General features: G+C 59.9%; 229 protein-coding genes, 10 pseudogenes and 1 riboswitch (2 of these 240 cut by a window edge). Of the genes and pseudogenes, 106 read left to right on the top strand and 133 right to left on the bottom strand.

Annotated features, from left to right (window positions below; all coding sequences use genetic code 11):
• Window positions 1-1,086, top strand: partial view of an NAD(P)/FAD-dependent oxidoreductase gene (locus tag FB472_RS08955; RefSeq protein ID WP_141990617.1) — the 3' portion only. The gene continues 336 nt to the left of window position 1, outside the view; the window shows 1,086 of its 1,422 coding nt (coding positions 337-1,422); its start codon lies off the left edge, out of view; the stop codon is at window positions 1,084-1,086.
• A gap of 35 nt (window positions 1,087-1,121) precedes the next feature.
• Here the strand turns inward: FB472_RS08955 and FB472_RS08950 are convergent, their stop codons facing one another.
• Genes FB472_RS08950 through FB472_RS08935 form a run of 4 tightly spaced genes read right to left on the bottom strand, consistent with a single transcriptional unit; the run spans window position 1,122 to window position 5,386 of the window.
• Window positions 1,122-2,318 carry a pyridoxal phosphate-dependent aminotransferase gene (locus FB472_RS08950; protein WP_141990616.1) on the bottom strand — a complete coding sequence of 399 codons (1,197 nt, stop codon included), beginning with the start codon at window positions 2,316-2,318 and terminating at the stop codon, window positions 1,122-1,124.
• Between the two features lie 23 nt (window positions 2,319-2,341).
• Complete coding sequence (locus FB472_RS08945) at window positions 2,342-2,881, bottom strand: Lrp/AsnC family transcriptional regulator (protein WP_141990615.1); 540 nt, start codon at window positions 2,879-2,881, stop codon at window positions 2,342-2,344.
• Window positions 2,874-4,223 (bottom strand): M20/M25/M40 family metallo-hydrolase, encoded by a 1,350-nt coding sequence (locus FB472_RS08940; RefSeq protein ID WP_141990614.1) that lies wholly within the window; start codon window positions 4,221-4,223, stop codon window positions 2,874-2,876. Before FB472_RS08940 ends, FB472_RS08945 begins: the two co-directional genes overlap by 8 nt.
• 2 nt (window positions 4,224-4,225) lie before the next feature.
• On the bottom strand, window positions 4,226-5,386 hold the full coding sequence (locus FB472_RS08935) for a M24 family metallopeptidase (protein WP_141990613.1): 1,161 nt from the start codon (window positions 5,384-5,386) through the stop codon (window positions 4,226-4,228).
• A gap of 252 nt (window positions 5,387-5,638) precedes the next feature.
• On the opposite strand from FB472_RS08935, the gene FB472_RS08930 reads away from it, so the two are divergent.
• The gene (locus FB472_RS08930) at window positions 5,639-7,249 is read left to right on the top strand and encodes a peptide ABC transporter substrate-binding protein (RefSeq protein WP_141990612.1); all 1,611 of its coding nucleotides are present in this window, start codon (window positions 5,639-5,641) and stop codon (window positions 7,247-7,249) included.
• A gap of 130 nt (window positions 7,250-7,379) precedes the next feature.
• Here the strand turns inward: FB472_RS08930 and FB472_RS14025 are convergent, their stop codons facing one another.
• The 4 genes from FB472_RS14025 to FB472_RS08915 are packed head-to-tail and all read right to left on the bottom strand — an operon-like array spanning window position 7,380 to window position 8,506.
• Complete coding sequence (locus FB472_RS14025; RefSeq protein WP_170192071.1) at window positions 7,380-7,547, bottom strand: hypothetical protein; 168 nt, start codon at window positions 7,545-7,547, stop codon at window positions 7,380-7,382.
• A gap of 26 nt (window positions 7,548-7,573) precedes the next feature.
• Window positions 7,574-7,843 carry a hypothetical protein gene (locus FB472_RS08925; protein ID WP_141990611.1) on the bottom strand — a complete coding sequence of 90 codons (270 nt, stop codon included), beginning with the start codon at window positions 7,841-7,843 and terminating at the stop codon, window positions 7,574-7,576.
• Window positions 7,844-7,871: 28 nt separating this feature from the next.
• The gene (locus tag FB472_RS08920) at window positions 7,872-8,189 is read right to left on the bottom strand and encodes a hypothetical protein (RefSeq protein WP_141990610.1); all 318 of its coding nucleotides are present in this window, start codon (window positions 8,187-8,189) and stop codon (window positions 7,872-7,874) included.
• A gap of 14 nt (window positions 8,190-8,203) precedes the next feature.
• Window positions 8,204-8,506: a hypothetical protein gene (locus FB472_RS08915; RefSeq protein WP_141990609.1), complete on the bottom strand. Its 303-nt coding sequence runs from the start codon at window positions 8,504-8,506 to the stop codon at window positions 8,204-8,206.
• Window positions 8,507-8,679: 173 nt separating this feature from the next.
• Between FB472_RS08915 and FB472_RS08910 the strand changes: the two genes are divergently transcribed.
• From FB472_RS08910 to FB472_RS08880, 8 genes are all read left to right on the top strand, one after another.
• A complete protein-coding gene (locus tag FB472_RS08910) occupies window positions 8,680-8,973 on the top strand; it encodes a helix-turn-helix domain-containing protein (protein ID WP_141990608.1) in 294 nt (97 codons plus the stop codon).
• On the top strand, window positions 8,973-10,244 hold the full coding sequence (locus FB472_RS08905) for a type II toxin-antitoxin system HipA family toxin (protein WP_170192070.1): 1,272 nt from the start codon (window positions 8,973-8,975) through the stop codon (window positions 10,242-10,244). Before FB472_RS08910 ends, FB472_RS08905 begins: the two co-directional genes overlap by 1 nt.
• Before the next feature lie 64 nt (window positions 10,245-10,308).
• Entirely contained in the window at window positions 10,309-10,494 is a 186-nt protein-coding gene (locus FB472_RS08900; RefSeq protein WP_141990606.1) for a hypothetical protein, read from the top strand.
• A gap of 559 nt (window positions 10,495-11,053) precedes the next feature.
• Window positions 11,054-11,674, top strand: coding sequence for a hypothetical protein (locus FB472_RS08895; RefSeq protein ID WP_141990605.1), 621 nt, complete (start codon window positions 11,054-11,056; stop codon window positions 11,672-11,674).
• A gap of 58 nt (window positions 11,675-11,732) precedes the next feature.
• Window positions 11,733-11,915 (top strand): hypothetical protein, encoded by a 183-nt coding sequence (locus tag FB472_RS08890; protein WP_141990604.1) that lies wholly within the window; start codon window positions 11,733-11,735, stop codon window positions 11,913-11,915.
• Window positions 11,916-11,942: 27 nt separating this feature from the next.
• The gene (locus tag FB472_RS08885) at window positions 11,943-12,236 is read left to right on the top strand and encodes a hypothetical protein (protein WP_141990603.1); all 294 of its coding nucleotides are present in this window, start codon (window positions 11,943-11,945) and stop codon (window positions 12,234-12,236) included.
• Between the two features lie 747 nt (window positions 12,237-12,983).
• Window positions 12,984-13,133, top strand: a complete 150-nt coding sequence (locus FB472_RS14020; protein ID WP_170192069.1) for a hypothetical protein — start codon at window positions 12,984-12,986, stop codon at window positions 13,131-13,133.
• A gap of 843 nt (window positions 13,134-13,976) precedes the next feature.
• Window positions 13,977-14,387, top strand: a complete 411-nt coding sequence (locus FB472_RS08880; protein ID WP_141990602.1) for a RidA family protein — start codon at window positions 13,977-13,979, stop codon at window positions 14,385-14,387.
• 24 nt (window positions 14,388-14,411) lie between these two features.
• Here the strand turns inward: FB472_RS08880 and FB472_RS08875 are convergent, their stop codons facing one another.
• A complete protein-coding gene (locus FB472_RS08875) occupies window positions 14,412-15,287 on the bottom strand; it encodes a phosphoribosylaminoimidazolesuccinocarboxamide synthase (protein WP_141990601.1) in 876 nt (291 codons plus the stop codon).
• Between the two features lie 80 nt (window positions 15,288-15,367).
• A complete protein-coding gene (gene purD, locus FB472_RS08870; protein WP_141990600.1) occupies window positions 15,368-16,618 on the bottom strand; it encodes a phosphoribosylamine--glycine ligase in 1,251 nt (416 codons plus the stop codon).
• Window positions 16,619-16,665: 47 nt separating this feature from the next.
• Here purD and FB472_RS08865 point away from each other — a divergent pair, with 47 nt between their 5' ends.
• Entirely contained in the window at window positions 16,666-17,037 is a 372-nt protein-coding gene (locus FB472_RS08865) for a sterol carrier family protein (protein ID WP_021808272.1), read from the top strand.
• Window positions 17,034-17,462 (top strand): hypothetical protein, encoded by a 429-nt coding sequence (locus FB472_RS08860; RefSeq protein WP_141990599.1) that lies wholly within the window; start codon window positions 17,034-17,036, stop codon window positions 17,460-17,462. Before FB472_RS08865 ends, FB472_RS08860 begins: the two co-directional genes overlap by 4 nt.
• Before the next feature lie 8 nt (window positions 17,463-17,470).
• Here the strand turns inward: FB472_RS08860 and purF are convergent, their stop codons facing one another.
• A complete protein-coding gene (gene purF / locus FB472_RS08855; protein ID WP_141990598.1) occupies window positions 17,471-18,928 on the bottom strand; it encodes an amidophosphoribosyltransferase in 1,458 nt (485 codons plus the stop codon).
• A gap of 161 nt (window positions 18,929-19,089) precedes the next feature.
• Between purF and purM the strand changes: the two genes are divergently transcribed.
• Window positions 19,090-20,196, top strand: coding sequence for a phosphoribosylformylglycinamidine cyclo-ligase (gene purM, locus FB472_RS08850; protein WP_141990597.1), 1,107 nt, complete (start codon window positions 19,090-19,092; stop codon window positions 20,194-20,196).
• A gap of 78 nt (window positions 20,197-20,274) precedes the next feature.
• Here the strand turns inward: purM and FB472_RS08845 are convergent, their stop codons facing one another.
• A complete protein-coding gene (locus tag FB472_RS08845; RefSeq protein WP_021808268.1) occupies window positions 20,275-20,496 on the bottom strand; it encodes a DUF3073 domain-containing protein in 222 nt (73 codons plus the stop codon).
• 155 nt (window positions 20,497-20,651) lie between these two features.
• Here FB472_RS08845 and FB472_RS08840 point away from each other — a divergent pair, with 155 nt between their 5' ends.
• Window positions 20,652-21,767 (top strand): NAD(P)-binding domain-containing protein, encoded by a 1,116-nt coding sequence (locus tag FB472_RS08840; protein ID WP_141990596.1) that lies wholly within the window; start codon window positions 20,652-20,654, stop codon window positions 21,765-21,767.
• Window positions 21,768-21,807: 40 nt separating this feature from the next.
• Here FB472_RS08840 and FB472_RS08835 read toward each other — a convergent pair whose 3' ends face one another.
• A complete protein-coding gene (locus tag FB472_RS08835; RefSeq protein ID WP_051377033.1) occupies window positions 21,808-22,185 on the bottom strand; it encodes a fluoride efflux transporter FluC in 378 nt (125 codons plus the stop codon).
• Window positions 22,182-22,577: a fluoride efflux transporter FluC gene (locus FB472_RS08830; RefSeq protein ID WP_141990595.1), complete on the bottom strand. Its 396-nt coding sequence runs from the start codon at window positions 22,575-22,577 to the stop codon at window positions 22,182-22,184. The genes FB472_RS08835 and FB472_RS08830 overlap by 4 nt, the downstream gene beginning before the upstream one ends.
• 97 nt (window positions 22,578-22,674) lie before the next feature.
• Here FB472_RS08830 and FB472_RS08825 point away from each other — a divergent pair, with 97 nt between their 5' ends.
• Genes FB472_RS08825 through FB472_RS08810 form a run of 4 tightly spaced genes read left to right on the top strand, consistent with a single transcriptional unit; the run spans window position 22,675 to window position 25,750 of the window.
• On the top strand, window positions 22,675-23,316 hold the full coding sequence (locus FB472_RS08825) for a hypothetical protein (RefSeq protein WP_141990594.1): 642 nt from the start codon (window positions 22,675-22,677) through the stop codon (window positions 23,314-23,316).
• A gap of 11 nt (window positions 23,317-23,327) precedes the next feature.
• Window positions 23,328-24,239, top strand: coding sequence for a pseudouridine-5'-phosphate glycosidase (locus tag FB472_RS08820; RefSeq protein ID WP_141990593.1), 912 nt, complete (start codon window positions 23,328-23,330; stop codon window positions 24,237-24,239).
• Between the two features lie 27 nt (window positions 24,240-24,266).
• Complete coding sequence (locus FB472_RS08815; RefSeq protein WP_215730421.1) at window positions 24,267-25,136, top strand: carbohydrate kinase family protein; 870 nt, start codon at window positions 24,267-24,269, stop codon at window positions 25,134-25,136.
• Complete coding sequence (locus tag FB472_RS08810) at window positions 25,133-25,750, top strand: phosphoribosylanthranilate isomerase (protein WP_141990591.1); 618 nt, start codon at window positions 25,133-25,135, stop codon at window positions 25,748-25,750. The genes FB472_RS08815 and FB472_RS08810 overlap by 4 nt, the downstream gene beginning before the upstream one ends.
• Here FB472_RS08810 and yczE read toward each other — a convergent pair.
• The gene (gene yczE / locus FB472_RS08805) at window positions 25,707-26,399 is read right to left on the bottom strand and encodes a membrane protein YczE (protein WP_246078158.1); all 693 of its coding nucleotides are present in this window, start codon (window positions 26,397-26,399) and stop codon (window positions 25,707-25,709) included. The two genes, FB472_RS08810 and yczE, sit on opposite strands and share 44 nt — an antisense overlap.
• 61 nt (window positions 26,400-26,460) lie before the next feature.
• On the opposite strand from yczE, the gene yczR reads away from it, so the two are divergent.
• From yczR to FB472_RS08700, 20 genes are all read left to right on the top strand, one after another.
• Complete coding sequence (gene yczR / locus FB472_RS08800; RefSeq protein ID WP_141990590.1) at window positions 26,461-27,882, top strand: MocR-like transcription factor YczR; 1,422 nt, start codon at window positions 26,461-26,463, stop codon at window positions 27,880-27,882.
• A gap of 114 nt (window positions 27,883-27,996) precedes the next feature.
• Window positions 27,997-31,152, top strand: a complete 3,156-nt coding sequence (locus FB472_RS08795; protein ID WP_141990589.1) for an efflux RND transporter permease subunit — start codon at window positions 27,997-27,999, stop codon at window positions 31,150-31,152.
• A 308-nt stretch (window positions 31,153-31,460) separates the two neighbouring features.
• Complete coding sequence (locus FB472_RS08790) at window positions 31,461-33,350, top strand: DEAD/DEAH box helicase (protein WP_141990588.1); 1,890 nt, start codon at window positions 31,461-31,463, stop codon at window positions 33,348-33,350.
• 105 nt (window positions 33,351-33,455) lie between these two features.
• Entirely contained in the window at window positions 33,456-33,839 is a 384-nt protein-coding gene (locus FB472_RS08785) for a PGPGW domain-containing protein (protein ID WP_141990587.1), read from the top strand.
• A 339-nt stretch (window positions 33,840-34,178) separates the two neighbouring features.
• The gene (locus FB472_RS08775) at window positions 34,179-34,502 is read left to right on the top strand and encodes a type II toxin-antitoxin system HicB family antitoxin (protein ID WP_035896580.1); all 324 of its coding nucleotides are present in this window, start codon (window positions 34,179-34,181) and stop codon (window positions 34,500-34,502) included.
• Window positions 34,503-34,585: 83 nt separating this feature from the next.
• Window positions 34,586-35,443: a tryptophan 2,3-dioxygenase gene (gene kynA / locus FB472_RS08770; protein WP_141990585.1), complete on the top strand. Its 858-nt coding sequence runs from the start codon at window positions 34,586-34,588 to the stop codon at window positions 35,441-35,443.
• 2 nt (window positions 35,444-35,445) lie between these two features.
• Window positions 35,446-36,495 (top strand): amidohydrolase family protein, encoded by a 1,050-nt coding sequence (locus tag FB472_RS08765; protein WP_246078157.1) that lies wholly within the window; start codon window positions 35,446-35,448, stop codon window positions 36,493-36,495.
• The gene (locus tag FB472_RS08760) at window positions 36,492-37,718 is read left to right on the top strand and encodes a kynureninase (protein WP_141990583.1); all 1,227 of its coding nucleotides are present in this window, start codon (window positions 36,492-36,494) and stop codon (window positions 37,716-37,718) included. The genes FB472_RS08765 and FB472_RS08760 overlap by 4 nt, the downstream gene beginning before the upstream one ends.
• Window positions 37,719-37,724: 6 nt before the next feature.
• Window positions 37,725-38,603 (top strand): PaaX family transcriptional regulator, encoded by an 879-nt coding sequence (locus FB472_RS08755; RefSeq protein WP_141990582.1) that lies wholly within the window; start codon window positions 37,725-37,727, stop codon window positions 38,601-38,603.
• A 196-nt stretch (window positions 38,604-38,799) separates the two neighbouring features.
• Entirely contained in the window at window positions 38,800-43,080 is a 4,281-nt protein-coding gene (locus FB472_RS08750; protein ID WP_141990581.1) for an ExeM/NucH family extracellular endonuclease, read from the top strand.
• Window positions 43,081-43,243: 163 nt separating this feature from the next.
• Window positions 43,244-44,182 carry a cysteine synthase A gene (gene cysK, locus FB472_RS08745; protein WP_141990580.1) on the top strand — a complete coding sequence of 313 codons (939 nt, stop codon included), beginning with the start codon at window positions 43,244-43,246 and terminating at the stop codon, window positions 44,180-44,182.
• A gap of 50 nt (window positions 44,183-44,232) precedes the next feature.
• Window positions 44,233-44,802, top strand: coding sequence for a serine O-acetyltransferase (gene cysE, locus FB472_RS08740; protein WP_021808243.1), 570 nt, complete (start codon window positions 44,233-44,235; stop codon window positions 44,800-44,802).
• A 60-nt stretch (window positions 44,803-44,862) separates the two neighbouring features.
• Entirely contained in the window at window positions 44,863-45,849 is a 987-nt protein-coding gene (locus FB472_RS08735) for an ABC transporter ATP-binding protein (protein WP_141990579.1), read from the top strand.
• Window positions 45,846-46,907, top strand: a complete 1,062-nt coding sequence (locus FB472_RS08730; protein WP_246078155.1) for an ABC transporter permease — start codon at window positions 45,846-45,848, stop codon at window positions 46,905-46,907. Before FB472_RS08735 ends, FB472_RS08730 begins: the two co-directional genes overlap by 4 nt.
• Window positions 46,908-47,128: 221 nt before the next feature.
• Window positions 47,129-48,469, top strand: coding sequence for an ABC transporter substrate-binding protein (locus FB472_RS08725; protein WP_141990578.1), 1,341 nt, complete (start codon window positions 47,129-47,131; stop codon window positions 48,467-48,469).
• Window positions 48,470-48,623: 154 nt separating this feature from the next.
• Window positions 48,624-49,757: a carbohydrate ABC transporter permease gene (locus tag FB472_RS08720; RefSeq protein WP_141990577.1), complete on the top strand. Its 1,134-nt coding sequence runs from the start codon at window positions 48,624-48,626 to the stop codon at window positions 49,755-49,757.
• Window positions 49,754-50,722, top strand: a complete 969-nt coding sequence (locus FB472_RS08715; RefSeq protein ID WP_141990576.1) for a carbohydrate ABC transporter permease — start codon at window positions 49,754-49,756, stop codon at window positions 50,720-50,722. Before FB472_RS08720 ends, FB472_RS08715 begins: the two co-directional genes overlap by 4 nt.
• Before the next feature lie 63 nt (window positions 50,723-50,785).
• Window positions 50,786-52,858, top strand: coding sequence for a DNA helicase RecQ (gene recQ / locus FB472_RS08710; RefSeq protein ID WP_141990575.1), 2,073 nt, complete (start codon window positions 50,786-50,788; stop codon window positions 52,856-52,858).
• Window positions 52,859-52,990: 132 nt separating this feature from the next.
• Complete coding sequence (locus tag FB472_RS08705) at window positions 52,991-53,497, top strand: helix-turn-helix domain-containing protein (protein WP_141990574.1); 507 nt, start codon at window positions 52,991-52,993, stop codon at window positions 53,495-53,497.
• On the top strand, window positions 53,494-53,709 hold the full coding sequence (locus FB472_RS08700) for a ferredoxin reductase domain-containing protein (RefSeq protein ID WP_141990573.1): 216 nt from the start codon (window positions 53,494-53,496) through the stop codon (window positions 53,707-53,709). Before FB472_RS08705 ends, FB472_RS08700 begins: the two co-directional genes overlap by 4 nt.
• 44 nt (window positions 53,710-53,753) lie before the next feature.
• Here the strand turns inward: FB472_RS08700 and trxA (FB472_RS08695) are convergent, their stop codons facing one another.
• A complete protein-coding gene (gene trxA / locus FB472_RS08695; RefSeq protein ID WP_141990572.1) occupies window positions 53,754-54,158 on the bottom strand; it encodes a thioredoxin in 405 nt (134 codons plus the stop codon).
• 229 nt (window positions 54,159-54,387) lie between these two features.
• On the opposite strand from trxA (FB472_RS08695), the gene FB472_RS08690 reads away from it, so the two are divergent.
• Window positions 54,388-56,532, top strand: a complete 2,145-nt coding sequence (locus FB472_RS08690; RefSeq protein WP_141990571.1) for an acyl-CoA dehydrogenase family protein — start codon at window positions 54,388-54,390, stop codon at window positions 56,530-56,532.
• On the opposite strand, the gene FB472_RS08685 is transcribed toward FB472_RS08690, so the two are convergent.
• The 3 genes from FB472_RS08685 to FB472_RS14495 all read right to left on the bottom strand — a co-directional run bounded on the left by FB472_RS08685 (window position 56,529) and on the right by FB472_RS14495 (window position 59,243).
• A complete protein-coding gene (locus FB472_RS08685) occupies window positions 56,529-58,154 on the bottom strand; it encodes an MFS transporter (RefSeq protein WP_141990570.1) in 1,626 nt (541 codons plus the stop codon). The two genes, FB472_RS08690 and FB472_RS08685, sit on opposite strands and share 4 nt — an antisense overlap.
• The gene (locus tag FB472_RS08680) at window positions 58,154-58,948 is read right to left on the bottom strand and encodes a tryptophan-rich sensory protein (protein ID WP_141990569.1); all 795 of its coding nucleotides are present in this window, start codon (window positions 58,946-58,948) and stop codon (window positions 58,154-58,156) included. The genes FB472_RS08685 and FB472_RS08680 overlap by 1 nt, the downstream gene beginning before the upstream one ends.
• A gap of 163 nt (window positions 58,949-59,111) precedes the next feature.
• Window positions 59,112-59,243, bottom strand: coding sequence for a hypothetical protein (locus FB472_RS14495; RefSeq protein ID WP_281283276.1), 132 nt, complete (start codon window positions 59,241-59,243; stop codon window positions 59,112-59,114).
• A gap of 73 nt (window positions 59,244-59,316) precedes the next feature.
• On the opposite strand from FB472_RS14495, the gene FB472_RS08675 reads away from it, so the two are divergent.
• Entirely contained in the window at window positions 59,317-60,357 is a 1,041-nt protein-coding gene (locus tag FB472_RS08675) for a LacI family DNA-binding transcriptional regulator (RefSeq protein ID WP_141990568.1), read from the top strand.
• A gap of 14 nt (window positions 60,358-60,371) precedes the next feature.
• Here the strand turns inward: FB472_RS08675 and FB472_RS08670 are convergent, their stop codons facing one another.
• Window positions 60,372-61,283, bottom strand: coding sequence for a sulfatase family protein (locus tag FB472_RS08670; protein ID WP_141990567.1), 912 nt, complete (start codon window positions 61,281-61,283; stop codon window positions 60,372-60,374).
• Between FB472_RS08670 and FB472_RS08665 the strand changes: the two genes are divergently transcribed.
• A protein-coding gene (locus FB472_RS08665) for an IS5 family transposase (protein WP_141990566.1) occupies window positions 61,185-62,082 on the top strand; the annotation gives its coding sequence in 2 pieces (ribosomal slippage) (window positions 61,185-61,547 and window positions 61,549-62,082; 897 coding nt in all). The genes FB472_RS08670 and FB472_RS08665 overlap by 99 nt on opposite strands.
• On the opposite strand, the gene FB472_RS08660 is transcribed toward FB472_RS08665, so the two are convergent.
• From FB472_RS08660 to dprA, 4 genes are all read right to left on the bottom strand, one after another.
• A complete protein-coding gene (locus tag FB472_RS08660) occupies window positions 62,079-62,357 on the bottom strand; it encodes a hypothetical protein (protein ID WP_141990565.1) in 279 nt (92 codons plus the stop codon). The two genes, FB472_RS08665 and FB472_RS08660, sit on opposite strands and share 4 nt — an antisense overlap.
• A complete protein-coding gene (locus tag FB472_RS08655; RefSeq protein ID WP_141990564.1) occupies window positions 62,341-62,703 on the bottom strand; it encodes a hypothetical protein in 363 nt (120 codons plus the stop codon). Before FB472_RS08655 ends, FB472_RS08660 begins: the two co-directional genes overlap by 17 nt.
• A 454-nt stretch (window positions 62,704-63,157) precedes the next feature.
• Window positions 63,158-63,304 (bottom strand): hypothetical protein, encoded by a 147-nt coding sequence (locus tag FB472_RS14015; protein WP_170192067.1) that lies wholly within the window; start codon window positions 63,302-63,304, stop codon window positions 63,158-63,160.
• A gap of 210 nt (window positions 63,305-63,514) precedes the next feature.
• Window positions 63,515-64,288, bottom strand: coding sequence for a DNA-processing protein DprA (dprA, locus tag FB472_RS08650; protein WP_141990563.1), 774 nt, complete (start codon window positions 64,286-64,288; stop codon window positions 63,515-63,517).
• Between the two features lie 703 nt (window positions 64,289-64,991).
• On the opposite strand from dprA, the gene FB472_RS08645 reads away from it, so the two are divergent.
• The 6 genes and pseudogenes from FB472_RS08645 (at window position 64,992) to FB472_RS08615 (ending at window position 69,386) form a co-directional block, all read left to right on the top strand.
• Complete coding sequence (locus FB472_RS08645; protein ID WP_141990562.1) at window positions 64,992-65,345, top strand: GntR family transcriptional regulator; 354 nt, start codon at window positions 64,992-64,994, stop codon at window positions 65,343-65,345.
• Entirely contained in the window at window positions 65,342-66,304 is a 963-nt protein-coding gene (locus FB472_RS08640) for a hypothetical protein (RefSeq protein ID WP_141990561.1), read from the top strand. The genes FB472_RS08645 and FB472_RS08640 overlap by 4 nt, the downstream gene beginning before the upstream one ends.
• Window positions 66,305-66,546: 242 nt before the next feature.
• Window positions 66,547-66,689, top strand: a riboswitch (FMN riboswitch).
• 12 nt (window positions 66,690-66,701) lie between these two features.
• A complete protein-coding gene (locus FB472_RS08635; protein WP_141990560.1) occupies window positions 66,702-67,136 on the top strand; it encodes a 6,7-dimethyl-8-ribityllumazine synthase in 435 nt (144 codons plus the stop codon).
• Between the two features lie 102 nt (window positions 67,137-67,238).
• Window positions 67,239-67,457, top strand: coding sequence for a type II toxin-antitoxin system RelB family antitoxin (relB, locus tag FB472_RS08630; protein ID WP_141990559.1), 219 nt, complete (start codon window positions 67,239-67,241; stop codon window positions 67,455-67,457).
• Window positions 67,454-67,720, top strand: coding sequence for a type II toxin-antitoxin system RelE family toxin (locus FB472_RS08625; RefSeq protein WP_141990558.1), 267 nt, complete (start codon window positions 67,454-67,456; stop codon window positions 67,718-67,720). The genes relB and FB472_RS08625 overlap by 4 nt, the downstream gene beginning before the upstream one ends.
• A 515-nt stretch (window positions 67,721-68,235) precedes the next feature.
• A pseudogene (locus FB472_RS08615) lies at window positions 68,236-69,386 on the top strand (integrase core domain-containing protein).
• 347 nt (window positions 69,387-69,733) lie between these two features.
• On the opposite strand, the gene FB472_RS08610 reads toward FB472_RS08615, so the two are convergent.
• Window positions 69,734-70,744 (bottom strand): aldo/keto reductase family protein, encoded by a 1,011-nt coding sequence (locus FB472_RS08610; protein ID WP_141990557.1) that lies wholly within the window; start codon window positions 70,742-70,744, stop codon window positions 69,734-69,736.
• A gap of 182 nt (window positions 70,745-70,926) precedes the next feature.
• On the opposite strand from FB472_RS08610, the gene FB472_RS14010 reads away from it, so the two are divergent.
• The gene (locus tag FB472_RS14010) at window positions 70,927-71,076 is read left to right on the top strand and encodes a hypothetical protein (protein WP_170192066.1); all 150 of its coding nucleotides are present in this window, start codon (window positions 70,927-70,929) and stop codon (window positions 71,074-71,076) included.
• Between the two features lie 485 nt (window positions 71,077-71,561).
• The gene (purL, locus tag FB472_RS08605) at window positions 71,562-73,871 is read left to right on the top strand and encodes a phosphoribosylformylglycinamidine synthase subunit PurL (RefSeq protein ID WP_141990556.1); all 2,310 of its coding nucleotides are present in this window, start codon (window positions 71,562-71,564) and stop codon (window positions 73,869-73,871) included.
• Window positions 73,872-73,918: 47 nt separating this feature from the next.
• Here purL and FB472_RS08600 read toward each other — a convergent pair whose 3' ends face one another.
• The 6 genes from FB472_RS08600 to FB472_RS08575 all read right to left on the bottom strand — a co-directional run bounded on the left by FB472_RS08600 (window position 73,919) and on the right by FB472_RS08575 (window position 78,844).
• Window positions 73,919-74,281 (bottom strand): chorismate mutase, encoded by a 363-nt coding sequence (locus tag FB472_RS08600; protein WP_141990555.1) that lies wholly within the window; start codon window positions 74,279-74,281, stop codon window positions 73,919-73,921.
• A gap of 53 nt (window positions 74,282-74,334) precedes the next feature.
• Window positions 74,335-75,240: an amidase domain-containing protein gene (locus FB472_RS08595; RefSeq protein WP_141990554.1), complete on the bottom strand. Its 906-nt coding sequence runs from the start codon at window positions 75,238-75,240 to the stop codon at window positions 74,335-74,337.
• Between the two features lie 62 nt (window positions 75,241-75,302).
• Window positions 75,303-76,256, bottom strand: coding sequence for a DMT family transporter (locus FB472_RS08590; RefSeq protein ID WP_141990553.1), 954 nt, complete (start codon window positions 76,254-76,256; stop codon window positions 75,303-75,305).
• The gene (locus tag FB472_RS08585) at window positions 76,253-76,873 is read right to left on the bottom strand and encodes a GNAT family N-acetyltransferase (protein WP_141990552.1); all 621 of its coding nucleotides are present in this window, start codon (window positions 76,871-76,873) and stop codon (window positions 76,253-76,255) included. Before FB472_RS08585 ends, FB472_RS08590 begins: the two co-directional genes overlap by 4 nt.
• Window positions 76,874-77,051: 178 nt before the next feature.
• Window positions 77,052-78,338 carry an adenylosuccinate synthase gene (locus FB472_RS08580; RefSeq protein ID WP_141990551.1) on the bottom strand — a complete coding sequence of 429 codons (1,287 nt, stop codon included), beginning with the start codon at window positions 78,336-78,338 and terminating at the stop codon, window positions 77,052-77,054.
• A gap of 53 nt (window positions 78,339-78,391) precedes the next feature.
• Window positions 78,392-78,844, bottom strand: coding sequence for a MarR family winged helix-turn-helix transcriptional regulator (locus FB472_RS08575; RefSeq protein ID WP_141990550.1), 453 nt, complete (start codon window positions 78,842-78,844; stop codon window positions 78,392-78,394).
• Window positions 78,845-78,959: 115 nt separating this feature from the next.
• Here FB472_RS08575 and FB472_RS08570 point away from each other — a divergent pair, with 115 nt between their 5' ends.
• Window positions 78,960-79,781, top strand: coding sequence for a bacteriorhodopsin (locus FB472_RS08570; RefSeq protein WP_141990549.1), 822 nt, complete (start codon window positions 78,960-78,962; stop codon window positions 79,779-79,781).
• 99 nt (window positions 79,782-79,880) lie between these two features.
• On the opposite strand, the gene FB472_RS08565 is transcribed toward FB472_RS08570, so the two are convergent.
• Together FB472_RS08565 and FB472_RS08560 are read right to left on the bottom strand one after the other, a co-directional pair.
• Window positions 79,881-81,128: an NAD(P)/FAD-dependent oxidoreductase gene (locus FB472_RS08565; RefSeq protein ID WP_215730420.1), complete on the bottom strand. Its 1,248-nt coding sequence runs from the start codon at window positions 81,126-81,128 to the stop codon at window positions 79,881-79,883.
• Window positions 81,129-81,196: 68 nt separating this feature from the next.
• Window positions 81,197-81,835, bottom strand: coding sequence for a TrmH family RNA methyltransferase (locus tag FB472_RS08560; RefSeq protein WP_141990547.1), 639 nt, complete (start codon window positions 81,833-81,835; stop codon window positions 81,197-81,199).
• Between the two features lie 134 nt (window positions 81,836-81,969).
• Between FB472_RS08560 and FB472_RS08555 the strand changes: the two genes are divergently transcribed.
• Genes FB472_RS08555 through FB472_RS08545 form a run of 3 tightly spaced genes read left to right on the top strand, consistent with a single transcriptional unit; the run spans window position 81,970 to window position 84,621 of the window.
• Window positions 81,970-82,935, top strand: coding sequence for an IS481 family transposase (locus FB472_RS08555; protein ID WP_141990546.1), 966 nt, complete (start codon window positions 81,970-81,972; stop codon window positions 82,933-82,935).
• A gap of 52 nt (window positions 82,936-82,987) precedes the next feature.
• Window positions 82,988-83,848 (top strand): DNA-methyltransferase, encoded by an 861-nt coding sequence (locus FB472_RS08550; RefSeq protein WP_141990545.1) that lies wholly within the window; start codon window positions 82,988-82,990, stop codon window positions 83,846-83,848.
• Window positions 83,845-84,621, top strand: coding sequence for an HAD-IIA family hydrolase (locus tag FB472_RS08545; protein ID WP_141990544.1), 777 nt, complete (start codon window positions 83,845-83,847; stop codon window positions 84,619-84,621). Before FB472_RS08550 ends, FB472_RS08545 begins: the two co-directional genes overlap by 4 nt.
• A 6-nt stretch (window positions 84,622-84,627) precedes the next feature.
• On the opposite strand, the gene FB472_RS08540 is transcribed toward FB472_RS08545, so the two are convergent.
• Both FB472_RS08540 and pyrE read right to left on the bottom strand, forming a co-directional pair.
• On the bottom strand, window positions 84,628-85,686 hold the full coding sequence (locus FB472_RS08540) for a septum formation family protein (RefSeq protein ID WP_141990543.1): 1,059 nt from the start codon (window positions 85,684-85,686) through the stop codon (window positions 84,628-84,630).
• Entirely contained in the window at window positions 85,683-86,234 is a 552-nt protein-coding gene (gene pyrE / locus FB472_RS08535) for an orotate phosphoribosyltransferase (RefSeq protein ID WP_141990542.1), read from the bottom strand. Before pyrE ends, FB472_RS08540 begins: the two co-directional genes overlap by 4 nt.
• A 57-nt stretch (window positions 86,235-86,291) precedes the next feature.
• Between pyrE and FB472_RS08530 the strand changes: the two genes are divergently transcribed.
• Window positions 86,292-87,128 (top strand): exodeoxyribonuclease III, encoded by an 837-nt coding sequence (locus FB472_RS08530; RefSeq protein WP_141990541.1) that lies wholly within the window; start codon window positions 86,292-86,294, stop codon window positions 87,126-87,128.
• Here FB472_RS08530 and FB472_RS08525 read toward each other — a convergent pair.
• The 3 genes from FB472_RS08525 to FB472_RS08515 form a co-directional block, all read right to left on the bottom strand.
• Window positions 87,125-89,284 (bottom strand): ATP-dependent Clp protease ATP-binding subunit, encoded by a 2,160-nt coding sequence (locus FB472_RS08525; protein ID WP_141990540.1) that lies wholly within the window; start codon window positions 89,282-89,284, stop codon window positions 87,125-87,127. The genes FB472_RS08530 and FB472_RS08525 overlap by 4 nt on opposite strands.
• Window positions 89,285-89,383: 99 nt before the next feature.
• Window positions 89,384-90,748, bottom strand: a complete 1,365-nt coding sequence (locus tag FB472_RS08520; RefSeq protein WP_141990539.1) for an NAD-dependent succinate-semialdehyde dehydrogenase — start codon at window positions 90,746-90,748, stop codon at window positions 89,384-89,386.
• A gap of 117 nt (window positions 90,749-90,865) precedes the next feature.
• Window positions 90,866-92,383, bottom strand: a complete 1,518-nt coding sequence (locus tag FB472_RS08515) for a PucR family transcriptional regulator (RefSeq protein ID WP_141990538.1) — start codon at window positions 92,381-92,383, stop codon at window positions 90,866-90,868.
• Between the two features lie 128 nt (window positions 92,384-92,511).
• On the opposite strand from FB472_RS08515, the gene gabT reads away from it, so the two are divergent.
• The 8 genes from gabT to FB472_RS08475 all read left to right on the top strand — a co-directional run bounded on the left by gabT (window position 92,512) and on the right by FB472_RS08475 (window position 99,907).
• Window positions 92,512-93,873, top strand: coding sequence for a 4-aminobutyrate--2-oxoglutarate transaminase (gene gabT, locus FB472_RS08510; protein WP_141990537.1), 1,362 nt, complete (start codon window positions 92,512-92,514; stop codon window positions 93,871-93,873).
• A gap of 80 nt (window positions 93,874-93,953) precedes the next feature.
• On the top strand, window positions 93,954-95,420 hold the full coding sequence (locus FB472_RS08505; protein ID WP_141990536.1) for an NAD-dependent succinate-semialdehyde dehydrogenase: 1,467 nt from the start codon (window positions 93,954-93,956) through the stop codon (window positions 95,418-95,420).
• Window positions 95,421-95,484: 64 nt separating this feature from the next.
• Entirely contained in the window at window positions 95,485-96,621 is a 1,137-nt protein-coding gene (locus FB472_RS08500; protein ID WP_141990535.1) for a class I SAM-dependent methyltransferase, read from the top strand.
• 298 nt (window positions 96,622-96,919) lie between these two features.
• Window positions 96,920-97,138 carry an RNA polymerase sigma factor sigma-70 region 4 domain-containing protein gene (locus FB472_RS08495; RefSeq protein ID WP_141990534.1) on the top strand — a complete coding sequence of 73 codons (219 nt, stop codon included), beginning with the start codon at window positions 96,920-96,922 and terminating at the stop codon, window positions 97,136-97,138.
• Window positions 97,131-97,598, top strand: a complete 468-nt coding sequence (locus FB472_RS08490) for a Clp protease N-terminal domain-containing protein (protein WP_141990533.1) — start codon at window positions 97,131-97,133, stop codon at window positions 97,596-97,598. Before FB472_RS08495 ends, FB472_RS08490 begins: the two co-directional genes overlap by 8 nt.
• A gap of 102 nt (window positions 97,599-97,700) precedes the next feature.
• Window positions 97,701-98,579 (top strand): alpha/beta fold hydrolase, encoded by an 879-nt coding sequence (locus tag FB472_RS08485; RefSeq protein WP_170192065.1) that lies wholly within the window; start codon window positions 97,701-97,703, stop codon window positions 98,577-98,579.
• Window positions 98,580-98,605: 26 nt separating this feature from the next.
• Entirely contained in the window at window positions 98,606-98,791 is a 186-nt protein-coding gene (locus tag FB472_RS08480) for a hypothetical protein (RefSeq protein ID WP_021808336.1), read from the top strand.
• A 504-nt stretch (window positions 98,792-99,295) separates the two neighbouring features.
• Window positions 99,296-99,907 (top strand): GNAT family N-acetyltransferase, encoded by a 612-nt coding sequence (locus tag FB472_RS08475; protein ID WP_246078152.1) that lies wholly within the window; start codon window positions 99,296-99,298, stop codon window positions 99,905-99,907.
• 7 nt (window positions 99,908-99,914) lie between these two features.
• On the opposite strand, the pseudogene FB472_RS14680 reads toward FB472_RS08475, so the two are convergent.
• A pseudogene (locus tag FB472_RS14680) lies at window positions 99,915-100,046 on the bottom strand (IS30 family transposase); the annotation flags it as partial.
• A gap of 453 nt (window positions 100,047-100,499) precedes the next feature.
• Here FB472_RS14680 and FB472_RS08465 point away from each other — a divergent pair.
• A complete protein-coding gene (locus tag FB472_RS08465; RefSeq protein WP_141990530.1) occupies window positions 100,500-101,252 on the top strand; it encodes an SDR family NAD(P)-dependent oxidoreductase in 753 nt (250 codons plus the stop codon).
• 327 nt (window positions 101,253-101,579) lie between these two features.
• Here the strand turns inward: FB472_RS08465 and FB472_RS08460 are convergent, their stop codons facing one another.
• The 3 genes from FB472_RS08460 to FB472_RS08450 all read right to left on the bottom strand — a co-directional run bounded on the left by FB472_RS08460 (window position 101,580) and on the right by FB472_RS08450 (window position 103,087).
• Window positions 101,580-101,843 (bottom strand): type II toxin-antitoxin system RelE family toxin, encoded by a 264-nt coding sequence (locus FB472_RS08460; RefSeq protein ID WP_141990529.1) that lies wholly within the window; start codon window positions 101,841-101,843, stop codon window positions 101,580-101,582.
• Complete coding sequence (locus FB472_RS08455; RefSeq protein ID WP_141990528.1) at window positions 101,840-102,115, bottom strand: type II toxin-antitoxin system Phd/YefM family antitoxin; 276 nt, start codon at window positions 102,113-102,115, stop codon at window positions 101,840-101,842. The genes FB472_RS08460 and FB472_RS08455 overlap by 4 nt, the downstream gene beginning before the upstream one ends.
• A gap of 765 nt (window positions 102,116-102,880) precedes the next feature.
• On the bottom strand, window positions 102,881-103,087 hold the full coding sequence (locus tag FB472_RS08450; RefSeq protein WP_141990527.1) for a hypothetical protein: 207 nt from the start codon (window positions 103,085-103,087) through the stop codon (window positions 102,881-102,883).
• On the opposite strand from FB472_RS08450, the gene FB472_RS08445 reads away from it, so the two are divergent.
• The 6 genes from FB472_RS08445 (at window position 103,086) to FB472_RS08425 (ending at window position 107,193) form a co-directional block, all read left to right on the top strand.
• The gene (locus tag FB472_RS08445) at window positions 103,086-103,349 is read left to right on the top strand and encodes a hypothetical protein (RefSeq protein WP_141990526.1); all 264 of its coding nucleotides are present in this window, start codon (window positions 103,086-103,088) and stop codon (window positions 103,347-103,349) included. The genes FB472_RS08450 and FB472_RS08445 overlap by 2 nt on opposite strands.
• Window positions 103,350-103,506: 157 nt before the next feature.
• Window positions 103,507-104,046, top strand: coding sequence for a DUF7010 family protein (locus FB472_RS08440; protein WP_141990525.1), 540 nt, complete (start codon window positions 103,507-103,509; stop codon window positions 104,044-104,046).
• A gap of 158 nt (window positions 104,047-104,204) precedes the next feature.
• A complete protein-coding gene (locus FB472_RS08435; protein ID WP_246078150.1) occupies window positions 104,205-104,987 on the top strand; it encodes a Fic family protein in 783 nt (260 codons plus the stop codon).
• Window positions 104,965-105,357, top strand: coding sequence for a Fic family protein (locus tag FB472_RS14415; RefSeq protein ID WP_246078148.1), 393 nt, complete (start codon window positions 104,965-104,967; stop codon window positions 105,355-105,357). The genes FB472_RS08435 and FB472_RS14415 overlap by 23 nt, the downstream gene beginning before the upstream one ends.
• A gap of 169 nt (window positions 105,358-105,526) precedes the next feature.
• Window positions 105,527-105,811 (top strand): helix-turn-helix domain-containing protein, encoded by a 285-nt coding sequence (locus tag FB472_RS08430; protein WP_141990524.1) that lies wholly within the window; start codon window positions 105,527-105,529, stop codon window positions 105,809-105,811.
• Window positions 105,808-107,193, top strand: a complete 1,386-nt coding sequence (locus FB472_RS08425) for a type II toxin-antitoxin system HipA family toxin (RefSeq protein ID WP_141990523.1) — start codon at window positions 105,808-105,810, stop codon at window positions 107,191-107,193. Before FB472_RS08430 ends, FB472_RS08425 begins: the two co-directional genes overlap by 4 nt.
• A 79-nt stretch (window positions 107,194-107,272) precedes the next feature.
• Here FB472_RS08425 and FB472_RS08420 read toward each other — a convergent pair whose 3' ends face one another.
• A complete protein-coding gene (locus FB472_RS08420; RefSeq protein WP_141990522.1) occupies window positions 107,273-107,875 on the bottom strand; it encodes an HAAS signaling domain-containing protein in 603 nt (200 codons plus the stop codon).
• Window positions 107,872-108,204 (bottom strand): PadR family transcriptional regulator, encoded by a 333-nt coding sequence (locus tag FB472_RS08415; protein ID WP_141990521.1) that lies wholly within the window; start codon window positions 108,202-108,204, stop codon window positions 107,872-107,874. The genes FB472_RS08420 and FB472_RS08415 overlap by 4 nt, the downstream gene beginning before the upstream one ends.
• 100 nt (window positions 108,205-108,304) lie before the next feature.
• On the opposite strand from FB472_RS08415, the gene FB472_RS08410 reads away from it, so the two are divergent.
• From FB472_RS08410 to FB472_RS08400, 3 genes and pseudogenes are all read left to right on the top strand, one after another.
• Window positions 108,305-108,853: an RNA polymerase sigma factor gene (locus FB472_RS08410; RefSeq protein WP_141990520.1), complete on the top strand. Its 549-nt coding sequence runs from the start codon at window positions 108,305-108,307 to the stop codon at window positions 108,851-108,853.
• Window positions 108,850-109,401: a hypothetical protein gene (locus FB472_RS08405; RefSeq protein ID WP_141990519.1), complete on the top strand. Its 552-nt coding sequence runs from the start codon at window positions 108,850-108,852 to the stop codon at window positions 109,399-109,401. Before FB472_RS08410 ends, FB472_RS08405 begins: the two co-directional genes overlap by 4 nt.
• A 50-nt stretch (window positions 109,402-109,451) precedes the next feature.
• Window positions 109,452-109,745: pseudogene (locus FB472_RS08400) on the top strand (ABC transporter permease); the annotation flags it as partial.
• An 18-nt stretch (window positions 109,746-109,763) separates the two neighbouring features.
• Here the strand turns inward: FB472_RS08400 and FB472_RS08395 are convergent.
• The 3 genes from FB472_RS08395 to FB472_RS08385 all read right to left on the bottom strand — a co-directional run bounded on the left by FB472_RS08395 (window position 109,764) and on the right by FB472_RS08385 (window position 112,702).
• Entirely contained in the window at window positions 109,764-110,519 is a 756-nt protein-coding gene (locus tag FB472_RS08395; protein WP_141990518.1) for an ABC transporter ATP-binding protein, read from the bottom strand.
• Window positions 110,516-111,529 (bottom strand): ABC transporter substrate-binding protein, encoded by a 1,014-nt coding sequence (locus tag FB472_RS08390; RefSeq protein WP_141990517.1) that lies wholly within the window; start codon window positions 111,527-111,529, stop codon window positions 110,516-110,518. Before FB472_RS08390 ends, FB472_RS08395 begins: the two co-directional genes overlap by 4 nt.
• Window positions 111,530-111,592: 63 nt before the next feature.
• On the bottom strand, window positions 111,593-112,702 hold the full coding sequence (locus FB472_RS08385) for a FecCD family ABC transporter permease (RefSeq protein WP_246078146.1): 1,110 nt from the start codon (window positions 112,700-112,702) through the stop codon (window positions 111,593-111,595).
• Window positions 112,703-112,780: 78 nt separating this feature from the next.
• On the opposite strand from FB472_RS08385, the gene FB472_RS08380 reads away from it, so the two are divergent.
• From FB472_RS08380 to FB472_RS08365, 4 genes are all read left to right on the top strand, one after another.
• On the top strand, window positions 112,781-114,586 hold the full coding sequence (locus tag FB472_RS08380) for an ABC transporter ATP-binding protein/permease (RefSeq protein WP_141990516.1): 1,806 nt from the start codon (window positions 112,781-112,783) through the stop codon (window positions 114,584-114,586).
• Window positions 114,583-116,457 (top strand): ABC transporter ATP-binding protein, encoded by a 1,875-nt coding sequence (locus FB472_RS08375; protein ID WP_141990515.1) that lies wholly within the window; start codon window positions 114,583-114,585, stop codon window positions 116,455-116,457. The genes FB472_RS08380 and FB472_RS08375 overlap by 4 nt, the downstream gene beginning before the upstream one ends.
• Window positions 116,458-116,631: 174 nt before the next feature.
• The gene (locus tag FB472_RS08370; protein WP_141990514.1) at window positions 116,632-118,932 is read left to right on the top strand and encodes a YcaO-like family protein; all 2,301 of its coding nucleotides are present in this window, start codon (window positions 116,632-116,634) and stop codon (window positions 118,930-118,932) included.
• Window positions 118,932-120,782 carry a YcaO-like family protein gene (locus FB472_RS08365; RefSeq protein WP_141990513.1) on the top strand — a complete coding sequence of 617 codons (1,851 nt, stop codon included), beginning with the start codon at window positions 118,932-118,934 and terminating at the stop codon, window positions 120,780-120,782. Before FB472_RS08370 ends, FB472_RS08365 begins: the two co-directional genes overlap by 1 nt.
• 50 nt (window positions 120,783-120,832) lie before the next feature.
• Here the strand turns inward: FB472_RS08365 and FB472_RS08360 are convergent, their stop codons facing one another.
• From FB472_RS08360 to dnaK, 12 genes are all read right to left on the bottom strand, one after another.
• Entirely contained in the window at window positions 120,833-121,987 is a 1,155-nt protein-coding gene (locus FB472_RS08360; RefSeq protein ID WP_141990512.1) for an ABC transporter substrate-binding protein, read from the bottom strand.
• Between the two features lie 54 nt (window positions 121,988-122,041).
• Window positions 122,042-122,893 (bottom strand): ABC transporter permease, encoded by an 852-nt coding sequence (locus tag FB472_RS08355; RefSeq protein ID WP_141990511.1) that lies wholly within the window; start codon window positions 122,891-122,893, stop codon window positions 122,042-122,044.
• Between the two features lie 26 nt (window positions 122,894-122,919).
• Window positions 122,920-123,816 (bottom strand): ABC transporter ATP-binding protein, encoded by an 897-nt coding sequence (locus FB472_RS08350; RefSeq protein WP_141990510.1) that lies wholly within the window; start codon window positions 123,814-123,816, stop codon window positions 122,920-122,922.
• Complete coding sequence (locus FB472_RS08345) at window positions 123,813-124,766, bottom strand: ABC transporter permease (protein ID WP_141990509.1); 954 nt, start codon at window positions 124,764-124,766, stop codon at window positions 123,813-123,815. The genes FB472_RS08350 and FB472_RS08345 overlap by 4 nt, the downstream gene beginning before the upstream one ends.
• Before the next feature lie 4 nt (window positions 124,767-124,770).
• Entirely contained in the window at window positions 124,771-125,787 is a 1,017-nt protein-coding gene (locus tag FB472_RS08340; protein WP_141990508.1) for a TIGR03842 family LLM class F420-dependent oxidoreductase, read from the bottom strand.
• Window positions 125,788-125,835: 48 nt separating this feature from the next.
• Window positions 125,836-127,299, bottom strand: coding sequence for a dihydropyrimidinase (gene hydA, locus FB472_RS08335; RefSeq protein ID WP_141990507.1), 1,464 nt, complete (start codon window positions 127,297-127,299; stop codon window positions 125,836-125,838).
• 11 nt (window positions 127,300-127,310) lie between these two features.
• Window positions 127,311-128,159, bottom strand: coding sequence for a nitrilase-related carbon-nitrogen hydrolase (locus FB472_RS08330; protein ID WP_141990506.1), 849 nt, complete (start codon window positions 128,157-128,159; stop codon window positions 127,311-127,313).
• A gap of 83 nt (window positions 128,160-128,242) precedes the next feature.
• Complete coding sequence (locus tag FB472_RS08325; RefSeq protein ID WP_141990505.1) at window positions 128,243-129,016, bottom strand: YqjF family protein; 774 nt, start codon at window positions 129,014-129,016, stop codon at window positions 128,243-128,245.
• A complete protein-coding gene (locus tag FB472_RS08320) occupies window positions 129,013-129,447 on the bottom strand; it encodes a heat shock protein transcriptional repressor HspR (RefSeq protein WP_141990504.1) in 435 nt (144 codons plus the stop codon). Before FB472_RS08320 ends, FB472_RS08325 begins: the two co-directional genes overlap by 4 nt.
• 5 nt (window positions 129,448-129,452) lie before the next feature.
• Window positions 129,453-130,442 carry a DnaJ C-terminal domain-containing protein gene (locus FB472_RS08315; RefSeq protein ID WP_141990503.1) on the bottom strand — a complete coding sequence of 330 codons (990 nt, stop codon included), beginning with the start codon at window positions 130,440-130,442 and terminating at the stop codon, window positions 129,453-129,455.
• A 17-nt stretch (window positions 130,443-130,459) separates the two neighbouring features.
• On the bottom strand, window positions 130,460-131,227 hold the full coding sequence (locus tag FB472_RS14410; RefSeq protein WP_246078145.1) for a nucleotide exchange factor GrpE: 768 nt from the start codon (window positions 131,225-131,227) through the stop codon (window positions 130,460-130,462).
• A complete protein-coding gene (gene dnaK / locus FB472_RS08305; protein ID WP_141990502.1) occupies window positions 131,228-133,099 on the bottom strand; it encodes a molecular chaperone DnaK in 1,872 nt (623 codons plus the stop codon). It abuts the gene before it with no gap.
• A gap of 176 nt (window positions 133,100-133,275) precedes the next feature.
• On the opposite strand from dnaK, the gene FB472_RS08300 reads away from it, so the two are divergent.
• The 3 genes from FB472_RS08300 to FB472_RS08290 all read left to right on the top strand — a co-directional run bounded on the left by FB472_RS08300 (window position 133,276) and on the right by FB472_RS08290 (window position 136,094).
• Entirely contained in the window at window positions 133,276-134,733 is a 1,458-nt protein-coding gene (locus FB472_RS08300; protein ID WP_246078144.1) for an MFS transporter, read from the top strand.
• Window positions 134,734-134,800: 67 nt separating this feature from the next.
• Window positions 134,801-135,601, top strand: coding sequence for an isocitrate lyase/PEP mutase family protein (locus tag FB472_RS08295; protein WP_141990501.1), 801 nt, complete (start codon window positions 134,801-134,803; stop codon window positions 135,599-135,601).
• Between the two features lie 19 nt (window positions 135,602-135,620).
• Entirely contained in the window at window positions 135,621-136,094 is a 474-nt protein-coding gene (locus FB472_RS08290; protein WP_141990500.1) for a hypothetical protein, read from the top strand.
• 27 nt (window positions 136,095-136,121) lie between these two features.
• Here FB472_RS08290 and FB472_RS08285 read toward each other — a convergent pair whose 3' ends face one another.
• From FB472_RS08285 to FB472_RS08265, 5 genes are read right to left on the bottom strand one after another with little or no spacing between them, the layout of a single operon-like run.
• Window positions 136,122-136,979 carry a prenyltransferase gene (locus FB472_RS08285; protein WP_141990499.1) on the bottom strand — a complete coding sequence of 286 codons (858 nt, stop codon included), beginning with the start codon at window positions 136,977-136,979 and terminating at the stop codon, window positions 136,122-136,124.
• Window positions 136,972-137,289 carry a lycopene cyclase domain-containing protein gene (locus FB472_RS08280; RefSeq protein WP_141990498.1) on the bottom strand — a complete coding sequence of 106 codons (318 nt, stop codon included), beginning with the start codon at window positions 137,287-137,289 and terminating at the stop codon, window positions 136,972-136,974. The genes FB472_RS08285 and FB472_RS08280 overlap by 8 nt, the downstream gene beginning before the upstream one ends.
• Entirely contained in the window at window positions 137,286-137,603 is a 318-nt protein-coding gene (locus FB472_RS08275; protein ID WP_141990497.1) for a lycopene cyclase domain-containing protein, read from the bottom strand. Before FB472_RS08275 ends, FB472_RS08280 begins: the two co-directional genes overlap by 4 nt.
• A 2-nt stretch (window positions 137,604-137,605) precedes the next feature.
• Window positions 137,606-139,168, bottom strand: coding sequence for a phytoene desaturase family protein (crtI, locus tag FB472_RS08270; protein WP_141990496.1), 1,563 nt, complete (start codon window positions 139,166-139,168; stop codon window positions 137,606-137,608).
• Window positions 139,165-140,031: a phytoene/squalene synthase family protein gene (locus tag FB472_RS08265; protein ID WP_141990495.1), complete on the bottom strand. Its 867-nt coding sequence runs from the start codon at window positions 140,029-140,031 to the stop codon at window positions 139,165-139,167. Before FB472_RS08265 ends, crtI begins: the two co-directional genes overlap by 4 nt.
• A 106-nt stretch (window positions 140,032-140,137) precedes the next feature.
• On the opposite strand from FB472_RS08265, the gene idi reads away from it, so the two are divergent.
• Entirely contained in the window at window positions 140,138-140,662 is a 525-nt protein-coding gene (idi, locus tag FB472_RS08260) for an isopentenyl-diphosphate Delta-isomerase (RefSeq protein ID WP_141990494.1), read from the top strand.
• Window positions 140,663-140,686: 24 nt separating this feature from the next.
• Here idi and FB472_RS08255 read toward each other — a convergent pair whose 3' ends face one another.
• On the bottom strand, window positions 140,687-141,319 hold the full coding sequence (locus tag FB472_RS08255; protein ID WP_141990493.1) for a class I SAM-dependent methyltransferase: 633 nt from the start codon (window positions 141,317-141,319) through the stop codon (window positions 140,687-140,689).
• Between the two features lie 12 nt (window positions 141,320-141,331).
• Window positions 141,332-141,562, bottom strand: a pseudogene (locus FB472_RS14405) (flavodoxin family protein); the annotation flags it as partial.
• A gap of 377 nt (window positions 141,563-141,939) precedes the next feature.
• On the opposite strand from FB472_RS14405, the pseudogene FB472_RS08245 reads away from it, so the two are divergent.
• Window positions 141,940-142,271 (top strand): annotated as a pseudogene (locus FB472_RS08245) (aldo/keto reductase); the annotation flags it as partial.
• Between the two features lie 20 nt (window positions 142,272-142,291).
• Here FB472_RS08245 and dcd read toward each other — a convergent pair.
• Window positions 142,292-142,897: a dCTP deaminase gene (gene dcd / locus FB472_RS08240; RefSeq protein ID WP_141990492.1), complete on the bottom strand. Its 606-nt coding sequence runs from the start codon at window positions 142,895-142,897 to the stop codon at window positions 142,292-142,294.
• A 40-nt stretch (window positions 142,898-142,937) separates the two neighbouring features.
• Here dcd and FB472_RS14400 point away from each other — a divergent pair, with 40 nt between their 5' ends.
• A complete protein-coding gene (locus tag FB472_RS14400) occupies window positions 142,938-143,198 on the top strand; it encodes a PadR family transcriptional regulator (RefSeq protein ID WP_246078142.1) in 261 nt (86 codons plus the stop codon).
• Window positions 143,199-143,323: 125 nt separating this feature from the next.
• Here the strand turns inward: FB472_RS14400 and FB472_RS08230 are convergent, their stop codons facing one another.
• The 3 genes from FB472_RS08230 to FB472_RS08220 all read right to left on the bottom strand — a co-directional run bounded on the left by FB472_RS08230 (window position 143,324) and on the right by FB472_RS08220 (window position 145,568).
• Window positions 143,324-143,989, bottom strand: coding sequence for a hypothetical protein (locus tag FB472_RS08230; RefSeq protein ID WP_141990491.1), 666 nt, complete (start codon window positions 143,987-143,989; stop codon window positions 143,324-143,326).
• Between the two features lie 210 nt (window positions 143,990-144,199).
• On the bottom strand, window positions 144,200-144,895 hold the full coding sequence (locus FB472_RS08225) for a Crp/Fnr family transcriptional regulator (RefSeq protein ID WP_141990490.1): 696 nt from the start codon (window positions 144,893-144,895) through the stop codon (window positions 144,200-144,202).
• A gap of 157 nt (window positions 144,896-145,052) precedes the next feature.
• A complete protein-coding gene (locus FB472_RS08220) occupies window positions 145,053-145,568 on the bottom strand; it encodes a flavodoxin family protein (RefSeq protein ID WP_141990489.1) in 516 nt (171 codons plus the stop codon).
• An 89-nt stretch (window positions 145,569-145,657) separates the two neighbouring features.
• On the opposite strand from FB472_RS08220, the gene FB472_RS14395 reads away from it, so the two are divergent.
• Window positions 145,658-145,957, top strand: a complete 300-nt coding sequence (locus FB472_RS14395; protein ID WP_342775550.1) for an FAD-dependent oxidoreductase — start codon at window positions 145,658-145,660, stop codon at window positions 145,955-145,957.
• A 13-nt stretch (window positions 145,958-145,970) separates the two neighbouring features.
• Window positions 145,971-146,999 carry a DUF3179 domain-containing protein gene (locus FB472_RS08210; protein WP_141990488.1) on the top strand — a complete coding sequence of 343 codons (1,029 nt, stop codon included), beginning with the start codon at window positions 145,971-145,973 and terminating at the stop codon, window positions 146,997-146,999.
• Between the two features lie 308 nt (window positions 147,000-147,307).
• On the opposite strand, the gene FB472_RS08205 is transcribed toward FB472_RS08210, so the two are convergent.
• From FB472_RS08205 to FB472_RS08195, 3 genes are all read right to left on the bottom strand, one after another.
• Entirely contained in the window at window positions 147,308-148,231 is a 924-nt protein-coding gene (locus FB472_RS08205) for a Brp/Blh family beta-carotene 15,15'-dioxygenase (RefSeq protein WP_170192064.1), read from the bottom strand.
• A gap of 14 nt (window positions 148,232-148,245) precedes the next feature.
• The gene (locus FB472_RS08200) at window positions 148,246-149,397 is read right to left on the bottom strand and encodes a lycopene cyclase family protein (protein WP_141990486.1); all 1,152 of its coding nucleotides are present in this window, start codon (window positions 149,395-149,397) and stop codon (window positions 148,246-148,248) included.
• A gap of 100 nt (window positions 149,398-149,497) precedes the next feature.
• On the bottom strand, window positions 149,498-150,262 hold the full coding sequence (locus FB472_RS08195) for an SGNH/GDSL hydrolase family protein (protein ID WP_141990485.1): 765 nt from the start codon (window positions 150,260-150,262) through the stop codon (window positions 149,498-149,500).
• A gap of 77 nt (window positions 150,263-150,339) precedes the next feature.
• On the opposite strand from FB472_RS08195, the gene FB472_RS08190 reads away from it, so the two are divergent.
• Genes FB472_RS08190 through FB472_RS08180 form a run of 3 tightly spaced genes read left to right on the top strand, consistent with a single transcriptional unit; the run spans window position 150,340 to window position 152,224 of the window.
• Complete coding sequence (locus FB472_RS08190) at window positions 150,340-151,479, top strand: calcium/sodium antiporter (protein ID WP_141991518.1); 1,140 nt, start codon at window positions 150,340-150,342, stop codon at window positions 151,477-151,479.
• 4 nt (window positions 151,480-151,483) lie between these two features.
• Entirely contained in the window at window positions 151,484-151,786 is a 303-nt protein-coding gene (locus FB472_RS08185) for a DUF2470 domain-containing protein (protein ID WP_141990484.1), read from the top strand.
• A gap of 39 nt (window positions 151,787-151,825) precedes the next feature.
• On the top strand, window positions 151,826-152,224 hold the full coding sequence (locus tag FB472_RS08180) for a DUF4383 domain-containing protein (RefSeq protein ID WP_141990483.1): 399 nt from the start codon (window positions 151,826-151,828) through the stop codon (window positions 152,222-152,224).
• Here the strand turns inward: FB472_RS08180 and FB472_RS08175 are convergent.
• Window positions 152,221-153,735: an MFS transporter gene (locus FB472_RS08175; protein WP_246078140.1), complete on the bottom strand. Its 1,515-nt coding sequence runs from the start codon at window positions 153,733-153,735 to the stop codon at window positions 152,221-152,223. The genes FB472_RS08180 and FB472_RS08175 overlap by 4 nt on opposite strands.
• Window positions 153,736-153,834: 99 nt before the next feature.
• On the opposite strand from FB472_RS08175, the gene FB472_RS08170 reads away from it, so the two are divergent.
• Window positions 153,835-154,482 carry a biliverdin-producing heme oxygenase gene (locus FB472_RS08170; protein WP_141990482.1) on the top strand — a complete coding sequence of 216 codons (648 nt, stop codon included), beginning with the start codon at window positions 153,835-153,837 and terminating at the stop codon, window positions 154,480-154,482.
• A gap of 20 nt (window positions 154,483-154,502) precedes the next feature.
• Here FB472_RS08170 and FB472_RS08165 read toward each other — a convergent pair whose 3' ends face one another.
• Window positions 154,503-155,801 (bottom strand): ATP-dependent DNA helicase, encoded by a 1,299-nt coding sequence (locus tag FB472_RS08165; RefSeq protein WP_141990481.1) that lies wholly within the window; start codon window positions 155,799-155,801, stop codon window positions 154,503-154,505.
• Window positions 155,802-155,895: 94 nt separating this feature from the next.
• Between FB472_RS08165 and FB472_RS08160 the strand changes: the two genes are divergently transcribed.
• A complete protein-coding gene (locus FB472_RS08160) occupies window positions 155,896-156,933 on the top strand; it encodes a hypothetical protein (protein ID WP_141990480.1) in 1,038 nt (345 codons plus the stop codon).
• Between the two features lie 62 nt (window positions 156,934-156,995).
• Here FB472_RS08160 and FB472_RS08155 read toward each other — a convergent pair whose 3' ends face one another.
• The 11 genes from FB472_RS08155 to ykgO form a co-directional block, all read right to left on the bottom strand.
• Window positions 156,996-158,960 (bottom strand): bifunctional copper resistance protein CopD/cytochrome c oxidase assembly protein, encoded by a 1,965-nt coding sequence (locus FB472_RS08155; RefSeq protein WP_215730418.1) that lies wholly within the window; start codon window positions 158,958-158,960, stop codon window positions 156,996-156,998.
• A 186-nt stretch (window positions 158,961-159,146) separates the two neighbouring features.
• Window positions 159,147-159,437 (bottom strand): HU family DNA-binding protein, encoded by a 291-nt coding sequence (locus FB472_RS08150; protein ID WP_021810749.1) that lies wholly within the window; start codon window positions 159,435-159,437, stop codon window positions 159,147-159,149.
• Between the two features lie 72 nt (window positions 159,438-159,509).
• Window positions 159,510-159,815 (bottom strand): 30S ribosomal protein S14, encoded by a 306-nt coding sequence (gene rpsN / locus FB472_RS08145; RefSeq protein ID WP_021810748.1) that lies wholly within the window; start codon window positions 159,813-159,815, stop codon window positions 159,510-159,512.
• A 2-nt stretch (window positions 159,816-159,817) separates the two neighbouring features.
• Entirely contained in the window at window positions 159,818-159,985 is a 168-nt protein-coding gene (gene rpmG / locus FB472_RS08140; RefSeq protein WP_009773536.1) for a 50S ribosomal protein L33, read from the bottom strand.
• Complete coding sequence (gene rpmB / locus FB472_RS08135; RefSeq protein WP_021810747.1) at window positions 159,985-160,221, bottom strand: 50S ribosomal protein L28; 237 nt, start codon at window positions 160,219-160,221, stop codon at window positions 159,985-159,987. The genes rpmG and rpmB overlap by 1 nt, the downstream gene beginning before the upstream one ends.
• A 171-nt stretch (window positions 160,222-160,392) precedes the next feature.
• Complete coding sequence (locus FB472_RS08130; protein ID WP_141990479.1) at window positions 160,393-160,776, bottom strand: Fur family transcriptional regulator; 384 nt, start codon at window positions 160,774-160,776, stop codon at window positions 160,393-160,395.
• A 27-nt stretch (window positions 160,777-160,803) separates the two neighbouring features.
• On the bottom strand, window positions 160,804-161,205 hold the full coding sequence (locus FB472_RS08125) for a Fur family transcriptional regulator (RefSeq protein ID WP_021810745.1): 402 nt from the start codon (window positions 161,203-161,205) through the stop codon (window positions 160,804-160,806).
• Window positions 161,202-162,074 (bottom strand): metal ABC transporter permease, encoded by an 873-nt coding sequence (locus FB472_RS08120; protein ID WP_141990478.1) that lies wholly within the window; start codon window positions 162,072-162,074, stop codon window positions 161,202-161,204. Before FB472_RS08120 ends, FB472_RS08125 begins: the two co-directional genes overlap by 4 nt.
• Window positions 162,074-162,895, bottom strand: a complete 822-nt coding sequence (locus tag FB472_RS08115) for a metal ABC transporter ATP-binding protein (RefSeq protein WP_021810743.1) — start codon at window positions 162,893-162,895, stop codon at window positions 162,074-162,076. The genes FB472_RS08120 and FB472_RS08115 overlap by 1 nt, the downstream gene beginning before the upstream one ends.
• 95 nt (window positions 162,896-162,990) lie before the next feature.
• Window positions 162,991-164,013: a metal ABC transporter substrate-binding protein gene (locus tag FB472_RS08110; RefSeq protein WP_141990477.1), complete on the bottom strand. Its 1,023-nt coding sequence runs from the start codon at window positions 164,011-164,013 to the stop codon at window positions 162,991-162,993.
• Window positions 164,014-164,116: 103 nt separating this feature from the next.
• Window positions 164,117-164,239 (bottom strand): type B 50S ribosomal protein L36, encoded by a 123-nt coding sequence (gene ykgO / locus FB472_RS08105; protein ID WP_021810741.1) that lies wholly within the window; start codon window positions 164,237-164,239, stop codon window positions 164,117-164,119.
• 77 nt (window positions 164,240-164,316) lie between these two features.
• On the opposite strand from ykgO, the gene FB472_RS08100 reads away from it, so the two are divergent.
• The 3 genes from FB472_RS08100 to FB472_RS08090 all read left to right on the top strand — a co-directional run bounded on the left by FB472_RS08100 (window position 164,317) and on the right by FB472_RS08090 (window position 165,993).
• Entirely contained in the window at window positions 164,317-165,387 is a 1,071-nt protein-coding gene (locus FB472_RS08100; RefSeq protein ID WP_170192063.1) for a GTP-binding protein, read from the top strand.
• Between the two features lie 115 nt (window positions 165,388-165,502).
• Window positions 165,503-165,814 (top strand): ArsR/SmtB family transcription factor, encoded by a 312-nt coding sequence (locus tag FB472_RS08095; protein WP_021810739.1) that lies wholly within the window; start codon window positions 165,503-165,505, stop codon window positions 165,812-165,814.
• 26 nt (window positions 165,815-165,840) lie between these two features.
• Window positions 165,841-165,993: a zinc transporter permease gene (locus FB472_RS08090; protein WP_084528290.1), complete on the top strand. Its 153-nt coding sequence runs from the start codon at window positions 165,841-165,843 to the stop codon at window positions 165,991-165,993.
• Window positions 165,994-166,168: 175 nt separating this feature from the next.
• Here the strand turns inward: FB472_RS08090 and FB472_RS08085 are convergent, their stop codons facing one another.
• The 3 genes and pseudogenes from FB472_RS08085 to FB472_RS08075 form a co-directional block, all read right to left on the bottom strand.
• Window positions 166,169-167,320, bottom strand: a complete 1,152-nt coding sequence (locus FB472_RS08085) for an AI-2E family transporter (protein ID WP_141990475.1) — start codon at window positions 167,318-167,320, stop codon at window positions 166,169-166,171.
• An 86-nt stretch (window positions 167,321-167,406) separates the two neighbouring features.
• A pseudogene (locus FB472_RS08080) lies at window positions 167,407-167,532 on the bottom strand (2-oxo acid dehydrogenase subunit E2); the annotation flags it as partial.
• A 335-nt stretch (window positions 167,533-167,867) separates the two neighbouring features.
• A pseudogene (locus FB472_RS08075) lies at window positions 167,868-168,859 on the bottom strand (AI-2E family transporter).
• 356 nt (window positions 168,860-169,215) lie between these two features.
• Between FB472_RS08075 and FB472_RS08070 the strand changes: the two are divergent.
• From FB472_RS08070 to FB472_RS08060, 3 genes are all read left to right on the top strand, one after another.
• Entirely contained in the window at window positions 169,216-170,082 is an 867-nt protein-coding gene (locus FB472_RS08070; RefSeq protein WP_170192062.1) for a helix-turn-helix transcriptional regulator, read from the top strand.
• An 81-nt stretch (window positions 170,083-170,163) separates the two neighbouring features.
• Window positions 170,164-171,276, top strand: coding sequence for a carbon-nitrogen hydrolase family protein (locus FB472_RS08065; RefSeq protein ID WP_141990473.1), 1,113 nt, complete (start codon window positions 170,164-170,166; stop codon window positions 171,274-171,276).
• Window positions 171,277-171,361: 85 nt separating this feature from the next.
• On the top strand, window positions 171,362-172,150 hold the full coding sequence (locus FB472_RS08060; RefSeq protein WP_141990472.1) for an SDR family oxidoreductase: 789 nt from the start codon (window positions 171,362-171,364) through the stop codon (window positions 172,148-172,150).
• 376 nt (window positions 172,151-172,526) lie between these two features.
• Here FB472_RS08060 and FB472_RS08055 read toward each other — a convergent pair whose 3' ends face one another.
• From FB472_RS08055 to FB472_RS08030, 6 genes are all read right to left on the bottom strand, one after another.
• Window positions 172,527-173,153 (bottom strand): DUF1989 domain-containing protein, encoded by a 627-nt coding sequence (locus FB472_RS08055; protein WP_141990471.1) that lies wholly within the window; start codon window positions 173,151-173,153, stop codon window positions 172,527-172,529.
• Entirely contained in the window at window positions 173,150-174,010 is an 861-nt protein-coding gene (locus tag FB472_RS08050) for an ABC transporter permease (protein WP_281283329.1), read from the bottom strand. Before FB472_RS08050 ends, FB472_RS08055 begins: the two co-directional genes overlap by 4 nt.
• Window positions 174,011-174,195: 185 nt before the next feature.
• Window positions 174,196-175,269, bottom strand: coding sequence for a sugar ABC transporter substrate-binding protein (locus FB472_RS08045; protein WP_170192061.1), 1,074 nt, complete (start codon window positions 175,267-175,269; stop codon window positions 174,196-174,198).
• A gap of 22 nt (window positions 175,270-175,291) precedes the next feature.
• Window positions 175,292-175,993 carry an ATP-binding cassette domain-containing protein gene (locus FB472_RS08040; RefSeq protein ID WP_141990468.1) on the bottom strand — a complete coding sequence of 234 codons (702 nt, stop codon included), beginning with the start codon at window positions 175,991-175,993 and terminating at the stop codon, window positions 175,292-175,294.
• Window positions 175,994-176,089: 96 nt separating this feature from the next.
• Window positions 176,090-176,785, bottom strand: coding sequence for an ATP-binding cassette domain-containing protein (locus FB472_RS08035; protein ID WP_141990467.1), 696 nt, complete (start codon window positions 176,783-176,785; stop codon window positions 176,090-176,092).
• 408 nt (window positions 176,786-177,193) lie between these two features.
• Window positions 177,194-178,159, bottom strand: coding sequence for an amidase (locus tag FB472_RS08030; RefSeq protein WP_141990466.1), 966 nt, complete (start codon window positions 178,157-178,159; stop codon window positions 177,194-177,196).
• 328 nt (window positions 178,160-178,487) lie between these two features.
• Between FB472_RS08030 and FB472_RS08025 the strand changes: the two genes are divergently transcribed.
• Window positions 178,488-179,564 (top strand): LuxR C-terminal-related transcriptional regulator, encoded by a 1,077-nt coding sequence (locus tag FB472_RS08025; RefSeq protein WP_141990465.1) that lies wholly within the window; start codon window positions 178,488-178,490, stop codon window positions 179,562-179,564.
• A gap of 71 nt (window positions 179,565-179,635) precedes the next feature.
• Here the strand turns inward: FB472_RS08025 and FB472_RS08020 are convergent, their stop codons facing one another.
• The 9 genes from FB472_RS08020 to FB472_RS07980 all read right to left on the bottom strand — a co-directional run bounded on the left by FB472_RS08020 (window position 179,636) and on the right by FB472_RS07980 (window position 190,358).
• Window positions 179,636-180,925 (bottom strand): TRAP transporter large permease, encoded by a 1,290-nt coding sequence (locus FB472_RS08020; protein ID WP_141990464.1) that lies wholly within the window; start codon window positions 180,923-180,925, stop codon window positions 179,636-179,638.
• Window positions 180,922-181,434 carry a TRAP transporter small permease gene (locus tag FB472_RS08015; RefSeq protein WP_141990463.1) on the bottom strand — a complete coding sequence of 171 codons (513 nt, stop codon included), beginning with the start codon at window positions 181,432-181,434 and terminating at the stop codon, window positions 180,922-180,924. Before FB472_RS08015 ends, FB472_RS08020 begins: the two co-directional genes overlap by 4 nt.
• Window positions 181,431-182,474 carry a TRAP transporter substrate-binding protein gene (locus FB472_RS08010; protein WP_170192059.1) on the bottom strand — a complete coding sequence of 348 codons (1,044 nt, stop codon included), beginning with the start codon at window positions 182,472-182,474 and terminating at the stop codon, window positions 181,431-181,433. The genes FB472_RS08015 and FB472_RS08010 overlap by 4 nt, the downstream gene beginning before the upstream one ends.
• Before the next feature lie 798 nt (window positions 182,475-183,272).
• Complete coding sequence (locus FB472_RS08005) at window positions 183,273-184,796, bottom strand: acyl-CoA synthetase (protein WP_141990461.1); 1,524 nt, start codon at window positions 184,794-184,796, stop codon at window positions 183,273-183,275.
• A 64-nt stretch (window positions 184,797-184,860) separates the two neighbouring features.
• Window positions 184,861-185,790, bottom strand: coding sequence for a 3-hydroxyacyl-CoA dehydrogenase NAD-binding domain-containing protein (locus FB472_RS08000; RefSeq protein WP_215730415.1), 930 nt, complete (start codon window positions 185,788-185,790; stop codon window positions 184,861-184,863).
• 1 nt (window position 185,791) lies between these two features.
• Window positions 185,792-186,568 carry a crotonase/enoyl-CoA hydratase family protein gene (locus tag FB472_RS07995; RefSeq protein ID WP_141990459.1) on the bottom strand — a complete coding sequence of 259 codons (777 nt, stop codon included), beginning with the start codon at window positions 186,566-186,568 and terminating at the stop codon, window positions 185,792-185,794.
• 21 nt (window positions 186,569-186,589) lie between these two features.
• Entirely contained in the window at window positions 186,590-187,714 is a 1,125-nt protein-coding gene (locus FB472_RS07990; RefSeq protein WP_141990458.1) for an acyl-CoA dehydrogenase family protein, read from the bottom strand.
• A gap of 295 nt (window positions 187,715-188,009) precedes the next feature.
• Complete coding sequence (gene dctP / locus FB472_RS07985; RefSeq protein ID WP_170192058.1) at window positions 188,010-188,996, bottom strand: TRAP transporter substrate-binding protein DctP; 987 nt, start codon at window positions 188,994-188,996, stop codon at window positions 188,010-188,012.
• Between the two features lie 315 nt (window positions 188,997-189,311).
• A complete protein-coding gene (locus FB472_RS07980) occupies window positions 189,312-190,358 on the bottom strand; it encodes an amidohydrolase family protein (protein ID WP_215730414.1) in 1,047 nt (348 codons plus the stop codon).
• Between the two features lie 182 nt (window positions 190,359-190,540).
• Here FB472_RS07980 and FB472_RS07970 point away from each other — a divergent pair.
• A pseudogene (locus FB472_RS07970) lies at window positions 190,541-191,608 on the top strand (IS30 family transposase).
• A 71-nt stretch (window positions 191,609-191,679) separates the two neighbouring features.
• Here the strand turns inward: FB472_RS07970 and FB472_RS07965 are convergent.
• The 13 genes from FB472_RS07965 to FB472_RS07905 form a co-directional block, all read right to left on the bottom strand.
• A complete protein-coding gene (locus tag FB472_RS07965; RefSeq protein ID WP_141990454.1) occupies window positions 191,680-193,134 on the bottom strand; it encodes an aldehyde dehydrogenase family protein in 1,455 nt (484 codons plus the stop codon).
• A 190-nt stretch (window positions 193,135-193,324) separates the two neighbouring features.
• Entirely contained in the window at window positions 193,325-194,461 is a 1,137-nt protein-coding gene (locus FB472_RS07960) for an alpha/beta hydrolase family protein (protein ID WP_141990453.1), read from the bottom strand.
• Window positions 194,462-194,501: 40 nt separating this feature from the next.
• Window positions 194,502-195,695: an NAD(P)/FAD-dependent oxidoreductase gene (locus tag FB472_RS07955; RefSeq protein ID WP_141990452.1), complete on the bottom strand. Its 1,194-nt coding sequence runs from the start codon at window positions 195,693-195,695 to the stop codon at window positions 194,502-194,504.
• Window positions 195,695-195,901: a ferredoxin gene (locus tag FB472_RS07950; RefSeq protein WP_141990451.1), complete on the bottom strand. Its 207-nt coding sequence runs from the start codon at window positions 195,899-195,901 to the stop codon at window positions 195,695-195,697. Before FB472_RS07950 ends, FB472_RS07955 begins: the two co-directional genes overlap by 1 nt.
• A gap of 33 nt (window positions 195,902-195,934) precedes the next feature.
• On the bottom strand, window positions 195,935-197,137 hold the full coding sequence (locus FB472_RS07945) for an amidohydrolase family protein (RefSeq protein WP_141990450.1): 1,203 nt from the start codon (window positions 197,135-197,137) through the stop codon (window positions 195,935-195,937).
• Entirely contained in the window at window positions 197,134-197,718 is a 585-nt protein-coding gene (locus FB472_RS07940; RefSeq protein WP_141990449.1) for an amino acid synthesis family protein, read from the bottom strand. Before FB472_RS07940 ends, FB472_RS07945 begins: the two co-directional genes overlap by 4 nt.
• Before the next feature lie 91 nt (window positions 197,719-197,809).
• Entirely contained in the window at window positions 197,810-198,592 is a 783-nt protein-coding gene (locus FB472_RS07935) for an SDR family NAD(P)-dependent oxidoreductase (RefSeq protein ID WP_141990448.1), read from the bottom strand.
• The gene (locus FB472_RS07930; protein WP_215730413.1) at window positions 198,589-198,867 is read right to left on the bottom strand and encodes a hypothetical protein; all 279 of its coding nucleotides are present in this window, start codon (window positions 198,865-198,867) and stop codon (window positions 198,589-198,591) included. The genes FB472_RS07935 and FB472_RS07930 overlap by 4 nt, the downstream gene beginning before the upstream one ends.
• A gap of 12 nt (window positions 198,868-198,879) precedes the next feature.
• The gene (locus FB472_RS07925) at window positions 198,880-199,398 is read right to left on the bottom strand and encodes an aromatic-ring-hydroxylating dioxygenase subunit beta (protein WP_170192056.1); all 519 of its coding nucleotides are present in this window, start codon (window positions 199,396-199,398) and stop codon (window positions 198,880-198,882) included.
• 2 nt (window positions 199,399-199,400) lie between these two features.
• Window positions 199,401-200,690: an aromatic ring-hydroxylating oxygenase subunit alpha gene (locus tag FB472_RS07920; RefSeq protein WP_170192055.1), complete on the bottom strand. Its 1,290-nt coding sequence runs from the start codon at window positions 200,688-200,690 to the stop codon at window positions 199,401-199,403.
• A gap of 59 nt (window positions 200,691-200,749) precedes the next feature.
• The gene (locus tag FB472_RS07915; protein ID WP_141990445.1) at window positions 200,750-201,775 is read right to left on the bottom strand and encodes a dihydrodipicolinate synthase family protein; all 1,026 of its coding nucleotides are present in this window, start codon (window positions 201,773-201,775) and stop codon (window positions 200,750-200,752) included.
• A gap of 67 nt (window positions 201,776-201,842) precedes the next feature.
• The gene (locus FB472_RS07910) at window positions 201,843-202,688 is read right to left on the bottom strand and encodes a DODA-type extradiol aromatic ring-opening family dioxygenase (protein WP_141990444.1); all 846 of its coding nucleotides are present in this window, start codon (window positions 202,686-202,688) and stop codon (window positions 201,843-201,845) included.
• Complete coding sequence (locus FB472_RS07905) at window positions 202,688-202,939, bottom strand: hypothetical protein (protein WP_141990443.1); 252 nt, start codon at window positions 202,937-202,939, stop codon at window positions 202,688-202,690. The genes FB472_RS07910 and FB472_RS07905 overlap by 1 nt, the downstream gene beginning before the upstream one ends.
• 373 nt (window positions 202,940-203,312) lie before the next feature.
• Here FB472_RS07905 and FB472_RS07900 point away from each other — a divergent pair, with 373 nt between their 5' ends.
• On the top strand, window positions 203,313-204,146 hold the full coding sequence (locus FB472_RS07900) for a GntR family transcriptional regulator (RefSeq protein ID WP_141990442.1): 834 nt from the start codon (window positions 203,313-203,315) through the stop codon (window positions 204,144-204,146).
• Between the two features lie 84 nt (window positions 204,147-204,230).
• Window positions 204,231-206,103, top strand: a pseudogene (locus tag FB472_RS07895) (FAD-dependent monooxygenase).
• A gap of 73 nt (window positions 206,104-206,176) precedes the next feature.
• Here FB472_RS07895 and FB472_RS07890 read toward each other — a convergent pair.
• From FB472_RS07890 to FB472_RS07870, 5 genes are all read right to left on the bottom strand, one after another.
• Window positions 206,177-207,823, bottom strand: coding sequence for a thiamine pyrophosphate-binding protein (locus FB472_RS07890; protein ID WP_170192054.1), 1,647 nt, complete (start codon window positions 207,821-207,823; stop codon window positions 206,177-206,179).
• 279 nt (window positions 207,824-208,102) lie between these two features.
• Window positions 208,103-209,443 carry a dihydrolipoamide acetyltransferase family protein gene (locus FB472_RS07885; protein ID WP_141990440.1) on the bottom strand — a complete coding sequence of 447 codons (1,341 nt, stop codon included), beginning with the start codon at window positions 209,441-209,443 and terminating at the stop codon, window positions 208,103-208,105.
• Between the two features lie 14 nt (window positions 209,444-209,457).
• The gene (locus FB472_RS07880) at window positions 209,458-210,435 is read right to left on the bottom strand and encodes an alpha-ketoacid dehydrogenase subunit beta (protein ID WP_141991513.1); all 978 of its coding nucleotides are present in this window, start codon (window positions 210,433-210,435) and stop codon (window positions 209,458-209,460) included.
• Between the two features lie 11 nt (window positions 210,436-210,446).
• On the bottom strand, window positions 210,447-211,562 hold the full coding sequence (locus tag FB472_RS07875; RefSeq protein WP_141990439.1) for a thiamine pyrophosphate-dependent dehydrogenase E1 component subunit alpha: 1,116 nt from the start codon (window positions 211,560-211,562) through the stop codon (window positions 210,447-210,449).
• Between the two features lie 4 nt (window positions 211,563-211,566).
• Complete coding sequence (locus tag FB472_RS07870) at window positions 211,567-212,658, bottom strand: histidinol-phosphate transaminase (protein ID WP_141990438.1); 1,092 nt, start codon at window positions 212,656-212,658, stop codon at window positions 211,567-211,569.
• Between the two features lie 80 nt (window positions 212,659-212,738).
• On the opposite strand from FB472_RS07870, the gene FB472_RS07865 reads away from it, so the two are divergent.
• Complete coding sequence (locus tag FB472_RS07865) at window positions 212,739-213,134, top strand: phage holin family protein (RefSeq protein WP_141990437.1); 396 nt, start codon at window positions 212,739-212,741, stop codon at window positions 213,132-213,134.
• Window positions 213,135-213,162: 28 nt separating this feature from the next.
• On the opposite strand, the gene FB472_RS07860 is transcribed toward FB472_RS07865, so the two are convergent.
• Both FB472_RS07860 and FB472_RS07855 read right to left on the bottom strand, forming a co-directional pair.
• Window positions 213,163-214,590, bottom strand: a complete 1,428-nt coding sequence (locus FB472_RS07860) for a hypothetical protein (RefSeq protein WP_141990436.1) — start codon at window positions 214,588-214,590, stop codon at window positions 213,163-213,165.
• The gene (locus FB472_RS07855; protein ID WP_141990435.1) at window positions 214,580-214,840 is read right to left on the bottom strand and encodes a hypothetical protein; all 261 of its coding nucleotides are present in this window, start codon (window positions 214,838-214,840) and stop codon (window positions 214,580-214,582) included. The genes FB472_RS07860 and FB472_RS07855 overlap by 11 nt, the downstream gene beginning before the upstream one ends.
• Before the next feature lie 125 nt (window positions 214,841-214,965).
• Here FB472_RS07855 and FB472_RS07850 point away from each other — a divergent pair, with 125 nt between their 5' ends.
• A complete protein-coding gene (locus tag FB472_RS07850; protein ID WP_141990434.1) occupies window positions 214,966-215,478 on the top strand; it encodes a low molecular weight protein-tyrosine-phosphatase in 513 nt (170 codons plus the stop codon).
• Between the two features lie 8 nt (window positions 215,479-215,486).
• Window positions 215,487-216,878 (top strand): adenylosuccinate lyase, encoded by a 1,392-nt coding sequence (purB, locus tag FB472_RS07845; RefSeq protein WP_141990433.1) that lies wholly within the window; start codon window positions 215,487-215,489, stop codon window positions 216,876-216,878.
• A gap of 235 nt (window positions 216,879-217,113) precedes the next feature.
• Here purB and FB472_RS07840 read toward each other — a convergent pair whose 3' ends face one another.
• The 8 genes and pseudogenes from FB472_RS07840 to FB472_RS07805 form a co-directional block, all read right to left on the bottom strand.
• Window positions 217,114-217,359: a hypothetical protein gene (locus tag FB472_RS07840; protein ID WP_141990432.1), complete on the bottom strand. Its 246-nt coding sequence runs from the start codon at window positions 217,357-217,359 to the stop codon at window positions 217,114-217,116.
• Window positions 217,360-218,004, bottom strand: coding sequence for a DUF308 domain-containing protein (locus tag FB472_RS07835; RefSeq protein WP_141990431.1), 645 nt, complete (start codon window positions 218,002-218,004; stop codon window positions 217,360-217,362).
• A 143-nt stretch (window positions 218,005-218,147) separates the two neighbouring features.
• Window positions 218,148-219,536 (bottom strand): replicative DNA helicase, encoded by a 1,389-nt coding sequence (gene dnaB / locus FB472_RS07830; protein ID WP_141990430.1) that lies wholly within the window; start codon window positions 219,534-219,536, stop codon window positions 218,148-218,150.
• A gap of 397 nt (window positions 219,537-219,933) precedes the next feature.
• On the bottom strand, window positions 219,934-220,386 hold the full coding sequence (gene rplI, locus FB472_RS07825) for a 50S ribosomal protein L9 (protein ID WP_141990429.1): 453 nt from the start codon (window positions 220,384-220,386) through the stop codon (window positions 219,934-219,936).
• A 12-nt stretch (window positions 220,387-220,398) separates the two neighbouring features.
• Window positions 220,399-220,662: a 30S ribosomal protein S18 gene (gene rpsR / locus FB472_RS07820; RefSeq protein ID WP_021810722.1), complete on the bottom strand. Its 264-nt coding sequence runs from the start codon at window positions 220,660-220,662 to the stop codon at window positions 220,399-220,401.
• A 46-nt stretch (window positions 220,663-220,708) separates the two neighbouring features.
• The gene (locus FB472_RS07815; RefSeq protein WP_021810721.1) at window positions 220,709-221,215 is read right to left on the bottom strand and encodes a single-stranded DNA-binding protein; all 507 of its coding nucleotides are present in this window, start codon (window positions 221,213-221,215) and stop codon (window positions 220,709-220,711) included.
• Between the two features lie 203 nt (window positions 221,216-221,418).
• A pseudogene (rpsF, locus tag FB472_RS14565) lies at window positions 221,419-221,781 on the bottom strand (30S ribosomal protein S6); the annotation flags it as partial.
• A gap of 149 nt (window positions 221,782-221,930) precedes the next feature.
• Window positions 221,931-223,355 carry a CCA tRNA nucleotidyltransferase gene (locus tag FB472_RS07805; protein WP_141990427.1) on the bottom strand — a complete coding sequence of 475 codons (1,425 nt, stop codon included), beginning with the start codon at window positions 223,353-223,355 and terminating at the stop codon, window positions 221,931-221,933.
• 129 nt (window positions 223,356-223,484) lie between these two features.
• On the opposite strand from FB472_RS07805, the gene FB472_RS07800 reads away from it, so the two are divergent.
• The 4 genes from FB472_RS07800 (at window position 223,485) to trxA (FB472_RS07785) (ending at window position 228,408) form a co-directional block, all read left to right on the top strand.
• Entirely contained in the window at window positions 223,485-225,185 is a 1,701-nt protein-coding gene (locus tag FB472_RS07800; RefSeq protein ID WP_141990426.1) for a DUF6049 family protein, read from the top strand.
• Entirely contained in the window at window positions 225,178-226,869 is a 1,692-nt protein-coding gene (murJ, locus tag FB472_RS07795; RefSeq protein ID WP_141990425.1) for a murein biosynthesis integral membrane protein MurJ, read from the top strand. Before FB472_RS07800 ends, murJ begins: the two co-directional genes overlap by 8 nt.
• A 157-nt stretch (window positions 226,870-227,026) precedes the next feature.
• The gene (gene trxB, locus FB472_RS07790) at window positions 227,027-228,028 is read left to right on the top strand and encodes a thioredoxin-disulfide reductase (RefSeq protein WP_141990424.1); all 1,002 of its coding nucleotides are present in this window, start codon (window positions 227,027-227,029) and stop codon (window positions 228,026-228,028) included.
• Window positions 228,029-228,081: 53 nt separating this feature from the next.
• Entirely contained in the window at window positions 228,082-228,408 is a 327-nt protein-coding gene (trxA, locus tag FB472_RS07785; protein ID WP_021810715.1) for a thioredoxin, read from the top strand.
• Window positions 228,409-228,440: 32 nt separating this feature from the next.
• On the opposite strand, the gene FB472_RS07780 is transcribed toward trxA (FB472_RS07785), so the two are convergent.
• Window positions 228,441-228,974, bottom strand: partial view of an oxidoreductase gene (locus tag FB472_RS07780; protein WP_141990423.1) — the 3' portion only. It continues 411 nt past the right edge of the window; 534 of the gene's 945 nt are visible here — the last part of the coding sequence; the start codon falls outside the window, past its right edge; its stop codon occupies window positions 228,441-228,443.

The following is a 228,974-nucleotide window of genomic DNA, read 5'->3' as shown; positions in this document are numbered from 1 at the left end:
TTATTGGCGGCGATGCGCGGGGCGGTTGACGAAGTGATTGCGGTCGCTGATGCGGAAGGGATCGACGCCGACATTGCTAAGGACGGCCTCCTGCACGTCGCGCGCAATCGGGCCCAGGTTGAACGTCTGCAGGAAACGATTGAGTACGAAAAATTGTGGGGCGCGACGGATGAGGATGTGGTGCCCCTGACGCTAGCCGAGCTCAATAGCCGGGTCGTTGTCGACGGAGCCATGGCGGGGATTTTCAGCCCCGATTGCGCTCGGGTGCAGCCGGCGAAACTCGTGCAGGGTCTTGCCGCGGCGGTGGAACGGCTGGGGGTTGTGATTTACGAGCAGACCACGGTTGAGGCGATCGAGTCCGGGCTGGCGCGCACCGACCGTGGGGTGGTGAGAGCCCCGATTGTGTTGCGGTGCCTTGAGGGCTTCACGGCGGGAATCAAGGGTCAGCGCCGGGGCTGGCTGCCGATGAACTCTTCGATGATCGTCACCGATCCGCTGCCGGACTCGGTGATGGCAGAGATCGGATGGTCTGGTGCAGAAGTATTGGGTGATGGTGCGCACGCCTACATGTATGCGCAGCGAACAGTCGACAACCGCATCGCGCTCGGTGGTCGCGGTATCCCTTATCGTTTCGGATCCCGCACAGATGTGAATGGCGAAACACAGGACTGGACGATCAACGCCCTCACTACACTCCTGCACGACATGTTTCCGGCTGCCGCTAACGTTCCTATCGCGCAAGCCTGGTGCGGCGTTCTCGGAGTTCCGCGCGATTGGTGTGCGACGGTCGACCTCGATCACGAAACCGGGCTGGGAACCGCTGGCGGCTACGTCGGCAGCGGTCTGACAACCACCAATCTTGCTGGACGCACCCTCGCAGATCTCGTGCTGCGCCGTGACACCGAACTCACCCGTCTGCCCTGGGTTGGACGCCGTGTTCGCCCCTGGGAGCCCGAACCATTGCGGTGGCTTGGCGTGCACGCCATGTACACCCTCTATCGCGAGGCAGACCGGCGCGAAAACACACCCGATCTGGCGCACACGAGCAAAATTGCCCGTTTCGCCAACAGGGTTGCCGGCCGGTAGCGCGGCTAACCCTGGGAACTACAACCAGTGGCCGATTAAGCGACGAGACCCTTGCTCTTGGCAAGCTCAAGCAACCCAGAAGCAAGGCGCGAAACACCCTCCTGGAAGACTTCGTCGCGACCGTTTGAGCCGTACATCACCCGAACGTAGCCTTCGCCGGAGTCACCAAACCAGGTTCCGGGAGAAACCCCGAGCTGCTGGGTTGTGACGAGGTGCTTGACGACCTCCAACGACGTTCCGAGCTCGGAAATGTTGACCCAGTGGTAGAAACCGCCCTCTGGCATCAGAGCACCAACCCCGGGAATGTCCTTCAGGACGTCGAAGATAGCGTGACGGCGCTGGTCGTAAATTGTGAACCACTCGTCGGTGTAGGCCGGGTTTTCATAGGCAGCCGCAACACCGTACTGAGCGAAAGTGTTGGTGGGGCCCACATAGTTGAAGGTCGCGATCTTGAGCAGCGGCATTATCTCGGCTGGCGCCACAAGGTAGCCCACGCGGAAGCCCGTGAGCCCCAAGTCTTTTGACGTACCGAACACGGTGAGGGTTCGCTCACGCATACCGGGCAGGGTGGCAAAGTTCACGAACTCAGCCCCGTCGTACACCTGACGTTCGAAGTCCTGATCAACGATCACGCCGAGGTCGAATTCCTCAGCAAGCGCCGCGAGCTCCAATAGGTTCTCGCGCGTGTACACCGTGGTGGTCGGGTTATTGGGGTTCGTGATCACGATGGCACGAGTGCGTTCGGTGATGCGCGAGCGGAATTCATCCATCCGCAACTTAAAGCCGTCTTCTTCGTACGTGGGCACCTGCACGCACACCGCACCCATCTGGTGGATGTCGTTGATGTTTTCGGCAAAGCCGGGGCTCGTGACAAGCACCTCGTCGCCCTGACCGGGGCGGATGCAGATGCGAATTGAGAGAAAAAGTGTGAACGCCGAGCTGGGGCCAACCATCAACTCCGTTTCGGGATCAATCTCCATCCCATTGAAGTCGCGCAGTTTATTGACGAGTGCCGTCTTCAGACGCGGCTCCGCATAGCCGTTGTCGAGCGAGTAGTGAGTTTTGCCGTCATCGAGAGCCTGCTTCGTGGCAGCGATCACGTGATCCGGGAGGCACTTGTCGGGGGCGAACGGATCCGCGCCCATCATCATGATCCGACGTTCGGGGTCAAGGCCCGCGTAGAGAGAAAAGTCGGGTGCTACGAGGTCTCGCCACGAATCGTCGATGCGCACGGTACTACTTTCTGTTGGTGTGGTTAGTCGTCAATGCCCAGGATGTGGCTGAGCGGTGAAGTGTCATCGACGCGGCCGAGGCTGATCATTGCTTCCACACGCTGAAGGCCAGGAACGGCGCCCAACTTTTCGAGGAGCAGCGTCTGCAGCTCAGCGTGATCTTTCAGCCGGAACCGCGCCATCATGTCGTACGTGCCGCTAAGAATCAGAATTTCGGTGAGTGAGGAAATCGACTGCAGCGCCTCAATCACGGTGAGCATTTTGGCATCAGAAGTGATCTTGATGGGAATCACCACGAGCATCGGTCGACCCATGGCAGACCAGTCCATCTCAATGCTGCGGCGCCGAATCACCCCCGTGCGTTCGAGACGTGCAACGCGTTCGCCGACACTCGGGGCTGACATTCCAACCAGCGCCCCAAGGCTACGAAGCGAAATGCTTGAATCTTCGTGTAAGTGGCGGATCAGCTGCAGATCAATGTTGTCCAGCTCGACTGTTGGAGTGCTCGGCACGAGCAGATCGAGGATCGTCGTAGCGTCATCCGCCGCCGCCGAATCAGTCATTGTTCGCAAACTCGTGTGCTTCAAGGTTGTTGAGCAGATCGAACGTGAACTGGATGTGGGTGAGGTAGTCCTCGAGGTAACCGTGTTCGTTGTAGCCGTGCATGTTTCCCTCCGGTCGTAGAGTTCCGGTGGGTGAGATCAGGGGTGCCCCCAGGTGTTCAAGAAAGAACGCTCCGGGGCCGGAACCAGTCATCACATCGTAGATGACAGGCTTTGCCTCGAAGGTGTTCGCCGCAGCCTCAAGAACCGACACTGCGAAGGGTGTGTCAACGGGCGAGAATGCGGGTTGCATGGTGCGGATGAGTTCGACATCAATATCGGGCGCTGTGGTGCTGAGAAATGATTTGACGGAGTCGAAGCAGGCGTGCGGATCCATGCCCGGAACCAACCCGAATCGCACGCGCGCGGAACCGCTCGCGGGGATGCTCTGGCGCACACTCGGATCGAGATCGAAACCCGACAGGCTCATCGAGGGCGTGAAGATGAAACGCTCCTTCAACTCCTCTTCTGAAAAATTCTGTAGGGGACTAATCCCCGGGAGGCTAATCGCGTCACCCGGAAGTGACAACTCTTGCGTGCGCGCCTTCGCCGCCGCATCCGGCCGCAGTGCCGACTCGGTGAACCCCGGAACCAAAATCAGCCCATCCTCATCAACAAGGGACGTGATGGCACGCATCAACTCGAGCGGTGCGGAGCGCAGAATCTGCGAATACGAGGGGTGCTGATTGGAAGCCAGAATGTTCAGGCTGAGACTAATCTCCATGCCGCCACGGCATCCGAAACCCACGGCCGGCCGGCCATCGTCTTCACGCAGGTAACTTTCCCACAGCACGGCGTCCGAGCTGAGACGCTCCGAGTTTTCGCGCAGCACGGTTTCGAGGCCGGGGCTGCCGATCTCTTCACAGGGGTCGGCGAGATAAATGATGCTGTACGGCAGGCCCTCGGGATGGTCTTCGATAAACAGTTCGAGCGCGCGCAGGCGGCTCGTGACATCCGCCTTGTCGTCGCAGGCACCGCGGGCATACATGGCCCCATCGCGAATCTGGGAGTCGAAGGGGCCCGACTCCCAGCGATCCAGTTCTCCCGCCGGCTGCACGTCGTAGTGGTTGTAGAGCATCAGCGTTGTGGTGCTGATTCCGGGGAAGTAGGCGACGACGACCGGCCCGTATTCGGGAATCTCGATGCGCTCAATACGATCGCTGAGCGCGCGGAGTTTTTGCTCTAACCAGTCAGCAGCAGCATTGATTGCGTCAAGGTCGCCTGCTACTGAGGGAAAGCGACAGAATTCTTGCCACTCGTGGATGCTCCGCTCACGAGCTGCATCAATACGGGGGTCGCGCACGACTACACTCCTCGCGAGATTGTTACCGGGGTGAGCTCGTACGGGTAGTCGGTGATGCGTTCGGCGCCGGTTTCGGTGACAAGCACAATGTCTTCAAGGCGCACGCCGCCGAAGCCTTGGCGGTAGCAGCCGGGCTCGATCGCGATGACGTCACCGGCGACAAGAACGGCGTCATTCTGGCTCAGTCCGGGCGCTTCGTGAACTTCGAGTCCGATGCCGTGGCCGAGGCTGTGGAAGTAGCCCTCGGTGAGCACTTCGCCCGGCTTCTTAGTGAGCTGGGTGGGGTAGCCGGCATTGCTGATGGGCTCGCAAGAAATGCGGTGCAGCTCGGCCACGGGAAGTCCGGGGCGAATCGCGGCGAGCGTGTTGTCGAATGATTCTTTGACGATGCGCCAGTAGGTGGCGAGCTCTTCGTTGACCTCACCCTTCACGAAGGTGCGGGTCATGTCTGAGTTGCCGCCCGACTCGGTGTCGCGGGGGCAGATGTCGACGGTGACGGGCTCGCCCTCAAAGATTTGGCCCGAGCCCGCATGGTGGCCAATGCAGGTTTGCTCGCCATGCGCCACGATCAGACCAGCGTCTTCGCAGCCGTTGCGCAAGAAGGCTGCGCGGATGCCCGTCTTCAGGTCTTCGCACGTGAGAGGTTTACCGTCGACGAGAAGTCCGCCATCCTCGGCGATCTCGGCCCGTTCCAGGTTGGCCGCAACGTGCGCGACGCCAGCCTCGGCCGCGATTTGTGCACGACGGATGCCGGCGAGCTCGGCTGGTGACTTCACACGACGGCGCATTTCGAAGACATTGTTGTCGACGGTGAGTTCGATTCCATGGGCCCGAAGATGATCCGCAACACCGAGGGGGAAGTCGGAGGGCACGATGGCGCTGCTCACCCCGGTGCGGCGGCAGGCCTCGACAAGGGTGTTGAGTTCGGCGAGGGCGGGGCTCTGGCCGGCGGCACGCAAGTCATCGAACCCGAGCACTTCCAGGGGGAACACTGTCATGTTGTCGACGTCTGACATTCGTGCGGCCTCCAGCGACTTAATTGCCGTGTACCGTTTGCTGTCAATTTCGATGTAGAGGAACGGGTCGTGAACCTCGTGGGTGATCACGTGTCGCATGTCTGCAGACATGGTGCTCGAATACATGAGAATTGGCGCGCTCGTCATCGTCTCAACTTCTTTCTTGGCTTGGTCGGGCGTGGTGCCGTCAGGGGAAACCTTGCGGCGTTCACCTGAGTAAATGATAGGTCATGTGTCGGTTGTGTAAATTGTTTGTAAGGCAATGCGGAGTTGATGCCTAACAACAAGATAACATTTTCGAAGTTTGGTTTAGGGATCAGATTGTGAACCCTAGAGTAATTCCCACGCCCGCCGCAGCAAGATGCCTGCACCGATGGCGCTCATTGCACAGGAGGAATCATGAAGGCAGCACGTTTCGGGATTAGCGCCGTGGCGCTGGTGTCGGTTGTCGCGCTCACTCTCGCCGGCTGCTCAACCAGCAGCGGCGAAGACTCGGGCGACACCAACCAGATCATCACCACAAACGGAAGCGAGCCCCTGGGCCCGCTCATCTCTACCGGAACTACCGAGGTTGGTGGCGGGAAGATCCTGACATCGATCTACGCCGGTCTGGTGTCGTACGAAGCAGATGGCAGCATCCAAAATGATGTCGCCGAATCGATCGAATCTGAGGACGGCCAGAACTGGACCGTAATCCTCAACGATGGTTGGACTTTCACTAATGGTGAAGAAGTAACCGCCAGCTCCTTCGTCGATGCGTGGACCTACGGTGCGACTTTCAGCAATGCTCAGGCCTCGTCTTACTTCTTCGACAGCATCGAAGGTTTTAGCTATGACGCAGATGCAGAGCTCACCGGGCTCAGCGTCATTGACGACCTTACCTTCGAGGTCGCTCTGAACGCTCCTGAAGCTGACTGGCCGCTACGCCTCGGTTACACGGCGTACATGCCGCTGCCTTCGGCCGCCTACGACGACATGGAAGCGTTCGGAGAGAACCCCATCGGTAACGGTCCTTACATGATGGATGGCGAGGATGCGTGGGAGCACGATGTGCAGATCGCTCTCGTGACAAACCCCGACTATGCGGGCGTGCGCACGCCCGCTAACGGCGGAATCACTTTCAAGTTCTACACGTCACAGGATGCGGCTTACGCTGATGTTCTTGGCGGAAACCTTGATGTGCTTGACGCTGTGCCCGATAGCGCCTTCGGAATTTTCGAGGACGAATTTGGTGACCGTGCGATCAACCAGCCGGCAGCCATCTTCCAGGCGTTCAACATCCCCTACTACCTCGACCACTTCAGTGGTGAGGAAGGCAAGTTGCGCCGCGCAGCAATCTCCATGTCGATCGACCGTGCTGAGGTTACCGATGTGATCTTCCAGGGAACCCGTACACCGGCAACCGATTTCACGTCGCCCGTTGTTGACGGCTACTCAAGCTCGCTTGAGGGTGCTGGCGTGCTGGAGTTCAACCCCGAAGAGGCTCAGAAGCTGTGGGCTGAAGCAGATGCCATCGCACCGTTTGGGGATGCAACTTTCGACATCGCTTACAACTCAGATGGTGGGCACCAGGGTTGGGTTGACGCTGTTGCGAACAGCATCAAGAACACCTTGGGCATCAACGCGCTGGGCAAGCCGTACCCCGACTTCAAGTCGTCGCTCGAAGACCGCGTAGCGGGCACCCTCACCGGTGCAACTCGCGCCGGATGGCAGGCTGACTACCCGTCGCTGTACAACTTCCTCGCGCCGCTCTACCAGACCGGTGCCGGCTCGAACTATGAGGGCTACACCAGCCCAGAGTTTGATGGGCTCATCAAAGAGGGTGCCGCTGCTCAGACTGTTGAAGACGCAACCGCGCTCTACCAGGATGCACAGGAAGTTCTGCTCAAGGATCTCCCCAGCATTCCGCTGTGGTACTCCAACGCGACCGGCGTTTCGGCTGACACTGTCGAGAACGTTGAGTTCGGGTGGGATTCTGTTCCACTGTACTTTCAGATCACCACAAGCTAACTGCTTGGTCGTGAGCTAGCACGACGGATGCCCGGGCCGACGAGAGTCGGCCCGGGCATCCGTGTTTGTGCGCACTCTCCGTCACCGCGACAGGCTGGATTCTTTCAGCGCCTAAGTAACGTTCGCTGTGTCAGGCCGAACCGAAGGTGGCGAAGGGCTGAAGGATCAGAACATACGCAACCCGCAGCGCCACCACGATCTTCAGGCTTGTGATCAAGCGGCGAGGGGAGAGGGCGATCCTGCGGGGGGTGGCTATCGCAAGTACGACCTGCGATAGCGCGGGTAGATAGAACGGCATCCCACGAAGAAGCGCTCCCCACTCAGTTATCTCGCAAGCTTCGCGGAACGCTCGACCCTTCTCGTCCCACGCCCCGCGCTCGAAATCTGAAGCGGAATCGCGGCAATGACCAAGACGGTGACCATGGTGGTTGTTGCCAGCCCGAGCACTTCCGGGCGCTTCGCTGGAATCAGAAACCGTAGCCAGAACCAACTCGCGAGCGCTCCGGCGCCCAACGCGAGGGAGCCGACAGCGGCGAGATCGAGGTCTGACGGTAGACGACCACAGTCATTCCAACGATCAATGGTCGGGAGCATCGCGAGGCCCAGGGCTGATCCCAGTCGCCTACGGCTTGGGGTCAGCTTCCCGGGTGGGAAATTCTGGCTTTTCTGGATACTGCACCATGCAGACGTAGACGGCCATCGTGCTCCACTCGATGAACTCGGCTTCGGGTCGCGTGGCATCCGGAAACTCTCTCTCGACTCGGTTCCATAGTTCGTCAGCGTGCTCTTGCAACAGCTCTTGCTGCCAAGCGAATTCGTCGATTGGTGTGCTCGAGGGCCCGGCGTCGGTGGCGGATGTGGTGCACCCGGAAAGCATTAGAAGGGCGGCACCCGACAGTGCAATAACGACGGGAGTTGAGGAGAAGGGTAGGCGAGCCATATGTCGAATCTAGCTCAACTTGGTTTGACGGTAACTTTTATTCGCTGTTCTGTTGGGATGCCCAAAATTGCGCGAAGCACGCGTGTGGTTTCTTCGAGGTCGATTCCGGCACGGATACTCGTGTCGGTACACCACTCAAGTTGGCCGATGGTCATCCCGAGCAACTTCGCGAGTTCAGCAACGGTGTCGACCTGTGGAACCGGCTCGCCGAGGTCCCGAGCGTGCGACGGGGCTATCAGAAAGTGATGGATGCGAATGGGGCGCCTGCGGCGTTTGGGACCCATCTGAGCGTTGAGGACGGCAACAGGTTGCCGCACTTGAGGAATCGGCGCCTCCTTTATTTCTCGGTCATGACTGCTGCTTTTCGGCACGCAATAGGGGATGATTTGAGTGTTGCATCTCGCGTACATCAAGCGTAGTGTTGCATTTCGCGTACATCACAGTGTATGTCGCGTTTCGCGTACGTTCCCATTTTGGAAAAGAGCAGGCCATGGTATTCCTAGCGACCCCAGCTGACCTCGGCCGAGCGATCCGCGACAAACGTCTAAAGCTTGGCCTCACGCAACAGGAGCTGGCTGAACGAGTTGGTGTTGCCCGCCAGTGGATTATCAAGGTCGAGAAGGGTAAAACTCGGCTCGAGCTTGAGCCGCTGCTGCAGACTCTGTTCCAGCTTGGGCTTGAGTTGCGCCTCGACGATGCAGCACCCGCCGACGACCTCGATGAGTATGTGCAGTCGTTCGCTGGTGACCACGGCGCATCATCCGGAGCTAAGGCGGTCGAATGATGGAAAGAAAACTTGCCGTATTTATGGGATCGCAGCGTGCCGGCACTGTGGAATGCAGCGTGCGCGCCTCTAGTTTTACCTACGACCACGACTACTTGGCGACTCGTGGCGCAAGCCCACTATCGCTTTCGTTGCCGCTTCATCCCGGTATTCACCAGCCAACCGCGGTCGATCCGTTCCTCTGGGGATTGCTGCCGGACAACCCGGAAACACTTCAGAGGTGGGCTGTGTTGGCGCATCCGCAAGCGGATGAGCACAATCCGTTCTCGCTTCTCCAGCATTACGGGCGGGACTGTGCGGGCGCCGTGCAGTTCTTGCCCGAAGAAGAAAAACCGGACGACTCTCAAGAAGTTCAGCGAGTCGATGATGTGGCAATCGGTGCGCAACTGCGAGCGCTCAACGCTGACCCAAACGCGTGGACTTTCGTTGACACGGCCGGCCGGTTCAGCCTGGCCGGTGCGCAAGCAAAATTCGCGCTTGTGGAGGTTGATGGTGGCTGGGGTCGTGCGATCGGGAGCACTCCGACGACCCACATTGTCAAGCCCGGTATCCCAAAGTTCCGTGAACAGGCGCTCAACGAGCATCTCTGCCTCACGCTTGCCAGACGATTAGGTCTGCCAGCAGCACACACTCAAATTCGTTCCTTCGACGGCACCCACGCGATTGTCGTTGAGCGCTACGACCGGCGGCTGACACCGACCGGCATCGAACGGCTGCACCAAGAAGATCTCTGCCAAGCCCTCGGCGTTCCCCCGTCACAGAAATACCAAGACGATGGAGGACCAGGGATCATCGACGTCGTCCGTCTAGTTCGACGAGCACAGACCAAGGAGCGCGCCGATGCCACCGCACATCGCTACTTGCTGGCTGTGGCGTTCAACTGGCTGATCGGGGCGCCCGATGCACATGCGAAGAACTACTCGCTGCTCGTGCGAGGTTCGGCCGTCGCACTTGCGCCCCTCTATGATATCGCGACAATTATCCCGTACGAAAGTTTTAGACCACACACTGCTCGCATCGCCCAAGCAGTCGACGGCAACTATCTCCTCGTGGATATCGGTGCACAGGCTTGGCACGCGCAGGCTACCGCTGTTGGGCTCGACGGCGCGAGGTTCGTTGACGATGTTCGCACCCTCGCGAGCCGTGCGCCTGAAGCGGTCGCAAGCTTGTGTGCGGCGGCGGATGTGCGAGCTATAGATGCGCCCTTTGCGGCAGAACTGAGCGCTGCGCTTCAGGAACGGATTGCCGTCGCCCAGTCGCAGCTTCGGTGACCCTGACCAGTCAGAGGAACTTGCACACTACGACTGCAACGTCCCGAACGGCAATGATTTCGGGATGTTGGAGGAACGCGACGATGAGATTCGCGCGGTTGCCTGGCTGGTCTTCTTTTCCGCCGAGCCCCCGGTACGGGTTCGTCGGGGAGACAACCCCGAACTAAGCATCACGACGTTCGACGGTTTTCGTGGCCAAGGAATCGGGGCGAAGTTTCTTCGGAAACTCATCGTGGCGACAGCAGAGTGAGGCCTTTCCGGTATCTTCCTTAGCGTCGAGGATGGCAACCGGGCGCGCTCACTTTATTCGCGGTTGGGTTTTCAGGTTGTCGACCGCAATGGCGACTCCGACACATTGCTGCTGCGGCTCACTCGTCCACCACGGATCGCGCCGCCCATCACCATCATGCCTAGGACCATCAGAACAAAGCCTTCGATCTATGTTGGGGGCTTCGTGTGGCTCCGATCAGTTAGCTGGAGCCCTGCTCTACAGCAGAAGATTGCTTTCTAAAACGAGAACGGGGCCCTCCGCAGGCCAGAGGCGAAGGCCCGAACTAAAGAAAATCAGTCCGGGCCGTGAGGCGAGCGGGCTGATCGTGATGCATTCAACAAAGCGGCTACTGGCATGGGGTAGACAACCTTGTACAGCAGGATCTAACCTACACGGGAATGGTCTGCTGAAAACACTCTTAGCTGCCAAATCCAATGGAGGACAAAATTATGAATAATTCCCAGAACGTCGCCCTACGGGATATTAAGTTCGGCGGGTGGGCGGGCGGGCGCTCGCGATAGTAGCGTCCGTCGTGCTGATGGCAGGGAGCATCGCGTTTGCTGGCCCATCTGCAAGAGCTGGCGATGAGACCGGAGACGGGTGCGTCTCGTCGCAAGAGTTGGTCGATGCGCTGCAGAACGTCGAGGGTAGCCTGGCGGAAGACGCGTTCGCCCCGGCAGCTACCTTTACCTCTCCAGTTTCCGGTACGGACGGCTCTGAAGTTTCCAGTATGGACGGCGAAACTGATCCAGTGACTCTTGAGATTGAGATTGAGATCCCTGAGGTTGCCGCTGAAGGAGTCACAATGTCCGTCGGTGAATTCAACTTGGGAATCAGTCTCCCGAACGCTGACAAGGCAGCACGGGGTGAATCGGTCGCGGATGGCATTGTCACTTTCCCCGCTGAAGGCGCGAGTGCAAATGCTGTGATACCTACAGACCGCGGCGTCCAGTTGCTGACCATTATCGGGAGCGAAGACGCACCGGAGACGTACGACTACGATCTGTCGCTGCCTGCCGGGCACCGACTCGAAGCGACCGCAGATGGAGGTGCACGCATCGTCGATGAAGGGGACAGAACCAAGGTCGAATTCGAAACTGCGTGGGCTCAGGACGCTGCAAGCGTCAATGTTCCCACTCGCTACTCGCTACTCGGTTGAGGGGGACACGCTAACGCAAATTGTCGATCACAAGAATGCGGAGGGAATTTCATATCCCATGGTCGCCGACCCGCTGCCAATCATCGTCGTCGTCATCTCCGTTGCCATGATCGTCGTTGCAGTAGCCGTGCTCGGTGTTGCGACATGGCTCGTGGTGAACTGGTGGAACATTTGCCAAGCAAAAAACATGTACCCCGAGCTTTCCACCAAAAACGGGTTTACCGCCCGCTGCGTGCGCTGAGCTTGGTACACAGGATAGGAGTAAACAATGTCTGAACGATCTCCTCTGGGTCTCGATCGGGTAGTAGCCATGACCTTCTCTGTGGCAATTGCCATCGGAGTCGTGGCAATAGTGGCCATGCTGCTTGCCGCTCTTGCCTTCACAAACGGAACAATTATCAGCATCCCGTTCCTAGCGACATTCGATGGACTCCGCGAAACACGCATCTCACCCACGGTGACCGTCACAGGGTCCTGGATCGCAGCCGGAATTGCAACAGCGATTCTTGCGCTACCGCTCTGCATTGCTGCACTCCGAATAAACCGCAACGAAGAGAGCTAGTCCATTAGGCCCCCGTTGCGCTCTTTGCGCTCGGGGGCCTAGCGCGAGCCATCCCTCAGCTAGAGAGCTGACAGGTGTTCGCGCATGCGATCGAGGATGCCTTTTCCTTTGCCGCAGAGTGGCAAAGAGCTCTAGCCCAGGTCGGAAACGATCGGTTGTGACCACCTCTGGCGGGGTGTTCACAACCCGTCAGTTTCAGTGGTCAAAACTCATTATGGAGTCACGTTTCTGCGGGTGGATGCTCCTATTGTTGACAAGCGGCTTTGGGCGGGACGCGACCCAGGTGCGCTTCAATCACACCGGAACCATCCCGCTGTGCCAGATTGGCAACATAAATTATGGTGGCAGCATCAGGTTCAACGAAATTGTGCGATTTTATCGGAGCGGAACTGTGGAGATAGTCGGGTGGCGGAAGGCTGCACTCGCCCATGAAGGCTATGTTCGTTTCAACAGTGGCTCTTGCGCTGGGCTGCGTAGTCGGTGTGGCAGCAGATGGGAGCGGACAGCCGCTGGCTCCGCGAATGTTCGGGGCCATTGCCCGGGCAGGAATACTGGGCCTGCCGGTAGCCGCTCTTTTCGGAGTACCAACCTGGATCTGGCTGCGCGGCAGGATTACCAACCGTGGGCTGCTTAACCGCACACTTCTTATTACGTTGAGCCCCGTTGCCGGCATGATGCCTGGGCTACTTGTCTTCACTACAGGATTGGTCATCTCCCTGGCATACCCAATTTTTTTTGGGGTTGTTCATGATGGCCGCCGGTGGATGGCGTGCATTCCTCGGCACCATTCTCTATTCCGTTTTAGAACGAAGGCTTCGCGTGGCGATCGTGCTGGGTGGGATTGTGTTCGCTCTCATGCTGGCCGGTTGGGTAAGCATTGGGCTCGGCCTGGTGTAGCGGGACGTAACTCTTACGGTTAACACCACCCACCAGTCACCCACCCCAGGCGCAAGAGAGCCTCTCGTCGGAGATTGGCGGGCACTTTTTCCTGATGAAGAGGGGATGGAGCAATTGCAGATCTCAGACCCAAACCACAGGTGCGAAAATCACCTGTTGTGGCAGGCGCCACCGAGTCGAGATGAATATTCCATTCGGTAGCGGGCAGATCGCCGTTAGCGCTCTCCATCACAGCGATAAATGATCAGCTCAAACCAAACTCGATAGATTTGCAGCAGTACAGTTCGCCTATTTGAGGGGAGTGCCCAAATTGTTTGATCGCGAGCAAGTATGGAACGGGCTCCTTCCTGAGTTCGGCGCGTCTCGCAACGCTTGAAACCGCCCCTGCAGTGTGAGTAAAGAAGTGAGCGCTGGGCATTTTGGGTGTCGAACAGCCGCGAAGAGGCCCTCTTAATCTTTGGTAGGCCGCCGAACAACTTGCAACTGAACGTGATCCCGCGCTTAGAGCCGCGGTGGGAAGCGACGATTTCGACAATCTGCTTGGTGCTTATCTTGCCGACTCTACCCACCGATGGTGGGCGATGGTTGCCCTCGCAGGAATGCACGGAGTGCATGGTGACGATTGGGGAAAGAAGTTCGGTGGTGACGTGTTGCCAAGTCAGGCGACGAGGGTCGCGATTGATCCGGGGTGTAAAGCGTGAGTTGGAACACGTTAGAGCGAATCGAACGCCTCGAGGCCTGTCTTGGTCTTGTGGGCGACAATTTTGATCGTCAGGTGGGGTGACGCATTCGGACCGCTCGCGACTCCCGGCGGCCCGGTGGCTCGCAGAATACGATGAGGTCATGTCCCAGACGGTTTCCCTCATTCGTTCAGCTGAACTATCCGATATGGCTCAGTACGCCTACGCGGCAACTGCCCCAGCCGGCGCACGCTTAATCTTCTTAGCTGGAGCATGCCCGCTAAACTTGGACGGAAGCACGGCAGGAGCGGGCGATTATGCAGCGCAGGCAACCAAAGCGATGGAGAACCTGCTTATCGCGCTGCACGCAGCTGGGGCTGAGCTCGACGATGTCGTAAGCACCCGCGTTCTCGTGGCATCTTCCCGACAGAGCGATCTTATCGAGGCCTGGACGGTCATCCGCGGGGCCTTCGGGGATCACGACGCACCGAGCACGCTGATGGGCGTGACTGTGCTCGGCTATACGGACCAACTCGTCGAGATTGAAGCGGTCGCCGCTGTTATCGACAACTAGCGCTCATCAGCACACGTTGGCGACCTAGGCCGTGAGCCGCTCAATCAGCTCGCGATACCGCGCGGCAGTCTGCTCCACGATGTCGGCGGGAAGCTCGGGAGGGGTGCCCCGCTTATCCCAGTTCGCCGAAAGCCAGTTGCGCACGATCTGCTTATCGAAGCTAGCGAGACGGCCCGGCCCGCCAGCGGCATACAGCTCAGCATCCCAGTAGCGGCTCGAATCGCTCGTAAGTACTTCGTCAGCCAGAACGAGAGCACCCGACTCCGGGTCAGCACCGAACTCGAACTTGGTGTCCGCGAGAATCACGCCGCGAGTTTCTGTGATGGCTGCGGCCCGCGCAAAAATGTCGAGCGAAGCATCCCGAAGTGCCACAGCAACCTCAGCACCAACCAGCTCGACCGTGCGCTCAAAACTGATGTTCTCATCGTGCTCACCCATGGGCGCTTTCCACGCCGGCGTATAGATGGGTTCCGGCAGGCGATCGCCATCGCTTAGCCCCGCCGGCAACGCAATGCCGCACACACTCTGCGACCCCTGATACTCCAGCCAACCGCTACCCGAAAGGTAGCCGCGCACAACGCACTCCACCGGATACATCTCGAGGCGCTTCACGACCATCGACCGGTCGGCCAACTCTGCCGAAGCCTCAACTGCGGCACCCGAACCCGTACCGGCATCCGCCAGATGATTGGGCACGTCAGGAAGCTGCGCGAACCACCACGTGCTCAACTGCGTCAGCAAGGCACCCTTGCCCGGGATGCCCGGCTCCAGCACATGGTCAAACGCACTGACCCGATCACTGGCAACCATGAGCACAAGCTGTGGCTCGTCGGCGCGCACATAGAGATCACGGACTTTGCCGGAATACGTCTTTGTCCACTCGCTAGCGGAGCCGTTCACGGTGTCGTTCGTACTGTCGTTCGTATTGCCGTTCGTACTGTCGTTCGTATTGCCGTTCACACGGTCACTCACGGCATCGCTCACTCGTCGGCGCGCAGCGCGATGTCGCTGCGGAAGTGGCTGCCCTCAAGGTGAATATGCCCGAGTGCTTCGTAGGCGCGGGCGCGAGCGACGGCAAATGTTTCTCCGGTCGCGACAACGCTGAGCACGCGTCCACCGGTGGCGACAAACTCGTCACCGCGGTGCGCGGTGGCCGCATGGGCGATGGTAATTCCTTCAACGGCGAGCGCCGCATCCAAACCAGTAATGGTTCGCCCGATGAGGGGATTTTCGGGGTAGCCCTCACTCGCCAGCACCACGGTAACAGCGACGTCGTTAGTGAAGAGCGGGGTGGCGTGGTCGGGGAGTCCACCGGTGGCCGCCGCATACAGCAGTGAACTCAGCGGGGTCACCAGCCGTGGTAACACGACCTGCGTTTCGGGGTCACCGAAACGAGCATTGAACTCGATAACGCGGATACCGTCACCTGTCACAATGAGCCCGCAGTACAGCAACCCGATGAAGGGTGTTTGCTCACTCGCGAGCTGACGGATCGTCGGCAGCGCCACCGTATCAATTACTTCTTCAACGAAGTTCGCCGGTAGCCAGGTCAGCGGCGAGTATGCACCCATCCCGCCGGTATTCGGACCTTCATCGCCGTCGTAGGCACGCTTGTAATCTTGGGCAGGCGACAGCGGAACGACATTGTGCCCATCGCTCAGCAAAAACAGTGACACCTCTTCGCCATCAAGGTATTCCTCGACGAGCACACTGCCGTGGGCAAGCCAGTGCCGCGCATGCTCGACTGCGGCATCGCGATCATCCGTCACCAGAACACCTTTACCGGCAGCGAGACCATCCGCTTTCACCACATAGGGGGCGCCGAATTCGTCGAGCGCGGTGATCGCCTCATCGAGCGAGCCAATACGCGCAGCACGACCGGTGGGCACGTTGGCGATATCCATGATGCGTTTCGCAAAGGTTTTGCTGCCCTCAAGCTGAGCGGCAGCCTTGCCGGGGCCAAACACGGCAATACCGCGGCGGCGCAAATCATCGGCGACCCCCGCCACCAGTGGAGCTTCTGGGCCAATAACAACCAGCTCGATGTCATTGTCGAGCGCATATTGCGTAACAACGTCGCCGCGCGTGGGGTCGAGAGCCACCGTCTCGACAACCGCGGCAATGCCGGAATTGCCGGGCGCCGCCGTGATCTCGTGGGGCTCCTCCTCACTGAGAAGGGATGTCACAATCGCGTGCTCGCGGGCACCGGAACCAAGAACAAGAATTCGCACAACCCCAGCCTAACCAAGCGCTCAGTGTTCCTTGCTAGCGTTAGATCATGGCACAGCTGAAGATTGCCGCAATTGCCGGCGAAGCAAGCATCCGAATGGTCAAAGAGGGTAGAGCCGATCGCGATGCGACCGCCACCGCTGTGCGCTACCTGCTGCAGGTTCTGGGGCGAGACGCCGAAGGCAATTCGGTAGAAGTGCGGGTTCCACCCCACGGCGCCGTGCAAGCAATCGAAGGCCCCAATCACACCCGCGGCACTCCACCCAATGTTGTTGAGATGGATGCCGAAACCTGGATCGCGCTCGCCACCGGCACGCGCCAATGGGCCGACGCGCTCAACTCGGGTGACATCAGCGCGTCGGGTTCTCGCGCTGACCTCACGGCATACTTACCAGTGGCGTGGGAGAGAATAGAGTTGTGAGCACAACCCCAGAGAACCCACCCGCAGCATCCGAGCCGCAGCAACATGACCTGCCCGCTGAGTCGCAGCCTGCGCCGGCAGAGCACCCCGACGCGGCGGGGACTCGCGAACCTGTTCTCCGTCGTTCGCTGGAATCGGGCAACGTAAGAATTCGTCGGGCACCCAAGTTTGCGCCATTTTTGATTGTCGGTGGCGGTGTGGGTGCCATTGCGACATTCATTCTCACCATGTCATTCCCCGTCGACCCCTCGATCGGTTTCGGCGTACTCTTCGGCTATTTCAGCCTGTTTGGAATCCCCGCCGGAGTCGCCCTCGCGGCGCTGGTTGTTCTGATCATCGACCGGGCCTCGACGAAACGTTCGAAGGCGGCAACCGTTGAACACGAAACGGTCGAACCCGAATCGTACTCGGGCACACTCGAATAGCTTGCGGGCTAGCTCAGTTGAGTCTGCTCGAGCCAGTCGAGGTAGGCCGGGGTGATGTTTCCCGAAATGTAGTCACCGGTGAAGCAACTCATTTCCAGTGAGTTCACCTCTGATCCGGCGATGATCGCAGCCTGCATGTCTGCGACCTCCTGGTAGATGAGGGCATCGGCACCCATCTCCATAGCAATTTCGGGAATCTTGCGCCCGTGTGCCACGAGTTCAGCGCGGGTGGGCATGTTGATGCCATACACGTGAGGAAAGCGCACGGGCGGTGCCGCCGAAGTGAAGGTGACCTTGTTTGCTCCGGCTTCGCGCGCCATCTGCACAATCTCTTTCGAGGTGGTGCCGCGCACGATCGAGTCATCAACGATCAGAATGTTCTTGCCTTTGAACTCGCTGCTCATCGCGTTCAGTTTCTGTTTGACACTCTTTTTGCGTTCGGCTTGGCCGGGCATGATGAAGGTGCGGCCAACGTAGCGGTTCTTGTAGAAACCTTCGCGGTATTCAACGCCGAGTTTCTGTGCGACCTGCATCGCTGCCGGGCGGGAGGAGTCAGGGATCGGCATCACAACATCAATGTCGCCCATGGGGGTGTACTTGGCAATCGTGTCGGCCAGCTTGTCGCCCAAACGTAGACGAGCTTCATAAACGGAAATGCCGTTCATGATGGAGTCGGGTCGTGCCAGATAAACGTATTCGAACGAGCACGGAATCAGCACCGGTGCCCTAGCGCACTGCTTCGAAAACATCTCACCGTCGGGCGTAATGAAGATTGCTTCGCCGGGGGCGACATCCCGAACCAGTTCGTAACCGGCACTTTCGAGGACGAGAGATTCGGATGCCACGATCCACTCGTCACCGACGAGACCCGTCTGGCGGCGACCCAACACCAGCGGGCGGATGCCGAAGGGGTCGCGGAACGCCAACAAACCATGGCCAGCAATCAGCGCAATCGCGGCATACGATCCCTCAACCCGGTTGTGAACGCGTTCGATGGCGGTGAAAACCTGTTCGGGGTTGAGGTCGAGCCCTGAAACCTGGTCTTGAAGTTCGTTGGCCAACACGTTGACGAGAAGCTCAGTGTCGCTGGTGGTGTTGAGGTGGCGGCGGTCAATGCGGAACAGTTCATCGGTGAGCTGCGGGGTGTTAGTGAGGTTGCCGTTGTGCACGAGGATGATGCCGTAGGGCGCGTTCACATAAAATGGTTGGGCTTCCTGCTCATTGAAGGCATTGCCCTTGGTGGCGTAACGCACATGCCCGAGACCGGTGGTGCCGACGAGGTTGCGCATGTCCCGAGTGCGGTACGCCTCACGCACTTGGCCATTGGCTTTCTGCAAGTGCAGGGTGCTGCCATCGGCGGTGGCGATCCCGGTGGAGTCTTGGCCGCGGTGCTGCAGCAACAAGAGTGCGTCGTAGACCTGCTGGTTGACGGGTTGAGAAGAGACGATACCGACAATGCCGCACATGCTTTCGCGTGGCTCCCTGAGGTCGAAGAGACCGTACCCGGTGTGGGTACGATCTAGTTTCGCACACCTCAGCAGTTGCGCCGCATGCCGGACTGTGCTGACCGGTACGAGGGTCTGTGCCGACCGGTACGCGGGACTGTGCCGACCGGTACGCTTGAGCCGTGACCGAGAACTCTTCCTCCAGTTATGCCGCCGCGGGTGTCGATACTGCAGCTGGCGACCTTGCTGTCGAACTGATGAAAGCGGCGGTGAGTGCCACTCACGGGCCCAACGTCGTTGGCGGGTTTGGTGGTTTTGCGGGGCTCTTTGATGTCTCGTTCCTTACCTCGTATCGGCACCCACTCTTGGCGACGTCAACGGATGGCGTGGGCACTAAAGTGGCGATCGCTCAGGCCATCGACAAGCACGACACCATCGGCCAAGACCTTGTGGGCATGGTGGTCGACGACATCATCGTGGTGGGCGCTAAACCGCTTTTCATGACCGACTACATCGCGTGCGGCAAGGTTGTTCCCGCGCGCATCGCCGACATCGTTGCGGGTATTGCCCGCGGATGCTCGGCTACCGGCACCGCGCTCGTCGGTGGTGAGACGGCAGAACACCCCGGCCTTCTCGGCCCCGACGACTACGACGTGGCCGGGGCGGCCACCGGTGTGGTCGAAGCGGACGCGCAGCTGGGACCGCACCTCGTCGCCGATGGTGATGTCGTCATCGCTCTAGAGTCTTCGGGGCTCCACTCCAACGGCTTCTCTCTCGTACGCCACATTTTGGCAAACAACAAGATCGGCTACACCGATCGTCTTGACGATCTTGGTGGAATCGTCGGTGAAGTGCTGCTCGAGCCCACACGCCTCTATACGACACCGCTACTCAGCCTCCTTGAGGCGCAGCCCGGCGCAGTACACTCCCTCAGCCACGTCACCGGGGGCGGAATCGCCGCAAACCTTGCCCGCGTGCTGCCCGTAGGTTCCTGGGTCGAAGTAGAGCGTTCGACGTGGTCGCCACCCAGCGTCTTCCGCGTGTTATCTGAGCTGGCCGGTTCCCACCTCGAAAGCGCTGAAGGAACCTGGAACCTCGGAATCGGAATGATCGCGATCGTGGCCGCCGACGCTGCCGACGCAACAATTGCGGCCTTAGAGGCCGACGGCATCCCCTCATGGGAGGTCGGCCGTGTATCGATGGCCGCACGCGACTTCACTGGATTCGAGCAGGGCGCGAAGGGTGTGAATGGAGGGGCGGTGCGCCTGAGCGGGCGCTATAGCGATTAACGCGCTCGTCAGCGCCAACGGTTGAGCGCCTCACCCCGGTGAGCGACTGACCCCGGTGAGCGACTGGCCCCGACGGGCCTAGGCGCTGCGAGTTTCTTCGTCGTCCTCGGCTTCGTACTCATCGCTGGAGGAATCTCCGGCAGAGTATTCTGGCCACTTTTCGCTGTCTTCGGAGACAGGAGTGGTGCTGTCTGACCCGCTCAATTCGCGAGCAAGCGCACCGTAGTTGGTGTCTGGGCTGAAGTACTTCAAATCGCGTGCGACTTTGGTGTGCTTTGCCTTTTGACGGCCGCGTCCCATGCGAGACCCCCTCATACGTCTGTCCCGGTGCACCGACGGTGGTCAGCGAACGAGCGAACAGGGATGGATGAAAACTAACTCGCAGTTTAGCACGGGGGCGACCCATGTATTGGTGTGCTGTGCAGAGGTGGCCCGGCGACGGGTAACGTTAACTCGTGACATCCGCGACCGCCACCGACACCTCAGTCGTCGTTATTGGTGCGGGTCAAGCAGGTCTCTCTGTGGCCTACTATTTGCGCAGACTAGGGCTCGACCCCGGTAACGAGTTTGTGCTGCTCGATCGCGGCCCCGACACCGGTGGCGCGTGGCAGTTTCGGTGGGAGGCACTGCGCATCGGTTCCGCCCACCGCATTAATGATCTTCCCGGCCTTGACGAGGTGGGCCTGAGTTTTGACACCGCTGATCGGCACATGCCGGCAAAGAAAGTGGTCTCGGATTACTACCGTGAATACGAGAAACACTACGGCTTTCAGGTCGTTCGCAACGCTGACGTAATTTCTGTCAAAAACGAGGGCGAACACCTTGCTGTCACTTTCACTCTCGACGGTGAAGAAACCAAAACAGTGACCACCACCACCGTGGTCAATGCCACCGGAACGTGGGGCGCACCCTTCATCCCCTGGTACCCCGGGCTCAAGTCATTCGAGGGCCGACACTTGCACACGAGCGAATACAAGAGCGCCCGCGACTTCACCGACCAAAACGTTGTCGTGGTCGGTGGGGGAACCTCCGCAATCGGCTTCCTGCTCGAGCTCGAAAACCTGGCCAAAAGCCTCACCTGGGTGAGCCGGCGCCCCATCGATTTTCTGGAGGATGGCGGGCTCAACCTCGAGGCCCGTGTCGAAGCGGTACAGCTGCAAGACGAGGCGGCGCGGGCCGGGCGGGCATTGCCCAGCATCGTCAGCGGCACGGGAGTGCCACGCACCAGACGCATTCAGGCTGGCATCGAAAGAGGAGTGCTCACTCCGCGCCCCATGTTCTCCAGCATCGAGCCTGAAGGGGTGCGCTGGAAAGATGGTGCCTTCCGACAGGCGGATGCCATCCTCTGGTCAACCGGATTCCGACCAGAACTGCGCCACCTTGCGCCCCTCAAATTGCGCGAAAAAGAGGGTGGCGTGTCGGTCGGGCAAGGAGTCGCATGGAAAGACCCCCGGGTGTTTTTTGCTGGGTACGGACCCCAGGCATCCACTATTGGGGCAAACCGAGCGGGGCGGATGATCGCCCGACAGGTCATCGCCACCCTCAGCAAGATTGAAGCGATGAAGCGCTAGGTGCGCACCGTAATTCCAGCGGATGCTGCGGGTTGACCGTTTAGGTCGCGAGCCCGATTAGCCCAAAGTAGGTTGCGGCTGCAGCGCCGATACCGACCAGCAGGTTGGCGCCCACGCTGAGCACTGCGGTGCGCACACGCTTGAGGGTCGCGAGCTGAATTGTCTCGACACTCAGGGTGCTGAAGGTGGTGAGACTGCCGCATAAGCCCGTTAGGAGAATGATCTCTAGGTTCGGATCGATCGAGCCGATGTGGGCAAGACCGGCGAGGGTTCCGGCGAGGCCAGATCCGACCCCGTTGACGATGAGCACAGCCCACGGAAAACGCGGGGATGAAGCGAATACCTGTGATGTCAGATAGCGCAGGATTGCTCCGGCCGCTCCCGCAATGAGGATCGCTGCGACCACCACGGCACTCACTCGTTGACCAGATCTAGTCGAGCGCGGCGGGCGAGGCCGAGCCGGAGCCCGAGGGCGGCAGCAGCAAGCCCGAGCACCATTGTTGCGGCCAGGTAGATGAGCGCGAGCATCCACTGGTCGACATCGGCGAGCTGCACGACGGCAACGGCGAGGGCAGAGAATGTGGTGAACGAACCGAGCAGTCCAGCGCCGAGACCTGCGCGCACCCAGAGCGGGGAGCGGTCCCAAAGGTGGGCCACGACGAGAGCAAGTACGAAGCTCCCCAGAATGTTTGCAATGAGTGTCGAGAGGGGGAATAGGCCATCGTCGGTGGCAAACGCGAGATCGAGCGCGAAACGGAGTCCGGTGCCGAGTGCCCCACCGACGGCGACGGCAGCAAGATCCCGAATCATTGCCTGCCCCCTTGCCCTGTGTGTGGCGGGTTGCCCGCACTGTCACCCTATGGCACGCAGCACCCCGTCGGCGTGCGTTGCGTCCTAGACTTGCAGCATGTCTCGCCCCCCGTCACGCCGCCGTGTGTGGCCGTGGATTGTTGCAGCCGCACTTGCGCTGCTGCTCGTGCCGATCGCTGTCATTGTGGTGCCGATCCTCACGCATGAGAGCGCAGGGCAATCGAATCAGCAGCAGAGTGATGAGCAGTGGCCGCTGTCAGCAACAGCAGTTGGTGATGACGGTCGAACGCGCACGCTCAGCGTTGCCGCCGAGAACGGGGAGCCAATCAAAACTGAGGCTCTCGTGCGCGGCGAGCGAGTCGTCGTGAGCGGTACCGGCTATGACGGCTCGCAGGGCGTGTATGTTGCGGTCTGTGTGATCCCCGACACCGCCGCTGAGAAGCCCGGCCCCTGCATCGGCGGTGTGCCCAGCCAGCAGCAAGACGACGTAGCGGCCGGCACCGTGCAGTGGGCACCCAGCAATTGGATCAACGCCGACTGGGCGTGGCGACTGTTTGGCGCCCGAAGCTATGACGATACCTCGACCGGCGACTTCACGGCGTATCTTGAGCTCGGTGACCCACAGGGTGAAGATGCCGACTGCATCACCAACTCGTGCGGTATCTACACCCGCAACGACCACACCGCACTCGATGACCGCGTGCAGGATGTTTATCTGCCGGTCCAGTTCAGCGAATAGAAAGAGATCCCATGTCTGACTCCGTCATCCATATTGCCCAAGAAGTGCAGGATGCGGTTCGCGATAACCGCCCCGTCGTTGCCCTCGAGTCCACTATTTTCACCCACGGCCTCCCGCGCCCCCGCAACCTCAAGGTTGCCCTTGCTGCAGAAGACGGTCTGCGTGCGCAGGGAGTTACTCCCGCGACCATTGGCGTCTTCAATGGCGTGCCGACCGTCGGGCTCAGCACCGAACAGATCACGACGCTCTCCAACACGGATGACATCGCCAAGGTCAGCCTGCGCGACCTCCCCGTCGTCTCTGCGTTACGGAAGCACGGCGGCACCACGGTTGCCGCTACCGCCTTCCTCGCTCACCATGCCGGCGTGAAGGTGTTTTCTACGGGTGGACTCGGTGGCGTTCACCACGGTGCTTCCGAAACGTTCGACGAGTCGGCCGATATGACCACGCTGGCCCAGATTCCGATCCTCGTGATCAGCGCTGGTGTTAAATCGATTCTCGATATCCCGGCGACCCTCGAACGTTTCGAGACTCTGAATATCCCGGTCATTGGCTACGGCACCACACACTATCCGGGCTTTTACGTAACCGATTCCGGGTTCAGGATCGGTTACGCAGTCAACACTCCCGAGGAGGTCGCTGCGATCGTCACAGCCCGGGACGCGCTTGGCCTGCCGCAGTCGGTGTTGCTGGCAAACCCGGTCGCCGCCGATAAGCAGCTTCCACCGGAGCAACTCGATTACATCCTCAGGCGGGCCCGGGCCGAGGCCGAGAAGCAGGGCATCAGTGGCAACGCCTCGACCCCGTTTCTGTTGGACTTCATCCAGCGCGATACCAGGGGCGTCAGCTTAGACGTCAACGTCGAGGTCTACCGCGGCAACGTCGCTCTCGGCGGCCTCGTCGCTGCGGCGCTCACCCGCTAGCGGCGCGCCACTATCGTGCTGGGGGTAATGGGAGATCTCGTCGAGGACGTCATCGTCTGGTTGGCCGAACCTCTCAGGCATGGCACAGACACCGAGGTGGAGATCTTCCACACTCGGGGAGGCAGCGCCGCGAATGTCGCCAGTTTCGCGGGACACCTTGGCCCCACTCGCTTCATCGGCTGTGTCGGGAACGATCACCTGGGTGATTCGCTGGTGCGCGACCTCGAGGCAGACGGGGTTGACGTGCGGGTGCAGCGCAAGAATGCCACCGGAACCATCGTCATCCTCATCGACCAGTCGGGTGAACGCAGCATGCTGCCCAACCGGGGCGCCGCAAAAATGCTCGACGATGTGCCCGACGAGTGGCTTGATGGGCTTCAGCTTCTGCACATTCCGGCATACTCCTTCAGTGGAGAGCCGGTGGGAAACACCACGGTTGAGGTGATTCGCCGTGCAAAAGCCAAGGGCATCCTGATTTCCATCGACGCATCTTCCACCGGGATGCTCGCCCAGTTTGGGGTAGAGCGCTTTCTTGACCTCATGACCGAGCTCAGTCCGGATTTCCTTATTGGTAATGAGAGCGAAATGGCGTTTCTCGGGGTCGCCAATAATGGCCAGCGTGGCGTTCACGCGCACCGGCTACCGCAGACCACTTTGGTGACCAAAGCAGGCGCAGACCCGACGATCGTGCACTGCCCCGGCGAAGAGGCGCTGGTGGTTCGCGTGCCAGCGGTGACAGAGATCCGTGACCTCACCGGTGCCGGAGATGCGTTCGCCGCAGGATTTCTGAGCACCTTCCTCCAAACTCGAGATCTGAAAAACGCGTGCGAGGGCGGACACGCCTCTGCCGCCCGCGTGCTGTCCTCACCCGGCGCATCCGCAGGATCGAAGGCATGAGACATCCCTTCGTAAAGATCTGCGGGATCACCACAATGGATGCCGCGGCCGCAGTCGCCGAGAGTGGCGCCGGTGCGATCGGATTTGTTTTTGCACCGGGAAGCCCACGTGAGGTCTCTGTTGAAGTGGCGCAGTCACTCATCACCGAGCTGCCGCTGTCGCTCGAAACCGTTGGTGTTTTTCGCCGCCAGCCCATCGAAATGGTGCTCCGGATAGCCGGTCAGGTCGGTCTCACCACGGTGCAACTGCACGGTGGTGAGACCGATGCCGATTTCGATCGGCTTCACGCGGAGGGGTTAGACACCATTCGGGCAATATCGATTGATGACTACCTGCGGCTCACTGCCGCCGGGCAACTGCGCACCGAGGATCGACTGCTGATCGACGCCGTGACTCCCGGTGGTGGGGAGAGATTTGATCCGTCTCGACTCACGGGTGAACCACCACCGGGGTCGTGGATTCTCGCCGGTGGTCTGACGGGGCAGAATGTTGCCGAGCTCGTTCGAGCCGTGCATCCGCCCGGCGTTGATGTGTCGAGTGGTGTCGAAGCGCGCCGCGGAGTGAAAGACCCTAGCCTGATTCGTGCTTTCGTCGACGCGGTTCGCGCAGCGTAGACAATTCGATGCGCTCCGCCGTAAATTCGGTGGCTTCGGTGGCTTCGCGCGAGATCGCCGCCGGCACCATCAGCCACGGAATCGTGAAGTGCACGATGGGGCCGATGAGAAGTGCAAACGCGAGCGTGCCCCAGCCGAGGTTGCCGCCCAAGATCGCGCCCAGAACGAGCACGACAATTTCAATGCTGCTGCGGATCACCCACAGCTTGCCACCGAAGCGGTGGTGGATGCCCGTCATGAGGCCATCGCGGGGTCCCGGCCCAAACCGTGCCCCAATGTAGAGGCCAGTTGCGACGCCGAGGAGCACGAGGCCAACAACGAACAGCAGAATGCGAAGCACAATGCCGTCGATCTCGGGAATGAGCCACAGGCAGAGTTGCGCACTGGGCCCAATGAGCAGAACGTTGAGCACGGTGCCGATGCCAGGTTTTTGGCGAATGGGAATCCACAACAGCAGCACTATGAGGCCAATAATGTTGGTGGCAAAGCCAAAAGGAATCCCGGTCGTGATCGAGACGCCCTGACCGAGCACATCCCACGGGGCGACTCCCACTTCGGCCCGAATCATGAGGGCAATTGCGGCACCATAGAGGAAAAGCCCCATGAGGAGCTGGGCGCTGCGGCGAGCCATGATGAGGCGGGGAGTCATAAATGTATCCAATTACGAGATTGGACTCTGAGCAAGAGGCCAATTCGGGTATTCTGGCATCATGAATAGTCTTTCTGCCCGCGCCCTGGTTGTGATGATGGGCGAATGGCGACCCACAGCATCCACGTCGGCGTATGTGGCGGTTGCTGACCGCATCCGTCTGCTGGTCATGGATGGCCGCATCCTGACCTCCACCCGGCTGCCGGCCGAGCGTGAGTTGGCTCTCGCTCTCGGGGTGAGCCGCACCACGGTAACCGCGGCCTACGCCTCGCTGCGTGGGGGTGGCTATGTGGAGAGCACCCGCGGTTCGGGAAGTGTCGCCCAGCTGCCGCACCGCTCAACTTTGATTCCTGACAGCGCGGCGCCCCAGATGCTCGATTTCAGTAAGTCGACGATGGCGGCGGCGCCCGAGGTCATTGCGGCATCGCAGCGAGCCGCCGAACAGTTGCCCGCGTATCTGGGCGAGTCGGGGTTCGACCCTGTCGGGCTCCCGGTACTGCGCGAGGCGATTGCGCAGCGATATACCGATCGCGGGCTTCCCACCAGCGCCGACCAAATCATGGTCACGCTCGGCGCACAGCACGCCATCGCCCTGATCTCCCGAACCCTCATGTCTCGCGGTGATCGAGCACTCATGGAAAACCCGAGCTACCCGCACGCCCTCGATGCCCTGCGCGCAGCCGGGGCACGACTGGTGCCCGTCGGGGTCTCGACGGAGACGGGGTGGGATGCGCTCGCCGTCGAGCAGGCAATCCAGCGAACCAGCCCCTCGCTGGCGTACCTCATGCCCGATTTTCACAACCCCACCGGTCAGTCGATGCCCGATGAGCTTCGAGGAACGCTACTGTCGCTCGCCGCACGCCATGGAACGGCCGTCATTGCCGACGAGACGATGGCTGAGCTCGACCTCGACAGCAACGAAACCCGGTTACCGTTCGCCGCCCACGGCAATGCGATCTCGGTCGGTTCCGTCGGCAAGACTGTGTGGGGTGGGTTGCGCACCGGCTGGATTCGCGCCGACCATGCCACGATCCGCCAGCTTGTCCGTGCTCGGTCTGCCGGCGACCTGGGAACCCCGCTGCTCGAACAACTGGTGGTCACCAATGTGCTCAAAGACTTCCCCTCAATATTGGATGTTCGGCGCACGTCACTGCGCGCCGGACGCGAGCATCTCACCGCCCTCCTCAATGCGCAGCTACCGAGTTGGCATATGCCACACACCCCCGGCGGGATGACCGCGTGGGTTGGGCTCGGCCAACCGGTTAGCTCGCAGCTTGTGCTCGCCGCCAGAAACGAGGGTCTGATGATTGCGGCCGGCCCCCGCTTTGGCATGGATGGGGCATTTGAGCGATTCCTGCGCATCCCCTTCAGCGGAAGCGATGCCGAATTGGAGCAGGGTGTTTCTGCGCTGGCAGCCGCGTGGTCGACGGTGATGCGGCATCCATTCTCACCGGCAAGCAGCGAACTGGCTAACGTGGTTTAGTCTGCATCTAATCTTCGGAGAGTATGTGGAATAGTTTTCACCCTGCGAGAATTGGGTTAACCATTAAGTGGTTTTGCCGCCTCACCCGCGTTTAACAGCAACGAAAGTTCCCTCGTGCACCTGCTCTCCGTTTTCTCTCTGCGCAACCGAGCCCTGATCGCGCTCGTCACCATCGTCATCGGCATTTTTGGTGGAGTGGCGCTGACCTCGCTCAAGCAGGAGCTCATTCCGTCGCTCTCGCTGCCGCAAATCTTCATCATCTCGACCTACCCTGGGGCATCTCCCGCCGTCGTAGACACCGATGTTTCTGGCCCGATCGAGTCGGCGATTCAGGGTGTTCCTGGCCTAGAATCCACCACGGCGACCTCAAACTCAAACTTCTCGAACATTTCGGCGTCCTTCGAATACGGCACCAACATTGCGACCGCCGAACAGAAGATCCAGCTGGCCATTAACCGCATTTCGGGTCAGCTGCCGGACTCCGCCGAAACGCAAGTATTCACCTTCAACTTCACCGATCTCCCGGTCATGCAGATCGCCGTTTCCAGCGATCTTGACGCCAAAGAGTTATCTCAAAAGTTGGAAGCATCCACTCTGGTCGACATCAACAAGGTGGATGACGTCAGTGACGCGAGCCTGCTGGGAACCTCAACCCAGCGTGTGGTCATCACCCCCGACCCCGAGCAACTCTTTGCCAACGAGCTCAACAACGGCGACATCATTTCGGCACTTGACGATAACGGCGTTCTGCTGCCTGCCGGTGAGATCACAGAGGATGGTGAGACTCTCACGGTCCAGGCCGGCAACCGCATCACCTCGACCGATGCGATTGCGGCGCTGCCGCTCCTCGGCGGAACCAACACTGAAGTCGTCACCCTCGCCGATGTTGCGACCGTCGAAGTTATTGACGAGGCGGCGACGGGAATATCCCGCGTCAATGGTGACGAGGCTCTTACGATCGCCATCACGAAGAGCCCGGCCGGAAACACGGTTGCGGTATCTCAAGCGGTTATTGAGCTGATCCCTGAGCTTGAAAGTGCGCTCGGGAGCAACACCCAGTTCACGATTGTTTTTGATCAGGCGCCGTTCATCCAAGAGTCAATCAACAGCCTCACCACTGAGGGGCTGCTTGGGCTCGTCTTTGCAGTGATTGTCATTCTGGTGTTCCTGCTGTCGATCCGTTCGACCCTCGTGACCGCAATTTCGATCCCCGCATCCGTGCTCATCACTTTCATCGGGATGCAGGTTTCGGGCTACACCCTCAACATCATCACCCTCGGAGCCCTCACCATCTCGATCGGTCGAGTTGTCGACGACTCGATCGTGGTGATCGAGAACATCAAGCGACACATGTCGTTGGGTGAGCAGAAACTGGAGGCCATTCAGACGGCGGTGAAGGAGGTCGCGGGAGCAATTACGGCATCCACGGTGACCACCATTGCCGTGTTCTTGCCGCTGGCACTCGTCGGCGACATCACGGGAGAACTTTTCCGTCCCTTCGCGCTCACTACCGCGATCGCGCTCGCCGCTTCGCTTTTCGTGTCGCTCACGATCGTTCCGGTGCTTGCCTACTGGTTCTTGGGGAACAAGACTGCGCCGCGCCACACTGAGGAGGCTGTCGCACTCGCGCACGGCGTTGCCTCGGCGCAGGTAGAGAAGACAACCGTGCTGCAGCGCGGCTACCTTCCGGTGATCAAGTGGACGCTCAAGCGCCCCGTAGCTACGCTCATGACCGCGCTTCTGTTGCTGGGCGGTACTGTTGCGTTGATTCCTTTGATGAAAACGAATTTCATCGGTGACAGCGGGCAAAACACGCTCACCGTCGACCAGACCCTTCCGTTGGGTTCCAGTCTTGAGGCACGGGACGAAGCCGCGAAAAAGGTCGAAGAAGTTCTCATCGGTCTTGAGGGAGTCGAGACGGTTCAGCTTTCGATCGGCTCCAGCGGTGGATCCTTACGAGCAGCTTTCTCGGGTGGCGGGGCGAACTCATTTTCTCTGACCACTGACCCCGAGGTCGATCAGGTGGAACTGAAAAAGAGTGTGCGTGAGGCGGTCGCAGAAGTCGAGGATTCCGGAGAGATTAGCCTCGCTGCGGCATCCAGTGTATTCGCCTCCAGCGACATCGAAATCAACATCACGGCCACCAGCGATTCCGAATTGCGCGAAGCTTCGGATGCTCTGCTTGAGCAGGTCCGTGACCTAGATGTGGTTGCTGAGGCCACCAGCAACCTTTCGGAGCAGCAGCCATTCATCGAGATCGCGGTTGACCGTCAGAAGGCGGCAGAGGTCGGGCTGAGTGAGATTGCGGTCGGCGGCATTGTGGCGGGGGCGATGAACCCCAACGCGGTCGGTAGTGCGGTCATCAACGAAGCAACGCTCTCGATCTACATCCTCAATGAGTCGGCGCCGACCACTATCGAGGAACTGAGTAACTTTGATATTCCGAGTGCCGTCGGAGTTGTTCCACTGACCGATGTTGCGACCGTTACCGTCGAGGATGGTCCTGCAAGCATTACTGCGGTGAAGGGCGTGCGCAGTGCCACCCTCAGTGTCACTCCTGGCAGTGACGACATCGGTACGGCATCCGCTCTGGTCGCTGCCGCTGTTGAGGAAGCAGAGTTGCCCGCTGGCGCTTCGGCAGAGTTGGGTGGCGTTGCCACCGAGCAGACGGATGCGTTCCAGCAGCTTGGGCTCGCTCTGCTCGTTGCGATTCTGATTGTCTACGTTGTGATGGTCGCGACCTTCAAGAGCCTGCGCCAGCCGCTGCTGCTCCTGGTTTCGGTTCCGTTTGCTGCGACCGGCGCGATTGCGCTTCAGGTGATTTCGGGCATCCCGCTCGGTGTGGCATCGCTCATTGGTGTGCTTATGCTCATCGGCATCGTGGTCACCAACGCGATCGTGCTTGTTGACCTCATCAACCAATACCGGGTCAAGGGGATGCGCGCACGCGAAGCCATTGTTGAGGGTTCGTCGCGACGGCTACGACCAATCTTGATGACCGCGTCGGCGACCATCTTTGCGCTCATGCCGCTCGCGGTGGGGCTTACGGGTGAGGGCGGTTTCATTTCTCAGCCACTCGCGATCGTCGTCATCGGTGGGCTTGTCTCGTCGACGCTGCTGACCCTCGTGGTTCTGCCGGTGCTCTACTACGTGGTTGAAGGAGCCAAGGAGCGTCGTGAAGACCGCAAGGCCGCCGGAACCGACCGCAAGAGTCGTCGGGCAGCGAAAAAAGCCGGAGGCGGTTCGGTCGCTGCGGCACCTGCCCGCTAGAACTTGCGCCTCGCTATCGAGGGCACAATGGAGTAATGTTGTCTGGTCGGCTCAAGACAGCGCGTAATTTCGCGTAGGGGTTTGTAAGTCTTGCGGGCCGGTTTGCCAGCGCACACGTCTGAAAAGTTCAGGCAGCTGGCGACAATCACACGAATGTATGTGACGGCCTCGGTCAAAGACTGCCCGGGTTCAGAAGTGCAGTGCACGAATGCTCACGTTGATTTTTCAGTAGCGAAATTGATGAGCGTTGGCGTGTGCGCGCTCCACGCACTAGATGTGTTTCATCTACGAATAACCCGGAAAGAACTATGCCTAATTTTAATAAACCTGCCACCGGCCGTGGCAACAAAAACTTCAAGTCCGCACCCAAGGGTGGCGGCGGTGCTCGCAGTGACGGTCACCGCGGATTCCGTGCAGACCAAGGCGAAGCGCCCAAACGTCGGTGGAGTGCGGATGACCGTGCCGCGCGCACCGGCGACCGCAAGCCCGGTGCCGCTCGCGGTGGACGCGATGAGCGCCGCCCCGACTGGACCCCGCGCGAAAAACCTGCCCGTGGTGGCCGCCCCGAAACCGGCAACCGTGGCGAACGCCCCTCTTATGGTGACCGCCCGCAACGCAACGAGCGCGGCGCTTACGGTGACCGTCCTCAGCGTGATGCTCGTCCCGACCGTGGTGCACGTCCGTCCTACAGCGACCGCAATGAGCGCCCGCAGCGTACCGAACGCCCTTCGTACAACGATCGTGCCGGCCGTGGCGCATCCACTGGTCGTTCAGAGCGTCCCGCCTACAACGAGCGCCCCCAGCGTACCGAACGTCCTTCGTACAACGATCGCGCGCAGCGCACCGAGCGTCCCTCGTACGGTGATCGCAACGATCGTGGTGGCCGTCCCTCGTACAACGATCGCGCCCAGCGCTCCGAGCCTCGCGAAAGCTCGTACTACCCGAACCGTAACGCTAAGTCGTCGCACTCACAGCAGGAAGACGTTGTAATCGAGCGTCTCGTAGCCAAAGCAGTGACCGCCAGCGAGGTTGAAGGTAAGTCTTTCCTCGACCTCGGTATTGGTTCGAACATTTCGCGTCAGCTCGCATCCATGGGGGCCGAGTCGCCGTTCCCCATCCAGGCGGCAACCATCCCGGACGTTCTCGCAGGCAAGGACGTTCTTGGCCGTGGAAAGACCGGATCGGGCAAGACCATTGCTTTCGGGGCGCCCCTCGTTGAGCGCCTCATGGAAAACAATGGTGGCAAGGACCGTCAGATGGGTCGCAAACCTCGCGCCCTCATCCTCGCTCCGACCCGTGAGCTTGCTCAGCAGATCGACCGCACCATTCAGCCGATCGCGCGCAGCGTTGGCCTGTTCACGACGACCATCGTGGGTGGCGTTCCGCAGTACAAGCAGGTTGCCGCGCTCACCCGTGGTGTCGATGTCATCATCGCGACCCCGGGTCGCGTCGAAGACCTCATCGAGCAGGGTCGACTCGACCTCAGTCAGGTGAAGGTTACTGTTCTCGATGAAGCAGATCACATGTGCGACCTTGGGTTCTTGGAGCCCGTGCAGCGCATCCTGCGTGAGACCAGCGAGGGTGGCCAAAAGTTGCTGTTCTCGGCAACCCTCGACAAGGGTGTTGCCGCTCTTGTGAAGGAGTTCCTTGTTGACCCGGCCGTGCATGAGGTAGCTGGTGAAGATCAGGCTTCTTCCACGATTGACCACAAGGTTCTGCTCATTGAGCAGCGCGAAAAGCGTGCGATCATCAAGCAGCTTGCTGCCGGCGATGGCAAAACTCTTGTCTTCACCCGCACCCGCGCGTTTGCTGAAGAGATGGCTGAATTCTTGAGCATGTCGGGAACTCCGGCAACGAGCCTTCACGGTGACCTCAACCAGTCCCGTCGTACCCGCAACCTGCAGATGCTCACGAGCGGCAAAGTCAAAGTGCTTGTCGCGACAGACGTTGCGGCCCGCGGCATCCACGTGGATGACATCAGCCTTGTTATTCAGGCGGATGCTCCTGAGGAGTACAAAACGTACCTGCACCGTTCAGGTCGCACCGGTCGCGCAGGCAAGGTCGGCACCGTTGTCACACTGGTCAACCGCAACCGTCGTCGCAAGATGGACGAACTACTCGGCCGCGCCGAGATCGACGCAGAGTCGATCGACGTAGCTGCCGGAGATGCCGTCATCGACACGTTGGCTGCGCTCTAACCCCTCGTCGCGAATGCCCCGGATGCCCCACCCACGTGGTCGGCATCCGGGGCTTTCTGCGCCGTCGGCGGGTAAATCTGCAGCACGCTCTCGTACAATCGCATCATGGATGACAAACCAACGGTCGCGGCGCGTGCCGGCTCCGCACTGGGGCACGCGGCAAGCTCTGCGGCCCGCGGAACGCGCTCAGCGATCCGCAAGAATCCGACGACAGACCGCGTCTACCGCACGACCGTCGGCGTCGTGGGCGGTGCGACCGTTGCGCTGGGCGTAGTGCTGATCCCCTTGCCCGGTCCGGGTTCCCTCGTGGCTATCGGCGGTCTCGCCCTTCTCGGCACCGAGTTCGAGGCAGCGAAGAAGGCCAGCGGCAAAGCAAACGCTCTCGCACGCAAGGCTCTTGTTGCCGCAAACGAGAAGCGCAAACGGCGTGCGGCTCGGCGGGCTGACGCTGGCGCTCCCGGCTTTGAAGGTGATGTTTCAGTGAACTGACCACTCTCCGAAATCCGGCAGGCTGAGACTTACTCGTCGATCAGAGCTTTTTTAGTGGTATCAATAATGATACTATACACTTGTGACAAGCGTAGAGAAGTTGTTGACGCAGATGCGAAACGCGCCGAAAGGGGTGAGGTTCGCGGATCTTGTGAAGGTCTGCGATCAATATTTCGGAAAAACCCGGCAAGAAGGTACGTCGCACCGCGTATATCGGATGTCATGGAGGGGTGACCCGCGCGTAAACATTCAAAACGATCACGGCGAGGCCAAGCCGTATCAGGTGCGACAGGTGTTGGCTGCAATCCATAAGTCGGAGGGAGAAAGACGGTGAAGACTATGAATGCAGAGCACTACACCTACCGAGTGCGGTGGTCGCCGGAAGACGAGGCATTTATCGGCACCGTAGCCGAGATGCCATCGCTGTCGTGGGTGGGCGATAAGTCGAATGATGCCTTTCAGGGCATTCAAGCTCTGGTCAAAGATGTCCTTGACGACATGCTCGAAAGCGGTGAGACACCACCCCAGGCGATCGCGGACCGCACTTACTCTGGCAAATTCATGGTGCGCGTAACCCCTGAGTCGCATCGACAGCTCGCGATCGACGCGGCCGAACAAAACGTTTCGCTCAACCGCTTGGCTGCGAGTCGACTCGTTCACTAGTGACTGGTTGTTGCACAATCAACAACATGACTGCTCAAAACATAAATGTGGCGGCCGTCGTAAAAGTGCAATAGGGTGTCGGCATGTCGCATGCCCGAAACGAACGTGCCCTTGAAGACGAAATCGTCACCGACTTCAGCGAGCGGATGAGCTACGGTTCCTACCTAGAACTCGACCGGCTCCTCAGCGCGCAAACCACCCAAAGCGCGCCCGAACATCACGACGAGATGCTGTTCATCATCCAGCACCAGACCACCGAGCTGTGGCTCAAGCTCGTGATCCACGAGCTGACCTCGGCCCGCGATCTGATCGCCAACGACAACCTCTCTATAGCGCTCAAGCGCATCGCGCGCGTCAAGCACATTCAGCGCACCCTCACCGAACAGTGGTCAGTGCTCGCAACGCTCACGCCGAGCGAGTACTCACAGTTCCGTGACTACCTGGGCAGCTCATCCGGATTCCAGTCCTACCAATACCGCGCGGTCGAATTTTTGCTCGGCAACAAGAACGCCGGCATGCTCAAAGTTTTCGAATCGCAACCCGAAGCTCACGCACTGCTGAGCAAGCTGCTCGCCGAACCAAGCGTCTACGACGAGTTTTTGCGCTACCTCGACCGGCACGGCTACGACATCCCCGACGCCGTTCTCAACCGCGATGTCACCCGCGGCCACCAGCAAAACGATGACCTCATCGAAACCTTTCGCCACATTTACGACAACGAAAGTGACCACTGGCTCGCCTACGAAGCGTGCGAAGAGTTCGTCGACCTCGAAGACAACTTCCAACTCTGGCGCTTTCGTCACATGAAAACTGTGATGCGCATCATCGGCATGAAACGCGGCACCGGCGGCTCAAGCGGGGTCAGCTTCTTGCAGAAAGCCCTCGACCTCACCTTCTTTCCTGAACTCTTCGCTGTGCGCACCGAGATCGGACGCTCGTGACCGTGAGCGTGGACTATGCGATTGACGCCTACTGGGAGCGCGGCTGGCACGGCCCCGCCACGGTGCGCATCACCCCAGACCGAATCTCGGTGCTTCCGGATACCCAAACCACCGATGCCTCAACCGCGACCGCGCAGCACCTTCCTGGCGTGCTGCTTCCGGGCTTTCGTGACTCGCACGTGCACCTCGGATTGATTGACCCCCACACTCTCATCGCTGGCGGACTCGCTGCCGTTGACGATTTGGGTAGCGACCCGGCCCGGCTCGCTGAGTGGGCCGCAGACGAGACAATTCCTGAGCTGCGCTATGCCGGGGCGTTCATTACGGCTCCCGGTGGCTACCCCTCTACTCGCGCCTGGGCGGCGGCACTCGCCGTTCGCGAAGTCTCCACTGGCGAACAGGCCGTCACCGTCGTCGCCGAGCAAGTGTCCGCCGGGGCAACCCTCGTCAAGGTCACTCTCAACACCGATGATGGCCCCGTGATCGGTGACGACACCCTAGCGGCAGTCGTCGAATACGCGCACAGCAGAGGCTGCGAAGTCGTCGCGCACGCACAAGGAGCCGGTCAGGCACAACGCGCATTTGATGCCGGTGTTGATCGTCTTGCCCACACCCCCTGGACAGAACGCCTCGATGACGCGCTGATCGACGCAATGGCACAGAAAGATACGCGCCTCTCGGCCGGGCGCCACTCTTGGGTGAGCACCCTCGACATCCACGGCTACGGACAGCGCGGAACCGACTTTGAGGTCGCCAGTGACAACCTGCGACGCTTTCATCACGCCGGTGGCATCGTGCACTACGGCACCGACCTGGGTAGTGGCGATCTGCCGCTTGGCCTCAACCACCGCGAGCTCGAGGCCCTTCAGGATGCAGGAGTGCGCAACGACGCACTCCTGCGAGCCCTCTGCCTGCCCAGCCTCGGCAGCACCGTGAGCTACCTTCCGACAGTCCCCGACACCGACACGGACACCGACGCCGAAACCGATCTTGCCCAATGGCTGATGACCGCAACCGTAGTGACCGCCCGAGAACTAATGAGGACCCGATGACAACCACACCCGACGCGACAACACGCGACGCTACAGAACGCGATGCCGCCGACTCGCTGGCCGCATTCCCCAACAAATTTGTGCGCTCACCAGAAGTGCGCGCCTACCTCGACGGCAACTCACTCGGCCGCCCAACCACGGCGAGCGCCGAACAATTGGCGTCATTCGTCAGCGAGCAGTGGGGTGGGCGCCTCATCCGCGGCTGGGATGAATCCTGGTATGAACTGCCATTGACTCTCGGTGATCGACTCGGACGCACAGTGCTCGGGGCAGCCCCCGGGCAAACCTTTGTCGGCGACTCCACCACCGTTGTGCTCTACAAGCTCATTCGGGCGGCCCTCAACGCGCGACCCGACCGCAGCGAAATTATCATCGACACCGGCAACTTTCCCACCAACCGCTACGTCGTGGAAGGTATCGCCGCCGAACTCGGCAAGACACTGCGCTGGATCGACCCGCCCCTCGACGCAGGAATAACCGCCGACCACCTGCGCGCTGTCCTCACCGAGAACACTGCCCTCATCATGATCAGCCATGTCGCCTACCGTTCCGGCTACCTCGCCGACATGCCCGGCATCACCGCGCTCGCCCACGACGCCGGGGCACTCGTACTGTGGGACCTCTGCCACTCGGCCGGAGTAGTCGAAACCCAACTCGACGAGTGGGGGGTCGACCTCGCCGCAGGCTGCACCTACAAATACCTCAACGGCGGGCCCGGCTCCCCCGCCTACGGCTATGTGCGCCAAGAACACATCGAGAGCATGACACAACCAATACAGGGGTGGATGGGCAGCAGCACCCCCTTCGAAATGGGGCCCGGCTATCTGCCGCACCACGGCATCCGGCGCTTCATCAGTGGCACACCATCCATCATCGGGGCGCTCGCGATGCAAGACATGCTCGGGCTCATCGAACAGGCCGGCATACCGGCAATCCGCGCAAAGTCTGTCGCCCTCACCGAATACGCTCTCGAGCTCACCGACGAACTGCTCGTGCCGCTCGGAGTGGCCGTCAGCTCGCCACGCGATTCCCGCGAACGTGGCAGCCATGTCACGATCGACCACGAGAGCTTCGCGAGCGTGAATGCGGCGCTATGGAAGCAAGGAATCATTCCTGACTTTCGGCGGCCCCACGGCATCCGGTTAGGGCTATCGCCACTGAGCACCACCTTTGCCGAGGTGCAGTTGGGCATCGAGGCAATTCATGCCGAGCTGGCGAACTAACACTCCATGATTCTGGATGACTTCGACTCCCGACCGGGGAGCGCTACCTCACTGTTGCGCACCTTTGTTGGCTCGCAGCTGCGCCAACTGGGCGGATGGATCTCGTCAGCAGATCTCGTGCGAATCATGGAGGCGTTGGGAGTGCCCGCCAACGGCGCTCGCAGCGCAATTGCGCGCGTGAAGCTGAAGGGTTTGCTCGTTCCCGAGGTGGTGAATGGGAGGCAGGGGTACCGGCTCAATCCGGAGGCCGTTCCGATGTTCCAGCGTGGGGACCGTCGAATCTTTAGTTTTCGGCAACAGCGGGAAGATGATAACTGGTGTCTAATTTCGTTCTCCATCCCTGAGCCCCGCCGCGATGCGCGCCATCAGCTGCGTCGCCGCCTCGGCTGGATTGGCTGCGGAACGGTAGCTACTGGCCTCTGGATCTGTGCCGCATCGCTCAAGGATGAGGTGCTCGTGATTCTTGACGATCTACATTTGCGGGAATGCGCGACCCTGTTCATCGCGGGTCGCCCAGACGTAGGTGGCTCAGACGTAGGTGGCTCAGATGTAGGTCTCTCAGCCGCGGGTCGCCCAGACGCGGGTCGTTCGCTGGCGGATGCCGCAGCACAGTGGTGGGATCTGGAACGTTTGCGCACACTGCACGAGCGCTTTCTTGCTCAACATGCGGCTCAGGTGGGGCCTGCCGCCAGTGATGCTGAGGTATTCGCGCGGTATATTCATGCCCTCGATCAGTGGCGAGTAATCCCGTATCTTGACCCCGGTTTGCCGGATTCTGCGCTGCCGGCGGGGTGGCCCGGCCACGCCAGCCTTCAGCTTTTTGGGGGCATCTCCCGTTCGTTGGCGGCGCGAGCGCACGCGTTCGCACGCTCCTCTGCAAGCTAGCCACAGTAAGGAGTGCGGGGGCCGCTGGGGATTCCGGCGGGAGGGGGCTGTGCGGCACAAAGATGAACATACGTTGACGCGCACATGAGCAATTCGGTTTAACCCTTGGAATGAGCTGTGAGCGGGACTATCCTCTCAGATGCCCCCATTAGGGGGTAGACCATAGATTGCACAATTCTCGAGGGGACTGCCCGCTATGCATTATCGAAGCAGCAGGCCAACGCGACTCACGCTGGGGGCACTCGCCACCTCGTGCATGATCGCGTTGACCACGATCACCGCCCCGGCCGCACTTGCTGCCGACGCGACAGCGACGATCGCCGATGTTCAAGGCACAACAGCATCGAGCCCATTAGTGGGCTCAACCGTCACCGTTGACGGTGTTGTTACCGCTGACTACCGCGGGGCTTCCGGCTACCGCACAATCCTCATCCAGACTCCTGGTTCGGGCGGAGAGAACGACGCGACGCCCGGTGCCTCCGACGGAATCACCCTCTACCTCAACAACCTCAACCCCGCCGTCTCGCTGGGTGACAAGGTGTCGGCGACCGGCCCGGTTGATGAGCGCTTCGGGCAGACTCAAATTGGTACCGGCGCGACTCCCGCCACCGTTGAGCTGATCACAGCAGCCGCCGACCTCGCCCCCGAGGACGCCGTTCAGGCAACAGCGCTTGATACGAGTGTCGTTGGCAGCGACCGCGAATCCCTTGAGTCGATGCTCGTAACGCCGACGGGCGACTACCTGGTCAGCTCAAGCCACCAGCTCTACAACTTCGGCACGCTCTGGCTCAGCCCAGAAGAACTTGCCGTCAAGAGCACCGAAACCACGGATGCCGGCGATGCCGCAAACGCGATTGCCGCCGCCAACCGTTCACACCGTTTGCTGCTTGATGATGGCTACAACATCCAGATCTCCAACGGTGCTCACCCGGGTGACCAGCCATATTTCTCGGCCGAAACTGTTGTGCGCAACGGCGACACGGTTGAGTTTCCTGCGAACCCCTACGTTCTCACCTACGGTTTTGGCGACTGGCGTTTGCAGCCGACCGTTGCCATCAATGACGCGAGCGCGGCAGAGTATCGCCCGATTTTCGCGCCGACGAACCCGCGCGAAGAATCGGCTCCGCTAGTTGGCGGAGACTTCAAGGTCTCGGCATTCAACGTCTTCAACTACTTCACGACGCTCACGAGTGAAGACTCGGATGCGCGTGGTGCAGACACCGCCGAAGAGTTCGCGATTCAGCAGTCAAAGATTGTTGCCGCGATTAACTCGCTCGATGCGGATGTTGTTGGTCTCCAAGAGATCGAGAACTCCATCAAGTTGGGTGGCGGCCTCGATGAGGCGCTGATGGATCTCGTGGGTGCTCTCAACGCGGCAGCCGGCGCGGGTACCTGGGATTACGTTCGCACCCCGACCGCGCTCAACGATGCGGCCATCACTGACTTCATCACGAATGCGATTATTTTCAAACCGGCATCCGTCACCGCGGTAGGCGACAGCTTCACTGCCGTTGATGAGTCGGTGTGGGACATCGCGCGTGAGCCGATCGCTCAAACCTTTGAGTCGAATGGCGAACTCATCACGGTGATTGCTAACCACTTCAAGTCGAAGGGTGGCTCGGGCGCAGAGCCCGCTGACGGTCAGGGAAAGTTCAACATCGAGCGTGTGGAGCAGGCAACCGCGGTGAAGGCTCTCGTTGACAGCATTTCGGCAGATCCCGCCAAGAGTGATCAGGTTGTTCTTGTGGGGGACTTCAACTCCTACTCCGAAGAAGACCCGGTTCAGGTGTTCACTTCGGCCGGATACGTTGACACTCTTGCGGCCACAACCGACGACCGGTACACCTACAACTTTGATGGTGAACTGGGTTCGCTTGACCACATCATCGTTTCGCCGTCGCTCGCCGACCACGTGACCGATGCTGCTGTCTGGAACATTAACTCCCCAGAATGGTCTGACCGCGGCTACGCCTATGCGGCAGCCGAAGCGGGCACCGTGTTCCGTTCAAGTGATCACGACCCGATCAGCATCGGTCTCAGCACTGAGGCGGCGCCCGTCGAGATCGAGATTCTCACCACAAACGACTTCCACGGTCGTTTGGAGCCGGGTCGCGGAGTTCCGGGAGCGGCCCAGCTCGGCGGAATGGTGAACTTCTGGGAGGAACAGAACCCCAACACCACCTTTGTTGGTGCCGGGGACTTCGTCGGTGCCTCCACGTTCACCTCGTTCATTCAGAACGACCAGCCCACGATTGATGTGCTCAACGAAATCGGGCTCGCCACGAGTTCGTTCGGTAATCATGAGTTCGATCAGGGTCGTGCCGATGTTGACGACCGCATCTTGGACGCCGCCAATTGGCCGTATCTTGCAGCGAACCTCTACGACCGGGCTACTGACGCTCCGGCCTATGACGAGTACTTCCTGCAAGAGTTCGATGGTGTGCAGGTGGGATTCATTGGTGCCGTCACCGAGGATCTCAACGAGCTGGTGAGCCCCGATGGTATTGCCTCCCTTGAGATCCGCAGTGTCGTGGATGAGGTGGATCGCGTTGCGGACTACCTCTCTGACGGTAACGAGGCCAACGGCGAAGCAGACGTTCTCGTCCTGCTGGTTCACGAGGGTGCGGCATCCACCGATATTGCAGCGTCAACCGATGATTCGGCCTTTGGCCAGATTGTCACGGGACTGAGCCCGAAGGTTGATGCAATCGTGTCGGGTCACACCCATCTGGCCTACGACCACGAAATTACGGTGCCCGGCATGGATCGGCCACGACTCGTAGTTTCGGCGGGGCAGTACGGAGCCAACTATGGTCACCTCGATCTGACGGTTGACCCGGCAACGAACGAGATTATGAGCTTCAGTGCCGAAGTGCTGCCGATTGAGGGCTTCGAACCCGATGCGGCTGTGCAGGCGATCGTTGATGAAGCGACCGCTATTGCGGACGTGCTTGGCGCTGCCAAGGTCGGTGAAATCTCGCAGAGCATGTTCCGCGCGGTGCAGACTCCTACCGTCGACCCGCAGGGTGAGACGGTGTTCCCCGAGAACCGTGGTGGCGAGTCGACACTGGGCAACTTTGTTGCTGACGTTCAGCTCTGGGCCGCAGCCGATTCGGGTGCTGAGATCGCATTCATGAACCCCGGTGGTTTGCGAACCGACCTCATCTATGAGTCCTCGGGAGCCAATGATGCCGACGGTGATGTCACCTACCGGGAGGCAGCCAATGTGCAGCCCTTCGCGAACTCTCTTGTCACGCTGACACTCACGGGTGCCCAGCTCAAGCAGGTTCTTGAAGAGCAGTGGCAGCCGGCTGGCGCTCAGCGTCCGTTCCTCAAGCTCGGCGTTTCGGAAGGGTTGACGTACACGTACGACCCGACTGCAGCGCAGGGTGAACGAGTTTCGGCGCTATACCTCAACGATGTGGCCGTGGATGCCGCAGCCAACTACAAGGTGGTTGCTAACTCCTTCCTCGCAGCCGGTGGCGATAACTTCGCCACCCTCGGCGAGGGTGCAAACCCGACCGACACGGGACGTGTCGACCTGCAGGCCATGGTCGACTACTTCGAGGACACCCCGGTGGCTTCTCCGCCGTTCGAACAGCGGGCTATTGGTGCTGTTGTTTCGGCACCGGATGCTGACGGCTATAACCCCGGAGATGACGTCACGCTTGATCTGTCATCGCTCACCTTCAGCCGCGGTGGCTCAGATGCCGCCACGGTGGAGGTCTCGGTTGACGGCACCGTGCTCGGATCGGCAACGATCGACCGCACCATTGTTGACACGACAGACGAGCAGGGTCGAGCCGCGGTGACAATCACGATCCCCGACGGTTCCCCATCAGGGGTGCTCGCGTTGACCGTGACCGTGCCGGGAACGGAAACCTCGATTGTTGTTCCGATCGAGGTCGCCGCAACGGCGGAAGCCATCGAAAACACTCAAGCCCCGGGCATCCGCGGCACGGTGGAGGTTGGCAAGACTGTCAAGGCAATGCCGGGTCGCTGGAGCGAGCGCGGAGCAGAGTTCAGCTACCAGTGGCTGCACAACGGTGAACCGATCGCCGATGCGACCGACCGCCGGTACCGCATCACCACCGGCGACATCGGCTCTGAGCTGAGTGTTCAGGTCACCGCGAGCAAGGAAGGTTACACCGCTGGTGTTGCTGAGTCTGATGCGCAAACAGTGGAGAAGATCTCGTCGCGAGTGAGCTCGAGCGTCTCTGACTGGTTCGTGTGGGGCAACCGTTCACTCACGGTCGATGCGAAAGTTAAGGTCGGCAAGGATGGCACCACAGCCGGTGAGGTGACCGTGTACGACGGCCGCTCCGCAGTGGCGACAACCGAGGTGAATAACAAGGGCAAGGCATCGGTGACATTGCCGAAGCTCAGCCGCGGCATCCACCTAATCTGGGTCGAGTACTCCGGCAACGACCAAGTGGAGTCGAGCACGAGCTGGCCGCGACTGGTGTTCGTGTTCTAGCGAGCCGTCACCGCTAGCCGGACAATGTGAAGAGGGTCCCACGCTGTGGGGCCCTCTTTCGCGTGTTACCCAGTTTGATGAAATAAATTTGGCGCACTGATTGCTACTAACTAAGGTGAGCACGCTCCCATCGATCTCCTACCTGCGAAGGAACCCCTGAATCATGGCTAGTCGTATCTATAACAACGTCACCGAACTTGTCGGCAATACCCCCCTGGTTCGGCTCAACGCCGTAACAGAGGGTGTTGGCGCAACTGTGTTGGCCAAGCTCGAATTCCAGAATCCCTCCGCCAGCGTGAAGGACCGTATCGGCGTTGCCATCATCGACGCGGCAGAGAAGTCGGGTGCGTTGAAGCCCGGCGGAACCATTGTCGAAGGCACCAGCGGCAATACCGGAATTGCGCTGGCGATGGTCGGTGCCGCGCGCGGCTACCGCGTTATTCTCACCATGCCGGAGAGTATGAGCAAGGAACGCCGCATGTTGTTGCGTGCTTTTGGCGCAGAACTTGTTCTGACCGCCCCGGCTGATGGCATGCGCGGTGCAGTCGACAAGGCCGCGGAAATTGTTGCCAACACGGAAGGGGCCGTCGCCGCCCGGCAGTTTGCCAACGCAGCGAACCCAGCAATCCACCGGGCCACCACCGGACCCGAGGTGTGGAATGACACCGACGGCACCGTCGACATCTTCGTTTCTGGCATCGGAACCGGTGGAACCATCAGTGGTGCCGGCGCCTACCTCAAGGAGCAGAAGCCCGAAATGCAGGTAATTGCCGTCGAACCAGAAGAGTCGGCAATTCTCAACAGCGGTGCTCCCGGTCCGCACAAAATTCAGGGTCTGGGCGCTAACTTCGTTCCCGAGATTCTTGACCGTGAAGTCTACGACGAAGTTTTTGACGTCAACATCACTCAGTCCGTAACAATGGCGCGTCGTCTCGCAGCCGAAGAGGGCATCCTCGCCGGCATTTCGTCGGGTGCGACCGTGCACGCTGCTCTTGAGGTGGCCAAGCGCCCCGAGAACGCGGGCAAAACCATCGTGGTTGTCATCGCAAGCTTCGGCGAGCGTTACCTGTCGACACTGCTTTACGAAGACCTCGTCGACTAGGGGCGGCACACGCTTTCATCACTGCTCACCTCAACTGACGGATAACGCCATTGTTTGCTCGAACTCGTGAAGATATTGCCGCCGTGCGGACGCGCGATCCCGCCGCTCGCGGAGCTTTCGAGATTTGGTTGACCTATTCGGGAATGCACGCCGTGTGGGGTTACCGCTTTAGTCACTGGTTATGGACCGCACGGGCGCGTTTTCTTGCCCGCGCGGTCTCCCAGTACGTACGCTTTCTTACCGGGGTAGAGATTCATCCGGCAGCCGAGCTTGGGCGCCGAGTGATCATCGATCATGGTTCCGGGGTTGTCATTGGTGAGACCGCCATTGTTGGTGACGACGTGCTCATCTATCACGGGGTCACCCTCGGTGGAACAAGCTCAGAGGGGGGCAAGCGTCATCCCACCCTCGGCAGCAATGTCGTGGTGGGTGCAGGAGCTGCGATCCTTGGTGACATCACGCTCGGCTCCGGTTCCGTTGTGGGGGCCGGCGCTGTGGTCGTTGCGGATGCTCCAGAGGATTCGTTGCTCGTTGGAGTACCCGCCGTTGCGCGACCCAAGAACGGCACACAGGCACCGCCCGACTCGTTCAACTACACCGACCCCGCGATCTATATTTAGGTTCGGGGTGCTGTGGAGCACGGGCCCCGAACAGCACGTGTGTAAGTTATGCTCAGGCTTATGACGTCAGTCGAGGCAGCACCTGGTGACAGCGCGCACAGTGATCTCGCATCCGGCGTCCCTGCACCAAACGGAATCCTTGTTGAGCATGTGGGTCGATCGTTTGGCGCTGTGCACGCCGTGCGCGACGCAAGTTTTATCGCGACACCGGGCACGGTCACCGGTCTGATCGGCCCCAATGGCTCGGGTAAGACGACGCTCATGCTCATGCTGGCCTCACTGCTGATACCGGATGCCGGAAGCATCCGTATTTCTGGTCATGATCCTGTGACGGAAACGGCGGCGGTGCGCTCGCGGCTCGGGTGGATGCCCGATGTGCTCGGCTCATGGTCGAGCCTCAGCGTTCGTGACACCCTCATCTTCACGGCGCGAATGTATGCGATCGACAAGGCGGCGGCGGCCACCCGGGCGGCAGAATTGATCACCCTGGTCGATCTTCCAGAGCTCGCTGATAGCCCCACCCGTGTGCTGTCACGGGGGCAAAAGCAGCGGTTGAGTTTGGCCCGCGCTCTGGTTCATGAGCCGGATGTGCTGTTGCTCGACGAACCGGCATCAGGCCTCGACCCGGTTGCTCGCGCCGATTTGCGACTCCTTGTTCGGCGTCTCGCTTCCGAAGGAAAAACGCTGCTGGTGTCGAGCCATGTGCTCTCTGAGCTCGATGAGATGGCTGATGGGGCGGTCTACATTTCGCGGGGTGTTACAGCGTCGGCAGAGGCACTTGCGCGCAGTCGCGCCAGCGCTCGACCCTGGCGTATCCGCTCGAGCGACGTGGAGGCCCTGCGTGCGGCACTCGTTGCCTGCGGCATCGAGGAGACTGCGATTGCCACCGATCGTACGGAACTGGTTGTTGCTCTTGAGTCAGAAGCCACGGCATCCGTTCTGTTGTCTCGATTGGTGGGGGCAGGGGTCGCGATCAGCACTTTCGCGCCGGCGGTTGGCGACCTTGAACATGCCTTTATTGACTTGAGCTCAGAGGAACCGAAATGACGATGTTCTTCTCCGGGGTCGGAGTAATCCTTTCGCTCGAATTGCGACAGCGAGTGCGCACCCTCAGTTGGTACATCTTGCTGGCGGTGTTCGTTGGCCTCATCCTCGTTGTTACCGTGCTGCTGTCGGTCGCGCTTGCCGGCTTTGGCAGCGCTGACGATGGTGGTGGTGGCGTCTATTCCACCATCATCTATTTCGTCTTGCTGCTGGGCACACTTGTGGCACCAGCGCTCAGCGGTAACGCCATCAATGGCGATCGGGATGCCGGAACTCTCGCCACCACCCAGGTGACGCTCATCACTACGGGACAATTAATCGCGGGCAAGTTTCTTGCCGCGTGGATCACAGCGATCGCGTTCTTAGCGGCGGCGGTTCCTTTTCTCATCTACGCGGCGATTGTCGGTCAACTTCGGGCCAGCACCATCATCGTCTCGATTGTTGTTCTGGCCATCGAACTCGGTGTTGTTGCGGCGATTGGTGTGGGGCTTTCGGGGCTGATGGTGCGCCCGTTGTTCTCCATCGTTGTCACCTACCTGGTGGTGGCGGCTCTCAGTGTGGGAACCCTGATTGCGTTCACGCTGGGCGGGCTCGCGCTCCAAACGACCACCACGTCAGTGTCGAGTTATGCCATAGAGTACAACGCCGACGGCACCCCGAGCGAGTGTTCGATGCCGGAGGAGTACGAAAATCAAGTTCCCCGGTTTGATCTGTTTTGGGGTGCGCTTGTCGCCAACCCTTATGTGATTCTGGCGGATGCCGTTCCCACCGCCTACGACGCAAACGATCAGCCCAAAGATCTCTTCGGATTCTTCAAGCTTTCGGTGCGCACCGTGCAGCTGTCGGGAACCCCCGCCGTCAGTTACAACGAGTGTGTCGTTGGACAAATTGTGCAGCCGCCCCCGTACCCGAGTGCGCGGACCGTCATTGAGTCCACGACCCCCGGTTGGGCTGTGGGGCTCGCAACTCACCTGGTTCTTGCGGGCGTCCTATTGGTGGGGGCCTGGGCTCGCACTAAGACTCCTGCCGCAAAACTCAGCCGTGGTAGCCGCATTGCATAATATTTCTGTGACCCCTCGGATTGTTCGATCTTTCTTAGGTCTCATTCCGGTTTCGGTAGAGAAAACTTGACCGCAAGCGCTTGCATGAATTTGCGGCGTAGCTTAACGTGAAACATGACCACGCTTTTCACGGTCACCGTTACCAAAGAACGAGTTCGCCCCAGCAGCATCTCCCCGCATACCGATCGGTGTACGGGTAAACCTCGACGAGGAGGCTTTGCATGATTTCCCATCACTATCGACGAGCTATTGTTCCGATTGCCGTTCTCGGCATCGCGGGAATGGTTCTTAGCGGTTGCGCAACCAGCACCGGCGGCACTGGCGACACGAGCGGACCCGGCGATGCCGGAGAGGCCGACGGTATTGTCACCATCTACGGCACCATTTCTGACACCGAGGCCGAGCTCCTCGAGGAATCCTGGGCTGACTGGGAGACCGAGAACGATATCGACATCCAGTACGAAGCCAGCAAAGAGTTCGAGGCACAGGTCAGCATCCGCGCACAGGGTGGTAACGCGCCTGACCTCGCAATCTTCCCTCAGCCGGGGCTTCTCGCTGACCTTGCATCACGCGATTACATTCAGCCGGCACCCGAGGGCGTCGCGTCGAATGTTGAAGAATACTGGTCAGACGACTGGGCGGCCTACGCATCAACCGGCGACACGCTGTATGGCGCGCCTCTCATGGCCAGCGTCAAGGGCTTTGTCTGGTATTCACCTTCGCAGTTTGCGGAGTGGGGCGTAGATGTTCCTACCACGTGGGACGAAATGCTCACTCTGACCGAAACCATTGCCAGCACGACCGGCAGCGCACCATGGTGTGTCGGGTTCGGTTCGGATGCGGCAACGGGTTGGCCCGGAACTGACTGGATCGAAGACCTCGTGCTCCGTGAAGCAGGACCCGAGGTTTACGACCAGTGGGTATCCCACGAGATTCCGTTCACCGATCCCGCGATCAAGTCAGCCTTTGACTCGGTCGGCGAGATCCTATTGAACCCGGAATACGTCAACGCAGGATTCGGTGGCGTTGAGTCCATCAACACCACCCCATTCGGTGACCCGGCACGTGCACTCGGAGATGGAACCTGTGCGCTTCACCACCAGGCATCGTTCTATGACGGGTTCATTCAGGACCCGAAGAACGGAAACGCTACGGTAGGGCCGGATGCTGACATCTGGGCTTTCGTTACTCCATCTATTGAGGCTGGCGGCAACGCCGTCACCGGTGGTGGAGAAATTGTCGGTGCCTTCTCGAACGACGAAGACACCATCGCGGTGCAGGAGTACCTCTCCAGCGCTGAGTGGGCAAACAGCCGCGTGAGCCTGGGCGGTGTCATCAGTGCAAACAACGGTCTTGACCCGGCCAGTGCGAGCAGCCCGATCCTTCAGGAAGCAATCACGATCCTGCAGGACCCGAGCACGACCTTCCGCTTTGACGCCTCGGACCTCATGCCCGGCGTAGTCGGCGCGGGTGCGTTCTGGACCGGAATGGTCGATTGGATCAACGGCAAGTCAACCGACGAGGTGCTCTCGACAATCGATGCCTCGTGGCCGTCTGAATAGTGTGACCCTGCCGTTCGATATCGTACGGCGATAGTGGTGTGAGGTTCGGGCCGAGAGATGCTCTCGGCCCGAACCTCACACCACAGCTCTACGGCCGAGGCGGCGTAGAGTCACAGACATAAAAGAGTTCAGTGACGCACTCGAAAGGTTTGACATGTCAGCATTCCTAGGGTGGATATCCACCCTCCCCGCACTCGCACAAATACCGCTGGTGCTTCTCGCCTTCCTGGCAGTGATAGCACTGCTCATCTTCTTTTTAGAGATTGCCCCGCGAACCGGGCGCAAGTTCACCATCATCCGCGCTGCAGCCTGCGTGCTCATCCCCGGGCTTGTGTTTCTGGCTCTCGGATCTGTGCTCTGGGCGGCTGGAGCCGCAACCCTTTTTGGGGCCCTCTTTTTCTATCTTGACTATCGGTCAAAACAGGGTGTTGGCTACCTCTTTCAGCTGGTCGGGTTTCTGAGCCCTGCGATCTTCTTGCTCGCCATCGGTCTCATCTACCCCACGATCCAAACCACTATTCAGGCATTCATGAATAGCCGAGGAACCCGCTTCGTTGGCCTCGAGAACTTCATCTGGATCTTCACGCAAGACACCGGTATTCGCACAGTGCTGAACACCGTGGTGTGGGTACTGATCGTGCCCGTCGTCTCAACAATCTTCGGGCTTGCCTACGCGGTGTTCATCGACAAGTCACGCGGCGAAAAAATCTTCAAAGTGCTCGTCTTCATGCCGATGGCAATCTCCTTCGTTGGCGCCAGCATTATCTGGCGCTTCGTATACGCGGTTCGGCCTGCAGGGCAGGAACAGATCGGTCTCCTCAACCAGGTTGTGGTCTGGCTCGGTGGAGAGCCAATCTCGTGGCTCTCGAACGAACCGTGGAATACGTTGTTTCTCATCGTCGTACTCATCTGGATTCAGACTGGTTTTGCGATGGTGATCTTGTCTGCGGCGATCAAGGGCGTACCGGCGGAGCAGCTGGAGGCTGCAGAGCTAGATGGCACTAACGCTTGGCAGCGCTTTATCAATGTCACCGTTCCCGGCATCCAAAGTTCGCTCGTTGTGGTGCTCACTACGATTTCAATCGCCTCTCTGAAGGTGTTTGACATCGTGCGCACCATGACTGCTGGTGCTAACGAGACCAGCGTCATCGCCAACGAAATGTATTCCCAGTGGCAAGGATTCGAAGTCGGTAGGTCCGCCGCCTTTGCGGTGGTGCTGTTCCTCATGGTGCTGCCGATCGTCATTTACAACGCGCGACAGATCCAGAAGCAGAGGGAGATCCGATGACCGCGACAGTCCCCGCACGAGTTGCGGTTGACAAGAAAACCCAGAAGCAGCTGGCTCGTGGAGAAAAGTTTGGTGCTGCCAAGCGCACCAAGAAACGTCTCACGAGTCGAGGCGCGACGATTGCGGCACTGGTTATTGCTGTGCTGTGGACAACGCCGACCTTCGGGCTGTTCATCTCCTCCATCCGTCCGCCCGAGGAGATTCTGCGTAACGGCTGGTGGACGATCTTCCAGAATCCCGGCTTCACCCTCAACAACTACGTCGAGGTGCTTGCTGCGGGCAACAGCACTCTTAACCTGGCGGGCGCGTTTATCAATTCGATCGCAATCACGCTCCCGGCGACGATCTTTCCGCTCGTCCTTGCGAGCCTCGCCGCGTATGCTTTTGCGTGGATCAAGTTTCCCGGCCGCAACTGGATGTTTATCGGCGTCTTTGCGCTGCAGATTGTTCCGCTGCAGATGGCACTCGTTCCGCTGCTGAGCCTCTTCTCTCGGGGACTCTCGATTGGTGATGTAGAACTCTTCGCCAGCTTGAATGCATCGAATGCGTACTCGCAGGTGTGGATCGCGCACACGATCTTCGCCCTACCATTGGCAATCTTTCTGTTGCACAACTTCGTATCGCAGATTCCGTCTGAGCTGATTGAAGCGGCACGAGTGGATGGTGCCGGTCACGGTCAGATCTTCTTCCGCATCGTGCTACCGCTCACCATGCCGGCGATCGCATCGTTCGCGATTTTCCAGTTCCTTTGGGTGTGGAATGACCTGCTTGTGGCGCTGGTATTTGCTGATGGACGAGTGGCGCCGATGACGAAACTGTTGGCAGAGATCACCGGTAGCCGAGGTCAAGATTGGAACCTGCTTACCGCGGGTGCTTTCATCTCGATCCTGGTGCCACTGATCGTGTTCTTCGCCCTTCAGCGATATTTCGTGCGCGGTCTACTCGCCGGTTCCACCAAGGGGTAGCAGTAGTCCTCAGGTGCAGCCCCGCCGCCTCGCGCGACGGTGGCTGCGCCTAGACTTCTCGGCATGGTGTCTGCCCAGTCTGTTCTCGAGTCCACGTTCGGTTACGACTCGTTTCGGGGGCAGCAGGGCGAGATTATTGACACCATAGTGGGCGGTGGCGATGCGCTGGTGCTGATGCCCACCGGCGGCGGCAAATCGCTGTGCTACCAAATTCCCGCTCTCGTTCGTGACGGCACCGGTGTTGTCATTTCCCCACTGATTGCTTTGATGCAGGATCAGGTGGATGCTCTCGCCGCCGTTGGCGCCCGTGCCGCCTTTCTCAACTCCACCCAGTCCGCCGAAGAACGCACTCGCGTCGAAAACGCGTACCGGGCCGGCGAGCTGGATCTGCTCTATCTCGCGCCCGAGCGACTGCGGGTGTCCTCCACTGTTTCGTTGCTGGAGCAGGGTCAGATTGGGCTTTTCGCCATCGACGAGGCGCACTGCGTATCGCAGTGGGGGCACGATTTTAGGCCCGACTACTTGCAGCTCGATGTGCTGCACGACCGCTGGCCCGCCGTGCCACGCATTGCGCTGACCGCCACCGCGACCGAAGCCACGCGCACAGAGATTGCGCAGCGACTGAAGCTCACTGACGCCACCCAGTATGTTTCTAGTTTTGACCGGCCCAACATCCGGTACCGCATTGAGGCGAAAGCACAGCCTCTGCAGCAGTTGCTGACACTGCTGAATACGGAACATTCTGGTGACGCGGGAATTGTGTATTGTCTGTCGCGCGCTTCGGTGGAGAAGACTGCTCAGTTCTTGGTGGAGAACGGTATCCCCGCACTCCCGTATCATGCGGGTCTCGACTCCAAGATTCGGGCCAGCAACCAGAGTCGTTTCTTGCGGGAAGATGGCATGGTGATGGTGGCGACGATCGCTTTCGGGATGGGTATCGACAAGCCTGATGTGCGGTTCGTGGCCCACCTCGATCTGCCCAAGAGCGTTGAGGGCTATTACCAGGAGACGGGTCGTGCGGGCCGGGATGGTCTGCCCGCAACGGCGTGGCTCGCCTATGGCTTGCAGGATGTTATGCAGCAGCGTCGCATGATCGATCAGTCGGGTGGCGATCTGGCTCACCGTCGTAATCTCAGCGCGCACCTCGACGCGATGCTCGCGCTCTGCGAGACCGTGGAGTGCCGCCGCGTGCAACTGCTGGGCTACTTTGGGCAGGAATCGACGGCGTGTGGCAATTGCGACACGTGCCTGTCGCCGCCGGAATCGTGGGATGGCACGGTTGCGGCCCAAAAACTGATGTCAACAATTGTGCGGCTGGATCGCGAACGCAACCTGAGGTTTGGCGCTGGCCATCTGGTTGACATTCTGATTGGCAAGATCACTCCCAGGGTTTCGCAGCAGCGTCACGATGATCTGGCGACGTTCGGTGTTGGTTCGGATGTGTCCGAGCAGGACTGGCGGTCGGTGGTGCGGCAGCTGTTGGCGCAGTCGCTGCTCGCGGTTCAGGGCGAGTATGGCACTTTGGCGATCACTCCGGAGAGTGCAGCGGTACTGAGTGGCGACCGCATCGTGAAGCTGCGGCGGGAGGCACCGCGCAAGGCGCGAGGTTCCGGCGGTGGAGCCGGGGGCTCGGCAAAGCGCAGGGTGGTGGCCGATCTTCCGGAGTCGGCGACGGACCTGTTCGAAAATCTGCGGTCGTGGCGTTCCGGAGTTGCCCGCGACAACGGTGTACCCGCCTACGTCGTGTTCGCGGATGCCACCCTGCGCGGCATTGCTGTCACGAAGCCGGAGTCGTTGGCTGAGCTCGCTGAGATCAGCGGTGTTGGGGAAAAGAAGCTTGAGACTTATGGCGCTGCCGTACTCGCGGTTGTTGCGGGAGAGTCTGTCCAATCGGCTGGCGCCGGGGATTCGGCGGTGACATCGTCCGCATCCGCGGCTGCGGCTACCGCACCGTCAGCCTCTGCCGCGGCGAAGGCTGGGCCCGCGCGCCAGGCCCGACCTGCCGCGTCGCGGCCTGCTTCGCGCCCCGCAGCTCGACAGTCTGCCGCTCCGGCAGCACCCCTCCCCGACGACGAGAACGACATCCCGTTCTACTCGGACGACGACGCGCCCTACGACGGGCCGCCCGAGTTCTAGGTTCGCGGCGGCGTTGGCGTGTTGCCGCCGGGATGCTGGCGGTCGTGTGTCGCGTAGGTGACGCGGCGCTGGCGTCTCAGTGTCGTGCAGCTGGCGTGGCGCCCATCTATCAACCCATGGAGTATTGGTCACATGAATGAAACACGTATCGTGGAACTCCGCCGAGAGCGGGCATGGACCCAAGAGAAACTTGCTGACGAGTGCGGTGTTGGAATCAGAACCATCCAGCGACTTGAGGCGGGGAGCGATGCGAGCCTAGAGACGCTGTCTCTTGTCGCTGACACATTAGGGGTGCCGGTTCGCGAGCTCTTCGCGACGATCGAGAGCGATGAGCTCAGTGGTCGTGTCGACTCGTTTGAGTCGCGAGCAAACGACCAGCAGGCTGCGCGTGACAGGCTGAGTGGTGGGTGGTTCTGGCTCTTCATCGGGGTTGGCATTGTGGTCGTCCTGCTCGGTGCCACGTTGGGTCAGCTTGGTTCGGTGATCTTTGTCGCGTACTGGGCCGGCGGCCCATTTATCTTTCTGGCACTTAGACGGCTCTATCTGGATCCGCTCCTCGACGCCAAATTCCCCCGCTCGCGCAGCAGGCATGCTCGCCGAATACAGAAGCGCCGTGAAGCCAAGGTGCGCGCGAGTTGAAGCGGCCAGACGGACCCCTCGACCGGTTCCGCACCTACAGGATTCGCGCGCTGCGCCCTAAGCTTCGCGAAATTGATGTCGACACGGCCTTCCACGTCGCAAATGGTCGTGCAGGTCACTTACGGAGCGCAGCCACGATCAGTGAAGAGATTTCCGCCCGCTCAGAAAATGACAAGGTCCTCCCGAACCAGAAAAGGTCCCGCCGACGATGAACGTCGGCGGGACCTGTGTGGTCTGCGGTGTGGCTACCGGCTAATTAGCTAGCGGGTGTCTCTTCGGGGCTGCTCGCGCCGCTCGCTTCGCCAGCCTCTGCGGCAACCTGCTTGTGAACCTCGTCCATGTCGAGGTTCTTGACGCCCTCGATGACCTGCTCGAGGGCAGGGGCGGGGAGTGCGCCGGGCTGGGAAAACACGAGCACGCCGTCACGGAATGCCATCAGGGTCGGGATCGAGGAGATACCTGCAGCGCCAGCAAGTTCTTGCTGCGCTTCGGTATCTACCTTGCCGAACGTGATGTCGGCGTGGTTTTCGCTTGCGGTCTCAAAGATGGGCCCGAACTGCTTACAGGGGCCGCACCATTCGGCCCAAAAATCTACGAGCGTGATTCCTTCTTTGCTGACCGTCTGGCCAAAGTCTTCTGAGGTGAGAGTGATAGTCGACATAATTACATCCTTTCATGGACACCAACAATGTCTCCCGGGCAAGAATTCCCGCGGCATAATTCGCGTGGAGCGCACGACTTCCCACAACGCTACGGCGGCTGTTTTGAGTTTTACCACAAAGCAGGGGCGTGCCCTGGCATCCACTTGGTTGACCCTGAACGAGACACTTTGCACCCGCACACAAGGCTCGTAGCGTGTAGTCACCGAACTTTCACGAATCGAGACAGCCATGACCCAGGTTCACGACACGGCGACCGAAACGGTGCCACCCGCTGACATGACCACGCCCACGACCGCGCCGCCGACCACGACCGCGCCGAACGCTGCGGTTGCCGCTTCTGCTGAGGCCTCCTCCGCGACGCCCGCTATCAATGTCGAATGGTTGGGGGAGTACCTTCTGGGCAAATGGGCCGCGGCCCGCAAAGAGTCGCGTGCGCTCATGGCTAACCCTGAGCTGCACCAGGTTGGAGGTCTGTCGATGGCAGACCACCGCGAGCGGGTGCTAAATCAGCTGTCGATCCTGGTGGACAACAACGCCATTCAACGCGCTTTCCCCGCTGAGCTGGGCGGCAGCGATGATCACGGCGGCAACATTGCGGCCTTCGAAGAAGTTGTGCTCGCCGACCCCTCACTCCAGATCAAATCTGGTGTTCAGTGGGGCCTCTTCGGTTCCGCAGTTCTGCACCTTGGCACCAAAGAGCACCACGACAAGTGGCTGCCCAGCATCATGAGCCTTGAGACCCCCGGCGCCTTCGCGATGACCGAAATCGGTCACGGATCGGATGTCGCCAGCATTGCGACAACCGCAACCTACGACCCCGAGACTGATGAGTTCGTCATCAACACCCCGTTCCGGGCGGCGTGGAAAGATTACCTCGGCAACGCGGCCCTTCACGGTAAAGCCGCGACGGTGTTTGCGCAGCTCATCACCAAGGGCGTCAACCACGGAGTGCACGCGTTCTATGTTCCGCTGCGCGATGACAATGGCTTTTTGACCGGAGTCTCGGGCGAGGATGACGGCCTCAAGGGTGGCCTGAACGGTATCGATAACGGGCGGCTCCACTTCGACCACGTGCGCGTGCCCCGCATCAACCTGCTTAACCGCTACGGCAACGTCGACGAGAACGGCGACTACACCTCCGACATCGACAGCCCCGGTCGCCGCTTTTTCACGATGCTCGGCACGCTCGTTCAGGGCCGCGTCTCACTGGATGGTGCGGCCGTGCTCGCGAGCAAGCTCGCTCTCACCATCGCTATCAAGTACGGGTCGGAGCGTCGCCAATTTACGGCGGCCAGCGACACTCATGAAGAAGTGATCCTCGACTACCAGCGTCACCAGCGCCGCCTGTTGCCGCGCCTCGCTCAGACCTATGCCATGTCGTTTGCGCATGAAGAATTCCTCGAGAAGTTTGATGGAGTGTTCTCGGGGCGCACCGATACCGAAGCCGATCGCCAAGACCTCGAAACGATCGCGGCGGCCCTCAAGCCGCTGAGCACGTGGGCGGCGCTCGACACTCTGCAGGAAGCGCGTGAAGCGTGCGGCGGTGCCGGCTTTATGGCCGAGAACCGTCTCACTCAGATGCGCGCCGACCTCGACGTGTACGCCACATTTGAGGGCGACAATAACGTGCTGCTGCAGTTGGTTGCCAAGCGACTCCTCACCGACTATTCGCGCAAATTTGTGGGCGCGAGCCCGGGCACTCTTGCCCAGTACGCTGCCGACCAGGTTAACGAAGCGGCGGTTAACCGCTCAGGCCTGCGCCGCTTCGCCCAGAATGTCGTCGACTTTGGGTCAACGGCCCGCTCGATCGGTTATGTGCGCGACACCGATTCGCAGCGCCAGCTGCTCACCGACCGTGTGGAGACGATGGTGGCGGATGTCGCCGGCAAGTTGCGGCCCGCAACCAAGCTTCCCAAGGCTGAGGCCGCCGCGCTCTTCAACAGTCACCAGAACCAGCTGATCATGACCGCCTACGCGCATGCCGAACTGCTGCAGTGGGAGGCCTTCACCCGCGCTCTCGAAAAGATTGAGGACAAAGACACCGCTCAGGTCATGACCTGGTTGCGTGACCTCTTCGGTTTCACCCTGATCGAGAAGAACCTCGCCTGGTACCTGATGCACGGTCGCATTTCGACGAACCGCGCTCAGGCGATTACCGACTACATCGACGACCGACTGCTACCCCGCTTGCGTCCGCAGGCCCTAGATCTAGTGGCCGCGTTCGGTCTCACCGACGAGTTGGTGCGTGCACCGATCGCCAGCGGCGCCGAAGCTGTTCGTCAGAACGAGGCTCGCGACTACTACGCTGACCGCCGGGCTTCCGGCGATGAGCCCGTTCACGAGAAGGATCTGAAGAAGAAGAAGCGCCGCTAACCGTCCGTCGACTTGGCGTCGTTGACGGTGCGCTCGACCTCGCCCTCAGCGTCGTCATCGCCGCGGCGTGCGCCGTCGAGGCGCAGGCTGGCGAGAAATCCGATCGCCAAGAATCCGGCAGCCGCGAATGCGGCGTACCGCGTCGAATCGGTGAAGGCTTCACGGGCGTCGGCTGCGGCATCCGGCAACTTTTCGTCGAGGGTGCTGATGCCGGTGCCAGCGGAATCGACAACAAGATCTACGATCTGCGTGCGGGCTTCAGCGGGGATCTCTGGACGGTTCGCGAGCTTGGCGTCGAGCCCACTGCCGAGGCTCGCAAAGAGCACGGTACCGAGGATAGCGATTCCGAGAGCTGAACCAACCTGGCGAGCGGTGCTCTGGGTGCCAGATCCCTGACCTGACTGGCTGAGGGGTACATCCATCAGCACAACGCTGGTGAGCAGTGCCGTCGCGAGACCAACACCGAAACCATAAATGAAGAGCCCGGGTGCGATCTGCCACCACGCAGCATCCGGGTTGAGCGACAGTGCGACAATCAGGATGCCCACAATCTCGGCGGCAATACCCACCCGCACGATCGTGACGGGCGTGATCTTGTTGCCAAACGCACCCGCAAAGCCACTGGCCATGAACGAACCAATTGCGAGGGCGAGGATGACGAACCCGGTTTGCAGCGCGTCGTAGCCGAGCACATTTTGCAGCCACAGTGGCAGCGACAGGATGATGCCGAATTCGCCAAGGGAAACAATCATTGCGGCAATGTTTCCATTGCGGAATGACGGGATTCGCAGCAGGCCGAAGGCGAGCATGGTTGATTTTCCGGCGCGTTCGCGGGCAAAACCCCAGCGCACAAAAGCGATTCCGGCAGCGAGGGCAAGGGCAAACACGAACGGGATGGGAGAGATGCCCCAGGTCCAGAAATCGGGCGGGGTGTCGCTGAAGAACCAGCCGTAGCTGCGACCCTCAATGAGGGCGAACACCAGTGACGCGAACAGCACCACCGAGAGGAGCGCACCAACAATATCCACGCGTCGCTGGGCTGATGGTTCTTTTGACTCCATAGTGAAGATGAGGATGCCGATGATGATGATGACACCGAGCGGCACGTTAATGCCGAACGCCCATCGCCACGAGAAGTAGGTGGTGAGCCAGCCGCCGAGGAGAGGGCCAACGGCCGCCATTCCGCCAATGGTGGAGCCCCAGACGGCGAAGGCGATGGCGCGTTCACGGCCACGGAAGGTGGCGTTAATGGTCGAGAGGGAGGCGGGGAGAATCATCGCCCCGCCGATGCCCTGCACGAGGCGCGACGCGATGAGCAGTTCGCCGCTGGCTGCGGTGGCGGCGAGAATCGAGGAGAGTGCGAAGATGACGACACCAATGAGGAGCACTCGGCGGCGCCCGTAACGGTCGGCGAGGGTGCCGAAGACGAGAAGCAGAGCAGCAAAGACGAGGGTGTAACTCTCCTGAACCCACTGCACCTGGGTGGAGTTGAGGCCAAGATCTTCGACGACGGAGGGGATCGCAACGTTGACGATGGTGGAGTCAACGATGATGAGCGCGACGGCGATGCTGATGAAGAGAAGGCCGAGCCAACGCCGACGCGACGCCCGAATGTCGTTCATTAGGCGGTCTGCTCAGCGCGCAGCCGTGAAATGGCGAAAGCGGTTGCACTGACGAGGATGAGAACCACCGCAACAATGGCGGCGATTGCGGTGGGTTGGGAGATCAGGTCGCCACTAAGTCGGCCGACGGCGACCCAGGCGAGCCCCCAGCTGAGGGAGAGTGCCGGAGCGAAGTGGGCACGCCCCCGTGCGGCGAGAGCGATGCCCACTGCGGCAGCAACGGCGACGATGATTACACCCCACACGTCTTCGGGGATGCCAAAGCCGGTGAATCCGATCGCAACCAGCCAGGCTGTGATGTTGGCGGCAGTCGCAACACACACCCAGCCGAGGTAGAGGCCCATGGTGCCGTCGGTAACGATCGCATCGATCGCCCCGGCGGCGGGAAGTTTTATGGTGATGAAGAACGCCCGGATGAGAATGATCAGCAGCAGAATGATCACGGGAACGCTGAGTGCAAGTTGGTTGAACTGGATGGAGAGAATCCAGGCCGCGTTGAGCACCAGGGATGCGGCAACCCAGTAGCCGATACGTCGGTGAAGTTCGGTGCTGGTTTGCTTCGGTAGCATCTGCCAGACGGCGTAGGCCACAAGCCCAAAGTAAATGACGCTCCAGATACCGAAGGCGGCGCCGGCGGGGGCAATAACGGTGGCATCCGCGCTGAGTGCGCCCCCGGCAGCATTTTGTACCGGTGTGCCACCCGACGCCCCAGAGCCAACAAAAGCTCCAATTAGTGCAAAGGTCGCGCTCGCGGCGACGGTAATCTGCCTGACCACATCTCTGGATTCACGCATCACGTTTCCCTTCAGTCGCTCCCTAGCCTAGAACTCTTGAGCGGTAGTCAACCGAGGAATCGCTGAATCATAGGTGTCGGCCAAAGTGAGAGGAGGGCCGGGGCGCTGCAGGGCACCGCAGGGCAGGCGCGGGTAGCGCGCCGCTGACCCGATTGGCGGGTGGCTAGCGGAACCCGGAGAGCAGGCTCGGCACCGCAAGGTTGATGAGCAGGATGATGCCGGTGAGTGCAACGATCGCTCCCATCGTGTAGAGCGCAAGCTTGCCGAGGACGGTGATGACAGAGATGGCGTTCATGTTCTAAGGATATCGGAGTCGCGCGTGTGGTGGTGATCGAGCGCTTTAGCGGATGGAGGACTATCGTCGTAACATGAGCACTTCGCCTCCGTCATCCTTGCGACGAGTGACCATCGCCGATATCGCGAGTGCCTCGGGTGTGTCGATCGGCGCAGTGTCGTTCGCGCTCAACGGCCGCAAGGGAGTGTCTGAGTCCACTCGCGAGCGTGTGATGCAAGTGGCTGACGAACTTGGTTGGGCTCCGGCGCGCGCGGCGCGATCCCTCGCTGAAGCGAAGACCGACACCATCGGGTTCGTGCTTGCCCGCGACCCGTACATGTTGGGGGTCGAGACCTTTTACATGCGGTTCATTGCGGGGCTAGAGTCTGAGTTCGCTGAGCGAGGCTACGCACTGCTGCTCCAGCTGGCGCCGAACAGAGATGAAGAACTCCTCACGCTCAAGCGATGGCGCAACTCGCGACAGGTTGATGGTGTGATTCTGGTCGACCTCGCCGTCGATGACCGCCGAGTGGCGCAGCTTTCGAAGCCCGGTGCACTCCCGGCAATCGCGGTCGGTGATCCTTCGGTTGCTGGTGCGCTGTCATCTGTCTGGACGGACGACGATGCGTCGATGAGATCGGCGGTTGATTATCTGTCGTCACTCGGGCATCGCCGCATTGCGCGAGTGGCTGGCTTGACCGACCTCGCACACACCACCATCCGTGACGCAGCATTTCGGGATGAAATGAGCGCGCGGGGACTCGTACCCACGATACTTCGAACGGATTACACGGCAGAAGAGAGCGCCGCCGCAACACGCACAGCGCTGCGCAGTGATACTCCACCAACAGCATTTATCTACGACAACGACATCATGGCTGTCGCGGGGCTACGAGAAGTAGGCAGGGAAGGTTTCTCGGTGCCTGCTGACGTGTCAATTATTGGCTGGGATGATTCGGTGCTGTGTGACTACACCGCACCATCGTTAACGGCGCTGAGCCACGACATTGTTGCTTTTGGGGCGCATGTTGGGCGCCGGCTGTTTGACGTGATCGCAGGCGCCGAAGCCGGAGCGTTCAAGGATTCCACCCCGGAGCTTATTGTGCGGGAGTCCACTGGGCCTGCACCGCGGTAGTGCTCTTGTGGTTGCTAGTAGGCCCATTGTCGCGGCAGAGTGCGCTCAGAATTCAGCAAATGGGTAATGAATAGTTTGCGATGTGATGCGAGAATCTCGTCGCGATCAACCGTCACTTCCGTCTCACTGCTTGGATCGTGAGAAACCTCCCAGAGCTGCTCGGTCCCATCGGCAGAAATTACGTATCGGTGGTGGGGCGTTCTGATCGATCTCCACCCCTCATGCTCGGTGACCGCAATATCGGTGCCATCAAAGGGTTTCCCCTGCAGCACCGAAAGCAGTGACCTTCCCTGCATATCGGTCGGTACGGGAACGCCGAGAGCTTCAAGAATGGTTGGCGCGACATCCACCGCTTCAACGATCTGGGATTCGTGGTGACCACTAATCCCGCCGGGAAGGGCTGCGATGAGCGGCACCCGCGAAACAGCGTCGTCTCCCGGGTATCCCTTGGAGAGTCGAAGGTGGTCGCCGAGCCACTCGCCGTGGTCGGACACGAACATGATGAGGGTGCGATCTGTTCGCCCCAGTTCATTGAGTGTTGTGAGGATGCGGCCGACGTGGAAATCGACTTCGCTGATGGCAGCAAAGTACCCGTGTTTGATTTCGCGCAGCTGATCATCGCTGAGCCCGATCGCCTCTTGGTTCTCTTGTTCAAGCGGAGTCAGCGCGGGCAGAGGAAGCTCATCACGGTCATAAAGATCAAGAAATTTTTGGGGCACGTGATAGGGGGCGTGCGGCGAAAAGAAGCTCGCGATTGTGAACGATCGTTCATGCTCGCCTAGGGCGTGTCTCCTAATGCTGCCGGGCCTGTCTGACAGACTTAATCCATGTCTCGTGCTGCCGTGTTGTCTGACAGTGAGTGGGCTCGCCTTGAGCCGTTGATGCCGTCCTCGAAGAATTGCCCGGGTCGTCCGTTCCAAGACCACCGCCGCATTCTGGAAGGCATCATTTATCGGTATCGGGCGGGGATTCCCTGGCGGGATTTGCCGGAATCTTTTGGTCCGTGGCAGACCGTCTGGAAACGTCACCGGCGTTTCAGTGGCGACGGTACGTGGGACGCCATTATGACCCGGCTGCTTTCGCAGGCTGACGCTGCTGGGTTGATTGATTGGGAGGTGTCCGTGGACTCCACGGTCAACCGCGCCCACCAGCACGGCACCAATCTTCCGCGCACCACAGGGGGAACTTCAGAACTACACGAATCTGCTCACTGAGCCTGCTGACCACGCAATTGGCCGGTCACGCGGCGGATTGACGACGAAGATTCACGCGTTGTGTGACGCGAATCTTCGACCGTTGGTGATTCTGCTGGGACCGGGGCAGGGCGGTGACTCACCGATGTTCCCCGAAGTCTTGGGGAGCCTGCGAGTGCCTCGGCTCGGCGGGGGTCGGCCTCGCACGACGCCGGATCGAGCGATGGGTGACAAAGCGTATTCGTCCAAAGCTAATCGGAAAATGCTCCGGGATCGTGGCATTCATGCCGTGATCCCGGAACGATCGGACCAGGTCGCCAATCGGAAACGACGTGGCCAAGCCGGAGGTCGCCCTCCCACTTTTGACAAGGTGTCCTACAAACGCCGCAACGTCATTGAGCGGTGTTTCGAGGTCTTCAAGCAGTGGCGTGGCATCGCCACCCGCTACGACAAACTCGCCCTCACCTACCGCGGCGGGGTTGTCCTCCGGGCCATAATCATCTGGGCTAAGGCATTAGGAGACACGCCCTAGTGGCCCTTGCTGATTGTTTCGCGGCTGTAGTTGGTGGCGGTGCCTCCGGCGATCTGGTCAGCGCGAACTTGCAGCCAGTAGGTCAGCTGGTCTTGCTGCTCAGCCAGCAGAATGGTGAGGCGGTCAAGATAGGCACCGGTAGCTGCGATTGGTTCGGCACTGAACGCACTTTGCCCGGCATCGTTGGTGATCCATTCGCGCTTGCCGGTGATGTGGCGCTGAGTGCGTCGGGTGTCTGCTTCCAACTTTTTGATGCGGTTAGCGACGGTCTGCACGCGCCTGTGCCTGGTCTGCGGCTGTGGCTTTGCGGTCGGCCTTGGAATCAAGCGCGCCCGCGCGCTGTTCTTGGCGCTCAATTTTTCCCGCCTCTACTTCGGCGGTGGATCGGGTGGCCTCGTCAATTTCTGTTGCGACCTCGAACCCTGCCGCGCGTAATGCTGTGGCGGCGGCGTTGATGGTGTGCCACTTCGGCAGGCGGTCGCGGCTCTGCGGCACAAACCACGCCGCGATGCTACGCCCCCAGCGCCAGCGCTGAGCCTTCAAGATTTCGGCCGTTCCATCTCCGCGCACTGTGCCCTCAACCATGGTTCCGGCTTCGTGTGTGTGGGTGATTGTCAGCATGTTCTTCTTCTCTCTTCCACGTTTTTTTGCCAAAGCGGCGCTTCGTGCCGATGGGAGGTGAAGCGGAACACAACCCGTAGGACTGCGGGGCGAAGAATTTTGGTGCGAAATAAGGGAGCTTGCGACCGCGTACAAAAAATCTTCGGAGGAGCAGGCGGCTGCAAGCCGCTTGTGTGGAGCAAAGCCGACCGTAAAATCGCTCGCAGAGCGCTTTGGCAAAAACGTGAGCGCCAGCTCACCAGGGAAACTGCGGCGTTACGCCGTCGACCTTTGCTTCTTATTGTGCCTATTTGAGCCATACCCCAACGGATAAGTCCACGTCATCCTCAAGAGTCGGTTGCAAAGACTTCAGCAGTCGTCTTCGGGACACGATCGTCCGTAAGAGAAACCTTCAGTGATGCGACGACCCAAGCCGATCGTGAGAGCGATTCGTGGTCCCACTTAACCGCCGAACTCAACTCAGGACTTTATTGAGAAGCGCGCGATACTCATGATCAGCCAAGTCCAAGGATTTCGCCTCACCCAAAGTGGACCAGTCGAGCGCGTCATGCTCGGTCGGCGCAGCGTTGACGATGTCACCCTCCCTCTCGGGGCTCTTCACATCTCCAGGTTGAACGCGGTTTCGGGTGGGCCGGGCCTCGGTGCCCGGCCTGCAGACTCGAGCTGGGTATTGAGCTGCAAGCCATCGGTGAGAGCATCGGTATCGCTTGCAACTGCCGGATCCCGTGCACGGGATCCTCGACCGTCTGTGTTTGGCGTCTCTGTCTTGCTTAGGGGGGTGGGCCGGCCCTGCTGGGTCGGCCCACCGTGGTTAGAGTGTGGCAGCTTCCTCGGTGTTGGTGATGAGGGTGGCGCGGCTCTCCCGGATGAGGCGGTGGCATCCGGCGGATGCCGCGCTGGTGACCGGTCCCGGCACCGCGCCAACTGGACGGCCGAGGGCGGCGGCGTGGCTCGCGGTGTTCAACGATCCGGAACGCCACCCTGCCTCGGTGACGACCACGGTGGCGCTGTTGGCGGCTATCAGTCGGTTGCGTTGCAGGAAACGCCACCGGGTCGGCATGGCCCCGCACGGTAGCTCGGATACCACCACGCCATGCTCAACAATTCGACCAAGGAGTGCGTCGTGACCTGACGGGTAGAACCTGTCGACCCCTCCGGCAAGGTAGGCGATAGTACGACCACCGGAGGCAAGCGCCGCCCGGTGAGCCATCCCATCAATGCCATACGCGGCACCTGAAGCGATAGTGTGGCCGCGCTCGACAAGCCCGGCAGTAATTTCCATGGTGATGTGTTCCCCGTAGCCGGTGGCGGCTCGGGCTCCGACGATGGCCGTGGTCTTATCGTCGATCAGGATCTCGCTGTTGCCACGCACCCACAGTGCGAACGGGGCGTTTATGCCCAGATCGTTCATGCGGGTGGGCCAGTGTGGATGCTCGGGGGTGATCAGGGTTGCCACGAGCCGCCCAATGTCGCCATCTCCCGGTTCGCTCATCGAGGACAGCGCGACGCGGGCGAGGGTGTCCAGCGTGAGGCCGTGGTGCTGCTGGTGAATGCTATCAAGGGTGCTGCTAGTAATGGTAGTCATGGGGTTCTCTCTTCCCTCAACTGATTTTTTGCCTGTCTGGCAAGAGAATCGATTGAGAGCGAAAGTGCCGGCAGTGAAGGGTCGTGGAATACCGGAACGCAGTGAGGATATGCCGCGAAAGCCCGCAAAGAGAGGCACGAAGCGAACTACGATGACCGGCCAGACAGACAAAAAAGTCCCTAACAAAACAGCCGGGAAGCGGTCCGTATAGACCAAGTCGCGGGCGTGTGCGCCGTCCGATGTGTTGATGTCAGCCGGAGAATGTGAGGGGCTTAGGGGCCCGTCGGGCTTTGCGTCTGTGTCAGTGGCAAGGTCGTATGGGTTTTCGGTGGCGGCGCTTCTGATCGCGTCTGGTTCGGCCGCCCTCCACCCGGCGACGATATCTATCTGAACAGGTGTGTTGTCAAGAACAACGCGTTGAGCCGGCTCCGATTTGCCCACGAGAGGCGGCCCGCCAGAACCCGTCAGGCCGAATCCGCAAAGTGTTGCACTTGACGCACCTGAGTGACAATTCCATGCGGGCAGGCTATCCGCGACATCGCAATCCAGTCGGCGGCTCAGGCCTCAATCACGGTACGGAAGTATTCGAACGCCGTCCCACTTACGGGCGCCTCTGGCTGCAATCGGGCCACGCTTGCGCGATACGAATCTTGTTTAGCGGGTGACGGGACAACCGGCAGATTGTTCTACTAGAGTTTAGAACATGTTGTTCCGGGTGGATCATGCATCCACGGTGTCCCTTGCGGGGCAGATCGCTGTTCAGATCCGGGTGGCCGTCCTCAAGGGCGAGCTGGTTCCGAGCGAGCGACTTCCGGCTGCTCGCGAGTTGGCGACTTCTTTGGGCATCAATATGCACACGGTGCTCCGTGCGTATGGCGTTTTGCGTGATGAGCGCATCATCGAGATGCGGCAGGGCCGGGGAGCGTGGGTGCATCCCGAAGTTGAACCAGGTTTTGTGCGATTGGGAGCGATCGCCGAACAGTTCCGGGCAGAGGCGCGAAGACTGGGACTGTCCCAGCCAGAGATTCGTCGAATAATCGAAGGAACGCCATCATGAACACCGAGAGCTCCGACCGAGCGCGAGTTCGAGATGTCATTGCGGCGCTCACGCTGTGGGTTCCCCTCGCCGTCACGGTCATAACGTGGCTGTTTTGGCGCGAGATGCTTCCGTCGGATCTCCCGCGCCAATGGGGTAGCAACGGGGTGAGCTCGACGTGGCCGACGGGCTTGGCGATAGTTCTGGTGTCGTTGGTGTGCGTTGGCTCTGCCATCATCTCGACCTTCGCGCTTCGAGAGAGTGCGGCCTATATTCGCCGTAAAACTTTCCTGTGGAGTGGGTTCGCCGCCGGTCTGGCATGTGGGGTCTGGCTGGTGACTGCCGGCTCGACTATTACCTCCGGAACCACCGCCGTGCCGCAGGTCGGCGCGTGGCCGTTGCTTTTCATGGTGTTGCTGGCGTACGGCCTGATTCCGTTCCTGATCGCACACCAGTGGGTGGAGCCAGAGCCGACGGAGCCTCCCGTCGAAGTGCTCTTTACTCCGACAGAAACCGGCGCGTGGATTTCCACCGTCACCGTCCCGATATTCGCAGTAGTCGGCGTGGCCATGCTTAGCGGCGGAGTCGCTTTGCTCGTTCTTGCCTCCCGCGAACAATCTACGGGAGGCGACCTATGGGGCGCAGCGATTCTGCTGGTCCTGGTAGTGCCGATGGTGGCATTCGCTCGCGTGCGCATCAGTGTGGACTGGCGGGGCCTCAAAGTCGTTACCTGGATATTGGGTATCTCGCTGAAAACAATTCCACTCGTCTCGGTCAAGTCTGTCCACACCGAAGCCCTGAAACCAGAGCAATGGGGCGGATGGGGCTACCGGGTTATGCCTGGCCGATCGGCCATAATCCTCCGCACCGGACCTGGGATCGTCGTCGATACAACCAACGGCAAACAGTTCGCTCTCTCACTCAAGACTCCAGAAACCCCCGCGGCACTCCTCTCAACGTTGAGCGCCCCTGCAAGGTGACTCCTCATAAGAGGGCAAGCCGAGCAGGAGGCTCAGCTTGCGGGCCATCAAAGCAACGAAGTGTTCGTTAGTGGCGGATCCATAAAAGCTCACGATCCTCGATGCGCCCCGCTAAAGGTTTCCCCTGGGGCGAAAGTGAAAAGCCGTTGTGATGTAAGTCTCGCGTGCTCCCTTACATGGCGGCCAGCGACCGTCTACGTTGCAACCCTGACCGCACTGCTGGCGCTGGTAATATCTCATTTGTACGTCCTCAGGGCGGGGTGAGATTCCCCACCGGCGGTGTCGCGGCGAATCCGTGTAAGCCCGCGAGTGTCTCCACTGTGGGGGTGCTGACCCGGTGTGATTCCGGGGCCGACGGTTATAGTCCGGATGAGAGAGGACGGGAGGAGCAATCACTATGTCTAGTGTCGTAATCGTTGCCGCGCAATGGCACTCGGAAATCGTCGAACGGGCCGTCGAAGCATTCACAGATCGCCTCCGGGACGTCGGGATCGGCGATGTGGACGTCGTCCGGGTTCCGGGTGCATTCGAAATCCCTCTGCACATCCAGCGACTTGCGCGCTCTGGCAGCTACGACGCTATCGCTGCCTGTGCGCTCGTGGCGGACGGGGGAATCTACCGACATGACTTCGTGGCGTCGACAGTGGTCGACGCGCTAATGCGCGTGCAGTTGGAGACCGAGGTGCCGGTGTTCTCGGCCGTGTTGACTCCGCATCACTTCCACGGTCATCAGGAGCACGTAGACTACTTCGAGCGCCACTTCGCGGTCAAAGGCCGAGAATTAGCTGACGCCGTCGCGCAAACGCTCGCAAGCCTCGCTGCCATCCACTGACCGCCCAGAGAACGTTCGCCCGACGGCACGATAGCAAGCCGAGATTGGGCCTCAATCGTCCGACAATATGCTATATTTGTATAGCATTCATAGGAGGATCCCATGCCACAAATCAATCTTCGCGTTGATGACGAGACGGAGCACCGCCTGCAGTACCTGTCTTCACGCACGGGAAGATCGAAGACGTTCTATGCGACCGAGGCATTGACGCAGTATCTGGACGAGAATGAGGACTACCTTCTGGCGAAAGATGCGTTGGAGGAATTCACTCAATCAAATGACGATGCTATCGATCTTGAAGACGTGATCTGGCCTGCGTGAGCTACACGATCAGGTTCACTCCGAAAGCAGCGAAACAGGTTGGAAAACTTGATCCTGCGGCAGCGAAGCGTATCCGTGGTTTTCTTGAGCAGAAGCTCGCGCAGCTTGATAACCCGCGCCTTCTCGGTAAGAAGCTTGTGAATGATGAATTCTGGCGCTACCGAGTCGGTGATTATCGGATCCTCACCAACATTGATGACGACCAGATATTGATCCTTATTGTTGAGGTTGCGCACCGTCGCGAGGTTTACAGAAAACTCTAAACACAGGAGAACGGTTCGAGGGCGCTAGTGCCCGAGCAAGCATTCCTGTCCCGCTCGACGATTCCCTGCGGGCAGCGGCAGCGGTGCTCAGTGGCGAAGCTTAGTTGGCGGTAGCGGTAAGTTTGCTAAGCAGCTGAGCGAGCATGTTCCGTTCATCCGTCGATCGTGGCGCGAGAATCGTTTCCTCGGTCGTGAGGTGGTCGGGCAACACCTTGTCTAGGAGCTCCCGTCCTGCCTTGGTGATTTGTACGAACTTCCCGCGTCCGTACTGCCCGAACTGATTGCCACCTAACCTAAAACCACTGACCCCACCCGGTGAAACGAAAGCACACCACTCGCACGGACGCAACTCCAAAACACTCCAAGCGGACATCGACCAGTGATTTGGCCTGGGTTTAGTTCCGACCTTTAGACAAGGATGTTGTGTCTCAGGACTTCGGTGACAGTTCTGCGTCACGACATCGGTGACGTTGCCGACGTTGTTGGTGGTGACACTTCTCCCCCAGATTTGATGGATGAGCCGAAATAACCCTGTTGACCCTCGTGTCCGTCTTGCGATCTCGCAATGGCCGCCAGATGCTCCGCGTGGCGCGGTGACGACGTTCTGCGCCGAGCACGGCATCTCCCGGAAGACGTTCTATCTCCTGCGTGCGCGAGCGGTAGCTGACGGGCCCGCAGCGGTGCTCGAGCCGAAGTCGCGTCGCCCGCGAACGTCACCGACTCGTGTGAGTGAGGACGTGAAGCGGCAGGCGCTGGAGGTGCGGGCGGCGTTGGAGCAGTCTGGCCTGGACTATGGGCCGATCAGCGTGCAGGCAAAGATGATCGCGATGGGGTTGCCTGCCCCATCGAACGCGACGCTGTCGCGCGTGTTCCGCGACGCGGGTGTTGCTAGGGCGGCGCCGAACAAACGCCCGCGTGCGTCGTTCCGCAGGTTCGTGTATCCGGCACCGAATGCATGCCGGCAACTCGACGCGACCGAGTACGTTCTCACCGGTGGCCGCAAATGCGTCATCTTCCAGCTCCTCGACGACCACTCCCGTCTCGCGGTCGCATCGCACGTCGCTGCCGGCTAGGGATCGTGGGCCAGCTCGTCGATTACGTCACCCGGCTCGGTGTCGAGCCGATCACCGGAAAGCCCTACAAGCCGACCACGCAGGGCAAGAACGAGCGTTTCCATCAGACCCTGTTCCGCTTCCTAGACAAGCAGCCCATGGCTGCGACCCTCGGTGAGCTCCAGGCGCAAGTCGATGAGTTTGACCGGATCTATAACACCGAACGACCACACCAGGGGCTGCCAGGGCATGTCACACCGCAGCAGGCCTGGGACGCGACACCCGTGGCTGACCCGCCCCGGCCACTCAGTCCCGCCTCCCCGTCGCAGTCACCGGTCGCGGCCGAGGGCGCGCTCCTGCCGGAGAACACCCGCCACGTCACCGTCAGCGGAGGAATCAAGGTCAAAGGGGTGAAGTTCCAGATCGGCAGCCACCTCGCCGGAACACTCGTCACGATCGTCCGAGATGACACGACCATCGCGTTCTACGACGTCAAGACCGGCGCGCTCCTCATCGAGCACCCCTGGCCCGAACCAGGCACCCGCTACGTCAGCAACGGCAAACCCCGCGGGCCGAGAAGAGCACCCACAGCCGACTCGTCACCGAAGTCCTGACGCATCAAATGTCACCGATCTCCTGACACAGTTCCGTCGCCGAAGTCCTGAGACATCACATAACGGACAAACCGGTCGGAACTAAACCCAGGCCAAATCACACTGTAGTGGCAGCGGACACGAGGACAGGAACTGGCTCGCCCAATGGACTGCCTTGGTAATCGGGCTCACCTCCCCAACTCTTCGTGTGACCTCACCATACCAAGCAGTGCAATCGCATCGCCATCGCAGGCACGCCAGATGGCGAGCCGCTTTCGAAACAGTGAGGTCCCCGGGCATCCTTCGATTCCTCCGCCACGTGAGCCGCCAGTCGCGCGGGATTAGGGACGCGTCTGAGCCTCCCGGGTCTAGGCCTCCCGGGTCTTCGGCGAGGACTCGAGAGTGAGCGCTGGGTCGCTCACCACCGCGTTACCGAGCACGTCGTCGATTTGCTTCATCAGCTCGGCCGGAATCTGCACATCAGAAGCTACGACGTTCTCTTTCACCTGCTCGGGTCGCGAAGCGCCGATGATAGCCGATGCGACATTCTCGTTCTGTAGCACCCAGGCAACCGCAAGCTGCGCAGATGTGAGCTTCAATTCGGACGCAATCGGTGCCAAGCCTTGCACGCGGGTCAGGATGTCGTCTTGCATCCAGCGGGAGATCATCTGGGCACCGCCCTTATCATCGTTGGCGCGCGAGCCTTCAGGTATCGGCGCGCCTGGCTTGTACTTGCCCGTCAGTACGCCCTGCGCGATAGGCGACCAGACAATCTGGGAAATACCGAGCTTCTTGGAGGCTGGCACGACCTCAGCCTCGATGACCCGGTAGAGCGCCGAGTACTGTGGCTGGTTGGAGATGAGCTGGATGTTCAGCTCTTTCGCCAAAGCGGCGCCTGCCGTGAGTTGGTCGGCCGTCCACTCGCTGACGCCGATGTACAGCGCTTTGCCAGCACGCACAACGTCCGCGAAGGCCTGAAATGTTTCCTCGAGCGGGGTCTCATAGTCGAACCGGTGCGCCTGGTACAGATCGACGTAGTCGGTTTGGAGCCGGCCGAGTGACCCATCGATGGACTCCATAATGTGCTTGCGCGACAACCCCACGTCGTTGTGACCCTTCGGCCCGGTCGGCCCAAAGACTTTGGTGAAGATTTCGACCGACTGGCGACGCTCACCCTTGAGGGCCTCACCGAGGACGGACTCGGCGGCAGTATTCGCGTAGACATCAGCTGTGTCAAAGGTGGTGATGCCGTTGTCGATCGCAGCCTCAACGCACTGGGTCGCAATATCATTCTCTACTTGCGAGCCGTGAGTCAGCCAGTTGCCGTAGGTGATTTCGGAGATTTTGAGGCCGGAGTTTCCGAGGTAGCGAAATTTCATTCCTTAACTCTACGTCTCGCACGGCGGCCAGGCCTATCGGTCGCGGGCGTGAGCTAAGACTTTCTCGGCTCGATCATCCGCGCCGCCGCGAGGTCTGCAACAAGCCGTATAGACACAAGCGCGATACGAGGTTGCCGACGTGAACAACCCTGATGAGCAGGGGATCCTCTTCTGAAACGTCAATGACCACCGCTTGGCGGCGAAAAGTGTTTCGGTTTATCGTTGAAGGCCACGCCCTCGCGACTGCTGTTGGCCATTCATGGGTGTTCGTGGTGGGGGAGCTCATCGGGGGCGTTGGCTCCTCGGATAAGGACGAATTCCGTCCCGAATAGTCCTAAGCCCTTGACTGCTTTTACCGCTGCGGAGGCATCGTCAAGGTCAATCGACTGAACTCGGCTTACATCGGGGTGCACGATGGTCTTCTGACCGTGGTCCGCCAAGAACGCATCTGGTTTTACACACGGCGCTGCTCCGATGCCTCTTTCGAAAGCAAACTGACGAGGCGAGGGAAACCTCCTCATGATTCCCTTCGTATGTGCGCATGCATGCAGATAATGCACACTCGCTGCGGCGTCGGCGAGCGTAAACATAAACGCACAATGGATTGCTTCATAGTATTTCTGTGTGCGTAATCCGCAGGGGAAGCCGAGTCGGATCACTCCGGCGCTGCTAGCACGAGCCAGTCATAGTGCTCCAGTGCGGCGACCGTCGGCATCGATTCCTGCACACCCCGCGCCCCACCCGCCCGTGGCTAGATAGACTGGGAGCCGCCGGCGAGAGCGCCCCGGCATCCATAATCTTCTGGGAGAAGCCCCCCGTGACTGACGTCTCAACCAATTCCCGCCAGCATGTGGCTGACACCGTTTCGAATGCGGCAGCCACCCCCGAGAAAGAGCAGCCGTATGGTGCCCTCGGGCTGAAAGATGACGAGTACGCGAAGATCCGCGAGATTCTGGGCCGCCGCCCCACCAGTGGCGAGTTGGCCATGTATTCGGTGATGTGGAGCGAGCACTGCTCCTACAAATCCTCCAAGAACTACCTTCGCCAGTTCGGCAAGAAGGTCAGCCCCGCCATGAAGAAAAATCTCATGGTCGGCATGGGCGAAAATGCGGGAGTGGTGGATGTCGGCGACGGCTGGGCTGTGACCTTCAAGATCGAAAGCCACAACCACCCGAGCTTCATCGAACCCTTTCAGGGTGCTGCCACGGGTGTTGGGGGAATCGTCCGCGACATCATCTCGATGGGAGCCCGCCCTGTCGCGGTCATGGATGCGCTCCGCTTCGGCGCCATCGATCACCCCGATACTGCCCGCGTAGTGAAGGGTGTCGTTTCGGGCATCAGCTTCTACGGCAACTGCCTCGGCCTCCCCAACATCGGCGGCGAAACCTACTTCGACTCCGTCTACCAGGCCAACCCACTCGTCAACGCACTGGCTGTTGGAGTGCTGCGCCACGAAGACCTGCACCTGGCAAACGCTCGCGGCGTGGGCAACAAAGTTGTGCTGTTTGGCGCCCGCACCGGTGGCGATGGCATTGGCGGAGCATCCATCCTCGCCTCAGATTCGTTCAGCGAAGGCGGCCCCACCAAGCGCCCCGCCGTTCAGGTCGGCGACCCCTTCGCCGAAAAAGTGCTCATCGAGTGCTGCCTCGAACTGTTCAAGAACGAACTCGTTGAAGGCATCCAAGACCTAGGTGCTGCCGGCATTAGCTGCGCCACCAGCGAGCTCGCCTCCAACGGTGACGGCGGCATGTTCATCGAACTTGAGAAAGTTCTGCTGCGCGACCCCAGCCTCACAGCCGAAGAAATTCTGATGTCTGAAAGCCAAGAGCGCATGATGGCGATCGTGAAGCCCGAAAAGCTTGATGGTTTTCTCAAAGTTGTCGAGAAGTGGGATGTCGAAACCAGTGTGCTCGGTGACGTCACCGACACCGGCCGCCTCATCATCAACTGGCACGGCGAAGAAATCGTCAACGTCGAGCCACGCACCGTCGCGATCGACGGCCCCGTGTATGACCGCCCCGTCGAATACCCCAAGTGGATTGACAAGCTTCAGGCCGACAGCGCCTCCGGGCTCGCCCGCCCGCAGGAAGGTTTCGAACTTCGTGAGCAAATGCTGAAACTTCTCGCGAGCCCCAACCTGGCCGACAAGAGTTGGATCACTAACCAGTACGACCGCTACGTGCTCGGCAACACCGCCCTCAGCTTTCCGGATGACGCCGGCATGGTGCGCATCGATGAAGAAAGCGGTCTCGGCTTCTCGGTCGCAACCGACGCCAATGGGCGCTTCTGCCAACTCGACCCCTACGCCGGAGCGCAAATCGCCCTCGCCGAAGCCTTCCGCAATGTTGCCGCTACGGGGGCACGCCCGGTGGCCGTCAGCGACTGCCTCAACTTTGGCAGCCCCGAAAACCCTGAAGTGATGTGGCAGTTCAGTCGCGCCGTTGAGGGCCTCGCCGATGGGTGCCTTGAGATGGAAATCCCCGTCACCGGTGGAAACGTTTCGTTTTACAACCAGACCGGCGATGTGCCCATCCACCCCACCCCGGTGGTGGCGGTGCTCGGGCTAATCCGCGACGTTGCTGAGCGCATCCCGAGCGGCTGGCAAGACGAAGGCAACAACATTTACCTGCTCGGCACCACCTCGCTTGAGCTTGACGGTTCAGCGTGGGCGGGCACCATCCACGACCACCTCGGTGGCCTGCCGCCCAAGGTCGACCTTGCTGGCGAAGTGCGTCTCGCCGGGCTCATCACCGCCGGCAACGAACAAAACATTATCGCCAGCGCTCACGACCTCGCCGATGGCGGTCTTGCCCAGACACTCGCAGAGTCAGTGATGCGTTTTGGCGTTGGCGCTCGTGTCTGGCTCGGCGAACTACTCGAACGTGACGGCATTGACACCGCAACAGCCCTCTTCAGCGAATCAACCGGCCGCATGATCGTGTCGATCCCGCGCGAAGATGACGTGAAGTTCCGTGGGCTCTGCGAGGGGCGCAACTACCCGGCCATCCGCATTGGGGTCACGGATGCCGCGGCTCCCGCCCTCGAAGTCCAGGACCTGTTCACGCTCACCCTTGACGAGCTCGAGACTGCTCACCGCGGAACGCTCGTGGAGGCATTCGGCGCCTAACCAGACCGCGAAACCGGGTAGTGCGGATCGCGCCAGAGTGCCGCTAGCTAGTGCCCCGCGGTACCCGCCTCCGGCTCGCCACCAGACGCAAACTGCTCGTGGTGGTGGATCACCTCAGCAACCACAAAGTTAAACCACTTCTCGGCAAAGGCGGGGTCGAGGTGGGACTCTTCGGCCAGCAAACGCAAACGAGCAATTTGGGTGCGTTCACGAGTGGGGTCGGATGCTGGCAACCCTTTGGTGGCTTTGAGTCGCCCGACCTGCTGGGTGTATTTGAAGCGCTCAGCGAGCAAGTGGATGAGGGCGGCGTCGATGTTGTCGATGCTGCGTCGTGCGCCCAACAGTTGCTCCCGCACCTCGGGATCAATCTCGGTGGGGGTGGGCTCGGGGGCCTGATCTCCTGCTGCCATACAACGACTTTAGGGCGTACCCGCACGCACCAGCGAATATGAGGGTCACAGCGCTAGGGAATACTCCAAAAGTGCCCGGTGGCACCCGGATGATCGACCGTGATGGTCTCGTCAAGATCGCGATAATTCGTGTCTAAGTTGTGGCCAACCATCTTGATTGTGGTGACCCCATCCACTGTTGTCACCGCAGAGACCACCTGGATGTGGTCAAGATAATCGTTGTTGTTCCAGTCGAACACCGCGAGGTCGCCAACCTTGACTTTCGATCGCTCATCGAAACTCAGCTTGCTTGCGCCGAGTTGGGGATTCGCGGTCAGCCAGGTTTCAAAACTTGGCACGTAACCCCACGCACTGCTCCAGTTGCCTCCCGCGTCGAAGTTGAACCAGCTGTCGGTCATCGTCCAGCCACGCTTGATCAGAGACTGGCTAGCGAAATTTGCGCAGTCTCCGCCGACCGGGTTAAGGTCACCGAACTCCTCGGCGTTGTAGTTGTTCCAGTGCGCCATCAAGTACTGCATCTGGGAATCCACCGGGCTGGAGGCCGCATAGGTGTATTCGAGAGCCGCAGAGGAAGGCACCGGCGTCGCAGCCGCGATTACTTCAACGGTGACGGTCGCCGGTTGGTAGTCGGTGCTGGCCGGCACCGTCACCGTCAGACTTTCACCGTCAGTCAATGCGATTTCGGTCGCCGGCACGCCCCCGAAAGTTACCTCGGTAACGGAGGTCAGCGCCGTGCCCGCAATAACGATCGACTCGCCTCCCGTGAGGGACCCCGACTGGGCACTCACCGAAAGCACCTCAGGCTCGGGAGGGGTAACGACTTCGGCTTCCTCCTGCTGGCTCGTCGATGCATTTTGTGGAACAGGCGCCGCGATGACAACAAATGCGGTCACCGTTGCGGCAAGCCCGAGCACGGCAGCAGAGACGCCCCAGCGGCGAAGAAGAATTGGAGAAGTCATTCTGGCAGTTTCTCAGATAGCAGCCGGTTCTGCATACCAATTAGGCCATGGTGACCGCGAAGCTAAATCGGATCCACTTTTCGCGCGGGCAACCGCAGCCGGCCCTGCGTCAACAACACCCCAAGAATGACCAGAACGGCCCCAACGGGCTCATGCCACGACAGAGTTTCTTTAAGCACAATGAAGCCCAGAATCACCCCGATCACCGGCGTGATGTAGGTGACTGTTGAGGTGCGGGTGGGCCCCCACTCGGCGAGCACTCGGTAGTTCCACACGTAGGCAACTCCGGTTCCCAGGATGCCAAGCGCGAGCAGGCTTGCAACAACGGGCAGGGTGAGGGTCACTGGACCAATGGCGACGAGCGGCGTGAGAATCAAAAAGATGGCGGCGGCGATGCCGATGGTCAACGTGGCTGAGGTGACACCCGCAACGCGGTACGGGGTTACAAAACGGCGCTGGTAACTCATCGCAATTCCGTAGCAACTGGCGGCTCCCAAACAGGCCAGTTGGCCCAGCAGGCTTCCCCTGATGTCGCCGGCCTGCCACGGAGAGATGATCACGAGAACACCAAAAATTCCGAGCGTAATGCCCAGAATCTGCGCGCGCGTTAGTTTCTCGACCCGAAAAACAAGGGTCGCGAACACTGCCGTCATGATCGGCGTCGTCGCGTTGTAAATACTCGCGAGACCGGAACTCACGAACTGCTCAGCCCACGCGAAAAGCAGATACGGGAACACTGCGAAAAAGAGCGAGAGCACAGCGAAGTGGGCCCACACGATGGGCTGGCGCGGCAGCCGGCGACGGCTGAGCGCAAAGATCACTACCAGCGTAAGGGCACCGAGTACGGCCCGGCTCCAGGCAACCTGCCCGAAGCTCACACCATCCAGCGCCACTTTCATGAAGAGAAAACTTGAGCCCCACACCAATCCGGCAGCAGCAAACCGCAGCGAGGTACCCAGGGTGGAGGCCTGGTCGTGCTTCTCTGTGCGCTCCGGTGGCGCGATGGGTATGCTCACGAGCGCGGCTCCTGCCCGAGGCGCTCAAGCAGGCCAGCCCGTATGGCGGGCCACTCGGTGTCGAGAATCGAATAGACCGCGGTGTCTCGCCACGATCCGTCAGCACGGATGCGGTGCTTGCGCTGGATGCCCTCGAACGTAGCACCCAGCTTCAGGATCGCCGCTCGCGAACGCGCGTTGATCGCATCCGCCTGAATCTTCACGCGAACATAGCCGCTGTCGAAAGCGAAGCCAAGAAGGAGCAGCTTGGTCTCGGGGTTGACAGCAGTGCCCCACACTCGCGGATCGTAGGCCGTCCAGCCGAGCTGGAGACCCGCATTGGTGTCGTCAAGATCTCCGAGCGTGCTGACCCCGACGAGGCGGCCAGCTTCCACACCACCCACGAGACGTACAGCAAAGGGGAAACGGTCGGCGTGGCCAAGGTAGGAGCCGCGCATCCACTCGACGAACGATTCAGCGTCGGACGGCAGTCCGCCTGAGCCTCCCCCGTAGCCACCAGCAAAGACTTCGGGCACGCCGATCGCAGGCCAGAGCTCGGCGAGGTGAGCCTCCATCAGCGGTTCAAGCACAACGTGGGTTCCGGTGAAGGTTCCCGGTTCAGGGCGCGTTACAGTCACTGTCAAATCGTCGCACCTCGCCAGCGTTCTGCACCCGCGCAAATCAGGGGTTCAGTCCAGCAGTGTCGGATTGGCTACGCAGCCCCTCGAAATCCTGGCTTCCAGAAAGAAAAAGCAACACACCCCAAGATTTCTCCGGTGCGTGCCGCTTTCGTGAGTGAGCCGATCGCTGCAGTTTCTAGTCGATGAGGTCGTGACGCACGATAATCTCGTCGCGGCCCGGACCGACACCGATCGCGGATATGCGGGCACCACTCATCCGTTCGATGGCGAGCGCATAGTCTTGCGCGTTTTTCGGCAGACCATCAAAGGTGCGGGCACCGGTAATGTCTTCTTGCCAGCCGGGAAACTCTTCATAGATTGGCACCGCATGGTGAAAGTCTGACTGCGAGACCGGCATCTCATCGTGCCGCTCGCCATCCACGTCGTAGGCAACACACACGGGAATTGTCTTCAAGCCAGTGAGCACATCGAGCTTGGTGAGCACGAAGTCGGTGACTCCGTTGATGCGCGCCGAGTAGCGAGCGATGGGGGCGTCATACCAACCACAGCGACGCGGGCGCCCCGTGGTTGTTCCGAATTCAAATCCGTTTTCGCGCAAAAACTCGCCCGAATCGTCGAACAGCTCCGTCGGGAAAGGGCCTGACCCGACACGAGTCGTGTAAGCCTTGACGATACCGATGACACGCTCGAGACGGTTGGGGGCCACTCCCGAACCGGTAGCCGCGCCACCAGACGTGGAACTGGATGACGTGACGAACGGGTACGTTCCGTGGTCGACATCCAACATCGTGGCCTGGCCGCCCTCAAAGAGCACAACTTCGCCGCGATCGAGCGCCTGATTGAGTAGCAGCCCGGTGTCGGAGACCATGGGGCGCAGGCGCTCAGCGTAGCTCAGCAGCTCGGTGACAATCTCTTCGACCTCAATCGCGCGGCGGTTATAGACCTTGACGAGCAAATGGTTTTTCTGATCGAGAGCACCCTCAACTTTTTGACGCAGAATTTTTTCATCAAAAAGGTCTTGGATCCGGATGCCGACCCGGTTGATTTTGTCGGCATACGCTGGCCCAATTCCGCGACCGGTGGTGCCGATCTGACGCTTACCGAGGAAGCGTTCCGTCACCTTGTCGAGGGTGCGGTGGTAGTTGGTAATGACGTGCGCGTTGGCGCTGACCAGCAGCTTCGAGACGTCAACGCCGCGGGCGATGAGCGCGTCGAGCTCTTCGAAAAGAACCTCAATGTCAACCACGACACCGTTCGAGATAATCGGGGTGACACCGTCGGTGAGGATGCCAGACGGCAACAGGTGCAGCGCATACTTTTCACTGCCCACGACGACGGTGTGGCCGGCATTGTTGCCGCCATTGAACTTCACCACATAGTCGATGCGGCTACCGAGGAGGTCGGTGGCTTTTCCCTTGCCCTCGTCGCCCCATTGGGCGCCGATGATCACGATTGCTGGCATGGTGGATCCCTTCGAAGAGGTAGGGGGATTACACCTCAGTCTACTTCAAGGATCTAGCGGCCCGTTCGGATCCGCACCTCATCGGCGACGCGCGTGAGCGCCGACTCGAACGCGATCAGCTCCTCCTCGGTGAGGCTCGAAGTCGATTCCGACACCATTCGAGTAAAGTCAGCGTGGATGCTGCGCATCATAACGTGGCCACTCTCAGTAAGTTCCAGAAGGACGCTCCTGCGATCATGCGGATGCGCGATCCGGTGCAGAGACCCCCGGTCCGAAAGGCGGTTAGTGATCGCCGTAATGGCGCCCGTCGTCATCTCCATGTGTTCCGCCACAGCCTTGGGTGTCACGCTGGCATGTTCGGCGATCCAAAAGAGTGCACGAAGCTCACTTGCGGTTAATCCGTTGCTGATTGCGATCTGCTCGCGGTTCCGTTCGAGGGCGCGAACAAAACGGATCGCCGAGGCAGGGAACCCCGCAAGGGCATGCTTCTCATTGGCGCTGCTCATAAGGAGTGATTTTATTGCAGAAACCTAGAGATAAATAGAGAACTTATCTAGTAACTTACTTAGTGTTTGATGTACGCTGCTGATTGTTACCATTTACGCTCTATCGGAGGCTCTCATGATTCCTGACACCCTGACACAGGGACAGTACGACACCGTCTACAATTTCCTATCCCTCGTGATCGCTTCACAGCTGTTCACCGCTGTGTTCTTGGTGATCGCAATGCCGAGAATCCTGCCACGTTACCGGCAGGCAATCACGGTAGCGATCGTGGTCTGCGGAATTGCTGCCTACCACTACTTCCGAATCTTCGATTCCTTCAAGGAAGCATTCGTATCTGACGCCGCCGGCGGCGCCGGAGTGTACACACAGGCTGTCGGGGCCTCCTTCAACGAAGGTTACCGGTACGTTGACTGGCTTCTGACGGTACCGCTGCTGCTACTGGAACTCATCGCGATTCTCGCGCTCGCCCGCAAGGTGCAAACCAGCCTGCTCCTGCGCCTGCTGCCCGCTGCCGCTCTGATGATCATTCTCGGATACCCGGGAGAGATGAGTGACGACAACATGGTTCGCGGAATTTTTGGTCTCCTGTCGACCATTCCGTTCCTGTACATCCTCTTCGTCCTGTTCACTCAGCTGACGAAGTCGCTCGCCAGTCAACCCGCCTCAGTGCGCCGGACACTCAGCCAGCTTCGCTTCCTGATCCTCCTCAGCTGGGGTGTCTACCCGATCGCGTTCCTGCTCCCGATCCTGAACATCGAAGGTTCCGACGCGTGGGTTGCTATGCAAGTCGGATACTCGGTGGCAGACATCCTCGCGAAGGCCGTTTACGCCCTGATCATCTTCTACGTGGCCCGGATGAAGTCGTACGATGATGACCCCGAGTTCGCCCTTCGGGAGAACTCCAAGGAAGACGCCGCAGTCTACGCTAGAAGGTAAGTAGCTGGTTAGCGGACCCCGGCCCTTTGGGCCGGGGTCCGCTTTCGTCTTTGGGGGTCGAAGTCGTGAGTCATGCTGACCCTTCGGCCCGCGGTGGCGCTAACGCAGCGGGTCGAAGGCGGCGAGTAGGGGGTGCTCGTCGTTGCCGGTAATGGAGTCAGCGAGCATCCGCCCCGTCAGTGGGCCGAGGGTAACGCCCCACATGCCGTGGCCGCCAGCAATGTGCACCCGAGGAGAGCGCGTGGCACCGACAAGCGGCAACCCGTCGGGCGTGCACGGGCGCGAGCCGACCCATTCTTCTTCGCGGGCATCCCAGTCGACACCGTCGAACATGGGGCTCGCGGCGTTGATGATGGTCTGAATACGGCGAGAGTCGGCTGGTGAGTCAGCCGGACGAAACTCCATCATGCCTCCCACCCGCAGCCGATCGCCAAGCGGTGTGCAGGCTACACGTTGCGCGGGCAGGTAGATGGGGTGCGTCGGGATCACGGGTGGTTTCACACTGAAGCTGTAGCCGCGACCAGCCTGCACCACCTGACGCACGCCGAACTGGCGGGCGAGGCTACCGAGCCAGGCCCCCGTAGCGATCACGACCTCGTTGCTGAGCACCGCATCCTGCCCCGCAACCTCAACAGCGACACCAGCGGCACCGAGATCGCGGATGCCCATCACGTTCGCACCCTCAATAATGCGAGCGCCCCGTGCCCGAACGGATGCCGCAAGCACGTCCATGAATGCGGGCGGGTTGATGAAGCGTTGGCCGTTCACGCGCAGCCCATGCGTCACAAGCGTCGAGACACTCGGCTCGAACTCACGCAGTTCGTCGCCCGTGATCTTCTCGAAGCTCACGTGACCGCCGCCCGCAGCGACCTCATCAAATTCGTGGGTGATCGCCTGTCGGTCGTGCTCGTTCACAAACGCGGCAAGAAAGGGGTCGGCGTGGCCCAGCGCCGAAGCGACCCCACCGTCTTCCATGCGGTCAAACGATTCGAGGCTCCACTTGTTGATCTCCGCAAAGGTGACCATATTTCTGCGCCACATGCGCGGCGTCGAATGCCGAGCGAAACCTGCAAGAAAGCGAAGCAGTGTGGAGTTGGCGGCGATCGGAACGTACACGGGCGATGCCGGGTCAACGACAGCCTTGAGTCCGTAACGGAAAATTGATGGCTCAGGCAGTGGGAGCGTCAGCGCGGGAGCAACCCAGCCGGCGTTGCCCCACGAGGCACCGGCAGCAACTCCGGTGCGGTCCAGAACGGTGACCGTGACCCCACGCTCCTGCAAGAACCAGGCCGTGCAGAGCCCCACAATTCCGGCGCCGACAATAGTGACATGGGCAGGCTTTGACACGGGCACCCTCCTCAGTGAACGACGACTTCAGACTAGCGCTCGGGGCCTGCCCGAAGCGCTGCAGCACCCTACTTCGAGAAGCTGACGTGCTGGGTGATCCAGTTGTGCATCGCTACGGCGGCCGCGGCTGAAGCATTGATCGACCGTGTGGAACCGAACTGGCTGATCTCCACAACATCCGTAGCCGCTTCGATGGCTTCGGGCGACAACCCAGGCCCTTCTTGGCCAAACAGCAGCACGCACCGCTGGGGAATGTCAAAGGTCTCAATAATGACGCTGCCGGGCACATTGTCGATCGCAATAATCGGCAGGTCTTTTGCTGTTGTCCACTCCACGAAGGCCGCGACATCCGGATGGTGGAGCACGTGCTGGTAGCGGTCAGTAACCATGGCGCCGCGTTTGTTCCAGCGCCGGCGCCCAATTATGTGCACAGTGTCGGCGCCGAACGCGTTAGCGCTGCGCACGATAGAACCAATGTTCATGTCGTGCTGCCAGTTCTCAATGGCGACATGGAATGGATGCCGTGTCACGTCGAGATCGGCAACGATAGCGTCCATGGCCCAGTAGCGATACCGGTCGATGACGTTGCGGCTATCGCCACGCTCAAGCAGCGCCGGATCGTAGTGGGGCTCGGTGGGCATTTCGCCTCGCCACGGCCCCACCCCGTTGGTCGATAGCTCGACGCTGGGGTTTGGTTCAGTCACCATTCCACGATAGTCCCCGTCAGGGGAGCATTCGTACCAGCTAGTTGTAGTTCCCCGGGACGTTGTGATCGCGTGAGTTAGCGAAGACCTCCGGCAGGATGTGGGTACCACCCTCACATCCCCAACCGAAGGTCTTCATGACTCACGCTAACGCCCCGTTCGCCCCGGAGGGGCGGCTTCGTCTTGCTCGTCTGATCGTGGAAGGCGGCTGGTCCGCTCGTCGTGCCGCAGAACGATTCCAATGTTCACCATCAACAGCATCGAAATGGGCTGCACGTTTTCGCGCTTGTCAGCCCCTGACTGACCGCTCCTCACGACCGAATCGTTCACCGGCGCGCACCTCGCGCCGCCTTGAGCGACGCATCATCGCGTTGCGATTCACCCGTCGGTGGGGACCACATCGGATCAGTTACCACCTGCACCTCAATCGCTCCACAGTCGAGCGGGTACTAGCCCGCTATCGGATGCCAAAACTCGCCTGGCTCGATCAAAGCACGGGACTCCTCGTCCGACGATCAAAACCCGTGCGCTATGAGAAAGCGATACCGGGCGAGCTGGTGCACGTTGATATCAAGAAACAAGGACGTATCCCTAACGGGGGCGGCCACCGAAAGTTAGGCCGCACCATCGGCAACCACAACAACCAGAAAGGCGGCCGCGGATACTCGTTCCTGCATCACGCCGTCGACGACCACTCCCGACTGGCATATTCAGAGATCCTCGACGATGAGAAGAAGGAAACCGCGTCCGGGTTCTGGCGCCGCGCGAACCAGTTCTTCGTCGATGCCGGCATCACCGTGACCGCCGTGATGACCGACAACGGTTCCTGCTACCGGTCAGCCGCCTTCACCACAGCCCTCGGCCCCGTAATCAACCACAAATTCACCCGCCCCTACCGCCCGCAAACCAACGGGAAAGTCGAACGCTTCAACCGCACCCTCGCCGAGGAATGGGCCTACGCCCACACCTACCTCAGCGACGAAGCACGCGCGGCAAACTACCCAGCCTGGCTCCACAGCTACAATCACCACAGACCCCACACCGGCATCGGCGGCCAAACACCATCAGACCGCGTCCACAACCTCACAGGGAACTACAGCTAGTGCGCCCCCCCCCCTGACCACGCAACCGCTCGCCGACTGTTAATCTGAAAGCATGCAGCCACTGTGGAGCCCGGATGGCCCCGATCTTGTCGTTCACGGAGACAACCTCCGTGTTATCGGCACCCTTCCCGACGAAAGCTTTCGGTTGATCTACATCGACCCACCCTTCAACACCGGTCGTACACAGTCACGACAAGCATTGGTGACCACGCGCTCTGCGGATGGCACCCGGATCGGGTTCGGGGGCAACACCTACGAGACAGTCAAAGGTGCTCTCTACTCATACGACGACCGTTTCGCCGACTATTGGGAGTTTCTCGAACCGCGACTCCTAGAAGCCTGGCGCCTGCTCGACGACCGCGGCACCCTCTACTTGCACCTCGACTTTCGCGAAGTTCACTACGCCAAAGTCGCTCTCGACGCGCTCTTCGGTAGGGACAGCTTTCTCAACGAGATCATCTGGGCCTACGACTATGGTGCCCGTGCGACCAAAAAGTGGCCATCGAAGCACGACACGATCCTCGTCTACGTCAAGAACCCCAAGAACTACTATTTCAATAACGAAGAAGTCGACCGCGAACCGTACATGGCGCCGGGGCTAGTCACTCCCGAGAAGGCTGCGCGGGGCAAGCTGCCGACGGATGTCTGGTGGCACACCATCGTCTCCCCGACCGGCAAAGAGAAGACCGGCTACGCGACCCAGAAACCGGAAGGTATTCTGCGACGCATTATTCAGGCATCCAGCCAACCCGGCGACTGGGTGCTCGATTTCTTCGCGGGCAGTGGCACGACCGGCGCCGTCGCGCAAGCCCTGAAACGTCGCGTCATGCTCGTTGAGCAGAATCCGGCTGCGATCGAAATCGTCACCAAGCGCCTCACAAACGAGACCGTGTTCGCTAACATGAGCGTATGATTAATCGCGACGAAATCGAATGCTGGCTCACCGATATGGATGGTGTTCTCGTTCATGAGAACGAACCCGTACCGGGCGCCGCCGAGCTTCTTCGGCAGTGGCGAGACGAAGGCAAGCCCTATCTGGTGCTCACCAACAACTCGATCTTTACGCCCCGCGATCTGAGCGCACGCCTTAAGTCGGCCGGTCTTGACGTTCCCGAGGAATCAATCTGGACCTCAGCGCTGGCAACAGCAGACTTCTTGAAAGAACAGATTCCCGGCGGCAGCGCGTTCGTCATCGGCGAGGCGGGCATCACGACCGCCCTCCATGAGGCCGGTTTCATCATGACCGAAACCGACCCCGACTATGTCGTGATCGGTGAGACCCGCAACTACTCGTTTGAAGCAATCACCAAGGCCATCCGCCTCATCGGCAACGGAAGCCGCTTTATTGCCACCAACCCGGATGCCACCGGCCCCAGCGCAGATGGCCCCCTACCTGCCACGGGCGCCGTTGCCGCGCTCATCAGCAAAGCCACCGGCCGGGAACCGTATGTCGTCGGCAAGCCGAACCCGATGATGTTCCGCTCAGCACTCAACAAGATTGGCGCCCACAGCGAGACCACGGGAATGATCGGTGACCGCATGGACACCGACATCGTCGCCGGAATTGAAGCAGGGCTCCACACCGTGCTGGTGCTGACCGGCATCAGCGATGAGCGCGAGATCGACCGTTACCCGTTCCGCCCGCACGAGGTGCTTGACAGCGTGGCTGACCTGCTCAATAAATAGCGCAAGCTACTCGGCGGTGGCTGCAGCCTCGGCTGCCGCAGGCGGTTGCGCGACCGATTCAGTGAGAGCGTCATCGCCACTGCGGGTCGCATAGCAGAAGTAGGTGCGCTGACCGGATTCCCAATCCTTGGCGGTGGGCGCAAAACTTGTCACCAGCTGAAGATCGGTAAATGCCTGAGCGGCCGCAAAGTTAATGACCGCGTCCGTGGAGCAAAGTGCGGTAGTTCGCGCCACGAGCTCGTCAATCTCCGGGTAGGGGGCCGAAACGACATCGTCGAACTCGCCACGAACTAGAAGTTGACCGGCATGTGGCTCGGCACAGTCAATGACGGTGTACTCGTCTTGCCATGCGGATTCGAATGGCTCAAGGCATTCGCCCCCCAGCAAGGTGTTCCATCCGTGCGTTCCCGCAGGGAGCGGGCCCACGGTCGGTACTGCCGTCGACGAATCGGTCGGAATCGGTGTCGACACCGCAACCGCCGGCAGCGAATCGCCAATGCGGGTACCGGCCAAGAAGAGGGCAGCGAGCGCCAGGGCGGCCACCAGCCCCGCGGCAATAGAAATTGCGATGAGCTGCCCGCGCGGAATCGGCGGACGTGGTGCTTGGGGTGCGCGCGACCGAATCAGTGCGGCAGGAACCAGGGCGCTTCCCGGTTGCTCTTCGTACTCAACAAATCGGTCTTCACCAAAGAGTGCGGTCACCGCATCGTGATCGACAGATTCACCTTCTGGCCCGGCCGATGACACCGGATGCGCGCCAAGAACCTCGGTTGCGCCCTCAAGGGCGGGGTCGACGGCTGCCGGCATCCGAAGTTCTCGACGGGTCGGCATCTGCATGGCCGCCGTCGGAAGATCAGCCGCGTTGATTGCCGCAGTCGGCATATCGGCGACATCCATAAGACCCGTAGGCAGATCGGCCGCGGTGAGCGCTTCGGTCGCTGGAGGCTCCGTTCGGTCGCGCTCAGGCTCAGGCTCAGGCTCGCTAGGGGTCAGTTCCCAATTGAACGCTGGCTCGCGTGGGGGCTGCTCGTCATCCGAGCCTGAAGGGTTATCGCCGGGAGTCACCGGGGCAACCCCAAATCATCGAGCCCGATGGCAGAAAAGTACGGGTAGCCGGCCGCTTCGATGCGCTCCTTGGCCCCCGTGTCGCGGTCAACGACCACGGCGACGCCGGCGATGATCGCGCCGACCTTCTCCAGGGCCTCGATCGCAGCGAGCGGCGATCCGCCCGTGGTTGACGTATCTTCGAGCACGATCACTCGTTTGCCGTCAAGCTCCGGGCCCTCAACCTGGCGACCGCGGCCGTGATCTTTGGGCTCCTTGCGCACAACGAAGGCGTCATAGTTTGCGCCGCGGGCGGCACCCTGGTGAAGGATCGCGGCGGCAACAGGGTCAGCACCCATCGTCATCCCCCCCACCGCAGAAATATCGGGAATATCGGCAATGAGATCGAGCATCACCTGGCCGATCAGCGGAGCAACACGGTGGTCAAGGCTCACTCGGCGCAGGTCGACGTAGTAGCTCGCCTGCTTGCCGCTGGTCAGCATGAAGTCGCCGTGGAAGACGGCGTCGGCGGAAATATAGTCAATGAGCTGCTTCTTGGCGTCGGTCACGTGTACAGAATACCGAAGCGGCGCCCAATCGCGAGGCGGAACTATTAGCGTTGAGGTATGCGCATTGCCACTTGGAACGTGAACTCAATCCGAACCCGCGTGAGCCGCGTCGTCGATTGGATGCTGCGCGAAGACATAGACGTGCTGGCAATGCAAGAAATCAAGTGCAAACCAGAACAATTTCCACACGACGCTTTTGCCGAAGCCGGCTACGAAGTGCAGCTTCACGGCCTGAGCCAGTGGAACGGTGTAGCGTTCGCCAGCAGGCTGGGGATGGATGAGGTGACAGTCGGCTTCGACACCCAACCCGGGTTCGGTAAACCGCTTGATGACGGAACCGTGCCCATTGAGGCGCGCGCCCTCGGGGTCACAGTTGAGGGCACACGCCTTTGGAGTCTCTATGTTCCCAATGGTCGCGAACTCGACAACCCGCACTACGCCTACAAGCTGGAGTGGCTCGCCAATCTCGCCCAGCAGACCAGCAACTGGATGCGCGACAACCCTGAGCAGCCGCTTGCCCTAATGGGCGACTTCAATATTGCGCCGTTCGATATCGACGTCTGGGATGTGGCCGCTTTTGAGGGCAAAACGCACATCAGCGCGCCCGAACGTGCCGCCTTCGCCGCATTCGAAGAGGCCGGACTCGTTGATGCGCTGCGGAGTCGGGGCGTCGAGGGGTACACCTACTGGGATTACCAACGCCTGCGCTTTCCCCGCGACGAGGGCATGCGCATTGATTTCATTTTGGGCTCGCCCGCCTTTGACGATCTCGTCACCGGGGCATCCATTCACCGGGAGGAGCGCAAGGGTGATGGCCCGAGCGACCACGTTCCCGTGGTCGTTGACCTTGCGATCGACACCGAAAACGGTGACGATCGGCCGATGTTCCTTTAGCTGTCGGGCTGCATGCGGGTGACGACCAGGGCGTCTCCATCGGAGGCGAGGGCCACCAGCACCGTGTCCCCATCGCGAATGTCTCCGGCGAGCAGAGCTTTGGCGAGCCTGTCGTCGATCTCGCGCTGCATGAGTCTGCGCAGCGGACGCGCACCATAAATTGGGTCGTAGCCGCGCTCAGCAAGCCAGGTGCGAGCATCCGGGGTCACTGCCAACTCAAGTCGACGATCGACTAGTCGCTTGCTGAGTCGATCAATGTCGAGCTCAACAATCTGGCTGAGATCATCGGTTGAGAGCGGCTGGAACACCACAATGTCGTCGAGTCGGTTGATGAACTCTGGCTTGAATGACTTGCGCACCAGATCGTGAACGGCAGATTTGCGGGCCTCCCACGGCAGTGCCTGCTCGGTGATGAACTGGCTGCCCAGGTTGCTGGTCAGAATCATGATGACGTTGCGAAAGTCAACGGTGCGACCCTGGCCATCGGTGAGCCGGCCATCGTCGAGCACCTGCAACAGCACATCGAAGACTTCGGGATGCGCTTTCTCAACCTCATCGAGCAGGATCACCGAATACGGTCGACGTCGCACGGCCTCGGTCAACTGACCGCCCTGCTCATAGCCGATGTAGCCGGGAGGGGCACCGACCAGGCGCGAGACAGAGAACTTCTCGCCGTATTCGCTCATGTCGATGCGAACGAGAGCTTTTTCGTCATTGAAAAGGTACTTCGCGAGCGCCTTCGCGAGCTCGGTTTTGCCCACGCCGGTGGGGCCGAGGAACAGGAACGAGCCGGTGGGGCGGTCGGGATCGGAGATGCCAGCGCGGGTGCGGCGCACCGCTTCAGAGACGGCCTGCACGGCATCCTTCTGACCAATGAGGCGCTTGCCCAGCTCAGCTTCAAGGTGCAAAAGCTTTTCGGTTTCGCCTTCGGTGAGGCTGTCGACGGGGATGCCCGTCCAGGCTGCCACCACAGAAGCAATATCTTCTTCTGTCACCTGGTCATTGACCATGCGCGGGCCAGCCGGTTCGTTACTCTCGGCGGTGACCAGTGCCTCTTCGATCGAGGGAATTGTTTCGTAGTTGAGCTTCGACGCCCTCTGATATTCGCCATCACGCATGGCACGGTCGAGTTGGATGCGGGCATCGTTGAGTCGGGTCTTGAGTTCACCGATACCGTTCAGGCTCGACTTCTCAATCTTCCAGCGCGCCTCGAGTTCGCTGAGCTTTTTGCCCTGGCTCGCCAGATCTTCACGCAGCTTTGTCAAGCGTGCTTTGGAAGCCTCGTCTTTCTCTTTCTTCAGTGCGAGCTCTTCGATGCGGAGCCGGTCAACGGCACGCTTGAGCTGATCGATCTCGACCGGCGAGGAATCAATTTCCATCTTGAGCCGGCTCGCTGCCTCATCAATAAGGTCGATGGCCTTATCCGGAAGTTTGCGGCCAGAAATGTAGCGGTTGCTGAGCGTTGCGGCAGCCACGAGCGCAGAGTCGGCGATCGCCACTTTGTGGTGGGCTTCGTACCGTTCTTTTAGCCCGCGCAAGATGGCAACCGTGTCTTCGACGGATGGTTCCCCCACGAACACCTGCTGAAAGCGTCGTTCGAGGGCGGCATCTTTCTCAATGTACTGGCGGTATTCGTCGAGAGTGGTTGCCCCAATCAGGCGCAGCTCGCCGCGGGCCAGCATTGGCTTGAGCATGTTGGAGGCGGCAACGGAGCCGTCGCCACCGCCGGCACCCATGAGCGTGTGGAGTTCGTCGATGAAGGTGATGACCTCACCGTCAGACTCTTTAATCTCTTTCAGCACCGCTTTGAGTCGCTCTTCGAATTCGCCGCGGTATTTTGCCCCGGCCACTAGGGCAGCAAGGTCGAGCGAGATCAGTTGTTTGCCCTTGAGTGAGTCGGCGACGTCACCAGCGATGATGCGTTGGGCGAGACCCTCGACAACAGCGGTCTTACCGACACCGGGCTCGCCGATGAGCACAGGGTTGTTCTTGGTGCGCCGAGTCAAGACTTGGCTCACGCGGCGGATCTCTGAATCACGCCCGATCACCGGGTCTAACTTGCCGCTTCGGGCGATCTCTGTGAGATTGACCCCGTACTTTTCGAGAGCACTCTCTTGTTCTTCATCGGTACCGGGGGCACCCTGCATGTTTGCCATTGCAAACCCTCCACAAAAGTTGAGTTAGAACGACTCAATTTTACACCGCGGAGTGCACCCGTGGCTAGCGCAGCGTGGGGCGCCCGCCCCCGTCCGAGGCTACGGGCGCTTCACCAGCTTGCGGTTCATGAACTCCTCAACACCGTGCGGGCCGAGTTCGCGACCGGTGCCGGAATTCTTGACTCCACCAAATGGCAGCTCGGGAGCATCCGCCCCCACCTCGTTGATGTAGACCATGCCCGCGTCAATGCCGTCGGCGATGCGATCGGCCTGGTCGGCATCCGTCGTAAACACGTACGAACCAAGACCGAAGGGTGTGGCGTTGGCCAGCTCCACCGCCTCTTCTTCACTGTTCACGCGGTGAAGGTGGGCAACCGGACCGAAGAACTCGGTGATGAACGCGGGGTTGTCGGCGCTAATGTTTTCGAGCACGGCCGGGGCAAACTTGTTGCCGTCGCGCTTGCCCGTTCCTACCCGCAGCGTTGCGCCGGCAGCGACCGCTTCAGCAACCTGCTCCTCTAGGCTCTTGGCCGCTGACTCGGATGACAGCGGACCCAGTTCGGTGCCCTCCTCCATGGGGTCGCCCACGGTGATCGCCCCCATTGCGGCGCTGAATTTCTCGGCGAATTCTTCGTAGAGATCGTCAATCACGATGAAGCGCTTGGCCCCGTTGCAGGCCTGACCATTGTTGTCGATGCGTGCCGCAACGGCGGCCTCAACCGTGGCATCGATGTCGTCGGTCGACATCAGAATGAAGGGGTCAGAACCACCCAGCTCGAGCACGCTCTTCTTGAGGCTTGCCCCCGCTGCGGCAGCGACGATTCCGCCAGCCCGTTCCGAGCCGGTCAGTGAAACTCCGTGAATGCGCGGGTCGTCGATCATCTTGGCGATCTGGTCGCTATCGGCGAACAAGTTCTGGTATCCGCCGACCGGGTATCCGGCATCCCGAATCAGCTTTTCGAGCGCCGCCGACGACTCGGGGCACTGCTGGGCCGGCTTGATGATCACAGGGTTGCCGAGAATCATGCTGGGGCCGGCAAATCGGGCGATCTGGTAGATCGGAAAGTTCCACGGCATAATGCCCACAATGGGCCCGATGGGGGCTTTGCGAATCCACGCCGTTCCCGCACCGGCGTCAATTTTTTCGTCGGCCAGAAACTCTTCGGCGTTGTCTGCGAAGTAGCGGAAAATGTCGGCGGAGAACTCAACCTCGCCGACGGCCTGCGCCAGTGGTTTGCCCATCTCGCGCACAATAATCTCACCGAACTCTGCTGCTCGTTCGGCCAACAGGTCGGCCACGCGCGCCACGATCGCTGCTCGCTCTTTTACCTGATCACGGTGCGATCCGGTGGCATATTCGGAGGCGGCGGCCGCAACAACCTGCTCCACAACTTCATCACTGACAGCGGGATGAGCTTCGCCCGCTTCGCCGGTGTACGGATTGACCAACTGGTAGATCTTCATTACGTGTTCCTCGCTCCTTGAAGTCACTGGCGACGCCGCCAAGAATTGTTCGTAGGCTACAGGCCAAACCACACAATGTGGGAGTAAGCCTTCGCGGTCAGAGACTCTTCTCAGCGATTATGGCTTCTCGTTGAGATCGATCGCGGCCAACATTGCCCACAATTCGGCGCGACCCTGAAAGCTGTCGAGGCCCAAATTGGTGAGATCGGCGAGTCGCTGCATCCTCGTCTTCAACCCGTGTCGGTGGATGCCCAACTCTCGTGCCGCCGGATCCCACTGCCCATTGTGCCGAAGCCACACCTGCGCGGCGCGCAGCAGCGCCAAGCCCTCCGGTGAATCGATCACGCGGGCCAGTCGTGCGTGGGCAATATCGGCGACCGAACTGGTAGCGAGAAGCCCGAAGAAGCTTTCTCCCACCAGACTCTCGAACTCGGTGATCGTGCCGGGTTGGGCCGCGTCGAGGGAGCGTGTCGCCTGCGTGATGGCGCCGGTAAGTTCGGTCCAGCCGACCTCACCCGACAGCCCCACGGTGAGGTTGTTGATGCTGAAGAAGCGCCGTTCGGCGGCAAGCTGACCGGCGTCGATGAGCACAAGCAGGTGCCGACCATCCGCTACCGCAAAGAAGCGGCTCTCGGGTCGGGCTGCGCGGCGTTCGAGCACATCACGCACACTGGCGCTCGTGTCGCTGAGGTTGAGCGCGGCAACAGCAAACCGCTGTACCGGAAGCTCAATGCCGGCAACCCGCACGGCACGGCGCACACTGTCGACACGGCCATCTTTCAGAAGCTGAAACAGTTGCTCGAGAATCGCACGGTGACCCACCCGCAGATTTTCGGTCTGCTCGAGCGACACCTCGGCAAGCGCCGCCAGCACCGTCATCACTGACCGATCAAGGTCACCAAATTCGCTGCTGCGCGACCACGCTACGGCGCCACAGAGTCGACTGCTCGCGCCCAGCGTCTGAACGATGCGGTGCGCGTCGGGGGTGTTGTCGGCGACGTCGGCGACGCGGGCGCGGCGCGCTCGTGCCAGGAGTGTGTTCACTGAGGATCGGATGTCGGGAGGGCAGTCGGGCATGCTGGTCTCGCTTGGATCACCCACCACTTCGCCGTCGGCGTCGAAAATCCACACGTGGCAGTCAAGATGCTCGGCCGCGCGCGCGGCGGCAGCACCCAGGCGCCCTTTGCCGACGGCGGCACGCGCGATGTCGTTTTGGGCGGCGAGCGCGCGATCGAATCCGGCTCTGGTCTGTTCGGCTTCGTTGTCGGCAACCAGGCGACTGATGGCGATGAACGGGATGCGGTAGGGAACTTCGAACAGCGGCAGACCGACAGCGACACAGGCGTCAATGAGCTTGTCGGGAACCCCGTGGGTGATCACTTCGGTTCCGAACCCGAGGGCTGCGACTCCGGCTGTGAGCAGCCGCGCAACGTAGGAGTCAAAGTCGGGGGCCGGGTTGTCGACGAATTGGCGGCCGGTCGTCAGCAGCAGTTGGCCCTCGGTGAGAAATGGTGTCGGGTCGTCGAGGTCGGAGTTGTGAACCCAGTTCACTGAGCGGTCAAAGGTGTCGTGCGAGGTGAGCGCGCGCAGCGCCAATTGTGGCGTTGTGACGATGTCCCAGAGCGGTGTTGGCATGATGAATCCTCCCTGATGCCATTCTGGCACTATGACGCCACCAACGTGCCAGTCTGTTCCTTCTGCCGTCAGCGTTCGAGCGCTAGGTTGGGGCAAACACATTCTTCACAGATTGGATAGCGGTGGCCATGACTACTTCCACACTCGCCCCCACGGCCCCGATTGGCGGCCCCACTCTCACGCAAAAGCGCGAGCTCGTGACGGCAATTCCCGGACCGCGCTCGCTCGAACTTTTGGAGCGCAAGAAGCAGTCCGTTGCCGCCGCTATTGGCATCACCCTCCCCATCTTCGTTGAAGCAGCAGGTGGGGGCGTTGTTCGCGACGTCGACGGCAACACCCTCATCGACTTCGGCTCCGGCATCGCCGTCACCGGCGTGGGTAACGCGGCCCCCGCCGTTGTCGAAGCCGTCAGCCAGCAGGTCGCCCAGTTCACCCATACCTGCTTCATGATCAACGGTTACGAAAGCTACATTGAGGTCGCCGAGAAGCTCAACGAGATCACCCCTGGCGATCACGACAAGCGCACCGCCCTCTTCAACTCCGGCGCCGAAGCCGTCGAAAACGCCGTCAAGGTTGCCCGCTACTTCACCGGCAAGCAGGCGGTTGTTGCCTTCGATCACGGCTACCACGGGCGCACCAACCTCACGATGGCGCTCACCTCCAAATCGATGCCATACAAGAGTGGATTTGGGCCGTTCGCCTCCGAAATCTACCGCGCCCCCATGTCTTACCCGTTCCGTGACGGCGGAATCACCGGCGAACAAGCCGCTGCCCGCGCCATCCTGCAAATCGAGAAGCAGATCGGCGCCACCAACCTAGCCGCCATCATCATTGAGCCCATCCAGGGTGAAGGTGGCTTCGTTGAACCCGCCCCCGGATTCCTGCCCGCACTGCTCGAATGGTGCACCGCCAACAAGGTGATCTTCATTGCCGACGAAGTGCAAACCGGTTTCGCCCGCACCGGTGACCTCTTCGCCTCCAACCACGAAAACCTGGTTCCCGACCTCATCGTGACCGCCAAAGGCATCGCCGGCGGCCTGCCGCTCTCGGCCGTCACCGGCCGTGCCGACGTCATGGATGCCGCCCACGTCGGCGGCCTCGGCGGAACCTACGGCGGAAACCCCATCGCCTGCGCCGCAGCGCTCGCCACCATCCGCACCTTCCAAGAGACCGGCGCCATCCAGCGCGCCCGCGACATCGGAACCATCTTCCGTGGCCGCCTCAACGGACTCCGCGCCGGCGACCCCCGCATCGGAGACGTGCGCGGCCGGGGCGCCATGATCGCCATGGAACTCGTCGACCCCACGACAAAAGAACCCGACGCCGCCCTCACCTCGAAAGTAGCGGCCGCATGCCACGCCGCCGGCGTCATCGTGCTGACCTGCGGAACCTATGGAAACGTCATCCGGTTCCTGCCGCCACTGTCGATTTCTGACGAACTCATCGCCGACGGCCTCAACGTCGTGCGCGACGCCCTCGCCAACGCTTAACTTTCGGCTGCTGAGTCCGAGCACAGCCAACGCTGTTTGACTGAGCACGCCAATTTCACCACTCCGAAAGGTGCACCCCCATGAGCCACTCCACTGAAACCCAGCTTCTCAACGCTGTTCCAAATCAGCTCTTCATCGGCGGTCAGTGGGTTGCAGCTTCAGGCAACAAGATGCTCGACGTGACCGACCCCGCTACTGGTAAGGTCATCCGCAGCATTTCGGACGCTTCAGCTGGCGACGGAATGCGTGCCCTCGACGCTGCGGTTGCGGCTCAGGATGCCTGGGCCGCAACGCCTGCCCGTGAGCGTGGCGAAATTCTGCGCCGTACCTTCGATCTCGTCCAGAAGCACCGCGATGACATCGCCCTGCTGATGACACTCGAGATGGGTAAGCCGCTCGCGGAGGCCAACGGTGAGGTCACCTATGGTGGCGAGTTCTTGCGCTGGTTCAGCGAAGAGGCTGTGCGCATTTCGGGTCGCTTCGGCAACACGCCTGAGGGCACCGGCCGCATGATTGTGTCGCAGCGCCCGGTGGGGCCCTGCTTCCTTATTACGCCGTGGAACTTTCCGCTCGCAATGGCTACCCGCAAGATTGCTCCAGCGCTGGCCGCAGGCTGCACGGTCGTCGTGAAGCCTGCCGCGCTCACGCCGCTCAGCACCCTGTTCCTCGCGAAACTCTTCGAAGAGGCCGGCCTTCCTGCCGGCGTGCTCAACGTTGTGACGACCTCCAGCTCCTCTGAGGTGTCGGAGCCGATCATCGCCGACTCGCGGCTGCGCAAGCTCTCCTTCACCGGTTCCACGCCGGTCGGCAAGGCGCTCATCAAACAGGCGTCCGAGAATGTCTTGCGTACGTCGATGGAACTCGGCGGCAATGCCCCGTTCGTGGTCTTCGACGATGCTGACCTCGACAAGGCCGTCGATGGGGCGATGGCCGCGAAGTTCCGCAACATCGGTCAGGCCTGCACTGCAGCAAACCGTTTCATCGTGCACAGCTCGGTTGCGGCCGAGTTCGCCGAAAAGGTCGCCGCCCGCGTCGCCGACATGAAGATCGGTCGCGGCACCGAAGATGGCGTCACCATCGGCCCACTCATCAATGACAAGGCCGTCGACAAGGCAGACGAGTTGGTTCAGGATGCCGTGAAGCGCGGCGCGACTCTCGTCTCCGGCGGCAAGCGCGTTGAGGGTGAAGGAAGCTTCTATGAGCCCACGATCGTCTCGGGTGTTCCGGCTGACAGCGACATCCTGCGGGAAGAAATTTTTGGCCCGGTTGTCTCCATCGTTGAGTTCACCGACGAAGCTGAGGGCGTGCGCTTGGCGAACGACACCGAATATGGTCTCGTCTCGTACGTGTTCACCGAAAGCTTGGCGCGCGGAAACCGGATGATTGACGCCCTCGATACCGGAATGATGGGCCTCAACGTGGGCGTGCTCTCCAACGCGGCTGCCCCCTTCGGTGGCGTCAAGCAGTCCGGCATCGGTCGCGAGGGTGGCTCGGAGGGTATCCACGAGTACCTCTCCCCCAAGTACACACTCGTCCCCAACAGCTAGCGCGCCGGAGCGCTCGGCCTGGTTGGGCACTCAGTCGGGCCGGGCGCTCAGTTACGATTGCCCCATGTCGGAGCACCTCTTTAGCGCACTGCGCCGCTGGCCAGACATCGAAGCTCCCAACCTTTTTGCTGTCGACGCGAGCGATCGCCTGATCCTTGATGAGGCCGAATCGCAGTTGGCCGACATTCAACCGGGTGAGCTCGTGATCATGGGCGATAACTATGGGGCGCTCACGCTCGGTGCTGCTGCGCTGCATGGTTGCACCGGCATCCGCGTCTTTCAGGATTCGTTGGTGGGAGAACTCGCCCTCGCGTCGAATGCCGGCGACCTTGCTGACCGCTATCGAACACACACCCTCGACCGGGCTTTACTCGCCGACGCACGACTCGTTCTTCTGCAGTTGCCGCGGAGCCTTGCGGAGCTCGACGAATGGGCGCAAGCGATTGCCCGCTTTGCCGCCCCCGATGTCACTGTCATTGCTGGTGGTCGCATCAAACACATGACTCTCGCGATGAACGAGGTACTCGTCCGCTCCTTCGACGTAGTGAACGTCGGCCGGGCACGCCAAAAGTCACGCACCCTCACCGCGATGGGTGCACGCCGCAGCCTGGAACGCCCGCGCTACCCCGCAACCTCGGTCTTGCGCGAACCCGAGATCCCCGTTGTTGAGTTAGCTGTCAGCGCCCACGGTGGCGCCTTTGCCGGCGCAACTCTCGACATCGGCACACGTTTCTTGCTTACCTTCCTGCCCGAGATGAAGTCGGATGCTGCAAGCGCGATCGACCTCGGCAGCGGCACCGGAGTGCTCGCCGCTTCGCTCGCTCTTGCCCGGCCCGACCTGCACGTGGTGGCGATCGACCAGTCCACCGCTGCTGTTGCGTCGACGCGCGAAACCGCCAATGCGAACGGTGTCGGCGCGCGCATTGACGCTTTTCGCGAAGACGCCCTCACCGAACGCCCCACCGCGAGCGCCGACCTCATCGTCTGCAACCCGCCCTTTCACAGCGGAGCCACCGTGCACGCCGCTGTTGCTTTGCGGATGCTGGCTGACGCCCGCCGCGTACTCAAACCCGGCGGCGAACTGTGGGTGGTTTTCAATACCTACCTCGGGTATCGCGACTACCTGAACCGCACTGTCGGGCCCACCCGCCAGGCCGGACGCAACAGCAAATTCACCGTCGCCGTTTCGGTGCGCGCGTAGCGCGCTGGTTGCCGGCGGCATGCGCTCTGCCGCACTCGCGCATTGCGCTGCTCGCTCGATTTAGGGTGTCCCGTCACTAACGACGTGCTCCCGAAATCGGCCGCGAAGTTAAGAGACGTGATTATAAGAATCTGCGTCTCGCAGTCATTCACGACAGCGCACGAAAGTCGCGTGTGGCGGGTGAGGCGTCCCTAGGGTTGCAAGACTTTCTTCGCGGGCACTATCGGCCTACGTATAGAGACGGCCCGTCCGTCAGTTTGACTTGACAAAATGTTGGTTGTCAAACCAAACTGACAGTATGGAATCAAGCGATCTAGACGAGCAATTTCATATCGCCGCTCCGGCAATCGGGCTGCGCGCGGTCGGTGCGTTGCACCGTCTGGCTGAACGTGTTGAGGCAATGCATGTTGCTGAGGCGCGGTACGAAGGTTGGTCGTGGGAACAGATCGGCGACGCCCTCGGGGTCACGCGTCAGTCCGTTCACCTGAAGCATGGAAGGCCGAGGAACGATGTTTGAGAAGTTTGCACAGACCGCCCGGAGCGCAGTCGGGGACGCAAGGTTTGAGGCGGGACGCCGCGGGGATCGACGTATCGGCACCGACCATCTGCTGCTCGCGCTTCTACGCGACGAGGATCTGGCAAGAGCCGTCGGCGTTGACGCCGATAGCGTCGCCGAAGCCGCCGACGAACTGGACCGCGGAGCACTCAGGTCAATCGGGTTAGAACTCAGCGTCTACAAACCGGCTGCCAACGTCGTGCTCCAGAAGCGGGCTCCTTTCACCGCGGGCGCCAAGGCCGTTCTTCAGCAAACCCTTGCGCACGCGTCGGCGGAGAAAGCGCGAACAATCACCTCACGACACATCATGCTCGCGCTGCTTGATCGACAAGCGCCCGACCCAGTCTTCGCACTTTTCGAGTCGCTCTCTATCGAGCCGCAGGAAGTTAGCGATCGACTGACCGCGGAAACCTGGCGCTGACCGGCTCGGGTGTCACGACTATTCAAATTGACCATCCATCACCGATACGCCGCTTGTCCAACGATGACGGATGACCAAATTCGAGGAGAGGGAAGAGAAGCAATGGCCACGAGCATTCAAGCAGGAATTGCCAGAAATAAGTGGTACGCCCAGCTCGCCCGAATCCCAGGAGTGCACTTTGTGGAACGTCCGCTTCGCGGTGGCGGATCGTTCCAGTTGAGCTACACCCGCACCGGGCCCAAGTGCGGACTCCCCGTCTTGGTCTTCGTCGGCGGCCCGGGTCTCGCGTCGGTGGTTCCCTATCAGGGGTTGAGGACAAAGGGCACAAGACTGGGCCTAGATCTTGTCATGATGGAACATCGTGGAGTAGGCCTCTCTCGCACAGACACCACAGGTGCCGATATCACACACGCTCACATCACGATCACTGATGTGATTGATGATGCAGCAGCGATCCGTGCAGCGGAAGGGCTCGATCAGGTCGTCGTCTATGGGACTTCATACGGAAGTTACCTAGCGCAAGGGTTCGGCGTGAAGAACCCCGAGCTAGTCGCCGGAATGATCCTTGACTCGGCGATGACCGGCACCGGGTTCGAAGAGGCTTCAATCCGTGAACTTTACTCCTTGTTCTGGGACGGGACCGCCGTCACCCGTACCCACGCTGATGCTGTCCGACGGCTCGTCGAGAAGGGTGTGGTTGACCCCCAAGAGATGTTCGCCTTGCAGTTTCTTTACGAGCTCGGCGGTCCGCGTATGGTGCACCGCATGCTCTCCCTCCTCGAAGTAGGACGGGGAAAGCGCCTCTGGGGGCGAATCAATCGGCTCGGTTCACGCGAGGTTACGAAGGTGAACCGTTCCCACTGCGCTAAGCACTCCCCTCATTCGCCTGGCCCACGGTTGTCATCTCCGGCGACCACGACATCCGCACCCCGCGACCTGTTGCAGAGCAGATCGTTGCGCTTGTTCCGGACGCCGTCCTGATCCCTGTCCGCAGCCACGGCCACAGCGTGCTCGATGTTCAGAACGAGCTCGCCCTCGCAGTCATGCGGGCGGTGACCACAAGCATCGGCGATACCGGGGCCCTCGACAGAAACCGACTGCCAACTGATGCGACCGGCAAGCCAAACCTGATGAAGGCAATCGTCGCCACGGCCCTCGGCATCGCCAGGTTTCTCCCCAGTGGCCTCAGCTGAAAACTGGATAGATAAACCCGTCAATGGTATTCGCCGCGATGTGTGCGGCAACCCGCCGGCGACCCCGCCGGTCCAGACCGCGATAGCTGCCGAGGTGCTCAGATCAGTGCATCTAAGCGATCAGGTTGCGCAATCTGTGGCATAACCTGAGTGCCTCAAAACGCGGGAGGTACGACACGCAACAACGCAAGAACACCGCCATCAGGCGACGAAAGCCACAATGAAGGTCGCAGATCTCTACATGTGGACCCGCCATCCTTACTGCCGGGGCCGGGGCAAGGACCAGTTACGCCGCATATCTCCCAGCAAGGCGGTGGCATGGACGATTGGGCGACGGAGTAGGAATCGTATTGATACGGTGATGGCTTATGAGTTCACCTTTGCCGAGTGCGATAGAAATGGCGCACTGGACTCTCACAGCTCAGCATCCGCTTCGAAGGCCTTGACCCGACTAAACCGTTCGTCGACGCCTCGGTGCTCTCCCACCCCCTCTTCGAGAGCGACGTGGCCGCGTTGGGCGCCGCCGCCGTTGAGGTCTTTGGTTCTTTTGATCCTCACTACTTGCGAATGTGGAGTGCCGCTCCCACGGATGCTTTCGTCGGCACCCACTGCGACAGGCGGTTCTTGGCCGCTCCGGTGCGTAATCTTGTTGCCGATGGCAGGGAGAACATTCCGGTCGAGTTGTCGCTCACAGCGGCCACGGACCTGTCCGGCTGGGACGCGGCCGCCGCCGCGTATGACGCGGTCGACGCTGAGCATCCCGGACACTCTGAACAGGCCCAGATCGCAGACGCAGAGGGCTTCCAGCAAAGCATCGACGCAGGCACACTGTTCGACATCATCGTTGACGACTCCTGGGCAGGCTGGATCGGCGTGACCACCGAAACAAGCTCGTCACTGGGTCTACCGTGTTACGAAGTGGTGGAAATCATCTTGTCTCCCCAGCACCGAGGGCACGGCTACGGCCCCCACCTGAACCGACTGTTGGCCCACGAACTGCCTGACCGTGAGTGGATATTGATGGGCACGATCCACGCCTCCAACCGAGGTGCTCTGGAGGCAGCGCGCCGAGTTGGCCGTGACGACGTCGGTGGTTGGCTCCAGCTTCCTCTTTGATGCGTCCTTCGCCGAGCCACCGGTATGCGGTTGCCCGCGACACCCCCGCGGCCCGCGCAGCGACCGACGTCGGCCGACCCTCGTCCAACCCTTTCCAGAACGCCAACCGAACACTCAACGGAGACCACGGTCTACCCATCGACAACACCCACTACAACTCAGGGCGCTGCACTCACCAACTGAATTCGCCGATAAAAACAGAAAGGGACAAAAGAACAGTTGGAGAAGGATGCAAAAATAGGAATATGGGCGTGTTAATGTCCGCTCGCAGAGCCGAACCGATACTCCTGACCATTCACTCCAGAAAGCTCAGCCAATTCCAAGACGGGCCCTCACAAGCGAAAGAGGCGCGGAGTCTGCATCAGTTCAGTTCGACAGGTTCGATCGTAATCGTCCAGCATGAGACGCCTTTCATAAGATCGGTTCGTCTCATCTAGCAGCCCATCTAGACAGTTTCTGAGTAAACGTAAGCATCGCGGTGGCTTTTCCGCACGATCAGTGTGAGCATGGAAAGACGGGCATGCGCCGAGAACGCGCCCCAGTCGGGGAGCGAAACAACGCGACTTACATGCCCTCGATCGAAGGAGTGAAAATGGCTACCCAATTCGAAGGTAAAACAGCATTAGTTACCGGTGGCGGTTCTGGCATCGGTAAAGGCGTGGCCCTCGCGCTGGCCGTTGAGGGCGCAAACGTGGTCGTGAATGATCTCACGCTTGAATCCGCGCAAGCTACCGTGGACGATATTGTCTCGGCAGGCGGGACTGCCACTACATCCGTCGGCGACGTCGGAAAACCCGACGATGTCAAGGCCGCAGTAGACACAGCAGTTCGAGAATACGGCGCCCTGCATCTTGCATTCAACAACGCCGGTATCGGCGGGCCGCAGGGCCCAATTGAAGACATGGATCTCAATGAATACCTGAAGTTAATGGATGTGAACCTCCACTCCGTGTTCTACGGCATGCATTTTCAGGTGCCGGAGATGCTGAAAGCCGGGGGCGGATCAATCGTGAATACTTCCTCGATTCTCGGTTTGGTCGGCGAAGCAATGGCCATTCCCTACGTGACGGCGAAGCACGGTGTGGCCGGCATGACCAAGGGGACGGCGCTCGCGTACGCCAGCCAAGGAATCCGCGTCAACTCGGTGCACCCCGGCTACATCGAGACACCGCTATTGGACAATGCACCACAGGAGATGCGTGATGGCCTCGTTGCACTGCACCCGATTGGACGTTTGGGCTCTGTCGAAGAGGTTGCGGACGTTGTTCTTTTCCTGCTCTCCGACAAGGCAAGCTTCGTGACCGGCGCGCAGTACACAGTGGACGGCGGTTACACAAGTCGGTAGCCGACCCGCATCATGAGTGCAAGTACGATCCGGCGAGAAATCAGAACCCTTACCAGCCATCTTGCTCGCGGCGGCCGGGTCATCCCGTGTGGGCTCAACTACTTCCTCACGAAACAGTGGCCCTAACTCCATATCCACCAACCGGGGGCAAGGCCAAGTCGGGCGATCGCCTGGCGATATTTTGCTGTGCTCCGGGGAGGCGGATTGAAGCTGCCAAACGACACTGCAAGCTGCCCGCAGGTCCATGACCGTACGCAGTTTCGGACGCTCACCACAGCGCGGTTAAGAGCCGATTTCAACTCGGGACGGGCGCCCTCAGAGGATCGTCTATCGCGATTCGTAAATCTCTCGTCGGTGACCCACCCGGAGGACGAGAATTAGCAGTTCGTCGTCACGGATTTCGTAGATGATGCGATAGTCCCCCGTTCGCACTCGCCATTCGCCGGCGCCTCCAACGAGTTGGATCGCCTTGGGTGGTCGTGGGTTGGCCCCTAGTAGCTCAATTGCGGCTTGGACTCTGCGCCGAACTTGTGGGTCGAACTTGTGTAGTTGCCGTTCCGCGGCGGGCGCGATCGTCACCGAGTACGTCATACGAGGCCAAGATCTGCCTTCACTTGATCCCAGGGCGTGGGTTCCACCTGCGTGCGTTGCATCTCTTGGCGTGATTCCTGCGCCGCACGAATATCCGCCATATCTTCAGCCAAGTCGATCAGGCGCTCTAGGTCGTCTGCGTCGATGACGGCAGCGACGCGGCGTCCTCGACGCGAGAGGAAGACGGGTTCGTGATCCCTGTGAGCGCGGTTGATGATCGCGGCGAGTTGGTTACGTGCGTCTGAGACGCTGAGTGGCTCGGTAACAGACATGGTAAGAGGGTACATCTAAACACTAAACTGTACAACTCACGCCGTTGCTGTACATTCAGTTGACTCTGGTTTGCGACCGGCCAGCTCCGGGGCGAACTCGGCCACCATCGCCAAAACGTTGAATAGCAGACGTCCGACCGGGTCGGGCGGATTAACGCCGGCTATCGGTCGATCACCGGGCGGCTTTTCAGGTGATCGGGAGAGTGCTATCAACATCGGATTTCGACGTTGATCAAGTGCCCGCACGGGCACCTCGAGCGTTACAGGTACTTCGGTGGCGGGCGCGACAACTGTCGTGCATCTCACGATCGTCTCCGACTTGAGACCGCGCACAATCGCCGTCAACGAATTGATTGGGCGACCATTGGCAGTGGTTTTGATCGGACATCGGAACGGGTCGCGCGAAGCGGACTCATTATTCTGGCGGTGACCGCAACTTTGACGGCGCGCACTGGCCGTGGCGACCTCAACATCAGCGACGAAAGCTCTACCGATGTGACCGTCCCAACGGGGACGAAGTGATCACGGTCGCCGCATTGGACTGTGCCAGCATCCTCGGTTCCGGCTGCACCCAGGAGACGTCATCGTCGAGTTCAACTCAGGCCAAAAGGTTGTCGTCTTCGGGCGCGTACCGAAGTTCTTCGCTGAACCATCCCTCCGCGGGACGGTGTTTACCGACACAACATTTTGAGTCGCAATAGGATCGCCGACCGCATGCTTTCCCGGTACAGAGGACGGCGGCGGGGCGGCGACCTAAGTGCAGGTTCAGTTGTCGATGGTGTCGTCGTTCCAGGTGGGATGCGATCGTCGTGCCATCGCGATGAGGGCGAACACCGCGCCCATAGCCCCACCGACTGCACCGCCGCCAAGCGCACCGCGCAAGAAGCTCTCGCCAGCGCCGACGGTCATATCAATCTCCGGCACCGGGATCACACCGTGGCCGGTCGAGACGGCGAAGATCATCGCCGCCATGACGAGCACGATACCGCCGAAGGTGACGACGGCGATGGTCGTCCGCGAACGCGCCGACGCCCGGCCGGCCAGCTCGGCGACGTCGATCCGCCGCGCGGTCGAAGACGCCGTTGTTCCGCTTCATCCTGTTTCCCCTGTCATCTCGTGGACCTCGATAAAAAAGTCCTCCATAGAACTCCCCTCGGGTGATGGCGCAAGTGTGATCGACGTTGACAGGGCGCCCGCAGGGGATTTACAAACGGCACGATTTGCGATGACTTGACCGACATTTGCAATAAGAAATTGGGTGGAGTTGGCCGATAGGTGCCGGTGTCCTGCGATCACTCGGTGTCGCAGTCAGGGGCGTTTCCGTCGTGAACCCCAAGGGTTCCAACACACGATGAGCCCGAGAACTCCGAATATGCTGTTATCAATAGGGCATGACAATAACTGAGGCTCAAGCAGATGTCCGTCGAATCTACCGTGGTGGATATAGCGGCCCGCTCGTATCGGCCATTCTCTGGGTGGCCGCAAATGCCGTCTACTTTCTCGTGTCGCCGGGCGCAGCGATGGCCACGCTGTTCTTCGGAGGAATGCTGATCTTCCCGCTCTCCGCAGTGATCCTGAAACTAGTGACCGGCGAGGGTCCACTTCCGAAGGGTCACCCCTCGACTGCCTTAGCCATGCAATCCGCATTCACCGTTCCCCTTGGACTACTCGTCGCCATCGCGTTGGGGACTTACGCTCCCGAGCTGTTCTTCCCGGCATCGCTGATCATCGTCGGCGCCCACTACCTGACGTTCATCTCGCTGTACGGAATGAAATCGTTCGGAGTGATTGCGGGCGCGCTCGTGCTCCTAGGAACCATCGCAATCTTCTTCATGCCCTCGCTAGGGCCGGTTAGCGGCTGGATCGGCGCGGGCATATTCGCTGTTTTCGTGCCCATTCTGCATCTGGGAGGGAAGCCAGCCACTCGATGAGCTGGGCTTTCATTTTCCGCTGAGAACAAACCAACGCATCCCGAACACGGATCTTCACACCAGTGGGCAACTCGGCACATCCATCAAGACGCGTTTTTAGCCACAACTAAAGGGGCCATATCCAAGGCTATTGACATAATCTTGGATATGCCGGCCCAATGGCACAGCAAAAGCATCCATTGGACAACGTCGAATCGGTGCGGACTGCCACCGAATATGAGTCTCGACCATGGTCGCGCTCCGGCCACGAAGCCGGATCACGCCGACAAACCCGCGCGGCCCTTGGCCCCTGTGACGCCGCCGTGCCACCGTTCATTGCCCAGCTTTCCCCAAGCCTGCCCAACGATCTAATTGCGCTGGCAGATGACGTCGGCCGAGAGCTTACGAGGTTTGATGCCCAAGTGGGTGCCTTGACGGCACCATTTGCCTCGATCCTGCTGCGCTCAGAAAGCGCCTCGAGTTCTGAAGTCGAGAACCTCACCTCCAGCGCTCAGCAAGTCGCCCTGGCCGAGATCGGCGATGCGTCGTCTGGCAACGCCCAGTTGGTGGTGGGCAACGTTGCCGCAATGACGGCTGCGATCGATCTGGCAGACGACCTCAACCCGGAGGCGATCCTCACGATGCACCGGGCGCTGCTCGAGAAGTCGAATCCGGGCATCGTGGGCTCCTGGCGCAGTGATCAGGTCTGGATCGGCGGAGGCTCCATCTCCCCTCACAACGCTGACTTCATTCCCCCTCACCATGACAGGGTGCCGGCGCTGATGGATGACATCATGCAGTTCGCACGACGTACTGATCTTCCCGTGATCGCACAGCTCGCGATCGCCCACGCGCAGTTTGAAACCATCCACCCGTTCCCCGATGGCAATGGTCGTGCCGGCCGGGCTGCTGGGCGATACCGAAGGCTACTTCCGAGCCTTGACTGCCTACCGCCGCGGTGACGTTCGCGCCATCATCGAGACCATCTGTGATGCTGCATTCGCCGCCATCAACAACGGCCGCGCGCTGGAGAGTCAGATCGTCGCCATCGCCACCGGCTGGGATCACGCCATCCAGGCGCGTAGTGATTCTTCGGTGCACAGACTGAAAAACCTGCTTCTGCGCCAACCAGTTGTCACCGTCGCGATCGTCGCGCGCGCTCTCGGCGTGAGCGACTCAGCAGCATACACCTCCATCGTTAAGCTGGTCGAGACCGGGATCCTGCTTCAGTCAACCGCCGGTCGCCGCAACAGGCATTGGCGGGCCACGGAAGTCTTGAGCGCCCTCGACGAGTTCGGTGCTCGCGCCCGCCGTCGACGTGCTGGGCGCTGACGCACGCGCTCTGTGCCGGTGCCGGTGCCGGTGCCGGTGCCGGTGCAGCCCCCGGTCCACCGACTTCATCGCACGGAAACTAGGGCCGCTCTTTTCCGATGGTACTGCCGTGGATCTAACACTTATAGCCTATAGGTGCTATCGTCATGGCATTAGCGGTGGGAGAACTATGCCGTACGACATCCAGAAGCAGCAGGCGACTTTCGGCGAGCACCTTCGCTCGTGGCGCATGGTGCAAGGGCTCACCGCCCAGCAGGTCTGCGAGCGCGCCGATATTTCCTTGACAACACTGCGCAAGCTGGAACGGGGCCAAGGAAATGTACGTCTCGAAAGCGCGCTACAGGTCGCGCGGGCTCTGGGCATCCTCGACAGCATCGCTGCTGCAACAGACCCATTGCGCACGGATCTTGGCCGCGCGCGCGCCAATCTCCTGAATCGAAAGCGCGCCCGATGACTGACGTCACAGTGCATGTGAACCGTGACGGTCGGCCGGTTCTCGCTGGCACCGCGCATTTCACTCGCGAGCGACAGAATGTCACGACAACATTCACCTACGAGTCCAGCTACCTCGCAAACCCGAGGAACCGGCAAATGGACCCCGCGCTGCCCCTCCTCACGGGAAATCAGTACGTAGCGACCATGCCCGGAGTATTTGGAGATAGTGCACCCGACAGATGGGGCCGGAACCTTCTGACGCGAAGAGAACGCCAACTTGCTGTGGAAGAAAGCAGGACAGCTCGCACGTTCGATGCCGTGGACTTCCTCCTTGGCGTGAACGATGACACTCGGCAGGGTGCACTGCAATTTTCGATGGCCGGAAGCGCCGAGATGCTTTCTCCCCGAACCGATGTGCCGAGACTCGTCGCACTACCCGCGCTACTCCGGGCCAGCGACGCTGTGTCTATGGGCAGCGACGGCATCGATGCATACAAGATACTTCTCGCTGCGGGAACCGCGTCACTCGGTGGTGCACGGCCGAAAGCGTCCGTTCGTTTAGCTAACGGAGCGCTCGCCATCGCCAAATTTCCGCACGCCCACGATGAGTGGGATGTGATGGCGTGGGAAGCTCTCTCCCTCGACCTCGCCGAACTTGCCGGAATCACTGTTCCCCACCGCCAACTCGTGAAGGTAGGCGACCGGCATGTGCTTCTTGTGGAGCGCTTTGATCGCGTCGGCACATCTCGCGTCGGCTACATGAGCGCCATGACGATGATGGAAGCGCACGATGGCGCGTCAGGTGACTACATCGATCTGGCAGACAAGCTCGCTGACCACTCAGCAGCACTCGGCGACGACCGTCGGGAGCTATTCGACCGAGCGGTACTGAACGTCGCCCTGCACAACACCGACGATCACCTACGAAACCACGGGCTAATCGATAGCGTCGGAGGGTGGATGCTCAGCCCCCTCTTCGACGTGAACCCGAACCCGACGGTCGGGGAGGGTCGCGCCACTTCCCTCGCGGGTGCAACCGCGACCGGCGATGAGAGGGCTGGCCTGGTTGAACTCGCCGCTGCATCCGGCATCACGACAGAAGAGAGTCAGGAGCGCATCGCCCGCGTTGTGACGGCTGCCGAATCGTGGCGCGAGGTCGCGAGCAAGCACCAGATTCCTGCCGCAGAGCAACACATGATGGCTGACGTTCTCGAAGACCGAATCGCGATGCTTCGAGACATTTCACAACCGCGCCCCCCGACCTCCGCCGGCGAAACCAATTCGCTACGCGCTGATGCGAATCGCGCCCCACGCCGAAAAACTACCCACAAATCCAACACCGGCTCGTTCGCCCGGCGGCAACAAGCCGGGCCGACAGACGGCTCATCTGACCAGAGCTGAAGCGTGACGGTCAATAGCACTGCTCAGCCGCCCGCAGGGCGATGGCTTCGGTACCGGTGATCACAGTTTTTTCGGCTGCTTACACTCGCCAATTCCGGTTGTTCGCTCGCACCAGCAGTGCGATTCCAACGACGGGGAGCACCAGAAAGGGAAGCAGGATGGCGAGGTGCCAACCCGCAAGACCCGCAAGACCCGCAAAGGGCACCAGTGGGTTCAGGGGATCAGCCGCTGCCTGTGACTGAACCGCTGTAAATATCGTGACCGCCACCGCAACAACGATCGCCGCTGCGAGAGGGGTCAGCCACGCCGTAAGTTTCTCGCGACGTGTCCATGCCGCCGAAAGCGAGATCCACACCAACCCGACAAACGGTCCAACTACCGGGACGATAAATGAGCCAACGATGAGCAGGAGCACGGCGATGATCGAGAGCGTTCGACCGGGTGGTGGTCCGGTCGGAGTGGCCCGCTCAGCATCTGGTGTGGCGGCTTTGGCTTCGGCCGCGATGAAGGCGGGATCACCGAGCCCTTCGATGCGCGAAGCGGCGGCTTCAGCATCGAGTCCGTCGAGCTCCTCGCGAATTCCGGCAACGATTTCCCCGCGCACATCTGGTTCAACACCAGAAAGTGCCGCCTCGAGCTGCGAGAGGTAATCGTGGGTTGCCTGCGGGGTGTCTTTTGTCATGAGCTGTCCTTTCCAACGAGCTGAAGTACGGTTGCGGCGAATGGTTCCCACTGGAGTCGGAACGACTCGAGTTGAGACGCGCCCTGAGCCGTCATCCGGTAGTACTTGCGGACCGGTCCGGACGCAGACGCCTCGTCATATGTGGTCACGAGACCTTGGCTGCGCAGGCGGGCGAGCATCGGGTAGAGCGTGCCGATGCTCGCGATCATTCCGGCAGCGACGAGTCGTTCAGAAAGTTGCCAGCCATACATCGGTTCGCGGGAGAGCAGCCCAAGCACGCAGTATTCGACCACGCCTTTACGAAGCTGAGTACCCACATCCGCTGTCATGCAGTACACGCTACCTTGCAGTGCAGGCTAATGGAAACTGCGCGAGACGCGCGCCTTGCGTTCATCCCGCTCCCCTCACAACACACCTTCGAGAAATGTCATGAAATTTGGGACAAACCGCGCTCGCGTCTTTCACCGGGCGCTGGGGTTGCTGGCGAATAGACATGATGCAGAGGAGGTCGTTGCAGCCGCATTTTTTGAGCTTTGGCGCAAGCGTCGCGCCGTACGACTTGTTAACGGTTCGATTCTTCCGTGGTTGCTGGTCACCACTGTCAACCTGTCACGCAATGCTCGCCGAGCAACGTCACGCAACGAGCGGGTGATGCGCACGCTGCCCAGAACCCAAGCAGTCTCCGCGCCGGATGCCGCAGCCCTAGAAACAAAGGACCACCTCACCAATGCGCTCCAGCGTCTCTCCCCTGCCGACGGGGCGTTGTTTATCTTGACCGCGTCCGAGGACCTGCCGTTGGCTGAAGCTGCCGAGGCAGTCGGCCTTAAACCATCTACCGCGCGGATGCGTCTGCACCGCGCAGTTGCCATTGGGGTGGGCGGATCACACTCGCTGCGGCAACAACCGGCGCGGCTATTGTCATCAACAACCTTCCCGGGACAACCGCGGTTGCCCCGTTGGGAAACCGCGTCACCGTGACGAATACAGGCACTGCGAGCGTCGATCTCGGCGCTATCCCCGCCAACGCCACGGGTGTCATCGTCGACCTGACCTACATTAGTGACACCGGTCAGGTTGCCATGCGCACTATCCCGACGGCAGATTATCCTGGAGGGTCAATGAGCGGGGTGATCTGCTCAACGGGTCACACATCACGCACCGACAACGTCATGGTGCCGGGCGACGGAACGACCTTGATCACGATCGCCGCAGCACCGGGCACGAAATGGACAGCCACTGCTCAGTATGCGACCTCGACGGCAACCGAATGGGGCATTAATGCTCGCGGACAAAGCTACGGAGTCCCTAACGTCAATGGTTTCCCTGATCTGACCTCAATGCGCGCCTCGAATGGCGAGCGGGGATACGTCATCACCCGAGAGCACGACTTCTGGGACGAAGGTTTCATCAACATCTACGAAGCAGATGGAATGACAGTAGCTACGCCCACCACAATCCCTGACGAAAAGACCCGGTGGGTCGACGTCACGTGGGCACTTGAACTGCTTCTGGATGACACGGCGTAGACAAACCGCACTGCACGCGCCTTTTCGAAAGCTGGGAAGGAGCCTCCCGCGATCTCGGGGCAACCCCGTGGCAAACGTTCCGGCGCATCACGTTCCCGCAGTTTCGCAGCGCCTTCGTTGCCGGCGCAATTCTCGCTTTCGCGCTCAGCTTCGACGAGGTGGTCGTCACGATCTTCACCGCCCCACCCGGTGTCGACACCCTCCCGCTGTGGATCATGAACCAGATGGCCCGGCCCAACGAAGCATCCCTCGTCAATGTGGTTGCGACCGTCGTGATTCTGGCCTCGTTCATTCCGGTGTGGGTATCGCAGCGACTCGCCCGCGGGGCAGACGAGCGCGAATAGTAAATACTGCCGCCGCAGCTACCTCGGGGTGAAGAGCAACTGCGGCACACCGTTGAGTTCGGTGCACGTCACATCAATGCCGTATACCGGTTCCAGGTTCTCGGGCACAAGAACGGCGCCCGGCACCCCAGCGGCAACGATGCGACCGCGGTCCAGCAGCACCACTTGGTCGCAGTAGCGCGCCGCCAGGTTGAGATCGTGCAACACAACGATCGTGCACAGCGGCAGCCCCGCGACCACTGTGAGCAGCTCATGCTGATAGCGCACGTCGAGGTGGTTCGTGGGTTCATCGAGCAGCAGATGGGTCGCTGCTTGCGCGAGTGCCCGAGCGATGAGAACCCGCTGGCGTTCACCGCCCGAGAGCTCGTCAGTTGAACGATCTCGCAAATGCAGGATACCGGTCTCCCGCATAGCTTGTTCGGCAGCACGCTCATCCTCTGCGCGATAGCTCTGCCACCCGGAGAGATGAACAGACCGGCCAAGGAGCACAGAATCCCAGGCGGTGAGCGGCAACCCCGAGGGTTCTTCTTGAGAAACAATCGCGAGTCTGCGCGAGCGGTCGCGCGCGCTGAGTTCGCGTGCCTCCTCGCCGTCGATCATGATTCGCCCCGCTGACGCAGCGAGCGCTCCCAGGATGGCACGCAAGACAGTGGACTTGCCCGAACCATTCGGCCCGACCAGCCCGAGTGTTCCGCCGTCGAGGGCAGTCAGAGAGACCCCTGCCACGGCGGCGACCCGCCCGTAGTTCACGGACAGGTCGCCGACAGTGATCATTCGGAGAGGGTGGCAGTGCTGTCGATCACCGAACGCAGCCCACGAATAGCGTCGGGGTCAGGAGCGAGGTCGGAAGCGAGCACACCAATCACCGAGTTGTTGCGCACCGCCGTGAGATCGCTGGTTCCCGGCTCAGAAAGCAACAGTGCCTTCGCGGTCTCGAAGTCTTCACCGTAGAGACCGTAGGCAAGAACGATGACAGCGGGGTCGGCGTCGAGCAGAGTCTCAACATTGGTTTCGAGGTACACCGAAGGTTCAGCTTCGTAGACGTTGGTCAGCCCAGCGCGAGCCAAAATATCATTAGCGATACCCTGACCACCGCGAGCAGACAACGTTGATGCTGGTGAGAAGTAGTAGACGACGGCAGCCGACTGCGGTTTTCCCGCAGTCGCATCCGCGTCAAGCTCGTCGAGTTCTGCACGCAACTCAGCCACGTTCTCTGCCGCCGCATCCTGGGTTCCAAAGATGCTCGCGAGACGCTCAATGTCGGCAAAGATGGCGTCAAAATCTGTTGATCCGGTGAGAGCAGCGTCGTGGCTGCATTCCCCATCAACGACAATGTTCGTCACGCCCGTGGCCGCGAGGTCTTCATCGGTGGAGTTGAAGAGGCCGTAGCCGACGACGACATCGGCTTGGGCGCCGACGATCTTCTCGGTGGTGGGATCGGAGGGGTCCAGAATCGGCACTTCGGCGAGGTCTACCGACAATCCGGCGGGAAGTTCAGCCCCGAACTCGCCCGAACGCGCCACGATGCGATCAGCAGCCCCGGCAGCATCAAGCAGAGACAGCGCCGACGTTCCAATTGTGAGGATGCTCGCCGGTTCGCTCTCGATCGTCAGGTCGCTGCCGCAGTTCGTGATGGTGAGTGGGTAGTTAGCACCGGTTGCGGGGTCAGCGGTCGCGGCGTCGCCCTGGGTCGCGCATCCCGAAGCGCCGAGGACTATTGCCACGACGGCAGCCGAGATGAGCGGCAGCCGAGCAGCCGTACGCCTAGTGGTGATCATTGTCATAGGAGGTTTCTTTCTTGTTGATGGATGAACAATTCGGCCGGATGGCCGAGGTGAAGTCGGCGATCAGCGAGAGCTGAGCCGTCGAACGAGCAAGATCAGAAGCGGTGTTCCGATGAGGGCAGTGAGCACCCCGAGCGGGAGTTCTCTGGGCGCGAATGCAGTCCGGGCAAGCGCGTCGGCCCAAATGAGCAGAAACCCGCCGAGCAGCCCAGCGACCGGGAGCGACACCCGATGGGTTGAACCCACCAGCCGTCGTGCCAAGTGCGGAACCACTAGCCCGACGAAGCCGATCGCACCCGAGACGGACACCGCTGCCGCAATTACGACACTCACGACAAGCGCTGCGAGGGCCCGAAATCTCGTGGGGTCGGTGCCAAGAGCTCGCGCGGTGTCATCGCCGATGGCGATGGCGTCGAGGCGTCGCGACCACCACATCAAAAAGAAGACGGCAATCGCTACTCCGGCGAGGGCAATGGGTAGCGATTGCCAGCGGGCTTGACCGAGGGATCCGAGCATCCAAAACAGCACCGCCCGAGTGCCGTCTCGAGAGTCACTGGCGAACACGAGGAAGTTGGTGAGCGCTGCGAGCGCAAAGCTGACGGCAATTCCTGCGAAGACGAGTCGGGTAGGTATGAGCCTTCCGCCCAACCGCGCGATCGAGAAGACGAGCACGATTGCCCCTGCCGCACCGAGAAAGGCACTGCCCGTGAGGGCAAGCGCGCCAGCTCCAGCACCGAATCCGAACAGGATGCTGGCAGCAGCTCCGGTGGATGCCCCTGACGAAATACCTAGTAGGTATGGGTCGGCAAGAGGGTTTCGCACAAGCGACTGCACCGCGACCCCTGTCATAGCCAGGGCGGCCCCCACAAGAATGCCCAGCACGACTCGGGGTACGCGAATGAGCCACACGATGTTGTCATCTGAGCCGGGTATTTGTTCGCCGATTGAGAAGAGGTGGAATGCGATCACGCGCGTTACGACATCGGGGGCAATCGCGACCGGACCGATGCCAACGGTGACAATCGCCGAGGCGGTAATGGCGATGCTGAGGCCGAGAATCCAGAGAATTCCGCGCCGTTGAGACACGCGGTGTGACCCCACGTTTTCCCGCGGAATCGCGGGCGTGGGCGGTGCCTTGGGAGCACTGCGCTGGATTCGGGTTGTTGTCGACACGGTTTCGTTTCTGTGGGGGTTTGTGATAGTTAATTGATAACCATTCTCAGTAATAAGTCAAATTAGACACGAGGCTTCGTGATCCACCTCCGCCTTCTCCGGCTTGCCGGCACCGCCGCCCCACTGCTGAGCACTGTCGTACTCGCCGGGATTGCCCTGAGCGCTGTCGCCGTCGCTCAAGCCGTCGCGACTGCAGAACTTTTCGCCGGCATCGTCTCGGGCACAAGACTGCAGAACCTCCTGTTACCCACGATCGTGTTCGCCGCCGCTCTGCTCGTGCGGCCCGCGATCTCGATGCTGCGCGAACTCACCGTGCACGCCGTCGCCGGGCGCATCAAAGAAGAACTGCGCACCCGCATCCTCAACGCCGAAATCGACGCCGGACCAATCGCCACCAGCAGCTCGCGCAGCGGAGAACGCCAATCACTCGTGGTCGACGCCGTCGAAAACCTTGAGCCCTACTTCGGTCGCTACCTGCCCCAACTGGTGGTGACTTTCGTCACCGGCGCCTCACTGATCGTCGTGCTCGCCACGATCGACCCCATCGTGGGTCTCGTTGTCGGCGGTGTTGCCCTCGCTGTTCCCTTCGTGCCACGGCTGTGGGATGCCGCCCTCGCCGGTCGCGGAGAACAACACTGGGCCGCCTACTCCTCCCTCCACGCCGACGTCGTCGATTCGATCCGCGGGATGCCCACCCTCAAAGCACTCGGAGCGGTTCAACGGCGCCGCGACGAACTCGCGCAATCCGGCAACAACCTGCTGAAAGTGACTCTCGCGCAACTGAAACTGTCGCTCGTGGAATCAGGCCTCACAAGCTTCTTCCTCATCGCCGGGCCCGCCATCGCGCTCATTGTCGGCACACTCCGCGTGACCAGTGGAGACCTCGACCCGGCAACCCTGTTCCTCGTCACGATGCTGTCGTTCGAAGTGTTCCGCCCCTTCCGCGAACTCGCCATGCACTGGCATGCCGGCTACGCCGGAGTATCCGCGGGCAATCGCATCCTGTCGCTACTGAATTCCACAGCCACAAAGGACTCGCTTCGAGTTTCACGGAGCGTGGCCGGCTCAGGGGTCACAGGAAACTCGGCCATCGCAGGCTCTACGCGCGCCGCATACCCGAGCACGGGCAGCACCGCCGCCGTCTCGGCGGAGGGCTTCAATTTCCGTTACCCCGGCGCCGACCGCGATGCACTGCACGACCTCACGCTCACGATTCCCACCGCCACCACCGTCGCGATAGTCGGCGAATCGGGATCGGGCAAGTCAACCTTCGCTTCCGCCCTGCTCGGTTTCGCTCTCCCCTCCGCCGGAGAACTCACCCTCTGCGGCACATCCACGAAAGAACTCGGCAACGAGGGATGCTCTCCCCTCGTTTCCCTCGTCGCTCAAGATCCCGTTCTCTTCACCGGCACCATCCGCCACAACCTACTGCTTGTGGCGCCGGAAGCCAGTGACAGCGACCTCGCACGTGCCCTCTTCGACGCCGGGGCCGAAGAGCTGCTCGACCCCACCCGAGGTGGACTGGATGCCCCCATTGGAGACAATGGTGGCCTGCTCTCCGGAGGTCAACGCCAACGACTTGCCATCGCCCGTGCCCTCCTGCGCGATAGCCCCATCCTTTTGCTCGACGAAGCCTCCAGCGCCATCGACGCCCGCCGCGAGAACGCCATTCTCGAACGATTACGCGAGACGCGTCGAGCAGACGGCTCCGCTCGCACCACGATCGTGATCGCCCACCGGCTTGCGCCCATCCGCACTGCCGACATCGTGTTCGTTTTTGACAACGGATGCGTGGCCGAATCCGGTAGCTACAACGATCTTCTCGCACAGAACGGGGTGCTTGCTCGCCTTCACGCCGCCCAAGCACCAGGAGTGATGGCATGAAACAGGCGCTGCGAAACTCGACCCCTGCGCGATTGTTGGGCCCGATCATCCGCCTGCTGACGGTGATGGGACCGCAGCGGATGCTCCTTGTGCGCTCAACACTGAGCATGACGGCCTACCAAATGTTTGCTGCCGCTGCCGGAGCACTGAGCGTCGGACTCGCCGCGACCATCACCGCACAGTCCACTGATACCCGCGTCGCCACAGTTTTGGCGGCGGGGCTGATCGCTGCCGTACTCGCGAACGGCCTCTTCACCTGGATCGAGTCATGGCTGAGCCACGTTCTTGCGTACCGGGTGATTGAAACGCTGCGATTGCGGGTGCATGACGCGATCGAGCGAATCACCCCCGCAGGGATGAAACGTCGCCGCGCAGGGGAGGTAGCCGGCTCAACAATGGCTGACGTCGAGGCACTGGAATGGTTCTACGCACACACACTCGGATCAGCGGCCAACGCGGTCCTCGGCCCACTCGCCGTCACCGCGGCACTCGTCACCCTCGTGGGCCCGACCGGCCTCATCGCACTTCTCGGCGCGATCGCGCTGCTCACGGTCCCCTGGCTCTTCGCAGCACTCCAAGCGCGACAAGGCCGAGAGGTGCGCACCGAACTCGGTCGCTTGACCGCCATTTCGTTCGAAGGCGCCGAAAGCTTGCGCGAGATTCTCGCACTCGGTCTCGGAGCACGCCATCTCGACGAAGTGCGCGCCGCCACCCGCCGACTCCAACGCCGCAAGCGGACCTTCGCCCTCCGGTCCGGCATCGAAACCGCTATCGCTGACGCGATCGTTGCGATCACAACCATCGGAACGCTCCTCGTGCAAGCGGAACGTGTCGCCACCGGGCAACTTTCGGCAACACTGTTTCCTGTCGCACTCGTGCTCACCGCAGCAACTTTCGCCCCCGCGGTCGCAATCTTCGCTGTAGCCCAAAAGCTGGGCGAAGTTTCTGCCGCCGCCGAACGAGTGCTCGACGTGATCGACGCCCCCGCTTCGGTGAACGACCACCCCACTCCGGTGACGCTCCCAGCCGCAGGGTCAGCAGCCACGGGGTCAGGCGCAGTCTCGCTCGAGAATGTGCATTTTGGCTACAGCCCCACAGAACCTGTTCTCACCGGAGTCACCCTCCGCATCGCTGCCGGTGAAACTGTGGCGATCGTGGGCGTCTCCGGCTCAGGAAAATCGACCATCGCCTCCCTGCTCGTGCGGTTTTGGGATCCCACCAGCGGCAACATCCTGCTCGACGGCGTACCGCTCAGGTCAATCGCCGGCAACCGCGTGCGCGAAGACGTACTGCTCGTGGGCCAACACCCCTACCTCTTTCGTGGCACCGTGCGATCAAACCTACTGTTGGCCAAGCCGGATGCCTCCGACCGCGAGCTTTGGAACGCTCTCGATCACGCCGTCCTTGGCCCCACCATTCGCGCTTGGCCTGACGGCCTAAGCCACCGAATCGGTGAAGCCGGCGCGACGATGTCTGGCGGTCAACGTCAACGTCTCGCTCTGGCACAAGCCTTCCTCCGTGACCCGGCCATTCTTGTGCTCGATGAGACTTCCGCGCACCTCGACGCTCTGAGCGAGAGCGAGCTCGGCGCGACAATCTCGAGCCTGCGTGCCGGGAGGACGACAATCGTCATCGCTCACCGACTCGCGACCATCGCGCGGGCATCGCGCGTCGTATTTCTTCACGACGGCGGCATCCTCGTCGAGGGAACCCACCACGAACTGATCTCCACAAGCGAGGAGTATCGGTCGCTGATCGGTCACCCAGCCTCCACTTCCCCAGCCATTTCGGCAGCTCTGCCGAGATCCATCACAACCCCGAAAGGAGGTGACAACAATGCAGACCATCGCCATTACGCCGATCGCGACTGAGCGGAACGAGAACCAGATTCTCGCCCCCAACGCGAACAACCACGGACACGTGTCCACCGCATTCGCCTGGGCCTAAGCCCTTGTGACACCACTAGGGTGCCTCGCTGGTCAGCGGCGAGGCACCCGAACCCTGACAATTCTTCTTCGCTCGCTCCCCTCCCAAAGGAAGGCATCATGCCCAGCACCGTCTTCACCACGCCTCACCTTGAGATTCGTGCGCTCCCCAGCGAACGCACGCTCATCACTACTCCGCAGGGAAATTCATTCGCCCTCGACATTGCAGCCGACACCGCCACCAAACTGGTCGAAGCGATCTCGAGCGGCACCGTCTCGCCGTCATTGCCGGCGGGCTGGGAAGCGAGCGCCGCAGCGCTAAAACAACTCCTCACCGCAGAGGATGTTTTCACAAACGCGAGCGACGACATTAGCAACAGCGCCACTGCGGACGTGGACGTGGACGTGGACTCGGACGTGGACACCTCACAGGACTCGGATGCTCTAGTCGACTATGACAACACGGATGGCACAAACTCCCACCGCGGAGACCTTCTTGTCCTGGGAGACCGCGCCACCGCCTCGGCCCTCTACCGCGCGGCCACACGCATCAGCGCTGGTGCGAACGCGGGCACGAGGCCTTCAGTGCGAGTCGTTCCCGCCGACGACTGGCAACGCGTCATCCATCGCGCCTTTCGTACGGGCGAGCTGCTCGTGCACTGCATCCGGGGAGGGGACGACGCCACCTTTATTTCCTTTGATCGACTCTGCTCTGATGCGCGCACACCGTGGGTCGCTCTCGAACTGACCCGCTCTGCGGTCTGGCTTGGGCCCTTTGTGCACCCCGGAACCGGCGCAAACTATGAGGACTTCGCTGCCCGCCGCCTCGCCGCGGCCTTCGACCCTGTCGCCCACCGTGCACTCCGCACCCCCGCTATCGGAGGTGACAGTGGAGCGGAGCCGCACCAACTCGACACCGCGTTCGCGATAGTAGCGCGCACCCTTGCCGACACTCAGAGCCAGCGCGGTGACATAGTTTTCGAGATCAACGCGTCCGGAATTTCGCCCCACCCGGTGCTTCCGCTGCCCGCGAGCGTCATTTCGCACTCTCTCCCCCATAGTGTGAGCGATCTCGTCGACCCGATCACGGGACTCGTGCAGCGCACCCGCGCCGTGGCCCATCACCCCAGCATTCCCGCCTCCCTCGCCACCGCCCAAAGCGACGTCTGCAATATGCGCCGCGTATCGCGGTGGGCCAACAACACGTCCTGCCAAGGCTCCGCGTTCAACGACCCTGGCCAGGCTGCGGCGAGCGCCGTGGGAGAAGCTGTTGAACGTTACTGCGGCAATCTCCTCGACACGCTACCCGTCACTTTTGGCAGCTACCGCGAGCTCTCAGCGAAGTCAGCAATGCGGGTTCTCAATCCGGAATCACTCGTCCTGTACTCCGACGAACAATACGACACCCCAGGCTTTCCTTTCGTGCGCATGACGGCAGACCTGCCCGTCCACTGGGTATCTGGGCGCTCTCTCACCGCCGGCGAAGACATCCTAGTTCCCGCAAGCATGGTGTACGTGAACTGGTTTACGGCCGGCTATTCAGGGGCACCCGTCACCAACTTCTGTCCCTTCGCCGGCATTGCCGCTGGCCCCACCATGGATTACGCCGTGGCCTCCGCGCTTGAAGAAATAATCGAGCGCCACGTCACGATGGTGTGGTGGCTCAACGCCCATCAATTCGACGCCGTCATACCGACCCCCGCCATGGATGCCCTCTGGGCTGATGTGCCCGACTCCTTCGGTCAGCGTCCTTCAATCGTGATGCTCGACAACGAGTTCGGGGTACCGGTTGCAGCTGGCGTGCTGCATAATGACGTCGACACCCTCGTCAATGTCGGCTTCGCCTGCCGCAATACCGCCGAAGCTGCAGCGCTTAAGGCGTGGACCGAGGCGTGCACGCTGCAAGAAGGCAGCCGTGATCTATTACGAACCGATGGTGCCCACTGGGATGCGATGGCTCGCGGCGAGCTCAATAGCCGTTCGTTCAAACCGTGGCGTGCTGACCGCGCCTATCTCGACTCGTACCGCTCCGATATGAGGGACTGCGACGACCTCATGGTGCAACAGCAAGTGCTGCTCGACCCGCGCGCAGTAGGGCAGGTCGCGCCCTTGCTCGAACGCCGCGCTCTGCGCCCCATTGCTGACCTGCCGTCGCTTCCTGATCGTTCCGTTGAGGGTTACCAAGCGGCGATCGAAGCTCAAGGGCACGAAGTGATTGTTGTCGACATCACATCGGCAGATGTTGCAAGCACCGGGATGGCGGCAGTGCGTGTCATCGTTCCCGGAACGGTGGGCAATGCTCCTGCCGCCTTTCCCTTCTTGGGCAGGCGTCGGGTGCAGGATTTGGCTGTCGAGCTGGGGTGGCGCGATGTCGCGCTGGCAGAGGGCGACCTCAATTACTTCCCGCTACCTCACGCCTGATGCCTTCAGCGGTGGGGGCGATTGAACGCCGAATCGACATCTACATCCTCAATTCGTTCGAATGTGTTGCCGTCGGCAGTGATGGCCAGTTATGGCATCTCGCGACTGCCGCGTCGAACCTTCTCAGCGCCGAGGGAGAGAGCGTTGTGCACGAGCTCCGCCCGCGAGTGCAGCAGACGGCCACTCCACGGCACTCACGTGGCGACTCCAGCGCACCATCGGCGGCTGGCATGATCTCCATCGCGCACGGAGTCGATTTCGGTGGCGAACGCGGGACCACACACGTGGTGATGTTTCCCTTTGCTGGACACTGGCATCGCGTCCTCCTTACCCGTGGCAGCGCGGTCGCGACGGCAACGCAAGCAATCGACTGCCTGTCATCGACAATCGCGGATGCCGCCACCGCCGCCGCCCTGCGAGAGCCCGCCGCCGTGGCCGATCCGATTCAATCGCTCCTCGACGACGAGTGCAGGACACCAGAACCCGGAGTGCTCGAACGGTGGGTTGATGGTGGGTGGCATTCACACTCCCTCACGCCAGCGCCCATTGTCGATCCGGTTACGGGAATCCTGCATCAGGTTCGACGCCGATCCAACATTGCACCGCTGCCTATGGGCTTTGTGCACCTGCATGCTGAACTCCCTCACCTGCAGAGTGTAGACCCCCTCTTCACCCCGGATGCGCTGGCTCCGGCTGGAGCGCTCGATGACGGTCAGCGATCCAGCGCAGAGTTGATCGAACCGGGTTTGCTCTCTGGCGTCGCGCACTACTGTGGGACTGACCTTGGCCAGGGCGAGCGAGAATACGCCTCGAGCGAGGCCATCCGCCATCGTGGTGAGCGATACTTCGACCTCGCATCGTGGCAGCCGCACGATCCGGCGCTCCACACACAGGCCGGATTCCCCTTCAGTGCCCTCAGCCCCAGCACCGGCATTGACTGGATGCAGGGTCAGGATGCCGTAGGGCCCGTGTGGGTTCCGCAGAGTCTCGTATACGCCGATTACCTTCGCGGCAGTCGCGATTCCGCTCTGCCCACGAATACCAACAACCTCGTCGGCCTTCAGGCTGGTCGCTCGTGGGCAGAGGCGGTGGAACGTGCTGCCGCCCATGTTGTGGCCCATGATGCGGTGGCCGTTTGGTGGTCGTCAACTGAACGGGCTAGCGCTGTTCCACTCCCGCACGTGGTCCGCACGGTATTCTCGGCCGCTTCGCTTCGGGTGAGGGCGCTGGCAATCCGCTCCACCTTCGGCGTCCCCGTGCGGCTCGCGGTCATTGATGACGAGAACGAGAACATCATCTCCCTCGGCTTTGCCGCTCATGCCAACACCGGGGAGGCTACCGAACTTGCCGTCGTTGAGGCTCTCATCCAGCACGCTTCCGCTCATGACCTCGCTGGAGAAAACAGTCTCATTCGTAGCTCAGCAGGTTTGGGAAACGGTGCGGTCGCCGGCCTCGCCGGGTGGCTTCCCCACCGGCACTACGCCCACGCGTTCGGGGCGCGTCATCGCGGGCTCATCGACCCTATGGCGCACGTGCAATTCGGCCTCGATCCGAGGGTCGTCGCCACCACCCGATGGCGTACGACCCCCAGCGAACCCACCCATGGTCCCGAGCAAACCTCCGCCGTGAACTCGATTGCGCGTGCTGTGGGTTCGCTATTGACCACGGTGGATGTCACGACCAGCCGGGCGCACACGGCAGGGTTCCGTGCGGTGCGGGCTCTCGTTCCCGGGCTCGCCCGATTGCAACCAGCAGCTTTTCCACTCGGACCCTCCGCGCGTCTGGCTCACGCCCGGGAGCAACTGGGCTGGAGCGCTGCCGCTACCGCCGAGCCCTACCCAGGCTGGTGAAGCTGCCTAGTGTTCGTGCACGGTGTGAGGTTCGATTCGATTCGGTTCGGTTAGTTGCCGCCCTCGAGGAGGGTGACGTCGATCGGGCTGTAACCGGCACCGGTGGTGTCGACACCTTCGGCTTCGAGCTCTTCGAGTGCTTGAGTGATCCAGTCGTTCGACCAGGCGGTCGCCGGTGGCTCCTCGGTGATGGGGCTCGCGCCCGATTCGTTGACGGCGCTGAGCGCACCCTTCACGGTTTGCTCCCACGCCATTTCGTCGATCACGCCAATTCCGTTGGGTGCCGGCCAGATGAGCTTGTTGGTCTCATTGACCATCCACAGCTCATGGCTGGGGCCCCAGCCAGATCCGGCGGCGAGGGTGATATCGGCGGACGCTTCAGGGTTCTCTCCTGAGTAGATCCACCCCTTGACGACCGCTTTCAGGAATTTGACGGTGGTTTCTTGGTACGCCTCATCACTTTCGAGGCGCTCGGTGTCAGCCCAGAGTGCATCCTGGAGCATGGCCCCAACGGTGTCTTGATAGCTGATGACGTTGAAGTCCTCAGGCTGGTAAAGCTCACCAGTGTCGGGGTCGGTCGACTCAAGAAGCTGTGCGTATTCGTTGTAGGTCATGGCCTGGGCGGCATCGATATCGCCCTGCAGGAAGGCGTTCATGTTGAAGTCCTGGGTGATGATCTGCACTGTTGAGGAGTCGAGGCCCTCTTCGGCCATGGCTGCAAATATCTCCCACTCGTTGCCGAAGCCCCACGAACCGATCTTTTTGCCTTCGAAGTCGGCGACAGAGTCGATTCCTGAGTCAGCCCACGACACCTGGAGGGTGCCAGAGGTCTGGAAGATCTGGGCGATATTGGTGAGGTTGGCACCCTGCTCGATGGAGCCAAGCACCTTCGGAACCCAGGCAACCGCATAGTCAACATCGCCGTTTGCGAGAGCATCCTGCGGAACAATGTCACCACCGGAGGGGATGATCTCAACGTCCAACCCTTCGTCTTCGAAGTAGCCCTGATCGGCGGCGGCAAAGTAACCGGCAAACTGGCCCTGGGGCAACCATTGGAGTTGGAGTTTCACCTCGGTGAGGCCCTCGCCGTCGCCGTTGCCGGCGCCATTGCCTCCCCCGTCGCCAGTCGAGCAAGCCCCGAGAAGAAACGCAGCCGTGACGGCGAACGCTCCAGCCGCAAGTGCGCGGCGATTATTGTGCTTCATGTCAGTCCTTTCAGAATCTCGATTCATATGGATACTGCGGGTAAAGCGGGGCGGTCATGAGGAGCCCCCCGTGGGAACGCGGCGCAGCACGAGTCGTTCGAGTGCGAGCGTTCCGAGGTAGAAGAGTAGACCGAGGGCGATGGATGCCGCGACATAGGCCCATGCTCTGGCGTACGCGCTTGAGGCTGCCGAGGTAGCGATGAGGCTGCCTAGGCCACCTCGCGGGCCACCGAAGTATTCGGCAACAAGCGCGGAAATGACGGCGAGGGACGACGCGATTCGGATGCCCGTGAGAATGAAGGGCCGTGCTGTGGGAAGTGTGAGCCAGCGCAGCAGCTGCCCAGAGTTTGCCGCGTACGCCCTCATGAGGTCGCGATGCACGGGCCTGGTTTGCCGAAAGCCGCGCAGCGTGTTGATAAAAATGGGAACGAACGAGGCGATCGCGGCAATCGCTTGGCGACCAAATTGGCTGTCAGCCCCAAACATCGAATTGAGTACGGGTGCGAGAGCGACAATCGGTACAACAGCGAGTGCGGCAATGATCGGGGCACTCATCTGATCAGCGATGTGCCACCGGGCGGCAATTGCCGAGAGCACGATGCCGAGCAGCGAACCGACGATAAGGCCGAGCAGGGCATTCGTTCCCGTGAGAATCGTCGCGGAAACTACCGCCGGCCAGAACTCGACGAGTTCGCCGACGATCGAAGCCGGACTCGGCAGCAAATAATCGGAGACCCCTCCGACTGTCACGAGAAGCTGCCACATGCCAAGCACAATCAGGCCCAGAGTGATGGGTGCCACAACACGGAGCGTCGATTCGGTGCGCGGACTCCACTGGCGCTTTCGGCTCGTGCCCGCTCCACCCCGGGGCGTCATGATCGAGTTCGCGGCTGTGCTGGTGCTCATCGAGTCTCTGCTCATCGAGTCTCTGCTCATCGAGACTCCACTCCTTGAGCAGATCGCGCTTCGAGCCCGGGTTGGTCTGCCGCCCCGCCGTGCAGCGCTTCGCGCACCTCGGTCACCATCTCGAAGAACGCTGTATCTTCACGCAACTCGTCGGTGCGATCCTCGCGACCTGCGGCAGCGCCGAATCGCATCGGCACTATCTGGCTGATTCGGCCCGGTCGCGGCGACATGACAACGACACGATCGGAGAGGAACACTGCCTCGGGGATGGAGTGCGTCACGAAGACCACAGCTGCCCCGGTATCAGCCGCGATACGAACGAGATCGGTTTGCATCTTCTCGCGGGTCATCTCATCGAGCGCCCCGAACGGTTCATCCATCAGCAGCAGCCGTGGTTCTTCGGCGAGTGACCGGGCAATCGCAACCCGCTGCTGCATACCGCCAGAAAGCTGGTCGGGAAACCGATCGGCAAACTCGTTGAGGCCGACCATGTCGAGCAATTCGGCGACACGAGACCGACGAGTTGAGGATGCCACACCATGAAGTTCGAGCGGTAGTGCAACGTTCGCGGCGACGGTGCGCCAGGGCAGTAGCCCGGCCTGCTGGAACGCAATTCCGTAGTCCTGGTCAAGACGCGCCTGCGTTGCGGTCTTGCCAAAGACGGTGAGATCCCCAGCACTGGGCGTATCAAGGTCGGCGATGAGTCTCATGAGTGTGGACTTGCCGCAACCCGAGGGTCCGATGAGTGACACGAATTCGTCATCAGCGATGGTGAGGTTGATCGCCTCGAGCGCGTTCACGATGCCGGATGCGGTTTCGAAGTGCTTGTCGACCCCGCGCACCTCAACGGCTGCAGCTTCAGTGAGGGCAACGGCATCCGTCTGGTCATTCTGAATTGCTGAAGTGGGGATGTGATCGCTCATGCGGTCTCCTCGGTTCGTCGGTAGTCCTTGAGAATCACGCCGAGCAGAGCAACGGAACCGGCCGCTACGAGCCCGAGCACGATGGCGCCGAATATCGGTGCCCATGCTTTTGCTGGGTCGCCCGACGCCTGCCCGGCGAATTGGATGAGAAGGCGCCCAATGCCACCCTGGAGCCCTGTTGAGACCTCGGCAACAACCGCACCAATGACGGCGTTCGCGGCGCCAAGTCGAAGGGCCGGCAAAAGGTAGGGCACTGCTGCCGGAAGTCGAAGACGCTTGAGCGTCGCCCAATAGCCCGAGGCGTACGTCTCGAATAGTTCGACATGGATGCGGTCAGGAGACTGCAGTCCCTTGAGGGCGCCAATGGTTATCGGAAAAAACGCAAGATAGCTCGCGATGAGGGCCACCGACATCCAGTCCTGCCACTCGAAACTGCCGATCTCCACGCGCGAGCCCCAACTTTTTACCACGGGAGCAAACGCGATAAGGGGCACGGTCTGGCTAATGACAATCCACGGCAGCAGGCCAAACTCGGCTAACCGCCACCGCTGCATCACGAGCGCAAAACTGACACCTACGACGACACCGACCAGCCAGCCTGCCGCAGCAATGCCCAGCGTGGTTGCGGCGGCGAATCCAACGACCGCCCAGAGGGGCAATGCGTCATCAGCGCGAGTGACGGGCTCGGCGAGACGCACCAGCATGTCCCAGAGATGGGGCATTGCGAGATCTGTTGTGCGCGGCAGCACGCGAAGCTCGCCGATGGAGAAGCCGTCGGCGGGCCCCAAAAACTTGTACCCCTCCCACAGCAGAGCGATCAGCAGCACCCCGGCGATACCCCAGGTGAAGCCACCAACAAGGCGAAGGCGCGCCCGGTGTGACACCGCGCTTGCCGGCCTCGCCGAGCGGATGGCAGCATCCGCACGGCGGTCGTCCCGGGTGGCTGTCATCGGCTCACACTTTCGCAGCCACAGTGTCTGCGAAAGCAGGAATCACGGTCTCGCCGTACACCCTCAACGTCTCTTCTTTGTTGTCGTGTTGCAGGTAGCCAGCGAATTGATCAACACCGAGTTTTCTGAGTTTCTCGAGCTTCTCGATGTGCTGCTCAGCGGTGCCCATGATGCAGAAGCGGTCGACGATCTCGTCAGGAACGAACGCAGCGTGCGAGTTTCCGGCACGGCCGTGCTGGTTGTAGTCGTAGCCTTCACGGTCGGCGATGTAATCCGTCAGCGCCGTCGGTACCGAGCCGTCGGCACCATACTTCGCCACGATGTCAGCCACATGGTTGCCGACCATGCCTCCGAACCAACGGCACTGGTCGCGCATGTGCTCCCAGTCATCACCGATATACATGGGGGCAGCAACACAGAACTTGACGGACATCGGGTCTCGGCCGACCGCTTCGGCCGCATCGCGTACCTTCTTGATCATCCACTCGGCGATGTCGAGGTCGGCAAGCTGCAGAATAAAGCCGTCGCCAACTTCACCGGCAAGTTTCAGCGCGAGCGGGCCATAAGCGGCAACCCACACCTCAAGTTCGGAACCGTGGCTCCACGGAAACTGCAATTGAGCCCCGCCGTATTCGACCGAGCGCGAGTTCGCTAGTTCGCGGATGACGTGGATCGACTCGCGCAGATCCTTGAGCGTTGTTGGTTTGCCGTTAGTCACACGCACTGCCGAGTCGCCGCGCCCGATACCGCAGATGGTGCGGTTGCCGTACATCTCGTTCAGGGTCGCGTACGTGGATGCCGTGACAGTCCAATCACGGGTCGCCGGGTTCGTCACCATCGGCCCAATCGTAATCTTTCGAGTTTCGGCCAGAATCTGGCTGTAGATAACGTAAGGCTCCTGCCACAGGATGTGCGAGTCGAATGTCCACACGTGGCTGAAGCCGTGGGCTTCGGCCAGCTTGGCGAGCTGCACCGTGCGTGATGCGGGTGGGTTGGTCTGCAGTACTGCTCCGAAGTCCATGGGGCTCCTCGTTCGTGGTGGAAGATTGGGCGACGCGAAGGAATCTGTTTAGGTCAGGTACTGAGTGAGACCGCGCTTCATGAAGCGGCCGTCACCTTTCGTGCCGAGGTACTGGTCATCGGCAACGATCACTTTGCCGCGCGAGATGACGGTGTCGACGCGACCATCAATTTCGAACCCTTCCCAGGCCGCATGATCCATATTCATGTGGTGCTTCCTACCGGTCGGCTTGCCGTTCTCATCGACGGGCATACCAATCGAGGTGTGCCCGTTGGGGTCATACACAACGATGTCGGCGTCCGCTCCGGGCTGGATGACGCCCTTTCTGCCGTAGATTCCAAACATTCGTGCGGGCGTGGTGCTGGTCAGTTCAACCCAGCGTTCGAGGGTGATCTCGCCGGTGACAACACCCTGGTACATGAGGTCCATGCGGTGTTCGACCGACCCGATTCCGTTGGGAATTTTGCGGAAGTCGGCGAGCCCCAGCTCTTTCTGGTCCTTCATGCAGAACGGGCAGTGGTCGGTGGACACCATTTGCACATCGTTGGTGCGCAGTGACTGCCACATTGCCTGCTGGTGGCCCTCTTCGCGCGAACGCAGCGGAGTCGAACACACCCATTTGGCGCCCTCGAAGTGACCGTACTGCTCGCTCTGCGCGCCGAGCTGTTCTTCGAGGCTCAAGTAGAGGTACTGGGGGCAGGTTTCGGCGAAAACGTTCTGGCCGCGATCGCGAGCACCAGCGATTTGCTCGACCGCTTGCTTTGCACTGACGTGCACCACATACAGTGGCGCGCCGGTGAGCTTCGCCAGCATGATGGCGCGGTGCGTGGCCTCCTCTTCCATCTCCCAGGCCCGGGCAACTCCGTGATAGTACGGGTCCGTTTTGCCCTGCGCTACCAGTTGCTCGGCAAGCACGTCAATGACCGGACCGTTTTCCGCGTGCATCATCGTCATGAGGCCGGTGTCGCGCGACACCTGCATTGCCTTCAGGATTTGTGCGTCATCCGAATAAAAAACTCCCGGATACGCCATGAACATTTTGAAGCTTGTGATGCCCTCGTCGGGGAGGCGTTCCATCGCCTTCAACGATTCCGGGGTGACATCGCCGACAATCTGGTGAAAGCCATAGTCGATCGCGCAGTTACCTGCCGCCTTCTCATGCCAGGTGGCGAGGGCATCCTCGATGCGGGTGCCGTAGGTTTGCACAGCGAAGTCGATGATTGACGTCGTGCCTCCCCAGGCGGCAGCGCGAGTGCCCGTCTCGAACGTGTCGATCGCTGCCGTGCCGCCGAACGGCAACTCCATGTGGGTGTGCGCATCAATGCCGCCGGGGATGACGTACTTGCCGGTGGCATCAATGACACGGTCGACGGATGCCGCAACATCCGTTCCGAAGAGGGTGCTGCCCGGTGACAGCACTGCTGTGATTACTTCGCCGTCGATGAGAACGTCGGCGGGTGCCCGGCCTGTTGAGCTGACGACGGTTCCGCCAGAAATGAGAGTGGTGGCCATGGTTCGCTCCTTTACGGCTTCGGGATTGAGGTGTAAGAATCCGGACGACGGTCGCGGTAGAACTGCCAGTCGTCGCGCATTTGGCGAATCAGATCCATGTCGAGGTCGCGAATCATGAGCTCCTCGTCGGTGCCTGATCCGCGTTCGCCCACAAAGTTGCCGCGCGGGTCGATGACCTGGCTGGTGCCATAGAAGTCGACCGCTAGTTCACCATATTCGTTGTCTTCGCGGCCAACCCGGTTCGGCTGCAACACAAAATAGCCGTTGGCGACGGCCGCCGCGGGGCCTTCAACCTCCCACAGCCGGTTGGAGAGTCCCGGTTTGGTGGCGTTCGGGTTGAACACAATCTGCGCGCCGTTGAGGCCAAGTTCACGCCAACCTTCAGGAAAGTGGCGGTCGTAGCAGATGTAGAGACCGATCGGGCCGACCGCGGTGTTGAAAACGGGGTAGCCGAGGTTGCCGGGGCGAAAGTAGAACTTTTCCCAAAACCTGTCGAGGTGCGGGATGTGGTGTTTGCGGTACGAGCCGAGGTTGGTGCCGTCGGAGTCAACGACGACCGCGGTGTTGTAATACACCCCCGGCATGTCTTCTTCATAGATCGGCAGAATCATGACCAGATCGAGTTCTTTGGCGAGTGCCTGAAAACGCTTCACGATCGGGCCATCAACAGGCTCCGCGTAGGCGTAATACTTCTTATCTTCGGTAATCCCGAAATATGGGCCGTAGAACAACTCTTGGAAGCAGATGATCTGAGCGCCCTGATCTTTCGCATCACGAGCAAACTGCTCATGCTTTTCGATCATCGACTCTTTATCGCCGGTCCAAGTGGTCTGAGTTATTGCTGCGCGAACCATTGTCATGGTGCCTCCTGCTTAACTGGGCGTCCTGATGACTACTTATCATGGCCCTTTGCTCGCGGAGAGGCAATGGTCGTGTCAGGAATCTAGACCGCTCGTAAGCGCGCTTGCCAAACTCTTTCACGTTGTTTGTTGTTCTCTGCTGCTGCGAAAACGGTGCGCACTTCGCTGGCGTAGAGCACCGAATCGGGGGCGCGGTCGGCAAGCCCCTCGAAGCCAGCGACGGCCAATAGCCCGTCGTCGAGGTGTAGCAGTGTTGCCGGCTGCAGGGGCCACGGTTCGTGGTGATTGCGGCAGTAGATGGTGGCTCCGCGGTGGGTTTCGTGAAACGCCCAGCGCGCTGTGAGAAATGTGGCGAGGGGGTCGGCTGCGAGGGCAACGCTCGCTGCTGGATCGTCGGTTGGTTGCACAATGATGTGGGATGCGGCATCCGGTTGGCCGTGTCGTCGTGTTTTGTAGGCCACTTTGCCGTCGCGCTGCCCAATCTTCATTGAGGCCCACTGGTAGGGCAGGCCGAAGGCGGCGCGTGCCATCAGTACCGGGATCAGGTGTGAGGCTTCGAGGGAGACGAAGACGACGCCGCGGCGGCCCTGCTCATCGATTGAGTAGAGGCGCACATTTACTTCAGGAAAATCGCCGAGCCACGGGATGCTGGGCCCACCAAAGAAGGAACTTTTCGACATCTGGAAGGCGATGATTCCGACCCAGCTGCTGCCGTCAAAAACGTCGGGACGGCACCCGGCGGGCATGTGCGGTTCAACGAGGCTGGGGTCGACTCGCCAGTGCAGGAAGCTCACTTCGCTCCAGCGTTGGCTCAGAATGGTGGCGCTGCCGAGCGGGGGCGCTTCGCGGGGGATCATCGGGGCAGTTGGTTGTCGCGTCGGGTGAAGGGGCGCCACACCACCACCTGGTCGGCACGTTCGGTGCGGGTTCCTGCTTTGAGCGAAATCACTTCTCCGGCGGAACCGGCCGCAAAAACACGACGCCCCGGCCGGGAGAGCAGTTCATCGGCCAGCGCAGCCTCAAGTTCGTGCACCCGAGAACTCAGCTCACTGACTCGGTTTTCGAGGTCGAGAATCCGCTTGATGCCTTCAAGGTTGAGCCCTTGCGCACTGAGCGCGGCAATCTCGCGCAATTGCATGACGTCGCGCATGCAGTAGCGTCGCGACCGACCGCTGGTTCTCGTGGGGGAGACGAGACCCAGGCGGTCGTACTGTCGCAGCGTTTGCGGATGCATGCCTGCCAGCTCTGCCGCAACGGCAATAGCAAGGGCGGGCGTGTACTCATCCATTGGGGTTAGCTCCTGGCTCGGGCAATCAGGTCGTCGCGCGGGTTTTCGCTTGGCATTGCTTTGGCGAATGCTTCCAGGTGTTCGAGTGCGGCTTCGGGGATGCGGTTGGGCACCGCTACCTGCACTTCGGCCAGCAGGTCGCCGGTTGCTCGGGTTGTGGTCACTCCCCGACCTTTGACTCGCAGCACTCGGCCACTGGGTGTTCCGGGGGCGACTTTCAGTTTCACCGGGGCGCCTCCTAGGGTGGGTACCTCTATGGTGGCTCCGAGCGCCGCTTCCACAAACGTCACCGGCACTGAAACCCGAAGGTTGTTGCCTTCGCGTTCAAAGATGGGGTGCTTGCGAACGGTCACGGTGAGCACCAAGTCTCCTGATTGGCCACCATTGGGGCTGGCTTCGCCCTTGCCTTTGAGGCGGATCTTTTGACCGTCGTTGACTCCCGCAGGAATCTTGACGTTCATGGGCCGGCCGCCAGCGGGCTGCAGTTTGATTGTTTCGCCGTTGATAGCGGTTGCGAAATCGAGGGTGGTGGTTGCGGCTAGGTCGCGACCTTTCGCGGGTCCACCCCGAAAGCCAGCCGGGCCGCCCGCACCACCGCCACCGAACATTCCCCCCAGCAGGTCTTCAAAGCTCGAGCCCGATTGCCCGCCGTATTGTTGGCCACCGCTGTAGCGCTGACCCCCACCACCACCGCCAAACATTCCCCCGAAAACATCTTCGAAGCCGCCGGATTGGCCGCCCGCGGTGAAGCGTGCGCCCGATCCCATGGCGCGAACCTGATCGTATTCTTGTCGCAGTTCTGGGTTGGAGAGCACCGAGTGCGCTTCACTAATTTCTTTGAAGCGCGACTCTGATGCGGGGTCTCCGGGGTTGGAGTCGGGGTGAAACTGTCGCGCGAGTTTGCGATAGGTCTTTTTGAGCTCTGGGGCGGACACATCTTTCGATACTCCGAGCACGGCATAAAAGTCCTTATCGAACCAGTCTTGGCTTGCCACTACACGCCACCTCCGGGTTACTGGGTTGGGCCGGAGACGGCAACCTTCGCGGCGCGAACAACGCGCTCACCAAGAATGTAGCCAGGCTCGAACACGTCGGCGATGGTGTTTTCTTTCGCTTCCGGGTCGGTCAGGTGCACAACAGCTTCATGGAAGGCGGGGTCGAAGACTTCGCCTTTCTCGCCCACTTTGCGCAGGCCAAACCGCTCAAAGCTGGACGAGATCTTGTGTGCAACCAGTGCCAGCGGGGTGCCCTCGATGATGTCGCCGTGCTTGTCTGCACGATCGAGGTCGTCAAGTGCTGGCAGCATCGACCGGACTACGTCGGCGATGACCGCTTCGCGATTGGTCACCCGATCACGTTCAACGCGGGAGCGAAAGTTCACCAGTTCGGCTTGAGCACGCAGCATCTGATCACGCATCTCAGCCACGAGATCGCGGCTCGCATCCTCGAGCAGTTGCTGGTCTTCTGCGCTCAACTCGTTTGCTACGGTCTCGCCATCGGTCAGCTCAGCATCGGCGTCCGCGTTCGAGTCCGCGCCGGCATCGGCGTCGGCCCCGTGCTCGGCGGCTGCGTCGGGGTGAGCAGTGTCATCCACTGATCCTGACGCCATCTCTGCACTGCCGGCGGGTTGCCCCTCGCCTGCCGCGGAGTCTTCTGCAGCAGACGAGGGGGTCGCACGGATGTCGCCGGTTTCCGGATCGACGCGACGCTTGTCGCGAATCACCGGCTCCTTGTGCTCGTCGTGGTCCTTGTTCTTCTTGTTCTTGTTCTTGTCTGACATCTATTTTTTGTCCGTTGTCGATTCGGGCTCTTCGTCGTCGACCACTTCGGCATCGACGATGTCTTCGTCAGAGTTCTCGTCGGCGGGAGCTTCGGTGCTTTCTGCAGCCTCAGGGTTTTCTTCCTGGTGCTTGTAGATTGCTTCGCCCAGCTTCTGCTGGCTCTCGCTCAACTTGTCGAACGCGGTCTTTACTGCGGCTTCGTCGTCACCGGCGAGTGCCGTGTTGAGTGCGTCGACATCGGCCTGAACCTCGGCCTTGACCTCGTCGGGCAGCTTGTCATCGTTGTCCTTGATGAGTTTTCCGGTGGAGTAGGCCAGCTGCTCAGCACTGTTGCGAACCTCGGCGGCCTCGCGACGTGCTTTGTCGTCCGCGGCGTGCTCTTCACCCTCGCGCACCATGCGCTCGATGTCATCCTTCGACAGGCTTGACCCACCGGTGATGGTCATCGATTGCTCCTTGCCGGTGCCCTTGTCTTTGGCAGACACGTGCACAATGCCGTTGGCATCGATGTCGAAGGTAACTTCAACCTGCGGGATGCCGCGGGGGGCCGGGGCGATGCCGGTGAGCTCGAAGGTTCCGAGGTTCTTGTTGTCGCGAGTGAACTCACGCTCACCCTGGAACACTTGGATCGACACTGACGGCTGGTTGTCATCCGCTGTGGTGAAGGTTTCGCTTCGCTTGGTGGGGATGGCGGTGTTGCGGTCGATGAGCTTGGTCATCATGCCGCCCTTGGTTTCGATGCCGAGGCTCAGCGGGGTGACGTCGATGAGGAGAACGTCTTTGCGCTCGCCCTTCAGCACACCGGCCTGGAGCGCGGCGCCGACGGCGACGACCTCATCGGGGTTGACACCCTTGTTGGGCTCTTTGCCACCGGTGAGCTTTTTGACGAGCTCCACAACGGCGGGCATGCGGGTGGATCCACCAACGAGTACGACGTGCGCCACCTCGCTGAGTTTCACACCGGCTTCTTTGATGACGTCGTTGAAGGGCTTGGTGACGCGCTCGAGCAGGTCTGCGGTCAGTTCTTCGAACTTGGCGCGAGAGAGGGTCTCGTCGAGGTTGGCTGGGCCATTCTCGGTGAGCGAGAGGTACGGGAGCTGGATGCTCGCGGAGGTCTGCGACGAGAGCTCTTTCTTTGCCTGCTCGGCGGCTTCCTTAAGGCGCTGCTTGGCGATCTTGTCGCCAGAAACGTCAACTCCGGTCGAGTCTTTGAAACGCTGGATGAGGTAGTCAACAACGCGGGCATCCCAGTCGTCACCACCGAGGCGGTTGTCACCCGAGGTGGAGCGCACCTGAATGGTGGAGAAGTCGTCGTCTTTGCCCACTTCGAGCAGCGAGACGTCGAACGTTCCGCCACCGAGGTCGAAGACGAGAATGAGTTCGTCTTCTTTTCCCTTGTCGAGGCCATACGCGAGGGCGGCAGCGGTGGGCTCGTTGATGATGCGCAGAACGTTGAGGCCCGCGATTTCACCGGCTTCCTTCGTTGCCTGACGCTCAGCGTCGTTGAAGTATGCGGGAACGGTGATTACTGCGTCGGTGACGTCTTCACCCAGGTACTGTTCGGCGTCGCGCTTGAGCTTAGCCAGCGTGCGGGCCGAGATCTCTTGCGGGGTGTACTTTTTGTCGTCAATTTCGACTTTCCAGTCAGTGCCAATGTGGCGCTTGACGGAGGCGATGGTGCGGTCAACGTTGGTGACGGCTTGGCGCTTGGCGGTTTCACCGACGAGAACTTCGCCATCTTTGGTGAATGCGACGACGGATGGCGTGGTGCGCATTCCTTCGGCGTTTGCGATGACGGTGGGTTCTCCACCTTCGAGAACAGAAACCACTGAGTTCGTGGTTCCGAGGTCAATTCCTACTGCTCGAGCCATGTGCTCTTACTCCTTTAAGCGGTTGAGTGTGCGAACTTGAGTCGCTTGGTATCAAGTTTCTACCCCCGGCGGCTCAGAGTCAAGCTGTGTAGCTGAAAGTTGAGTGTGTATGACTCAAGTGTGCGTGTTTTCCGTTGCGCCAACAATTGTTTACCCCGCACCACTAGCCTGATCGCATGAACGACAAGCTTCCCGACGATGGTGTCGACCGCATTCCCACCGTTCCCCGCGTGTCCCGTACGCGCGCGATTGGCACGGTGGGGCAGGGTCTCATTGCTGATGCGGCTATACCTAAAAGCCGGGTTCGCGCATGGGCCCTGTGGGATTGGGGTTCGGCATCCTTTAATGCTGTCGTCACCACGTTCGTCTTTAGTACGTATCTGGCCAGTGGCCTCTTCATCGATCCGGAGATTCTTGCGGCGGCCGGTGATGACGCCAAGAATCCAGCCCTTGTGCTCGCGAAGGCGAGCAATACGACCGTGATTTCGGGTGCACTCACTATTGCGGGGGTGCTGGTGGCGGTGCTCGCCCCCATTCTGGGCCAGCGATCTGATGGCTCGGGTCGCCGCAAACTGTGGCTCGCCATCAATACCGGGCTGGTCATTCTGGCGATGGCCGCCATGTTCTTTGTGGTTCCGGTGCCGTCATACATTTACCTTGGTGCCGCTCTTCTCGCGGCCGGCAACATCTTCTTCGAGTTTGCGAGCGTCAACTACAACGCGATGCTGGTGCAGGTCTCAACGCCCACAACGGTGGGCCGCGTGTCGGGCTTCGGTTGGGGTATGGGCTATATCGGCGGAATTGTTTTGCTGATCATCCTGCTGGTGTTGTTCATTCAGAACTTCGGTAGTGAGACCGGCAACGGGCTTCTCACTGTGCCGTTCGGTTCTGAGGGTGGTGCGCTCGATGTGCGGTTCGCGATTCTGGCGTCGGCGGCGTGGTTCGCTATCTTTGCGATTCCAGTGTTGGTGGCGGTGCCCGAGATTCCGGCAGGAACCCGCGAAAACCGGGTGAGTTTCTTTGCCAGCTACGCGAAACTTTTTGGCACCGTGAAATTGTTGGCCAAGAAGAGCCCCCAGGTGTTGATGTTTCTGCTGGCCAGTGCCGTCTTTCGTGACGGTCTTGCCGCAGTGTTCACTTTTGGGGCCATTATTGCCGCGCAGGTGTTCGGGTTCAGCCCCAGCGAGGTCATCTATTTCGCTGTTGCCGCGAACCTGGTTGCCGGCATCGGCACCTTTATCGGTGGTTGGCTCGATGACCGGCTGGGTGCCAAGAATGTGATCATCGCGTCGCTGGCGGGGTTGGTTCTTGCGGGGCTCAGCGTGCTTCTGGTCGGTGACGCAAAGACAGGCTTCTGGATCGCCGGGCTGTTCCTCACCCTCTTTGTGGGCCCGGTGCAGGCGGCAAGTCGCAGCTTCCTGGCGCGCATTACGCCTCCGGGGCGTGAAGGCGAGATCTTTGGTCTCTATGCAACGACGGGGCGTGCGGTCAGCTTCTTGGCGCCGGGTCTCTTCACAATGTTTGTGTCGCTGACCGGTGACACCCGCTTCGGCATCATCGGAATCGTGCTGGTGCTGGTGGCGGGGCTGCTTCTCATGCTCCCGGTCAAAGCAAAGCAGTCGATGATCGACTAGCTCAGGGTTTGCTGGCCATGTCTAAATTGCGCTGGTGCGCTGGGTCTTTGCAGGGGATGCTTGGGCTATGACTTCTCATTCCTCTTCTCCAGCCGCTCGCGCCGAACTGCTTCGCTCACTGCACGTTCCGGGAACACCGCTCATCGTTTCCAATGTGTGGGATGCCATCACCGCACAAATTGTTGCGAAGGCTCCCGGTGTTCAGGCGCTGGCCACGGCCAGTCATTCGATCAGCTTCGCCCACGGGGTGGCCGACGGCGAGGGTCTCAGCGTCGACCAGGCAATTTCTGTTGCATCCACCATCTGTAGCGCAGTGGAGATTCCGGTGTCGGTCGATTTTGAGAAGGGCTATTCGGTGGATGCCGCTGGCGTGCAAGCCAATGTGGAGCGTCTCATCGCGGCGGGGGCTGCGGGGCTGAATATCGAAGACAGCTCCGGCCCGGCCAAGGCTCCCCTCTTCGATATCGAGCACGCAACAGCGCGGGTTGCTGCAGCACGCGCTGCCGCCGATGCCACGGGCGTGCCAATTGCCATTAATGCCCGGGTCGATGTGCTGGCTGGTGGTGGCGAGTGGGATGACATGGTGGCCCGCGCCAACGCGTACCTTGCGGCCGGTGCCGATTGCGCTTTCGTGTTGGGGCTGACCGATGAAGACAAGGTTGAGAAGGCTCTTGCCGCCGTAAACGGCCCAATTTCGGTGATCGCGGCCCCCGGCTACGTGCCGTTGGCTCGTCTGGCCGAGTTGGGGATCGCCCGGGTAAGTTTTGGGCCACGCACGCTGGGACTCGCGCTCGCACACCTGCAGGCTGCAGCCACACAGTTGACGGCTCTGGGTGACTACCCCGAGGAGCTCGGTTTCTCGTACTAATGGGGAGTAGTCTCGGCTCATGAACACCCAACAACCCATTAGTTACTGGGTGAAGCTCGTTGATCGTCTCATTGATGACCTTTTTGCGAGCACCCTTGAGGAGCATGGCATTACGCGACGACAGTGGCAGCTGCTGAATGTGTTGGCGGCAGGGGCGGCCGATGTTGAGAAGCTCGATATCGAGATTGCCCCCTATCTGACGCCGGCGATAGCTGGTGTTCCGCCTTCACCCGGCACTCACTCTTCGTCGTTAGAGTCGCTGACGGAACTTGTGGAGAGTGACTGGTTGTCGACGGATGGGGCTCACTATCAGCTGACGGCTCGCGGCAGCACGGTTGTTGAGCGGCTCACCGCGGTAATCGCGACTGAGCGTCAGCGTGCAACCGTTGGTGTCACCACCGAGCAGTACGGCACGGCGATCACGGTGCTCGAGACGATGGCGCGAAACCTCAACCCGGAGGGTGAGTCGTCGGCGCCGCCACCGGTGCCTTAGGCCTGCCCAGTTGGGCGTGGCGCCGCATTAGCGGACCAGCGGCCACCAGATGAGCAGCATCGTTACGAAGAAACCGGTGACGAAATTGAGGGCCAGGAACTTTCGCCAGCCACGGTTTGCTGACTCCGCTGTGGCATCCGTTATGTTCCAGAACGGCGCACACACTGCCGCATACGGCAGCACCAGAATTGCGCCCAACGGGCCCGGCCACTCAGAGAACAACAGCAGCACCCCGCCAGCAAGGTACGCAACCACCGCAAACCGGGTAGTAGCGCGCGCACCAATGACAGTGCCAATCGACGAAATACCGACCGCGCGGTCAGCCAGCACATCCTGCACCGCCCCAAACGCATGAGAAGCGATCCCCCACAGGAAGAACGCCGCCAGCACCGCCCACAGTTGAGGCGTAAACACCGCTCCCGCCAAAACCAGCGCATAGATTGCAGCCGACACAAAGTGCGTGCTTGAGGTCAACGAGTCAAGGAAAGGGCGTTCTTTAAAGCGCAAACCCTTCACCGAATACGCCACCACCGCAAACATGCTGATGAACAACACGAGCCACGACAGCGGGTTACCCACCACCACGAGATACGCGATAAAAGGGAGCGTCGTAACAGCGGCGGCGATCAGCGTCGGCCGGTGCATCCGCGGGGCAAGCAACGCGCCCTCGACGCCACCCTTTCGCGGGTTTCGCAGATCAGACTCATAATCGAACACATCGTTGATGCCATACATCGCCAAGTTGTAGGGCACCAGAAAAAAGATCGTGCCCAGCACAAAGGTGAGATTGATCGCACCCGTCGTCAAAAAGTAGGCTGCCGCAAAGGGGAACGCCGTATTCACCCAACTGAGGGGTCGCGACGACAAAAACAGATCCCTAATCATGGGCGGTCGCCGGCTCTCGGCGTGAACCCAGCAGCGTCCACAAACACGGCAGCGCAACAACCGCCGCGAGCGTGTAGGCAAAATCTTCCAGCGGGGCCACCCCAATAAACGCACCACTAATAGCATCAGCACTGTAGCCCACCAGGCCCACCGAAATCATGATGTTGTCAAAGACCGCGGTCATGATCAACAAAATGCCCGTAGCGATGGCAATCGCCCGCCACTGCGGAGCACGACGAAACGCAATAGCCGCCACCGCCACCACAACCACCAGAGCAAGAAAGACCGCATTAAGCAACCAATACGTCACGCGGTCACCTCCGTGCTGCGCGTCAACGCCCCATACAAATTCATCGTGAGATAGCAGAGCAGCGTGAGAAAAAAGACCTCTTCGATGGGCACCTCAGGGGCGATGAGAAGCCCCGTCATGAACTCCGTCTCCCCCCGAAAGAAGATCCCAAGCCCCACCCCGAAGAAATCCCACACCAAAAAAAACAGCACCCCCGCCGCCAACACAATGCCCGCCCGGCGAGCATCCCGCCAAAAGAAAAGCTTAAATCGACGGTCAAGCACCACCATGCCGGTGAGCGAAATCAGCAATGCCACAAGGTAGAGAACGATCACGGCTAAGCCTGGGAAGCCGAAAGCGGTTCCGGAAGAGGGCCCGGAGAGGTGTCGCCGCGCAAGCGCTTCACCAGCACCTCAGCACTAATCAGACACATCGGCAGACCAATACCCGGAATCGTGGAACCGCCAACATAGTAGAGACCCTCCACCTTCTTGCTCACATTGCCGGCCCTAAAGAACGCACTCTGCCTAAGAGTGTGTGCCGGGCCGAGCGCGGTACCGCGCCACGCATTGAGATCGTCGGCAAAGTCACCGGGGCCCAGAGTGCGGCGCACCGTCACACGCTCCGCAAAATCGGGGATGCCCGTCCAGTCACCAATCTGAGCGATGACCTTATCGGCCAACATCTCAATCCGCGTATCGCCATCGCCATCAATATCGCCGCGACCGATCGACGGATCAGCGGGGATCGGAACCAACACGAACACGTTCTCAAACCCATCCGGAGCAACATTCGGGTCAACACCACTCGGCTTGCAGATATACAACGACGCCGGCTCGGGCACCGTCGGGTTCTCACCAAAGATCGCCGCAAACCCCTCCTGCCAATCCTTCATAAACAGCAGCGTGTGATGCTCCAGTTCGGGCAGCTCGCCCCTGACACCCAAATACAACAGCAGCGCGCTGGGGCCCGGAATCTTCTTATCCCAGTACGACGCCGGGTAGGTCTGCTCTTCGACAGCAAGCAACTGGGTTTCGGTGTGGTGCAGATCGGCGGCCGACACCACAAAGTCGGCATCCACCGAATGGGTCACACCGTCCGCATCGACATAGTCGACACCCTTCGCCACCGCATTAGAGGTGCGGATGCTCGTGACCTTCGCACTCGTACGAATCTCGACACCGGCACCCTCAGCAACATCAGCGATACTCTCAATCACCCGGGTGAAACCACCCATCGGGTACAGCACACCATCGGCCAAATCGAGGTGACTCATCAGGTGATACATGCTGGGCGTGAGGTACGGTGACGAGCCCAAGAACACGGCCGGGTACCCCAACACTTTGCGCAGACGATCATCTTTTACCGTGCGCGCCACAAGCCTCGACAGCGGCTCAATGAGCAGACGGATGAAGCGAGCCGCCTTGGTGAGCACCTCCTTCGTGGCACTCGTGCGGATGTCAGCAAACGACGTGTACAAGAAATACTTCTTGGCCAGTTCGTACGTTTCCTCCGCTGAGGTCAAATACTTCCGCAAGCGCACACGAGAGCCCGGCTCGATGCTCTCAAAAAGGGCCAGGTTTTCTTCAAGGTCAGTCGAGATATCGAGCGGCGCCTTCTCACCCTCAAAATAGACCCGGTAACCAGGATCGAGGGTTACGAGCGAGAGCTGCTCTTCGGCAGAAGTGCCCATCAACTTATAGAAGTGGTCAAAGACCTCCGGCATGAGATACCACGATGGCCCGGTGTCGAACCGAAAACCATCGTGCTCCCACGAGCCAGCACGACCGCCCACCGCAGGCAAACCCTCAAGGAGGGTTACCTTGTGACCTTCCTTGGCGAGCAATGCCGCACTCGCCAGCCCTGCAATGCCTCCACCAATAACAACTACATCACTCATACGCGAGGACTCACCCCAATCGCGGCAGCCGCAGCCAACCGTAGTTTCACACCATCAGGAACGCGCACACGCGTGCGCACCAACTCGCCGGCCGGAGTAGCCCGGATGCGCTTCGAGAGCTGAGCGAAAAGAGAATGCGCGAGCGCAACCGCCCTTCTACTGCTCGAGGGAAGTTCAGACCCAATCGCGGCATCCCGCAAATCGGCATCAAGGTCATCGAGAAGGCGCACTTTATCTTCTTCAGTGAAGGTCGCCACATCGATTCCCGGGAAGTAGCTTCTGCCGAGCGTTTCGAAATCATCGGCAAGGTCCCGCAAAAAGTTCACCTTCTGGAAAGCAGCACCAAGCGCGCGCGCACCACGCTCAAACTTGGCCCGCTTGTCAGCGCTCACATCGTGGCCGTGCAAAAACGCACACAGGCACATGAGGCCAACAACCTCCGCCGAACCATAAACGTAGCGCTCAAAGCTTTCCCGGTCGTGCGCCTTCTCGCTCAGATCCATGCGCATCGACTCAAAGAATGGGGCCGTGAGCTCGGCACCAAACGACACCTCGCGCGCCGTCAACGCAAAAGCGTGCACGATGAGATTAGAGCTAAACCCCTGGGCCATGGCCTGCTCAGTCTCGTGCTCGAAATCATCAAGCTGCCGGGCGGTCGCCGCCACATCAAGACCTGCCTCCGCGGCACCGCCGTCGACAATCTCATCGGCAACCCGCACCAGGGCGTAAATGTTCTCAACATGCTGACGAACATCCACCCCCAATAGGCGAGAAGCAGCAGAAAACGATGTGGAATAACTGCGGATGACAATGCTTGCGGCGTCTTCAGCAACACGATCGTAAAGCTTGAGTCGCGTACTCACGCGCACCCGCTTGCGGGCTGCCAGCGCACATTGGTTAGGCTGGGGTCACGGCGGCACAGCGCGTGCAGCATTTCGAATCTATCCACCTAGGCAGACTATCGCGAACATGACTGAATTCCCTGAACAGGTAGTGCTTCTCTCCGACACCGGCGAGCACATTGGTGTCGCCGACAAAGCCCTCGTGCACACCACCGACACCGCCCTGCACCTCGCGTTCTCCTGCCACGTCTACAACGCTGACGGGCACGTGCTCGTTACCCGCCGCGCGCTCGGTAAAATCACCTGGCCCGGAGTGTGGACAAACTCCTTCTGCGGGCACCCCGTCCCCGGCGAGAACCTCGCCGACGCCATCACCCGCCGCGCCCAACACGAACTCGGAATCACCATCAGTGACGTCTCCGTTGTGCTGCCCGATTTTCGCTACCGCGCCATCGACTCCTCGGGCATAGTCGAAAACGAGATCTGCCCCGTCTACCGTGCCGTAACCGCGGATACCCCAGCCCCCAACCCCGACGAGGTCGCCGAATTTGAGTGGGTTGACCCGCACTCGCTGCACACAGCCGTGGCCGCGACACCCTTCGCCTTTAGCCCCTGGCTCGGCTGGCAACTGCAGCAGCTCGACGCCCAGTAGCCACACAAATCCGCCATTACATGCTCACTTGAGGATTCCGGTGACCGCTTGGATGTGCCCGCCACGGCGACTGGTCTGCATCACATTCTCTGCCCGCGCCGTGAGCCACTTCCACGGGTGTGCCTCAATATCGGCACCGCCCATCCTGCAGGCTAAGCGTGCCAGCGGGGTGAAACTTTTTGCGGCTCCGACCGGGCGCTGCATATCGACGATGCCGACTCGTCCGCCCGGTTTCAGCAGGGTTGTGGCCCGCTCCAACACTGCGGGATGACTGCCCATAACACTCAGTGCGTAGGCGGAGAACACTGCATCGATCGGTGTCGGTATGCCGTCAACGGCCAGATCGGCCGCAGAAATGTGGGTGGCATCCGCCTGCAGCACCCGCACGTTCGACCAGCCATTGCGCACCGCACGCTTGGCGGCGACCTGCAGCATCTGCGGGCTCGCATCGACACCGATGACCTGGCCTGTTGGCCCGACCGCGGCGACCAGTAATTCAAAGCTCAGCCCGGTGCCGCAGCCGAGATCCACGACGGTGTCTCCGGCTTGCAAACCCATCAACTCAATACCGGCGACCCGGCCCGCACGGTACACAATGCACTCCCCCGAGAGGGCATCATAAAACTGTGTACCGAAGCGGTACTTCTTCCAGGCCATCACAGCGCGCCTTTAGCGGTATTCGGGGTTAGCTTCGAACCCGAAGTGGTCGCCGTCGTTCCACCCTGCGCGACTGTTTCCGTAGGCAGGGATGCCGCCGGCGTTCTTCAGGATGGATGTCAGGTGCATCAGGTTCCACGACATGAACGTGGTGTTGCGGTTCGTGAAATCGTTCTCGGGGCCACCGGAACCGTCATCGAGGTAGCTGGGGCCGGGGCCAATCTCGCCTAACCATCCGGCGTCATGCATGAGCTTGATGCTCGCATCCCTGAGACCCTGGGTGTGACTCACCTCGGGGCTCTTCTTGAGCGTGCAGTTGATGAAGACAGCCGTGAGCCCGTCATAGTTGGGGCGTCGGCCAGAGCAGAATTTTTTGCAGTTTCGGTAGCCATCACCCGATGCTACGCTGACGCCTTCCCCGAGAGTTGTGATCCAGCGTACGGTTCGCTGAACTCGATGCTGGTAGAAAGTACGTGGGCGTCTGCCCAGCCCAGCAGGAAAGAGACAGCCTCTGGGTTGTGCCGGAGTAAGCGGATGCAGCGCCCGCTGCAATAGAGAGTGTCTCCGCGCGTCGATCGCCTGACACTCGGCACTCAGAAGAGCTATGGCAGCGTGACAATATGGTCTATGTGGATGATGATGCCCGTTACGAACCGATGCCCTACCGCGACGAGATGATCAGCTCGAGCAAGGCTGGCTACGACATGTGGCCAGGACCCTACGGCGTTATGGGGTCGCGCAAATATTTGCTCGCGAGGCTGTGCGCATCATGCGCGACCGCGGTACGCCGCTGGTGATCCACCAGCCCTCCTATTCGATGTTCAACGGTTGGGCCAAAGACGGGTTGCTCGACACCGTCGACGAGCTCGGTTTGGGCGTCATCGCCTTCTCGCCGCTCGCTCAGGGGCTGCTCACCGACCGCTACCTCGGCGAGATCCCCGCCGACTCGCGGACAGTCACTCGCGCAGTTCGCTAACCGCCGAGCGCCCCGGCATCATTCGCGCGCACGTCGGTGCGGTGAAAGTTCTGAAAACTGCGACTAGCCGTAGGGCCACGCTGCCCCTGATAGCGCGAACCATACTTGCCCGACCCGTACGGCGATTCAACGGGCGACGTCGTGCGGATAAAGCACAACTGCCCAATCTTCATCCCCGGCCACAGCTTGATCGGCAGCGTCGCCACATTGCTGAGCTCCAGAGTGACGTGACCCGAGAAGCCCGGATCAACAAAACCGGCGGTGGAATGCGTGAGAAGACCCAGTCGCCCGAGCGAGCTTTTGCCCTCAAGCCGAGCAGCAACATCATCGGGCAAAGTGACGAGCTCAAAAGTGGAACCGAGCACAAACTCACCGGGATGAAGAATGAACGGCTGGTCGGCATCCACTTCCATCAGATGGGTGAGGTCGGGCTGATCGGCTGCCGGATCAATAAAGGGGTACTTGTGGTTATCGAACAGGCGAAAGAAGCGATCGAGACGAACATCAACACTCGATGGTTGAACCATGTCGTGATCGAGCGGGTCGAGGCCGATGCGGCCAGAGTCGAGCTCGGCACGGATATCGCGATCACTGAGAAGCATGGCCTAAGACTAGCGAATCAATGTGACCCACGATGAGGGCATGTCGGCGACAACTCGCTTGGTCTCGCTCGGTGCTGTGCATCGGTTTCAGCCCGTGGACGGATACTTTCTGCGCCGCGAGCTCATGACGTGGCACATCGACGAGTGGGCCAACATTCAGCCCGGCTCCGTCTACAGCGCGCTCCGTTCACTCAAGAGCGGTGGCTTTCTTGCCGAGAACGGCACCGAAACTGCTGATAACCGTCCAGAACGCACCACCTACCGGATGACCGGCGACCTACCGGATGACGGGCGACGGTGAAGTCGAGTTACGACGAATGCTGCGCGACACCCTTTGGAATGTCGAAGTTTTCGACACCAAACCCGTCGTGGTGCTCACTTCCTTTATGTACGTCCTGCGGTGCGAAGAAGTGCTGGCGAAGAACGCTAGTAGCTGCGAGTGGGGTTTGCTGTGCGGATTTCGTCCAGAGCTCGGTCGGCTACTTCGGTGGTGAGGCTGGGGCTGGTGCCGTCGACGTAGATCCACAGGTCTCCGACGAGGTAGTGGGTGCGGGCGATAGTGCCTGTGTCGCCTTCGGTTGTGAACTCGAAGGTTGTGACTCCGCCGCTGGTGACGCTGAGGTAGCCGGCTGAGAGGAGTGCTGCTGTGAGGTTGGCGGCATCCGTGTTGTTGATGTCGGCGACGGTGAGCGTGAAGGCTCCGCCAGAGTTGGGCACACCCCAAATGCAGTTTTTGCTGATTGTGCTGTTGGCGGCAACAGTGTCGAGCTCTGGCAGATCGTAGTACTCGGCGGCGGCAGTGTCTCGGTCGTCGAGGAATTCGGTCGACGGCGAGAATAGGTCTTTGGCTGTAGTGAGCGGCAGCAGGTTTTCACAGCCCGGCACAATCAGCGGCTCGGTGGTCGGCAGTGGGGTCGGGTCACCCGCAGTACTCGTGGGGGTGGGGCTTGGGGTTGTGGTGGAACTGTCGGTGTCTGACGAAACGCACCCGGCGAGGGCAAGCATCAGCAGTGCAGCGGATGCCACGGCAGCGGTCACTCGTGCGCGCCGCCGCGCCCCCATCCCTATGCGCATTGCGCCGCTACCGTTCATGCCAGAAGCGTAACCCCGTCCCTTGCCGCGGGGAAGACTACTGAGGAGATTGTGGACAACGTCAGGTGCTCGTTGCTCTAGTAGGTACGGGTTGGGTTGGTGGTGATGGTGTCGATGTCGGCGCACCACCGTCGGGGCTGGGCGACGTGCATCCGACTAGCGTCACAGAAACCAGAACAGCGGATGCTGCAGCAAGGAATACCGCAATGCTCAGCCAGACCGGCGCGCGAGCATGGCGAGAGCATCCACATCTTGGATGATGATTCGCGCGCGACCCTGCCGGATGATGCCGCGGCTCGCCAAATCTGACATCGCCTTGCTTGTTGACTCGCGCGTCGCACCCAAAAGTCCCGCCAGCTGGTCATGGCTGAGTCGGATTGTCGGATTCGCGAAACGGGGTGTGCGTGCCGCCTCTGCCAGACGCAGTAGCGTGCTGCACACCCGCGACTGCAGTGGTCGCAGTGCAAGGTCGGTGAGCCGCTCCTCAAGCCGCACAACTTGCTCGCCAAGATGGCGCGAAATGCGGATAGCGATGCGGGGATCAGACAGCAGATACCGTTCAACATCTGCGGTATTCATCAGGCACAAATCGACGTTGTCGATAGCTTCCGCATAGTTGTCGTACATGCGCTGCCCCACCATCATCATCTCCCCGAACACCGCCCCCGGCTCAAGAATGGCCATCGTCAGAGCTTTGCCATCCTCGGTGACCCGAAAAATGCGGATACGACCCTTCTTGAGGATGAAGAGGGCCGTGACCGGTTGGCTCTGGCTGAACACCATCTCGCCCACAGAATAGGAGCGCGACGGAGCCATGCGATCCATGGCAAGAATTTCTTCCGGCGAGAGATCAGCGAAAAGGTCAACCTCGCTCAAGCAGCTAAACGAACCATTATCTGTCGCCATCAGCGGTTCTGGATCCCTTCGCTGCGGCGCCCATGGGCGATCACCGGCCAATGGGGCAGACATAATTTGTGCGCTGCACGAATCCATCATGACACGCTCATTGGAGTGTTGCCGTCACTGCCTGGATGTGGCCACCGCGGTAGACCGCCCGCTCTCGCTAGCGGTATTCGGGGTTGGCATCGAGACCGAATCCCTCACCCGCGTTCCAATCGCTGCGAGAGTTGCCGTAAGCGGGGATGCCGCCAGCGTTCCCCAGAATCGACGCCATATGCATCAGATTCCAGGACATGAAAGTAATGTGCTGCAGGCTATACAAGACCGACATCGCCGAGTGCTTCACAGCATCCTCATTGCCGGTGAAAATTGCGCCGCCAACCTTGCCGTAATAAACGTACTGGCCATTCTCGTTAAACTCGTCGCCCATCGCATACAGACGCTCAATGAGCATCCGCGTCATAGAAGAGTTGTCGCCCAACCAGATCGGTCCACCGATCACCACAATGTTGGCAGCCTCAATCAGCGGCCACACCTCATCGAGCCTCGTATCCATCAGCCCCTGCGTGTGGCTTATCTCGGGGCTCTTCTTCGGCGTGCAGTTGATGTAGACAGCTTTCAGACCATCATAGGAAGCAGCATCGAAGGCGGCACTGTTCACAGCGGTGTCGGTAGGCATGCCCAGATGCTACGCGCCAAGCACCGCTAACAACTGTGATCTACCGCACGGTTCGCGGAGCCAAGCGCTGATAGACAGTGCTCAGGCGAATGCCACGCCCGAAAGGAAACGGTATGACCACAGAGTGGGACCTCATCGTCATCGGATCCGGCAGTGCCGGACTTGTCGCCAGCCGAACCGCCGCACGCTTCGGCGCCCGCGTGCTGCTGGTCGAACGACACCGCCTTGGTGGGGACTGCCTCATTAGAATACTACTCATAACGTTGGTTTTCTGCTCACGAGTTGCCCGGCCCGCAGACCACGCCTGCGGCACCTCGCGCGATTGTGCCCTACGTTACAGACGAGGAGACTCGGCCGCACCTAGACTTTGCGAACCGCACACGCCATGACGGGAGTCAGCCCATGAAGAAGCGAACGACCGCAATCGTGATCACCGCTGCCGCCGCGGTCGTCGCCGTTATTGTCGCCGTCATCGCGCTGAGTGCGATCACTGCACCCACGCCCGCCACCTCTCCATCCGCATCCGGCCCCGCATTAGGTTCGGTTGATGTTCCCGGCTTTCTGGAGCAAGGGTTCCCCCGCACCGATTGGTCGCAGGCCGACCCCGCAATCAGCACGGCCCTCAGCGGCGGACCACCAAAAGACGGCATCCCTGCGATCGACGAACCCCAGTTCGAACCAGTAGCCCGCTTCGCACATCCCGATGAAGTGCAAGCAATCCTGGTTCAGGGAGAAACCGAAACCAAGGCATACCCGTACAACATTCTGATCTGGCATGAGGTCGTCAACGACACCATTGACGGTTTACCCATTTCGGTGACTTTCTGCCCGCTGTGTGGCAGCGCCGCCGTATTCGACAGCGTGCTACCCGGCGGGGCAACCACCACGTTCGGGGTCAGCGGTGGACTGCTGGAAAGCAACATGATCATGTTCGATCGCACCACCGAAACCCTGTGGCAGCAGAGCACGGGAAAGGCGCTTGCTGGGGAGCATTACCCGCACCAACTGACGCTCCACAGCTTCCAGCTTCTCACCGTTGGAGAGATCAAAAAGCGGTATCCGGAAGCCCTGATCCTGAGCGAGCAGACCGGACACTCACGCAGCTACGACAACAACCCGTATGCCGGATACGGGGAGAGCGAAGGCTTCTACTTCACGCCCAGTCGAGTAGACGACCGGTATCCGTCGAAAATGATCTTCGTCGCGTTCAGCTTCGGCAAAACCCACGTGGCTGCCCCGTGGCTGCAACTGGAAGATGGCCGCAGCTATGAGACGATGGTCGACGGCCAGGAGATCACCCTAGAAAAAGCCGACGGCGAACTGCAAATAACCGGCCCCGACGCCGCCGAGATCCCCTTCTACTTTGAAATGTGGTTCAGCTGGGCTGTGCAGAATGACGACGGCCAAGTCTTCGACCCCCAAACCCAGTGATACCCGGCGATCGCAGCTCAGGGAACGATCCAACAGCCAGCGAAATGCATTTCGGAGCATCCGGTCCAACACCCCCCGGTAGGCGAACACGGTCGCAGTGAAAGGAACAACCACACCACCACGTTCCCCGGCCGCGAGCTCCACAACGGGAAAATCCGGGAACCGTGGATGCCGAAGTGCTGTGGACGCCGGTGCCCGCGGCCTGGAGTGGCGCGGTTTAGGTCACAGCAACTTTGGCGTGTCCGACCAAGTGGACCCTGATTTAGCGCACCACTGGAATCCCGTCACCCTCGTGGTGACCGTAAGAGTCAGACGAGAACCGAGCGTGTGCGAGTCGAGTGTCTAGCATCTAGCCCAACGAGAATCATATGCGGCACGGTGAGGCCGGCCAGGCCAATGAAGACAATCTGCAAGAGCCGAGCGTCGAGGGATGCCCCCCGGCTCACCGCGAACAGCACACCCACCGCGGCAAGGATCGGCACGACCGTGTAGAGCACTGTGATCCCGACCGTGAGCCTGCCGCGACTCTCGGCAGCGAAACCTTCGCGGAGGTGCCGCACGCTGTGCAGGGCGCAGAAGTAGATGGCGAAGAAAACCAGGGGCGGGGCAACGAGAGCCAACACCGCTGCGAGCGTCAACTCGACACTCTCCCAGGGCCGACCGCGGCGGGCCGCGAGCACCGCTCCGATCAGCATGCCGACAAGGGCCAGTGGAGCGATCCAGAACTGCGCTGCCGCGATGGCAAATCCCGCCCCGGGGGCAAGCGTCTCGTAGAGGCCAGCCACCTCATCCCGGTGGCTAAGAGAAGGCAGAGAAAGCAGCGCAACCCCCGCAAAAACCCGCAACCACACCGCGCGGTCGGCGTTCCAGTCAGCCCCAAAATGCACCGCAGACACGGCCAAGAACAACACCAGGCTCGGGCCGGGGGCAAGCATCCAGAGCACAACCACCGCGGCAACCGCCACGAGGTAGCCAAGGTTGAAGATAGCGAAACTTACCGACCCACGCCACAGCCCAATACGCCTGGCGATGAGGGGATCGAGTGCCCCGTGCGGCAGACCGAACACAGCAACCAGCACGGCGAGCACCACCGCCTGCGCGGCGAGCGGCGGAGCGCCACCCCCCACCGCGAAGGCCACGATCGCGATGACGGCGATCGTGCTGAACAGGTAGGTCTCGACCGGAGCAGTCGAGCGGCCGACCGCACCACGCCACTGTGTCGACGTGCTCACAATTCCCTCACCGTTCACTCAGCCCCACGAAACAGCTCCGGCCGGGGCCGAAGCTCCCGCAGGAACGGGATAAACGGCAGGCTCGCAATGATGCTCACGTAGTCGCTGGTTGTGGCCTCGTCACTGAGGAAGCGCACAAATCGCTGCGGAGCGACGCGCTGGGCCATCGACAGGAAGTAGTCGGCTGTCTTCTCCGGATGTGCACACACCGCCTGCAAGAAGATGCGGTCCATTTCCCGTCGGGCCCAGGGCTCCGCAGGATGCCCGACGGGCGCTTGACCCGCGAGCAGTGCCTGCGCGCAGGACTCCGCCCACCGCTGAATTCTGAGAAACGCGTATCCGGATGTTGCACGCAGTGCGCCGCCCGCAACACCGGCGTGAACGACACCAGGCAACGACGGCGTCGTGCCGGGTGGGCGACCCATCGGGAGCACACCGCGTTCGGTGCGCACGACGGGAACGTTGCCGAGCGAGAGCCGCTCAAGTGTCTCATCGAGCCCGGCGCGAAGCTCTGACTCTGGCAGCGGCTGCGCACTGAACCGGGTCCACTCCACAAGGGCGCGGGTGGAGCTGATGGGCAGCAGGTAGGTGAAAGCGAGGCCAGCGGCATCCGCTCGCATCGAGGTCATCAGGCCAGCCTCATCACGCGCGAAAGGCAGGGGGGTTGCACTCTCCAGTTCTACCCCCACGAAGCACTGGTACAGCATGGCCGGGCGTCGCACCGGCCGCGTGTCGACGACCCAGCGTGCGGTCACGGTACCCGAGTGCGTGGTGAGGCGAACCCCACCGGGCACGGCTTCGAGTCCATCCACAGGCGTTGCCATATGCACGGTGACCTGCGGCGAGGCCGCGATGCGGGCCATGGCGTCGGTGTAGAAGTCCGAGCCGCGAATGTACTGGTAGCTCATCCCCGGCACGGAGCGGGTCGCGCTGCGGCCGTCGACGCCGGAAAATGTCCACGATCGCCACGTGGTCGAAACGAGCCGTGCGAGTGGGTGATCGTCTGGCCGCCAGAAGCACCAGCTGCGGTCATCGACGTAGTCCGCGCGCGCCTCGATCGCCATGACCCTCAACGACGTGCCCGCATCGGCGAGCCGGGCCGCGAGGGAGAGGCCAGCACATCCTGCACCGAGGATGACGAGATCAACTTCGACATCGTGGGACATGACCTCAACTCTAACCCCGCAAGATGCGCCGGTCGGGTTGTGCAGTCAGGTTGTGCAATCAGGTTGTGAAATCAGGTTGTGAAATACAGCGCTGATTCAGCTAACGTCCCTCAACCACCACAGGCTGCAGGGTCGCACTCTTCGGTGCGCGGTTATCGCCCGAGGAACGCCCGGTAAGTCGGCGGCCGATCCACGGTAGTACGTATTCGCGCCAGTATGCGGCGGTGCGAGGGCGGGCGTCATCCGCTGGCCCCTCACCGGCCACAAAATCGGGCACCGGAATGTGAAGCGCCGACAGCACATTGCTGGCAACACGAGCGTGGCCCCGAGCATTGAGGTGCAGCTTGTCGACCGACCAGTACTGCAGCTTCGCGAGTTCCTGATCCGCCCAGTTGTTCACAAAGGTCACATTGTTTTTGGGCAGACGCGACTGCACGGACTGCGCCAAACGTTCACCACGGGTGGCCATCACCGACCCGAACGGCAAGTGCTTGCTGGGGTCGCCACCGCTGAGTAACAACACGTGGATGCCGCTGGCCGTCGCCGTATCCACCGCGGCAAGCAATTGGTCGGTGATCGATTCCAACGAAACTTTGGGGCGCATGATGTCGTTACCACCACCATTGATGCTCATCAGCTCAGGGCGCAGCGCAACCGCCGCCTCAAGCTGACCTCCGGCAATCGGGCCGAGCAGGCGGCCGCGAATGGCAAGATTTGCGTAGCCGACAGGTGCGGGCGATGCCAGTGCGAGCCCCAACGCAACCTGGTCGGCCCACCCGCGCAGGCGCCCATCCGGAAGTTCATCACCAACGCCCTCGGTGAAACTGTCACCAATAGCGACATAGCTGGCGAACTGATGTGTCATGCAGTTTCTGCTTTCCGAACGAAGAATGGCGGTCTGGCCAGCGTACGACAGCCACACCCCACTAAAATGATCGTGTGATGAGTGCCCTCGATATTGGCTTGGTTGTGTTGGGTCTACTCGTGCTGGTTGCGGGTGGTGAACTGTTGGTGCGGGGTGCATCGACCCTAGCAACCCGCTGGGGCCTCAGCCCACTGGTAATCGGCTTAACCGTGGTGGCGGTGGGAACCTCGGCCCCCGAACTCGCCGTCAGCATCGACGCCGTTTTGCGCAACGAAGCCGACCTGGCGGTGGGAAATGTCGTCGGATCAAACATCGCCAACGTCTTACTCATTCTGGGTATCGCCGCGCTCATTCTCCCCCTGGCTGTAAAGAAGCAGCTGGTGCGAATCGATGTGCCGGTCATGATCGGGGCGTCGCTAGCATTACTGATCGTGGCGGCGGATGGAATCATCTCCATCATCGACGGGCTGCTTTTGCTTGCCCTGGTCATCGCGCACACCGTCGTGACTCTTGTTCTGGGGCGGCGAGAAACAGCCGCCGACAACAAGAGGGCCGCGCAAGAACGCGCTGACGCAGGAACGGAGGCGCCAACGGCAGTTCGCCGCCCACCCATCCTCATCTCTGTGCTGCTTGTGCTCGGCGGAATTGGCCTACTGGTCGTTGGAGCAAACCTGCTGGTCACCGGGGCCGTCAACATCGCGACCTCGCTCGGTGTCGGAAGTTTGGTGATTGGGCTCACCGTTGTTGCGATCGGCACATCGCTGCCAGAGCTGGTGACATCAATCATTGCCGCCGTGCGCGGGCAGCGCGATATTGCGGTCGGCAACATTGTGGGCAGTTGCATCGCCAATATCGGTTTCGTGTTGGGCTTTCCGGCGCTCATCTCCGGGGGAGGAATTCTGGTGGCGGCCGAGGCCGTCGCCCTCGACATCCCCCTGATGCTCGCCGCAGCGGTCGTTATTGCGCCGCTCGCATTCACCGGTTATTCGGTGCAACGGTGGGAGGGGGCCGTGCTCGTGGCGCTCTACCTGGCGTACATGCTTTACGTGATTTTGGATGCCACCGGCCACCAAGCACAGAGTGGATTCACCGGAACAATGGTCGTCTTCGTACTCCCCCTCCTGGTGCTCACCGTTGCAACAACGGTGGTTTACGACGTGCGGCGCCGATCCACGAGCCGAAAAGGTGGCCAGATTCCTCCGGTGAAACTACCGTAGAGGCGTGACCACTTTCAGTACAGAAATCGTGTCCGCCGTACTCGCCCACATGAACAGCGACCACAACGACGACAACCTGCTCATCGTGCGTGCATTCGCAGAATCAGCCGCAATCTCTGCCGCCATGGTCAGCCTCGACCACACCGAAGCAACCTGGCAGTATTCGGATGCCCATGGGGTCGAGCACCACGTAACGGTGCCCTGGAGCGCCCCCATCAGCGAGCGCGTCGAGATTCGCCACGAAATCGTGCGACTCTATGATCGTGCCTGCGAAAAACTGGGCTTGGAGGCTCGACAACACAGCTAGCTCGCGCTGCGCTGTGTGTCGAACAGAGGAGATAACGCCGTGACCGCATCACCCAACCGTCTGTGGGGCACCATTGTGGGCGCGGCCTACATTCTTGTCGGGATGCTCGGCTTTACCGTCACCGGTGATGTCGACTTCTTCGCGACCGAAGGTGGCCTGTTTCTGGGCCTATTCGAGGTGAACGTATTTCAGAATGTCGCCCACATCCTGATCGGCTCAGCCCTGCTACTTGCCGCATTTTCGAACCCCCGCGCCGCGCGCACCGTCAACACCACGGTCGGCGTCGGCTTCCTACTGCTTGGCTTCGCCGGTTTGCTGCTCGTGGGCTCACCGTTCAACTTTTTGGCGCTCAATGCGGCCGACAACGTTGTGCATTTGGGCAGCGCCGTCATCCTGTTGGCGGTGGGATTGGGCGCCGACAAACTCAGCGCGGCCTAGCTCCGCACTGAGCGCAGTGTCACGAGAGCGATCGTGATTGCCACGGCCATCAGCCCGACGGCAACCCACGATGTTGTGACGATTCCCGAGTCAAAAGCGTCACGCGCCGACTCCAAAAGTTCTGCCCCGAGGCCCTGCGGCAGAGTGGAGGCCACCTCCACGGCCCCGCCGAGTGTTTCTCGCGCTGCCGTTGCGTCCGCCGTCGTGAGAGCCTCCGGAATGTCAATCGACGACCGATACGAGGCGGTGAGGATGCTGCCGAGCACTGCTGTTCCGAGCACCGCCCCCAGTTCGTAGGCGGTCTCTGAGACACCGGATGCCGCCCCCGCTTTGTCTGCCGGAACGGTGGAAATGATGAGGTCGTTCGACAGAGTTTCGGCCGAACCGATGCCGGCACCGAGAACACAGAACGCCACAATGAAGCTCAGCACCGTCGCGTCTCCCCCGGCCAACGCAATCGACCCGTAGGCCAGCAGCGAGAGCAGCAATCCGCCAGCCATGAGGAAACCGGGCCGAACGAACCTGACGAGGGGCACCACTCCGAGACCGGCCAGAATGATCACGATAATGCCGGGGGTGAGCGCGAGTGCCGCATTGAACGGGCTCAGCCCCACCACCAGCTGCAGGTGCTGGGTGAGGAAGAACAGCAGCCCCAGAAGCGAGAAGACGCTGACCAGGTTGACGAGCACCGCACCGCTGAATGACGGCACCCGGAATAGTTTCATGTCGAGCATAGGGTTGGCCTGCGCGAGAAGTCGACGCACGAAAAATACTCCGGAGAGCACCGTAACGACAAGTAACCCCACGGGCAGGACGCCGATACCCTCCGTGGCGAGGACCTTAATGGCGTACACCGCGGGCCCCAGGGTGAAGATCGACAGCACAATGCTGCCAACATCGAAGGGGCCGGGCGACGGATCTTTCGATTCTTGGATCAGTAGCGGCGCAAAAACGAGCAGTGGCAGCAGGAACGGCACCGCGACGAGAAACACGGACCCCCACCAGAAGTACTCGAGTAGCACTCCCCCGACGAGCGGCCCAATGGCGGAACCGGCCGAGAAGCCGGCCGCCCAAATAGCGATTGCGAGTCGACGCTGCCGGCGGTCGAGGAACAGCGAGCGCAGCAACGACAGTGTCGACGGCATCAGCATGGCGCCGAAGATTCCAAGGAAGATTCGCGCCACGATGAGCCAGGCTGCGTCGGGCGCGAAGGCTGCGAGCACGGAAACAACTCCGAAGCCGGATCCTCCGATCAGCAGCATGCGGCGCCGCCCGACCCGATCGCCGAGGTTGCCCATCCCCACCAGCAGGGCAGCCAACACCAGCGGGTAGACATCCACAATCCACAGTTGTGCGATCGCGCTCGGCCGCAGATCTCTGGCAATGCTCGGCAGGGCAAAACTCAACACCGTGTTGTCAATCGAGACAAGCAGTGTCGGCAGCATCAGCACCACAAGAGCCAACCATTGCTTCGTTGTCGCCACGACGCGGGGCTGTTCGGTCGCAGTCACTCACTCACGCTACAGCCTGAGGATGTAGTTTCGTTGAGCTAGACGGCAGCCTCCCGCTAGAGTGAGGGTTACCTAACCCCGACTCGCTAGGAGACCTCAGTGACTGCTATCCCTTTCTCGCAGGTCCTTCGCGAGCGCACTTGGGCCAGTCACGGCGACAGCGAGGGTGCCGATTTCATGAAAGATCTCATGACGGGCAAGGGTAGCCGTGAGGATTACATCGCGTTGGTGGCACAGCACTACTTCATCTACGAAGCCATCGAAGGCGCGGCCGATCATTTTGCGAACGACCCGGTCGCGGCCCCCTTCATCATGTCGCAGCTCACCCGCCTGCCCGCCATTGAAACCGATCTCGAGTTTTTGATCGGCGCCGACTGGCGCAGCGAGATTGACCCCCTGCCGACCGCTGCCGCCTACGCGGCCCGGGTACGCGAAATTGCCGCCGATAACTGGGCGGGCGGATTCATTGCCCACCACTACACCCGCTACCTCGGCGATCTTTCGGGCGGTCAGGTCATCCGCACTCTCATGCAACGTCAGTTCGGCTTTGACACCAATGGGGTGGGCTTTTACCTGTTCGACCAGATCGCAAAACCCAAAGAGTTCAAGAACACCTACCGCGAACAGCTCGACGCTGTGCAGTGGGATGACGCCCAACGTGATCGTGTCATCGACGAAGTTCTGGCCGCCTACCGTTTCAACACCGAGCTGTTCGTCGACCTTTCCCGCGCCAAAGCGGTCGCCTAGCCCGCCTCAACGCGCCCGGCCTAGGCCTCGATTGCCGGAATGGGCTGCGTGCGCGACATGAACCGAACAACGTTGTCGTCAACAATGATGTCGCTCGGGCGAAGCGGACGGCTCAGGTAAAGGCCCTCAAGGCTGCTTATTCTACTGAGCGCAACATAGGTCTGGCCCGGCGCAAACGAGCGTGAACCGAGGTCGACAATCGCACGATCGTAGGTTTTGCCCTGCGATTTGTGAATGGTTACAGCCCACGCCAATCGCAGCGGAAACTGGGTGAACTCGGCCACGACGTCTTTGCGCAGCGCCTTCGTGCGGGCTGAGTACGAATACTTGAACTTCTCCCACACGGCCGGCCTCACCTCATAGTCGCGACCATCGACCTCCACCCACACTGTGGAGGCAATCTTGGTCACCGTGCCCACACTTCCGTTGACCCAGCGCTGGGTTCCGCCCTCGTTGGTGTCGTTGCGCAAAAACATCACCTGTGCGCCAACCTTCACATCGAGTTCATCGTCGGCGGGGTACGCGCGCCCCCCAAACTCGCCAGAGATTTCGGCTTTTGCCGTACGCACCTTGCCGGGCAGTCGCGCAAGTTTGGTGGCGTTGATGCGGGTCACCGCACTGTTGGTTGTCGCCAGCGTTATCGTCCCATCGGTTGGTGCCGGGCGTGCCCCCACCTCGTTGAGTCTGGCCGCGATTTCTGCCGTCACTCCATTGTGCCGAACAGCATTGAGCATGTACTTGAATTCGCCCTCATGCTGGCGGTGGATGCTCGTCAGCTCATAAATTGTCAAATCGGTCTGCTCCCAGACGAGGGCGTCGAAGAACCACAGTGACCGGTAGCGGTCCTCAAAGTAGGCGCGCTCATCCGGATCTCCCGGCACTGGGGCAAGCTGGTACGGGTCGCCGAAGAGCACCACCTGAACCCCACCGAAGGCTTCGTTCTTGCGTTGCCGTGCCTGCCGAAGGCTGCGATCGATCGCATCAAGCAGATCGGCGTTGACCATTGACACCTCATCAATCACCAGCGTTTCGATGGTGTTGAGCAGTTTGCGCAGTTGAGGATTCTGTTCAAGTTCGTGGTCGGCAATGACACCGATGGGAAGCCGAAACAGTGAATGGATTGTCTGGCCGCCGACGTTCAGGGCGGCAACTCCGGTCGGTGCGCAGATCACGATCTGCTTCGAGGTGTTGTTAGAGAGATGGTTGAGCAGTGTCGACTTTCCCGTGCCCGCACGCCCCGTCACAAAAAGATTGTCGCGTGTTGTCTCGATCGCAGCGAAGACTGCTGCTTGCTCGGGCGACAGCGTAATTGTGGGCACTCATTTACCCTAATGCGGCCAGCGACAGCGCTCGTTCTTGTCTGCGCCTGTGGTGCAGAACAGATCTCTCACCTCAGCCGTTTAGGATGTGAGAATGCGTCGCGAGCTTATTCTCTGGTCTGTCATGCTCGGGCTCATTGTTGTCGCTTTCGTGACCGTCGTGGTCGTACTCAATTCCACTCTTTACAGCTCCAGCGGCTTTGTGCGCAGCTACCTGGGCGCTCTTGCCCGTAACGATATGCCGGCAGCGCTGGAGATTGCCGACATTCGCTTGCCGGGCGCGAACGGTGCGGTCTCTGACGATGGTTCCAGTGCGGGGCCCATCGACACCACCGGCGCCGGTTCACTGCTGCTGTCAGGTTCCCGCGAGCTACTGCAACCCTCGGCCCTGAGTTCGGTTGACGACATCACGGTTCTCAGGCAGCAGAGCAATCCCGATGGCACCGAGAGTGTGACCGTCAGTTTTGACCTCGACGGTCGCCCCGCCCAATCCACCTTTACGGTCACGCGCTCAGGTTCCACTTTTGGGGTCTTCGCTGACTGGGACTTCGTCACCCCACCGCTGACCATCGTTCGACTGACCGTGAGCAACGCGCGAGAGTTCACCGCCAATGGCACCGAACTTGTGGCCCCCGCGCAAGACGTGCCCGCCCCCTATGTTGTGCTCACTCCCAGCAACATTGACGTCACCCACACATCAACCTTCCTCAAAGCGGAGCCCATTCTGGTGTCGGCGCTAGAGCCCGGCACAACAGTGCGCGCTCGCCTCACTGTTGTGGCCAATGAAAACATGGTCGCGCAGGTTCAGCGCGAAGTGAACGCCTACCTTGATGACTGCGCCACCCAGGTTGTGTTGTTTCCGACCGGATGCCCCTTCGGCCAGCCCATCGAAAACCGCATCGTTGCGAGCCCAGACTGGAGCATCGTCGAGTATCCCCCGGTGTCGCTCACCCCCGGTTCCGAGCCAGCAAGTTGGGTGATGCCGCCCACGGATGCCGCGGCCCGACTCCTCGTTGATGTCCGTTCGATTTCTGATGGCTCAATTTTCACCTTCGACGAAAACATCGGCTTTCGCACAAGCTACGTCGTGACGTTCCTCGCCGACGACCAGCTGTCGATCACCGCCCAGTAGGCTCCTCGGCCGCACCCTTCAGGCCTCTCACCCGGCGGTCCGCACCGGACAGCAGGCGCTGCTTAGCGGCGCTGCGCCAGCATCTCGTTGTAGGCATCCAATTCGGCGTCGCCGTCTCGTTCCGCCCTGCGGTCATACCGCACCGTGTCGCGACCATCGCTGCGTCTCCACATGATCACGACGGCGATCGCAAGCGAGATCGTGGGGATCTCACCGACACTCCACGCGATTCCGCCACCAATACGCTGATCTTGAAGTGCGCTCACTCCCGTATCCCAGCCCATCGCACCATACCAATCAGCAAGCAGCAGCCCAGATCCGGTCATCAGGCTGAGACCAAAGAAGGCATGGAATGCCATTGTTGCCAACAGGGTGAGCAACCGAATGGGGTAGGCGGGGCGGTGCGGGGACGGGTCAACGCCGATCAGTGACTGCACAAACAGGTAGCCGGTCGCCAAGAAGTGGATGGTCATCCACTCGTGACCGACATGGTCTGTTGTTGCCCAGCGGAACAGCGGGGTGTAGTAGAAGATCCACAGCGAGAACACGAAAATGCCCGCCGCAACGACAGGGTGCCCGATGGTTGCCAGATAGCGCGAGTGCACAATCAGTAAAAGCCATTCGCGGGCACCGCGACTGCCGTCGGTTCTTTTGGCGACGGCCCGCATCACCAAGGTGATGGGGGCACCGGGCACCAGCAACACCGGAATCATCATTCCGAGGGTCATGTGACCGAGCATGTGGATGGAGAACAGATAACCCCCATACACATTCACACCGCCATTGGTGATGTAGAACAGCAGCACCATCCCTGACACCCAAAACACGGTGCGGTGGATGGGCCAGCGATCGCCGCGCTTGTGCAGACGCCATACTCCGGCGAGGTAGAAGAAGATGGCAAAGGCAGTGAGCAGCACCCAGATGAGGTCGAAGCTCCACAGCGTGAAGAGGTTGCTGACCGACACCGGCGGTGGCAGTGGTGACCCCGTGAGGTAGGCGGCCGAGGAGGAATCGGGAATATCGGCCGCCACGATCTCCGGAACCGGAGTCGGCGTCACTGCTAGGGCGGTGGCGGCGCCAGACGCGAGCCCCATGAACGCGAGTTCGGCAGAAACGATCCACCAGAACCATCCGCGGCTCTTGGGTCTGCTCGATTCGAGACGACCGATCGCGTAGTTGCGGTACACGGCACCGAACAGCCCCAGCATGATCAGTGCAAAAACTTTAACGACCACGAGGATGCCGTACGGCGTGAGCAGGTTGGCAAGATTCTCGACGCGAATTTCTGCACTCACATAGCCGGAGACCGACACGACAATGAAGCTGATGAGGGCCACGGTGGAGTACCGGCGCAGCACCACGGTCAACCGTTTTTTGGTGAGGGTGGGTTGCGCGATCGCAATCGCGAGCAGCCCCCCAAGCCAGAGAGCCGCAAAGAGCAGGTGCAAGAAAATGGCGCTGGTGGCCGCATCGTGGTCTTCCGTACCCCCACTGTGGCCTTGGAGTGCCATGGGCACTAGGCCTGCCACCGCCAACACCAGCACGAATGCGAGTCCGGTGGGGTTGCGCACCGCAAAGCACAGAACCGTCACGACCGCCGCTATGAGCACGGTGGCAAGCCACGCTTGGCCCAGTTCGGTAACGGTTAGAAAGCTTGCAAGAACGTCACCGAAGGCGTTTGTGAGGTCGATGGGCTGATTGCGCACCGACAGGAAGGTGAAGAATCCGGTGAATGCCGATGCCACCGCCCACACCGCGGCCCCCGCCGCCGCAACATCGAGGGTGAGGGAATACTCGTCGTGCTTGGGCGACATGGCAAAGATCGCCAACAGCAGGGCGCCAATTGTGGCGGCGAGCCCAACATTGACAACAAGCTTCGAAATGGGGAGACCCCAGCGAACGACAGCGCCGGGATCGAGCAGGATGGGCGCGACTGCTCCGCCACCGTACTGGAGACCCGCGATGACAGCGACAGAGGCGACAACCAGCAGAATGGCTGGTCCGGCTATGCGGCTGATTCGAAGCACTCATCAAGGGTAACCGTCGCTACACCGGAGAATACCCAGAGCCAGAGAGAATACCCAGAGCCAGAGAGAATACCCAGAGCCAGAGAGAATACCCAGAGCCAGAGGGGGCCTTCGACAAACAAAATAGGGCGACATCCCGAAAGATACCGCCCTATTTAGGAAACCTCGTATCGAGGCGTGTGGTGCTTAGCCCTTGGCTGCTGCCTTAAGCTTGCTGCCTGCACTGAGCTTGACGCCGTGGCTGGCCTTGATCTCGATTGCTTCACCCGTCTGCGGGTTGCGGCCGGCACGAGCCTCGCGGAAGGTGCGCTCTGCAGCCATCCAACCTGGGATCGAAACCTTGGTTCCTTCGCCGACTGACTTCGACAGCACGGAAAAGAAAGCGTCTACGACGCCGGATACGGCAGCCTGGCTCTGGCCAGACTCTGCGGCAACCGCCGCGACGAATTCAGTACGGTTTAGCGACTTGTCAGCCATAGGGGGTCCTCCTCGGGACGTTGTGCAGTTAGTTGGTTCGGAACGTGAGAAAACGTGGGAACCGCTAGGAATCTACCAGCTTGACTTGGTAATTCCCGGCAACTCGCCCCGGTGAGCCATTTCACGGAAGCGAACACGGGAAACACCAAACTGGGTGAGGTAGCCACGGGGACGCCCATCGATGGCATCGCGACCGCGTACGCGGATCGGCGAAGCATCGCGCGGAAGCTTCTGCAGACCCAGGCGAGCAGCATCACGCGACTCGTCAGTTCCGGCAGGATCGACGAGAGCCTTCTTCAGCTCGAGACGACGTGCGGCGTAACGCGCAACAATAACTTTGCGCTGTTCGTTCTTTGCAATCTTGCTCTTCTTAGCCATATTTAGCGCTCCTCGCGGAATTCAACGTGCTTGCGAACCACCGGGTCGTACTTCTTCAGTACGAGGCGGTCGGGGTTGTTGCGACGGTTTTTGCGCGTCACATAGGTGTAGCCCGTTCCTGCGGTCGAACGGAGCTTGATGATTGGGCGTACGTCCTGTGCCTTAGCCATTAGATCTTCTCCCCACGGGCAAGGATGTCCTTGACAACGGATTCGATTCCACGAACGTCAATAACTTTGATGCCCTTGGCTGACAGCTGAAGGGTGACGTTGCGGCGAAGCGACGGCACGTAGTACGTCTTCTTCTGGATGTTTGGGTCGAACCGACGCTTCGTGCGTCGGTGCGAGTGCGAAATGCTGTGTCCGAAGCCGGGAATGGCGCCGGTCACCTGGCAGGTTGCTGCCATGGTCATACTCCTGTTCTAGTTACCGTAGGAACAAAGCCCTACCCAAGATCACTTGTCGGCACACACGCCCCGTTTTTCGAAAAGCGTGAACTCTTCGAAAAGCGTGAACTCTTCGAAAAGTGCGGATTGTGCGTGCGAGAGTGGAAGAAACCACTCGATCAACGATATATGTTACGTGCTCAAGCACGCTGGGCACAAGCCGAAGACATCGACGATGTGGTTCGGCTGGGTGAAGCCATGCTCAGCCGCCACGTTTTTGGCCCACTGTTCCACCGCATCCGCCTTAATTTCGACGGTCCTGCCGCACTCTCGACAGATCAGATGGTGGTGGTGCGAATCTGGCGTGCACGCACGGAACAGGCTTTCGCCATCCTGCTGCAGTGAGTCGGCGTCACCGGCCCCCGCCAGATCGGCCAAAGCCCGATAGACGGTTGCGAGCCCGATGGAACTCCCCGCATCCCGCAGCGCACCGTGCAGCGATTGGGCGCTCACAAAACTCTCTGACTTGGTCAGGGCGTCCCGCACCGCTTCTCGCTGCCACGTGTTGCGCTTCATGACAGCAATTCTAGCTGTGCGAGCTACTCACCCTGCGGAATCGACAGCACGACTGCACTCCGCGCAGAACCCGAATACGTCGACGATGTGGCTGGGCTGGGTGAACCCGTTTTTTATCGCAACTTGGTGAGCCCACGCCTCTACGGCATCCGCTTCTAGCTCTACCGTAAGACCGCAATTACGACAGATGAGGTGGTGATGGTGCTGGCCGGGAGTGCAGGCACGATAGAGAGCCTCACCCTGATCGGACTGCAGAGAATCGGCGTCTCCCTCGACCGCGAGTTCGGAGAGAGCACGGTAAACCGTGGCGAGTCCGATCGGGGAGCCCGTCCCGCGAAGACTTGAATGAAGGCTCTGGGCACTGACAAATCCGGCATTGCTGCCTAGGGCTTCACGTACCGCTTCGCGTTGCCAAGTGTTGCGCTTCATGCCGAAATTCTAACGTGTGCACCTGACACCCGCGTCGATTCTCTGCGCCACCCGATGATTCGGCAGACAACGTAAATGAGAAATGAGATTGTCGTCACGAAAGGGCTGATTGGAAGCGCACCGGCGATCGACAACATGATGCCGCCAACCATCGACACCGTTGCGAACAGAACGCTGAGTAGGGGGGTGAGCCACGGAGATGCGGTCACTTTCATTGCCGCCGCCGCTGGGGTAACTAGCAAGGCAAGCACCAGGAGAGCACCGATGATCTGGATAGCCACGGCCGCTGCGAGACCGAGCAGGATCATGAAAGCAATCGAGATTCCGGTGACGGGAAGCCCTCGCGCTCGCGCGACATCCGCATCGACGCTCGCAAAGCTCAGGGGGCGCCAAAGGAAAGCGAGACCGAGAACGACGATGACAGAGATAGCGACCAGTAGACCGAGTTGCTCGTTGTCAACCGACACGATCTGACCGGTCAGAAGTCCAAACTTGTTGGCGCTGCGGCCTGGATACAGGGCGAGGAACAGGATGCCCAGCCCAAGCCCAAATGGCATGAGCACCGCGACGATCGAGTTGCGATCCTTGGCCCGCACACCGAGCACGCCGATGACCAGGGCAGCGATGAGCGAGCCGATCAGGGAGCCAAGCACCACATTGATGCCGAAGAGGAGAGCGGCGGATGCCCCGGCGAACGATAGCTCGCTGATGCCGTGCACCGCGAACTGCATGTCGCGCTGCATGATGAAAACGCCAATCAAACCGCCGACGACTCCCAGCAGAGCGCCGGCGTAGATCGAGTTCTGCACAAGAACCAGCAGTTCCCCGTAGTTCTCGAAACTGAATAGGGTGCCCCAGAAGTCGTCCATCAGTGCTCCCCACTCTCGACATGGTGCACGTCGTGCCCATGCGCGCCGTGTCCGTCGGGTGCGCCAATCACAATGATGCGGCCTCGACTGCGGATGACCTCGACCGGGGTGTCATACAAAGAGGAGAGAACTTCGGATCGCAGCACCTCGTCGGGCGTGCCGACCCGGAACTGCCCGCCAGCGAGGTAGAGCACCCGGTCGACCATGCCCAGAATCGGGTTGACATCGTGCGTGACGAAGACGACGGCGGTATCGAGGTCGCGGCGCTTCTCATCAATGAGTTCGCTCACTGCCCGCTGGTGTTGCAGGTCGAGGGAGAGCAGCGGTTCGTCGCAGAGCAGCAGTTTCGGGTTGCCGGCGATCGCCTGGCCAACCCGGATGCGCTGTTGCTCGCCGCCGGAGAGTGTCGCAACAGGCGCGGACGCATAGTCTGTGGCTCCCACAGATTCAAGCACGGCGTCAACCCGGCGCCGAAGCGTGGGGGTCGAGATCGGCAGACCCCAGCGGTGTCCGTCGATACCGAATGCGACGAGGTCGCGTGCTCTCAGCGGCGTTCCCTGGTCGAGAAGCTTCTGCTGTGGGATGTAGCCAATATCGCGATTGCCGCGTCGAACCGGCCTTCCGAGGATCTCAACCGCGCCAGAAGTGAGCGCTTGCTGTCCGAGAATCGCCTTGAGTAGGCTCGTCTTGCCGGTGCCGTTCGGCCCGAGGACGGCGAGGAACTCGCCGGCTTTCACCTCGAGGTTGAGTCCGCTCCAGAGTGGGCGGTCACCGAATGAAAGGGTCGCACGGCGCAAGCTCAGCACCGACTGTTCGATCATGGGCACGGCATCCTTCGAAGGCTGGTTGGAACAGGTGCAGGGCACGCCACTGTGGGCGTGCCCTGCAGGAAACTGACTGTGGTTATCAGTATCGCTTACGCGAGCGCATCTTCAATCGCGTCAAGGTTGCCGCTCATCCAGCTGATGTAGTCCTCGCCATCCGGCAGGGTCTCGGTCAGTGACACGACCGCGACACCTGCGTCTTGTGCAGCGGTGCGCACCTGCTCGGTGATCGGGCCGCTGGTCTGCTCGTTGTAGGCGAGAAGAATGACGGAGCCGTCGTCGAACAGGCTCAGGGTTTCCTGCAGAACAGCGGGGGAGACATCCGTTCCCTCTTCAACCGCTTCGGAAAAGTCGGACGGGGTCATGTTCTCGAAACCGATCTCTTCGAGGAGGTAGTTCGGTACGGGTTCGGTGACCGCAGCACCCTGGCCCGCTACCAGCGACCGCATACTCTCGGCGCGTTCTTCAAGTTCCGCAATCTCAGCGGCAAAGGCTTCGTAGTTTTCCTCGTACGCCGCGGCGTTTGCTTCGTCGATCTCGCCCAACTCGTGCGCAATCTCAGCGGCGATCTTCTCGACCCCGTGGAAGCTGTACCAGACGTGCTCGTTGAATCCCTCGATGTGGGCGGCGTGCTCTTCCTCAGTTTCATCTGCGTGAGCATCACCCTCCTCCTCGGCGTGCTCTTCCTCAGTTTCATCTGCGTGGTCATCGGGGCCGCCCTCGCCACCCTCAATGAGCCCGGACGCCTCGGACGCATTGACGACGACGACATTCTTGTCGCCCGATGCGTCGAGCATCGAGTCGATGAACGGGTCGTAACCCCCACCGTTCTCAATCACGAGGTCAGCCTTCGACAGGGTGAGCTGGTCTTGCGCGGTCGCCTCATAGCTGTGCGGGTCTTGAGCCGAGCCACTGATGATCGAGGTGACCTCGGCGAACTCACCACCCACACGAGACGCGATATCACCGTACACATCGGTCGACGCGACGATCTGAATCAGAGCATTGTCACCAGCGTCGCCCGTGGGGGTGGATGCCGTGGCGCATCCGGCGAGGACAAGTGACGATGCGGCAATTCCGGTGATGAGGAACGAGGAAGAAGATCGAGAACGCATGAGGAACTTTCTAGGCTGTGGTTGATTGGAGCGGTAATGATGACTGTTATCAATATCAGTATTGCATATTAGTACTGCATCGTGATCCTGAGAGCGAGAAGGGTCACCCTTGACGCGCCTTCATCCGCGGGTTCTTCTTGTTAATGACGAAGGTGCGCCCTCGCCTGCGGACAATCTGCGCGCCGGGGATCTTTTTGAGCGCTTTGAGAGAATTCCGAACTTTCATGGCTTACGGCCTTTCTTGATAATGATTCTCAGTTAGACTACCCCATGCAGGAGATGCCTGCATGGACTCGGACTGATATGCGTTCTTCCTCTCCCACCCTCTTCGTCTCACTCGTCAGCGGAGTCGACACTGCCGCCACATCGCGGGTAGCCGCAATCCTGTCGGGCCATCGACCCGACCACGTGGCAACCGACGAGCTCACCTTTCCCACGGATAACAGCGGCGAATTTGCACTCGACCTCGCCATCACACTCGACGCGCTCGCCGATTCGGGCCAACGCGGACACACCGTCGTTCAGCTCGACCCACGCGCCGACACAATGGAAGTGGGGCTCATAGTCGACACCATTTTCCAGCGGCGAACCGGCGAGCAACCCGCTGTGCGTCTGCGCGACCTGGTGACCGTCGCGGATGTCCGTGACATTCGCCGATGGCTTTTCGCAGACGGTTGTAACGCAAACGGACGAGACGGCGACATCGACACCGAGGACTTCGATTCCGGCGCAACCTTGGCACGGCAGATCGAGTTCGCAACGGTGGTCGTGCTGACGCACGGCGACGCGGTGCCGGACGCCAAACTGCGGGAAGCCATCGCTGTGATCGCGAAGCTCAACCCACACGCGCTCGTTCTTCCCCTCGAGCGAGCTGTCGAGGTGGTCTCGAAACCGCGCAAACGAATCGAGCCCCGACATCTCGGCGGGGCGATGGGGTGGCTGCTCGAATTGTCGGGCAAAGAGGGATGGCCCACCACTCGCGCCTCGATAAGTTCGGTGGTCTTTCGCGACCCGCGACCGTTTCACCCCGGTCGCCTCTCGGAGGTGATCGCCACCTGTCTGGAACCGGAAACGGTCGGCACGATCGTGCGGTCGCGCGGGCTTATCCGCTTGGCGTCGCGTCCCGATCGGGTCGGATCGTGGTCGAGCGCGGGTCGCATCCTGAACATCGAACCAACGGCGATGCTGAGTTGGGATCCGGAGTCACCCACCGGGCAAGAGCTCGTGTTCTTCGGCAAAGATTTGGATGCGGATCAACTGACCGCCGTGCTGGGCGTGTGCCTGCTCTCGGACGAGGAACTGATCGAAGGGCCGATGGAGTGGGCGAAGTATGCGGATCCGTTTCCCGAGTGGGTCGTCAACCACGAGCACTGACCCGTAAACGCCCTCCACAGAGGAATCCCAGCCCGATTCGTAATTGGTGCCGATACCCATTCTCAATTGCATAAACGAATTGCTATATGTTTATTGATGTGGTTGTCTTGTTGGTATGAGCGATAACGAGTTAGACGGTGCGGCACGCCTCTTCAAGGCACTGTCGTCGCAGTCACGGCTCGCGATCATCCGTCTGCTCGCTGGATCGCCGCACACCGTCGGCGACCTGGTGGCGACGACTGGACAATCGCAGCCGCTCGTCTCCCAACACCTGCGGGTGCTTCGAGAAGCGGGACTCGTGGTCGTCACCCGGTCGGGGCGCGAAGGCACCTACGCCATTGCCGACCAGCACGTCACCCACGTCGTCGAGGACGCCATCGCGCACTCCCTCGAAGACACCACCGATCACGGCAGTCACACCCACTGACCGCCGACACGAAAAGGAGACACATCATGGCCGAAGAACAGCACGCCGAGCACACCATCGAAGACCACCGTCACGCCGAGAACTGCGGACACGACACCGTGCAGCACGGCGACCACGTCGACTACGTGCACGACGGACACAAGCACGCCGAGCATGACGGACACTACGACGAGCACTAAGCTCGGCAACCATCCTGTTTAGTATTCACTAAGCACAAGAGGGGTCCTGCTTCGGCAGTGCCCCTCTTGTGCTTCCGGACAACACTCGTCGATTCGTCAGGCAATCATCCCAAACTTGAGCGGACATAGTCAGCGACTTATCAACCAGCACACACCGTAGCGCTGCCCGGCACCGTCAGACTTCGGAACGCGAGGCTCGGCCCTTCTTCATCTCATCGGGCGTGCCCACGAGTGCATCATCCTTATTCCACGTTTTAATGATCGACCAGCCGACCGCCGCAATGGGCACCGACAGAACTGCGCCCACGATTCCACCGAGCACCGTACCCGTGGTCAACGCCACCAAAATCACCAGCGGATGGATGCTGAGCGATTGCGCCATCACCACTGGCTGAAGCAGGTTGCCCTCCAACTGGTTGACGAGCACAACAATGCCCAAAACGATGAGGGCAACAACCCACCCATTGGTGACCAGGGCAACGACGGACGCCAGAATGCCAGCAACAGTAGCCCCGACAAGGGGGATAAACGCCCCAAGGAAAACGATCACAGCCAGCGGGAGGGCCAGCGGCACCTGCAAAAACAGTAGCCCCGCCCCAATTCCGATCGCATCGACCGACGCAATGATCGCGGTTCCCCGCACGTACCCACCCAGAGTGTGCACGGCAGTCTTGCCGATACGATGGCCGCGCTCACGACGCGCTCCATCCATCGGCCGCAAGAAGAACTCCCAAATGGCATCGCCATCTTTCAAGAAGAAGAACAGAATCACCACACCAAGCAGAACACCGGTCACTACCTGGGCTGCCGAAGAAACCCCCTGAACCGCACCGAGACCAAACGAGGCACTGGTAACAAAGTCGGTCGCCGCTTGCCAGGCCTCATCGAGCGCATTTTGATCAATGGGCAGCGGCCCGTCAAGCGCAAAACCCTTCAGCTGCTCAAAACCTTTCACCGCCGAAGCGGCCAACTCAGACCACTGATCGCGCACCGCAAACACGATGGCCGTAATGAGACCGCCAAGCACGAGGATGCCGCCAAGCAGCGTGATCCAGGCTGAGAGCATCCGGCCCACCCCGTGTCGACGCATCCACATCACCAGCGGACTTGCGGCCGCCGCGAGGATGAGGGCGATGAGAACCGGGATGACGACCAGTTTGAGTTGAGTCAGCCCAAACACGGTCACCGACACCAGAGTGAGCAGCAGCAGCACTTGCAGGGCCCGAGTAGACCAGGCCCCCAGGCGGTCAGTCCACATCGTGCGCAGGCTGATGCGCTCAGTCCCAGAGGGCGGACCAGAAACGGGCGAACGCTTCGACTTTCTCATCTGGCCACCCTACCGATAGCGAAGCCAGAAAACGCACGATGCTCACCAATTCCACGTGAGCGAGGGAGAAAGGGACAAAGAAAGTGCTAGTCAAGCAGGAGGGCAGGCTCCTCAAGCACGCTGGCCAAGTCAGCAACGAAACGGCTCGCGACATCCCCATCAACAATGCGGTGATCAAAGCTCGCACTCACCGTAGTGACATAGCGCGCCCGTCAACAACCGACAGCCCGCTCACGACACCCGGTAGCTACTCCTCGTCGTCGATCATTTCGCTTCCACGGCACCTGCGGGAGATGAGCGGCATCGGAGTTGCTTTGCGTTTAGAGTTCGTGCACTGGAGGTCTCGTTGTCGCGATAAGGGCGATGCTGGCCGTGGTGGGACCAGTTGAATCCTCCGCATGGCGATAATCGACTATGTCCCAGTCTCTATCCCAGGTGCGACGATGAATGATGCAGAAATGGCTCCAGCGCTGTTGCCGTCAACAGAGAGTATTTGCGGCATCTAACTAATGTACGAAGAGCTACCGCGGCGTGAAGAGTACCTCGACTAAGTCGTTGCCTGCGTCGTGTCGTCGCCGAAGTCTGCGCCGACATCGTCAACTGCGTGATTGTCTTTTGTTAAAGGAGCGTCAGGGCTATCACCCGACGCGTTCCAGGTTCTAATGATCGCCCAGCCAACCACCGCGATGGGAACCGACAGAACCGCGCCAATAATTCCACCAAACGCCGTGCCTGTGGTCAAAGCCAGCAAGATCACCAACGAATGAATCTTGAGCGATTGCGCCATCACGATGGGTGAAGCAGGTTACCTTCCAGCTGGTCGACGAGCACCACAATGCCGAGAACGATCAGGGCAACAACCCAACCATTGGTCACCACGCCAACTAGAGCGGCCAAAATTCCGGTGACAGTCGCACCGACCAGCGGAATGAATGCTCCAAGGAAGACAATCACGGCTAGCGGGAGGGCAAGCGGCACCTGCAAAATTAGAAGTCCTGCGCCGATCCCGACCGCGTCAACTGCGGCGATGATCGCAGTTCCGCGCACGTACCCGCCTTGGGTTCGAACCGCTGTGCTTGCGATACAGTGGCCGCGCTCACGACGCGCTCCGTGAACGGGACGCAAGAAGAACTCCCAGACGTTGTCGCCATCTTTGAGCAAGAAGAACAGAATTACAACGCCGAGCAACAACCCAGTCACGACCTGCGCGGCCACAGAAACACCTTGAACGGCGCCGAGCCTGAAGGAGGCACTCGTGAAGAAATCGACAACCGCATTCCATTCTTCATCAACGGCATTCTGATCGATCTGAAATGGTCCGTCGAGCGCAAACTTCTTGAGCTGGTCGAAAACTTCCACCGCCGACGACTGGTCGCGCACCGCCAATACAACCGCCATCACTAAACCACCGAAGGTGACGATGCTGCCAAGCAGGGTGATCCACGTCGAGAGCATTCGGCCCAGCCCGCGTCGACGCATCCACATCACCAGCGGACTTGCTGCGGCAACGAGGATCAGCGCAACAAGTACCGGAATCACGACGAGTTTGAGTTGGGTCAACGCAAAGACAGTTGCCGACACGAGCACAAGTAGACGCGGAATTTGCAGCGCGCGAGTCGCCAGGTACCGAGCCGGTCAGTCCACATCTCCCGCAGGCTAGGCCTCTTGGAATCATAAGAAGCAACGGAAACAGGTGGATTAGACGACACACGCGTGCGGAAATACTAGCGGCAAAATTGGGTCGACGCCGCGCATTTTGAACTCGGGGGAGCCCTATCTTGGTGGGCTTCTTCCCGAAGAACAATCACCCAGCAATGTTCAGACGCACGCCGCACAAGAAGATGCCGTCTTGCCATTTCGTTGAAGTCTCCGTCGGACCCTGTCAAAATGGTGTGATGAACGTCAACGCTGACGAAAAGATGGCTTCCTTTGGCCTGTCACTGTCACAGACCGTAGCTTCTGTTGCCACCCGTCTGAACAGCCGTCACCACGGAGTAGTGGTGTGCGCACAAGATGGTCAACTTCTTTTCGTCAACGACCAAGTCGCCGCGATGGTCGAGGCAAAGGGATCCTATCTGCCACCGTCTCACTGGACATCGCACTACGGGCTAGGTTCGCCACAAGGGAATTACCGCGACATCCGCGAAGCTCCCGTACTCGCAGCGCTAGAACAAGGCAGCATCGAATCAGTCGTCATGCGAACAAGAAGCGGGTCAGAGACGCAACTGCTTCGGGTCTGGGCGCAGGCCATAACTGGCGATCATGGAGACGTGCTCGGTTCCATCGCAGTGTTGTACCCGCACAATCAATCATCACGGATCCATGCACCAGCGATGGGGGCTCGAGTTGCTGTTCAGAACAGTCACGACAGCACCCTAACCTCTGCCATCTTGCATGCCGCTGAGGACTACGCAGAAATCGTCCTCGATCGCTTTATGAGCGCATCCCCTGTTCAGCAAGTCCACGCGCTCATCCGTCACCGCTTCTCTGAACCGTGGACACTGAAAACAATCGCCGACACGGTCTCATTCGACCCCGGGTATTTGACCACCCTTTATGGCTCGCAGACGGGCACCACAGTTATGGCCGATCTCACGCGAGTGCGCATGGATCACGCGCACAACTTGATCGAGAACACGACGTTGACCGTTTCTGAGGTAGCTTTCCGTGTCGGATTAGTGGATCTGTCCCACTTTTCGCGAACATTCCGCCACGCGTTCGGCTATTCACCCAGAGTTCTTCGTTCTCACAAGGAGAGGTGACTAATCCCAAAAAAATGCCTGGAGAATAGGTCCGGCCCACGGGGATACTTAGGGATCAAGCAAACTTTCTGAGGAGTTCTGATGGCAACGAGTAAAAAAGTATTGGGCGGCAACGAGTCGATTCGCATTGCGATCGCACAGATCAGTCCCGTGTTCATGGACAAGGAGCGATCTCTGGCACGAGCTGAGAAAGCCATCGCAGATGCGGCCGCAGACAATGCCGACCTCGTTGTTTTCAGTGAGGCCTGGCTCAGCGGATATCCCTACTGGACTGAGGGCTGGGATAGCGGTCTGCAAGACTGGGTAGCGGGTCGGGTTGCTTTTCGAGACAGCGCGGTTGTCATTGGAACTGAGGATACTGAACGTCTCTCAGCCGCCGCCGCACAGCATCGTATTCACTTAGTTATGGGGTGCAATGAACTCGATGCTGACCCGGCGTCGAATACGATCTACAACACGCAATTGTTCTTTGACGGCGACGGCAAACTGCTCGGTAGACACCGTAAGCTCATGCCCACATTCGGGGAACGGCAGTTCTGGGGACAAGGCCAGCTGACCGATCTTCGTGTCTATGACACAGATATCGGTCGCATCGGAGGCCTCATTTGCGGTGAGCACTTGATGCCGTTGGTGCGTGCGGCGATGATCGAACTGGGTGAAGAAATCCATGTAGCGGCATTCCCCGGCAGCTTCGTTCTCCACACCGGGCCCCGCTTGGAAGAGCCCGATTTGACGGGCGACGCCTGGCGAATCTCGAGCACCCGAAATCACGCATTCGAGGCCGGAGCGTTCGTTGCCTCAGCCTCCAGCATCATCGACCCCGCTGACGTGCCTGACGGTTTTCCTTACAAGGGAAAGATGAATATCGACTACGCCACCGGCGGAAGTAGCATCATTAGCCCCCTTGGCGTACCCCTTGTAGAACCCACTATGGGATCCCAAATCTTGGTCAGTGACTGTGAAGCGTGGATGATCAAGGCGGTAAAAGCAATCGTCGACACCGCGGGTCATTACTCTCGCCCTGACCTGCTCGCTTTAGCTGTCAAGGGTCAGAGCGGATGGGACGTGCTCAACCGCGACGGACAAATCCCCTCAGGGTGGGGAACCAGTCTGTTGCGATCCGCTGAAGCACACGACGTTGATCCGTTATTGCTCCCCGAGGCTGCGCAAGCGAGCATCTCCGCGGATAGCTAGCGGGAGAGCGGTATTCGTGCATCTCGCAAGCGAGGTGCTCAGGTGCACGAGTACTCGGAATCAGCGTCCCTGTTAGATTTGATTCATGGATCTTGACGTCAGAGAACGAACCGCGGTCGTCACGGGCGGCAGTTCGGGCATCGGTTTAGCGTGCGTGACACGACTGCTTGCAGAAGGGGCCAACGTTGTTACGTGCGCTCGTGATCGCGAGCGTCTCGATGCAGCTATCGCACCGCTCGATGCCCAGTATCCGGCACAACTCTCTTGGCAAACCGCGGATGTGCGAACAGGCCAAGAGGTCGATGATCTTATTAACGCCGGCGTGAAGAAGTTCGGCGCGATCGACATGATTGTGAACAATGCGGGTCAATCTTTGTCGTCTAATTTTGACTCCACGACTGATGCCGACTGGATGAGTGAGTTTCAGCTCAAGTTCTTTGGTGTCATCAACGTTCTTCGTGCTGCCCGCCCCTGGCTCACGCAGTCCGAGGTAGCGTCGGTGGTCAACATTAACGCGGTGCTGGCACGGCAACCCAATGCCAACCTGATCGCGACAAGTGCTACTCGAGCTGGACTGCTTAATCTCTCAAAGTCACTTTCTGTTGACTTTAGTGATGACAACATCCGTGTCAACTCTGTGTGTGTTGGGGTCATCGACACTGGGCAGATGCGGCGACGATATCGTGCCGCCGAGTCAGAGCTGAGTTTCGACCAATGGTACGAGCAGCTCTCACTCAACCTCGGCACGAATATTCCTCGACTGGGCCGCCCAGAAGAGGTTGCCGCTGCTGTCGCTTTTCTACTGTCTCCGCTGTCGGGGTATACCACTGGAGCAGTGCTCGATGTCGCGGGAGGCATCGGCCGCTATGTGTAGAACGATCAGCGGCTAAAGCCCATCAAAGTGAGTGAAACGCTCACATTTCTCGCGGCCAGCCTGCGCGAGACCGTAGACATAATCGGTGCCACTGCTGTTAGGATGCTAGACCGGCACTAACGAGCGCTCCTGTAGACGCTTTAGTGAGAGTCGCAAACACGTGCAACCGATGATGTTGCACAGTCGCTCCCGTGCTCGTCGCTAGCTCGGACAATAGGCTGATTTACTTGCAGGGAGTATTTACATTCCCCGGATTCCTGGGGATTCACAAAGGTCGTGCGCCAAAAGTGCGCGGTGCGGGTCGGCTGAGATTGCACTTCGAGCGAATGATTTCCCTTGAGAGTTCCCGCCAAGCATATCGAGAGCGTAAGCGACGCTACATTTCTTCTACGTAGAAATCCAGCTCTATGTCTGAACAAACTTGGCCATTGCAATCTGATATATCGTCAGGACATGCTGATACTGCGACAACGAGATCTTCCAATGCCTCGAACTCACTATGGTCACCCTTAGCCGACCATGCTTCATTTAGGTATGGGGTTCCATCGGTTTTGAAACCCGAATTCTGGAAGCAATTTAGCGGGTCGCTGAGAAGCTCCTCCGGTATGTGCGCTGCGCGCTCAGATCGCTTGGTCCACCCTTGTAATGCTTCATGAATGTTTTCACGGCAGCCAAGGCGGGGACCCACTTTATAGATTTCTTCGTAGACGTATCGGGAGCAAGAACAAAAGAATGTGTCGTGACGCCCGACGGTATCGAGAGGCACGACAGCTAGAGGGCGCTGTAGGTCCGAGTAGAGTGTCGATCCCACCTTGATCTCAGAGGTCCAGTTCATGATCCGAGTGATGTTTTGAGAGAATTTCTGGAGGGGATTATCGAGGCGAAAAAACATGGCATCGGCAACTTGCGTGCCTGAAATATCAGTAATCCGGCAACGGCTCCCTTTTCGGACTTCGCCGGCATAGGCGGTCGCCGCCGGTATCCTCACTTTCTCCAGTGTCATGTTTTACGCCCTTTTCTCAACAGTGATCTGAAACCAACGCGTGTTCTCAACCAGTCAGCCGTTATCGCTCCCAACAGTACGACTCCAGTCGCGACTCCCTGCCAGAAACCAGATACACCGATCAGCGTGAGTCCGTTGGAAAGAACCCCCAGCAGCAGCAGCAGCACGCCTAGAATCGTGCCAAAAACACCACCTTCGCCTCCTTTGAACGATGTACCTCCCAGCAAGACAGCCGCAGCCGCGGCCAACGCGATCCCAGAACCCATGGTGGGGCCAGCTGACTGCAGCCGCGCAGACATAATGACTCCAGCCAACAGAGCGCAGCCAGAGCACAACAAGAACGCTGTCGCCCTAACGGCTTTCACGTTTATGCCTGCGAGACGAGAAGCCTCTGGATTACCGCCTACTGCGTAAATCATCCGCCCAAATCCGGTGTGCCGCAGGAGCAACAAGGCGAGAGCAGCGACGAGGACTGCCACTGCCACCGTTATCGGCAGGCCGAGGACCTCTCCCGTTCCCAACCAAACGACGAATTCGTTGTCGTACATAGGAATCGTACGACCGTCCGAAGCCACGAGTGCGAGTCCGCTGAAGAGGGCGTCTGTAGCAATAGTGACTACGAAGAAATTCAGCCCAAGAAGGGCTATAAAGCTAGCATTCGTGACTAAAGATGCAGCCAGACCGATTGCGAGAACCAGCACAACGGCGACGAATGCCGGGATGCCGATCTCCACCATTCTTGCCAAAAGGACAGCTCCAAGCGCGAGGAAGCCTCCTACCGAAAGGTCAAACCCTCCCATCAGAACAACGAATGTCATCCCGACGCTGCACACCATTAACGCGGACTTGGTTTGCAAGATATTGATCAAGTTCCCAGTGCTGAAGAAACCATCCTCGGTGATGCCCAAGAACAGGATCAGTGCGACTAAGCCAATTGTAACTCCCCCGTATCGACCAAGATCCAGTGACGCTCGCCGCTTGCCCAGCCTTCCCAGCAAAAGTAAAGGCGCCTTCAACTCCGTAGCGGAAGTGTTCTGCAACGCTATTCTCCAGCCTTGCTCGTCAGAGCGGACTCTGGCAGGTCAATACCCTTGTAGACGAGACGCTCGCCGGATCCGACGCTCTCAAGCTCGAAGCTGAGCTCTACTTCAAGTTGCTCGTCCTCGGTCGGAAGAGCACCCACATTTTCCTTGTCAATAATCAAGTAAGGGACTTCAATCTGATCGGGAAAGGTTTCACCGGCCAACGCTTCACAGACGACCCACCCCTTGGCCCGGCCCATCAACGTGTTACCGACATAAACCGTCGCAGCGATCTTGTCATCCTGAATCGCTTGGCGTGTTTCTTCGTTCCCCTCATACGTCACGATAAGAGGCTGGAAATCATCGCCGCGAACTGTGGCAACAGCTAAGGCTGTGACGTTAATTGCGTCGAAAATACCCTTCAGATCTGCCCCATAAAGTGCTTTGAGCTGCTCCGTAATCTCGGCCGACTTCTGCGGAGATAGCGCACTATTCTCGTAAGTTTCGACAACTTCGAGTCCGGCGTCGGCCGCACCCTCCGCAAATCCCTCTGCCATATTCCTGAACGATTCAACCTGCTGTGGGCCGACAATCGCCGCGACCTTGGCACCCTTCCCGAGTTTTTCCGCGAGGTATGTCGCTAACGCCGCACCAGCTCCGCGATCATCGAACTGCATGTTGGTCGCGGAATCGACACTTTCTGGAGTTTGATGGGTCACGATTAACGTGCCGGCCTCCTCCGCGCGCTGAAGCGCCGGACGGATCGCGGTGCCGTCCATCGGCCACACCGTTATTGCATCCATCTTGCGCTGAGTAAAGCCGTCGACGTCCGACAGCTGTTTATTTAGATCGAGGTTCGCGTCGGCTGCCAGCACCTCGGCTCCGCGCGATTCGGCCTCTTTCAAGAAGCCATTATGAGTCAGGCTGAGTCCTGGGTCCGAAGCCTGGGGAATCGAGTCGCCAATGACCGCACCCTCACAACTGCCGCCTGCTTGCTGTCCACCATCCGCTGTCTGCTGTCCATCACTCGCGGAACACCCGCTGAGGAATAGCGCAATAACTACACCAACCGATCCAATTCCTATGGTTTTCATCATTTCCTTCTTTTGTTATGTATCATTGTTCGATGGCCTCATCGCCTGCCGATGGCCGCTGTGCGGCCCCGGAGGCCAGTAGAATTATGCCTTCCTCGTCGATAGAATCACTCTCAAGTTCTCCAACAAGAGACCCCTCGAAGAGCACAATCACCCGGTCACAGAGTGTCGCCAGTTCCTGAATATCGGAAGACGCCAGCAATATCGCAGCACCCTGCTCAACCCGCGATCGAATTAGATCGTAAGTATCAGCGCGCGCCGCAATGTCAACACCACGCGTCGGTTCGTCGAGAACAAACACGAGCGGTTCCCGGGAAAGCTCACGACCAAAAATGACTTTCTGAGCATTTCCGCCTGAAAGGATTTCAACACGCACACCACTATGTGATGGCTTGATCCTGAGCGCCGCACTCATCCCGTCCGCAATCTTCCGATCGAGGTCCACACGCGGGAACTGGAAGCTTCTATACGCGTTCAGACGGATGTTTCTTTCAATCGAGTGCCGACCAATAAGTCCTTGCCGATCACGATCCTCGGGCACGAAAGACATACCCGCGTCACGAGCAGAAGCAATATCTCCGCTGCGAAGCTCAACCCCGTCAACGAGAACCTTTCCAGATTCCGGCTTGCGAGCTCCTGCTACTGTCTCCAATAACCGCGAGCGGCCGGAGCCCATAACCCCTCCGACTCCCACGATTTCACCGACATGAACAACAAAGTGCATCGGACGGACCGTGCCGGCCAGACGAAGCCCCTCGACTTGAAGCGCAACTTTTTCTCGACGTTGAGATGGCGCACGATCCAGAAGTGCAAACTCTCGTCAGACCATCATCTCGCCTAGACGAGCATCAGTTACATCCTCGCGGGCGAGATCGCCGACAATGTGTCCGTCGCGCAACACCACTGCTCGATCCGCCAGAACTTTAATCTCGTTAAACCGATGGGTAATGAGGATTGAACCGACACCCTGCTCTGCCAGACGTTCAAGAAGGGCGAGAAGTACTGAAGGGTCCGGCATACGTGTCGTCACCTCATCCAAAACCAGAAGTCGTGGCTCGGCGAGTAACGCCGTAGCGATTTCTAGCTGCGCCTGCTGTGCTGCAGACAGAGTTTCGACCTTTTGGTCTGGGTCGCAAGCTAAACCAACCTCAGCCAATGCCCAATCCGCACAATTCATCCGTCGGGCACGACGCCACCAACGAAGATCCGGCAGGCCCAGATTCTCACGCACAGACATCGTAGGGACCAACGCAGGCTCTTGACTTACGTAGCAAACCCCCAACTCTCGGGCTCGCTTTGGTCGAAGCATTGGTTCCACCACACCATCGATAATGACCTCACCGGAATCTGGTTGGATAACCCCGGCAATGATGCGAGATGTAGTCGACTTTCCCGAACCGTTCTCTCCAACAAGAGCGACAACCTCCCCTGGAAAGACGTCCAAGTGGACGTCTTCCAAAACCCGCGTTTTCCCGAACGATTTCGCTATCCCTCGAAGACTTAGTAACGCTTGCATCGCTACCGCCCTAACCCACGATTGTGGGTAGGCACTTCGGCAACGTTGCTTGAACTACTCGACCCGGCCCAAAGAGCGCCTCATCGTTATGGGGAGCACCAATCAACTGCACTCCATTGGGGAGCGCTAGCGCAGGTAGGCCAAGGCATGCAGGCCACAAACTGTTACGCATTTGACCCATGAGCCTCTCCAGTTCCTCTGTCGACGCCCAGTGATCGTAGTCAAGAGGCAAAGGAACTGCCATGCCTGTAACGGGCGAGACCACCAGCGGATAGTCTTCCGGCCACGCCACAATTCCGCGACGAAGCTGGGCCCACTCCATCCATCTATTGAGAATGGTCTCGGTGTCTCGAACTGTCGGCCAGAGTTGCGAAAGCTTATCGATGTGATCGAAGCAAGACGGGTCCATTATTTCGCGCAATTGCGGCAGCACATGCAGCCGCAGTTCTGTGGCAAGGAGTTCACCCCGGGGAATTCGGCGTCTTCTATTTGGTATCCGACCTCTTCCAGTGCCCTGCAAGTCTCGTCGACTTTTTCTTCCATCTCCGGAGAAACGTCTGCACCAGACTGGTGCACTATTCGGGCCACGCGCAAGGGACCCGTGGTCTCTTCGACGCAAGGCTGTGAGGAAAGGCTGAAGGGGTGTCGAGCGCTCGCCCCCGCAGTAGCGGCGAAAGCGACGCGCAGGTCGTCTACAGTCCGCGCGAGGGGTCCCTGTGATGACATCGCTTCGACGGCGGGAGACCGAACCGAATCACGATGCTCCGACGCATAGGGGATTCGGCCCGGAGTGGCACGCAACCCGTAGATCTGAGAGAACGCGGCCGGTACACGAATCGAACCGGCAAGATCAGTGCCGAACCCGACAGCAACCATCCCCGCGGCAACAGCTGCAGCGTCGCCGCCCGAGGATCCGCCCACTGATTTATTCAAATCGCGGGGGTTCCGGGTCCATCCCAGCTCAGAGCTGTGGGTGTTCCATCGCATGGCGAAATCGGGTTGATTCCCTTTGCCGATGATGATCGCACCTTGCGCACGTAGCCTAGCGACTACGGGCGAGTCTTGGCGAGCGATCTCATCGACCATGTTCTTGTTGCCATGTGTAGTGGGCAGCCCCGCAACGTCATACTCAGATTTCACTGACATCGGGACGCCGTCGAGAATTCCTCGATAGTTGCCGGTGCGGTCTGCTTCATCAGCTTCTCGAAGCGCTTCTTCACCTCGGACTGCCACAAGGGCCCCCACGCTCGCATTGGAGGACGCAACGACGTCCAAGTGCGCCTGAACCACTTCAACTCTCGTCAGCTCTCCAGCGCGGACACGATCGACTATGTCTCGTGCTGAAAGTTCTACCGTCTTTGGCATACGACTCATTAAGTCAGTCAATTGCTCACGCTAGGTCACCTGGAAGGGTACTTTCTTCGCGCGGGGGACGGAGGTAGACGTTAGCGCTGCACGATAAAGGCGATCCGCATCCAATTCCGTGCTCGACACCATCTAAAAGTCGGACCTACGCACGTCAGTCACGATCTTCGCAGAGATTGCCTTTAGGTAACTTTGCGGACCACCCTGGGTCACAACAACAGTTTTGGGGCGTCCTTTAATCGCGGTGATGGTAGAGTATTGGGTCACACTGAGCTCGGAAATCACCACCCGATCCAGTGCCACGGTGTAGTGGATTAGGGCGAAGGTAGCTGAGATCATGACTCACGAAATTGTGAATATTCGATACAGGCAATACTCTGACGCGCTTCATTCCGCAGGAAGCACAGATGAGGTTATCACCGCTTATCTCAAAACGGTAGGCGAAGTTATTCCCGCCGCGGCCCATGGCGTCTACGAACTCGACACGGCCAGTCTTTCGGTGATCAGGTCCCGATCCAACTCTCGCGGCAATTGGCTCGATCTGTACGAAGAGTACGGACGGCAAGACGATCCCGTTCTCCAGTTCGTGCTCAAGCAAGGCCGCGCAGTTGACTCCTCGCGACTGCTTAGCGATGAGCAATGGGAGTCATCCGGTGCTCGCAAGGCCCTCAGCTTTCGAGGCCTCGCGCACTCTCTCGAAGCACCAGTAGTGGTTTCGGGGGTCTTCTTTGGGACAATCAACCTCGCCCGTCCCGCAGAATTTCCGGCATTCTCCTCCGCCGAGCTACACACCGCGAGCCTGGTAAGTGAACAGCTGGCAATCGCACTAGAACGGGCCCTGCACCACGAAACAACGGGCCGTCGGGTTTCTACCTTGGAGCGGACACTTGATCGTCTAGGCCAAGCCGTAATCGTCACAACCCTTGAAGGACAAGTGCTCTACCAAAACCGCACCGCGCTGCGTGAATGGGGCGTCGAGGTCGATGTGGAAGGTTCGCCATTGCCCGGGGCGACCGCCGACGCAATCGTGACAGCCATGAGTGAGTTCCGCGGCTTAGGAAAAAGGGTCTCGATCCGCAATCTAGAAGACGAGAGGCTAAACCGGAGGGCAGTAATGAAGTCCTACCGACTCTCTGACAGCGAAGACACCGCCGTGTCTCTTATCTTTCCTTATGCTGACGGCCCTGCCGCGCGGCAGCTTCCGGTCTGGGACGTACTTACGCGTCGCGAACAAGAGATCGCCCAGCTCGTCAGCGAAGGACTCACCACTAAACAAATCTCGGGGCGCGCCTTCATCAGTGAGAACACCACCAAGCAGCACTTGAAGCGCATCTTTGTGAAAACTGGCGTGAGCTCACGCGCAGAACTCATCCAACTGATCTGGACTTCAGGCCACGCCAATCACACGAACTAACCCGCCTGTCGCCACCACACAGCGCAACTAGCGGCGGTAAAGCCCAGGCTCACTATGAGCCCGGGCTACCGTCAGGCGGCAAACAGTATGAGGCCAGGCCACACGATAAACGCTGCTATTACCAGCACGTACGGCACGAAATATGGTGCTACCCCACGGAACGTATCGACAATGCTAATGTCTGGGTCGATGCCGGTCACGATGAACGCGTTAACCCCGATAGGAGGGGTAACGGCCCCTAGCGTCGTCACGAGCGCAACGATAATGGTGGTCCATACCAGATCGTAGCCGAGCGCTGAAAGCAGAGGGAAGAACAAGGGGATGCTGATAACCAAGAAACCCAAGCCGTCCATCAAAGCTCCACCAAGGAGGTAAATCAAAAGTACGATTAGGAGAACAACGACGGGAGCCACAGGCAGTGCTTGTACTGAGTCGGCCAATTCAAAAGGCATCCGTGTCAGCGTCAAGAACCTTCCGAACGCAACGGCGCCCACCACCAGCAGCACGACAAAGGCGCTGATCCGCAGAGTCTCAGTAACAGAGCGCCGGAAAGCAGCCCAGGTGAGAGAACGCGTCAACACAGCGATAAGCACAGCCCCTGCTGCTCCAACGCCAGCGGCCTCCGTTGGCGTGAACCAACCCACGAACATGCCCACTACGGCGAACACGAAGATCACCGCGATTTCGACCGTACCGCCGAGCGACCGGAACCTTTCGCCCCATGTCGCTTTCGGCCCCACCGGTCCAAGCGCAGGCTTTCTCCACGCAACAACAAGAGCTGTTATCACCAGGAGCGTACCTACGAGCACTCCGGGAAATAGAGCCGCCCGGAACAGCGTCGTGATCGACTGCTCCGACTGAACCGCGATAATGATTAGCGCGGTCGAAGGAGGGATCAGGATACCTAGCGTTCCGCCAATGGCAACGGTGCCGCCCGCAAACTTCTTGTCATAACCGTATTTTTTCATCTCTGGTATCGCGATGGCCCCCATCGTTGCCGTCGCTGCTGCATTGGAACCTGATACTGCAGAAAAAGCTGCGCTGGCTGCGATTGTGGTCGCCGCCACCCCGCCAGGAAAGTGCCCTAACCACTTATAGGCCGAGTTAAAGAGTTTCGTACTCATTCCAGAATTGAAAATCACCTGTCCCATAAAAATGAACAGGGGGATTACGACCATGCTGTACGACGAGGCCTGACGGTAGATGTCAGAAGCGATTAGCTGCAAGGCTGCGCCTGGTCCAGCGAATATGACCATCCCGCTCAAGCCAACAGCGAACAGCGCGAAAGAAATCGGCATTCGCAAGAAAATTAGAACAAGGAGGACCACGATGCTGAGCACGGCTAAAAGCATTGGGCTCATTTTTGTTCATCTTCCAGCGGCGTCTTGGTAATCCACGCCTGAATTATTTTGAGGAAATCTTGGATGAGCGCCAGTACGACCACGCCAAATCCGAACATGAGGACAAATACCCACGGCCAGGTGGGAACCTTGAGAAGCTCTGTGGTCGTGCCGGTCTTCGTCTGCCCCACGCCGTAGCCCCACAGTGCATACATTACGACGATGAATGTCGCGATCGAAAGGAGTGTTATTACGGCTTCAAGTATCAGCTGAGCGGGCTTATTAAGACGTGCGGTGAACAAGTCAATGGCAACGTGGGCCTTGGCAACCTGTCCATCACCAAAGCTGAGCCCCAGAACGACCACCGCAAGCAATCCCATCACCTCGTAGGTGACAGCGATGGGGTTTCCGAAGAGACGAAAGACGATACCGCTCACCAGCAATATGACCGCCGAGATTAACGCCACCCCGGCGATCGCGGCGGTTACACGCGCGATCGCCGGAATTATGCGAGGAAGGAACCCCGTCATCGCGCGGCATTTTCAGCAGCTAGTTCTCGCATGCGAGCGAGTACACCTTCGGCATCGAAATACGAGTCCCCGTTCGTCTTCACCCACTGGTCTGCCTGTCCGTTCAAAATCTTGTCCCACTTGGCCCGCGCGGCTTCTTCGACTTCTACGATCTCAACACCATGTTCATCTTTAGCGAAGTCAATCGCAGCTTGGATCGATTCATCGTGGCCCTGCGACGCAAACAACATCATTTCTTCGCGCAATTCAGCAATAACGGTCTTTACGCTTTCTGGCAGGGCGTCATAGCGAGCCTTGTCCATGACAGCTACAAAACTGTTCGACGTTCCAAAGGGGTAGTTGGTTACAGACCTGATCGACTCGGCGAGACCGAAGTCCTTCATCACCTCACGTGATGACATGTAGCCCTGGATCACGCCGGTGTTCAGCGCTTCAGAGACCTCGGCCATCGACATGCCGATTGGTGCCGCTCTGAGTTCTTCAAGCACCGGTACATTTGCCCCGGCGGCACGAAGGGACATACCCGCAATGTCAGCTTCTGACTGGATGGGGGTCTTTGTCTGGAGGTACGACGCCTCTGTCGTGAACGCGGTAATGATCTCATATCCATCGAACTCTTCTGGCTCATACTCTTCGAGAAGGCTCAAGAAAGTGCGTGATGACGTCTCCGCACTGTCCATTCCGATGGGCACATTCATCACAGAAGAGAACGGGAACCGACCAGTGTCATACGCGGGTGAGTCCATACCGATGTCGACAACTCCCTCGGTGACTCCGTCAAAAATGTCCCCTGAGCTGAGTAGTGTGCCACCCACGAACAGTTCAACTTCAACCTGACCATCGGTCCGCTCACTGATCTGGTTTGCCCATTCTTCCATCTGGACTGCGGGGAACGATGCTGCTGGCGCGAAGAACGCGTAACTCAGGGTGATTGGTTCATCACCAGCGGCCTGTCCCCCCTCTGCAGTACAGCCGGTCAGAACCAACGCACCCGCAACTAGAGCAGCGAACCCCATGTATCGATGACTATTCTTGAGCATAAATTTTCCTCTTCGTTGAGATTTATATGTCCGTGACAGAAACGACGCCCAGTCCGCCCATTTCGAGCAAACTGATCGACATTCCACTATTGATACTCGCGACATGCAAGGGTGTTACCGGTGCGAATCCGTAGGAGATCACTGATTCTCTCCTGTAGGGTTTGCTTCACAATCAAGCAAATTTTTAGTTCGTCCCTGCACCAGATTATGAGTCACCACTCATCGGTCGCGTCACCCAACTGGGTGGAATCGTCGTCTCCGACAAGCCCCATCACGACGCGCGTGGGTGGTGGTCGTGCATGGGATGCGCCTGTCCGACTCGTGGGCATATCAAGTTCGCTCGTAAGCCCTCAGGGACGATTTATCATGTTCTTCCCCTGTGAGGAATGAACACATCTTCCCGTTGAAGCCTGACTAGGTTTTGCAAATTCTCAATCATGTCTAGATATCGACGACGCCTACAAGCTGATCCCGCGCGCAACTGAATGGTTCCAACTAAAATTGAGTGCCGTCGAGGCGACCTCGTTGATCGGTAACCCCCAGTTCTCACGATGCGAAACATCCAACGCTGTCGAGAACGAACTCTGAACAGTTTTTCACGCCTGAGTTCTAGCACAGCTGTGTCCGCGTCAATGATGAGATACTTCGATTACGTTGCTGCTGGCCGCGTTGTTTGACGATGCGCTGGCAGGGCATCTTGTGGCTGGCTACGGTATGGGCAACGCTCCATGAGGTTCAACCCCACGGTCCCGGATAAATTCTCCACTACGCCTCAGCCTGCATGCTCGTGCCCGGTGATCAATCATCACCCACATCAGCTAGACCACGCAGGATGACCTTCATGATCTTTCCAGTGGCGTTTCTCGGCAGAGTTCCGATCGTCTGAAAAGACCTGGGAACCTTATAACCTGCGAGGTTCGAACGCGCATACTCGTGTAGCTCGACCGACGTAACTGTGGCCCCCGGATGCAATACAACGAAAGCGTGACCTGCTTCTCCCCAGCGAGCATCAAATACCCCAACGACCGCGCTATCTGCAATTGCCGGGTGCCGCAGCAGAACACCTTCAATTTCTGCGGGGTAGATATTTTCTCCTCCAGAAATTATCAGGTCCTTTATCCGATCAACTATGAAGACGAAGCCGTGCTCATCTTGTTCCGCAATATCTCCGGTGCGCAACCAGCCATCATCGGAAAGCGTGTTTCGGGTACTCTCAGCTTGCCGCCAGTATCCTGACATCACGTTGGGACCCTGAAGCAGAATCTCTCCCCGCTCGCCGACGGCAACATCCGTACCTGAGGTATCGACAATTCGCAGATCGGAGAAGAAACAAGGAGTGCCAGCTGAGCCGATTTTTTCCACGCTCTTGTCTTCGCGCAAAAAGGTGGCATTCGGCGAGGATTCAGTCATGCCGTAGCCCTGGAGGAATTTCAGACCACGTTCTGCGTACCGTTCGATTAGCGGAAGCGGCAAGGGGGCTGCGCCACAGGGCAAACTTCTCAGAGAGGAGAAATCTGCTGTTGTCCACCTTGCTGATTCGGCAAGCGCTTGGAATATTGTCGGCACTCCGAGTAGGAGGGTCACTCGGTGCTTCTCGATTAGGTCGATAGCGTGTTCCGTGTTCCACGAGCGCATGATCACTACCGTCCCTCCCTTGAGAATTGTGGTTAGGAAGAGGTTATTGATCCCCGCTGTGTGGAACATTGGCACCGGCAGGAGACTTACTTCGTCATTTGAAAAATCAACGTCGATCATCATATTGATCGAGTTCCAAGTGATGTTTCCATGGGTAAGCATCACCCCCTTGGGGTGGCCCGTCGTACCCGACGTGTATTGGATCATGCAGAGATCATCCAGTCTCACGCGAACCTGAGGCGCGTCATTCGACGCTACCTTTAGCCGTGTTTCATAGTCGGAATGTTCTGATTCCCCGATGCTGATTAGGGTAGACGGAAGCACGCTAGAAGCGACCTCGCGCAAGATCTCCTCGAAGTCTGACTCGTGAATCAGTACACTCGGCTCCGCGTCGTTGAGGATGTACTCGTACTCCGGCGCTGCAAGGCGAGTGTTTAAGGGCAAGAAGACTGCACCCAACTTTCCACAAGCGAACAATGCCTCTGCCAGCGAAGGGTGATTTTTCCCCAAGTAGGCAACACGGTCCCCGCGCCCAATGCCGAGACTCTTGAGAACATTCGCCAATCGGATACTGCGGTCGTGCAACTGCCCATACGTATAGGTTTCTTCTCCAAAACGTATGGCAATCTTTTGCGGGTCAACTCGCGCTCGACGGTCGGTCCACGAGCCAATTCCTTCGTCTAACATTGATAATTCCATCCCAATTACTTTCCGCCCCAGTGGTCGTGCATCCAATTGCAATCGCTCGGAATCAGAGCCGGCGTTTCGCTAATTCAGCTAGCCAGGAATCACGTTCTTCTCGAACCTGTTCACCGCCGAGCTCACAAATGAGCTTCGTCGTCTCGGCGTTGATCTGCTCGACGAGTTCTTTGGTCAGCCCCGGATCGCCGAGGTCGTTCCATAGAGCCGAAATGGTTGGACCAAGATGCTTATGCATACTGTCCATTCCTCCCGGGCCTGCCGAAAGCGCCAAGTTAACGAATGGTCCATGGCTGGCCCACCTAAGACCCGGCCCACTAGCAATCGCAACATCGATATCTGCAACCGAAGCCACTCCCCTGTCGACCAGCGAGTAGGCCTCACGCCATAGCGCAGCTTGGAGCCGGTTCGCGATGTGGCCGAGTACCTCTTTGCGAAGTCGCACCGGGTACTTCCCCGCGCTTCGATAGAAGTCGATAGCGGCTTCGATGTAGGAGTCCGTTGTCTGCGAACCACCGACGACTTCGACTAGCGGAACGAGGTGCGGCGGGTCGAACGGGTGGGCAACTAGCACTCGCTCGGGGGCACGAGCACATAACTCCTGCAAACTAGAGGGAGTAAGCGCGGATGAGCTGCTTGCGATTATCACGTTCAAATCGGCAGCGGCATCCAACTCCGCGATGAGCCGCTGCTTTGCTGTCAGATCCTCAGTCGTGTTCTCTTGAATGAAATCAGCGACTGCAGCAGCTTCTGCCAGCACCGGCGTGAATCGCACTCGCTCAGTTGATGCACCTCGACCGACCTGAAGATTTTCCACGACTGGTAACAGCCTCGCGAGGTCGGCCTGAAACCGTTCTTCCGCACCGGGGGCGACATCTGTCGCGATCACAGAGAGCCCTTGCGCGAGAAAGTGAACTGCCCAACTCGTGCCGATGACACCAGTGCCCACGACCGCGACGGTAGCGACAGGCCGCGCGCTCACGCTATGCATTTGTGGGGCGCACCCGCGCCGAGCGGCCATCGAGGAATTCGGCCAATCGTTCTTGGGCTTGAGGGTCAGTCTTCGCTAATGCCGCCATCAGCGATTCCGTTAGCAGCCCGACCTCCTGAGAAGAATCATTGATCCGCGGAAGCACGTGATTCACCGCAAAGTTCGTTAGCTTCGTATTCCTCGCGACAGCCTCAGCCAGTTCGAGCGCAGTTTCCAGCGCCTTCCCTGTAGCCACAAGGTACTGAGACAGCCCCGCCGCGTGACCCTCCTCTGCTGTAAGAACACGGCCGGTGAGCATCATGTCAGTCATCCGCGCCAAGCTAATCAGCTTGGGCAACCTAGCCGACCCGCCTCCCCCCACGTAGAGTCCGCGAGCTGCCTCTGGCAGGGCATAATACGCGGTGGAATCAGCGACGCGGATGTGTGTTGAGGCTGCGAGCTCCAGCCCGCCACCGATTACAGCGCCATGAAGCGCAGAAATCACTGGCACCGGTCCAAACTGGATTTGGTTCATGTACTCGTGCCAGTTTCGGGAAGACTGCACGGTGTCCCAGGCAGTGCCGTCGACAAGTTCATATAGGTCGAGGCCGGCACTGAAGTGATCACCAGCAGCCGTGAGCACAACTGCCCGCACTTCTGAGCCAACTCCGTTGATGAGCCTAGCTATCTCAGAGATCGTACCGATGTCGAGTGCATTGCGCTTTTCCTCCCGCGTAATCGTGATGAGCAACGTAGTGCCGCGCGTCTCGCTGTGAACAGTTTCGATCATGTTTTTCTCCAATGATGGGGTTTAGTAGTCACGCAGAAGGTCCCTACCAACGATGTGTTTCATTACCTCGCTGGTTCCTGCGTAAATAGTGGAAGCTCGTGCGTCCAAAAACTCACGAGTGGCGGGGTGATCCGCGAGATAGCCCGCACCACCATGAATTTGTAGCGAGCGAGTCGCGATATCTTGCTGAGCTTCTGTAGCCCACAACTTGGCCATCGCTGCTTCCACCGCCGAGAGCTCGTCGTTGACGAAGCCCAGAATGCACCGATCGATGAACGCCCGACCTGCTTCGACCTGAGTTGCCAGCTCTGCGAGCATGAAGAGGTTCGCTTGGTATTCGCCAACTGGCCGACCAGCTATCGTCCTGCTTCGTGCTTGGTCAAGGGCGAGGCGCAGCATCCGCTCTGACGAGGCCGTCGCCATTAACGCAACCACGAGCCGTTCCTGCGGCAGATTAGTTCGCAGATAGTCCAACGCTTTGCCCTCTTCGCCCAAGAGATTCGAAACCGGAACACGAGCGTCCACAAACTCGAGACTTCCCATCTGCTGCGAGTGAAGCCCAATCTTGGCTAAGCTCGGCCCCCGCACTATTCCGGGAGCGTCCTTGTCGATAACGAGGAGGGAAAACTCGCCCGGACTCGTAGCGACAAGGACGATAAAAACTCCGGCGATCCCTGCGCTTCCAATGAGAGTCTTCGATCCGTTGACGATGAAGGAATCACCATCGCGATCCGCGACGGTGCGGATACCTCGCAAATCACTTCCGGCCGCCGACTCAGTTATTGCCAGTGCTGCCAACTGCTTGCCCGCGCGAAGCCGCGGAAGCCACCTCAGTTTCTGCTCCGTGGTTGCAAAACGGGAGATATAAGGTTCAACAAGGTCGTTGAAACCACCCATTGCCATAGCAACCCCCGTGGCTCCGACCGCGACCAGCTCTTCATAGAGAATCGAGCTGAATCGGAAGTCGGCGCTTATCCTCGGGTCACTGCCGAGAAGGCCTTGCTCCGCTGCGCGCAGGAAGAATTCAGGATCAACATATCCTTGCGATTCCCAGCGGGAAAGCTCTGGGACGACCGCGCGGCTAATGAAGTCAGCGACCGTGGCGCGAAACGACTCCTGCTCCGGGGTATAAAGATCGCGCTTCACGCTGACCTCCTCGTTTGTTCAGTAATTAGAATCAGAATTGAGAATCCGCGCGATGAAGGTGCCAGTTCATCAGCCACTCGTGCACTTCGAGTGCCACTAAGCGACCGGTTGCGAATGCTGAGATTGTTTAGCCAACGGGGGCGTGGTCGTGACGTTGACGACATTCGTTGGTGATGCAACTAGTGGGGCTGTAATCGCCCACTAGTTGCATCACCTGGTTAATCAGCTCGGGCCATCCACGTGTGGTGACGCTGGTCATCACTTACGGGTAAGTACGGCCAAGCTTCTCGTCGAGCTAGTTGCTGTACTGCGCGATGAGTTCTCTCGCGCGCTCTAAAACGGCTTGAGCATCGAAATCAGCATCTGCATGAGCACTCAACCAGCTCGTCACCGCAGCCTCAGCTTTCTTATCCCAGATAGGAACCTGGCTTTCGCTGAGCTCAATGGTCTCGAGCCCGTACTCGTCAACACTCCACTTGAGAGCCTGACCAACGCTCTGAGTGTCTTGATATTTCGCGGCAAAATCCCGCATTTCGGGTTTCAGCTCATCGATCGTCGCTTTAACATCGTCGGACAACGCTGCATAGCGATCTTCGGTCATGACAGCGACGAACGTGCCGGCGAGCCCGACGGGGTAATCCACGTAATAATTGATGGCCTCGGCGAGTCCGAAGTCGCGAAGAACGTCACGAGATGACACATAGCCATCGACCACATTCGTTTGGAGCGCTTGAGCAACCTCGGTGATCGGCATGCCTACCGGGACCGCCCCAAACCCTTCCATGAGTGCAACGTTGGTTGCGCCATTAACACGCAGTTGCATCCCCGCAAGATCCTCAGCTGTTTCAACCTTGTCGATGGTCTGAACGAAAGCCGGCTCGGCAGTGAACGCTGTGATGATGTGGAAGCCTTCATATTCCGCGGGCTCGAACTCTTCGATCAGGTCGTACAAGACCGCACTACCAACCACGGTGTCAGGAATATCCAAAGGGAGAGCCATCACCGAGGTAAACGGGAAGCGACCTTCATCGTTGTGAGGACTATCTAGACCAACGTCCACCAGTCCGTTCTTGACGCCATCGAAAATATCGTTGGCGCCGAGCAGTGTGCCTCCGAGGAACAGCTCGACGGTCGCATTTCCGGAGGTCCGGTCATCCAATTCTTCAGCCCATTTTTCTGCCTGCTGACCTGCGTGGGTTCCCGCTGGCGCATAAAACGCGTACTTAAGCGTGACTGATTCTTCGTTCCCCTGGTCAGCGCCACCACTGACTGAGCAACCCATCAAACTTCCTACAGCTACAATTGCCAGAGCCAGAGTAATTCTGCGTTTAAGTATCAATGTCATGTCCCGTGTTTCCCTATCTCTATAATTCGCGACGTTGCGAGGTTACCCGCTAGGATATCGTCGGGCTAAGCAGACAGAAGTACCCGTTTGGGTAATGTTTGGCTGGTGAAGATAACGATGCCGTCCGTGGCTTCTCGCTCTAGTTTCACCTGGCCGCGGTCGAATCGGGCAGCGGCCTCAGATCGATAAGGGGAAAACGCCGGTCAGCCCGAGGACCGTAGCGCTCTTGTCATGGGATGTGTGTGGCAGGGCTTAGTTCTCGGGCCAGCCGAGCAGTTTTTCAGCGTTCCTGCGATATACCAATGGTCGAATTGCGTCTTTGATGGAGAGCGCCTCGAAGTCAGTCATCCATCGCTCCGGCGTTAGCGCTGGATAGTCAGAACCGAACAGCACCTTTCCGCTAAGCGGACCATTAATCTGTTTGATCAGGTTCTCTGGGAAGTATTTTGGTGACCACCCAGAAAGGTCAATAAAGACGTTCGGTTTGTGTTGTGCAATCGCAATCGCTTCATCCTGCCAAGGAAACGAGGGGTGCGCGATAACGATCTTCAGGGCAGGAAAATCCACCGCAATATCGTCGAGATAGATCGGGTTCGAGTACTTCAACCGCATCCCGGCACCGCCTGGTTCGCCTCGACCTACACCGGTCACGCCGCTGTGGAACAAAGCAGGCACGCCCCGGCTTTCGAGTTCCTCGTAAAGTGGATAGAACTCTTTGTCAGACGGGTAAAACCGTTGTTGTGTCGGATGGAATTTGAAACCCCGAATATTGTGCTCGTCGACGAGTTCTGCGGCTTCCACCACCGCCTGTGCGCCTCGATTGGGATCAACAGAACCGAAAGGAATGATGACGTCCGGAAACTCAAGGGCGATGCGCGCAATCTCACGATCACTGACGGCCTTCTCTTGGCCGGTCGAGGCAAAGTCATCGACATCGAAGACAACGAAGGCCATGCGGCGCGCCCGGTACTCGCGCGCCATCTGACGGAGGTCAGGCAACTCTCCGAATCCGAAAAGCGCTCTCAGTGATTCCTCATGCGCCGACGGTCCGACCATGCCGGATGTCGCACGCAAGACATGCGTGTGGAAGTCAATGGCGACAATGTCTTCCGGGGCGATCGGACCCGTATCCTGTTCAGCGGTTGCTGTCAATTGGGGGTTGGTCTCGGTGCTCAAGTAAGATCCCATCCCGCCTCTGAGACGATCGATCGGCACGGACGATATTGTGCGATCCGGAGGATTGACGCGTTGAACATTTTCATGAGTTGGCTGCCTCTTCTCGGTGGTCGCGCCAAACACGAACCCTGCCGCGGTGCGCAGAAGAGGCCATTTCGGAGCCATAATCCCCGCGCGAGTCTTCGTTAATCGATAGTCTGTAAAACTTACCCGAGTTCTAAGCGGAAGTGCAACACCGTCTAAGTTGTGGTTATTGAGATCACTCCGAGAAGGGTTGCACTTCCTTGACCGCACATTACAGACATTTGATGATCGATGACCGCTTCGAGGTCCAACGCCTCTGGGAAGGTGGTGTCAGTCGGTCGGCGATTGCTCGCCGTTTAGGGGTTCACCGTTCCACGATCACCCGCGAGCTACGGCGCGGTTCGTGGCAGCCAGAACATTATCATGCGAACTTGCGTCCGTACCTGCGCAACAGGCTCGACACACGTGGCCCACATCAACGTCTCTACCTCGGGACTCAGGCCCAACTCCAGGCAGACACGCGCAGAGCCCGTTCGCATCAGCCATACCGGATGGGCTAGGACCAGCTGGTGGACTGGGTGATTTCAGCGTTGCGTCTCCGGTGGACACCCCAGGAGACCGCGGGCCGTTTACCCTCCGAGTTCCCTGACGATCTACGGATGCGAGTCAGTGCAGAGACGGTGTATTCATGGATCTATCTGCCAGCACAATCACACCGTCAACTTCGGCAATATTTGACCCGTGGGCACCGCAAACGCAGGAAGCGACAGGGCAGACGAGTGCATTCCCAGCGGATCAAGTGGCGTACCTCAATCCATGCTCGTCCCGCTGGGATCGAGGACCGTGACCAGTTCGGGCATTGGGAAGCTGACAATTTCCTTGGGGCCCACGGCACCGGCGGTCTGCACACCAACGTGGAACGCCAATCCCAGCACCTCATCGCGGTGACGATCCCCGCGATCACCGCGATCACCGCGCAAGCCACACTAGATGCGCAACTAACAATCTTCACCTCCATTCCCGCCCACGCCGCCAGATCGGTGACTGCTGACAACGGCAGCGAGTTCGCCTACCACTACCGACTTGCTGACACCCTCGGCATCCCGACGTATTTCGCTGACCCATATTCGGCTTACCAGCGGGGCACGAACGAGCACTTCAACGGTCGTATCCGCCGCTACCTCCCCAAAGGCACCAGCTTCGCTGACCTCACCCAGACAGAACTCGACGAATACACCACCGAGATCAACAACCGGCCACGCAAAATACTCGGCTGGGCAACCCCAAACGAAGTCTTCCAAGAACTATCCTCAAACCAGACCACAACACCGTGTTGCACTTCGAACTAGAACCCGGGCTATCACCCACGGCATTGCGGTCCTTGGAAACAGTTGAACTGAACTCGCGACAATTGTGACCGTTAGTAGGGGTAGCGAGTCTGGCCGTGATTAACGGAGATCCACTGCTGGGTAGTGAGTTCGTCGATTGTTGCCTGGCCGCTCAGTCGCCCCATACCGGAGTGCTTCTCCCCGCCGAACGGCACGAGTGGCTCATCAGCAATCGTTGAATCGTTGATATGCACCATCCCGGTATCGATTCGGCGTGCCATTTGCATACCCTTGGCTAAATCACGGGTGTGAAGCGCGCCACTGAGACCGTAATTGGTGCTGTTCGCGATCTCGATCGCCTCATCATCCGAATCGAACTCCATGAAGACGATCACCGGGCCGAAGAGTTCATCCTGAGCCACAGCATCCGACATGCTGACATTGTCGAGCACAACCGGGCCGAGGACGTTGCCGACGGTTTCTCCCCGGAACAGTGCCGTAGCCCCATTTGCGAGAGCGGCGTCAATGCGAGTCTGGAGGTTCTGAACTTCACGCTGGTTAATGAGCGGCCCAATGATCGTGGAGGGATCCGCGGGATCGCCAGTCTTCAGCGACGACACCTTTTTCACAAACTTCTCGCGGAACTCGTGGGCGACCGCAGAATGCACCAGAACTTTATTCGCTGACATACAAATCTGGCCCTGGTGAGTGAAGCGACTAAACACTGCCGACTCGACCGCGTAGTCAATATCGGCATCCTCACGCACGATAAAGACGTTATTGCCGCCCAGCTCGAGAATCACTTTTTTGAAGTTGCGAGCACAGACCTCGGCTACGTGTCGCCCAACAGGGGCAGAACCGGTGAATACGTGGGCACGGGGGATCGGGTGCTCAAGAAAGTAGTCTCCGATCTCAGGAATCTCGGTTACCGTGACATTGAAAAGCCCCGCGGGCAGACCGGCCTCTTCAAAAATCTCAGCCAAGAGCGTTCCGCCGGTGATCGGAGTCTCTTCGTGCGGTTTCAAGACCACACCGTTGCCAGTTGATAGTGCCGCCACAACAGGCTTGAGGCCGAGAAAGAACGGGAAGTTGAATGGACTGATGATGCCAACAACGCCAAGAGCCTTGCGGTAAACAAAGTTCTCCGTGTCGGGCACCGGAGACGGAATGATGCTGCCGTAGATTTTAAAAGCCGTTGTACTGGCGTCCTTGATCGCTTCCACAACCAGGCCGATCTCGAAAGCAGCCTTGAGCGCAGTGCCTCCGACCTCCTTGATGATCAGGTCAGCGATCTCGTCGTGCCGGCGCAACACAATCTCAGCGGCCTTCTCAAACACGCCGCGACGAGCATAAGCCGTCATTAGCTCCCACGCTGGCTGGGCAGCCTTCGCCGCCTCGTACGCTTCGTCGATGTCCTGCTTGGAGGCGATGGAGAATGTTCCGATTGCCTCGTCATTGAAGGGGTTGCTGACCACCAATTGCTTGCTGGCGGTCCCGTCACGCCAGTGGCCACCGATGTACTGCTTCGTCAGTTTTGTGAGATCCATCAAAAACGACCCTTCGTGTGTCAGCAAGATCTGCGGAATCAATCACCGGGTGCCCAGCGACTGCTCCAGTCAATTGGCCATACAAGCCGGCGGGTTAGGCCAGCGGTGTGCGCGACGTGCGCGATTTCAGCACAATAGGGGTCGAGGCTGTGTCGGGTAATCACACCCGCCACAGCCTCACCTCACTGCTCTAGATACGGTGCAGGAACCAGTCGCCCAGTCGTGCGCCAGCTACTGACATGTAGTCATAGCTGCAGTGCAGCGAACCGGCTCCGTCATAAATATCTACCGTGACATCGTCAGAAGTCAGCGCCTCGACAAAGCGATCCGCTCCCTTGATGTCCATAATGATGTCGGCGGTGCCGTGCATTACGTAGACGGGGATCTTCAGCTTGTCGGCAATGCCGTCGAGCGTGAACTCGGCGAGCTTGGCGCGTGCCTCGGCGTCATCCTTCGAGCCAGTCAACCACTGCAACTGCTTCTGCAGCGGTGGGTAGAACTCGTAAAAGTCCGTCAAGATGCTCCACGTGCCACACCAGGCAGCAACCGCTTTAATGCGTGGCTCGAAGGCCGCGGCCCGTGGCGCGTAGTATCCGCCGAAACTCACTCCAGCGAGACCGAAACGATCTGCATCGACATCGCTTCGTTTCTCAAGGAAATCGAGGATCGCGGCAACCGGTACCTCATAGTCGGGGCGGCTATACATCTCTTTGAACCGCAACGAGCTTCCGCGACCCGGAGTATCCACCATCACGACGTTCATTCCCCGCGCCGGAAATTCGGTGCCGCCGAGCGAATACAGTTCTTCGGCCCAGGAATCCGCTCCGCCAAGGAACAACACTGTGGGGCGAGCTTCACCGGAGTTATCCGGGCGCACAATGTAGCCCTCCATTTCCTTTCCTTCGAAAGGAACGGCGATTGGTTCAATCAGGCCACCCGAGAGTTCTGCCGCCTTCTTGAAGTTCTTGGTGCCCTCCATGTACGCCACAGTACGGCGAGGGTCGAACGAGTCAAGGAAGAACTCCGAGTGACGCCAGTAGCTCATTGACCGGTGGAACGCCCGACGGGCTGTCGTGTGCTCGCCACGCTCGAGTGCCGCATTGCCTTCTGCAGCGACATCCGTAGCAGTGCGGGTCCACTCACGTTCCCAAACCTCAGGGTCAGTAGTCTCAGTGCCGATGCGGCCTGCGGTGCGAGCGCACTCAAAGAGGTCAGCCCCGCCTACCGCGACCTGCGAAAGTAGACGCATGGTCTGCAGCGACCAGTCCTCGTCTTGGGGGAATAGCTCGATAAGCGATAATGCGTCGCCGTTGTTGCTAGTAGACATTTTCTATCTCCTTCAGTGTTTTCTTACAGTGCGTAGTGAACTAACGTGCCGCAATGAGCGAGGCCTCGACAGCTTCATCCCAAGGTGTGCGGTTCTGAATCGCGACTTTGTATTTCGCGAGCTGGCGTGGGGCGCCGATGCAGACAGCACCGATCACCACCCCGTCGCGCCCAAAGGTTGCGACAAGTTTGTCGTCTGACAGAGTTTCGATATTTGTGTGATCCGCACCAGTCGTGCGACCGACGAAACGCATCTTGGTATCGAACTGGTCCGTCCAAAAATATGGGACCGAAGCGAAAGGATCCCGGTTGCCGAGAAGCGTGGCCGCAGCATGGCGACCTTGATCAATAGCATTCGTCCAATGTTCGACGCGCATCTCCTCATCGAAGATCGGATTGCGCCAACTAACGATGTCTCCTGCAGCAACAACGTTCGGCACTGAGGTCATCAAGTCTGGAGTGCACGCAAGACCATTAGTGATTTCTACCCCGCTGTTTGCGAGCCACTCAACGGCAGGCGTTGAGCCAACACCAGCAACAACAATGTCGGCATTGATGACGCTGCCATTTGTTAACGTGACAACAGCACCATTGATGCCCCATTCGATCGCCTCGAGCGCACTGCCACACCGCACGTTCACGCCATTGCGTTCATGCAGGCCCTGGTACCAGCGCCCGATATCACCGACAAATACTCGTGAGAGTGGTGCCGGTCCTCTCGCGATAACCGTGACATCAAGTCCCTGCCACCGGGCAGCAGCCGCGACCTCAAGACCGATAAAGCCACCGCCGACAAGCACCAAATGCTTTCCCGGAGCAAACTCTGCTCTCAGCCTGATGGCATCATCCATCGAGTGCAACACGTGCAGCCTAGGTTCTCCATGAACCACAGAAAGCTCACGCACCGCGGATCCAGTAGCAAGAACCAGACCGTCGTACTCACGTTCGGTGCCATCGCTTAGCGCAACGCGTTGCGCTATCGGATCGAGGCCGCGCGCAGGATTCCCGAGAACAACGTCGAGCCCGTTCTTCTCGTACCAGTCAGACTCCTTGAGCAGCAATTGTTCTGGTGCCATGTCCGTGAGAAGCATCTGCTTAGACAAGGGCGGCCTGTCATAAGGCAAGCTCTCTTCTGCGGAGATCAGCGTGAGATCTCCCTCGAAGCCGTGCTCACGAAGTGCTTCTGCGGCGTTAACCCCGGCGAGCGACCCTCCGACGATCACGACGCGATCCACTAGACATCCTCAACAACGATGGCTCGAGCCGGACAACCACGCGTAGCCGCATCAGCCTGAGCGCGGAGTGCTTCATCGTGTTCGTCTCCTCCAAGAACGATGGCCTTATTGGTGTCATCATCGATGTCGAAAAGTGCGGGACCTTCGATGAGGCAGTTGGCATAGCCTTGGCATAGGTCTAGATCGACCGTAACTTTGAACGCCATTCTCTTCATCCTTTCGTGCGGATAACGGTTCGGTTAGTGCCCCGAGGATTCGAGGTGCTCTATTGGCGGAGTGACCTTTGCCGCGCGGGCGGCCTGAGGCGTGTTTCGGCTGCGCAAAGTGCGCACGATACCGCCGGTAATCACCGCGGAGATCCCGGGAATGTCGCCCACCGAAAGTGCACCAAGCGCATCGTCTTTGGTCGAGCCCCATGGAGCATCAATGATCACGATGTCTGCAGCTCTCCCCACGGCGATGAAGCCAGCAGGAAGGTCCCAAATATTCGCGTTATTACCAGTCGCTGCTGCCCATACCATGCCAGGATCAACGTCGGAAAGAGACGAGAGCTCGGCGACTGTCTTCATAACGCCGAGTGGCATGACGCCGGTGCCGGTCGGGGTATCCGAGCCAATGACCACACGGTCAAAGACATCCTTTTCAACCGCGCGGTTGATAATACGAACCGCTTGGCGAACGTTGCCCGCTTGCACGAGCTGCAACGCCATATCCGTCTCATCCATGATTCGATCAACACCCTCTTCGGCGAGAGAGGTTGGTCCACCATTGATATGACCGCAGACCTGCGGGGCAAGAAGCATCAGGTGATCGGGGGTGATCGGCTTACTTCCGGGAATGCTGGCTCCACCCGAATGGCACATAACGGTAATGCCGTACTGTTTAGCCCACGTCACTTGTGCCAAGCCATCTGCGGGATCGCTATACCGGCCGAAGCCAAATTTCGCGAGATGGACACCTGCTGCTTGCAGCTCGGCGAAATCTTTCTCCTGCAACGTTGGCTCCAACACCACAGCACCCGCGTGAACAGTCATGCCGTTCGGGTGGAAATTGTCGAAGCACTCCTTGGCCGCGATGGCGAGAGCTTTGACGCCAGAAGCCGTGCTCGGTCGACCCGGCGCATGAATCTCGCCCGGAGATACGATGCTCGTGATTCCACCGTGAACATAGCTAGCCAAGAAGTCCACGGTCTTTTGGCGAGGCGTGTAATCGCCAAGAACAACATGGCAGTGGGAATCGATCAGACCAGGAGCAACGGTCGTGCCGACTGCGTCGATAACGTATTTCGAGGTATCGACCTCGGCCTGCAAGTCACTCTGCATCCCGACGGCGGTAATCTTGCCGTCGCGAACAACGATCGTGTCAGCATCTGCGATGACCGGAGCGCGCCAGTCTCCGGAGAGGATTGTGCCAGCACCTATTACCGCGAGCGAGCCGTTCATCGGTGCTTCTCCTGAGCCTCAGCGATCGACATGCCGCCAACACGGGCGTTGATTCGACCACGGTTAGTCACAGCGGCGATGACAATGAGCTCATCGGAGTGGGGCGCATCAGGCACACGAACTTCCATCGAGTCGTAGTGCGAGCGAACCCACACATCGTCCTTGTAAGCGGTGGGGACATCAATGACGGTGCCGGCTACACCAGGCTTTGTCACCGAAGTAATCCATGCAGCACCTCCACCCATTGCCTCGCGAAAAGCATTACCGAAGACAGAGGTGAGGGCAGCATTAACGTGCTCCTGCTCACCATCGGCTCCCACGAGGCCCGCCTTGCCGTAGCTCTCGACCGGAGCCCCGAGCAGCAGCACAGCCTGCTCCCCGAGCATTGTTCCGATCTCGGCTGACGCCTCTACCAGGGCCGAAAGGTCTTCGACATACCCTTGACCGGCGAACGGGTTTTTGATCACGGCGCACACAGCTACCTTGCGCACCGGGCCACCAACGTCAGTGTTTCCTGCAGAAGAACGAGTCTCCTCGATCTGCGAAAAAACCTTACGGATCTGGATCAGACTCTCAGTCATTTCATTCCTCAATTTCTAGGTTGGTATCTGTGGGACGACGGGGCCCCGAATATATGGACAGTAGTGGTGCACTGCTGTGGATCCGAGAGAGCTAAAGTCTTCGGCCACCGTCAGTGCGGATCACGACGCCTGTGACGACTCGAGCGTCGACCGGATCGGCAAGAAAACGGTAGGCACCGCTGTGGTCTTCGGGCATCGCCGTTATGCCAAGTAACGTGCCAGCAGCAATCCGCTCGTCGCGGCCTTCGACCTTGTCTGCGGTCACTGTCTGACCGAGAGAGGAGAGACCGCCAAACTTGGTGCCTCCGGTTCCTCCCGGGGCGACGCCATTAACCCGGATAACCGGCGCGAGCTCTGCGGCGAGATGATCGACGATTCCACGAAGAGCCCATTTTGAGCTGCCGTAGAGTACGCCGCCACCGATCGCGTTGAATGCTGACTCCGACAGCGTAAGAGTGATCGACCCGCATGCCTCTCGAAGCACGGGAACAGCGATGTTTACCGCAAGGAGAGTCGCGCCCACGTTAATGCGCCAGATCTCCTCGGCAGCATCAATTAGCTCCGCTGGGGAGAGGTCGCTTACCCGTGAATAGTTGTCAAAAGCACCCACTCCGCACGTGAGGTTGTGCAGCTTGCCGTTCTCATCTGCGGCAGCGGCGACTGCTGCGCTGAGAGTTTCGGGATCTGTCGCGTCACCAACCATTGTGCGGATCCGACCGCCCGACGCTTCTCGGACGGCATCCGCACCAGGCGCTGAACGGTTGAGCACAGTGACGATCGCACCCTCGCGGTCATATCGCTCGGCTGCGGCTCGGGCGATACCTGATCCGCCACCGGTGACGAGGATATGCAACCCTGCGAGGGAGTTACTCATGCGCCAGGGCTCCTCGCCAGAAGCTCCGTAATGAACTCGGGCTCTTGGTAGCTGAGCACGTCGAGGGCCACCGCATCGAAACGCACGCAGGTTCCGCGTCGTGGGGACCACAATTCGAGGCGCATACCGTTGCGCGTCGAAACCTTGCGCACAACCACGTCGGCGAACTCGTTGGCAATGACGATGGGTCCCGCGTTTCCGCCATCCTTAGGAAACTCGAAAACTTCACCCTCGTCTGGATTCTCGGCCTGGGGCCGAGGATTCGATTCAGTCATGATGTACTCCGATCAGATGAAGATGGACAGGTTGTGCGCGTTGATGATCGCCTGGTCAATTGCCGCCCAGCGTCGAGCGATCTGATAGCTGTCACCAACTCGACGCACAAGGTCCTTACGGAAAACCGACACGAAGTTCGGTTCGATGCTGTCGCCGCGGCTGCGGTAGATCAGACAGTACGACGTGACCTCATACTCGCCAGTCTTTTCGCTGTCGTCGATCAGCACGTTCGTCACGTAGTGCCGGGTCCGCGACGGGGGCTGTTCTGCCCACGCGAAGTCGGTTTCCAAGCGGCGAACGCGAACCTCAAGGGTCTGCTTGTTGTCTTGGAAGATACGGCCCGTTGGTGAAAGCTCCCACTCAGCGAGGCCCTCACGTACGACGCGCAATGGCACGTCATAGGTGATGTCCTCGGCGAGAAAATCGAGCCAATCGCGGAATCGTCGCTCATCGACAGCAAGCGCTTCGCGAGCGATGAATTCTTTGATGTCTTCTTGGATTGCACGATCTACCGTGCTCAGAGCGGTCACGATTATGCCTCCCCAAGGAGGTAGTCAGCCCAACGGCCCCAGAGGTTTCGAAAGTTGGAGTCATTTACATATGGCTTGACAACGTGGCCGGGGCCCCGGAAGTCTTCATCGCGTTCAGTTTCCATACCCATCAGGTAGGGGAACTCGATGCCCTTTGCCGCCGATGATTTTGCCATGCGGGTCAGTCGCGCCCAGTTTTCCAAATCGTCTTGCTCGAAAGTACCCGCCTGCGCGAAGGTCAACGTGTAGGCCTGATATGCCGCTTCCTTATATTCGTCGGACGCATCCTTCGGCACGAGACACCAGGAGTACATCTCACATTTGCCCGGACCGATGGGGTGATAGAGCCGCATCGTGACGAAACGTACTCCGGTCTCACCGGGAATCAGGCTGAAGGGTTGCATCAAGAACGAAAGATTCGGGAAAACCGTTCCGACTGCGGTGCGAGTGTTACTAAACACTTCGACCTGATCGGGAGTAAGGCTCTTCTTTATCTCAGCGGTGAGGGCGTCGGGGAACCCTGCAAACGGTGTGAAACCGGGAGTGTGACCGAGCCCGATTCCGTGGCCCTTGCCCGGTATGCTGGCAGCCCAGCCTTGACTGTGCGTTGCCCCAGAAGAGGGGAAGTAGCCAAGGTTGAATCCGAACTGATGGGCTACCGGCGTGTGGTATCCATCGCCCGCAAAGTTCTCGGCCGCGATCTTCCAGTCAGTCTCGGTGATCCAGTGGTCCGGTGGGCCATGAACTTCGCTGCCATTCGGGCCCTGCTTGAGATAGAGGTCGAGGTAGAACTGGAACCCGCCAAGATAATCTTCGAGCGACGAAGCGTCCTCGTTGAATGTACCGAACACCAAGCCCTCATAGGTGTCGATGCGTGCCTTGACGAGGCCCCAGTCCTTTCTCTTTAACTTGCCTTCATAACCTTCAGCTAGGTAGGGCACACCGATGAGTTCACCAGAGTTTTTGTAGACCCAACCGTGATACGAGCAACGGAAGTGCGAGGCGTTGCCCATCTCCGATTTGCACATCATGTTTCCGCGATGACGACACATGTTGAGATTCGCGTGAATCTCTCCATGTTCGTCACGCGCGACAATCAGATTGTTGTTCCCGATGTAGCGAGTGACATAGTCGCCCGGCTTCGGAATCTCCGACTCGTGAGCGAGGAACGTCCAGGCTTGCCCGAAAAGTTTCTCCTGCTCAAGATCGAATATCTCCTGATCGTTGAACACATATGCGGGAAAGCGACCGTGATCGATACCCTCTCGGATATCGCGTAGGCGTGCTTCCATGTCCGGATTCTCTGACTGCGTTGTCATGATGACCTAACTGATTCTTTAGTGGTTTTTCACTACTTGTTGCGGGCACCCATGCGCGTTTCGATCTCAGTGATGATCTGCTTGTAGCGCTCGACGTGCTCAAGCGTGCTGTCCCAGTGCTTCTGAGGAACGAGGTCCTCGGTGTAGGGAACGCGGCTCTTGCCGACGTGGATGTAGCCAGCTTCGTTCACACGGATCTTCTCGAGCGGGATGTTGTATTTCGCGAACTCAAAGAAGTCCTGCCCAACAATGAAGGGCTCGTGAGCCCAACGCAGACGCTCGGTCAGCCAGCGTGCATCTTCTACACGTCCCTGTTGCAAAGCGTCACGCAGGTGCAGAACGGGACCCGGACCCATCGCGGTCGTTGAGGACCAGGCCATACCGACGAGTTCTTCACCGTACATCTCCCAGGCGGGGAACCAGTCGGTCTCGATCGGCATGAGCGGGAAGCGAGTTCCGGTGTGAGCCATGTCGTTGTGGTAACGGAAACCAACAGACGCGCCACCGGCGTACTTCACCGCAACCACCTGAGGCAGTTCGATGAGGGTTCGGTAGACCGAGCGAGGAATGATTCCACCGAAAGCTGCAGTGTTGTCGTAGACAACCATCGCCATCTCAGGAACAGCCTCAGCGACGTCACGGTAAAACTTATCCATAACGGGGGCGACCATTTCGCCCCACATAGGACGGCCAAGCAACGTACCGGTAGCACCAATGCCCGAGAGGAACCGCGTACGCGCAATGGTTTCGCGAGTACTCAACGTGGTCGCACCGACGAAGATCGGGAAGTCGGGGTTGACCGAGTGAGCGGTCTGTACGGCGCACTCAGCGAATGCCTTCCACTCGTCGAGCGTCAGTGTTGCCATCTCGCCGAGGGTTCCGTTGAGCGCAATTGCGTCAACACCGTCTGCCATGAGCGCCTTAATCATGCGCTCGGTCTCGACCAGGTCGACCGTGTCCTGCGCTTCTACCTCGTCGGCACCAGGGAGAGCCGGAGTAGGAGGATACGACATGACGCCTCGCATGTCGCGACCTGTAACTTTAGGAAGCTTGCTCATACTGTTTTCTCTTTTCGTAGAAGCCAGACGCGAACAGTCGCGGCCGGCGGTATCTGGGTGGAACTGATTACAAGTGAAGACCGGGAGTCGCGGCCGCTACAGCCGTTCCCGTCAACCATTCAGGAACTGGTTCGTACGCGAGCACTTCGAACGGAGCGTCAACGGCACCCGCAGCCGCGATCCAAGTGCGCACTTCGTGTGCACCATTACCCGCGGCATCGATCTCCTGCGGCGAGTAGTTTTTGAGCTGCTCCGGGTCACCGCTTTCGATCCGGGCGATGAAGTCGCGATCAAATTCCTCATTAACCGTGCCGGATTCCGGAAGACCGACCCAGTGCGACAATCCACCCGTTCCGATCACGATTACCCGATCGACCTCGTTCTGGGCCTCGACGGCGTGGCGAACCATCTCACCAAAGTCATAACAGCGCTTCGCGGTAGGCCACGGCGGGTTTACCCCATTGAGGATGATCGGTACTAGGGGGTACTTCGACTCCGGATCTAGATGCTTCAGCGGAACACAGAAGTTCTCGTCGAACGCGAGGCCCCCTTCGACCAGAGCCGGATCAAACTCATTGGTGAGCGCGAACTCGTAAATGTGCCGACCGAGCTTCCCGTTGCCGGGGTAGTCGTGCTGGGGAACGTCAATGAACTCAGACATCTCGGCCGTCACTGGCCCAAGGTAAGAGTCCGCGGTTGCGATCGCGAATGCCGGCAGATTGCCGAAGTTGAAATTTGTGAAGTGCTCAACCGAAATCGCGACGATTGCGTCCGGTTTCAGCGCATCAATGCGTCGACGAGCCTCCGCAAAAGCATTCTCTACGGCTTCGCGCTTGCGCGGTTCCGCACGTTCGGGCCATCCAGTTATTCCTGGAGAATGGGATGCTGCGAACGCCCCTACAATCTTGCCCATTAGTTCTTCCCCTCGCGGATCTGCTCGTAGTAACTCTCACGGCCCACCTGCAGTTGGAGCGCGCAGAAGTAAATGAGATACGGGTTGGCCCCGATCTCATGGAGTTTCTTGAAGTCGAGGGTCAGCATCGCTTCGCGAGCGTCGCCCTCAAGGCCGTATTCATTGAGTACCACTGACGGATCGGCGCGAAAGCGCTTCGCAAGTTCGGGATCCTTCCGGATCTCCCACAACAATTTGTGGAGACTGTACATCTGCTTGCCCCTCTCGATCGCCCGTCATGGCGTCATTGCCTCAATGGAGATGACCTCGGATGTAAGTCCGGATCACTTGAATCCTACGAAGACCCTGCCGTTCTTCGCGTCACCCGGTTGGGGCATCTGTGGCGATAACAGAGGGTTTCCGGTACTTCTCAAGTAGCTATTTTTCGCGACCAACCTGTGGTTGCGAAATGCTGCTCTGATCTCACCCTATACGGATTGTCGACAAAATGACACCGGTCAATCGAGAATCTGTTGTAGGCGCGGGTGCTCGGGTGCGCAAGTTCAACCCCGGACACCGAATCCTTCAGGGATTCTAGAGTCGGATTGCTCGAGTCAGCCTCAAAGAAGCGTCGAAGAAGCCACGGTGACCAGTGCGTCTGGGCCGGGTGAAGTAATTTTGTCGACATTTTTGACCCTCAACTGCGGTGGACACCCGCTCGCCGGCCGCATCCTCTCGATATGCTCGACTCCAAGCCTTCACACTAGAGAAACAATCACGCTAACTCCGGAGGACCCCATGCCGCCAGACGAGATCACGGGCACCGTTGACTCTTCCCTTGATATTCGCGACGCCCTCAAACAGGCCATTGCGAACGGTGAGTACGCGCCGGGGGTCAAACTCGTCGAGCGAGAACTCACCCTGCGCTATGGCATCGGCCGCACCGGCGTCCGCGACGCGATACGACACCTAGCCGCCCAAGGAATCGTTGAGCTCACTGAAAATCGTGGTGCACGAGTAAGCGAGTTGAGCTACGCCGAGGCCATCGACATGTACCAAGTGCGTGGAGTGCTCGAAGGCTTGGCCGGTGAACTCTTCGCGGTGCGCGGTACTGCTCACGAAAAAATGCAATTCGCTGAATCTCTCGAGCCAGTGCGCCACGCCATCGAGTCTTCCGACATCACCGGCGCACTCGTTGCAAGCGACGTCTACTACGCGCACCTGCTGGAGGGTGCCCGCAACACAGAACTCCACGAGATCATCGAAAGGCTGCACGTACGCATTAATCAGATTCGGCGTGTCTCGCTTTCTGTTGAATCGCAGTCCAAGCCAACGATTGATGCCCTCCAGAGAATCGTCAACGCTGTACTCGCCGGCGACCCCACCGACGCACGAAACGCGTGCATAGAACACGTCAAATCTTCGGCAGCCGCAACACTCCCGGCCATGGCCCGAACACCCGAACGTCCTTCGCGTTGAGCGGCACAGAGACCCCAACACGGTGACGCGGAAGTGCACCGTGGCTTCATAAACTGCAGGGGTGACGTGAACCAAGGAGTCGGGATGCAGTTTCATCAGTACGGCTACGTTTCTGGTGACCTGCGCATCCAGCCCGCTTCTCAACTAGGGCGCGAGCGCCCGCAAGAAATTCCCGACGAAGTCGATGTACTCATCGTCGGCACCGGTCCGGCAGGAATGATTGCAGCGGCGCAGCTCTCCGAGTTTCCGAACGTGACGACCCGAATCGTCGAGCAGCGCCCCGGAAGACTCGAGATCGGTCAGGCGGATGGAATTCAGCCACGCAGCGTGGAAACTTTTCAGGCTTTCGGATTCGCTCAGCAGATCATCCAAGAAGCGTACCAACGGTCTGAAACCTCCTTCTGGAAGCCAGACCCCGCCAATCCCTGCCAGATTATCCGCACTGCAGTCACTCCCGACGATGATAAAACCATCAGCGAATTCCCCGTCTCACCGTCAATCAGGCACGCGTGCTCAACTACGTCGCCGAAGTCGCCGCCAACTCACCAACCCGCCTAGCGCCCGACTACGGGGTCGAGTTCATCGACCTCACGATCGCCAGCGAAGGCGAATACCCGGTTGCCGTCACGGTCAAGCCCGTGGCCGGTGACGCACGCGTCGTCCGAGCAAAGTACGTGCTCGGCGCCGATGGTGCGCGCAGTAAGGTGCGGGCCGCAATCGGCTGTGTTTCCGCCGGCGAGAAGGCCAACCATGCCTGGGGTGTGCTTGACGCCTTAGCTGTTACCGACTTTCCCGACATCCGTTCAAAGTGCACGATCCAATCTGAAGCGGGCAATATCCTGCTGATCCCGCGCGAGGGCGGGCACCTTTTTCGCATGTATATCGATCTCGGGCAAGTAGCTGCCGATGACAATGGTGCGGTGCGTCACACGACGGTCGACCAGATCATTGCGAAAGCCAACGACATCTTGCACCCCTACGTGCTCGACGTTCGGCACGTCGCTTGGCACAGCGTCTATGAAGTCGGGCACCGGGTAACTGACAGGTTCGATGATGTTCCCGTGACAGAACTCGGCACCCGCACCCCTCGCGTGTTCATCGCGGGCGATGCCTGCCACACGCACAGCGCCAAGGCAGGACAGGGGATGAACGTCTCGAAGCAAGACGGCTGGAACATCGCCTGGAAACTCGGCCACGTGCTCGAAGGGCGCAGCCCACAAGACCTGCTGGCCACTTATAGCGCTGAACGTCGCCGCGTTGCCGAAAATCTCATCGACTTCGACCGCACGTGGTCAACGATGCTCGCCAAAAGCCAGAAGACTTCGAGAACGCATCGGAACTAGAGGACTTCTACGTGCGAACCGGCGAATTTCCTGCCGGCTTCCTGACGCAGTGCGCATCGTCACAACTCACCGGTGAGACACACCACCAGGAGTTGGCAGCCGGATTCGCGATCGGCAAACGCTTCAAGTCTGCAATGGTCACTCGCGTGTGTGACGCAAACCCGATCCACCTCGGTCACCAGGCCACCGCTGATGGTCGTTGGCGTATTTACGTCTTCGCGGATGCCGGTCCCTCCCGCGGTTCCACGGCGGTCGACGACTTCGCCCAGTGGCTAACGACCTCTGTCGATTCGCCTCTGTCGGCAACCCCTTCTGGTCTCGGCACGGATGCGTGGTTCGATGTGAACGTTATTTTTCCGTGCTCACATCGTTCAATCGACATGAGCACGGTAGCGGATATTTTCACACCGCAGGTTGGTCCGTTCTCGCTGATTAACTACGAAAAGGTTTATGCGCTCAACTCGGACGAGAATATTTTTGAGCAGCGCGGCATTAGTCGCGATGGGGCGATTGTCGTAGTTCGCCCCGATCAATACGTCGCACAAACAGTTCCGCTATCAGGGGCTACCGACCAGCTCGCGACATTCTTTCGCCCTATTCTGGCGACTCAGTAGCTCAGCACCGGAGCAGGGGCTCGCCGATCACCGATCGATCTGCCCTGCCCTCAGGCCACCATAACCGGGTGCCCTAGTGTCCGACGAAGTCCTGCGCCGCCCACTCACCCATGATGGTGGGATCAATTACGACATCGAGCAGAAGGGGGCCATCTCGATGCCCATCCCAGTCCTTCACAACATCAAGATCGTCTAGCGTTCTCACTGTCACAGTTTTTGCGCCCGATCCAGAGGTAAACGCACCAATATCTGTATCCGCGAATCGCACCAGATCGACGTGAGGGTCATCAGCACCGAAGTGGTGAACTTCGGCACCATAGGCACCGTCGTTGTAAATTACGATCACAATTGGCAAGTTGAGTCTGACCATTGTCTCAAGTTCTGAAATTCCCATAAGGAAGCCGCCATCACCACATGCCAGCACGACTGTGCGGTAGGGTCGCCCAATAGCGGCACCAACTGCGGAGCCCATTCCGAGGCCGATCGACTGAAAACCAGCGCTAGAGAATACGAATCCTGCGGGATCGGGAACGCTAAGACCGCGAACAGGCCAGCCGATAAAATGACCGCCATCGAGGACAAGCGTCCGTTCGTGAGGCAACATCGTCTCAAGACGAGCCGTCACTTCACCGGGGTGAAGTGGGGCTCCGGCTTCGGCAGTGTAGACATCCACATCATTCGTAAGGTTTCTTTGACCTGCGTGAGCGTCACGATGAGGCTCACCTTGCGGTGCAGGAAGAAGCGTCCCAAGCGCTGCTGCGGTCTCGCGGGCATCTCCGAGCATCGCCACGGCTGCGTACGCGCTGACGTGGAGGCCGGGCAACTCAGAGTCAATCTGAATCACTGTCGGATTGTTGTCGAACAATGTACCGGCACGTGTGGTCCAGGTCGTCAGAGAAGCTCCAACGACCAGAACCAGATCGGCGGCGTGCAACGTCTCAACGGTCATGTCCGATGAGAAACCTCCACAGATTCCCAGCAGACGATCGTTGCCAGTGAAGAGTCCGTGCGCCATCGCTGACGTGCACAGTTTCGCGTTGATGATCTCGGCGAGGTTCACTAGCGCGTCTTCTGCCCCCGACAGCATTGCGCCACGACCGGCCAAAATAACCGGGCGTTCGGCAGCCGCGAGCAGTTTGGCGGCTGAGGCAAGTGCCGCCGCCGACGGCACCACGCGCGGCCGCTCCCTCAACGCTGGAATATGCGATGAATCGAACTCAATGAGAGTCTCTTGTACGTCGATCGGCACGGCCAGCACGATCGGACGTCGTTCGTCGTGAGCGCGTTGCATCACCGCTGCTACATCGTCGACCGCTGTCTCAGGCGACCGTATGGTTTCGTAGCCAGCACCCACTGACTCGACGAGAGCCTGCTGGTCGATAAGAAAGTTTGACCTACGCGTGCTTGCCGAGGTGGCACCAGAGATCACCACTAGTGGCACACGTGACTTCACCGCTTCGCCCAAAGCCGTTACCGCGTTTGACAACCCGGGCCCTTGGTGCACGCTGGCTGCCGCTATCTCGCCCGTAGTACGCCAAAATGCATCGGCCATGGATACGGCCGCACTTTCGTGACGTGCCGGCACGAAGTGTGCCCCCACCGCCTCAAGCGCTGCTGTCGGTAAATAGTTTCCGCTGCCGACGACCCCGAAGACTGTCCGTACTCCGTGCGTCCGGAGGACACTGCCGATCACGGTTGCTACCGTCACAACTTTTGACATGAAAATTCCCCTCATCGTGCAGCCCAACACCACAAGCTGCGTTTCACCGAAACGGGTGCAGATGCGCCCCTTACTTTTGTTAAGCGCACGACATCACGGTACTGGTCGACAGGACCGGGCACCCTTGCCTGTAGCGTCACACTCGACCGGAGAAAAGCCTGAGACCGGGCTCCAGATCTACACGAGTATCCACCAACTTTACGAGAACGACAGAATCCGCGCGTCACCCACTTGAGCTATTTCGATGCCTGATCTGGCACGATTGGCGCTCGACGGTCGCTAGTCGAGCAGGAGGGCAGGCTCCTCAAGCACGCTCGCCAAGTCAGCAACGAAACGGCTCGCGACATCCCCATCAACAATGCGGTGATCAAAGCTCGCACTCACCGTAGTGACATAGCGCGCCCGCACTTCGCCATCGACAACCCACGGCTTCTGCTTGATCGAGCCCAGAGCCACAATCGCGGCCTCACCCGGGTTGATGATCGGCGTTCCCGTATCCATGCCATAGGAACCGATATTAGTAATCGTGATCGTGCCGTTCGACATCTCCGCCGGTTGCGTCTTGCCATCACGCGCCGTAAGGGTCAAGTTCTCGAGGGCCTTCGCCAGCTCAAGAAGGCTCAACTCTTGCGCATCCTTGATGTTCGGAACAATCAGTCCGCGCGGAGTCGCCGCAGCGATCCCCAGGTTCACGTAGTGGTGAACAACGATCTCCGTGTCCCTCCAGCTGGAATTCACGGTGGGGTTGCGGCGCACAGCCCAGTTCACAGCCTTGGCCATAATCAGCAGCGGACTCACGCGCACACCAGCAAAATCGGTGGAGTTCTTGAGTCGCTTCACAAACTCCATGGTTCGCGTGGCATCAACATCAGTGAATACGCTCACGTGGGGTGCGGTAAAAGCGCTGTGCACCATCGCCTTCGCAATTGCCTTACGCACGCCCTTCACAGGAAGACGCTCTTCGCGCTCGCTTCCCCACTCGGGCGTCTCAATGTTGCGGAACACACTGGCCTGCGACGCATGACGAATCACATCTTCACGCGTAGTTTCACCCGCCAGCCCGGTAGCGCCAACCTCCGCAAGCTCAACGCCCAAGTCTTTGGCAAGCTTGCGAATCGGCGGCTTAGCGATGATCGGGCTCGCGAATGCTGCCGGCACGGATGCCGGGCGCGGCTTTGACGCAGCAGTTGCGCCCGCATCACCCTTGGCGGACTGCGCACCCTTACGCCTGCGAGAGCTCACGTGACCCGCAGAACCGTACCCCACAAGAACGGCGCCGGGCTTGTCGTCGTCGCTGGCGATAGTGGATGCCGTGTCGGCGATGGTTCCGTGAGCTTCGTCCTCGCCGGAACCCGGAGCCGTCAACTCAACTGCTCCGCCCTGAGACTGCACGGCGATGATCGGGGTTCCGACCTCAACCGTCATCCCCTCCTCAACCAGCAGTTGAGTAACCGTGCCGGCGAAGGGCGACGGCAACTCGACAAGAGACTTTGCGGTCTCAATCTCAACAAGCACCTGATTGATGACAATCTCATCACCGGGCGCGACCTTCCACGAGACGATCTCGGCTTCAGTCAGCCCCTCGCCCACATCGGGGAGAGGAAATTCAGATACAGCCACAAGGGCCTCCTTCGTCAGTAGGCCAACGCCCGGTCAACAGCATCCAGGATGCGGTCAACACTAGGCAAGTACACGGATTCCAGTTTGGCGGGAGGGAACGGCGTGTCGTAACCGCTCACCCGCAGCACCGGTGCTTCGAGTGAATAGAATGCACGCTCGGATACCGTCGCGGCAACCTCCGAGCCCACGCTCACATTTCCGGGTGCCTCTTGCACCACAACAACGCGACCCGTTTTTTGGGCGGATGCCACGATCGGCTCGTAATCGATGGGAGAGAGCGATCGAAGATCCACGACCTCCACGCTCGTACCCTCCTCGGCGGCCAGTTCTGCTACCTGCAGCAGCATCGACACAATCGCTCCATGACCAACCAGAGTGACTTCGGTGCCCTCCCGCACTACACGGCTGGCGTGCGTGGGCATTCCGCTTGATTCACGATCAACCTCGCCCTTCTGCCAGTACCGGGATTTCGGCTCGAAGAACATCACCGGGTCGTTGCTCGCGACCGCTTCCTGAATCATCCAGTACGCATCGTGGGGAGTTGCGGGGCTCAGCAGGCGCAGTCCGGCGGAGTGAGCAAAGTAGGCTTCGGGGCTCTCTTGGTGGTGCTCGACCGCGCCGATGTGTCCACCGTAGGGAACACGAATCACGACAGGCATCGACAGCACACCCGCGTGGCGGGCCGTCATCTTGGCCAGTTGGGAGGTGATCTGGTCGAAGCCCGGAAAAATGAAACCATCAAACTGAATCTCGCACACCGGGCGGAATCCGTTCATGGCAAGCCCGATCGCCGTACCCACAATTCCTGATTCAGCCAAGGGGGTGTCAAGCACTCGCTTGTCACCGAACTCCGCCTGAAGTCCCTCGGTTACCCGAAAAACCCCGCCGAGCGGCCCAATGTCTTCACCCATGAGCAACACTTTGCTGTCGAGGCCCATGGCGGCGCGCAGTCCCTCATTGAGGGCCTTCGCCATCGTCATCGTCTCAGTCATCGTCTCAGCCATTAGTGACCCTCCTCAAACGAAGCCTCGAAGTCGGCGAGCGCCTGGCGCTGCGCATCCATCACAGGGTGGGGGTCGGAATACACGTGATCGAAGAGGGTTGAGCTGGCAGGAACCGGCAGTTCGGTGATCCGCTTGCGGATATCGGCGGCGAGATCATCACCCTCGGTCGCGATCTCATCAAAGAACGACTGGCTCGCACCACGAGCGCGCAGGAACGTCTCGAATCGAGTAATCGGGTCGCGCTGGGCCCAGAACTCGAGTTCGCTGTTGTCACGGTATTTCGACGGATCATCGCTCGTGGTGTGCGCCCCCATGCGGTAGGTGAGCGCCTCAATGAAGCGGGGCCCCTGACCGGCGCGGGCGGCATCCAAGTTGGCCTCCGTGACCGCAAAGCTGGCGAGCACATCGTTGCCATCGATTTGTACGCTCGGGATGCCGAACCCTTCGCCGCGCAAATAGAGCGGCGTGCGCGACTGGCGTGACACCGGAACCGAGATAGCCCAGTGGTTGTTCTGCAAAAAAAACACCTGAGGGGTCTGGTAGCTGGCAGCGAAAACCATTGCTTCGCTGACATCACCCTGGCTTGTGGCGCCGTCGCCGAAGTAGGCAATGACGGCGGTGTCTTTATCGGGGTCGCCGGTGCCCACGCGACCGTCAAGATTGAGGCCCATCGCGTATCCGGTAGCGTGCAGCGTCTGCGAGCCGATAACGAGCGTGTAGAGGTGAAAGTTGTCGTGATCTTGAGGGTCCCAGCCGCCATGACTGAGACCGCGGAACATTGACAGGATGGTGATCGGGTCAACACCGCTCATGAGCGCAATGACGTGTTCGCGATACGAAGGGAAAAGGTGATCTTGCGGCTTCGCTGCGCTAGCGGAACCCACCTGGGCTGCCTCTTGACCATGGCTCGGCACCCACAGCGCGAGCTGGCCCTGACGCTGCAGGTTGGCAGACTCGATATCGAAGCGGCGCATCACCACCATGTGGCGGTGAAACTCGTGAAGAGCATCGTCGCTGAGCTTCTCTACATACGGGAGGTACTGTTCGCTGGCATCGCTGTGAACGAGCGTGCCCTCGGGAGACAGCAGCTGAACCGTCGCGGCGGTATAAGGCATTTGACTAATCTAACGTGGCTTGCGGGGCTTCGTTTTCCTTGGAACTCACAACCTCGTGCGCTGCCCTTAGGAGTTTCTCCACAGATTCTTCCTCGCCAACACTCACCCGAAGACCCTCACCGAGAGCACGAACGACAATGCCGTGCGATCGAAAAACCTCTGCAGCCCAATTGGTTGCTGCCCCCGTCGGTAGCCACACAAAGTTTCCGCTCGGCGCTGGCACCGTCCAGCCCTGGCTCAGCAAACCAGAAACGATACGGTCACGCACCGCATTAAGCCGCCGCACACGCTGCAACAATTCATCTTCATGTTCGAGGGATGCGATGGCTGCCGTCTGAGCGAGTTCGGTCACCGACAGGGGAATTGCTACCGCTCGCGCCGCATCCATCACGTATTCGGGGCCTATCGCATACCCGATTCGCAGGCCGGCAAGCCCGTAGGCTTTCGAGAAGGTGCGCAGCAGCACCAGGTTGGGGTATTTGCCGAGAAGGGTTTCGCCGCGCACCGCCTCGGGGTCGGTCACAAATTCGCAATACGCCTCATCGAGCACAACAAGCACGTTCTCGGGCACAGCGGCCATGAATTCCCGGAACTCGGCATCGGTGACCACCGTGCTGGTGGGGTTATTGGGGCTGCACACAATGACGACCCGCGTGGATGCCGTGATTGCTGCGCTCATACCGGCCAGGTCGTGCCGGTGGTCGGCGCCGTTCGCGATCTGCACGCTAGTGGCCCCTGCGGCGGAGACCAGCAACGGGTATGCCTCGAAGCTGCGCCACGAGTAGAGGACTTCGTCGCCTCGGGCCGCCGCGGCGCTGATGAGTTGGGCAAGAACAGCCACGGAACCGGCACCGACCTGAACGCTCTCGGTGGTCACCCCGAACCGGGCCGCGATCTGTTTTCGCAGTTCGTGCGCGGAGGCGTCGGGGTAGCGGTTGATGTTGTGCGTGGAGAGTTTCGCCAGCACCGACGGCAGTGGCTCGAACGGATTCTCGTTTGACGACAGCTTGAAGGCGTCTGCTTCGGCGGGCGCGCCTTGACGGTAGGGCACGAGGGCGGCGATCTCGGGTCGAAGCTGCACGCGGTGGGTGGTCACTTACCCAGCCTAGAGCCGTCAGCCTGCACGATTGTTTCGCCGAGACGACAAATTGGGGCGAGGGGGTGCATAGTTGAATCATGAGAATCATTGTGCGCCTGCTGATCAACGCCCTCGCCCTGTGGCTGACTACGGTGCTTGTCGCCGGTGTGGAGTTGATTCCTTTCGAACCGGGCGGCACCCTTGAGACCGTCCTCACCTTTTTGATGGTTGCGGCACTCTTCGGAATTGTTAATGGCGTCCTCGGCAACCTGATTCGTATCGTTGCTTTTCCGCTCTACGTTCTCACCCTCGGCCTTCTTGCGCTGGTGGTCAATGGTCTGCTTCTGCTGCTGGTGAGCTGGATTTCAAGCTTCTTCGGGTTTGGGCTTGTCGTGAATGGTTTCTGGTGGGGAGTTCTGGGTGCTCTCGTTCTGGGCCTCATCAGCTGGTTCATTGGAATTCTGGTGCGCCCCATTGTTGGCAAAAAGAACTAGCACCTCGCGCTGAGCCGACCGCGTCGCCCTAGGGCTGCACGCGCACATATTCGTACGAGGTGACCGTTGCGGTTGTTGCGCCACGACTCTGCTCTGCCATGCTGTTCGTCGCGTTCTGAATTTCGGTACTGTCTGATTCGTCCATGAGGCGCGCAGTCTCGGCATATTCACTCAGTTGATGGGCGGGAACATCCTCACCTTCCGGCAGGCTACGTTCTCCAAATGCTTGCCTCTCCACTACGAGCACATTCTTGTTGTCTTGCAACCCGCCCGATGCCACCACAAGGTCGTCGGTGTGTTCAACAAAGACCGCGGGAACATCGTTGGGGAGAGGAATTTGCCCGGTGGGGCCCCCAATCGTGAAAACCCCGGTCGTGTTGTATTCCCCGGATGCCGCGATGCGGGCTGCCGTGGCGGCACCCTGGGAGTAACCGGTGAAACCAACCGAACTTTCTGCAGTGATGCCCGCGTCTTGCATCGCGGAGTGAACTGCGGCCACGGACCCAGCGTCTGAGCCTGCCGCGTTGGAAACGTTGCTCGTGAAATCCCACGGCTGGTCTGAGCCGGAGAACGCAAAGTCTTGGGTGCCGGCAACATAAACCTCAAAGTGCAGATCTCCTCCCGGGAGTTCGTAGCTTTCTATTCGAATCTGTTCAGGGTGTTCGGCGTCTGGCTGAGGGATTCGGTTCACCCGTTCGGTCGAGGACTGCGGTGCAGCCACAGGTGCCGGCGTTGTCTTGCTCACCTGCTTCACCGGGGTTTCTTCGAGCACACCCCCGAGGCCACCCGCTTTTTGGATGAGCCCGGCCGAAGTGCCCAAACCGATCAACCCGGCGGCGCTCAGTGCCGACACCACATGGGGAGGGAGCCCCGCTGCGCCAGCGAGAAACTCATCAACCGACATCACCCCGTGTCGGAGTGCCAACACGAATGCGGGGTCGCTGATGAGCGCGTTCAGCGCAGTCGAGAGCTGTTCGGGGCTGAGCGGTGGTTTGCTCGGGCCGCCCCGAAGGTAAGCACCAACCGCGATGCCCGCCACGATCGGGAGCACCGGATTTGTCAGCAGAAACGCCGCCGCCCACACCGGGAAAAGGAACCCCAACAGCGCTGCAGCATCAGCCGAGACCTCGCGCATGGCAGCTTCGGTGAAGGCTTCGGTCCACCCATACCGTTGAGCAGCAAGACGGATGAGCCCGCTCAACTCTTCCGCTCGCTGCGCAATCGTGTGAAGGTCGACGTAAACGCAATCGAGATCACCCTCAACGAGGGCCGCACCGGCCGGGATGCCCCACGATTCCATCTGCTCAACGGTGAGCCGGTCATCCACCATCTGAATGGAACCCGCAATATCTCGGGTCATGTCTGCAGCTCGCTGAAGCTCACCGGCACTGCTGAGCATCTCGTCGGTGGCAATCGAATAGCTGCCACCGCCCGAGACGATCAGTTCATCCGACACGGGCACTCATCTGACTCGCGGCGTTCATCGTTCGGCTCTCAATACGCTCAATGAGGGCGCGAGTTCGAGCCAGATCGCGGTGAATTTCGAGCACGCCCTCCTCGAATCGCTGTTGCGCTGGCCCCCGCCAATCGATGCTCTCGAGGGGAAGCAAAGCCCGCACATAGCTGAGTCGCTCGCCTATTATGCGCAACTGTTGCGCCTGAAATTGGAGTGCGAGCTGGGCCGTCGCATCTAGGGAAGTGATCACTGGTCGCCTTTCGACCTCACCACTCTCGCCAAACAGCACTGCGCGTTTCGTTCGCCCGCCGGTATCGGGGAAGCGAATCTCTGCACCTCCTCTGTTGAGGAGTCGAAATTGCGACACAATGAAGCATGACCTTCGAGCGTGCACTCTCCGACTCGACGACCTTCAAGGTGTGTTTTGTGTGCACCGGCAATATCTGCCGTTCCCCCATGGCCGAAGTTGTCTTCACGCACCTTGTCGCCCAAGCGGGGCTCGGCCACCGGATCGCTGTGACCTCAGCTGGCACCGGTGACTGGCACGTGGGCGAACCCGCCGACGATCGCACCATCACCGCTCTGGCAGCGCGAGGCTACAATGGATCTGGTCATCGTGCCCGCCAATTTGATCCCGCCTGGTTCGGCAAGCTTGACCTCATCGTGGCGTTTGACCGAGGGCAAGAACGTATTCTCCGATCTTGGGCGCAGAACAACCAAGACGGGTCAAAAGTGCAAACCATGTTGAGCTTCGATAGCGACCTCGCTCCGCTTTTCGACGTGCCAGACCCCTATTATTCGGATGCCGCACTTTTCGACCACGTGCTGGGAATTGTCGAGCGGGCCTGCGGTTCATTATTTCGTCAAATCACACCAGGAATTAACTAGGGAGCCCCATGAGCCCGTTGCCCGTTCAACCGCTGAGCCCTCTCGATGGCCGCTACCGTCCCGCCGTTTCTGCACTGGGGGAGCACCTGTCAGAAGCGGGCCTCAACCGCGCCCGCGTGCACGTCGAAGTCGAATGGCTGATCTTCCTCACCGGCAAAAGCCTGTTCGGTTCGCACCCGCTGAGCGCTGAACAGATCACAGCACTGCGTGGGTTTGCCACCGACTTCGGGCAGGAGCAGATCGACGAGCTCGCTCGCCTCGAAGCGACCACTCGCCACGACGTCAAGGCCGTCGAATACCTTGTGCGCGCCAAGCTCGACGAACTTGGCCTCACCTCGATCGCCGAACTGACCCACTTCGCTGCGACAAGCGAAGACATCAACAACCTGTCCTACGCAATCACCATCTCGAATGCAGTGCGCGAAGTGTGGCTGCCCAAGTTCCGTATTCTGCTCACTGCGCTGCGTGCGCAGGCTGAGCTTCTGCGCGACAGCGCGATGCTCGCTCACACGCACGGTCAGCCCGCGACTCCGACGACGATGGGTAAAGAGTTTGCGGTCTTCGTCTACCGTCTCGAACGCCTCCTCACCCGCATTGAGGGCATCAGCTATCTCGGTAAGTTCAGCGGAGCGACCGGCACCTTTGCTGCCCATCTTGCCGCTGATCCTGGTCAGGACTGGCCAGCGCTGTCGAAAGAGTTCGTGGAGTCCCTCGGGCTCGGCTGGAACCCGCTCACAACGCAGATCGAATCACACGACTGGCAAGTGGAGCTATACCAGGCCACAAGCCACGCTAATCGGGTGCTGCACAACCTCTGCACCGACGTGTGGTCCTACATTTCGATGGGGTACTTTCGCCAAATTCCGCAGGCCGGTGCGACCGGTTCTTCCACGATGCCGCACAAGATCAACCCGATCCGCTTCGAGAATGCGGAAGCCAACCTCGAACTTTCGAGCGCACTGCTCGAATCGCTTGCCCAGACTCTTGTTACCTCGCGTCTGCAGCGCGACCTCACCGACTCCACCACCCAGCGCAATGTCGGGGTGGCCTACGGTCACTCGCTGCTCGCTCTTGACAACATTGAGCGTGGACTTCGCGAGATTGCCCTCGATCAGCTCGCCCTTGATGCAGACCTCGACCGCAACTGGGAGATCTTGGGGGAGGCGATCCAGACCGTGATCCGCGCCGAAGTCACCGCGGGTCGCAGCAGCATCAGCGACCCCTATGCGATTCTCAAGGAGCTCACGCGCGGCAAGCGCATCAACTCCGTCGACCTCAGCGAGTTCATCGCGGGTCTCGACATTGGTGCGGATGCCAAAGCACGTTTGCAGGCCCTGACTCCCGCCACCTATGTGGGGCTCGCCAGCGCCCTCGTCGACTTCTTGGGCGACAGTGAGTAGTTCGCGCCCTGCACAGGGACGGGAAACCCCAGCTGTGCGCCCTTCCCACTGCGGAAATTCAGGAATATGCGACGACGCGGGGGATCAGAATTCGAGGATTCCGGCCGATTCCGCCTGACCTGCGCACCGGCGCACCGGCTTTTCCTGAATTTCCGTGGTCTCCCGCGAGTGCGGTAAGCATGCTGCCGCTGACCACCCGAGCGTTCCTCGAGGTAGCGCGTGAGCGTTAGCGCAACTAGTGCGCGGCGTCGCGATCCTGCTCGTCCATGTCGATGAGTTCGTTTTTGTCGGGGCGAATGGCGAGCGCGAGCATCGCAATGACGATGAGCGTGACGATGAAAGCAATTCCGGCAAAGATCAGGCCAAGCATCAGGTCGCGGGTTGACATCCACACGACGAGACCCATAAATACCGCAAAGATTCCCGAGAGGCCAAGCATCTCAGCGGGGCGCGTACGGTCACGCTTGTTGGGGGAATCCACCTAATCCTCTTTCTGTTGCACAGCTGCGGTGACCGCGGCGTGATCCTTCTTGCTCCACTTGAGTGAGAGTGCAGCAATCACTAGGTACACCCCAAGGATGGCCCAATAAGCTCCGAGAAGGCCGACTACCACAATGGATGCGGTCAGTTCACGGTCAATTCCGTCGGGCCCGGTGTACGGCTGGCTGAATCCCGGCGGCACGAGCAGCACAACCAGAGCCAGCAGCGCGGTGAGTGCTCCGGCAAACACCCAGTCGCGCGATGACCCATCGCGCCCGCGACTGCGGAGCCCCAGATAGAGCTCAAGAAAACCGGTGATCGCAGCGAACGCCGTCAGTACGAAGAAGAAGTAGGCCTGTCCGCCGCCGGTGGCAACGAAGGCTGCTATCGCGGTCACGAGTGTCACCACACCCTGGATGATCGACAGAGTGCGTGCGGTGCCGCGATGGGGCGAGAGCACACTGGCGGTGAGAATGACGGCGCCAGCAACAAGGGTGAAGCTGGCGAGCGTAATCAGCCCGAGCCTGGCGGAGTGGTCCGCAGAAAATGTTACAACAATTGCGAGAACAAGGGCCGGGATAGCGCGGGCTAACGGCACGTACCACGCAGTGGTTGATGGCAGTGGCTCAGCGTGAGCACTAGTCAAGCGATCGCCTTCTTTCTGAACGAGCGGTTGGTTCTAGTGTAGGCCGATTGCGGGTCACCAAGATCGGTGCGGCCCGCTTCTTCCGCCGCGCGGCCAGCCAGGCCTGCGCGCTGCCAACCACGCAGTCGGCCGGCCGGGAAACGCTAGGAGCCGGGCGGCAGGTCCACGAAACGCGAGAAGTGTCCGTGGAATCCTACGGTAACCGTGCGCGTGGGCCCGTTTCGGTGCTTGGCAATGATGAGGTCGGCTTCTCCGGCACGCGGGCTGTCTGCTTCGTAGGCACTTTCACGGTGCAAGAGAATCACCATGTCGGCATCTTGCTCAAGAGAACCAGATTCACGAAGGTCAGAAAGGGCAGGTTTCTTGTCGGCGCGCTGTTCGGGGCCACGGTTCAGCTGTGAGATAGCGATCACCGGAACTTCGAGTTCTTTGGCGAGCAGCTTGAGAGCACGCGAGAACTCGCTCACTTCTTGCTGACGCGACTCAACGCGCTTGCCGCTGGTCATGAGTTGCAGGTAGTCGATGATTACCATGCGCAGTCCAACTTTTTGCTTGAGTCTGCGGCACTTCGCTCGAATTTCTACCAGTGTCATGTTGGGACTGTCGTCGATATACAGGGGCGCGTCGTTGATGCGGCCACGAGTTTGCGCGATCGTGGTCCAGTCGTTGGCGTGCACGGAACCCTTGCGCATGTGCTGCAGGGGAACGCTCGCTTCGGCTGACAGCAGTCGCATGGCGATCTCGCTGCGACCCATCTCTAGTGAGAAGACGATCGACGGCAAATCATGTTTGATGGATGCTGCGCGAGCGAAGTCCAACCCCAGCGTCGATTTACCGATCGCCGGTCGCGCGGCCAAAATGATCAGCTGACCGGGGTGTAGTCCGTTGGTGAGTTCATCGAGCTCGGCAAACCCGGTGGGGACACCGATCATCTGCCCATCGCGTCCGCGCGCGGCTTCGATTTCGTCGATAGCACTTTCGACGGCGGTTGTTAGGGGCACGTAGTCTTCGGTTTCGACCCCACCGGTGACCGAGTAAATTTCTGCTTGGGCGCTGTTCACCAGGTCGACAACTTCGCCTTCGCTGGCATACCCCATCTGCACGATGCGAGTTCCTGCTTCGACGAGGCGGCGCAGCACCGCTTTCTCCCCGACGATGTTGGCGTAGAAACCGGCGTTGGCAGCGGTCGGCACGAGCCCGGTGAGGGTGTGCAGATATTCAACTCCCCCGGCGCGGGAGAGCTCTCCGGTCTTGGTTAGTTCGTCGGTGACGGCGATGACATCCGTCGGCTCCCCGTGCGAATAGAGGGTGAGCACCGCATTAAAAATGGTTTCGTGTTTAGGAACGTAGAAGTCTCCGCCACGAACAGCTTCGATCACATCTGCCACGGCATCTTTGCTGAGGAGCATGCCACCGATGGCACTCTGTTCGGCAAGCAGGTCGTGGGGAGGAACACGATCTCCGCGGGATCCGGCGCGTGAGTCACCCGACTTGCGTTCGTCCCCGGCGAGACCCAAGTGCGCTATTGACATACGTTTCCTCCCTGTGGGGCACCCACAGTTATACGGGCAGCCCCCGACACTCGGGCGGGCTCCACAGTGGTACCCGCTTCAAGGCTGGTTCACATTACGAAGCCGAGTCGGAGGGCCACAACCGGGGCTGTGGATAGTGCTGTGCACAACTCAGGCGAAACGCCGGAAGTGTGGTGGGCAAACTGTGGAAACAACTGTGGAAACTCACACCACTATTCCGAAAAAAATGCTTCTGACCAGCAGTTTTATATTCCACACACAGTGTGTAAAAACATGTCTAAAGCGGGGCTTTAGGGTTCTGATCTTTTTAATATTGCTGTGCATAAAACACTTGACAAGAGCGCTGAAAACACAAGGACGGCGAGCCGAATGGCCCGCCGTCCTTGTCGAACGTTAGTTACTTGCCAGCAACAACCTGAAGAGTGATCGTTGCAACGATGTCGTCACGCAGACGAATCGTTGCTTCGTGGTCACCAACAATCTTGATTGCCGTGGGGATCTCGATCTTACGCTTGTCAATATCGCCAAGACCGGCGGCCGCGACAGCATCTGCCACGTGTGCGGGCTTCACAGAACCGAACAGACGTCCACCCTGACCTGCGGTCACAGTGAGCTTGACTTTGGTCGCCTGGAGGCGAGCCTTGAGGTCTTGCGCTTCTTCGAGAGTGGCGTGTTCGCGCGAAGCGCGACCTGCCTTGATAGCCTCGACCTGCTTTTCGCCACCCCGAGTCCACGCCACGGCAAAGCCCTGGGGGATGAGGTAGTTGCGAGCAAAGCCGTTCTTGACGTCAACGACGTCACCAGGAGCGCCGAGACCGGTCACTTCGTGCGTGAGGATAAGCTTAGACATGTCGGTGGCTCCTTAACGGCCTGCGCCGGCGTAGGGCAGCAGTGCCATCTCACGAGCGTTTTTGACGGCCGTGGCGATGAGACGCTGCTCCTGAACGGAAACACCGGTGATACGACGGGCGCGGATCTTTCCACGCTCGGAGATGAATTTACGAAGCGTCGCGACATCCTTGTAATCGATAACGCCAACGCGGATCGACTTGGCTGGTGCGGCGGTCTTGCCGTCCTTGCCCTTGCGGATGGGCTTGCGGCGGTCGCCGCTGCTCTTTCCTGCCATGAGTGTTACTTCTTTCTATAATTCGGTAAGGCTAAACGTCGAGTGCCTAAAAAGGCGTCTCGTCGGAGTAGTTGCCGGGGGTGTTCCACACGTCACCAGATGCTGCAGGAGCGCTAGCCGCCCACGGCTCGTCGTTAGACGACGACTGTCCACCACTTTGCTGGGCTGCACGAGGAGCCGAGCTGTCGCGGGGCGCACGGGTGATCTGCGCGGTCGCATAGCGAAGGCTGGGACCGATCTCGTCGATCTCCAGTTCCATACTCGTGCGCTTTTCGCCCTCCTTGGTTTCGTAGGAGCGCTGACGAAGGCGGCCCTGCGCGACAACGCGGCTGCCCTTAGTCAGTGTTCCCGCAACGTGCTCGGCGAATTCACGCCAGCACGAAGCGCGGAGAAAGAGTGCTTCTCCGTCTTTCCACTCGTTCGATGCTCGATCGAAGGTGCGCGGCGTTGAGGCAATGGTGAAGTTAGCCACAGCAAGTCCACCCTGCGTGTACCGCAGTTCAGGATCTGCCGTGAGGTTACCCACGACCGTAATGACTGTCTCGCCGGCCACGACTACTCTGCTTCCGCTTCAGCCTTGGCTTCTTCGACAGGAGCCTTGGGTGCAGCAGCAGGAGCCTTCGCTTCTTCGACAGGAGCCTTAGTTGCAGCAGCAGGAGCCTTCGCTTCTTCGGCCGGAGCCTTAGTTGCAGCAGCAGGAGCCTTGGCAGCAGCAGGAGCCTTGGCAGCAGCAGGGGCCTTCGAAGCAGGAGGAGTCTTTGCTGGAGCAGCAGCCTTGCGGGCAGCCTTCTCTTCAGCAACCTTCTTGGCTTCAGCTACCTGAGCGAACCCAGCTTCAGCACGCAGCACCTTGGTGCGCATGACAGCTTCGCTGAGCTTGAGTTGGCGGTCGAGCTCGTCTGTGGACTTGCTCTCTGCGGTGAAGTTGACGACGGCGTAGATGCCTTCGGTCTTCTTGTTGATCTCGTAGGCCAGGCGACGGCGACCCCAAATATCGATGTTATCGATGCTGCCACCGTCATTACGGATGACATTGAGGAACTTGTCGAGACTGGGAGCCACGGTGCGTTCGTCGATCTCTGGATCGAGGATAACCATGAGTTCGTACTGATGCGTCATAAACCCACCTCCTTCGGACTAGCGGTTACAGACGATCTGTAACAGGAGGGTGTTGACGTGTGCCGAACCACCAGAAGGCAGTTAGACAACCTACCTATTGTAGTGCGAACCGCGGCCAATACTCAAGACGAATCTGAACGAGCGGCCCTCTAGCGCTCTGACCACCAGGCGCGCAAGCGCTTCTCTGCTTCCTCATCACCGAGCGGTCCCTCATCCAAGCGCAGCTCGAGCAAAAATTTGTACGCGTCCCCTACATCGCGGCTGGGTTTGATTCCCAAAATCGCCATGATCTGCTCGCCATCGAGGTCGGGGCGAACTGCGGCGATTCCTTCTGCCTCGGCAATCGCAGTGATACGTGCTTCGAGATCGTCGTAGGCAAACGATAAGCGGTCCGCTTTGCGCACATTCCTAGTGGTGACATCGGCCCGCGTGATGATGTGCAATCGCTCAAGTTGCGCTCCGGCATCCCGAACATAGCGACGCACAGCCGAGTCAGTCCAGGCACCCTCGGTGTAGCCAAAAAAACGCAGATGCAGTTCGACCAAACGCGCAACCGACGTGATGGTCTCTTTGTCGAACCGCAGCGTGCGCAATCGCTTGGTCGCCAGCTTTGCTCCAACAACATCGTGATGATGAAACGTGACCACGCCGCCTCGCTCAATTTTGCGCGTAGACGGTTTGCCAATGTCGTGCAACAGGGCGGCCATCCGCAACACGAGATCTGGGCCCTCAATGCTGGGGCGGCTCTTCTCAAGCTCAATGGCCTGACGCAACACGGTGAGAGAGTGCTCGTAGACATCCTTGTGATGGGCGTGCTCATCCACTTCAAGCTTCAGTGCAGGAATCTCAGGGAGCACATGCTCGGCAAGCCCCGTCTCTACCAGCAGGCGGATGCCGGCAACCGGGTCATCCGTTTTCAACAGTTTCGTGAGCTCATCACTAACACGCTCAACGCTCACGATGTCAATGCGCGGCGCAAGTTTGGTCATGGCGCGAACGGTATCGGGGGAGACAGTGAAGCCCAGTTGTGAGGTGAATCGTGCGGCCCGCATCATCCGCAGCGGATCATCGCCAAACGACAACTCAGGCGCACCCGGCGTCGTGAGCGTCTTGCTCAGCAGATCCGCAACACCATTCCACGGGTCAACCAGTACCCGCTCGGGCAGCCGCAGCGCCATCGCATTCACACTAAAATCGCGGCGTTCGAGATCTTTCTGGAGAGAATCACCAAAAACCACCACGGGCTTTCTGGTTTCACCGTCATAACTGTCGGCCCGGTAGGTGGTAATTTCTACCGTTTCTCCGTCAATACGAGCAGCAATTGTGCCGAAATCGCGGCCGATATCCCACTGCGCTTCGGAGATCGGCGTAACGATCCGCATGATGTCGTCGGGGCTCGCATTGGTCGCAAAATCGAGGTCGGTGACCGCCCGGCCCAGGAACGCATCGCGAACCGGTCCGCCCACTAGCGCGAGTTCGAATCCTTCGGCCGCGAATCGCGCCGCTAGGGTGGCTACGGGCTTAGAGTCGGCAAGATTTCCCAGACTCTCAATTGCGTCGGCAACACTCTCCATAGTGGGACTAGTTTTGCACGACCTGAGACCACAGTTCGCCCGATGCGGCACAACGCACCCACCATTCAACAAGGAAGAATAAACTCACACCATGCTGGCCGAGCGAAAGTACGGGGTCGACCCTTGCGGATGAGAGTGTTCAGCGCCGCCGTGGCGCTCGGTCTCAGCCTCGGCGTCGCCGCAGGTGGTGCGGCCGCAGCTCCGAGTGCCGCCGCTCCGAGTGCCGCCGAGATTGCAGCGGTAAGTCCTGCCTCTGTCGCCACTCAGGTTTCCATCATTGCGCCTCTCACCGTGCCGAGCGGTAGTGGCGGTTTGCTCTCCGCTGAAACGTTGACCGACTATACGGGGCCCTCTGGCTTGCTGACACGCCAGTTGGATGCTGTCGCCGGCAAAGCTCTCACCGTCGCCATTGACCCCCTGATTGTGGCCTCTATTCGGGTGCTGGGCACAAGCGCCCCCGAATCTGCACGCGGTTGGCTTGAGCGGCTGTCACTCATCAGCAATGAGGTCGTTCCGCTGCCGTATGCCAATTCTGACCCGACCTTGGTTACTCAAACGGGCCGGGAAGAGATTCTTGGCCCGATTAGCTTCGACTTTGCGCTGAATCCGGCGAACTTTGCCGCAGCGGACGAGTCAGAAACCACCGAAACTCAGGCACCAATGGATGTCGGAACCGACGTGGTGCCCCCGTACCCGACATCCGGAGAACTGGTGGCGTGGGACTACGCGATCGACGGGTTCGTGAGGCCGCGGTCCAACACTGTTGTGGCGGACGATATTGCTGTATTGGCCGCGGCCAACTTCAGTACCACTGTGCTGTCGTCAACAAATGTGTCGCGAGATCCCGGTGCCGGTTCTGTGGTCATGATCGATGGAATGACGGCGCTGATCGCCGATTCGGCCGCATCCACCGCAATGGATGAGGCACTCGGTTCCACCCTCGATCGAGACGTTCCGGCGGCTGAGGCTGAACTGGTGTCCTCTGTGCTTGCCGCTGGCGCGTCGCAGGCAGCGGAGACCGGTTCGGTTCTGATCACGATCGACCACTCGCTCGAACTCAGCTCTGCGCGGTTGGACACGGCGCTGGCGAGTCTCAGCTCAAGCCCGTCAATCACCCTCGTTCCTCTCACCACGTTGGCTTCGGCCACGCCGGCGGCGGCGACCATCTCCGATCTCCCTCAGAGTGAGGCCCGGATTAACGATGTCGGCCAGCTTCTGGCGGCGACCCAGGAAGAGCGCACCTTCTTCTCGATCGCGGCCGACCCGGAGGCTCTCATTGCTGCGCGCCGACTTGCTTTGCTTGACGTTCTGGGCACAAATGCTCCGAGCGACTCAGTTGATGCCTCTGGCGATGATGCCTCAGCCGACTGGCTGGCCACGGTCAATAGCTTCTTGGCCGATTCTCGTGACCTGCGCGCCGCAGTTACGGTCGTCGAGTCCAGCGATTTCCTCCTACTGGCCGACAACAGCTTTTTACCGGTCTCCGTCAGTAACGCCCTCAATCAGCCGGTAACAGTATACATCACTGTTTCTCCCCGAACCGGTCTCCTTGCGGTGGGGGCCCAACGGGTGGAACTCACGATCGAAGCAAACTCGCAGGCTCGGGGCAACATCCCGGTTCAGTCGCTTTCTAATGGTGTCGTGGATGTCGAAATCAGTCTTACCAGCAGCACCGGTCTGGAGATTGGCACACGCACGGTCAGCAAGATCAACGTTCAAGCAGGCTGGGAAACGCTCATTGTCCTCGCGTTCGCCGCCCTCGTTGTCGTGATTTTCAGCGTGGGATTTGTCCGCAGCATTGTGCGCCGTCGAAAGCCTGTCGATGACTAATCAGACCGGCCCTGAGGTTGGTCCTGAGCCCAGCGGCCCTCCCGTTGCGGGGTCGCTTCCTACCCAGAAGAGCTCCACCATCGGTCGAGCGAGCGCGCTGCTCGCGTCGGGCACTCTGGTTTCTCGCATCCTCGGATTCATCAGTGCGATAGTCCTTGCCCGAACTCTAGGTCTCGTCGGAACTGCCGACGCGTACGCCATTGCCAACCAGCTGCCCAAAGCGGTCTATGCCATCGTGGCCGGCGGAATTCTCAGCGCCGTTATCGTGCCGCAAATCGTGCGGGCTGCTCTTCATAAAGACGGCGGGCAGAAGTTCATCAACCGCTTGGTGACGCTGGGCATAGTTATCTTCCTCATCATCACGGTTGCGGCGACTTTCAGTGCGCCGCTTCTCGTGCAGGTGTATGCACGCGCCAGCGCCAATTTCGGGCCGGAAGAATTCGCTCTCGCTACAGCCTTCGCCTACTGGTGCCTCCCGCAGATTCTCTTTTACGCGCTGTACTCAATGCTCGGTGAAGTGCTCAACGCTCGCGGCAAGTTTGGGCCATTCACCTGGGCTCCTGTTGCCAACAACCTGGTGATGCTGTCCGGGCTCCTCGTGTTTCAGTTTCTCTTTGGCAACGTCACCCTTTTCTCGTCGGAGGACTGGACCGGGCAGATGGTCGCCGTGCTTGCCGGCGGCGCCACACTCGGTGTCGCCGTTCAGGCAGCGCTTTTGGCGTTTTTCTGGCGTCGCGCTGGGCTTCGGTATCGTCCCGAGTTTCGCTGGCGCGGTGTGGGCCTCGGCAATGCGGGGAAAGCCGCCTCGTGGACTTTTGGCATGATTCTCGTCACGCAAGTCGGTGGCGCTATCGGCACTCAGATTGCGAGCCTCGCCTCGGGTGTTGATGCATCGGTTTTCGTCATCACGACGGCCTGGTTGATCTTCATGCTCCCGCACTCTGTCATTGCCGTGTCGATCGGAATGGCCTATTTCACTCGCATGAGCGGTCATGCGCGCGACGGAGATCTGTCGTCGATGCGCGATGACGTGTCGGCGGCCCTGCGATCGATTCTGATGCTGCTGATGTTCGCGGCCGTTGGCCTGATGGTAATCGCGTTTCCCTTTAGTGCTCTCTTCGCCACCAACTACGCCGAATTATCCTCTTTGGCCGCAGTTCTCATCCTTTACCTTGTCGGGCTCGTGCCCTTCAGCATCATGTATGTATTGCAGCGGGTGTTTTACGCGTTCGAAGACACGCGGACCCCGTTCATCCTGCAGACGATTCAAGTGCTTCTCTATGTTGCCGGGGCCCTCTACGTGTCAACGTTGCCCCTTGACCGCATTGCGATGGGTTTGGCGGCAATGATCAGCATTGCTGGCACGATTCAAACCATCATTGCGCTGATCGTGGTGCGCAAGCGTGTCCCCGGGTTCTTACTGCTTCCCCTCGTGCTTCGTGCGCTGTGGTTTCTGGCGGCAATGCTGCCTGCCGCGGCTGCGGGCTTCGGCATCCTGATGCTGCTGGGCGGATTCGGGGAGGATTCCTTCGTTGTTTCCAGCTTTTTGGGTGGTTTCGTTTCTATCGCGCTGGCGGGTAGCGGCATGCTCATTGTTTACGGGGCGGTGCTTGCGCTCACGAAGAACGCCGAGTTCTTCGCCTTCGCGCGCCCCATAGCGTCGCGCCTCCTTCGCCGCCGTTAACTTCGTTAGAGTTCACCTGCTGGTCGCCGAAGAACGAAACAAATCCGACCCGGCTCCGAACGGTATGTAGTTAGCCCCGCACGCCCCAGCAGCTCGGAATACTCCATCGCTAGGATGTGTTGAACCGGGTAGTAACGATCGCAAGGAGACACCAAAAGTGCGTCAAGCCATCATCATCGGATCCGGCCCCGCCGGTTACACTGCGGCGATTTATGCGGCACGCGCTAATCTTGCGCCCCTCGTAATCGCCAGTTCGGTCGAGGCTGGCGGCGAACTGATGAAAACCACCGAAGTGGAGAACTACCCGGGGTTTGCCGAGGGCATTCAGGGTCCTGCGCTCATGATTGAGATGCAGAAGCAGGCTGAGCGTTTCGGTGCCGAGATCGTTCTTGACGATGTAACTGATCTTCAGCTTGAGGGCCAGATCAAGAGGGTAACTCTTGGCAACGGCGATGTTCACGAGGCACTGGCGGTCGTCTTCGCTACGGGTTCTGCCTACCGCAAGCTCGGCCTTCCCGACGAGGAACGACTGAGCGGCTACGGGGTTTCTTGGTGCGCAACCTGCGACGGATTCTTCTTCCGCAAGAAGACGATTGCCGTCGTCGGCGGCGGCGATTCGGCCATGGAAGAGGCAACGTTCCTCACAAAATTTGCCGACAAGGTTTACGTTATTCATCGCAAAGATGAGCTGCGTGCGTCGAAGGCCATGCAAGAACGGGCATTCAGCGATCCCAAGATCGAATTCCTGTGGAACAAGGCAGTAACCGGCATCACTGGTGCTGAGCTAGTCGACGGTATCGATCTCACTGACACGGTCGACGGCAGCACTACGCACCTCGACGTCAGCGGGTTGTTTATCGCCATCGGCGCCGACCCCCGCACGCACCTGGTGCACGGTCAGCTAGACATCAATACCGACGGGACCGTAATCGTGGATGGTCGTTCCTCACGCACCAACATCACCGGCGTGTTTGCCGCTGGCGATGTCATCGACCCCACATATCGTCAAGCGGTCACCGCCGCCGGTTCCGGCACAGTGGCAGCGCTCGACGCTGAACACTACCTTGCGTCATTGCCACGCGAGCTTGTCGCCGACGCAATCCAACCCATGTCACTCCAAGAATCAGACGAAGAAGCATCAAACAAAGAAGCCGCTTAACCGCGGTGGCGCTGCAGTTTGAGACTCACCCCCACCAAACAAAGGAACACACAATGTCTTCAGCAACAGAAGTAACCGACGCAAACTTTGATGAACTCGTCATCAACTCCAAAGACACCATCATGGTAGATTTTTGGGCCGAATGGTGCGGCCCGTGTCGCGCCGTCTCCCCCATTCTTGACCAAATCGCCAGCGAGAACGCCGACAAGATCAAGATCGTCAAGCTCAATGTCGACGACAACCCACAGATGGCAATGAAATACCAGATCACCTCGATTCCCGCGATGAAGGTGTTCCGTGGTGGCGAGGTCGTGAAGACCGTTATCGGCGCAAAGCCGAAGCCGGCGCTTGAAGCCGATCTTGCGGAGTTCTTGGCGTAAAGCTCACCTCAGCCGACAGCCTCCGGCATCCACTACTTGGTGGGTGTTCGGAGGCTTTCGTAGTTAACGCTGGTGAGCCGCTCGGATTCGATCCACAACTTTCCCGCATCAGTTTCTGAGTGCGACGCGGGGCTCGATTCGACTGGCACGGGTGCCCCCCGGTGTTCCTTACGGCCCGACGGCCCAAAGTATTCGCCGCCGGTTACGGTTGGGTCGGTCGCAGCGCGCAATGAGGTTCGGGCACCCTGCCGCGGGGTTTGAATACCCAAAAAAACGAGCTTCTTCAGCGGTCGAAGATACCAGCGGTCGAACAGATGGTCGGCAAGTCCGGTGCCCGCCGTTCCCGGATGCGCTGCAACCGAAATCGCATCCGCTCCGGCTGCTTCAAAGCGGCGCTGCAGCTCATAGGCGAACAGTAGGTTGGCCAGCTTTGAGCGACCGTAGGCCGCCCGAGGCGTGTACGACCCATTCTGGAACATCAGGTTGCCAAACTCCATGGGCTCCCAGCGGTGCGCAACGCTAGACAGACTCACTACACGGGCGCCCGGTGTCGCAGTGATCAGGTC

The organism is Rhodoglobus vestalii (assembly GCF_006788895.1).
Taxonomy (GTDB): domain Bacteria; phylum Actinomycetota; class Actinomycetes; order Actinomycetales; family Microbacteriaceae; genus Rhodoglobus; species Rhodoglobus vestalii.
This window is presented reverse-complemented; position numbering and strand designations above follow the sequence as displayed.

Coding starts and splice junctions, on each gene's coding strand:
- FB472_RS08190 (WP_141991518.1), top strand. CDS start 150,340: ATGAGTGCCCTCGATATTGGCTTGGTTGTGTTGGGTCTACTCGTGCTG.
- dprA (WP_141990563.1), bottom strand. CDS start 64,288: ATGACTACCATTACTAGCAGCACCCTTGATAGCATTCACCAGCAGCAC.
- FB472_RS07805 (WP_141990427.1), bottom strand. CDS start 223,355: ATGGAGAGTGTTGCCGACGCAATTGAGAGTCTGGGAAATCTTGCCGAC.
- rpmB (WP_021810747.1), bottom strand. CDS start 160,221: ATGGCAGCAACCTGCCAGGTGACCGGCGCCATTCCCGGCTTCGGACAC.
- FB472_RS08505 (WP_141990536.1), top strand. CDS start 93,954: ATGAGCCACTCCACTGAAACCCAGCTTCTCAACGCTGTTCCAAATCAG.
- FB472_RS08115 (WP_021810743.1), bottom strand. CDS start 162,895: ATGATCGAACAGTCGGTGCTGAGCTTGCGCCGTGCGACCCTTTCATTC.
- FB472_RS08680 (WP_141990569.1), bottom strand. CDS start 58,948: ATGCGTGAATCCAGAGATGTGGTCAGGCAGATTACCGTCGCCGCGAGC.
- FB472_RS07865 (WP_141990437.1), top strand. CDS start 212,739: ATGAGAATCATTGTGCGCCTGCTGATCAACGCCCTCGCCCTGTGGCTG.
- FB472_RS08730 (WP_246078155.1), top strand. CDS start 45,846: ATGACGATGTTCTTCTCCGGGGTCGGAGTAATCCTTTCGCTCGAATTG.
- purB (WP_141990433.1), top strand. CDS start 215,487: ATGAGCCCGTTGCCCGTTCAACCGCTGAGCCCTCTCGATGGCCGCTAC.
- FB472_RS08055 (WP_141990471.1), bottom strand. CDS start 173,153: ATGACACTGGAGAAAGTGAGGATACCGGCGGCGACCGCCTATGCCGGC.
- FB472_RS08735 (WP_141990579.1), top strand. CDS start 44,863: ATGACGTCAGTCGAGGCAGCACCTGGTGACAGCGCGCACAGTGATCTC.
- FB472_RS08345 (WP_141990509.1), bottom strand. CDS start 124,766: ATGACAGCCACCCGGGACGACCGCCGTGCGGATGCTGCCATCCGCTCG.
- FB472_RS08785 (WP_141990587.1), top strand. CDS start 33,456: ATGGATGACAAACCAACGGTCGCGGCGCGTGCCGGCTCCGCACTGGGG.
- FB472_RS08085 (WP_141990475.1), bottom strand. CDS start 167,320: ATGAGAAAGTCGAAGCGTTCGCCCGTTTCTGGTCCGCCCTCTGGGACT.
- FB472_RS08555 (WP_141990546.1), top strand. CDS start 81,970: ATGACTCACGCTAACGCCCCGTTCGCCCCGGAGGGGCGGCTTCGTCTT.
- FB472_RS08015 (WP_141990463.1), bottom strand. CDS start 181,434: ATGACGGGGTTCCTTCCTCGCATAATTCCGGCGATCGCGCGTGTAACC.
- FB472_RS08895 (WP_141990605.1), top strand. CDS start 11,054: ATGGCAGGGAGCATCGCGTTTGCTGGCCCATCTGCAAGAGCTGGCGAT.
- FB472_RS08635 (WP_141990560.1), top strand. CDS start 66,702: ATGTCTAGTGTCGTAATCGTTGCCGCGCAATGGCACTCGGAAATCGTC.
- FB472_RS08570 (WP_141990549.1), top strand. CDS start 78,960: ATGATTCCTGACACCCTGACACAGGGACAGTACGACACCGTCTACAAT.
- FB472_RS08515 (WP_141990538.1), bottom strand. CDS start 92,383: ATGCCAACACCGCTCTGGGACATCGTCACAACGCCACAATTGGCGCTG.
- FB472_RS08225 (WP_141990490.1), bottom strand. CDS start 144,895: ATGGCGACAGATAATGGTTCGTTTAGCTGCTTGAGCGAGGTTGACCTT.
- idi (WP_141990494.1), top strand. CDS start 140,138: ATGACTGAATTCCCTGAACAGGTAGTGCTTCTCTCCGACACCGGCGAG.
- FB472_RS08320 (WP_141990504.1), bottom strand. CDS start 129,447: ATGGATGAGTACACGCCCGCCCTTGCTATTGCCGTTGCGGCAGAGCTG.
- FB472_RS08595 (WP_141990554.1), bottom strand. CDS start 75,240: ATGACTTCTCCAATTCTTCTTCGCCGCTGGGGCGTCTCTGCTGCCGTG.
- rpsR (WP_021810722.1), bottom strand. CDS start 220,662: ATGGCAGGAAAGAGCAGCGGCGACCGCCGCAAGCCCATCCGCAAGGGC.
- rpmG (WP_009773536.1), bottom strand. CDS start 159,985: ATGGCTAAGGCACAGGACGTACGCCCAATCATCAAGCTCCGTTCGACC.
- FB472_RS08295 (WP_141990501.1), top strand. CDS start 134,801: ATGACTTCTCATTCCTCTTCTCCAGCCGCTCGCGCCGAACTGCTTCGC.
- FB472_RS08150 (WP_021810749.1), bottom strand. CDS start 159,437: ATGGCTGACAAGTCGCTAAACCGTACTGAATTCGTCGCGGCGGTTGCC.
- FB472_RS08100 (WP_170192063.1), top strand. CDS start 164,317: ATGCGTTCTTCCTCTCCCACCCTCTTCGTCTCACTCGTCAGCGGAGTC.
- FB472_RS07995 (WP_141990459.1), bottom strand. CDS start 186,568: ATGATCGAAACTGTTCACAGCGAGACGCGCGGCACTACGTTGCTCATC.
- FB472_RS08300 (WP_246078144.1), top strand. CDS start 133,276: ATGAACGACAAGCTTCCCGACGATGGTGTCGACCGCATTCCCACCGTT.
- FB472_RS08900 (WP_141990606.1), top strand. CDS start 10,309: ATGTTGGAGGAACGCGACGATGAGATTCGCGCGGTTGCCTGGCTGGTC.
- FB472_RS08865 (WP_021808272.1), top strand. CDS start 16,666: ATGGCACAGCTGAAGATTGCCGCAATTGCCGGCGAAGCAAGCATCCGA.
- FB472_RS07890 (WP_170192054.1), bottom strand. CDS start 207,823: ATGTCAAAAGTTGTGACGGTAGCAACCGTGATCGGCAGTGTCCTCCGG.
- FB472_RS08725 (WP_141990578.1), top strand. CDS start 47,129: ATGATTTCCCATCACTATCGACGAGCTATTGTTCCGATTGCCGTTCTC.
- FB472_RS08060 (WP_141990472.1), top strand. CDS start 171,362: ATGGATCTTGACGTCAGAGAACGAACCGCGGTCGTCACGGGCGGCAGT.
- FB472_RS08755 (WP_141990582.1), top strand. CDS start 37,725: ATGATTCTGGATGACTTCGACTCCCGACCGGGGAGCGCTACCTCACTG.
- rplI (WP_141990429.1), bottom strand. CDS start 220,386: ATGTCTAAGCTTATCCTCACGCACGAAGTGACCGGTCTCGGCGCTCCT.
- FB472_RS14495 (WP_281283276.1), bottom strand. CDS start 59,243: ATGAACGCCATCTCTGTCATCACCGTCCTCGGCAAGCTTGCGCTCTAC.
- FB472_RS08460 (WP_141990529.1), bottom strand. CDS start 101,843: ATGACGTACTCGGTGACGATCGCGCCCGCCGCGGAACGGCAACTACAC.
- FB472_RS07915 (WP_141990445.1), bottom strand. CDS start 201,775: ATGAGCAAGCTTCCTAAAGTTACAGGTCGCGACATGCGAGGCGTCATG.
- FB472_RS08340 (WP_141990508.1), bottom strand. CDS start 125,787: ATGGACTTCGGAGCAGTACTGCAGACCAACCCACCCGCATCACGCACG.
- FB472_RS08440 (WP_141990525.1), top strand. CDS start 103,507: ATGACAATAACTGAGGCTCAAGCAGATGTCCGTCGAATCTACCGTGGT.
- FB472_RS07920 (WP_170192055.1), bottom strand. CDS start 200,690: ATGGAAGCACGCCTACGCGATATCCGAGAGGGTATCGATCACGGTCGC.
- FB472_RS08580 (WP_141990551.1), bottom strand. CDS start 78,338: ATGCCAGCAATCGTGATCATCGGCGCCCAATGGGGCGACGAGGGCAAG.
- FB472_RS08130 (WP_141990479.1), bottom strand. CDS start 160,776: ATGAAGCGCAACACGTGGCAGCGAGAAGCGGTGCGGGACGCCCTGACC.
- FB472_RS08255 (WP_141990493.1), bottom strand. CDS start 141,319: ATGGCCTGGAAGAAGTACCGCTTCGGTACACAGTTTTATGATGCCCTC.
- FB472_RS08675 (WP_141990568.1), top strand. CDS start 59,317: ATGAGCACTTCGCCTCCGTCATCCTTGCGACGAGTGACCATCGCCGAT.
- FB472_RS08040 (WP_141990468.1), bottom strand. CDS start 175,993: ATGCACTTTGTTGTTCATGTCGGTGAAATCGTGGGAGTCGGAGGGGTT.
- murJ (WP_141990425.1), top strand. CDS start 225,178: ATGACTAATCAGACCGGCCCTGAGGTTGGTCCTGAGCCCAGCGGCCCT.
- FB472_RS08370 (WP_141990514.1), top strand. CDS start 116,632: ATGCCCAGCACCGTCTTCACCACGCCTCACCTTGAGATTCGTGCGCTC.
- dnaK (WP_141990502.1), bottom strand. CDS start 133,099: ATGGCTCGAGCAGTAGGAATTGACCTCGGAACCACGAACTCAGTGGTT.
- FB472_RS08655 (WP_141990564.1), bottom strand. CDS start 62,703: ATGCTGACAATCACCCACACACACGAAGCCGGAACCATGGTTGAGGGC.
- FB472_RS07850 (WP_141990434.1), top strand. CDS start 214,966: ATGACCTTCGAGCGTGCACTCTCCGACTCGACGACCTTCAAGGTGTGT.
- FB472_RS08070 (WP_170192062.1), top strand. CDS start 169,216: ATGAACGTCAACGCTGACGAAAAGATGGCTTCCTTTGGCCTGTCACTG.
- purF (WP_141990598.1), bottom strand. CDS start 18,928: ATGTGCGGCATTGTCGGTATCGTCTCTTCTCAACCCGTCAACCAGCAG.
- FB472_RS08715 (WP_141990576.1), top strand. CDS start 49,754: ATGACCGCGACAGTCCCCGCACGAGTTGCGGTTGACAAGAAAACCCAG.
- FB472_RS08435 (WP_246078150.1), top strand. CDS start 104,205: ATGGCACAGCAAAAGCATCCATTGGACAACGTCGAATCGGTGCGGACT.
- FB472_RS08820 (WP_141990593.1), top strand. CDS start 23,328: ATGTCTGACTCCGTCATCCATATTGCCCAAGAAGTGCAGGATGCGGTT.
- FB472_RS08920 (WP_141990610.1), bottom strand. CDS start 8,189: ATGGCTCGCCTACCCTTCTCCTCAACTCCCGTCGTTATTGCACTGTCG.
- FB472_RS08430 (WP_141990524.1), top strand. CDS start 105,527: ATGCCGTACGACATCCAGAAGCAGCAGGCGACTTTCGGCGAGCACCTT.
- FB472_RS08090 (WP_084528290.1), top strand. CDS start 165,841: ATGGCCGAAGAACAGCACGCCGAGCACACCATCGAAGACCACCGTCAC.
- FB472_RS07910 (WP_141990444.1), bottom strand. CDS start 202,688: ATGGGCAAGATTGTAGGGGCGTTCGCAGCATCCCATTCTCCAGGAATA.
- FB472_RS08775 (WP_035896580.1), top strand. CDS start 34,179: ATGAATGCAGAGCACTACACCTACCGAGTGCGGTGGTCGCCGGAAGAC.
- FB472_RS08095 (WP_021810739.1), top strand. CDS start 165,503: ATGAGCGATAACGAGTTAGACGGTGCGGCACGCCTCTTCAAGGCACTG.
- FB472_RS08750 (WP_141990581.1), top strand. CDS start 38,800: ATGCATTATCGAAGCAGCAGGCCAACGCGACTCACGCTGGGGGCACTC.
- FB472_RS08395 (WP_141990518.1), bottom strand. CDS start 110,519: ATGATCACTGTCGGCGACCTGTCCGTGAACTACGGGCGGGTCGCCGCC.
- FB472_RS08485 (WP_170192065.1), top strand. CDS start 97,701: ATGGCCACGAGCATTCAAGCAGGAATTGCCAGAAATAAGTGGTACGCC.
- FB472_RS08790 (WP_141990588.1), top strand. CDS start 31,461: ATGCCTAATTTTAATAAACCTGCCACCGGCCGTGGCAACAAAAACTTC.
- FB472_RS08520 (WP_141990539.1), bottom strand. CDS start 90,748: ATGAAGATCTACCAGTTGGTCAATCCGTACACCGGCGAAGCGGGCGAA.
- FB472_RS08490 (WP_141990533.1), top strand. CDS start 97,131: ATGTTTGAGAAGTTTGCACAGACCGCCCGGAGCGCAGTCGGGGACGCA.
- dnaB (WP_141990430.1), bottom strand. CDS start 219,536: ATGTCAATAGCGCACTTGGGTCTCGCCGGGGACGAACGCAAGTCGGGT.
- FB472_RS07930 (WP_215730413.1), bottom strand. CDS start 198,867: ATGACTGAATCGAATCCTCGGCCCCAGGCCGAGAATCCAGACGAGGGT.
- FB472_RS08120 (WP_141990478.1), bottom strand. CDS start 162,074: ATGGACGACTTCTGGGGCACCCTATTCAGTTTCGAGAACTACGGGGAA.
- FB472_RS08030 (WP_141990466.1), bottom strand. CDS start 178,159: ATGAGTCGTATGCCAAAGACGGTAGAACTTTCAGCACGAGACATAGTC.
- FB472_RS08010 (WP_170192059.1), bottom strand. CDS start 182,474: ATGCTCAAGAATAGTCATCGATACATGGGGTTCGCTGCTCTAGTTGCG.
- FB472_RS08200 (WP_141990486.1), bottom strand. CDS start 149,397: ATGTCCCACGATGTCGAAGTTGATCTCGTCATCCTCGGTGCAGGATGT.
- FB472_RS08005 (WP_141990461.1), bottom strand. CDS start 184,796: ATGTTAGACGAAGGAATTGGCTCGTGGACCGACCGTCGAGCGCGAGTT.
- dctP (WP_170192058.1), bottom strand. CDS start 188,996: ATGGGTTGCTCAGTCAGTGGTGGCGCTGACCAGGGGAACGAAGAATCA.
- FB472_RS14010 (WP_170192066.1), top strand. CDS start 70,927: ATGACCACCGCTTGGCGGCGAAAAGTGTTTCGGTTTATCGTTGAAGGC.
- FB472_RS08350 (WP_141990510.1), bottom strand. CDS start 123,816: ATGAGCGATCACATCCCCACTTCAGCAATTCAGAATGACCAGACGGAT.
- FB472_RS08375 (WP_141990515.1), top strand. CDS start 114,583: ATGAAACAGGCGCTGCGAAACTCGACCCCTGCGCGATTGTTGGGCCCG.
- FB472_RS07945 (WP_141990450.1), bottom strand. CDS start 197,137: ATGAACGGCTCGCTCGCGGTAATAGGTGCTGGCACAATCCTCTCCGGA.
- trxA (WP_021810715.1), top strand. CDS start 228,082: ATGTCTTCAGCAACAGAAGTAACCGACGCAAACTTTGATGAACTCGTC.
- FB472_RS08925 (WP_141990611.1), bottom strand. CDS start 7,843: ATGCTCCCGACCATTGATCGTTGGAATGACTGTGGTCGTCTACCGTCA.
- FB472_RS08160 (WP_141990480.1), top strand. CDS start 155,896: ATGCGTCGCGAGCTTATTCTCTGGTCTGTCATGCTCGGGCTCATTGTT.
- FB472_RS08720 (WP_141990577.1), top strand. CDS start 48,624: ATGTCAGCATTCCTAGGGTGGATATCCACCCTCCCCGCACTCGCACAA.
- FB472_RS08390 (WP_141990517.1), bottom strand. CDS start 111,529: ATGACAATGATCACCACTAGGCGTACGGCTGCTCGGCTGCCGCTCATC.
- FB472_RS08935 (WP_141990613.1), bottom strand. CDS start 5,386: ATGACGAGCGCGCCAATTCTCATGTATTCGAGCACCATGTCTGCAGAC.
- FB472_RS08285 (WP_141990499.1), bottom strand. CDS start 136,979: ATGATTAGGGATCTGTTTTTGTCGTCGCGACCCCTCAGTTGGGTGAAT.
- FB472_RS08525 (WP_141990540.1), bottom strand. CDS start 89,284: ATGGCAAACATGCAGGGTGCCCCCGGTACCGATGAAGAACAAGAGAGT.
- FB472_RS08910 (WP_141990608.1), top strand. CDS start 8,680: ATGGTATTCCTAGCGACCCCAGCTGACCTCGGCCGAGCGATCCGCGAC.
- FB472_RS08230 (WP_141990491.1), bottom strand. CDS start 143,989: ATGAACGGTAGCGGCGCAATGCGCATAGGGATGGGGGCGCGGCGGCGC.
- FB472_RS08425 (WP_141990523.1), top strand. CDS start 105,808: ATGACTGACGTCACAGTGCATGTGAACCGTGACGGTCGGCCGGTTCTC.
- FB472_RS08495 (WP_141990534.1), top strand. CDS start 96,920: ATGGAATCAAGCGATCTAGACGAGCAATTTCATATCGCCGCTCCGGCA.
- FB472_RS08885 (WP_141990603.1), top strand. CDS start 11,943: ATGTCTGAACGATCTCCTCTGGGTCTCGATCGGGTAGTAGCCATGACC.
- FB472_RS07800 (WP_141990426.1), top strand. CDS start 223,485: ATGAGAGTGTTCAGCGCCGCCGTGGCGCTCGGTCTCAGCCTCGGCGTC.
- FB472_RS08445 (WP_141990526.1), top strand. CDS start 103,086: ATGACGAGCACGATACCGCCGAAGGTGACGACGGCGATGGTCGTCCGC.
- FB472_RS08450 (WP_141990527.1), bottom strand. CDS start 103,087: ATGGCGGCGATGATCTTCGCCGTCTCGACCGGCCACGGTGTGATCCCG.
- FB472_RS08110 (WP_141990477.1), bottom strand. CDS start 164,013: ATGCGTTCTCGATCTTCTTCCTCGTTCCTCATCACCGGAATTGCCGCA.
- FB472_RS08500 (WP_141990535.1), top strand. CDS start 95,485: ATGTCGGAGCACCTCTTTAGCGCACTGCGCCGCTGGCCAGACATCGAA.
- FB472_RS14395 (WP_342775550.1), top strand. CDS start 145,658: ATGCCACGCCCGAAAGGAAACGGTATGACCACAGAGTGGGACCTCATC.
- FB472_RS08550 (WP_141990545.1), top strand. CDS start 82,988: ATGCAGCCACTGTGGAGCCCGGATGGCCCCGATCTTGTCGTTCACGGA.
- FB472_RS08945 (WP_141990615.1), bottom strand. CDS start 2,881: ATGACTGATTCGGCGGCGGCGGATGACGCTACGACGATCCTCGATCTG.
- FB472_RS08465 (WP_141990530.1), top strand. CDS start 100,500: ATGGCTACCCAATTCGAAGGTAAAACAGCATTAGTTACCGGTGGCGGT.
- FB472_RS08645 (WP_141990562.1), top strand. CDS start 64,992: ATGTTGTTCCGGGTGGATCATGCATCCACGGTGTCCCTTGCGGGGCAG.
- FB472_RS08195 (WP_141990485.1), bottom strand. CDS start 150,262: ATGACACATCAGTTCGCCAGCTATGTCGCTATTGGTGACAGTTTCACC.
- ykgO (WP_021810741.1), bottom strand. CDS start 164,239: ATGAAAGTTCGGAATTCTCTCAAAGCGCTCAAAAAGATCCCCGGCGCG.
- FB472_RS08600 (WP_141990555.1), bottom strand. CDS start 74,281: ATGGCAGCAGGAGATCAGGCCCCCGAGCCCACCCCCACCGAGATTGAT.
- recQ (WP_141990575.1), top strand. CDS start 50,786: ATGGTGTCTGCCCAGTCTGTTCTCGAGTCCACGTTCGGTTACGACTCG.
- FB472_RS08810 (WP_141990591.1), top strand. CDS start 25,133: ATGAGACATCCCTTCGTAAAGATCTGCGGGATCACCACAATGGATGCC.
- FB472_RS08760 (WP_141990583.1), top strand. CDS start 36,492: ATGACAACCACACCCGACGCGACAACACGCGACGCTACAGAACGCGAT.
- FB472_RS14400 (WP_246078142.1), top strand. CDS start 142,938: ATGTCGGCGACAACTCGCTTGGTCTCGCTCGGTGCTGTGCATCGGTTT.
- FB472_RS08220 (WP_141990489.1), bottom strand. CDS start 145,568: ATGCCTACCGACACCGCTGTGAACAGTGCCGCCTTCGATGCTGCTTCC.
- trxA (WP_141990572.1), bottom strand. CDS start 54,158: ATGTCGACTATCACTCTCACCTCAGAAGACTTTGGCCAGACGGTCAGC.
- FB472_RS08690 (WP_141990571.1), top strand. CDS start 54,388: ATGACCCAGGTTCACGACACGGCGACCGAAACGGTGCCACCCGCTGAC.
- FB472_RS08025 (WP_141990465.1), top strand. CDS start 178,488: ATGACTCACGAAATTGTGAATATTCGATACAGGCAATACTCTGACGCG.
- FB472_RS08035 (WP_141990467.1), bottom strand. CDS start 176,785: ATGCAAGCGTTACTAAGTCTTCGAGGGATAGCGAAATCGTTCGGGAAA.
- FB472_RS08125 (WP_021810745.1), bottom strand. CDS start 161,205: ATGAAGCGCAACACTTGGCAACGCGAAGCGGTACGTGAAGCCCTAGGC.
- FB472_RS08415 (WP_141990521.1), bottom strand. CDS start 108,204: ATGACAGCGGATGTGGGTACTCAGCTTCGTAAAGGCGTGGTCGAATAC.
- FB472_RS08575 (WP_141990550.1), bottom strand. CDS start 78,844: ATGAGCAGCGCCAATGAGAAGCATGCCCTTGCGGGGTTCCCTGCCTCG.
- dcd (WP_141990492.1), bottom strand. CDS start 142,897: ATGCTTCTCAGTGATCGCGATATCCGTGCCGAGCTCGACTCTGGCCGC.
- FB472_RS08905 (WP_170192070.1), top strand. CDS start 8,973: ATGGAAAGAAAACTTGCCGTATTTATGGGATCGCAGCGTGCCGGCACT.
- FB472_RS08455 (WP_141990528.1), bottom strand. CDS start 102,115: ATGTCTGTTACCGAGCCACTCAGCGTCTCAGACGCACGTAACCAACTC.
- FB472_RS08825 (WP_141990594.1), top strand. CDS start 22,675: ATGTCTCGCCCCCCGTCACGCCGCCGTGTGTGGCCGTGGATTGTTGCA.
- FB472_RS08020 (WP_141990464.1), bottom strand. CDS start 180,925: ATGAGCCCAATGCTTTTAGCCGTGCTCAGCATCGTGGTCCTCCTTGTT.
- FB472_RS08560 (WP_141990547.1), bottom strand. CDS start 81,835: ATGGTGACTGAACCAAACCCCAGCGTCGAGCTATCGACCAACGGGGTG.
- hydA (WP_141990507.1), bottom strand. CDS start 127,299: ATGGCCACCACTCTCATTTCTGGCGGAACCGTCGTCAGCTCAACAGGC.
- rpsN (WP_021810748.1), bottom strand. CDS start 159,815: ATGGCTAAGAAGAGCAAGATTGCAAAGAACGAACAGCGCAAAGTTATT.
- yczR (WP_141990590.1), top strand. CDS start 26,461: ATGAATAGTCTTTCTGCCCGCGCCCTGGTTGTGATGATGGGCGAATGG.
- FB472_RS08290 (WP_141990500.1), top strand. CDS start 135,621: ATGAACACCCAACAACCCATTAGTTACTGGGTGAAGCTCGTTGATCGT.
- FB472_RS14410 (WP_246078145.1), bottom strand. CDS start 131,227: ATGTCAGACAAGAACAAGAACAAGAAGAACAAGGACCACGACGAGCAC.
- FB472_RS08410 (WP_141990520.1), top strand. CDS start 108,305: ATGAAATTTGGGACAAACCGCGCTCGCGTCTTTCACCGGGCGCTGGGG.
- FB472_RS08420 (WP_141990522.1), bottom strand. CDS start 107,875: ATGACAAAAGACACCCCGCAGGCAACCCACGATTACCTCTCGCAGCTC.
- FB472_RS08545 (WP_141990544.1), top strand. CDS start 83,845: ATGATTAATCGCGACGAAATCGAATGCTGGCTCACCGATATGGATGGT.
- FB472_RS07950 (WP_141990451.1), bottom strand. CDS start 195,901: ATGGCGTTCAAAGTTACGGTCGATCTAGACCTATGCCAAGGCTATGCC.
- FB472_RS08815 (WP_215730421.1), top strand. CDS start 24,267: ATGGGAGATCTCGTCGAGGACGTCATCGTCTGGTTGGCCGAACCTCTC.
- kynA (WP_141990585.1), top strand. CDS start 34,586: ATGTCGCATGCCCGAAACGAACGTGCCCTTGAAGACGAAATCGTCACC.
- cysK (WP_141990580.1), top strand. CDS start 43,244: ATGGCTAGTCGTATCTATAACAACGTCACCGAACTTGTCGGCAATACC.
- FB472_RS08355 (WP_141990511.1), bottom strand. CDS start 122,893: ATGAGCACCAGCACAGCCGCGAACTCGATCATGACGCCCCGGGGTGGA.
- FB472_RS08705 (WP_141990574.1), top strand. CDS start 52,991: ATGAATGAAACACGTATCGTGGAACTCCGCCGAGAGCGGGCATGGACC.
- FB472_RS08365 (WP_141990513.1), top strand. CDS start 118,932: ATGCCTTCAGCGGTGGGGGCGATTGAACGCCGAATCGACATCTACATC.
- FB472_RS08360 (WP_141990512.1), bottom strand. CDS start 121,987: ATGAAGCACAATAATCGCCGCGCACTTGCGGCTGGAGCGTTCGCCGTC.
- FB472_RS08930 (WP_141990612.1), top strand. CDS start 5,639: ATGAAGGCAGCACGTTTCGGGATTAGCGCCGTGGCGCTGGTGTCGGTT.
- crtI (WP_141990496.1), bottom strand. CDS start 139,168: ATGAGTGATGTAGTTGTTATTGGTGGAGGCATTGCAGGGCTGGCGAGT.
- FB472_RS08830 (WP_141990595.1), bottom strand. CDS start 22,577: ATGATTCGGGATCTTGCTGCCGTCGCCGTCGGTGGGGCACTCGGCACC.
- FB472_RS08685 (WP_141990570.1), bottom strand. CDS start 58,154: ATGAACGACATTCGGGCGTCGCGTCGGCGTTGGCTCGGCCTTCTCTTC.
- relB (WP_141990559.1), top strand. CDS start 67,239: ATGCCACAAATCAATCTTCGCGTTGATGACGAGACGGAGCACCGCCTG.
- FB472_RS08530 (WP_141990541.1), top strand. CDS start 86,292: ATGCGCATTGCCACTTGGAACGTGAACTCAATCCGAACCCGCGTGAGC.
- yczE (WP_246078158.1), bottom strand. CDS start 26,399: ATGACTCCCCGCCTCATCATGGCTCGCCGCAGCGCCCAGCTCCTCATG.
- FB472_RS14020 (WP_170192069.1), top strand. CDS start 12,984: ATGATGGCCGCCGGTGGATGGCGTGCATTCCTCGGCACCATTCTCTAT.
- FB472_RS07880 (WP_141991513.1), bottom strand. CDS start 210,435: ATGACTGAGACGATGACGATGGCGAAGGCCCTCAATGAGGGACTGCGC.
- FB472_RS07905 (WP_141990443.1), bottom strand. CDS start 202,939: ATGTACAGTCTCCACAAATTGTTGTGGGAGATCCGGAAGGATCCCGAA.
- FB472_RS08330 (WP_141990506.1), bottom strand. CDS start 128,159: ATGACAATGGTTCGCGCAGCAATAACTCAGACCACTTGGACCGGCGAT.
- FB472_RS08210 (WP_141990488.1), top strand. CDS start 145,971: ATGAAGAAGCGAACGACCGCAATCGTGATCACCGCTGCCGCCGCGGTC.
- FB472_RS07960 (WP_141990453.1), bottom strand. CDS start 194,461: ATGTCTACTAGCAACAACGGCGACGCATTATCGCTTATCGAGCTATTC.
- FB472_RS07875 (WP_141990439.1), bottom strand. CDS start 211,562: ATGCCTTATACCGCCGCGACGGTTCAGCTGCTGTCTCCCGAGGGCACG.
- FB472_RS08045 (WP_170192061.1), bottom strand. CDS start 175,269: ATGAAAACCATAGGAATTGGATCGGTTGGTGTAGTTATTGCGCTATTC.
- FB472_RS14025 (WP_170192071.1), bottom strand. CDS start 7,547: ATGCCGTTCTATCTACCCGCGCTATCGCAGGTCGTACTTGCGATAGCC.
- FB472_RS08880 (WP_141990602.1), top strand. CDS start 13,977: ATGTCCCAGACGGTTTCCCTCATTCGTTCAGCTGAACTATCCGATATG.
- FB472_RS07935 (WP_141990448.1), bottom strand. CDS start 198,592: ATGAGTAACTCCCTCGCAGGGTTGCATATCCTCGTCACCGGTGGCGGA.
- gabT (WP_141990537.1), top strand. CDS start 92,512: ATGACTACTTCCACACTCGCCCCCACGGCCCCGATTGGCGGCCCCACT.
- FB472_RS07940 (WP_141990449.1), bottom strand. CDS start 197,718: ATGACTGAGAGTCTGATCCAGATCCGTAAGGTTTTTTCGCAGATCGAG.
- FB472_RS08845 (WP_021808268.1), bottom strand. CDS start 20,496: ATGGGACGCGGCCGTCAAAAGGCAAAGCACACCAAAGTCGCACGCGAT.
- FB472_RS08325 (WP_141990505.1), bottom strand. CDS start 129,016: ATGATCCCCCGCGAAGCGCCCCCGCTCGGCAGCGCCACCATTCTGAGC.
- FB472_RS08610 (WP_141990557.1), bottom strand. CDS start 70,744: ATGAAATTTCGCTACCTCGGAAACTCCGGCCTCAAAATCTCCGAAATC.
- FB472_RS08890 (WP_141990604.1), top strand. CDS start 11,733: ATGGTCGCCGACCCGCTGCCAATCATCGTCGTCGTCATCTCCGTTGCC.
- FB472_RS07965 (WP_141990454.1), bottom strand. CDS start 193,134: ATGGATCTCACAAAACTGACGAAGCAGTACATCGGTGGCCACTGGCGT.
- FB472_RS08640 (WP_141990561.1), top strand. CDS start 65,342: ATGAACACCGAGAGCTCCGACCGAGCGCGAGTTCGAGATGTCATTGCG.
- FB472_RS08065 (WP_141990473.1), top strand. CDS start 170,164: ATGGCAACGAGTAAAAAAGTATTGGGCGGCAACGAGTCGATTCGCATT.